Source organism: Streptomyces sp. W1SF4 (genome assembly GCF_003950035.1).
Lineage (GTDB): Bacteria > Actinomycetota > Actinomycetes > Streptomycetales > Streptomycetaceae > Streptomyces > Streptomyces racemochromogenes.
Genome location: NZ_CP034352.1, coordinates 1 through 230,686 on the forward strand (window position 1 = coordinate 1; position 230,686 = coordinate 230,686).

General features: G+C 75.0%; 103 protein-coding genes and 3 pseudogenes (1 of these 106 cut by a window edge). 41 read left to right on the top strand and 65 right to left on the bottom strand.

Annotated elements, in window-relative coordinates; all coding sequences use genetic code 11:
• Window positions 1-184 (bottom strand): annotated as a pseudogene (locus D1J60_RS38500) (ATP-binding protein); the annotation flags it as partial.
• 302 nt (window positions 185-486) lie between these two features.
• A pseudogene (locus D1J60_RS36160) lies at window positions 487-766 on the bottom strand (DUF4190 domain-containing protein).
• A gap of 271 nt (window positions 767-1,037) precedes the next feature.
• On the opposite strand from D1J60_RS36160, the pseudogene D1J60_RS36170 reads away from it, so the two are divergent.
• The 4 genes and pseudogenes from D1J60_RS36170 (at window position 1,038) to D1J60_RS36185 (ending at window position 3,440) form a co-directional block, all read left to right on the top strand.
• Window positions 1,038-1,672: pseudogene (locus D1J60_RS36170) on the top strand (TetR family transcriptional regulator).
• A 399-nt stretch (window positions 1,673-2,071) separates the two neighbouring features.
• Window positions 2,072-2,245 (top strand): CsbD family protein, encoded by a 174-nt coding sequence (locus tag D1J60_RS36180; protein WP_125598547.1) that lies wholly within the window; start codon window positions 2,072-2,074, stop codon window positions 2,243-2,245.
• Between the two features lie 351 nt (window positions 2,246-2,596).
• On the top strand, window positions 2,597-2,719 hold the full coding sequence (locus D1J60_RS38785) for a hypothetical protein (RefSeq protein WP_277607488.1): 123 nt from the start codon (window positions 2,597-2,599) through the stop codon (window positions 2,717-2,719).
• Window positions 2,720-3,047: 328 nt separating this feature from the next.
• Window positions 3,048-3,440 (top strand): hypothetical protein, encoded by a 393-nt coding sequence (locus D1J60_RS36185; RefSeq protein WP_125819595.1) that lies wholly within the window; start codon window positions 3,048-3,050, stop codon window positions 3,438-3,440.
• Window positions 3,441-3,722: 282 nt separating this feature from the next.
• On the opposite strand, the gene D1J60_RS36190 is transcribed toward D1J60_RS36185, so the two are convergent.
• Entirely contained in the window at window positions 3,723-4,163 is a 441-nt protein-coding gene (locus D1J60_RS36190) for a hypothetical protein (RefSeq protein ID WP_241253514.1), read from the bottom strand.
• 14 nt (window positions 4,164-4,177) lie between these two features.
• Window positions 4,178-4,891: a MarR family transcriptional regulator gene (locus D1J60_RS36195; RefSeq protein ID WP_125819597.1), complete on the bottom strand. Its 714-nt coding sequence runs from the start codon at window positions 4,889-4,891 to the stop codon at window positions 4,178-4,180.
• A 220-nt stretch (window positions 4,892-5,111) separates the two neighbouring features.
• Here D1J60_RS36195 and D1J60_RS36200 point away from each other — a divergent pair, with 220 nt between their 5' ends.
• Complete coding sequence (locus D1J60_RS36200) at window positions 5,112-6,095, top strand: hypothetical protein (RefSeq protein ID WP_125819598.1); 984 nt, start codon at window positions 5,112-5,114, stop codon at window positions 6,093-6,095.
• A gap of 47 nt (window positions 6,096-6,142) precedes the next feature.
• Window positions 6,143-7,234, top strand: a complete 1,092-nt coding sequence (locus tag D1J60_RS36205) for a serine hydrolase domain-containing protein (protein WP_125824763.1) — start codon at window positions 6,143-6,145, stop codon at window positions 7,232-7,234.
• 6 nt (window positions 7,235-7,240) lie between these two features.
• On the opposite strand, the gene D1J60_RS36210 is transcribed toward D1J60_RS36205, so the two are convergent.
• Window positions 7,241-7,882, bottom strand: a complete 642-nt coding sequence (locus tag D1J60_RS36210; protein ID WP_125819599.1) for a TetR/AcrR family transcriptional regulator — start codon at window positions 7,880-7,882, stop codon at window positions 7,241-7,243.
• Between the two features lie 70 nt (window positions 7,883-7,952).
• Here D1J60_RS36210 and D1J60_RS36215 point away from each other — a divergent pair, with 70 nt between their 5' ends.
• Entirely contained in the window at window positions 7,953-8,930 is a 978-nt protein-coding gene (locus D1J60_RS36215) for a hypothetical protein (RefSeq protein ID WP_125824764.1), read from the top strand.
• A gap of 6 nt (window positions 8,931-8,936) precedes the next feature.
• Here D1J60_RS36215 and D1J60_RS36220 read toward each other — a convergent pair whose 3' ends face one another.
• From D1J60_RS36220 to D1J60_RS36235, 4 genes are all read right to left on the bottom strand, one after another.
• Entirely contained in the window at window positions 8,937-9,440 is a 504-nt protein-coding gene (locus tag D1J60_RS36220) for an N-acetyltransferase (RefSeq protein WP_125824765.1), read from the bottom strand.
• A 49-nt stretch (window positions 9,441-9,489) separates the two neighbouring features.
• Window positions 9,490-9,903: a VOC family protein gene (locus D1J60_RS36225; protein WP_125824766.1), complete on the bottom strand. Its 414-nt coding sequence runs from the start codon at window positions 9,901-9,903 to the stop codon at window positions 9,490-9,492.
• A gap of 40 nt (window positions 9,904-9,943) precedes the next feature.
• Window positions 9,944-10,579 carry a glyoxalase gene (locus D1J60_RS36230; protein WP_241253714.1) on the bottom strand — a complete coding sequence of 212 codons (636 nt, stop codon included), beginning with the start codon at window positions 10,577-10,579 and terminating at the stop codon, window positions 9,944-9,946.
• A gap of 84 nt (window positions 10,580-10,663) precedes the next feature.
• Entirely contained in the window at window positions 10,664-11,032 is a 369-nt protein-coding gene (locus D1J60_RS36235) for a VOC family protein (RefSeq protein WP_125824768.1), read from the bottom strand.
• Between the two features lie 110 nt (window positions 11,033-11,142).
• Between D1J60_RS36235 and D1J60_RS36240 the strand changes: the two genes are divergently transcribed.
• Complete coding sequence (locus D1J60_RS36240) at window positions 11,143-11,778, top strand: class I SAM-dependent methyltransferase (protein ID WP_125824769.1); 636 nt, start codon at window positions 11,143-11,145, stop codon at window positions 11,776-11,778.
• A 309-nt stretch (window positions 11,779-12,087) separates the two neighbouring features.
• Window positions 12,088-13,314, top strand: coding sequence for a beta-ketoacyl-[acyl-carrier-protein] synthase family protein (locus D1J60_RS36245; RefSeq protein ID WP_125605797.1), 1,227 nt, complete (start codon window positions 12,088-12,090; stop codon window positions 13,312-13,314).
• A 30-nt stretch (window positions 13,315-13,344) separates the two neighbouring features.
• On the opposite strand, the gene D1J60_RS36250 is transcribed toward D1J60_RS36245, so the two are convergent.
• Complete coding sequence (locus D1J60_RS36250; protein ID WP_241253715.1) at window positions 13,345-14,640, bottom strand: LCP family protein; 1,296 nt, start codon at window positions 14,638-14,640, stop codon at window positions 13,345-13,347.
• Between the two features lie 256 nt (window positions 14,641-14,896).
• Between D1J60_RS36250 and D1J60_RS36255 the strand changes: the two genes are divergently transcribed.
• The 3 genes from D1J60_RS36255 to D1J60_RS36265 all read left to right on the top strand — a co-directional run bounded on the left by D1J60_RS36255 (window position 14,897) and on the right by D1J60_RS36265 (window position 16,793).
• On the top strand, window positions 14,897-15,403 hold the full coding sequence (locus tag D1J60_RS36255) for a RidA family protein (protein WP_241253716.1): 507 nt from the start codon (window positions 14,897-14,899) through the stop codon (window positions 15,401-15,403).
• Window positions 15,404-15,540: 137 nt separating this feature from the next.
• Complete coding sequence (locus tag D1J60_RS36260; protein WP_125824770.1) at window positions 15,541-15,972, top strand: tyrosinase family oxidase copper chaperone; 432 nt, start codon at window positions 15,541-15,543, stop codon at window positions 15,970-15,972.
• Window positions 15,969-16,793, top strand: coding sequence for a tyrosinase family protein (locus D1J60_RS36265; RefSeq protein ID WP_125602263.1), 825 nt, complete (start codon window positions 15,969-15,971; stop codon window positions 16,791-16,793). The genes D1J60_RS36260 and D1J60_RS36265 overlap by 4 nt, the downstream gene beginning before the upstream one ends.
• 104 nt (window positions 16,794-16,897) lie before the next feature.
• Here the strand turns inward: D1J60_RS36265 and D1J60_RS36270 are convergent, their stop codons facing one another.
• Window positions 16,898-18,397: an MFS transporter gene (locus tag D1J60_RS36270; RefSeq protein WP_125824771.1), complete on the bottom strand. Its 1,500-nt coding sequence runs from the start codon at window positions 18,395-18,397 to the stop codon at window positions 16,898-16,900.
• A gap of 141 nt (window positions 18,398-18,538) precedes the next feature.
• Between D1J60_RS36270 and D1J60_RS36275 the strand changes: the two genes are divergently transcribed.
• Window positions 18,539-19,321 carry an aminotransferase class IV gene (locus D1J60_RS36275; RefSeq protein ID WP_241253717.1) on the top strand — a complete coding sequence of 261 codons (783 nt, stop codon included), beginning with the start codon at window positions 18,539-18,541 and terminating at the stop codon, window positions 19,319-19,321.
• Here D1J60_RS36275 and D1J60_RS36280 read toward each other — a convergent pair.
• The 12 genes from D1J60_RS36280 to D1J60_RS38790 form a co-directional block, all read right to left on the bottom strand.
• A complete protein-coding gene (locus D1J60_RS36280) occupies window positions 19,270-19,599 on the bottom strand; it encodes a chorismate mutase (RefSeq protein ID WP_241253718.1) in 330 nt (109 codons plus the stop codon). The genes D1J60_RS36275 and D1J60_RS36280 overlap by 52 nt on opposite strands.
• 13 nt (window positions 19,600-19,612) lie before the next feature.
• The gene (locus D1J60_RS36285) at window positions 19,613-21,037 is read right to left on the bottom strand and encodes a DHA2 family efflux MFS transporter permease subunit (RefSeq protein WP_125824772.1); all 1,425 of its coding nucleotides are present in this window, start codon (window positions 21,035-21,037) and stop codon (window positions 19,613-19,615) included.
• Window positions 21,034-32,085, bottom strand: coding sequence for a type I polyketide synthase (locus D1J60_RS36290; RefSeq protein WP_125824773.1), 11,052 nt, complete (start codon window positions 32,083-32,085; stop codon window positions 21,034-21,036). Before D1J60_RS36290 ends, D1J60_RS36285 begins: the two co-directional genes overlap by 4 nt.
• A gap of 1 nt (window position 32,086) precedes the next feature.
• A complete protein-coding gene (locus D1J60_RS36295) occupies window positions 32,087-36,829 on the bottom strand; it encodes a type I polyketide synthase (RefSeq protein ID WP_206436707.1) in 4,743 nt (1,580 codons plus the stop codon).
• Between the two features lie 83 nt (window positions 36,830-36,912).
• Entirely contained in the window at window positions 36,913-41,691 is a 4,779-nt protein-coding gene (locus tag D1J60_RS36300; protein WP_241253719.1) for a type I polyketide synthase, read from the bottom strand.
• 44 nt (window positions 41,692-41,735) lie between these two features.
• Window positions 41,736-54,296, bottom strand: a complete 12,561-nt coding sequence (locus D1J60_RS36305) for a type I polyketide synthase (RefSeq protein WP_125824776.1) — start codon at window positions 54,294-54,296, stop codon at window positions 41,736-41,738.
• A 70-nt stretch (window positions 54,297-54,366) separates the two neighbouring features.
• Window positions 54,367-55,557, bottom strand: a complete 1,191-nt coding sequence (locus tag D1J60_RS36310; RefSeq protein WP_125824777.1) for a 4-hydroxybenzoate 3-monooxygenase — start codon at window positions 55,555-55,557, stop codon at window positions 54,367-54,369.
• Window positions 55,554-57,917: a glycoside hydrolase family 3 C-terminal domain-containing protein gene (locus tag D1J60_RS36315; RefSeq protein WP_125824778.1), complete on the bottom strand. Its 2,364-nt coding sequence runs from the start codon at window positions 57,915-57,917 to the stop codon at window positions 55,554-55,556. Before D1J60_RS36315 ends, D1J60_RS36310 begins: the two co-directional genes overlap by 4 nt.
• Complete coding sequence (gene pabB, locus D1J60_RS36320) at window positions 57,914-60,073, bottom strand: aminodeoxychorismate synthase component I (RefSeq protein ID WP_125824779.1); 2,160 nt, start codon at window positions 60,071-60,073, stop codon at window positions 57,914-57,916. The genes D1J60_RS36315 and pabB overlap by 4 nt, the downstream gene beginning before the upstream one ends.
• A 5-nt stretch (window positions 60,074-60,078) precedes the next feature.
• Window positions 60,079-61,656 carry an FAD-dependent monooxygenase gene (locus tag D1J60_RS36325; protein ID WP_125824780.1) on the bottom strand — a complete coding sequence of 526 codons (1,578 nt, stop codon included), beginning with the start codon at window positions 61,654-61,656 and terminating at the stop codon, window positions 60,079-60,081.
• Window positions 61,653-62,882: a macrolide family glycosyltransferase gene (locus D1J60_RS36330; protein ID WP_125824781.1), complete on the bottom strand. Its 1,230-nt coding sequence runs from the start codon at window positions 62,880-62,882 to the stop codon at window positions 61,653-61,655. The genes D1J60_RS36325 and D1J60_RS36330 overlap by 4 nt, the downstream gene beginning before the upstream one ends.
• Window positions 62,882-74,974 carry a type I polyketide synthase gene (locus D1J60_RS38790; protein ID WP_164721128.1) on the bottom strand — a complete coding sequence of 4,031 codons (12,093 nt, stop codon included), beginning with the start codon at window positions 74,972-74,974 and terminating at the stop codon, window positions 62,882-62,884. The genes D1J60_RS36330 and D1J60_RS38790 overlap by 1 nt, the downstream gene beginning before the upstream one ends.
• Before the next feature lie 271 nt (window positions 74,975-75,245).
• Between D1J60_RS38790 and D1J60_RS36340 the strand changes: the two genes are divergently transcribed.
• Window positions 75,246-76,454, top strand: a complete 1,209-nt coding sequence (locus D1J60_RS36340; RefSeq protein WP_125824783.1) for a cytochrome P450 — start codon at window positions 75,246-75,248, stop codon at window positions 76,452-76,454.
• A 78-nt stretch (window positions 76,455-76,532) separates the two neighbouring features.
• On the opposite strand, the gene D1J60_RS36345 is transcribed toward D1J60_RS36340, so the two are convergent.
• The 6 genes from D1J60_RS36345 to D1J60_RS36370 form a co-directional block, all read right to left on the bottom strand.
• Window positions 76,533-82,184 carry a type I polyketide synthase gene (locus tag D1J60_RS36345; RefSeq protein WP_125824784.1) on the bottom strand — a complete coding sequence of 1,884 codons (5,652 nt, stop codon included), beginning with the start codon at window positions 82,182-82,184 and terminating at the stop codon, window positions 76,533-76,535.
• A 70-nt stretch (window positions 82,185-82,254) separates the two neighbouring features.
• Window positions 82,255-83,307 (bottom strand): cell division protein ZapE, encoded by a 1,053-nt coding sequence (zapE, locus tag D1J60_RS36350; RefSeq protein WP_125824785.1) that lies wholly within the window; start codon window positions 83,305-83,307, stop codon window positions 82,255-82,257.
• A 169-nt stretch (window positions 83,308-83,476) separates the two neighbouring features.
• Window positions 83,477-84,259 carry an alpha/beta fold hydrolase gene (locus tag D1J60_RS36355; RefSeq protein ID WP_125824786.1) on the bottom strand — a complete coding sequence of 261 codons (783 nt, stop codon included), beginning with the start codon at window positions 84,257-84,259 and terminating at the stop codon, window positions 83,477-83,479.
• A gap of 99 nt (window positions 84,260-84,358) precedes the next feature.
• Window positions 84,359-86,416 carry an APC family permease gene (locus D1J60_RS36360; RefSeq protein WP_125824787.1) on the bottom strand — a complete coding sequence of 686 codons (2,058 nt, stop codon included), beginning with the start codon at window positions 86,414-86,416 and terminating at the stop codon, window positions 84,359-84,361.
• A 51-nt stretch (window positions 86,417-86,467) separates the two neighbouring features.
• Window positions 86,468-89,236: a LuxR family transcriptional regulator gene (locus tag D1J60_RS38795; protein ID WP_125824788.1), complete on the bottom strand. Its 2,769-nt coding sequence runs from the start codon at window positions 89,234-89,236 to the stop codon at window positions 86,468-86,470.
• A 175-nt stretch (window positions 89,237-89,411) separates the two neighbouring features.
• Window positions 89,412-90,845 (bottom strand): FAD-dependent monooxygenase, encoded by a 1,434-nt coding sequence (locus D1J60_RS36370; RefSeq protein WP_125602878.1) that lies wholly within the window; start codon window positions 90,843-90,845, stop codon window positions 89,412-89,414.
• A gap of 210 nt (window positions 90,846-91,055) precedes the next feature.
• Between D1J60_RS36370 and D1J60_RS36375 the strand changes: the two genes are divergently transcribed.
• Both D1J60_RS36375 and D1J60_RS36380 read left to right on the top strand, forming a co-directional pair.
• On the top strand, window positions 91,056-91,499 hold the full coding sequence (locus D1J60_RS36375; RefSeq protein WP_164721129.1) for a nuclear transport factor 2 family protein: 444 nt from the start codon (window positions 91,056-91,058) through the stop codon (window positions 91,497-91,499).
• An 11-nt stretch (window positions 91,500-91,510) separates the two neighbouring features.
• Entirely contained in the window at window positions 91,511-91,960 is a 450-nt protein-coding gene (locus D1J60_RS36380) for a nuclear transport factor 2 family protein (RefSeq protein WP_125602880.1), read from the top strand.
• An 88-nt stretch (window positions 91,961-92,048) separates the two neighbouring features.
• Here the strand turns inward: D1J60_RS36380 and D1J60_RS36385 are convergent, their stop codons facing one another.
• The 14 genes from D1J60_RS36385 to D1J60_RS36450 form a co-directional block, all read right to left on the bottom strand.
• Entirely contained in the window at window positions 92,049-93,677 is a 1,629-nt protein-coding gene (locus D1J60_RS36385; RefSeq protein WP_125824789.1) for an anibiotic ABC transporter, read from the bottom strand.
• Complete coding sequence (locus tag D1J60_RS36390; RefSeq protein WP_125602882.1) at window positions 93,674-94,627, bottom strand: ABC transporter ATP-binding protein; 954 nt, start codon at window positions 94,625-94,627, stop codon at window positions 93,674-93,676. Before D1J60_RS36390 ends, D1J60_RS36385 begins: the two co-directional genes overlap by 4 nt.
• A gap of 279 nt (window positions 94,628-94,906) precedes the next feature.
• On the bottom strand, window positions 94,907-95,728 hold the full coding sequence (locus tag D1J60_RS36395; protein ID WP_164721130.1) for a class I SAM-dependent methyltransferase: 822 nt from the start codon (window positions 95,726-95,728) through the stop codon (window positions 94,907-94,909).
• Window positions 95,729-95,787: 59 nt separating this feature from the next.
• Window positions 95,788-96,570 (bottom strand): alpha/beta fold hydrolase, encoded by a 783-nt coding sequence (locus D1J60_RS36400; protein ID WP_125602884.1) that lies wholly within the window; start codon window positions 96,568-96,570, stop codon window positions 95,788-95,790.
• A gap of 65 nt (window positions 96,571-96,635) precedes the next feature.
• Complete coding sequence (locus tag D1J60_RS36405) at window positions 96,636-97,022, bottom strand: nuclear transport factor 2 family protein (protein WP_042804885.1); 387 nt, start codon at window positions 97,020-97,022, stop codon at window positions 96,636-96,638.
• Between the two features lie 176 nt (window positions 97,023-97,198).
• Window positions 97,199-104,074, bottom strand: a complete 6,876-nt coding sequence (locus D1J60_RS38800; protein WP_125824791.1) for a type I polyketide synthase — start codon at window positions 104,072-104,074, stop codon at window positions 97,199-97,201.
• Window positions 104,075-104,105: 31 nt separating this feature from the next.
• Window positions 104,106-115,352: a type I polyketide synthase gene (locus D1J60_RS36415; RefSeq protein WP_125824792.1), complete on the bottom strand. Its 11,247-nt coding sequence runs from the start codon at window positions 115,350-115,352 to the stop codon at window positions 104,106-104,108.
• A 58-nt stretch (window positions 115,353-115,410) separates the two neighbouring features.
• Window positions 115,411-120,363, bottom strand: a complete 4,953-nt coding sequence (locus D1J60_RS36420; protein WP_125824793.1) for a type I polyketide synthase — start codon at window positions 120,361-120,363, stop codon at window positions 115,411-115,413.
• 39 nt (window positions 120,364-120,402) lie between these two features.
• The gene (locus tag D1J60_RS36425; RefSeq protein WP_125824794.1) at window positions 120,403-124,680 is read right to left on the bottom strand and encodes a type I polyketide synthase; all 4,278 of its coding nucleotides are present in this window, start codon (window positions 124,678-124,680) and stop codon (window positions 120,403-120,405) included.
• A 125-nt stretch (window positions 124,681-124,805) separates the two neighbouring features.
• Window positions 124,806-136,043, bottom strand: a complete 11,238-nt coding sequence (locus D1J60_RS36430) for a type I polyketide synthase (RefSeq protein ID WP_125824795.1) — start codon at window positions 136,041-136,043, stop codon at window positions 124,806-124,808.
• A 76-nt stretch (window positions 136,044-136,119) separates the two neighbouring features.
• Window positions 136,120-141,069, bottom strand: coding sequence for a type I polyketide synthase (locus D1J60_RS36435; protein ID WP_277607528.1), 4,950 nt, complete (start codon window positions 141,067-141,069; stop codon window positions 136,120-136,122).
• Between the two features lie 36 nt (window positions 141,070-141,105).
• Complete coding sequence (locus D1J60_RS36440) at window positions 141,106-149,196, bottom strand: type I polyketide synthase (RefSeq protein ID WP_125824797.1); 8,091 nt, start codon at window positions 149,194-149,196, stop codon at window positions 141,106-141,108.
• A gap of 56 nt (window positions 149,197-149,252) precedes the next feature.
• A complete protein-coding gene (locus tag D1J60_RS36445; RefSeq protein ID WP_125824798.1) occupies window positions 149,253-161,087 on the bottom strand; it encodes a type I polyketide synthase in 11,835 nt (3,944 codons plus the stop codon).
• A 38-nt stretch (window positions 161,088-161,125) separates the two neighbouring features.
• Complete coding sequence (locus D1J60_RS36450; protein ID WP_241253720.1) at window positions 161,126-175,921, bottom strand: type I polyketide synthase; 14,796 nt, start codon at window positions 175,919-175,921, stop codon at window positions 161,126-161,128.
• 321 nt (window positions 175,922-176,242) lie between these two features.
• Here D1J60_RS36450 and D1J60_RS36455 point away from each other — a divergent pair, with 321 nt between their 5' ends.
• Window positions 176,243-177,274 carry a beta-ketoacyl-ACP synthase III gene (locus D1J60_RS36455; protein WP_125596681.1) on the top strand — a complete coding sequence of 344 codons (1,032 nt, stop codon included), beginning with the start codon at window positions 176,243-176,245 and terminating at the stop codon, window positions 177,272-177,274.
• Window positions 177,271-179,037 (top strand): 3-hydroxyacyl-CoA dehydrogenase NAD-binding domain-containing protein, encoded by a 1,767-nt coding sequence (locus D1J60_RS36460; RefSeq protein WP_125824799.1) that lies wholly within the window; start codon window positions 177,271-177,273, stop codon window positions 179,035-179,037. Before D1J60_RS36455 ends, D1J60_RS36460 begins: the two co-directional genes overlap by 4 nt.
• 99 nt (window positions 179,038-179,136) lie before the next feature.
• On the opposite strand, the gene D1J60_RS36465 is transcribed toward D1J60_RS36460, so the two are convergent.
• On the bottom strand, window positions 179,137-179,649 hold the full coding sequence (locus D1J60_RS36465; protein WP_125824800.1) for a MarR family transcriptional regulator: 513 nt from the start codon (window positions 179,647-179,649) through the stop codon (window positions 179,137-179,139).
• Window positions 179,650-179,728: 79 nt separating this feature from the next.
• On the opposite strand from D1J60_RS36465, the gene D1J60_RS36470 reads away from it, so the two are divergent.
• The gene (locus D1J60_RS36470; RefSeq protein ID WP_125824801.1) at window positions 179,729-180,649 is read left to right on the top strand and encodes an ABC transporter ATP-binding protein; all 921 of its coding nucleotides are present in this window, start codon (window positions 179,729-179,731) and stop codon (window positions 180,647-180,649) included.
• A gap of 12 nt (window positions 180,650-180,661) precedes the next feature.
• Here D1J60_RS36470 and D1J60_RS36475 read toward each other — a convergent pair whose 3' ends face one another.
• Together D1J60_RS36475 and D1J60_RS37785 are read right to left on the bottom strand one after the other, a co-directional pair.
• Window positions 180,662-181,996 (bottom strand): AMP-binding protein, encoded by a 1,335-nt coding sequence (locus tag D1J60_RS36475; protein ID WP_125824802.1) that lies wholly within the window; start codon window positions 181,994-181,996, stop codon window positions 180,662-180,664.
• Between the two features lie 81 nt (window positions 181,997-182,077).
• On the bottom strand, window positions 182,078-185,095 hold the full coding sequence (locus D1J60_RS37785; RefSeq protein ID WP_206436702.1) for a BTAD domain-containing putative transcriptional regulator: 3,018 nt from the start codon (window positions 185,093-185,095) through the stop codon (window positions 182,078-182,080).
• A 247-nt stretch (window positions 185,096-185,342) separates the two neighbouring features.
• Here D1J60_RS37785 and D1J60_RS36490 point away from each other — a divergent pair, with 247 nt between their 5' ends.
• The 8 genes from D1J60_RS36490 to D1J60_RS36525 all read left to right on the top strand — a co-directional run bounded on the left by D1J60_RS36490 (window position 185,343) and on the right by D1J60_RS36525 (window position 196,459).
• On the top strand, window positions 185,343-187,148 hold the full coding sequence (locus D1J60_RS36490; RefSeq protein WP_241253721.1) for a fatty acyl-AMP ligase: 1,806 nt from the start codon (window positions 185,343-185,345) through the stop codon (window positions 187,146-187,148).
• On the top strand, window positions 187,145-188,932 hold the full coding sequence (locus D1J60_RS36495; RefSeq protein ID WP_241253722.1) for an acyl-CoA dehydrogenase: 1,788 nt from the start codon (window positions 187,145-187,147) through the stop codon (window positions 188,930-188,932). The genes D1J60_RS36490 and D1J60_RS36495 overlap by 4 nt, the downstream gene beginning before the upstream one ends.
• A 114-nt stretch (window positions 188,933-189,046) precedes the next feature.
• Window positions 189,047-189,334, top strand: a complete 288-nt coding sequence (locus D1J60_RS36500) for an acyl carrier protein (RefSeq protein ID WP_125596660.1) — start codon at window positions 189,047-189,049, stop codon at window positions 189,332-189,334.
• Window positions 189,331-192,303: a type I polyketide synthase gene (locus tag D1J60_RS36505; protein ID WP_241253723.1), complete on the top strand. Its 2,973-nt coding sequence runs from the start codon at window positions 189,331-189,333 to the stop codon at window positions 192,301-192,303. The genes D1J60_RS36500 and D1J60_RS36505 overlap by 4 nt, the downstream gene beginning before the upstream one ends.
• Window positions 192,304-192,308: 5 nt before the next feature.
• A complete protein-coding gene (locus D1J60_RS36510) occupies window positions 192,309-193,349 on the top strand; it encodes a 3-oxoacyl-ACP synthase III family protein (protein ID WP_164721131.1) in 1,041 nt (346 codons plus the stop codon).
• Window positions 193,346-195,358 (top strand): HAD-IIIC family phosphatase, encoded by a 2,013-nt coding sequence (locus tag D1J60_RS36515; RefSeq protein ID WP_241253724.1) that lies wholly within the window; start codon window positions 193,346-193,348, stop codon window positions 195,356-195,358. The genes D1J60_RS36510 and D1J60_RS36515 overlap by 4 nt, the downstream gene beginning before the upstream one ends.
• On the top strand, window positions 195,333-195,614 hold the full coding sequence (locus D1J60_RS36520) for a phosphopantetheine-binding protein (protein WP_125600024.1): 282 nt from the start codon (window positions 195,333-195,335) through the stop codon (window positions 195,612-195,614). The genes D1J60_RS36515 and D1J60_RS36520 overlap by 26 nt, the downstream gene beginning before the upstream one ends.
• Entirely contained in the window at window positions 195,611-196,459 is an 849-nt protein-coding gene (locus D1J60_RS36525) for a 4'-phosphopantetheinyl transferase superfamily protein (protein ID WP_125824807.1), read from the top strand. Before D1J60_RS36520 ends, D1J60_RS36525 begins: the two co-directional genes overlap by 4 nt.
• A gap of 29 nt (window positions 196,460-196,488) precedes the next feature.
• Here the strand turns inward: D1J60_RS36525 and D1J60_RS36530 are convergent, their stop codons facing one another.
• Window positions 196,489-197,481 (bottom strand): AfsA-related hotdog domain-containing protein, encoded by a 993-nt coding sequence (locus D1J60_RS36530; RefSeq protein ID WP_125824808.1) that lies wholly within the window; start codon window positions 197,479-197,481, stop codon window positions 196,489-196,491.
• A gap of 105 nt (window positions 197,482-197,586) precedes the next feature.
• Entirely contained in the window at window positions 197,587-198,534 is a 948-nt protein-coding gene (locus D1J60_RS36535; RefSeq protein WP_241253725.1) for a LuxR C-terminal-related transcriptional regulator, read from the bottom strand.
• Between the two features lie 319 nt (window positions 198,535-198,853).
• Here D1J60_RS36535 and D1J60_RS37625 point away from each other — a divergent pair, with 319 nt between their 5' ends.
• Window positions 198,854-198,997: a hypothetical protein gene (locus D1J60_RS37625; protein WP_164721132.1), complete on the top strand. Its 144-nt coding sequence runs from the start codon at window positions 198,854-198,856 to the stop codon at window positions 198,995-198,997.
• Between the two features lie 197 nt (window positions 198,998-199,194).
• Here the strand turns inward: D1J60_RS37625 and D1J60_RS36540 are convergent, their stop codons facing one another.
• A complete protein-coding gene (locus D1J60_RS36540; RefSeq protein WP_125824809.1) occupies window positions 199,195-201,498 on the bottom strand; it encodes an AAA family ATPase in 2,304 nt (767 codons plus the stop codon).
• 251 nt (window positions 201,499-201,749) lie between these two features.
• On the opposite strand from D1J60_RS36540, the gene D1J60_RS36545 reads away from it, so the two are divergent.
• The gene (locus D1J60_RS36545; protein ID WP_125824810.1) at window positions 201,750-203,147 is read left to right on the top strand and encodes an MFS transporter; all 1,398 of its coding nucleotides are present in this window, start codon (window positions 201,750-201,752) and stop codon (window positions 203,145-203,147) included.
• Here D1J60_RS36545 and D1J60_RS36550 read toward each other — a convergent pair.
• Both D1J60_RS36550 and ccrA read right to left on the bottom strand, forming a co-directional pair.
• The gene (locus D1J60_RS36550; RefSeq protein ID WP_125824811.1) at window positions 203,110-204,129 is read right to left on the bottom strand and encodes an AIR synthase-related protein; all 1,020 of its coding nucleotides are present in this window, start codon (window positions 204,127-204,129) and stop codon (window positions 203,110-203,112) included. The two genes, D1J60_RS36545 and D1J60_RS36550, sit on opposite strands and share 38 nt — an antisense overlap.
• The gene (ccrA, locus tag D1J60_RS36555) at window positions 204,126-205,487 is read right to left on the bottom strand and encodes a crotonyl-CoA carboxylase/reductase (RefSeq protein WP_125824877.1); all 1,362 of its coding nucleotides are present in this window, start codon (window positions 205,485-205,487) and stop codon (window positions 204,126-204,128) included. Before ccrA ends, D1J60_RS36550 begins: the two co-directional genes overlap by 4 nt.
• Before the next feature lie 288 nt (window positions 205,488-205,775).
• Here ccrA and D1J60_RS36560 point away from each other — a divergent pair, with 288 nt between their 5' ends.
• The 4 genes from D1J60_RS36560 (at window position 205,776) to D1J60_RS36575 (ending at window position 209,036) form a co-directional block, all read left to right on the top strand.
• A complete protein-coding gene (locus tag D1J60_RS36560; RefSeq protein ID WP_125824812.1) occupies window positions 205,776-207,353 on the top strand; it encodes an acyl-CoA carboxylase subunit beta in 1,578 nt (525 codons plus the stop codon).
• Window positions 207,350-207,556 (top strand): acyl-CoA carboxylase epsilon subunit, encoded by a 207-nt coding sequence (locus D1J60_RS36565; protein ID WP_125600002.1) that lies wholly within the window; start codon window positions 207,350-207,352, stop codon window positions 207,554-207,556. The genes D1J60_RS36560 and D1J60_RS36565 overlap by 4 nt, the downstream gene beginning before the upstream one ends.
• Window positions 207,557-207,673: 117 nt before the next feature.
• Window positions 207,674-207,898 (top strand): DUF5988 family protein, encoded by a 225-nt coding sequence (locus D1J60_RS36570; protein WP_125599999.1) that lies wholly within the window; start codon window positions 207,674-207,676, stop codon window positions 207,896-207,898.
• Between the two features lie 127 nt (window positions 207,899-208,025).
• Window positions 208,026-209,036, top strand: coding sequence for a glutathione S-transferase C-terminal domain-containing protein (locus tag D1J60_RS36575; RefSeq protein WP_125824813.1), 1,011 nt, complete (start codon window positions 208,026-208,028; stop codon window positions 209,034-209,036).
• Between the two features lie 69 nt (window positions 209,037-209,105).
• Here the strand turns inward: D1J60_RS36575 and D1J60_RS36580 are convergent, their stop codons facing one another.
• A complete protein-coding gene (locus D1J60_RS36580; protein WP_125824814.1) occupies window positions 209,106-209,312 on the bottom strand; it encodes a hypothetical protein in 207 nt (68 codons plus the stop codon).
• Between the two features lie 689 nt (window positions 209,313-210,001).
• Between D1J60_RS36580 and D1J60_RS36590 the strand changes: the two genes are divergently transcribed.
• The 3 genes from D1J60_RS36590 to D1J60_RS36600 are packed head-to-tail and all read left to right on the top strand — an operon-like array spanning window position 210,002 to window position 211,816.
• Window positions 210,002-210,937, top strand: coding sequence for a Twin-arginine translocation pathway signal (locus D1J60_RS36590; RefSeq protein WP_125824816.1), 936 nt, complete (start codon window positions 210,002-210,004; stop codon window positions 210,935-210,937).
• A gap of 2 nt (window positions 210,938-210,939) precedes the next feature.
• Window positions 210,940-211,239 carry a 4a-hydroxytetrahydrobiopterin dehydratase gene (locus D1J60_RS36595; RefSeq protein ID WP_125824817.1) on the top strand — a complete coding sequence of 100 codons (300 nt, stop codon included), beginning with the start codon at window positions 210,940-210,942 and terminating at the stop codon, window positions 211,237-211,239.
• A 46-nt stretch (window positions 211,240-211,285) separates the two neighbouring features.
• A complete protein-coding gene (locus D1J60_RS36600) occupies window positions 211,286-211,816 on the top strand; it encodes a GNAT family N-acetyltransferase (protein ID WP_125824818.1) in 531 nt (176 codons plus the stop codon).
• 479 nt (window positions 211,817-212,295) lie between these two features.
• On the opposite strand, the gene D1J60_RS36605 is transcribed toward D1J60_RS36600, so the two are convergent.
• The 4 genes from D1J60_RS36605 to D1J60_RS36620 form a co-directional block, all read right to left on the bottom strand.
• Window positions 212,296-213,375 (bottom strand): saccharopine dehydrogenase, encoded by a 1,080-nt coding sequence (locus D1J60_RS36605; RefSeq protein WP_241253726.1) that lies wholly within the window; start codon window positions 213,373-213,375, stop codon window positions 212,296-212,298.
• A 578-nt stretch (window positions 213,376-213,953) separates the two neighbouring features.
• The gene (gene cutA, locus D1J60_RS36610; protein WP_125824819.1) at window positions 213,954-214,277 is read right to left on the bottom strand and encodes a divalent-cation tolerance protein CutA; all 324 of its coding nucleotides are present in this window, start codon (window positions 214,275-214,277) and stop codon (window positions 213,954-213,956) included.
• A gap of 52 nt (window positions 214,278-214,329) precedes the next feature.
• Complete coding sequence (locus D1J60_RS36615) at window positions 214,330-214,995, bottom strand: DUF4097 family beta strand repeat-containing protein (RefSeq protein WP_125594927.1); 666 nt, start codon at window positions 214,993-214,995, stop codon at window positions 214,330-214,332.
• 195 nt (window positions 214,996-215,190) lie between these two features.
• On the bottom strand, window positions 215,191-216,390 hold the full coding sequence (locus D1J60_RS36620; RefSeq protein ID WP_125824820.1) for an erythromycin esterase family protein: 1,200 nt from the start codon (window positions 216,388-216,390) through the stop codon (window positions 215,191-215,193).
• A 58-nt stretch (window positions 216,391-216,448) separates the two neighbouring features.
• Between D1J60_RS36620 and D1J60_RS36625 the strand changes: the two genes are divergently transcribed.
• Window positions 216,449-217,162, top strand: coding sequence for a MerR family DNA-binding transcriptional regulator (locus tag D1J60_RS36625; protein ID WP_125824821.1), 714 nt, complete (start codon window positions 216,449-216,451; stop codon window positions 217,160-217,162).
• 13 nt (window positions 217,163-217,175) lie between these two features.
• Here D1J60_RS36625 and D1J60_RS36630 read toward each other — a convergent pair whose 3' ends face one another.
• Window positions 217,176-218,003, bottom strand: a complete 828-nt coding sequence (locus tag D1J60_RS36630; protein WP_125824822.1) for an alpha/beta hydrolase — start codon at window positions 218,001-218,003, stop codon at window positions 217,176-217,178.
• A 119-nt stretch (window positions 218,004-218,122) separates the two neighbouring features.
• Between D1J60_RS36630 and D1J60_RS36635 the strand changes: the two genes are divergently transcribed.
• The gene (locus D1J60_RS36635; RefSeq protein ID WP_125594931.1) at window positions 218,123-218,608 is read left to right on the top strand and encodes a MarR family transcriptional regulator; all 486 of its coding nucleotides are present in this window, start codon (window positions 218,123-218,125) and stop codon (window positions 218,606-218,608) included.
• 107 nt (window positions 218,609-218,715) lie between these two features.
• On the opposite strand, the gene D1J60_RS36640 is transcribed toward D1J60_RS36635, so the two are convergent.
• The 3 genes from D1J60_RS36640 to D1J60_RS37630 are packed head-to-tail and all read right to left on the bottom strand — an operon-like array spanning window position 218,716 to window position 221,076.
• A complete protein-coding gene (locus D1J60_RS36640; protein ID WP_125824823.1) occupies window positions 218,716-219,501 on the bottom strand; it encodes an alpha/beta fold hydrolase in 786 nt (261 codons plus the stop codon).
• Entirely contained in the window at window positions 219,498-220,871 is a 1,374-nt protein-coding gene (locus D1J60_RS36645) for an AMP-binding protein (protein WP_125824824.1), read from the bottom strand. Before D1J60_RS36645 ends, D1J60_RS36640 begins: the two co-directional genes overlap by 4 nt.
• 52 nt (window positions 220,872-220,923) lie before the next feature.
• Window positions 220,924-221,076 carry a hypothetical protein gene (locus D1J60_RS37630; protein ID WP_164721135.1) on the bottom strand — a complete coding sequence of 51 codons (153 nt, stop codon included), beginning with the start codon at window positions 221,074-221,076 and terminating at the stop codon, window positions 220,924-220,926.
• 233 nt (window positions 221,077-221,309) lie between these two features.
• Between D1J60_RS37630 and D1J60_RS36650 the strand changes: the two genes are divergently transcribed.
• Window positions 221,310-223,205: a helix-turn-helix transcriptional regulator gene (locus D1J60_RS36650; RefSeq protein ID WP_164721136.1), complete on the top strand. Its 1,896-nt coding sequence runs from the start codon at window positions 221,310-221,312 to the stop codon at window positions 223,203-223,205.
• A 62-nt stretch (window positions 223,206-223,267) separates the two neighbouring features.
• Here D1J60_RS36650 and gdhA read toward each other — a convergent pair whose 3' ends face one another.
• Window positions 223,268-224,617: an NADP-specific glutamate dehydrogenase gene (gdhA, locus tag D1J60_RS36655; protein WP_125824826.1), complete on the bottom strand. Its 1,350-nt coding sequence runs from the start codon at window positions 224,615-224,617 to the stop codon at window positions 223,268-223,270.
• 264 nt (window positions 224,618-224,881) lie between these two features.
• Between gdhA and D1J60_RS36660 the strand changes: the two genes are divergently transcribed.
• Window positions 224,882-225,385, top strand: coding sequence for an anthrone oxygenase family protein (locus D1J60_RS36660; RefSeq protein ID WP_125824827.1), 504 nt, complete (start codon window positions 224,882-224,884; stop codon window positions 225,383-225,385).
• A 60-nt stretch (window positions 225,386-225,445) separates the two neighbouring features.
• Here D1J60_RS36660 and D1J60_RS36665 read toward each other — a convergent pair whose 3' ends face one another.
• Window positions 225,446-226,108, bottom strand: a complete 663-nt coding sequence (locus tag D1J60_RS36665; protein ID WP_125824828.1) for a response regulator transcription factor — start codon at window positions 226,106-226,108, stop codon at window positions 225,446-225,448.
• The gene (locus D1J60_RS36670; protein ID WP_125824829.1) at window positions 226,083-227,255 is read right to left on the bottom strand and encodes a histidine kinase; all 1,173 of its coding nucleotides are present in this window, start codon (window positions 227,253-227,255) and stop codon (window positions 226,083-226,085) included. Before D1J60_RS36670 ends, D1J60_RS36665 begins: the two co-directional genes overlap by 26 nt.
• Before the next feature lie 176 nt (window positions 227,256-227,431).
• On the opposite strand from D1J60_RS36670, the gene D1J60_RS36675 reads away from it, so the two are divergent.
• Window positions 227,432-229,717, top strand: a complete 2,286-nt coding sequence (locus D1J60_RS36675; RefSeq protein WP_241253727.1) for an MMPL family transporter — start codon at window positions 227,432-227,434, stop codon at window positions 229,715-229,717.
• Here the strand turns inward: D1J60_RS36675 and D1J60_RS36680 are convergent.
• Window positions 229,689-229,988: a DUF6342 family protein gene (locus D1J60_RS36680; RefSeq protein ID WP_125824830.1), complete on the bottom strand. Its 300-nt coding sequence runs from the start codon at window positions 229,986-229,988 to the stop codon at window positions 229,689-229,691. The two genes, D1J60_RS36675 and D1J60_RS36680, sit on opposite strands and share 29 nt — an antisense overlap.
• 200 nt (window positions 229,989-230,188) lie before the next feature.
• Window positions 230,189-230,686 carry the 3' portion of a DUF1772 domain-containing protein gene (locus tag D1J60_RS36685; protein ID WP_206436705.1) on the bottom strand. The gene runs 84 nt beyond the window's last position, so only the last 498 of its 582 coding nucleotides appear in the window; its start codon lies beyond the right edge, outside the window; it ends in the stop codon at window positions 230,189-230,191.

The window sequence follows — 230,686 nt, forward strand, 5'->3', positions numbered from 1 at the left end:
CCGGGAGGACAGCATCGGCTCGCGCGCAGCACTGTATGGGCGCCGCGCCGCCGACGAAGACGATCGTGATCTGAGTAGCCGGCTCGTCCCACAGGTAGCGGAAGTACTCGAACGCCTCCCCGTTGAGCCACTGCGCCTCATCCACGAGAAACGTGCGAGGCCGCTCGGACAGGGCGGTCTTCAACAGGCGGTCGAACTCACTGGGGTGGCGCGGAGGCTCACCGGGCAGCAGAGCGTCTCGAACAACTCGTAACGGACCGCACGGGCGGTCGGACGGACACGGAAGGTGACCCTGCAGACCTCCTCGCCACTGGTCCGCTCCAGCTCACGCAGGCCCAGGGTCTTCCCGAAGCCGGCGTTGCCGTGGATACACATCATCCACCCGCGCGCCAAACCGTGTCGGCGGTGTTCAGTACGGTGATCAAGGAGCGGCCAGACGGCAGCCAGCCCGTTACCAAGCCGCGTGGACCACACACGTGGGGAACGTCAGGTCAGGCTCCACGACCACTCCCGTCAGCGGTGACGAGACAGGCGAGGACCACCAGGTCCGCCACGCCCAGCGCGACGCCCAGCAGGCCCGGCCCGGCCGGGCCGTGTGCCGCCGAAGGGCCAGTACCCCGAGGACGACGGCGGCCGGACCGAGGAGCAGGTTCATCACCAGCAGGCCCACGAGGCCCAGGACGAAGGCCGCGACGGCCATCGCGTCGCTGTCCCGGGCGCGGACCCGGGTCGCGGTGCGGGCCGGGGAGCCGGTTCGAGGGGTCATCGCCGGCCCCCTCGTGCGGAGTGCGGCCGTCCTGGCAGGCGGCGGTCCCAGAAGCGCTCGCGCGCGAGAAAAACGGCGAGCCAGAGGGCGATGGCCAGGCCGCCACCACACTGACGGGAACGGGAACGTGAGCCACGGTGCCAAGGACGACCCCGAACACCAGCAACGCACCTACGAGGAAGAGCATGAGACGTCCTCCTATTGAGGTAACAGTTGTACACTGACTACCCAGTTCAGTTTGCCTCATGCTGGCGCCGCCCGTGGGGCGCGGTTGACTTCGCGTCATGAGTGCGCACACCGGTGTACGCGAGACCAGCGCCGCCGCACCCGGCGCGCCCTCCTCGACGCGGCCTTGTCGGAGCTGGAGGAACGCAGCCTCGGCAGCCTCGGCCTCAGGGAGATCGCGCGGGCAGCCGGGGTCACTCCCACCGCCTTCTACCGCCACTTCCGGGCGTGGACGATCTGGGAGCCGCGCTGGTCGAGGAGGCGCTGGCGAGTCTGCACGAGACGGTGCGCGGCATCCTCGCCGCGACCGGGGACGCCGAGCAGCGCGGTGACGCCGCGGTGGGGCTCGTCGCCGAACTGGTGCGCAGCCGGCCCGCGCACGTCCGTTTCCTGCTGGGCGAGCGCCACGGCGGGGTACCGGCGGTACGCGAGGCCATCGCCGGGCAACTCGACGCCTTCGCCGCGGAGATCGGGGCCGCGCTCGGGGCCGATCCCCTGAGCGCGGACTGGGACGCCGACGACGTGACGATGCTCGCGCGGCTCCTGGTGGACCACATGTTCATGACGGCGTCGGCGTTCCTCGCCGCCTCGTTGCGGGGCGAGGACTGGGCGGCCGCCGTCGGCACGGCCCGCCGCCAGCTCCGCCTGATCCATCTGGGGCGGGTGCACTGGGCCGGCTGACGTGGCGTAAGGGGCCTGGAGACGCCCCTTACGCGGCCGGGTTCCGCGCCGTGTCCGGGCCGGGAGCGGGGCCACGACCAGGAAGGCGTCCCGCTCCAGGTCCATCACCACGGTCGCCCGCTCGCCCCGCTCGCGGCACCGGGCCGCGTACTCCTCGGCGAACCAGCAGCCGTGCGGATGACCGGCGGGAAAGGAGTCCAGCACCTTCGCAGCGCGCACCGCCACCACCTCCAGAGCTCCAGAGCGACGAACCGTCCTGACGGGCCTGTGCCCCGAGCCCCGGCGCCCATGCACGTCGCCCGCCGCGCCGGCCGCGTTCCACAACGGGGGGTTTACCGTCGCCGGCCGCGAGCAGGAGAGCGTTCACGACCGAGCCGGTACAACGACGAGGAGGTCCCCATGTCGGGTGAACAGAAGGCCAAGGCACACGCCGAGCAGGCCAAGGGCAAGGCCGAGGAAGCCGTCGGCCGGGCCGTCGGCAACGACCGTATGGTCTCCGAGGGCCGCGCCGACCAGGCCAAGGGCGACGCACGCCACGCCAAGGAGAAGACCAAGGACGTCTTCCGCCACTGATCCGGCGCGGTCCTTTCCACGACCGCCCCCGCCCCCTCCCCCGGGACGGGGGCCTCGCCGCGCCCAAGGCCCCCGCGCGGCTGGTGCTGAGGGTGGCACGAAAACGTGACTCGCGAAGAGCTCACCGGCACGCTTCGCCGAACCAAGCCCGGAATGCGGACCTGCCCGCGAAGCCTTGGTTGCCGGGGGTACCTTCGCTGTCTTCGACAGTCTGGTCCCTGCCAACCGGCACGCGGGTGTCTTCGGGCTTCGAGTCCGCATGGCCACGCGGCGCGGGCACACCATCGAGGGCCTCGCCGCATCTGTCGACATCCTCCGTAAGTGCGGGGGAAAACCCTCCGCACCGGGTGCATGGACTCAGCGGACATGTCGTCCGCGTTCACGACCTCCCTGAACTCCTCCGCGACCGAAGTCCTGGCCGGCGCGCGCCCCCGGCCCACCCCCCTGCCGACTCCGGCCCACGCCTTCGAGTGACAACCTGCCTGCCGCGCCGACAAGCCATACAGACTTCACAAGCCAAGCACTGGCAGCCATGGGTGCCCCGACGGCCACGGCGAGAACGAGACTCGCGCCTGCGGGACCCGGCCGGCCAGGAACACGCAGCCGCCCGGGGAAACGGCGGTGGGGCCGGGCCCGGGCACAGGCCGCAGCAACGGCCCCACCTGCTCCCACACGCCGTCCGGAACAAAATCAGCGCGCGGACACCCCGCCCCTCGTGAGCGAGTAGCGGTGGCGCTCTCGAACCGAGTCGGCTGACGATCCCGGCCGGCACGCCGCCGCGCAGGCTGCTACCTTGCCCCGCATGAGAGCGCTGGTGTATGACAACGCCTTCCGCGAGCGCGCCCGGCGCAAGCAGGCCTGGGGTTTCTTTCTGTTGGTCGCCTCCGCCGGCATCTGGCTCTGGATCGCCGTCCAGCTGCTGCTCCCCTACCCCGTGACGGGACGCGACGACGAGTGCCAGTCCCGGGTGTTCTACACGAAGCAGACCGACCGGGGCCGCCCGTACGAGGGCTACGCCGAAGCCGAAGGCACCCGTTGCGCCGCCGAACGTGACTGGGCAGAGCTCCTCGCCCTGCTGCTGCTCTCACTCCCCACGGCCGTGGTGGGCACGGTCCTCTACACCTCGGGCAGTACCGGGCACCAACTCAGCGAACACACGGCAGAAGTCAACCGGCTGAAGGAGTTCTCTGGATAAGGCCGCAGGCATCACCAGCGCTGGCTCCAACAGCAGAAACAGCCGGGACACGACTGCTGCCCGAACAGCAGGCACGGCCGACCGCACTGGCCGTGAAACCCGAACAAGCACCCACTCCCGCCCCCGCCGACAGTCGCGGATCATCGAAACCGGCACCGACTCCTACCGCCTCGCCGGCACCAGAACCCGGGCCGAACAGCAGAGCCTCAGTTGACGAGGTCGTCGGCGCCGCCTTCGTCGGTGCGGTGGACGGTCGGTGGGGCAGCGCCAAGGGGCCTGGGGTCAGGCGGGACGGCAGACCTCGCACGCATGGTTGTCGATCGCGGCCATCAAGTCCTGAGCCGCTGCCTGCACGTCGGGATCTCCGTCACCGGCCAGCCTGTCTGCCAGGCCTCTGCCGTCGCACACGGCCTGGTGGGCCGCGTATTGAACGTCGAGCCGAGGAGGATTGGCCTGTTCGAGGATCGTCATGAGCAGCTGGATCACACCGGAGCGGCTGGCGACCGAGTCAGTCACCGCGAGATCCCACAGGAACGGAACCGCCTCGGCAGTTGCGTCGAAGACGGACAGCTCACCGAGCCAGAGCCCAAGATCACTCAACGCTGAAGCGCTGGTGAGCGCATCGCCCCACGCCACCCGTGACAGCCGGCCCGGGACCTCTTCCGCTGATCCATACGCGTGCGTCAGCTCATGCCACCGAACCCGGCTCATGCCCTTGAGCATCGTGCCGTTGCAATCTACGGGGCGCTGTCGCGCCGCCATTCCTCCGCCGCCTGGACCATGGCACGGCCGACGTGTTCGAAGAAGTCGCCGATGTCCTGCATGCGGGCGCCGGAGGGGGTGGACGTTCCGAGGGTGCGGGCGCTGTGGCGGGCGAAGTCGGCCAGCATGGTGTTCTGTCGGGCGCTGGCCATCCAGCCGCGGAACCAGGCGTCGGCGTCGATGACGTAGCGGTCGCGGCGTCGGCCCGGGTCGCGTTCGCGCCGGATGAGCTCCTGCTGTTCGAGTTCGCCGACGGCCTTGGAGACGGACGCCGGGCTGACCTGGAGGTGCCGGACGAGTTCGGTGGCGGTCAGGCTCCCGCCGTCGGTGAGGTAGAGGCAGGTGAGGACCCGGGCCGTCATCCGCGGCAGCCCGGTGCCGACCATCATCGCGGTGAACTGCTCTTCCACTTGGCGCACGGCCTCGGGGTCGCGCCCGTGCGCGTCCTGCGCGCCCTGGGCCGCCGGGGTCTGGTCGGGGGCCTGCGCGCGGCGCCTGGCGCGCCCGGTGGTCGCCCGGTGCGCCGCGTCGGCCCGGTAGGCGGCCGCGCCGCCGTTGCGGGCCACCTCCCGGGTGACGGTGGAGACGGGCCGGTCCAGCCGGGAGGCGATCTCGGAGTAGGTGCGGCCCGCCGCCAACCCCTGGGCGATCTCCTGCCGTTCCTCGTGCGTCAGCCGGCCGCCGGGCACGGGCCACCTCCGTCGTCGTGTCGGGTCGTGTCGGGTTCCAGTATTGCTTTCGGAGACAGCCCATTGCAAATCATCGGCCTTGTGTTTGCATTAGGTCTCAGGGTCATTGCAAAATTGTAGCTGCTTTGAGCTGTGAGAATGGGAGTTGGGTTGGATTTTTGATTGACGGATTAGTGAAAGCTAATTAGCTTTTAGTCATCCGCGAAACAAGGAGCCCGTGATGACGTCCTTCCTCACCCCATTGCGCACATGGCACCGCCCCCTGGTGGTCTGCGCCGCGCTCATGCTCGCTCTGGTCCTCGTCTCCGGCGTGGGGCTCGCGGTCGACGGGCGGACGCTGCTGGACGAGCCGGTGTGGGTCAAGCCGCTCAAGTTCGGCTTCGCCTTCGCCCTCTACGCCGGCACGCTGGCGTGGCTGTTGACGAAGCTCCACAGGGGCCGGCGGGTCGGGAAGTGGTTCGGCACCGTCTTCGCGGTGGCCGCGGCGGCGGAGGTCGGCGCCATCACCGTTCAGGCGGCGCGCGGCACCTTCAGCCACTTCAACGCCGACCAGAGCGACCCGGTCACCCGCGCCCTGGTCCCCGTGCTCACCTTCGGCGTGATGGTGATCGTCATCGCGCAACTGGTGCTGGGGGTCGTCGTACTCCTCCAGCGCGGCGGCGGTGCCGCGCTGAACCGGGCCGTGCGTGCCGGGCTGGCGCTGGCCACCTTCGGGATGCTCGTGCCGGTCTTCTGGATGACCACCGAGATCCACGCCCGTACGGTGACGGACGCGGGCGGGCGCTCCGTACCGATGTACCAGGGCCACGGCATCGGCGACCCCGACGGCCACGGGATGCCGCTGACCGGCTGGAGCACGACCGGCGGCGACTTCCGGGTCCCGCACTTCTTCGCCCTGCACGGCATCCAGGTGCTCCTGGTGGTCGCCGCCGTGCTGGCCGCGCTGACCGCGAAGCACGTCTGGCTCCGGGACGAGAAGGTGCGCGCCCGCCTGGTCGGCGCTGCCGCCCTCGGCTACGGCGGGCTGGTCGCGGTGGTGACCTGGCAGGCCTGGCGCGGCCAGTCCCCGGCCCACCCGGACGCGGCCACCCTCCTCGCCCTCGCCGCGGTACTGCTGCTCTCGGCCGCGGCCGGCACGGCGGTGGCCGTCAACGCCAGGCGCCGTACGCAGCCCGCCGTCCCGGCCGCCGCCCTCGCCGCCTGACGCTCCGTTCGCAGTCCCTCGCCCGTCTCCCCGGAAGGAAACCCGACATGACCTCCGTGCCCTCCCCCGCGACGACCACCCCGCAGGACGCCCTCGACCAGGCCGTGGCCCGCTTCGGTGCGCCCGGTATCGCCGCCGAGGTCCGTGACGGCCGCGGTACCTGGTTCGGCTCGGCCGGCTTCTCCGACACCGCGGCCGGACTGCGGCGGCAGCCGTCCGAACGGTTCCGGATCGGCAGCACCACCAAGGCGTTCACCGCAGCCGTGGTCCTCCTGCTGGCGGCCGAGGGGCGGCTGGGCCTCGACGACACGGTCGAGCGGTGGCTCCCCGGCCTGGTGGCGGGCAACGGCCACGACGGCCGTACGGTCACCCTCCGACAGCTGCTCAACCACACCAGCGGCATCTTCAACTACGGCAACGACCCCGCGTTCTTCGCGAAGGGCGTCGGCGAGGCCTGGTTCCGGCACCGCCTCGATTCCCACGCCCCCGAAGAACTGGTCCGGATCGGGCTGGCCACCCCGCCGCTCTTCGCCCCGGGCGAGGCCTTCCTCTACTCCAACACCAACTACGTCCTGGCCGCGCTGATCGCCGAGAGGGCCACGGGCAGGACGTTCGCCCAGGAACTCGACCGGCTCGTCGTCCGCCCCCTGGGGCTGGCCGGCACCTGCCTGCCCGGTGCGCGGACGCACATCGAGGGGCCGCATCCGCTGCACTACTCCACCCTCTTCTCCGGCGACCCCGCGGCCGCGGTGCACGACGCGACCGTGATGGACCAGTCGTTCGCCTGGGCGGCCGGCGGGATCGTCTCCACCCTCGGCGACCTCCAGTGCTTCTTCCGGACCCTGCTCGGGGCGGACCTGCTGCCCGCCGCCGAACAGCGCGAAATGTTCACCACCGTCGAAACCGCCGGCCCCGTCCCGTGGATCCCGGCCACCCGCTACGGCCTGGGGGTGCTCTCGCAGGACCTGCCCTGCGGGACCACGGTCTGGGGCAACGCGGGTGCGACGTACGGCTCCTGGACGTACGCCGTGGGTTCGCGCGACGGCGCCCGGCTGCTCACCGCGCAGGTCAACGGCGACTGGAGCGGGCTGGGCGTCTTCGACGGGATACTCGACGCGGTGTTCCGCCGGGCCGACTGACCCGGCCTAGTCGGCCGCTGTCGGGCCGGCAGCGGGGTGGAGTCCGTGGCAGAGCCGGCCGAAGCCCTGGACCACGGCCTGCACCACGGCGTCGCGGGCCGCCTCAGGGCGTTCGCCGGCCAAGATGCGCCGCCGGAGGTCGCGCAGGGCCGCGCGGTGGGTGCCCGCGACGGCACCGGCGAGGAGCGCGGCGTGGCCGGGGGTGTCCGCGGGGTGCGGCGGAGGTCCCGTGAGGGCGGCCGCCAGGGCGGCCTCGGCGCGTTCGCCGATCTCGCGCTCGCGGGCGAGCAGGGCCGGGCTGTCCAGGACCACCTGCCAGAACGCCGTCGCTCCGGGCTGCAGCCCGAGCATCGGATGGTTCTCGCGGAGGCCGGACAGCAGGTCGTCGCGGACGGCCTCGACCGGGCAGGTGCCGGGCGCCCGGTCGCGCACCACGGCGGCCAGGTGTTCCTCGGCCTGCGCCCCCCGGTCGAAGAACAGGTCCTCCTTGGCCGGGAAGTAGTTGAAGACGGTGTTCGTGGACACGCCCGCGTGCCGTGCCACCTCGGCGACCGTCACCCGGTCGAAGCCGTACTCCAGGAACAGGGGCAGAGCGGCGTCGGCGATGGCCGTACGGGTCTGCTGCTTCTTGATCTCTCTGAGTCCCACCCCACCAATGATAGAGTCACCACAAATTTGGAGTGACTATAAGTATTGGTCCGCCGACCTGGAGGCGCACATGGCCATGACCTTCGGCATCTATCCCGGCGGTCTGTTGGGGGACGAGCAGGGCATCGTCCATCCCGTCTCCCCCGACGACCCGGAGCGCATCAACGCAGCCCTCGACGCACTGCAGGGTGACGCGGACACGCTCTCGGTGCGCGCCTACCGCTCGTTCGCCACGACCGTGACCGCGGACGGGCCCGCGCCCGCCGATCCGCAGGCCTGCCTGCGGCGCGGCCGCACCCTGGACCTCGTGCTGCAGTTCCGCGAACCCTCCGGCCGGCTGGACGGCTGGACGGAGTTCGTCCGCGGGGCCGTGCGGGACGGGGGGCCCGGGCTGGCCCGCGTCCAGATCTGCGAGGAGCCCAACCTCGACCTCCCGCCCGTCGACGGAAGCATCCCCAACGTCCTGAACGCGCTGGTGCAGGGCGTGGTCGCCGCCAAGGAGGAGGCCCGTTCCCTCGGCCGCCGCGTGGCCGTCGGCTTCAACGCGGTGCCGTCCTTCGACCCCGCCGACACCTTCTGGTCCGACCTGGGAGCCCTGGCCGGCCCGGGCTTCCGGCAGAGCCTGGACTACGTCGGACTGGACTTCTTCCCCGACGTGTTCCGCCCCGTCGCCCCCGGCCGGCTCGCGGACGCGGTCACCGCCGTCCTCACCTCGTACCGACGTACCTGCCTGCCGAAGGCCGGCATCCCCGGCACCGTCCCGGTCCGCGTCTGCGAGAACGGCTGGCCCACCGGCCCCGGACGCACCGAACAGCGCCAGGCCGCCGCCCTGGACACCGTCATCCGGACCACGGCCGCCCTCGCCGCCGAGCTGAACATCGACGGCTACTCGCTCTTCGCCCTGCGGGACGCCGACAGCCGCGCCGAGGGGATCTTCTCCCACTTCGGCCTGCTGTACGACGACTACACCCCGAAGCCCGCCTTCGAAACCTACCGGCGGCTCATCGCGGAACTGGGCGGCGAGGTCCAGGGCGCACGCGCCCTGTGACTCCCGTTACGCGTCGGGGTGTTCGGGCAGGGCGAGCCAGTCCGTCCAGGAGATCCCCCGGCCGAGGAAGCGTGGTTGTTCGAACGGCCAGTCGGCCGCGATCCACTGCGGCACCAGCTCGTCGAGGGCCTGCTCGACCTTGCTGTCCACCAGGTCGTCCACCACCCACCAGGAGATCTCGCCGTCCGCGCCGGCCCTTTCCGGGGGGTCGATGTAGACGCAGCCGAGCAGAGCGGTCTCCGCCGCGTCGAACAGCGCGTAGTTGAACGACTGGTGTGCGGCGATCTCCTTCTCGTGCCGCAACAGGTCGGCCTGGTCGGCCTCGTAGGTCATGGTGGCCGCGGGCCAGCCCCAGGCCGGGCCGTAGATGGTCCACAGCCGCTCGCGCGAACCCATCACGGCCGGATAGTCCAGCGGGGTGTCCGCCTCCCGGATCGGCCGCAGGTGATGGCCACCGCCCGGCAGCGGTACCAGGACGGGATGGACGAAGTCATCGGGAAGCCAGCTCATGGCGCCCGACCGTAGCAGCGGGCGTACCGTTCGCCGGTCCCCGGGTCGGCTACTCCGCGTAGGGCTGGTCGGTTCCCCGGTCGCTGTAGCCGAGGCTCCAGATGTAGCCCTCGGGGTCGGCGAAGGTGCCGCCGTAGCCGCCCCAGGGGAGGGCGCCGGCGGGCTTGAGGACCTTGGCGCCGGCCTTCGCCGCCTCCGCCATGATCTCGTCGACCCGGGTCTCGCTGCGGACGACGTAGGTCAGGACCAGGCCGCTGAAGCCGCTGCCTTCCTGGTCCGTGCCCACCTGGGCGGCCAGGCCCTCGCGGCTGTAGAAGCCGACGGGCGAGGCGCCGTCGGATGCGAAGAACACCGAGATGCCGAAGTCGTTCTGGACCTTCCAGCCGAGGCCCTCGGTGTAGAAGCGCCTGGCCCGGTCCATGTCGCGGACGCCGAGGAGGATCGAGCTGACGTGTGCCTTCATGGTTGTTTGCTCCTTGGGTGTGTGTGGGGGGGGTGGGGGGTCAGGCCGCTTCCCAGGTGAAGCCGTCCGGGTCGGTGAAGGGTGTGGTGGTGGTGCCGAGGACGATGCGGTGCGAGCCCGTGCCGTCGACGGGGACGCCGAGGTCCTTGGCCAGGGCGCGGCGCTTGTAGAGGGCGAGCTTGACGGGGCCGGCGGTGCCGGCGGCGAACTCGGTGTACTTGCCGCCGAAGCTCTTGGCGACGGTCAGGCCGTGCTCGACGTAGAACTGCCGGGTGGCCTTCACGGCCTCGACGCCGAGCAGCAGGACGATCTCGTCGATCTCGCGGGTGTCGGGGCCGGTGTCCTTCTTCGCCCCGGTCGCGATCTTCCAGATCGTGCCGTCCGGGGCCTGGACCACTGCGCTGTAGCCCCACAGCGACTTGGCGGTGGGCTTGAGGACGGTGGCGCCGGCGGCGACCGCCGCGGCGAAGAAGCCGTCGACGGTGGCGGGGCCGGAGACCGTGATGCCGAGGGTGAAGCCGCGGAAGCCGGTGGTGGGGGTGTCGGACGCCCGCAGGGTGACGTACGCGTCCACGCCGAAGGCGGTGTAGAAGCGGCTCGCGGCCTCGGTGTCGGCCACCTCGAGGGTGACGGAGGCGAGGGCGGTGGGGGCGGTGGTGGGAGTGGTGGTTGCCATGACCATCACGCTAGGGGGTGGGGGGCGGCCGGGGCTTCTCGATTCCTGACCGGTCCTGGACGGCGGGGGGTGGTGGGGTGGGTGTCAGGCTCTGACCAGGCAGAAGGGGTGGCCGGCCGGGTCGGTGAGGACCCTCCATGCGGTGGGGTTCGGCTGGTGGTCGGGCTTGGTCGCGCCCAGTGTGAGGAGGTGGGCCTCGGCTTCGTCCAGGTCGTCGACCGCGAAGTCGAGATGGGACTGCTGGGGGACGGTCTGGCCGGGCCAGCTGGGTGCCCGGTGGTCGTCGACCCGCTGGAAGCCGAGGAAGAGCCCGTGCTCGCCGTTGAGGCCGGCGAAGTCGGCGTCGGATGCGGGGTGGGGTTCGAGGCCGGTCGCCTGCTGGTAGAACGCGGCCAGGGCCTGCGGATCGGGGCAGTCGAGGGTTATCGCGCACAGTCTCATCTGTGGGGGCATGGCACTTCCGGGTGGTGGTGGTGGGCAGGGGGACGTGGTCCGGCCGTTGAGGCCCCACTGATTGCCCCCACTGACGTGCGGGGGTATGGGGGCACAGTAGGTTGGTGGGGGTGGGCGGGTATCGGGATGTGGCCAGGGCGGGTTACGACGGGGTCGTCGAGGTGTACGCCTCGATGTTCGCCGATCGGCTGGAGACGCGGCCGTTCGCGCGGGCCATGGTGGGGGTTTTCGCCGGGCTGGTGCGTGGAGCGGGGAACCCGCGGGTGGCCGATGTCGGGTGTGGGCCCGGGCATCTGACCGGGTTGCTGGGCGAGTTGGGGCTGGAGGCCTTCGGGGTCGACCTTTCGCCGGGGATGGTGGAGCACGCGCGGCGGGCGCATCCGGGGCTGCGGTTCGTCGAGGGGCGGATGGAGGCCCTCCCGGTGGAGGACGGGGTGCTCGGCGGGGTGCTGGCCCACTACTCGATGATCCACACCCCGCCGGGGGAGCTGCCCGGGCTGCTCGCCGAGCAGGTGCGGGTGCTGGCGCCGGGGGGTTTGCTGCTGGTCTCGTTCTGTGTGGTCGAGGGGGTGGCGGAGCCGGTCCGGTTCGAGCACAAGGTGGCTCCCGCCTACAGCTGGCCGGTGGAGCGGTTCGTGGAGGTGCTGGCCGGGGCCGGGTTCGAGGTGGTGGCTCGGCTGGTCCACGGGCCCGTTTCCGAGCGGGGTTTCCTTGAGGGCCACCTGCTGGCCCGGCTCGTCCGGTGATGTTCCGGCGGGTTGGCTCGCCGCCTTCCTGGGCGGCGTAGGGGCGCCGTCGGCCGTTTCGGTGGCCGGCAGGCGGGTTCGCGTGGGGTCTCGTCGGCATTCCGATGGACGGGGTCGCCGCGGGTCGGGCGGAGGGGGTTTTCGGCGGGTGGGTTTTGGTAGGGACTCGACAGAATCAGGGGCGTGGAATCCGTCGGTCGCGGCACCTGATGGGTGGTGAATTCCCTGGCAGATTGGCCTGTGTCTTGATCAGCTCGGGTAACGGTTCCCCGGGTTGAGGTGTGCTGATCGAACAAAGGGGGATGTGTGATGACCACGGGTGCGACGGACGTGGTGGTGACGGGGCTGGGTGCCACGACGCCCCTCGGCGGGGACGTTCCCTCGACCTGGGCCGCGATGCTGGCCGGGGAGTCCGGGATCAGTGCGATCGAGGAGGAGTGGGCGGCCGCGCTGCCGGTGCGGATCGCGGGGCGGCTGCGGGTGGAGCCGGCCGGGGTGATGGACCGGGTGCGGGCGCGGCGGCTGGACCGGTGCGAGCAGGTGGCGCTGATCGCGGCCGGGGAGGCGTGGGCCGACGCGGGGCGGCCGGAGGTGGAGCCGGAGCGGCTGGCCGTGGTGATCGGTACGGGCACGGGCGGTGCGCTGAGCATGCTCGGGCAGGACGACGTCCTGGAGGCGTCCGGGGTCCGCAAGGTGTCGCCGCACACCGTGCCGATGCTGATGGCGAACGGGCCGGCGGCCTGGGTCAGCATCGAACTCGGCGCCCGGGGCGGCGCCCACACCCCGGTCAGCGCCTGTGCGTCCGGGGCGGAGGCGATCGCGACGGGCCTGGACCTGATCCGGCTGGGGCGTGCGGACGTGGTCGTCGCGGGCGGGGCCGAGGCGTGCATCCACCCGCTGCCGCTGGCCGGGTTCGCCCAGGCCAAGGCGCACTCCACGCGCAACGACGCCCCGCGCGAGGCGTCCAGGCCGTTCGACACCGGCCGGGACGGCTTCGTCATCGGTGAGGGGTGCGCGCTGGTGGTCCTGGAGCGGGCCGGCTTCGCCGCCGCGCGCGGCGCCCGCGTGCACGCGGTGCTGGCCGGGGCGGGGGTCACCTCGGACGCGCACCACATCACCGCCCCCCACCGGGACGGGCAGGTGCGCGCGATGCGCCTCGCCCTGGCCTCGGCCGGTCTGGGTCCGCTCGACGTGCGGAACGTGCACGCCCACGCGACCTCGACCCCGGCGGGCGACCTGACCGAGGCCGAGTCGATAGCCGAGGCCGTCGGCCGCCACCCGGCCGTCACCGCGACCAAGTCGATGACGGGGCACCTGTTCGGCGCGGCGGGTGCCCTGGGCGCCGTCGCCGCGGTCCTGTCCCTGCGCGACCGGGTCGTGCCGGCCACCGTGAACCTCGACGAGCTCGATCCGCGGGTGGACCTGGACGTCGTCGCCGGAGGACCGCGGCGGGGTCCGCTCGGCGCGGCGCTGGTCAACTCCTTCGGCTTCGGCGGGCACAACGCCTCGCTGGTGTTCACCGACGGGTGCGGCTGACGGTCCGCAGGGTGCGGGGCGGGGTTCCCGTCAGCCGGCCGGGCAGCGGAGGGCGTTGGCGGTGACGGGGGCGCCGTCGGCCTTGTTGCGGTCCCAGGTCACCGTCTTGACCTCGACGGGGGTGGTGCCGACGGTGACGTCGAAGGTGGGGGCGTGGCCGGGGACCGGGTTCAGGCGGGCGCCGGGGAGGGCCGCTGCGAGGGTGGCCGCGTCCGCGCGCAGGGCGGGGGCGTACGTGATGACGGGCGGGCCCGCGGGGCGTACGGCGGGTGCGGGCCGGGCGGTCGCCCGGAAGCCGCCGCGGGTGAGGGCCCCGGCGACGGCGGGGTCGTCCACGCGGAGGGTGATGCCGGCCGGGTTGGTGTCGACGGGGGTGTCGGGGACGGGCTGGATGCGGGGGTCGCCGGTGATGGGGCGGTCGTCGGCGAGGGCGTCCCAGAGGGCGGCGGAGCGGGACTCGTGCCAGACCAGGGTGGAGCCGACGCCGGGGACGCGGTGGTCGAAGAGCCGGATGGGGACGGTGGCGAACTCGGTGCGGTCGGCGCGGAGCCGGCCGAGGGCCCAGCCGATGCGGACGAGGTCGGGCAGGTCCGTCGCGGCGTCGGTGCGTACGGTCTTCAGGAGGGTTCGGGCGGTGCGGAAGGTGCTGACGGGGCCAGAGAGGGCTCCTTCGGCGGTGAGGCGGGCGAGCAGGTTGGTGACGGTGCGCTGCTGGCGGCGGACCCGGCCGAGGTCGCCGGGGCGGGTGTTGACGTGCCGGGCGCGGACGTAGCGCAGGGTGCGGTTGCCGTCGGTGTGGTGGACGCCGGCGGTGATGTCGAGGCCGGAGTTCTCGTCGTGGAGGGGTTCGTCGGTGCAGACGGTGGCGCCGCCGAGGTTGTCGATCGTCTGCTCGAAGCCGGTGAACCCGGTTTCCAGGTAGTGGTCGACGTGGAGGCCGGTGACCTGTTCGACGGTGCGGACGGTCAGGGGGCCGCCGCCGATCGCGTACGCCCCGTTGATCTTCCCGAAGCGGGGCGGCCCGGGGAGGGGGTACTGGACGTAGGAGTCGCGGGGGATGGAGACGACGCTGGCGCGGCGCGCGTCCGCGGAGAGGTGCAGGAGCATCATCACGTCGGTGCAGTTGCAGCCCTGGCCGCCGACGTGCAGGCGGCGCTTCTCGGCGGCGGAGAGGCCGGCGCGGCTGTCGACGCCGACGACGAGGACGTTCGTGCCGCGGCTGCCGCTCCCGGCGGTGTCGCGCTCGGCCGGCAGGGCCCGCGCGCCCGCGGGGGCGCCCGCGGCGAGGGTGGCGAGCAGCGTGAGGGCAACGGTGAGTCGACGCAACGCGCATCCCCTGACGTGGTGAGGCGAGGTGGTGGCGGAAGCCGCGCAAGGACCGTACTGCCGTCGCGGGGGGCGGGTGGTGTTACGCGCCGGGGTGGACGCCCGGATTGCCCAGCGGTCCGGCGCCGTGCCGTTCCGGGGCCGTGCCAGGGCCGTGCCCGTGCCAGTGCCGTTCCAGTGCCGTTCGAGGCGTTCTCCTTCGCGCCCTGGGAACTTCGTGACGCGAGGCTCCACTGGGGACGAAAGGACGACAGGAATGACCAAGTCAAGGCGCAAGTTCGGCATCGCCACCGTGGTGGCCGCGACCGCGGCCGCGATGATCACCTTCGTGGGACCGCAGGCGAGTGCGCAGGACACGGCGCGCCGCGGCTGGGAGCACTTCGGGTTCGGGGTGTCGTGGGAGGAGTCCTACGGCTACTCGCAGGCCATCAAGGCCGGGGACGAGATCTACATCTCGGGGCAGCTGTCGCACGACGCGGCCGGGAACCTGGTGGGCGTCGGTGACTTCGAGAAGCAGGTCCGCACGTCGTTCGAGAACATGGACAAGGTCCTCAAGCACTACAAGGTGTCCCGCAGCCAGATCATCAGCATGAAGATCTACACCAAGGACCTGCGCAAGAACTTCGACACGGCCGCCCGGCTCCACAAGGAGTACGTGGGCAACCACCGTACGACCGACACCATCGTCGGCGTCTCCGACCTGGCGTTCGCCGACCAGCTGGTCGAGATCGAGGCCATCGTGAAGGTCAAGCCGCGCTCCTGACCGGACGTGCCGCGCGGTGAGTGCCGCGCTCCTCTTGCAGCCCGCGCCCGGGGCCAGTGGTACTGGCCCCGGGCGCGGGCTGTTGTTGCAGGGGGCACTGATCGGCGGGTTCCGGCCTTCTGGTACTTCTTCAGGCCATGAAGAAGATCACTCGCCGACAGGCTCTGGGGATCGGTACCGGGGTGTCCGTCGCCCTGGGGCTGAGCGCCTGCTCGTCCTCGTCGGCCCCGGCGGCCGGTGCCTCCGGTGCCTCTGGTGCCTCCGGGAGCCCGGGGGCTTCCGGGGCACCCCTGTCCATACCCGCCGGCGGCATCGACGAGGTGTACGAGGGGCGCCGCATCCAGATCACGCTGGGGGCCGCGGGGCACCACGGCATGCCGATGCCCAGCATCAAGATCGACGGCAAAGAGCTGCACCTGATGGGCAACGCGGACGGCAGCTGGGTCACCGTCGTCAACCACTACGAGAGCTTCCCGGACCCGGTCGCGGCCGCCCGCGCCGCCATCCGCGACCTCCAGGGCGCCGAACTCGCGCCGTTCACGCTCCCGAAGGAGGCTCCGCAGCTGTGACCGTGCGCAAGAGCGTGGCCGCGCTGACTCCCGACGAGAAGCGGGCCTTCGTCAACGCGGTGCTGGAGCTGAAGCGGACCGGCATCTACGACCGGTACGTCAACGCCCACAACTACTACCTGATGAGCGACTCGGACTTCGGGCCCCGGATCGGGCACCGCACGCCGTCGTTCCTGCCCTGGCACCGGCGGTTCCTGCTGGACTTCGAGGCGTCGCTCCAGCGGGTGGACCGCAACGTGGCGCTGCCGTACTGGGACTGGACCGTCGACCGGGCGGCCAACTCCCCGCTGTGGGCGTCCGACTTCATGGGCGGCAGCCGGCGGGGCCGGGACGGCCAGGTGCTCGACGGCCCGTTCGCCGCCGCGGGCGGCCGGTGGCCCGTGACGGTGGGCGTGGACCGCCGCGACTACCTGCGGCGCGTCCTGGGGTCGGGGGTGCCGCAGCTGCCGACGAGGGCCGAGGTGGACTCGGTGCTCGCGATGCCGGTGTACGACACCGCGCCCTGGAACAGCTCGTCGAGCGGGTTCCGCAACCACCTGGAGGGCTGGCGCGGCACCAACCTGCACAACCGGGTGCACGTGTGGGTGGGCGGGCACATGGCCACCGCGGCCTCGCCGAACGACCCGGTGTTCTGGCTGCACCACGCCTTCATCGACAAGCTGTGGGCGGACTGGCAGGCCCGCAACCCCAAGGCCGGTTACCTGCCGGCGGCCCGGACGCAGAACGTGATCGACCTGCGGGGCGTGCTGCCGCCGTGGAACAACGTGACTCCGGCCGACATGCTGGACCACCGCCGGTTCTACACCTTCGACAAGCCGTGACGGGCCGTCCCGTGACCTCCTGAAGGCGCCGCGTGCGCGAAGAGGCCCGCCCCCCTCCGGGGTGCGGGCCTCTTCGGGTGTGACGGGCCTCGGGGGCGGGCCCGTCAGGCGGTGGCGGGTTCCGACGCGGTCGGTTCGGCGGGTTCGGTCTTCTTCTGGTCCCGCATGACCAGGACGGCGAGGACCGCGGCGGCGAGGATGGCGGCGGCGCTGATGGTGAAGGTCGTCGACATCGAGGTGGTGAAGGCCTCGCGGGCCGTGCGGACCATGCCCTGGTCCCCGCCGGCGACGGCCAGGGCTCCGGCGATGGAGTGCTTGGCCTCCTCGGGCGATCCGGCGGGCATCTCGGCGGCGAAGCCGGAGGCGAGCAGCGAGCCGAGGATCGCGATGCCCAGCGCGCTGCCGGCCTGCCCGATGGTGTCGTTGAGGGCCGAGCCGACGCCCGCCTTCTCCTCGGGGATGGTGGCCATCAGGGCGCCGACGGCGGCCGGCATGGCGGCACCCGCGCCGAGGCCGAGCAGGCCCAGGGCGACAGCCGGGACGGTGAAGCCGCTGTCGGGGGTGGCGGTGGTGAGCAGGGCGAAGGAGGCGGCCATGACGATCATGCCGCTGACGATCAGGGGGCGGTTGCCGATCTTCGAGGCGAGGCCGGCGCCCACTCCGTTGCCGACGAGGGCGGCGACGGCGAGGGGGACGAAGGCCAGGCCGGCCTTGAGGGGCGAGTAGCCGAGGACGAACTGCAGGTACTGGGTCAGGACCAGCAGCAGGCCGCCGTTGCCGATCTGCACGAGGGTCAGGGAGAGCGAACCGCCGCTGAAGTTGCGGTTCTTGAAGAGGACCAGCGGGACCATCGGGGAGGGGGTGACGTTCTCCCAGATCACGAAGCCGGCGAGGCAGGCCAGGGCGACGACCAGGGTGAGCGAGGAGCGGCCCTCGAAGGCGCCGTGCTTGGGGATCTCGATGATCCACCAGACCAGGGCGGTCATGCCGACGGCGGAGAGGACGGCGCCCAGCGGGTCGGGCTTCTGCCAGGGGCCCTTGGACTCGGGCATCAGGGTGAGGGCGGCGATCACGGCGAGGACGACGACCGGGACGTTGATGAAGAAGATCGACTGCCAGGAGAAGTGGTCGATCAGGACGCCGCCGAGGACCGGGCTGCCGACCAGGCCGAGCATGGAGACCGAGCCCCAGGCCGCCATCGCCTTGGGCCGCTCGTCCTCGTCGAAGACGGTGATGAGGATGGAGAGGGTGGACGGCATGATGAGCGCGCCGCCGATGCCCATCGCGACGCGTACGGCGATCACCTCGCCGGGGCTGGAGCAGTAGGTCGCGGCCAGGGAGGCCGCGCCGAAGAGGACCAGGCCGACCAGCATGACCAGGCGCCGGCCGAAGCGGTCGCCGAGGCTGCCGGAGGTGAGCAGGAGGCCGGCGAAGACCAGGATGTAGGAGTCCAGGATCCACTGGGTGTCCTGCGCGCTCGCGCCGAGGTCCGTGGTCAGCGACGGCACCGCGACCGTCAGGGCCATGGAGTCGACGACCAGGACCAGTGAGCTCAGGCACAGCACGATCAGGATCCACCAGCGGCGGGGGTTCCTGCTTTCCATGGGTCTTTCCCTTTCGTTCTTCGTCGGTGCGTCCCGTTGACGAGGCCCACTCGGCGCGTACACCGTTCAGTGCTGCGCACACTGTACGCACAATGGGTACGGTGTACGCAAGAGGGCGTGCGGCGCTCTATGCTCCAGGGCATGACAACGAGGTCGGCGGGTGCCGGTGAAGGCGGGGAACGGGTCCTCCTGTACGGGCCGCGAGGGCTCGTCGAGGGCGCGGCGGCCGGGGAGTTGGAAGCCGCCGACTCCTGGCTCGTCGAGGACGGCCGGGTACGCGAACTGCCCGCGCACTGGCGGCGGTTCGCCGCGGCCGTGGCCGAGGCGGGCGGGCCCGCGCCAACGGGTTTCCCGGAGGCCGTCGCCCGGGCGCTGCCCCGGCGGGGATGCTGGTTCCCCCGGGTGGAGCTGGTGGGCGGCCGGCTCCAGCTGCGGGTACGGCCGGCGCCCCCGCGGACGGAGGCGGTACGGCTGTGGGCCGGGGGCGGGGATCCGCGGCGCACCCCCCGGCGCAAGGGGCCGGACCTGGCGGCGCTGGGGGCGCTGCGGGCCCGGGCCGTCGCGGCGGGCGCGGACGACGCGCTGCTCGTCGGCGACGACGGCCTCGTCCTGGAGACCGCCACGGCGAACCTGCTGTGGTGGGAGGGGGACGTGCTGTGCGTGGTCGATCCCGGGCTGCCGATCCTGGCGGGGGTGACCGCGGCGTGGGTGGTGCGGCGCGCCGCCGCCCTGGGCATCACGGTGCGGCCGGGCCTGGTGCGGCCGGCGGAGCTGGGCGGGCGCGAGGTGTGGGTCACCAACGCGCTGCACGGGCTGCGGCCGGTCACCGGGTGGGTGGGGGCCGGCGTGGCCGCCGGCCCCTCACCGCGGGTTCAGGAGTGGCGGGCCGCCTGGGCCGCCGCCGCCGAGCCCCTGCCGCGGTAGCGGCACAGGTTCAGCAGGAGCAGGGCCAGCTCGACGCCGGGGCGGCCGAGGCTGTTGCCGTACCGGGCGATGACCTGCGTCTCCCGGGACAGGCGGGTGCCGGGGCCGCCGGCGGCGGTCCGGTCGCGCTGGATCTCGTTGACGAGGGCGACGCGGTCGGCGACCAGGGCGATGATCCGGTCGTCGAGGGCGTCGACCTGGTGGAGCAGGACCTCTTCGTTGAGCTGCGTGAGGAGGGCCTGGGTCTCCATGGGGACGGGTTCTGTTCGGACGGGCATGCGGTTCTTCCCCTCAGCGGGTGGGTTCGGGGGCGGCCGGGCGGCGCTGTGCCCGGGCCAGCAGGACGGCGGACAGCGCGGCCACGGCGGCGAGGGCCAGGGACCATCCGAAGGTGACGGCGAAGGCGGACGCCTGGTCGTGCGGGCGGCCGTCGGCTCCGTCGAGTCCCCTCTGCAGGACGGTGACGAGCACCGCCGTCGCGAGCGAGCCGCCCAGCCGTTGCAGGATGCTCAGCTGCGGTGAGGCGTCGCTGATCTTCTGCGGGTCGAGGCTGCGGAACGCGCTGGTCATGGCGGGCATGACGGACAGTCCGGCGCCGAACCCCGAGACGGTCATGGCCGCCCCGATCAGCGCGTAGGACGTGTCGGTGCCGACGAACACGAACGGCACCGCCGCGACCAGGCTGAGGCCGGCGCCGGCGAGGGCGGTGCGGCCGGTGCCGAAGCGTTCGGCGGTCCGGCCCGAGAGCCAGGTGGCCGCCGCCGCGCCGATGCTCGACGGCACCAGCAGCATGCCGGTGGCCACCGGGTCCTCGTGCCGGACGTCCTGGAAGTACAGCGGCATCAGCACCATGCCCGCGTACATGCCCATGGACAGGAAGAACGTGGTGAGGGACGCGGCGCGGAAGACCCGGTCGCGGTAGAGGCGGACGTCGAAGAGCGGGTGGGCGGTGGTGAGGGTGCGGATCGTGAAGAGGACGAGAAGGGCGGTGCCGACGGCGACGCAGAGCAGCGGCACCGTGAGGGACCCGGTGTCGGTGCTGCCCAGGCCGTACGTGAGGACGGCCATGCCGGTGGAGATCGCGGCCAGGCCCGGGACGTCCAGCGGTGGGGCCGCCTCCGGGCGGTCGGCCGGCAGCAGGCACAGGGCGCACAGGACGGCGGCGGCCCCCACGGGCAGGTTGACCAGGAAGATCCACCTCCAGTCGGTGTAGTGCAGCAGGAGCCCGCCGATGAACGGGCCGAAGACCGGGGCCAGCACGATGGGCACGCCCACCGTCGCCATGACCCGGGACATGTTCCCCGGCCCGGCCGTGCGGGCCAGGATCATCTGCCCGACGGGCATGATCAGCCCGCCGCCGAGGCCCTGGACCGCGCGGAAGGCGATGAGCTGTCCCGCGTCCTGGGCGGCCGCGCAGAGCGCGGAGCCCAGGGTGAACAGGACGACGGCGGCCACGTAGGTGCGGCGGGCGCCGAAGCGGCGGGCGGCCCAGCCGGAGACCGGGATGACCGCGGCGACGGCGAGGAGGTAGGCGGTGACCACCCACTGGACGGTGTTCAGCGGGGCCTGGAAGTCCGTACCGAGCGCGCTGAGCGCGACGTTGACGATCGTCGAGTCCAGGAACGACATCGTCGCTCCCACGATCACGACGGTGGCGGCCTTCCAGACGTCCCGGCCGAGGCCGGTGCGGGGTGCCGGAGCGGTGCCGGTCGTCATGCCGCGGCCTCCGTCAGCCAGTGGTCGACGGCGGCGGCCGCGGCCCGCGCGTCGTCCTCCATCATCGTGAAGTGGTCGCCCGGTACGTCCACCGCCGTGTGGGGCAGCGGCCAGGACGCCTGGTGGCCGCCGCCGTCGACCAGGGAGCGGCCCGCTCTGACGAGCAGCGTCGGGACGGCGGTGGCGGTGGGCCGCCAGGCCGGGAAGAGCCGGAAGTAGCCGCCCATGGCCGTGAGCCTGAGGTCGGTCATCCAGCCGAAGGAGTCCTCCCGTTCGAACATGGCGTCGGTCATCCGGGACCGGAACGCGGGCTGCGCCGCGTCGCCCGGCAGGAACGTGTCGAGCAGCACCAGGGCGGCGGGGGCGGTGCCCCCGCGTTCGAGGTGGGCGGTGACCTCCTGGGCGAGCCAGCCGCCCGAGGAGTACCCGGCCAGGGCGAACGGGGCGCCGTCCGCGAGGCGCAGCACCTCGGCGGCCAGGTGTGCGACGAGGGCGTCGGCGGTGGCGGGCAGCGGCTCGCCCTCGCCGTAGCCGGGGAGCGGCAGGACGTGGACGTCCCGGTGCTCGCGGAAGGGTGCGGCGAAGCGGGCGAACTGGTGGGGGCTGGACAGGGCGGTGACCGAGGGCAGGCAGATCAGGGCCGGACCGCCCGCGCCGCCGGTGCCGCCGGGTCCGCTGGAGAGGGTGACGGGTGCCGGGGCGCCGTCCGTGCCGTCCGTGGTGAAGGAGGGGCGCAGCAGGGAGGCCGCGACGAGCAGGTCGGTGGCCTCCTTGACCTTGCCGTCCGCGCAGGCCTGCCGGTAGAGCGCGGCCAGGGGCTGCGCCGCCGCGGGCGGGCTCGCGGCTTCCGGCACCCGCGGGGTCCGGGCCGCCGCGAGTTCGCCGCGCATGTGGTCGGCGAGGTCGGCGGGGGTCGGGTGGTCGAAGACGGCCGTGGCGGACAGTCTCAGGCCGGTCGCGGTGTTGAGGCTGCCGCGCAGGCGCACGGAGGTCAGTGAGTCGAAGCCCATCTCCAGGAACTTCCGGTCCGGTTCGATCCGGTCGGCGGAGCTGTGGCCGAGGACGGTGGCGGTGTGGGCCCGTACGAGGGTGAGGAGGTCCTCCGGGTCGATGACGGGAACGGCGGCCGGGGCGCCCGCCGTCCGCCGGAGCGGGGCCGGCACCAGGCCGTGCAGCAGGGGCGGGAGCGGCTCGTGGCGGGCGCGGGTGCGCAGGGCGGGCAGGTCCAGGCGAATCGGCACCGCGAGGGCCAGGTCGAGGGCGGGGGCGGTGTCGAGGAGCGCGAGGGCCTCTTCGGTGGCGAGGGCGGCCACGCCGCCGCGGTGGATGCGGTCGACGTCGTCGGCGTCGAGGGCGCCGGTCATGCCGCTGCGTTCGGCCCACAGGCCCCAGGCGAGGGAGATCCCCGGCAGGCCGAGGGAGCGGCGGTGCTGGGCGAGGGCGTCCAGGTAGGCGTTGGCGGCGGCGTAGTTGCCCTGGCCCGGGGCACCGAGCAGGCCCGAGGCGGACGAGAACAGGACGAACGCCGACAGGTCCAGGCCGGCGGTGAGTTCGTGGAGGTTGCGGGCGGCGTCCACCTTGGGGCGCAGCACGGCGTCGAAGCGGCCGGGGGTGAGGGACTCGATCACACCGTCGTCCAGGACGCCCGCGGTGTGGATGACGGCGGTGAGGGGGTGCTCGGCGGGGATCGCGGCCAGGAGGGAGGCCAGGGCCTCGCGGTCGGCCGCGTCGCAGGCGGCGACGGTCGCGGTCGCGCCCAGGGCGGACAGTTCCGCGACCAGGTCCTCAGCGCCGCCGGAGCGGCTCGCCAGGAGCAGGTGGCGGACCCCGTGTTCCGTGGCCAGGTGACGGGCGACCGCGCGGCCCAGGACGCCGGTACCGCCCGTGATCAGGACCGTGCCGCCCTCGGTGAAGGACAGGCCCGTGGACTCCGGCGCGGCCGATGCCCGCGTCAGGCGCGGGACGCGTACCGCTCCGCCGCGCACCGCCGCCTGCGGCTCCGCACTGGTCAGGTAGGGGGCCGGGTCGGCGGCCTCCTCCAGGTCCAGGAGGTGGAAACGGCCCGGGTGTTCCGACTGTGCGGAGCGCACCAGGCCCCACACCGCCGCACCTGCCAGGTCGCGCACCTCATCGCCCACGGCGCCGCGCGTCACGAACACCACGCGCTCCTCCGCCGGGCTCGCCAGGGAGTTCTGGAGCACCTCCAGGGCCTGGTTCAGGGCCTCGCGCACGCCGACGGAGGTGTCCACCTCGCACGCCACGCCCGCGGGCAGGGCGTCGGAAGCCGGCGCCGGCACCCAGTCCAGCGCGAACAGGGTGTCCCGGTGCGCGAGGTGTTCGGTGGCGACGGGGCGCAGGGCCAGGGAGTCGACGGTGGCGACCGGCAGGCCGGCCGGGTCGGTGACGGCGAGGGAGACCGCGTCCCCGCCGGCGGGGCTCAACCGGACCCGCAGGTCGCGTGCGCCGGCCGTGTGCAGGTGGACGCCGTTCCAGGAGAACGGGAGGCGGACGCCGGGGCCGTCGAGGAAGGAGCCGAGGCCCACGGCGTGCAGGGCGGCGTCGAGGAGGGCGGGGTGGAGGCCGAAGCGGCCCGCGGCCTCCTGCTGGTCGCGGTCGAGGCCGACCTCGGCGTACACCTCGTCGCCGAGCCGCCAGGCCGCGCGCAGCCCCTGGAACGCCGGCCCGTAGCCGAGTCCGGAGTCGGCGAGCCGGTCGTAGAAGCCGGTCAGGTCCAGGGGTTCGGCGCCGGCCGGCGGCCATGCGCCCCCGGCGGGGGCCGGGGGGCCGGCCGGGGCGGCGGTCAGGACGCCGGTGGCGTGCCGGGTCCAGGGGCCGTCCTCGTGGCGGGCGTACGTGGTGACCGTGCGCCGGCCGTCCGGCCCGGCGGGGCCCACGGCGAGCTGGACCTGGACCGCGCCGCGTTCGGGCAGCACCAGCGGAGCTTCCAGGGTCAGCTCCTCCAGGTGGGTGTGGCCGGTCTGGAGGCCCGCGTGCAGGGCGAGTTCCACGAAGGCGGTGCCGGGCAGCAGGACCGTGCCGGCGACGGCGTGGTCGGCCAGCCAGGGCTGCGCCGTCAGCGACAGGCGGCCGGTGAACAGGTGGTCGTCGGAGGCGGCGACGGTCACCATCGCGCCGAGGAGGGGGTGCCCGGCGGCGTCCAGGCCCGCGGAGGCCATGTCGCCGGCGGGGTCGGTGCCGTCCAGCCAGTACCGCTCGCGCTGGAAGGCGTACGTGGGCAGGTCGACGCGGCGGGCGCCGGGGAAGACGGTGTCCCAGTTGACTGGCACTCCGTGGACGTGGGCCTCGGCGAGGGCGGCGGTGAAGCGGGCGGGGCCGCCGTCGCCGCGGCGCAGGGTGCCCAGCGCGGTGTCGGGCAGGCCGTGGACGAGGACGGGGTGCGGGCTGACCTCGATGAACACGCCGTGGCCCTCGTGGACGAGGGTTTCGGTGGCGTCGGCGAGCAGGACGCTCTGGCGGAGGTTGCGGTACCAGTACCCCTCGTCCAGTTCGGTGCCGTCGAGCCAGGCGGCGTCGACCGTGGACAGGAACGGGATGTCGGCCGTGCGGGGGGTGATCCCGGCGAGGGCGTCCAGGACGTCGGTGCGGATCTCCTCCACGTGGGCGGAGTGGGAGGCGTAGTCCACGGGGATCCGGCGGGCGCCCTCGACGGCGGCGAGCACCGCTTCACAGGCCTCGGGGTCGCCGGAGACCACCACGGAGCGGGGGCCGTTGACGGCGGCGAGGGACAGCCGGTCCCCCAGGTGGGCGGCGGCCTCCTCGCGGGACAGCGGCAGGGAGACCATGCCGCCGCGGCCGGAGAGGGCCAGGAGGGCCTTGCTGCGCAGGGCGACGACGCGCGCCGCGTCGTCGAGGCCGAGCGCTCCGGCGACGCAGGCGGCGGCGATCTCGCCCTGCGAGTGGCCGACCACGGCGGCCGGTTCGACGCCGTGGGAGCGCCACAGCGCGGCGAGGGAGACCATCACCGCCCACAGGGCGGGCTGGACCACGTCGACCCGGGTCAGGGCGGCCTCGTCGGTGAGGACTTCGCGCAGCGACCAGTCGACGTGGGGGGCGAGGGCCTTTTCGCAGGCGGCCAGCCGGTCGGCGAACGCCTTTGAGGAGTGCAGCAGTTCACGGGCCATGCCGGCCCACTGGGAGCCCTGGCCGGGGAAGACGAACACGGCCTTGGCGGCGGTGCGCGACGTTCCCCGCAGCAGGTGCGGGGAGGGCGAGCCCGCGGCCAGGGCGGTCAGTCCTTCGGCGAAGGCGGCGGGGTCGTCGGCGACGACGGCGGCCCGGTGTTCCAGGGCGGCGCGGGAGGACGCGAGGGAGCCGCCGATGTCGGCGAGGGCGTGGCGGGGGTCTTCTCCGGCGGTATCCGGGGCGGTGAGGCCGTCCAGGGCGGCGAGGAGGTTGCGGGCCTGGTCGCGCAGGGCGGCGTCGGACTTGGCGGACAGCACCCAGGGCAGTGCCGTGCCGGGTGCGGGGGCCGGCCGGGGGGCGGGACCGTCGGCGGTTTCGGCGGCCGTCTCGGTGAGGGTCTCCGCGGGGGCCTGTTCCACGATGACGTGGGCGTTGGTGCCGCTGACGCCGAACGAGGAGACGCCGGAGCGGCGGGCGCGTCCGGTCTCGGGCCACGGTACGGGTTCGGTCAGCAGGCGTACGGAGCCGGCCGTCCAGTCGACGTGCGGGGTGGGCTCGTCGACGTGGAGGGTGCGGGGCAGGAGGCCGTGGCGCATCGCCTCGACCATCTTGATGACGCCGCCGACGCCGGAGGCGGCCTGGGTGTGGCCGATGTTGGACTTGAGGGAGCCCAGCCACAGCGGCTGGTCCCCGGGCCGGTCCTGCCCGTACGTGGCGAGGACCGCCTGCGCCTCGATCGGGTCGCCGAGCCGGGTGCCGGTGCCGTGGGCCTCGACGGCGTCGACGTCCTGGACGCCCAGGCCGGCGTTGGCGAGGGCCTGGCGGATGACGCGCTGCTGGGAGGGGCCGTTGGGGGCGGTGAGGCCGTTGGAGGCGCCGTCCTGGTTGACGGCGGAGCCGCGGATGACGGCCAGGACCTGGTGGCCGTTGCGGCGGGCGTCGGAGAGCCGCTCCAGCAGCAGCATGCCGGCGCCCTCGCCCCAGCCGGTGCCGTCGGCGGCGGCGGCGAAGGACTTGCAGCGGCCGTCGGAGGACAGGCCGCGCTGCCGGGAGAACTCCACGAACGTGTTGGGGGTGGCCATCACGGTCGCGCCGCCGGCGAGGGCCATCGTGCACTCGCCGGACCGCAGGGCCTGGGCGGCCAGGTGCAGGGCGACGAGGGAGGACGAGCAGGCGGTGTCGACGGTGACGGCGGGCCCCTCCAGCCCCAGGACGTAGGAGACGCGGCCGGACAGGACGCTGCCGGCGTTGCCGGTGCTGAGGTAGCCGTCGATGCCCTCGGGGACCTCGCCCAGGCGGGAGGCGTAGTCGTGGTACATGACGCCGGCGAACACGCCGGTGGCGGTGCCGCGCACGGACGTCGGGTCGATGCCGGCGCGTTCGAAGGCCTCCCAGGCGGTTTCCAGGAGGAGCCGCTGCTGGGGGTCCATGGCGAGGGCCTCGCGGGGCGAGATCCCGAAGAAGCCGGCGTCGAACTCGGCGGCGTCGTAGAGGAATCCGCCTTCGCTGACGTACGAGCGGCCGGCCGCGTCGGGGTCGTCGTCGAAGAGGCCGTCGAGGTCCCAGCCGCGGTCGGTGGGGAACGCCGCGATGCCGTCGCCGCCCGCGGCCACCAGCCGCCACAGGTCCTGCGGTGAGCGCACTCCGCCGGGGTAGCGGCAGCTCATGCCGACGATCGCGACGGGGTCGTCGTCGGTGCGGGCGCCGGGGGTGGCGGCGGCCGGGGCGGTGGGGGCGGTGGCCGGGTCCTCGGTCAGGCCGGCCCGCAGGTGTTCCACGAGGGCGGCCGGGGTGGGGTAGTCGAAGATGAGGGTGGCCGAGAGCCGCAGGCCCGTCTCGGTGGTGAGCCGGTTGCGGAGTTCGACGGCGGTGAGGGAGTCGAAGCCCAGCTCGGTGAACGTCCGGCCGAGGTCGACGGCCTGCGCGTCGGCGTGGCCCAGTACGGCGCCGACGTGGCCGCGGACCAGGTCGGCGAGCTGCCGTTCGGTCCACTGGGTGCGCGGGGTGGCCGGGCCGGACGCGGCCGTCCCGCGGGCCGGTCCGCGGACGAGGCCGCGCAGCAGGGCCGGGGGCGTGGTGTTCCGTGCGGCGCCCGCAGGCGGGTTGAGGTCCAGGCGGGCGGGGACGAGCAGGGGCTCGTCGAGGCCGCCCGCGAGGTCGAAGAGTTCCAGGCCGTCGGCGGCGGACAGCGCGGCGACGCCGGAGCCGGTGATGCGCCGGGTGTCGTTGCCGGCGAGGCGGCCGCCCATGCCGCCGCCCTCCGCCCACAGGCCCCAGGCCAGGGACACGGCGCTGAGGCCCTGGGAGGTGCGGTGCTGGGCGAGCGCGTCGAGGAAGGCGTTCGCGGCGGCGTATCCGGCCTGGCCGGGGGCGCCGAAGACGCCGGCGGCCGAGGAAAACAGCACGAACGCCGCGAGGCCGGCCTCCCGGGTCAGCTCGTGCAGGTGCCAGGCCGCGTCGAGCTTGGGGCGCAGTACGGTGTCCAGCCGGTCGGGTGCCAGCGAGCCGATCACGCCGTCGTCGAGGACGCCGGCGGCGTGCACGACGGCCGTCAGCGGCCGCTCGGCGGTGATCCGGTCGAGCAGCCGCGCCAGGTCGGCGCGGTCGCCGACGTCGCAGGCCTCGATCCGTACGTGGGCGCCGGCGCCGGTGAGCGCGGCGGCGAGTTCTGCGGCGCCCTCGGCGGCCGGGCCGCGCCGGCCGGCCAGCACGAGGTGGCGTACGCCGTGCTCGGCCACCAGGTGGCGGGCCAGCAGGGCGCCGAGGCCGCCGGTGCCGCCGGTGATCAGGACGGTGCCGTCGGGGTTCCACTCCCGGGGTTCGGCGGGGGCGGGGACGCGGGCGAGCCGGGGGGCGTACGGGATGCCGTCGCGCAGGGCGAGCTGCGGCTCGTCGAGGGCGAGGAGGGCGTGCAGTGCGGCGGTGGCGTCCGGGGTGCCGTCGTCCGGGGTGCCGTGCGGGGTGTCGTCGTCCGGGCCGGTGACGTCGATCAGGCGGAAGCTGCCCGGGTTCTCGGCCTGCGCCGACCGGACGAGGCCCCACAGGGGCGCCTGGCCGAGGTCGCGGACCGGCTCGCCCTGCCGGACGGCCAGGGCGCCGCGGGTCACCAGGACCAGCTGCGAGGAGCCGCACCGGGGGTCGGCGAGCCACGCCTGGAGGAGTTCCAGGACGCGGTGCGCGCCGGTGTGGGCGGCGGGGACGAGGTCGTCGCCGGTGCGGGGGCAGCGGACGAACACGGCGTCGGGGACGGTGTCCAGCGCGGCCAGGTCGGCGGCGGAGGCGATCCAGCACGGCGGCGCGCCGGCCGGCTGCGCGGGGGCGGCGGGGGCGGGCTGGGGCAGGGCGGCCCAGTCGACGCGGAAGAGGGAGTCGCGGTGGCGGTGCGTGCGCTGGGCGGCGGCCGGGCGCAGGGCGAGCGCCTCGACGGTGACGACGGGGGCGCCCGTCGGGTCGGCCGCGTCCAGGGACACGGTGTCGGGGCCGGCCGGCGACAGCCGTACGCGCAGTGCCGGGGCGCCGGCCGCGTGGAGGGTCACGCCGCGCCAGGAGAACGGGAGGCTCGCGGCGCCGTCGGCGACGAAGTCACCGAAGCCGACGGCGTGCAGGGCGGCGTCCAGCAGGGCGGGGTGCAGGCCGAAGCGGGCGGCTTCGGTCTCCTGCGGCAGCCGTACCTCGGCGAACACGTCGTCGCCGCGGCGCCATGCGGCCCGCAGTCCCTGGAAGGCGGGTCCGTAGCCGAAGCCGACGTCGACGAGGTGGTCGTAGAGCCCCTCGACGGGCACCGGCTCGGCGCCCGCGGGGGGCCATGCGCTCAGGTCGGCGTCGGCGGGCGGGGCGGCTGCCGGGGAGGGGGCGGCCGTCAGGGTGCCGGTGGCGTGCCGGGTCCACGGCTCGTCGGTGTGGCGGGAGTGGAAGGTCAGGGAGCGGCGGCCCTCCGCGTCGGCGGGCCCGACGCCCACCTGGAGCTGGACCGCGCCCCGTTCGGGCAGGACCAGGGGCGCCTCGATGGTGAGTTCGTCGAGGTGGGCGCAGCCGACCTGGTCGCCGGCGCGGACGGCCAGCTCCACGAAGGCGGTGCCGGGGACGAACACGGTGCCCAGGACGGCGTGGTCGGCGAGCCAGGGGTGGGTCCGCAGGGAGAGGCTGCCGGTGAACAGGACCTGGTCCGCCTCGGCCAGGGTCACCATGGCGCCGAGCAGGGGGTGGTCGGCCGCGCCCAGGCCGGCGGCGGCCACGTCGCCGAGGCCGGTCGTCTCGGGCCAGTAGCGCTGCCGCTGGAAGGGGTACGTGGGCAGGTCGACGCGGCGTCCGGCGGGGAGCAGGGGCTGCCAGTCGACGGGGAGGCCGCGGGTCCAGGCCTCGGCGAGGGCGCCGAGGAAGGCCTCCGGCTCGGGGCGGTCCCCGCGCAGGACGGGGGTGAGGAGTCCGGAGAAGTCCTCGGGGAGGGACTCCCCCGCCATGGCGGCGAGGACGCCCTGCGGGCCCAGCTCCAGGAAGTGGGCGACGCCCTGGGCGGCGAGGTGGGCGACGCCGTCGGCGAAGCGGACGGCGTCGCGGACGTGCCGGACCCAGTAGTCGGCGGTGAACGCGGTGATCTGCCCGCCGGTGACGTTGGAGACGACGGGGATGGCGGGCGCGGAGTGGGTGAGGGATTCCGCGACCTCGCGGAACGCCTCGAGCATGGGCTCCATCAGGGGGGAGTGGAAGGCGTGCGAGACCGTGAGGCGCTTGGTCTTGCGGCCGTGTTCGGCCAGCTTCGCGGCCACGGCGAGGACGGCCTGCTCGGCGCCCGAGATCACCACGGACTGGGGGCCGTTGACCGCCGCGATGTCGACATCGCCCGACAGCAGGGGGCGTATCTCCTCCTCGGTGGCGCGGACCGACACCATCGCCCCGCCCTCCGGCAGGGCGCCCATCAGCGCGCCCCGGGCGCGGACCAGTGCCGCGGCGTCCGCGAGGGACAGGACCCCTGCGACGTGAGCGGCGGCGATCTCGCCGATCGAGTGGCCCGTGACGAAGTCCGGGCGCAGACCGAAGGACTCCGCCAGCCGGTACAGGGCCACCTCGACGGCGAACAGTGCCGGCTGGGTGTTCTCGGTGCGGTGGATCTCGTCCCCGCCGCCGAAGACGATGTCCTTCAGCGGGAGGTCGAAGTGGGCGCACACCTCGTCGAAGGCGGCCGCGAACACCGGCTGGGCCTCGTACAGTTCCCGGCCCATGCCCGGGCGCTGCGCACCCTGCCCGGAGAAGAGGAACGCGGACTTCCCGCCGGTGGCGGTGCCCTCGACGAGGGCGCCGCGGTCGGCGCCGGGCACCACGCCCCGGTGGGTGAGGGGCGTCGGCAGGGAGAGGGAGTGGGCCAGGTCGGCGGGGTCGAGCTCCGGGTGGTCCTGGGCGTACGCGCGGAGCTGGTCGGCCCGTGCGCGCAGGGCCTCGGGGGTGTGGGCCGACAGCAGCCACGGCGGCGCGGTGGCGGTGCGCGGCTGCGGCGTCCGCTCCTGGGGCCGGGCGTCCTCGGGGGCGGCCTGTTCGACGATCAGGTGGGCGTTGGTGCCGCTGACGCCGAAGGCCGACACGCCGGCGCGGCGCGGTTCGCCCGTCTCGGGCCAGGGGGTGGGCTCGGTCAGCAGGCGTACGCCGCCCGCCGACCAGTCCGCGTGCGGTGTGGGTTCGTCCACGTGCAGGGTGCGGGGCAGGGTGCCGTGCTGGATGGCGAGGACCATCTTCATCACGCCGGCGACGCCCGCCGCTGCCTGGGTGTGGCCGAGGTTCGACTTGACGGAGCCGAGCCACAGGGGCCGGTCGGCGGTGCGCTTGCGGCCGTACGTGGCGAGCAGGGCGTGGGCCTCGATGGGGTCGCCGAGCCGGGTGCCGGTGCCGTGGGCCTCGACCGCGTCGACCATGTCCGGGGACAGCCGGGCGTTGGCCAGGGCCTGGCGGATGACGCGCTGCTGGGCGGTGCCGTTGGGGGCGGTAAGCCCGTTGGAGGCGCCGTCCTGGTTGACGGCGGAGCCGCGCAGGACCGCGAGGACGGGGCGGCCGTTGCGGCGGGCGTCGGAGAGCCGTTCGAGGACGAGCAGGCCCGCGCCCTCGCCCCAGCCGGTGCCGTCGGCGGCGGCGGCGAAGGGCTTGCAGCGGCCGTCGGCGGCGAGCCCGCGCTGCCGGCTGAACTCGACGAAGACGCGGGGGGTGGCCATGACGGTGGCGCCGCCGGCGAGGGCCAGGGCGCATTCGCCGCGGCGCAGTGCCTCGGCGGCCAGGTGCAGGGAGACCAGGGAGGAGGAGCAGGCGGTGTCGACGGTGACCGCGGGGCCTTCGAGGCCGAGGACGTAGGACAGGCGTCCGGAGAGGACGCTCGCGGCGTTGCCGGTGCCGATGTAGCCTTCGAGGCCCTCTTCGGGGGTCGAGCCGAACAGGGTGCCGTAGTCCTGGCCGTTGGTGCCGACGAAGACGCCGGCGCGGCTGCCGCGCAGGGCGGCGGGGTCGAGGCCGGAGCGTTCCAGGGCCTCCCAGGCGACCTCCAGGAGCAGGCGCTGCTGGGGGTCCATGGCGCGGGCCTCGCGCGGGCTGATGCCGAAGAAGGCGGGGTCGAAGTCGGCGGCTCCGTCGAGGAATCCGCCCTCGCGGACGTACGAGGTTCCGGCCCGGTCGGGGTCGGGGTCGTAGAGCGCGGCGAGGTCCCAGCCGCGGTCGTCGGGGAAGGGGGCGAGGGCGTCGGTGCCGTCGGCGAGGAGGGTCCACAGCTGTTCGGCGGAGTGGACGCCGCCGGGGAAGCGGCAGCCCATGCCGACGATCGCGATCGGCTCGTGGCTGAGGTCCTCGGCGTCCTTCAGGCGCCGGTTCGCCTCGTCCAGGTCGGCCGTGACCCGCTTGAGGTATTCCAGGAGCTTGGTCTCGTTCACCATGTCAGCGGGTCCCGTATTTCTGGTCGATGTAGGCGAAGAGGTCGTCCGCCGTGTCCAAGGGGGGTCGGGTGCCGGCACCCGTTTCGTCGTCCGGGCCGGAGCCGGTGCCGGGCCCTGGTGCGGTGCCGGCGCGGGCCAGCAGGTTCTGGAGCCGCGTCACGGCCTCCGCCCGTACGTCGGGGGCGTCGAGGACGGCGAGGGCGTCCTCGACGCGGTCGAGGTCGGCGAGGAGGCGGGCGGCGGCGGTGCCGCCGAGTTCGGCGTCGAGGTGTTCGGCGAGGGCCTGGGGGCTGGGGTGGTCGAAGACGACGGTCGTGGCCAGGTTCAGCCCGGTGCGGGCGCCGAGGACGTTGCGCAGGTCGACGGCGGTGAGGGAGTCGAAGCCGAGTTCCCGGAAGGGCTGGTTCGGGGTGACCGCCTCGGGGCCGCCGTGTCCGAGGACGGCCGCGGCCTGGGTGCGTACGAGGTCCAGGAGGGCGGCGGCCCGTTCGGCGTCGGGGAGCAGGGTGATGTGCTCGCGCCAGTCGGGTTCGGCGGTGGTGCGGGGACGGGCTTCCTCGATGCCGGTGAGCAGGGGGCTGGGCCGGACGGTGGTGAAGCCGGGTGCGAACAGGGCCCAGTCGATGTCGGCCACCGCCAGGCAGGCGTCGCCGTGGTCCAGGGCCTGCTGGAGTCCGGCGAGGGCGTGCGGGGGCCGCATCGGGCGGATGCCGTGGCGGCGCAGGCGTTCGCCGACGGCGGCCTCGTCCTCGGCCATGCCGCCTTCGGCCCAGGCGCCCCAGGCGATGGCGGTGGCGGGCAGTCCGTCGGCGCGGCGCTGGTCGGCGAGGGAGTCCAGGAAGGCGTTGGCGGCGGCGTAGTTGGCCTGTCCGGCGCCGCCGACCGCGCCGGCGAAGGAGGAGAAGAGGACGAACGCGGAGAGGTCGAGGCCGGCGGTGAGTTCGTGGAGGTTGCGGGCGGCGTCGGCCTTGGGGCGCAGGACCGCCGCGAAGCGTTCGGGGGTGAGGGACTCGATGACGCCGTCGTCGAGGATTCCCGCGGTGTGGACGACGGCGGTCAGGGGGTGTTCGGCGGGGATCGCGTCGAGGACCGCCGCGAGGGCGTCGCGGTCGGCGGCGTCGCAGGCCTCGATGGTCACGCGGGTGCCCGTCGCGGTGAGTTCGGCGGCGAGTTCGCGTGCGCCGGGTGCCTGGTCGCCGCGGCGGCTGGTGAGGACGAGGTGTTCGGCGCCGGACGCGGCGAGCCAGCGGGCGACGTGGCCGCCGAGGGCGCCGGTGCCGCCGGTGACCAGGACGGTGCCGGAGGGGCGCCAGGGTTCGACGGCGGCGGCGGTCCTGCGTACGCGGACCAGCCGGCGGGCGAGGATGCCGGTGGGGCGGACCGCCAGCTGGTCCTCGGCGGCGCCGGCGGGGGCTGCCAGCAGGAGGGCGCCGAGCCGGTCGAGGGCGGGGGCGTCGAGTTCCGCGGGGAGGTCGACGAGCCCTCCCCAGCGGGCGGGGGTTTCCAGGGCGGCGGCCCGGCCGAGGCCCCAGACCTGTGCCTGTCCGGGGTCGGCGGGCCGGTCGCCGGGGCCGGTGGAGACGGCGCCGCGGGTGGCGCACCACAGCGGTGCGGTGATTCCGGCGTCGCCGAGGGCCTGGTGCAGGTGGAGGGCCGCGTCCACTCCGGGGTCGTCGGCGTCGGCGGGCAGGAGCAGGACGCCCGCGCAGCCGTCGGCGGCGGGCAGGGCGGTGAGCAGGCGGAGGGTCAGGGCGTCGCGGTCGTGGCCGGTGCCGGGGGTCAGGTCGAGGCGGGCGGTGGTGGCGCCGCGGGCGGTGAGCGCGCCGGTGACCAGGTCGAGTTCCCGCGGGCAGGGTCCGGCGACCAGCCAGGTCCCGGCGGGGACGGTGGTGGCGGGAGCGGCGAGCGGCTGCCATGCGACGCGGTACTGGAGGTCGGCGGTGGGGTCCTGGGCGGCGGCCGCGGGCCGGCCGGTGGGGTCGCCGGGGCGGGGCCAGTAGCGGGTGCGGCGGAACGGGGTGGTCGGCAGGGCCACCCGGTGTACGGGCTGCCCGGCGAAGACGCCGGTCCAGTCGGGGGTGGTGCCGTGCACGAACAGCTCGCCGAGGGCTGCGGCGGCGGTCTCCGGCTCGGGCCGGTCGCGGCGCAGGGCGGGGACGAGGACGGGGTCGGGGCCGCTGACGCAGGCCCGGCCGGCGGCGGTCAGCACGCCGGAGGGGCCCAGCTCGACGAAGCGGCGTACGCCTTGGGCCTCCAGGTGGCACATGCCGTCGTGGAAGCGGACGGCGGCGCGCACGTGCCGGACCCAGTATGCGGGCGTGGCGAGTTCGGCCGGGTCGGCGGTGCGTCCGGTGACGTTCGAGACGACCGGGAGGGACGGCCGGCGGTAGGTGAGCGTGCGCGCGACGCGGCCGAACTCGGCGAGCATCGGCTCCATCAGCGACGAGTGGAAGGCGTGGCTGACGTTGAGCCGCTTGGTGCGGTGGCCGGCGGCCTCCAGGAGGCCCGTGGTCCGTGTGACGGCGTCCTCCGGGCCGGAGACGACCACCGCGCGGGGGCCGTTCACGGCGGCGATGTCGGCGCCGGCCGTCAGCAGGGCGCGTACCTCGTCCTCGGCCGCTTCGACGGAGACCATCGCCCCGCCTTCGGGCAGGGCGTCCATGAGCCGGCCGCGGGCGGCGACCAGGGTGGCGGCGTCGGGGAGGGTGAGCACGCCGGCGACGTGGGCGGCGGCCAGCTCGCCGACCGAGTGGCCGAGGAGGAAGTCGGGGCGTACGCCCCAGGACTCGAAGAGCCGGTACAGGGCCACTTCGAGGGCGAACAGGCCGGCCTGGGTGTAGCGGGTCCGGTCGAGGAGTTCCGCCTCGCCGCTCACCACCTGCCGCAGCGGGCGGTCCAGGTGGGCGTCCAGCGCGGCGCAGGCCGCGTCGAAGGCCCGCGCGTACACCGGGAACGCCGCGTACAGCCCGTCGCCCATGCCGGGGCGCTGGGCGCCCTGGCCGGTGAACAGGAACGCCAGCCCGCCGGGGGTGGCGCCGGCCTGCCGGACGGCGGGGTCCGGGGTGCCGTCGGCGAGTGCCGCCAGGCCCTTCAGGAGGCTGTCGCGGCCGTCGGCGACGACGGCGGCGCGGCGGTCGAGGGTGGCACGGGTGGTGGCGAGGGAGTGGGCGACGTCCCGGGGGGACAGGTGGGGGCGGTCCTCCAGGTGGGCGTGGAGGCGGGCGGCCTGGGCGCGCAGCGTCTCGTCCTCGCGGGCGGAGAGCACGGCGAGGACGGCCGGCCGGGCGGCGTCGGGGGTTTCGGGGGTTTCGGGGGTTTCGGGGCCGTGGTCGTCGTCCGCGGCGGGTTCGGCGTCGGGGGTGTGCTCCTCCAGGAGGACGTGGGCGTTGGTGCCGCTGATGCCGAACGAGGACACGCCGGCGCGGCGCGGCTGCCCGTCGGGGGTGTGCCAGTCGAGGTTCTCCGTGAGCAGCCGCACGGAGCCGGCCGTCCAGTCGACCTGGGGGGTGGGCGCGTCCACGTGCAGGGTGCGCGGCAGGACGCCGTTGCGGATCGCCTCGACCATCTTGATCACCCCGGCCACCCCGGCGGCGGCCTGGGTGTGCCCGATGTTCGACTTCACCGAGCCGAGGTGGAGCGGCCGGTCGGCCGGGCGGTTCTGTCCGTAGGCCGCGATCAGGGCCTGCGCCTCGATGGGGTCGCCGAGGGTGGTGCCGGTGCCGTGGGCCTCGACGGCGTCGACCTGTTCGGGCGTCAGGCGGGCGTTGGCGAGGGCCTGTTCGATGACGCGCTGCTGGGCGGGGCCGTTGGGGGCGGTCAGGCCGTTGGAGGCGCCGTCCTGGTTGACGGCGGAGCCGCGGATCACGGCGAGGACGGGGTGGTTGTTGCGGCGGGCGTCGGACAGCCGCTCCAGTACGAGCATGCCCGCGCCCTCGCCCCAGCCGGTGCCGTCGGCGGCGGCCGCGAAGGCCTTGCAGCGGCCGTCGCGGGCCAGGCCGCCCTGACGGCTGAACTCCGCGAACAGGGTGGGTGTCGACATGACGGTGGCCCCGCCGGTGAGGGCGAGTTCGCACTCGCCGCGCCGCAGCGCCTGGACCGCCAGGTGCAGGGAGACGAGGGAGGCGGAGCAGGCGGTGTCGACGGTGACGGCGGGCCCCTGGAGCCCGTAGACGTAGGAGAGGCGGCCGGAGAGCACGCTGGCGGCGTTGCCGGTCATGATGTGCCCGGCGAGGTCGTCGGCGGAGTGGACGGCCACGGGGGTGTAGTCCTGCCCGTTGGTGCCGATGAAGACGCCGGTCCGGCTGCCGCGCAGGGTGTCCGGGGCGATCCCGGCGCGTTCGAAGGCCTCCCAGGAGGTCTCCAGCAGCAGCCGCTGCTGGGGGTCCATGGCGAGGGCCTCGCGCGGGGAGATCCCGAAGAACGCGGCGTCGAAGTCGCTCGCGCCGTCGAGGAAGCCGGCCTGGCGGGCGTGGGAGGCACCGGCCTGCTCAGGGTCGTCGCAGAGCAGGCCCGCCAGGTCCCAGCCGCGGTCGGTGGGGAAGCCGGACAGGGCGTCGCCGCCCGAGACGAGCAGCCGCCACAGGTCCTCGGGGCTCTGGACCCCGCCGGGGAAGCGGCAGCTCATGGCCACGACGGCGATCGGCTCACCGTCCCGGCTCTCGCTCTCGCGCAGGCGTTCCCGGGTCTGCTCCAGCTCGGCCGAGACGCGCTTGAGGAAGTGGCGGAGTCTTTCTTCATTGGACACGTGGGGGTTCTCCCTGGCGGAGGGGCGGACGGCGGCGGGGCGGCCGGCGTCGGGGCGGGCGGCGTCGGGGCGGGCGGCGTCGCTCATGAGATGCCGAACTTCTCGCCGAGCAGGCCGAACAGTTCGTCGTCGGTCGCCGCCTCGTACTGGTCGGCGGCGGCGGTGCGATCCGGGTGGCCCGCGGCTTCCCGGCCTTGCGCGAGCAGCGCCTCCAGCCTCTGCATGATCTTGGTGTGGTCGCCGGTGCCGGGCTCGACCCGGGTGAGTGCGCGTTCGAAGCGGGCGAACTCCTCCAGCGCGGACGGGCCGTCCGCGCCGGCGTTCCCGCACAGCTCGGAGCGCAGGTGGCCGGCGAGCGCGGCCGGGTTGGGGTGGTCGAAGACCACGGTGGCGGGCAGGGCCAGGCCGGTGGCCGTGCTCAGCCGGTTGCGCAGTTCGACCGCCGTGAGGGAGTCGAACCCCGCCTCGCGGAAGGCCCGTCCGGGGGCGACCTCGTGCGGGGTGCCGTGCCCGAGGACGGCGGCCACGTGGGTCCGGACCAGGTCGAGCAGGGCCCGTTCCTGCGCCTCGGCGGGCAGGCCGGGGAGGGTGTCCCGCAGGGAGGTGCCGGCGGTCCGGCCGTCCTCCAGGGCCGCGAGTACGGTCCGTACCTCGGGCACGCCCGTCAGGAGCGGGCTGGGGCGGCCGGTGACGAAGGCCGCCGTGAAGCGCTCCCAGTCGACGGCGGCGACCACGAGGGTGGTCTCGTCGCGGTCCAGTGCCTGCTGGAGCGCGGTGATGGCCAGGTCGGGGGCCATCGGGAGGAGGCCGCCGCGGCGCATGCGGGCGGTGACGGCGTCGGAGCCGGTGGCGAGGCCGCTGTCCCCCCAGGCTCCCCAGGCGAGGGAGGTGGCGGGCAGTCCGTCGGCCCGCCGCTGCTCGGCCAGAGCGTCCAGATACGCGTTCGCCGCCGCGTAGTTGCCCTGACCCGCACCACCGACCGACCCCGCGAACGAGGAGAACAACACGAACGCCGACAGGTCCAAGCCCATCTCGCGCGTCAGCTCGTGCAGATGGCGTGCCGCGTCCGCCTTGGGGCCGAGAACCGCCGCAAGACGGTCCGGGGTCAGGCCCTCCAGCACACCGTCGTCCAGCACACCGGCCGCATGGAACACGGCCGACACCGGGTGCTCGACCAGCAGCTTCGCCACCGCGTCACGGTCACCCACATCACACGCGGCGACGGACGCCGTGACACCCGACTCGGCCAGCTCCGCGACCAGCTCGGCGGCACCCGGAGCCTCCAAGCCCCGACGGCTGGTCAGGACGAGCTCCTTCGCACCCAGCGACACCAGCCAACGCGCCACCCGGCCACCCAGTGCACCGGTACCACCGGTCACCAGCACCGGACCATCCGGCCGCCAGCCGTCCCCCACCACCGGGGCGAAGGGCGCACGCACCAGACGACGCGCGAACACGCCCTCCGCGCGGACCGCGACCTGGTCCTCACCCGTAACGCCTGACAGCACGGTCGTCAGCCGGGCCGCCGTCTGTTCGTCCAGCGCCTCCGGGACGTCCACCAGACCGCCCCAGCGCTCTCCGAACTCCAACGCCGCCACCCGGCCCAGACCCCACACCTGCGCCGCAACCGGATCCACAAGACGGTCTCCGGCACCCGTCGACACCGCACCACGGGTCACACACCACAACCGGGCCCCGACACCCGCATCACCCAGCGCCTGCACCAGCGACAGCGAACCCGCCACATCCAGCAGCGACACCACACCATCCACCGCACCGACACCGGACAGCGCCTCGGCCAGCTCACCACGGGAACGACCCCCCGCGACCAGCTCCACCACCTCCACACCCGGCAGGGACAACGCCCCCGCCTCCGCCGACACCACCAACCATCGGCCCGAGAGGTGACCGGGGACGTCCGCGGACATGGGTTCCCAGACCGCCCGGTAGCGCCAGGAGTCGACGGTGGACCGCTGCCGGCGTCCCGCCCGCCAGGCGGTCAGGACGGGCAGGGCGGTCTCCAGGGCGTCCAGCGCGGGCCCCTCGGCACCGAGTTCGCCGGACAGGGCCGGCAGGTCGGCGCGTTCGACGGCCTCCCAGAACGCCGACTCCGCCGGGTCCGCGCCGGCCGTGCGGCCGGTGCCGGGGCGCGGCCAGTACCGGCGGCGCTGGAAGGCGTAGGTCGGCAGGTCGACGTGGGCCGGTCCGGCGTCCGTGAAGGCGGGCGACCAGTCGACGGTGACGCCGCGTACGTGGGCCTCGGCCAGCGAGAGCAGGAACCGTGCCGGGCCGCCGTCCTGGCGGCGCAGCGATCCGACGGCGCACTCCCCGAGGCCCTGGATCAGCACCGGGTGCGGGCTGCTCTCGACGAACACCCCGAAGCCCTGCTCGCGCAGGGCGCGCGTGGACTCCTCGAAGCGCACGGTCCGGCGGGCGTTGCGGTACCAGTACTCGGCGTCGAGCTCGGCGGTGTCCTGCCAGTCGCCGGTGACCGTGGAGAAGAAGGGCACCTGCGACGGGCGCGGGGAGAGCCCGGCGAGGACGGTGAGGAGTTCGTCGCGGATCTCCTCCACGTGGGCGGAGTGGGAGGCGTAGTCGACGGCGATCCGGCGGGCGCCCTCGGTCGCGGCGAGCAGCGCGTCGAGTGCCTCGGGGTCGCCGGAGACGACGACCGAGCGGGGGCCGTTCTCGGCGGCGATGGACAGCCGCTCGTCGAGGCCGTCCGCGACCTCCTCGCGGGGCAGGGGCACGGACACCATGCCGCCGCGGCCGGAGAGGGCGAGGAGGGCCTTGCTGCGCAGGGCCACCACGCGTGCGCCGTCTTCGAGGGAGAGGCCGCCGGCGACGCAGGCCGCGGCGATCTCGCCCTGGGAGTGTCCGAGGACGGCGGCCGGTTCCACTCCGTACGAGCGCCAGAGGGCGGCGAGGGACACCATCACGGCCCACAGGGCGGGCTGCACCACGTCGACGCGGGCGAGGGCGGTCTCGTCGGTGAGCACCTCGCGCAGCGACCAGTCGACGAAGGTGGACAGGGCTTGCTCGCACTGGTCCATGCGTTCGGCGAAGACGGGGCTGGTGGCGAGCAGTTCGGTGGCCATGCCGGTCCACTGGGAGCCCTGGCCGGGGAAGACGAAGACGACCTTGGTGCGGCCGTCGGGTGCCCGGCCCTCGACCAGGCCCGCGGCGGCCGTGCCGTCGGCCAGCGCAGCCAGTGCGGCGTCGAAGGCGTCGGGGTGGTCGGCGACGAGCACGGCGCGGTGGTCGAAGGAGGCCCGGGAGAGGGCGAGGGAGCGGCCGATGTCCGACGGGGCGTGACCGGGGCGGGACGACAGGAACGTACGCAGTTCCCGGGCCTGTGCGCGCAGCGCGTCGGCCGACTTGCCGGACAGGGTCCAGGGCAGGGCGGAAGGGGCCGCGGAGGGGCCGGCCGGGGCGGGTTCCGTGGCCGGGGCGGGTTCCTCCAGGATGACGTGGGCGTTGGTGCCGCTCATGCCGAACGAGGACACGCCGGCGCGGCGCGGCTGCCCGTCGGGGGTGTGCCAGTCGAGGTTCTCCGTCAGCAGCCGCACGGAGCCGGCGGTCCAGTCGACCTGGGGGGTGGGCTCGTCCACGTGGAGGGTCTTGGGGAGGACGCCGTTGCGGATCGCCATCGTCATCTTGATGACCCCGGCCACGCCGGCGGCGGCCTGCGTGTGCCCGATGTTCGACTTCACCGAACCGAGGTGGAGCGGCCGGTCCGCCGGGCGGTTCTGGCCGTACGTGGCCAGCAGCGCCTGCGCCTCGATGGGGTCGCCGAGGGTGGTGCCGGTGCCGTGGGCCTCGACGGCGTCGACCTCGTCGGCGGTCAGGCGGGCGTCTGCGAGGGCTTGGCGGAGCACGCGCCGCTGGGACGGGCCGTTGGGGGCGGTGAGGCCGTTGGAGGCGCCGTCCTGGTTGACGGCGGAGCCGCGGATCACCGCGAGGACCTGGTGGCCGTTGCGGCGGGCGTCGGACAGCCGCTCCAGTACGAGCACTCCGGCGCCCTCGCCCCAGCCGGTGCCGTCCGCGGCGGCCGCGAACGGCTTGCAGCGGCCGTCCGGGGCCAGGCCCCGCTGGCGGCTGAACTCGGTGAAGGTGGTCGGGCTGGCCATGACGGTCACGCCGGCCGCGAGCGCGAGCGTGCACTCCTGCCGGCGCAGCGCCTGTGCGGCGAGGTGCAGGGCGACGAGGGAGGACGAGCAGGCGGTGTCGACGGTGACGGCGGGTCCCTCGAAGCCGAACTCGTACGAGATCCGGCCGGACAGCACGCTGGTGGCGTTCCCGGTCGCGAGGTAGCCGTCGACCTCCTCGGGGCCGCCGACGAGGACCGTGCCGTAGTCGCCGCCGTTGGTGCCGACGAACACGCCGGTCCGGCTGCCGCGCAGGGTGTCCGGGGTGATGGCGGCGCGTTCGAGGGCCTCCCAGGACGTCTCCAGCAGGAGCCGCTGCTGGGGGTCCATGGCGAGGGCCTCGCGCGGGGAGATCCCGAAGAAGCCGGCGTCGAAGTCGGCGGCGTCGTGGACGAACGCGCCTTCGCGGACGTACGAGGAGCCGGGCCGGTCCGGGTCCTCGTCGAACAGTTCCTCCAGGTCCCAGCCCCGGTCGGCGGGGAACGGCGACACGGCGTCACGGCCGGTGGCGACCAGGTCCCACAGCCCCTCGGGCGAACGGACGCCACCGGGGAACCGGCAGCCCATCGCGACGATCGCGATGGGCTCCCGGGCCGCGTCGGTGAGCCGCCGGTTCTGTTCGCGCAGCCGCTCGGCCTCCTTGAGGGAGGTCCGGAGCGCGGCCACGAGCTTCGCTTCGGGCGTCTGAGGCGTCGTCGCCGTGCCGGATGTCACTGCTTCGGGGGTAACCATGTGTCAGCTCCACACTTCCCGGACCGTCAGGAGTCCGTGTTGTCCATGGCGAGACGGATCAGGGCGTCGACGTCCATCGCGTCGATGTCCTCCGGGGCCGTGTCGTCCGGGTCGGCCGCCGCTTCCTGCGTGCCGGCACGCGCTTCGAGTCCGGCCAGGTCCAGCAGCACTTCCAGCAGTCCGGCCTCTCTGATCCGGGAGAGCGGCATCGAGGCGAGCGCCCGGCGGATGCGGTCCTCCTCCGGGTCGGTGTCGCCGAGGTCCCCGCACAGCTCGGTGAGGAGGTACGCGGCGAGCGCGGCCGGGTTGGGGTGGTCGAAGACGGCGGTGGCGGGCAGGGCCAGGCCGGTGGCCCTGCCGAGCCGGTTGCGGAGCTCGACCGCCGTCAGGGAGTCGAACCCGATGCCCTTGAAGGGCTGGTCGGCGCCCACGCGCTGGGGTGACCCGTGGCCGAGTACGCCGGCCACGTGGGTGCGGACCAGGTCGAGCAGTACGTCGGTCCGCTCGGCGGCGGTCGGCAGCGCCGCCAGACGTGCGGCGAGGCCGATGTCGGCCGTGTCCGGTTCGGCGGGCCGGGCGGCTTCCGGGATGCCGGAGAGGAGCGGACTCGGCCGGGCGGAGGTGAAGCCCGGCGCGAAGCGCTGCCAGTCGAGGTCGATGACCGTCAGGGTGTCGTCGCCGTGGGCGAGGGCCCGGGCGAGTGCGGCGAAGGCCGTCGCGGTGGGCAGTCCGGTCATGCCGGCCAGGCGCATCCGTTCGGCGACGCTCTCGTCCGCCGCCATGCCGTTGTCGGCCCACGGGCCCCAGGCGAGGGAGGTGGCGGGCAGTCCGTCGGCCCGCCGCTGCTCGGCGAGCGCGTCCAGATACGCGTTGGCCGCCGCGTAGTTGCCCTGACCCGCACCACCGACCGTGCCCGCGAACGAGGAGAACAACACGAACGCCGACAGGTCCAAGCCCATCTCGCGCGTCAGCTCGTGCAGGTAGCGTGCCGCGTCCGCCTTGGGGCCGAGGACCGTCGCCAGACGGCCGGGCGTCAAACCGTCCAGCACACCGTCGTCCAGCACACCCGCCGCATGGAACACCGCCGTGACGGGATGGTCGACCAGCAGCTTCGCCACCGCGTCCCGATCGGCCACGTCACACGCGGGGACGGACACCGTGACACCCGACTCCGCCAGCTCCGCCACCAGCTCGGCAGCACCCGGAGCCTCCAAGCCCCTGCGGCTCGTCAGGACGAGCTCCTTCGCACCCGCCGAAGCCAGCCAACGCGCCACCCGCACACCCAGCGCACCGGTACCACCGGTCACCAGCACCGGGCCGTCGGGCCGCCAGCCGTCACCCGCCACCGGGGCGAACGGAGCCCGGACCAGACGACGCGCGAGCACACCCTCGGCACGCACCGCGAGCTGGTCCTCGCCGGTACCGCCCGACAGGACGGCCCACAGCAGGGCGGAGGCCTGTTCGTCCAGGACCGGCGGGACGTCCACCAGACCACCCCAGCGCTCACCGAACTCCAGCGCCGCGACCCGGCCCAGACCCCACACCTGCGCCTGAACCGGATCCGCCACACGGTCGGCGGCACTGGTCGACACCGCGCCACGGGTCACGCACCACAACCGGGCCGCGATACCCGCATCACCGAGCGCCTGCACCAACGACAGCGATCCCGCCACGTCCAGCAGCGACACCACACCATCGACCGCACCGACGCCGGACAGCGCTTCGGCCAGCTCGCCACGGGAACGACCACCCGCGACCAGCTCGACCACACCCGGCGCCGACAGCGCACCCGCCTCCGCCGACACCACCAACCACCGGCCGGGCACGGCGGGCTGCGCCACGTCCACCGGCTGCCAGGTGACCTGGTAGAGGAGGTCGTCGAGGGCGTCCGCACCACGTCGCGGTACGAGCCAGCTGGGGGCCGCGGGCTGTTCCGCGATGCGCGGCCAGTACCGGTCGTGCTGGAAGGCGTACGTCGGAAGGTCGGCGGGGGCCGCCGGTGCGCCCGCGAAGAGGGCGGGCAGGTCGAGGGCGACTCCGCGCGCGTGGGCGCGGCCGAGGGCTGAGAGGAGGGTGCGCGTCTCGGAGCGGTCGCGGCGCAGGAGGGGCAGGAGGGCGGCCGGCTCGTCGAGGCAGGCCTGGCCCATGGCGGCCAGGACGGCGTCCGGGCCGAGTTCGAGGTAGGTGCCCACCCCGGCCGCTTCCAGCCGGCGCATGGCGTCGTGGAAGCGGACGGCCTCACGGACGTGGCGCACCCAGTAGGCGGGAGAGGTCAGTTCCCCGGCGAGGCCGGATACCACCGGGATCGACGGAGCGGAGTAGGTCAGGGACTCCGCCAACTCGCGGAACGCGTCGAGCATCGGCTCCATCAGGGGCGAGTGGAAGGCGTGCGAGACGGTCAGGCGCCTGGTCTTGCGGCCCCGGTCCGCGAGCGTGGCGGCCACGGCCAGGACGGCGTCCTCGAGGCCCGAGATCACCACGGACTCCGGGCCGTTGACGGCCGCGATGTCGACATCGGCCGACAGCAGCGGGCGGACCTCGTCCTCGGTGGCCTGGACGGACACCATCGCGCCGCCCTCGGGCAGCGCACCCATCAGGGCGCCGCGGGCACGGACCAGTGCCGAAGCGTCGGCGAGGGAGAAGACTCCGGCGACGTGCGCGGCGGCGATCTCACCGATCGAGTGGCCCGCCACGAAGTCCGGGCGGACGCCGTAGGACTCCAGGAGCCGGTACAACGCCACCTCGACGGCGAACAGTGCCGGCTGGGTGCACTCGGTGCGGTGGACCTCCTCCCCACCGCCGAAGACGATCTCCTTCAGCGGGAAGTCGAAGTGGGCGCACACCTCGTCGAACGCCGCCGCGAACACCGGCTGGGCGTCGTACAGTTCACGGCCCATCCCGGGGCGCTGCGCACCCTGCCCGGAGAACAGGAACGCGGACGTGGCCGGTGCCTGGACGTGGTCGGTGTCCGCGTCGCCGCGTGCCACGGCGTCGAGCGCGGTGAGGTACTCGGTGCGGTCGGCTCCGGTCACCACGGCCCGGTGCGGGAACAGGGCGCGGGTCGTGGCCAGGGCGTGTCCGACCGCGGCCGGGTCGAAGGCCGGCCGGTCGGCGACGTGGTCGCGCAGGCGGCGGGCCTGCCCGCGCAGTGCCTCGGCCGAGGCTGCGGACAGCAGCCACGGCGCCGGGATGGCGGGATTCCGCGGGGCCTCGTCCGGGGTGTCGAGCGGGCCCTGTTCCAGCACCAGGTGGGCGTTGGTGCCGCTCATGCCGAAGGAGGACACGGCCGCCCGGCGCGGACGGCCGGTCTCCGGCCAGGCCGTGCTCTCGGTGAGGAGGGCGACCGCACCTGCCTCCCAGTCCACGTGCGGGGTGGGCTCGTCCACGTGCAGGGTGCGGGGCAGGAGGCCGTGGCGCATCGCCATGACCATCTTGATGACGCCGCCGACGCCGGCCGCGGCCTGGGTGTGGCCGATGTTGGACTTCAGGGAGCCCAGGTGCAGCGGGCGGTCCGCCGGCCGGTCCTGGCCGTAGGTGGCGAGGAGGGCCTGGGCTTCGATGGGGTCGCCGAGCGGGGTGCCCGTGCCGTGCGCCTCGACCGCGTCGACCTGGTCGGCGGTCAGGCCCGCGTTGGCGAGGGCCTGGCGGATGACGCGCTGCTGGGCGGGGCCGTTGGGGGCGGTCAGGCCGTTGGAGGCGCCGTCCTGGTTGACGGCGGAGCCGCGGATCACCGCGAGGACCTGGTGGCCGTTGCGGCGCGCGTCCGAGAGCCGCTCCACGAGGAGCATGCCGACGCCCTCGGACCAGCCCGTGCCGTCCGCGGCGGCCGCGAACGGCTTGCAGCGGCCGTCGGGCGAGAGGCCGCGCTGGCGGCTGAAGTCGATGAACGACTGCGGGGTGGACATGATGGTGACGCCGCCCGCCAGGGCCAGTTCGCATTCGCCGCGCCGGAGGGCTTCCGTAGCCAGGTGCAGGGCCACCAGCGACGAGGAGCACGCGGTGTCGACGGTCAGCGCGGGACCTTCGAGGCCCAGGGCGTAGGCGATGCGGCCGGAGGCGACGCTGCCGGCGCCGCCCGTGCCGAGGTAGCCCTCCAGGCTCTCGGCGGACTGCGACACCAGGGCCGTGTAGTCCTGGCCGTTGGTGCCGACGAACACGCCGGTGCCGCTGCCGCGCGCCGCGGCCGGGGTGACTCCGGCACGCTCGAACGCCTCCCACGCCACCTCCAGCAGCAACCGCTGCTGGGGGTCCATGGCGAGGGCCTCGCGCGGGGAGATCCCGAAGAAGCCGGCGTCGAAGTCGGCGGCGTCGCGGAGGAACCCGCCGTGCTGGGTGTACGTGGTGCCCTGGTGCTCGGGGTCCGGGTCGTAGAGCGCCCCGATGTTCCAGCCCCGGTCGCGCGGGAAGGGCGTGATCGCGTCGGCCCCGGACTGCACGAGGCGCCACAGGTCTTCGGGGGAGCCGACGTCGCCGGGGAAGCGGCAGCTCATGCCGACGATGGCGATCGGCTCGTCGCTGCCGACCGCGCGGCGCACCCGGGCCGCTCCGGTGCCGGTGCCGCCGAGAAGCTCGGTGTGGAGGTGGGCCACGAGCGCGGCCGGGGTCGGGTAGTCGTAGACGAGGGTCGCGGGCAGCGGCAGCCCGGTGGCGGTGCCGAGCCGGGTACGGAACTCCACGGCGGTCATCGAGTCGAAGCCGAAGTCGCGGAAGGCCCGCTCGGGGTCGGCGGTCTCCTGCGCGGCGTGTCCCAGGACGGTGGCGATGGTGTCGCGGACCAGGTCGAGCAGGACGCGCGCCGGGTCGTCCGCCGACTCCAGGCGCTTCGCCAGCGGCGACGTCGGCTCCGCCTGTGCGGCGGGGGCGTAGCCGGTGCCGGGCCAGTAGCGCTGCCGCTGGAAGGCGTACGTGGGCAGGTCGACGCGGCGTCCGGCAAGGAACGGCAGCCACTCGACGGGGAGGCCGCGGGTCCAGGCCTCGGCGAGGGCGCCGAGGAAGGCCTCCGGCTCGGGGCGGTCCTTGCGCAGCACGGGGGCGAGGAGCCCGGAGAAGTCCTCGGGGAGGGACTCCCCCGCCATGGCGGCGAGGACGCCCTGCGGGCCGAGCTCCAGGAAGTGGGCGACGCCCTGGGCGGCGAGGTGGGCTACCCCGTCGGCGAAACGGACGGCACCGCGGACGTGCTCGACCCAGTAGTCGGCGGTGAACCCGGTGATCTGCCCGCCGGTGACGTTGGAGACCACCGGGATGGCGGGCTCCGAGTAGGCCAGGGACTCGGCGACCTCGCGGAACGCCTCCAGCATCGGCTCCATCAGGGGCGAGTGGAAGGCGTGCGAGACCGTCAGGCGCTTGGTCTTGCGGCCCTGTTCGGCCAGCTTCGCGGCCACGGCGAGGACGGCCTGCTCGGCGCCCGAAATCACCACGGACTGGGGGCCGTTGACCGCCGCGATGTCGACGTCCGCCGACAACAGCGGACGGACCTCGTCCTCGGTGGCGCGGATCGAGACCATCGCGCCGCCCTCGGGCAGGGCGCCCATCAGGGCGCCGCGGGCGCGGACCAGTGCCGAAGCGTCCGCGAGGGAGAACACACCGGCGACGTGCGCGGCGGCGATCTCACCGATCGAGTGCCCGGCCACGAAGTCGGGACGCAGACCGAAGGACTCCGCCAGCCGGTACAGGGCCACCTCGACCGCGAACAGCGCCGGCTGGGTCACCTCCGTGCGGTGGACCTCCTCCCCACCGCCGAAGACGATGCCCTTCAGCGGCAGGTCGAAGTGGGCGCACACCTCGTCGAACGCCGCCGCGAACACCGGCTGCGCGTCGTACAGCTCACGCCCCATCCCCGGACGCTGCGCACCCTGGCCGGAGAAGAGGAAAGCGGACTTGCCGCCCGACACAGCGCCCTCGACTACGCCCGGCGCCGAGCGGCCCTCGGCCACGGCCTCCAGCCCGGCCAGCAGACCCGCACGGTCGGCGGCCACCACGGCCGCCCGACTGCCCAGCGCGGCCCGCGAAGCCACCAGCGAGAAAGCCACGTCGGCCGGGGACGGCTCCGGATCGGCCGTCACCCGCTCCAGCAGCCGGCCCGCCTGGGCGCGGACGGCGTCCGCGTCACGGCCCGACAGCACCCACACCGGGAGTCCCGGGGCGGGGGTGGTGTCGGCGTCAGCGGCCGCCGGGTCCTGCGGGGCCTCCTGGAGGATGGTGTGGGCGTTGGTGCCGCTGATGCCGAACGAGGACACGGCGGCCCGGCGCGGGCGGCCCGTCTCGGGCCACGGCACCGTCTCCGTCAGCAGGCGCACCGCGCCGGCCGACCAGTCGACGTGCGGGGTCGGGGCGTCCACGTGCAGGGTCATCGGCACTACTCCGTGGCGGATCGCCATGACCATCTTGATGACGCCGGCCATGCCCGCCGCGGCCTGGGTGTGGCCCAGGTTCGACTTGACCGAGCCCAGCAGCAGTGGCCGGTCCTCCTCGCGGTCCTGGCCGTAGGTGGCGAGGAGGGCCTGCGCCTCGATGGGGTCGCCGAGGGTGGTGCCGGTGCCGTGGGCTTCGACCACGTCGACCTGGTGTGTCGTCAGCCGGGCCTTGGCGAGGGCCTGTTCGATGACGCGCTGCTGGGAGGGGCCGTTGGGGGCGGTCATGCCGTTGGACGCGCCGTCCTGGTTCACCGCCGAACCCTGCACGACGGCGAGCACCCGGTGCCCGTTGCGCCGTGCGTCGGAGAGGCGTTCGAGCAGGACCATGCCGACGCCCTCGGACCAGGAGGTGCCGTCGGCGCCCGCGGCGAACGGCTTGCAGCGGCCGTCGGCGGCCAGGCCGCGCTGGCGGCTGAACTCGACGAAGGTGTTCGGGCTGGACATGACGGTGACGCCGCCGGCCAGGGCCATGGTGCATTCGCCCTGCCGCAGCGCCTGGCCGGCGAGGTGGAGCGACACCAGGGAGGAGGAGCAGGCCGTGTCGACGGTGACCGCGGGGCCTTCGAGGCCCAGTGTGTAGGCGATGCGGCCGGAGGCGATGCTGCCGGCGCTGCCGTTGCCCGCATAGCCCTCCAGGCCGTCCTCGTCGTGGAGGAGGTTGACGTAGTCGTGGTACATGACGCCGGTGAAGACGCCGGTGCGGCTGCCGCGCACGGCGGTGGGGGCGATCCCGGCGTTCTCGAAGGTCTCCCAGGCGGTCTCCAGAAGGAGGCGCTGCTGGGGGTCCATGGCGAGGGCCTCGCGGGGGGAGATCCCGAAGAACACGGGGTCGAAGTCGGCGGCCCCGTCGAGGAAGCCGCCCTCACGGACGTACGAGGTTCCGGCGTGTGCGGGGTCGGGGTGGTAGAGGGAGTCGATGTCCCAGCCGCGGTCGGCGGGGAAGTCCGCGATGGCGTCGCCGCCGGAGAGCACCAGGCGCCACAGGTCCTCGGGGGAGCGGACGCCTCCGGGGAAGCGGCAGCTCATGCCGACGATGGCGATCGGCTCGTCGGCGGGCGGCGGGGTCGCCGCCGTGGCGGGCGCCTTGGCGTCGCCGGTGTCGACGAGGCGGCTCTTCAGGTAGGCGACGAGGGAGGCCGGGGTCGGCTGGTCGAAGATGAGGGTGGCGGGCAGGCGCAGGCCGGTGACGGCGCTGAGCCGGTTGCGCAGTTCCACGGCGGACAGGGAGTCGAAGCCGAGGTCCTTGAACACCTGTGTCGGTTCCGGGGCGCCGGGGGCGCGGTGGCCGAGTACGGCGGTCACCTCGGTGACCACCAGGTCGTGGAGGGTGCGCGTCTGCTGGGCTTCGGGCAGGCCGGCCAGCCGCTGTCCGAGGGAGGAGCCTCCGGTGCGGGGTGCCGCGCCGGCGGTCGGCCGCGGCGGGGTCGCCGTCGCGAGGCCGCGCAGGACGGGTGACAGGGAGGGGCCGGTGGGGAGCGCCTTGAGGTCGAGGCGCATGGGGAACAGCACGGCCCGGTCGAGGGCGGGGGCGGTGTCGAGGAGCGCGAGGGCTTCTTCGGTGGCGAGGGCGGACATGCCGCCGCGGTGGATGCGGTCGACGTCGCCCGCGTCGAGGGCGCCGGTCATGCCGCTGCGTTCGGCCCACAGGCCCCAGGCGAGGGAGACGGCGGGCAGGCCGAGGGAGCGGCGGTGCTGGGCGAGGGCGTCCAGGTAGGCGTTGGCGGCGGCGTAGTTGCCCTGACCGGGGGCGCCGAGCAGGCCGGCGGCGGAGGAGAAGAGCACGAACGCCGACAGGCCGAGGTCCGCGGTGAGTTCGTGGAGGTTGCGGGCGGCGTCGGCCTTGGGGCGCAGGACCGTGTCGATGCGCTCCGGGGTCAGGGACTCGATCGTTCCGTCGTCCACCACACCGGCCGTGTGGATGACGGCGGTGAGGGGGTGCTCGGCGGGGATCGCGGCCAGGAGGGAGGCCAGGGCGTCCCGGTCGGCGACGTCGCAGGCGGAGACCGTCGCGGTCGCGCCCAGGGCGGACAGTTCCGCGACCAGGTCTTCGGCGCCGCCGGAGCGGCTCGCCAGGAGCAGGTGGCGGACCCCGTGTCCGGTGACCAGGTGGCGGGCCACCGCCCGGCCCAGGACGCCGGTACCGCCCGTGATCAGGACCGTGCCGCCTTCGGTGAAGGCCAGGCCGCCGGAGGTGGCACTGGACGTCCTGGTCAGGCGCGGGACGCGGACCGCTCCCCCACGCACCGCGGCCTGCGGTTCGGCGGACGTCAGGTAGGGGGCCGGGTCGGCGGCCTCCTCCAGGTCCAGGAGGTGGAAACGGCCCGGGTGCTCCGACTGCGCCGAGCGCACCAGGCCCCACACCGCCGCACCCGCCAGGTCACCGGCGTCCTCGCCCACGGCGCCGCGCGTCACGAACACCACGCGCTCCTCCGCCGGGCTCGCCAGGGAGTCCTGGAGTACCGCGAGCACCCGGCCCAGGGCCTCGCGCACCCCGGCGGAGGTGTCCACCTCGCACACCACACCCGCGGGCAGCGCTTCGGCCGACGCCGCCGGAGTCGGCACCCAGTCCAGCGCGAACAGGGTGTCGGCGGTCCGGGGCAGTGCGCCCGGGGTCATGGGCCGCAGGGTGAGGGCGGCGATGGTGACCACCGGGAGGCCGGCTTCGTCGGTGGCGGTCAGGGCCACCGCGTCCTCGCCGGCCGGGGTCAGCCGGACGCGCAGGGTGCGGGCGCCGGTGGCGTGGAGGGCGACGTCGCGCCAGGCGAACGGCAGCCGGGCCTCGCCGCTGTCGGGGAGGAGGGTACCCACGCCGGCGGCCTGGAGGGCGGCGTCGAGGAGGGCGGGGTGGAGGCCGAAGCGGCCCGCGGCCTCGTGCTGGTCGCGGTCGAGGCCGACCTCCGCGTACACCTCGTCGCCGAGCCGCCAGGCCGCGCGCAGCCCCTGGAACGCCGGCCCGTAGGCGAATCCGGAGGCGGCGAGCCGGGTGTAGAAGGGGTCCAGGTCGACGGCTTCGGCTCCGGCGGGGGGCCAGGTCCCGCCGGTGAGGGTGTCGGCGGGGGTGGCGGCGGCGGGGGCCAGGACGCCCTCGGCGTGGCGGGTCCAGGGGCCGTCCTCGTGGCGGGCGTACGTGGTGACGGTGCGGCGGCCGTCCGGCCCGGCGGGGCCCACGGCGAGCTGGATCTGGACGGCGCCGCGTTCGGGCAGGATCAGCGGGGCTTCCAGGGTGAGTTCTTCCAGGAGTCCGCAGCCGACCTGGTCTCCGGCCCGGACGGCGAGTTCCACGAGGGCGGTGCCGGGCAGCAGGACCGTGCCGGCGACGGCGTGGTCGGCCAGCCAGGGCTGCGCCGCCAGTGACAGGCGGCCGGTGAAGAGGAGGTCGTCGGAGGCGGCGACGGTCACCATCGCGCCGAGGAGGGGGTGTCCGGCGGTGTCCAGGCCGGCCGAGGTGACGTCGCCGGCGGCGCCGCCGCCGCGCAGCCAGTACCGCTCGCGCTGGAAGGCGTACGTGGGCAGGTCGACGCGGTGGGCGCCGGGGAAGACGGTGTCCCAGTCGACGGGCACCCCGTGGACGTGGGCCTCGGCGAGGGCCCGGGTGAAGGCGGCCGGCTCGGGCTGGTCGCGGCGCAGGGCGGTGCTCCAGCGGACGCCGGGGTCCTCGTCGAGGCAGTTCTGCCCCATGGCGGTGAGGACTCCGTCGGGGCCGAGTTCCACGAAGGTGGTGACGCCGTGGTCCGCGAGGGTGCGGATGCCGTCGTGGAAGCGGACGGCCTGGCGGACGTGGCGCACCCAGTACTCGGGGGTGGCGAGTTCTTCGGCGGTGGCGACGCGGCCGGTGACGTTGGAGACGACGGGGATGGCGGGCGGGCGGAAGTCGAGGCGGGCGACGACGGCGCGGAACCGGTCGAGCATCGGTTCCATCAGCGGGGAGTGGAACGCGTGGCTGACCTTGAGGCGCTTGGTGCGGTGGCCCGCGGCGGAGAGGCGGGCGGTGGCGTCGAGTACGGCGCTCTCGCTGCCGGAGAGGACGACGGACCGGGGTCCGTTGACGGCGGCGATGTCGACGCCGGGAGTGAGGACGGCGCGGGCTTCGTCCTCGGTGGCTTCGACGGCGGCCATGGCGCCGCCGTCGGGCAGGGACTGCATGAGCCGGCCGCGGGCGGCGACGAGGGCGGCGGCGTCGGCGAGCGGGAGCATGCCGGACACGTGTGCGGCGACCAGTTCGCCGACCGAGTGGCCGAGGAGGAAGTCGGCGCGCAGGCCGTGGCTCTCGGCCAGGCGGTAGAGGGCCGTTTCGAGGGCGAAGAGGGCGGCCTGGGTGTACTCGGTGCGGTCCAGGAGCGGGGAGCCGTCGAAGACGACGTCGCGTACGGGGCTGTCGAAGTAGCGGTCGAGGTGGGCGCAGGCCTGGTCGAAGGCGTCGGCGAAGACGGGGTACGCGGCGTGCAGTTCGCGTCCCATGCCGGGGCGTTGGGCGCCCTGGCCGGTGAACAGGAAGGCGGTGCGGGGGTCGGGGCGGGCGGTGCCGTGGACGAGGTTGTCGGCGGGGGTGTCGTCGGCGAGGGCGCGCAGGCCGGCGTGGAGTTCGCCGGTGGTGGTGCCGAGGACGACGGCGCGGTGGGTGAGGGCGGCGCGGGCGGTGGCGAGGGTGTGGCCGGTGTCGGCGAGGGGGGCGCCGGGGGCGGTGTGGTCCAGCAGGGTGCGGGCCTGGGCGCGGAGGGCTTCGGGGCTCCGGGCGGACAGCGGCCAGGCCACGGCCGGCGGAGTGGGGGTGGCCGGCGGTTCCTCGTCGGGGCTCTCGGGCTGTTCGAGGATCAGGTGGGCGTTGGTGCCGCTGATGCCGAAGGAGGAGACGGCGGCGCGGCGGGGTGCGCCGGTCCGGGGCCAGTCGGTGTTCTCGGTGAGGAGGGTGACCGATCCGGCGGTCCAGTCGACGTGCGGGGTGGGTTCGTCGACGTGGAGGGTCTTGGGGAGGATGCCGTGGCGCATGGCTTCGACCATCTTGATGACGCCGGCGACGCCCGCGGCGGCCTGGGTGTGGCCGAGGTTGGACTTGACGGAGCCGAGCAGCAGGGGCTGGTCGTCGGGGGTGCGGTCCTGGCCGTAGGTGGCGAGGAGGGCCTGGGCTTCGATGGGGTCGCCGAGGGTGGTGCCGGTGCCGTGGGCTTCGACGGCGTCGACGTCGCGCGGGGTGAGGCGGGCCTGTTCGAGGGCCTGGCGGATGACGCGCTGCTGGGAGGGGCCGTTGGGGACGGTGAGGCCGCTGCTGGCGCCGTCCTGGTTGACGGCGGAGCCGCGGATGACGGCGAGGACGGGGTGGTTGTTGCGGCGGGCGTCGGAGAGCCGTTCGAGCAGGAGGAGGCCGGCGCCTTCGCCCCAGCCGGTGCCGTCGGCGGCGGCGGCGAAGGGCTTGCAGCGGCCGTCGGGGGCGAGGCCGCGCTGCTGGCTGAAGTCGACGAACAGGCCGGGGTCGGCCATGACGGTGACGCCGCCGGCAAGGGCCATGGTGCATTCGCCCTGGCGCAGGGCCTGGGCGGCGAGGTGGAGGGCGACGAGGGAGGAGGAGCAGGCCGTGTCGATGGTGACGGCGGGGCCTTCCAGGCCGAGGACGTAGGAGACGCGGCCGGAGGCGACGCTGCCGGCGTTGCCGCTGCCGAGGTACACCTCGACGCCTTCGGGCAGGTCGTGGGGGGCGGTGGCGTAGTCGTGGTGCATGACGCCGGCGAAGACGCCGGTGCGGCTGCCGCGCAGGGAGGTGGGGTCGAGGCCGGCGCGTTCGAAGGCCTCCCATGCGGTTTCCAGCAGGAGCCGCTGCTGGGGGTCCATGGCGAGGGCTTCGCGGGGGGAGATCCCGAAGAAGGCGGCGTCGAATTCGGCGGCGCCGGCGAGGAAGCCGCCGTCGCGGACGTAGCTGGTGCCCTGGTGGTCGGGGTCGGGGTGGTAGACGGCGTCGAGGTCCCAGCCGCGGTCGGCGGGGAAGCCGGCCACGGCGTCGCGGCCTTCGGCGACGAGCTGCCACAGTTCTTCGGGGGTGCTGACGCCGCCGGGGTAGCGGCAGCTCATCGACACGATGGCGACCGGTTCGGGCTCCTCGGCGGACCGCAGCCGCTCCCGGGTCTGGTGGAGTTCGGCCGTCATCCACCGGAGGTGGTCGAGCATCTTTTCTTCGTTTGTCATGACGTACCGAAACTCCCGTTGATCAGGTCGAAGAGGCTGCCCCCGGCGGCGGACCGGGCGGGGGTGGCCGTCAGCGGCGCGACTGGCCCACGTACTGCTCGGCGAAGGCGGTCGCCGCGGCAGTGGAGCCGGTCAGGTGGTCGAAGCGCGCCCGGCGCAGGCCCCGGTCGAAGGGGGTGCCGTCCGGGGAGGTGTGCAGCAGCTCGGTCATCCAGCGGGAGAACTCCTGGCCGAGCCAGGCGCGGCGCAGGGCGGTGGCCGAGTAGGCGTCGAGGGCGTCGCGCCGTCCGGTGCCGTACCAGACGGCGAGGGCTCCGGCGAGGAGTTCGGCGTCGGCGACGGCCAGGTTGAGGCCCTTGGCGGCGCTGGGCGGGACGATGTGTGCGGCGTCGCCGAGGAGGAAGAGCCGTCCGTGCTGCATGGGTGCGCAGAGGAAGCCGCGCAGGGGGACGAGGGTGCGTTCGAGTACGGGGCCGGTGGGGAGGGCTCCGCTGCCGCCGGCGAGGCGCAGGTCGAGTTCGGCCCAGATCTCCTCGTCGGTGCGGGTGTGGGCGGTTTCGCCGGGCGGGACCTGGAGGTAGAGGCGGCTGACGGTGGTGGACCGCATGCTCTGGAGGGCGAAGCCGCGCTCGCCGGTGGCGTAGACGAGTTCGGGGGTCATGGGAGGGGCGGCGGCGAGGACGCCCAGCCAGGCGTAGGGGTAGGTGTGGCTGCTGGTGGTGAGGGAGGCGGCGGGGACGGCGGTGCGGCTGACGCCGTGGAAGCCGTCGCAGCCGGCGACGAAGTCGCAGGTGATCTCGGTGGGGCGGCCGTCGAGGGTGCAGGTGACGGTGGCGCCGTCGCCGGCGAGCCGGTCGACGCGGACGTCGTCGACGTCGAAGTGGAGTGCTCCGCCGGTCGCGGCGCGGGCGGCGATGAGGTCCTTGACGACTTCCTGTTGTCCGTACATCCACACGGACTGGCCGGTGAGCTTGGTGAAGGGCAGGCGGTGGACGTCGCCGTCGAGGCGCAGTTCGAAGCCTTCGTGGACGAGTCCTTCCCGGTCGAGGCGTTCGGCGGTGCCGGCCCGGCGGAGGGCTTCGACGGTGCCCTGTTCGAGGAGGCCGGCGCGGACGCGGCGTTCGACGTGGTCGCGGCTGCGGCGTTCGAGGACGACGCAGTCGATTCCGTTCAGTTCGAGGAGCCGGGCCAGCAGCAGGCCGGCGGGGCCTGCGCCGATGACGCAGACCGGCGTGTGGATCCGCTGGGGGGCCGGGGTCACGGGCTCACCGTTCCGGCCGGGTCGACGTGGACGGTGGCGGTGAGGGGGAGGTCGGCGGACGAGCGGCCGACGGAGACGGTGCGGGGGCCGGCGGCCACGGTCCAGGTGCCGGTGTCGGTGTTCCAGTACTCGAAGCGGCGGGCGTCGAGGACGATGTCGACGGTGGTGGTGGCGCCGGGTTCCAGGTGGGCGGTGGCGTAGCCGGCGAGGGCCCGGGGGGCCTGGGGGGCGGTGATGTCGGGGCTGCTGCCGAGGTAGACCTGGACGGTTTCGCGGCCGGCGCGAGCGCCGGTGTTGCGCAGGGTGCAGGTGACCTTGAGTTCGCGGCCCCGGGCGGTGAGGCGGAGGTCCTCGTAGCCGAAGGTGGTGTAGCTGAGGCCGTGGCCGAAGGGGAACAGGGGGGCGACGGCGTGCTGGTCGTGCCAGCGGTAGCCGACGAAGAGGCCTTCCTGGTATTCGACGCGGCCGTCGACGCCGGGGTAGCGCAGGGGGTCTCCGGCGACGGATGTGTGGTCGGCGTCGACGGGGAAGCTCTGGGTGAGCTTGCCGCTGGGGTTGGCGTCGCCGAACAGGAGGGCGTCGGTGGCCTCGGCTCCGGCCTCGCCGGGGTACCAGACGTCGAGGACGGCGGCGACGTCGTCCAGCCAGGGCATCGTCGGGGAGGAGCCGGTGTTGAGGACGACGACGGTGTTGGGGTTGGCCTTGGCGACGGCGGAGATCAGGGTGTCCTGGAGGCCGGGCAGGGCGAGGGCGGGGCGGTCGATGAGTTCGGCGAGCTCGTCGTAGGCGAAGACGACGGCGGCGCGGGCGCCGCGGGCGGCTTCGGCGGCTTCGTCGATGTCGGCCTGGGCCTGCTGGGGGGTGACCCAGCCGAGGGTGAGGCGGACGGGGTTGGTGGGCATGGGGAGGGCGGAGAGGACGAGCTTGTAGGTGCCGGGGAGGAGGTCGACGGTGAGGCCGGCGGTGTCGCCGAAGGAGCTGCCGGCGAAGACGCGGGGGTGGCCTTCGAGGTCGATGGCCGCGTAGCCGCCGAGTGCGGTGACGGCGATGCGGTAGCGGCCCTCCGTCTCGATGGTGAGTTCGCCCTCGTAGAAGTAGTCGGGCTCGGTGGAGGGTCCGGCGGGGACCTCGCCCTCGCGGAAGGCGGGGACGAGCGCGGATGCGGGGATGGGGCGGCCGGCCGGGTCCTCGCCGATGCGGAAGGTGACGGCGTCGTCGCCGAGGCGGCCGCGCAGGACGTCGAGGGGGGTGGCGGCGTGTTCGGGGACGACGAGGGCGCTGCCGACGCCGGCGGTCTTGGGGACGGTGGCGGGCCGGCCGATGACGGCGAGGCCGTGCGCGGCGGGGCCGGGCTCGGTGAGTTTGTCGGCGGACAGCGGCAGGACGCCCCGGGGGTTGTGCAGGAGGACGGAGCCGGCGGTGGCGACCTCGAGGGCGAGGGCGCGGCCGCGGGCGGCGTCGCGGGTGGTGACGGGGCGGGGGGTGTCGTCGCCGATGAGGCCGAAGCGGGCCATCTGGCCGACGATGCGGGCGACGGCGCGGTCCAGGACGGCTTCGTCGACGCGGCCTTCGGCGATGGCCTGGCGCAGCGGTTCGCCGAGGTGGGCGCCGTCGGGCATCTCCTGGTCGAGGCCGGCTTCGATGGCGGCGGTGTCGTGGACGGCGTCCCAGTCGGACATGACCCAGCCCTCGAAGCCCCACTCGTCGCGCAGGACGGTGGTGAGGAGGGTCTCGTTCTGGCAGCTGGGGTGGCCGTTGACGCCGTTGGTGGCGCCCATGAACGCGCCGGCGCCGGCCCGGACGGCGGCCTCGAAGGCGGGGAACTCGATCTCGCGGAGGGTCCGTTCGTCGACGACGGTGTCGACGGCCATCCGGTTCTCTTCCTGGTTGTTGGCCGCGAAGTGCTTGGGCATCGCGATGACGCCCTGGGACTGGATGCCGTTGACCACGGCGGTGCCGATGGCGGTGACCAGCAGGGGGTCCTCGCCGTACAGCTCGAAGTTGCGGCCGCCGAAGGGCTGGCGCAGCACGTTGATCATCGGGCCGATGAGGACGTCCTGGCGCTTGGCGCGTGCCTCGTGGCCGAGGTACTGGCCGTAGCGGGCGGCGAGTTCGTCGTCGAAGGTGCAGGACAGGGCGATGGGGGCGGGCAGCGCGGTGGTGGTCCCGCGCTTCATGCGGACGCCGGCCGGACCGTCGGTCATGCGCAGTTCCGGGATGCCGAGGCGGGGGACGCCGGGGATGTAGCCGGACTGGCCGAGGGCCTCGGGGTCGTCGGAGCCGTGGACGAAGGAGAGCTTCTCGTCGAGGGTCATGGCCTGGACGAGGGCGGTCACGTCGACGGGGGTCTGCGGGGTCATCGCTGGTCACTTCCGGTTCGTTCGGGGACGGGCTGGGTGGTGGCCGGGCGGGCCGGGAGCAGCGCGCGGGCGGGGGCGTCGGCCTTGAGGAGCATTTCGTCGTACTCGTCGTGGGGGTCGGAGCCGAGCACGACGGCGCCGCCGGCGCCGATCCGCCAGTGCCCGTCGGCGAGGACCATGGTCCGGATGACGATGTTGAGGTCGGTGGTCCCGTTGCAGGAGAGGTAGCCGATGGCGCCGGAGTAGATGCCCCGGGCGCGGCCTTCCAGGGACTCGATGATCTCCAGGGTGCGCTGTTTGGGGGCGCCGGTCATGGAGCCGCCGGGGAAGCAGGCGCGGACGCAGTCGATGGCGTCGTTGCCGTCCTTGAGGGTGCCGCGGATGGTGGAGACGAGCTGGTGGACGGTGGCGTAGCTTTCGGCGGCCATCAGGACGGGGACGTGGACGGAGCCGACTTCGCAGACGCGTCCGAGGTCGTTGCGCATCAGGTCGACGATCATCAGGTTCTCGGCGCGGGTCTTGGTGCTGGCGACGAGTTCGCGGCGGGCGCGCTCGTCCTCGGCGGGGGTGGCGCCGCGCGGTGCGGTTCCCTTGATCGGTTTGGCTTCGGCGACCCGGTCGGCGGTGATCCTGAGGAAGCGCTCCGGGGAGGAGCAGGCCACTTCGGTGCCGTCGAGCCGCAGGTAGGCGGCGTAGGGGGCGGGGTTGGCGCGGCGCAGCCGGCGGTAGGCGGTGAAGCCGTCGTCGGTGGCGGGGACCTCGGCGACGTTGGTCAGGCAGATCTCGTAGCTCTCGCCGGCGGTCAGGAACTCCTGGCTGCGCAGGACGTCCTGGACGTAGGCGTCGCGGTCGCGGGCGAGCCGGGCTTCCACGGACGTCACGGGCCCGTCGGCGGGGGCGGGGGCGGGGGCCGGTGCGGGTTCCTGCCGGGCGAGGGCGTCGGCGGTGTCGGCGAGCCAGCGGCTGGCGCCGTCGGCGGTGGCGGGGCCGGTGCTGAGGGCGAGGAGGTAGGTGCGGCCCTCCTGGTGGTCGACGGCGAGGAACCGGTCCGCGAAGATCCAGACGGCGTCGGGGGTGGGGGCCGTGTACCGGTTGGGGGATCCGCAGTCGCCCTTCAGTTCGTAGCCGAAGTAGCCGACGTAGCCTCCGGTGAAGTCGAAGGGCAGCGGCGGGGCGTCGATGACCCGGCGGGCGAGTTCCCGCTGGAGGTAGTCGAAGACGGACTCGCGGTGGCTGCCGGGGGTGGCGGAGTCGACCTCGACGACGCCGTCCTCGACGCGGTAGCGGACGGTCTCGGCGAGCGGGCCGCGGGCGTCGCCCAGGAAGGAGAACCGGGACAGGCCGGGCTCGACGCGGGCGCTGTCGAGCCAGAAGGCGTGCGGGGAGCCGGCGAAGAGCGAGGCGAAAGCGGTCTCGGTGTCGACGGCGGTGTCCAGTTCGGCCACGTGCAGCGCGTAGTGCGTACGCTCCCCCGTGCCGGCGGCGGGCCGGACGGGTGCCGGCGCGTCCCCGGTGCGGGTGGCGGCGGCCCGGGCGGGTGCGGGGGCGGCGGTGCGGCCGCCGGTGCGCTCGGTGCGGTCGGCGAGGGTCAGGTCCCGGAAGTTGGCCAGCATCCGGCGGCCGTACTCGGTCTCGATGGACTCCGGGTGGAACTGAACGCCCCAGCGGGGCATCAGCCGGTGGCGCAGCGCCATGACGACGCCGTCCTCGGACCAGGCGGTGGCCTGGAGGTCGGGGGGCAGCGGCTGGGCCACGCACAGGGAGTGGTAGCGGACGGCGCCGAACTCCTCGGGGATGCCCGCGAAGAGCTCGTCCCCGTCGTGCCGGATCCGGGCGACCTCACCGTGCACGGGTACGGGGGCGGGTACGACCTCGCCGCCCGCCCACACGGCGAGCCCCTGGTGGCCGAGGCACACGCCGAGGACGGGGACGCCCGCCTTGACCAGGACGTCCCGGGAGACGCCGAAGTCGCGGGAGCGGGCGGGGTGGCCGGGCCCGGGCGAGATGACGATGTTGTCGAAGGCGTCGAGGTCCAGGTCGGCGGCGGCGGCCGCGTCGTTGGCGATGACGACGGGTTCCTCGCCGTTCACTTCGGCCAGCAGCTGGAACAGGTTGTACGTGTAGGAGTCGTGGTTGTCGATGAGGAGGGTCCGCATGGGGCTCACCTGCTTCGCGAGGGGGTCAGCGGCCGGGACACCAGCCGGTCCAGGTGGCCCAGGGACTCGGCCGGCCGGTGGGCGGCGGCGAGGTGGGCCAGGTGGCCGTCGGGACGGACCAGGGCGATCAGCGGCCGCTTGCCGAACAGCGGGCCGAGGGCGGTGCGTCCGGACGGCGTCAGCCGTGCGAGGTCGTGGACGGGGAGGCGGTCCCCGAGGACGCGGCGGGCGCCGTCCGCGACGGTCTGCCAGCCGGCGGCGGGGCGGCGGCCGGGCCAGAGCAGTGCGATGTGGTCGCGCTGGTCCAGGAGGGGCGCCCCGGCGTGCTGCCGGGTCCGGTGGAAGAACGGCAGCCGGTCCCCGGGGCGGGCCCTTCGGTGCAGGGCCGAGCGCCACAGCGGCTCGTCGGTGGCGGCGTAGCCGAGGCCGATCTGGCTCATCAGGGGGGCGGCGACGTGCCGCAGGAGGCCGGTGCGGTGGGCCGCGGCCACCTTCAGGTCCCGCAGGCGGCGGTCCCGTGCGGTGGGGGCGCCGGAGAGTTCCATTTCGGTGCGGATGACGGTGCGGACCTGCTCGACGGCCTTGCGGCGTTCGGCGTCGTACGTGTCGACGATCCGCTCGTCCCAGACGCCGTGGACGACGCCGGCGAGCTTCCAGCCGAGGTTGAACGCGTCCTGGAGGCCGAGGTTGAGGCCCTGTCCGCCGAGGGGGACCACCGAGTGGGCGGCGTCGCCGACCAGGACGACCCTGCCTTCGCGGAACCGTTCGGCGACGCCGGGGCGCGGGTGGTAGGTGCGGGTCCACAGGGGTTCGCCGAGCCGGTACGGGAGGCTGGTGCGCTCGTCGACCATCCGCTGCCAGTCCGGCAGCGGGCGGTCCGACCAGTCGGTCTCCCCCGGTGCCACGATGGTGGCGAGGCGGCAGACGCCGTCGGGGAGGTGGACCAGCGGGAGCAGGCCGCTGTCGGCGTAGTGGTACTCGACGGTGGAGGCGCGCGGCCCGGTGACGGGGAAGTCGCCGAGCGCGATGCCGAGCGGGAAGGGCACGCCGGGGTAGGGGATACCGAGGAGCCGGCGGGTGACGCTGCCGGCGCCGTCGGCGCCGATCAGCCAGTCGGCCGCGGCCTGTTCGGTGCGGCCGTCGGCGTGCCGCAGGGTGGCGGTGGGGTGCGGGCCGGTGGTGTCGATCGCGGTCAGTTCGGTCCCGTACTCGATGGTGCCGCCGAGTTCGGCGAGACGGCGGTGCAGCAGCACTTCCAGCTCGCTCTGCACGATGCCCAGGCCGTGGGGGCGGGCGGCGCCCAGCTTCGTCATCGGTACGGTGCCCAGCCGGCGTCCGCGGGAGAAGAAGCTGACGTCGTCGGCCCGCAGGCCGCGGGAGACGAGCTCGTCGGCGATGCCGACCTTCTCCAGGAGTTCCAGGACGCGGGGCCAGATCATCACGGCCCGGGAGTGCGGGTCGTACTCCTCCTGCGGTGGCTTGGCGTCGACGATCCGTACCGGCACGGACTGCTGGAGGAGGTCACAGGCGAGGAGGGTGCCGACGGCGCCCGCTCCGACGATGAGGACGTTCTGCCCGGTCATATCGCGGCCGCCTTCGTGTGTGCGGCGGTGCCCGTGCCCGCCAGGTGTGCTTCGATCGCCGCGGCCGCGGCGGCGGCGCCGCCCGCGTCGTGGCCCAGCCGCCGGAAGCGGGCCGCGGCGGCGGCCACGGCGGTGTCGGCGGTGACGGTCTCGACGGCGGCCCGCAGGCGTTCGGCGGTGACGTCGGCCGGGTCGAGGCGCAGGCCCAGGCCGAGTTCGGCGACGCGGTCGGCGATGATCTCCTGTTCGACCATCTGCGGGACGACGACCATCGGCGTGCCGAAGGACAGGGCTTCCATCGTGCTGCCCATGCCGCCGTGCGTGACGAACGCGGCGGCCTGGCCGAGGACGGACAGCTGGGGGACGCTGCGGTGCACCTCGCAGTGCGGCGGGAGGGTGCCGAGGTCCGCCGGGTCGGCCTGCTGTCCGATGGACAGCACCAGGTGGAGGCCGCTGCCGGCGAACGCCTCCACGCAGGTGCGGTAGAAGGAGGTGGCCCGGTTGAAGACCGTGCCGAGGGAGGCGAACACCGTCGGGCGGTCCGGGTCCGCGGGGTGCCAGGTGCCTTCGGCCCCGCGGCCGCCCAGGCTGGGCCCGACGAAGCGGTAGTGCTCGCCGAAGGTGTGCGCGGCGGGCTGGAACTCCCTGGGCAGGAAGGCCAGGTTGAGTTCCTCCTCGAAGTCCATGAACTCCTCGGCCCGGACCCCGTCCAGGCCGGCCCCGTGCAGGAACTCGGCGAGGCGTGCGTCGAACTCGGCGCCGTTGGCCTCGTGGGAGGCGGAGCGGCCGGTGCGGGCCAGCATGGCGTCCATCAGCGCCCAGGAGCGGCTGGAGGCGAGGGAAGGGAAGAACTGCACGGCGCGCGCCCCCCACCTGCGGGCCAGGGCGCGTCCGGCGAACGGCACCGTGTTGTCGTACACGACGAGGTCGGGGCGGTCGGCGCCGACGAAGGACTCCGCGAGGGCGATCCGGTCGGCGCTGCCGTGCAGGAAGAACAGGGGCAGGGCGCTGAGGTCGTTCTCGGCGAACGCGCGCGGCGACTGTCCGGGCGAGGTGGCGACGTCGTAGCGACACACCCGCGCGCCGAGCCGGGTGAGCCGCTCCTCGAAGGCCCCGGTGGTGAAGTAGGTGACCCGGTGGCCGTGCGAGACCAGCTCGGCGACGATGCCCAGGGTGGGCGACACGTGCCCGTGGGCGGCCACGCTGAAGAATGCGATGTGTGCCATCAGATGCCGATCTCTCCGTTCAGGATGTCGAACAGTTCCTCGTCGGTGACGTCGTCCACGTCGGTCGCGGCCGGCGGCCGCACCGGCCCGCCGACCTCGGCGAGCAGGGCGCGCAGCCGGTCCTCCAGGTAGCGGGCGGTGGCCGGGTCGGGTGCGGTGGTGCGCAGGCCGGCCGTGAGGTCGTCGAGGCGGCGGACCACGGCCGGGTCGGGCCGGTCCGGGGCGGGGGCGGGGGCCAGTTCCCGGTCGAGGAACCCGGCCAGGGCCAGCGGGCTGGGGTGGTCGAAGACGAGCGTCGGGGAGAGCCGCAGGCCGGTCTCCGCGCCGAGCCGGTTGCGCAGTTCGATGGCGGCCAGCGAATCGAGTCCCAGTTCGCGGAAGGAGCGTTCCGCCGGTACGTGGGCGGACGTGCCGTGGCCGAGGACGGAGCCGGTCTGGGTGCGGACCAGGTCGGTGAGGAGCCTGCGGCGGGTGTCCGCGTCGGCTCCGGCGAGCCTGCGGGTGAAGGCGCCGCGCTCGGGGGCGGCCGGCCTGGCCGCGGCCCTGGCCGTCCCGGTCCGGGCCGGGGCGGCCGCGGGGCGGGCGGCGACCAGGTTGGGTAGGCCGGGCAGCGCCAGCGCGGCGTCGAGCAGGGCGAGGGCCTCCTCGTTGGCCAGGGGTGCGGTGCCGTTGCGCGCCATCCGGGCGACGGCCTCGGGGCCGAGCCGGCCGGCCATGCCGCGTTCCTCGGCCCAGGGGCCCCACTGGAGGGACTGGGCGGGCAGTCCGAGGGAGCGGCGGTGGTGGGCGAAGGCGTCCAGGAAGCCGTTGGCGGCGGCGTAGTTGGCCTGGCCGGGGCTGCCCATGACGGCGGCCGCGGACGAGAACAGGACGAACGCGTCGAGGCCGGAGTCCTTGGTCAGTTCGTGCAGCGCGACGGCGCCGGCCGCCTTGACCCGGATGACCCGTTCGAACTGGTCCTGCGTCAGGGTGGCGAGCAGCCCGTCGTCGACGATGCCCGCGGCGTGGACGACCGCCTTCAGGGGGCGGTCGGCGGGGACGCCGGACAGGACGGCCGCCAGGGCCTCGCGGTCGGCCACGTCGCACGCGGCGAGGGTCACGCGGGCGCCGAGTGCGCGCAGGGCGGAGGCGAGTTCCCCGCCCCGCGGGTCGGCGGCGGCGCCGCGGCTGAGCAGCAGCAGGTCGGTGGTGCCGTGGCGGCGTACGAGGTGCTCGGCGACGACCGCGCCGAGGCCGCCGGTGCCGCCGGTGATCAGGACGGTCCCGGCGAATCCGGGCGCCGGCCGGGCGGGGGCCGGTGCGCCGGGCGCGGTCTCGGGCCGGCGGACCTGGCGGGGGGCGAGCAGGAGCCCGTCGCGGACGGCGGCCTCCCGCTCGTCGGCGCCGAGGACGCCGGGCAGCGCGTCCCACGACCGTGGCTGCCCGTCCATCTCGACGACCAGGAACTTCCCGGGGTGTTCGGCCTGTGCGGTGCGCAGCAGCGCGCGGACCGCTCCCCGGGTGGTGCCGGCCGGGTCGCCCGCCGGGACGAGCAGGACGAGCCGGGCCGTCTGGGCGAGCGGGGACGCGGTCCACCGGCGCAGCAGGCCGGTGGTGCGCCAGGACGCCTCGCGGGCGTGGCGGGCCGGGTCGTCCGGGTCGGCGGGCTCGGACGCGTCCAGCAGGTGCAGGACCGTCGTGGGGGGCTCGGCGGCCCGCTCCAGTGCCTCCAGGTCCGGGTAGGCGGTGAGGGGTACGCCGTCCAGGGAGGCCGGCACGCCGAGGCCGGCGGTCCGGCCGTCCCCGAGGAGCACGCAGGGGCCTGCGGGGACCGGGCCGGGGTCCAGCGGCTGCCACCGGGTCTCCAGCAGGGCGGCGGTGTCGCCCGCGAGGTCCTCGGGGCGCATCCGGCGCAGGGTCAGCGAGGCGACCGAGGCGACCGGTTCGCCGAGCCCGTCGGTGATGTCCAGGGACAGGGTGTCGGCGTCGGTCCGGGTCAGGTGCACCCGTACGGTGGCGGCGCCGGCCCGGTGGAGGGTCAGCCCCTGCCAGGTGAACGGCAGCCGGCCGGCGTCGTCGGACCCGCCGGGCGACTCGATGAAGCCGGTGTGCAGGGCGGCGTCGAAGAGCGCGGGGTGGAAGGCGAACCGTGCGGCGTCGTCGGCGTCCGCCGGGGGCAGGGCGACCTCGGCGAAGATCTCGTCGCCCCGGCGCCAGGCGGCCTTCAGGCCCTGGAACGCCGGGCCGTAGTCGAAGCCCATGGCGGCGGCGCGGACGTACGTGTCCCCCGCCTCGACCGGCTGGGCGTCGGCCGGCGGCCACACGAGCGGCCCGGCGGACGGGCCCGAGGACGTCGTGGCGCCGCTGAGGAGCCCGCTCGCGTGCCGGGTCCAGCCCGTGTCGGGGGCGTCGGCCGGCCGTGCGTGGACGGTCACGGTCCAGGTCCCGGGCTCCCCGTCGGGGCCGGCGGGGGCCAGGAGCGTCTGCACCTCGACGACGGAGGCCTCGGGCAGGCGCAGCGGTGCGAGGACGGTCAGCTCGTCGAGGGTGTCGCAGCCGGCTTCCCGGCCGGCGCGCAGGGCCATCTCGACGAAGGCGGTCCCGGGCACGATGACCGTGCCGTTGACGACGTGGTCGGCCAGCCAGGGGTGCGTACGGGCCGACAGGCGGCCGGAGAGGAGCACCTCGTCGGAGCCGGCGCGGTCGAGGACGGCGGTGAGCAGCGGGTGCGCGTCGGCGCCGTGCGCGCCGGCGGGGCGCGGGCGCGGCCAGTGGCGGGTCCGCCGGAAGGCGTGGCCGGGTACGCCGGGTGCCCGCGTGCCGGGGCCGAAGTACGCCGGCCAGTGCGGGTCGGTGCCCCGGGCGAACAGGGCGGCCAGGGCGGCGGCGAGGGTGTGCCGGGCGTCCTTGCCGCGCCGCATCAGGGGGACGAAGCCGGACGCGTCGGCGGCGGCCTCGGTGACGCACTGCTGGGCCATGGCGGTCAGGACGGCGTCGGGACCGAGTTCGAGGTAGGTGCGCACCCCGGCGGCTTCCAGGTGGCGGACGGCGTCGTGGAAGCGGACGGCCTCGCGGACGTGGCGCACCCAGTAGGCGGGCGAGGTCAGCTCCCCGGCGCCGGCGAGGGTGCCGGTGAGGGTGGAGACCACCGGGATCCCGGGCTCGCGGTAGGCCAGGGACTCGGCGAGCTCGCGGAACGCGTCCAGCATCGGTTCCATGAGGGGCGAGTGGAAGGCGTGCGAGACGGTGAGGCGCCTGGTCTTGCGGCCCCGGTCGGCGAGGGTGGCGGCGACCGCGAGGACGGCCTGCTCGGCGCCCGAGATGACCACGGCCTGGGGGCCGTTGACCGCCGCGATGTCGACGTCCGCCGACAGCAGCGGACGGACCTCGTCCTCGGCGGCCTGGACGGAGACCATCGCCCCGCCCTCCGGCAGGGCGCCCATGAGGGCGCCGCGGGCGCGGACCAGGGCCGAGGCGTCCGCGAGGGAGAAGACACCCGCCACGTGCGCGGCGGCGATCTCGCCGATCGAGTGCCCGGCGACGAAGTCCGCGCGCAGACCGAGCGACTCCGCCAGCCGGTAGAGGGCCACCTCGACGGCGAACAGCGCGGGCTGGGTGAACTCCGTTCGGTGGACCTCCTCGCCCTCGCCGAAGACGATGTCCTTCAGCGGGAAGTCGAAGTGTCCGCACACCTCGTCGAAGGCCGCCGCGAACACCGGCTGGGTCTCGTACAGCTCACGTCCCATGCCCGGACGCTGCGCGCCCTGGCCGGTGAAGAGGAACGCGGACCGGCCCGGGGCGGCCGCGTCCGTGGCCCCGTCGGCCAGGGCCGCCAGGGCCGCCAGGGCCTCGTCCCGGTCCTGGGCGACCACGGCGGCACGGTGCTCGAAGGCCTTGCGGCCCACCGCCAGCGACCGGCCCACCGCCGTGAGGTCGGCCTCGGCGTCGGCCGACACCCGGGCTCGCAGCCGCCCGGCCTGGGCGCGGACGGCGTCCGCGTCACGGCCCGACAGCACCCATACGGGCGTGGGCGCGGGGGCGGTGCGCGCCGGCTCCCGCGCGGTGACGGGCGGCGCTTCCTCCAGGATGACGTGGGCGTTGGTGCCGCTGATGCCGAACGAGGACACGGCCGCGCGGCGCGGTTCGTCCGCCGGGGTCCAGGCCAGCGGTTCGGTCAGCAGCCGGACCTCGCCCGCCGTCCAGTCGACGTGCGGGGTCGGGGCGTCCACGTGCAGCGTCTTCGGTACGACGCCGTGCCGCATCGCGAGCACCATCTTGATCACGCCGGCCACGCCGGCCGCGGCCTGGGTGTGGCCGAGGTTGGACTTCAGGGAGCCCAGCCACAGCGGGCGGTCCGCCGGGCGGTCCTGGCCGTACGTGGCCAGCAGTGCCTGCGCCTCGATCGGGTCGCCGAGCGGGGTGCCCGTGCCGTGCGCCTCCACCACGTCGACCTGGTCGGCGGTCAGGCCCGCGTTGGCGAGGGCCTGGCGGATGACGCGCTGCTGGGCGGGGCCGTTGGGGGCGGACAGGCCGTTGGAGGCGCCGTCCTGGTTGACGGCGGAGCCCTTGAGGACGGCGAGGACCTCGTGGCCGTGGCGCCGGGCGTCCGACAGCCGCTCCACCAGGAGCATGCCGACGCCCTCGGACCAGCCCGTGCCGTCCGCGGCGGCCGCGAAGGCCCGGCAGCGGCCGTCCGGTGAGAGGCCGCGCTGGCGGCTGAAGTCGACGAACGCGTCCGGGGTCGACATGACGGTCACGCCGCCGGCCAGGGCCAGCTCGCATTCGCCGCGCCGCAGCGCCTCCGCCGCGAGGTGCAGGGCGACGAGGGAGGACGAGCAGGCCGTGTCCACCGTCACCGCGGGCCCCTCGAGGCCGAAGCTGTACGCGATCCGGCCCGAGACGACGCTGGCGGCGCCGCCCGTGCCGAGGTAGCCCTCCAGGTCCTCGGCGGACCGCGCCACGAGGGCGGTGTAGTCCTGGCCGTTGGAGCCGATGTAGACGCCGGTGCGGCTGCCGCGCAGCGAGTCCGGGTCGACGCCCGCCTGTTCGAACAGCTCCCAGGAGGTCTCCAGCAGCAGCCGCTGCTGGGGGTCCATGGCGAGGGCCTCGCGGGGGGAGATCCCGAAGAAGCCGGCGTCGAAGTCGCCCACGGCCTCCAGGAAGCCGCCGGCCGTCGCGTACGTGGTCCCGGGTGTGTCGGGGTCGGCGTCGAACAGGTTCGCCAGGTCCCAGCCGCGGTCCTGCGGGAAGGGGCCCACCGCGTCGGCGCCGTCCGCGAGGAGGGACCACAGCCCGTCGGCCGAGGACACGCCGCCGGGGAAGCGGCAGGCCACGCCGACGACCACCACCGGGTCGGAGGCGTCCGCCACCGGGCCCGCCACGACGGCCTGCCGCGCGGTGCCGGCCAGCTCGCCGCGCAGGAACTCCGCCAGCGCCACCGGGCTGGGGTAGTCGAACGCGAGGGAGGCGGGCAGGCGCAGTCCGGTGGCCGCGCCGAGCCGGCCGGCCAGCTCCACCGAGGCCAGCGAGTCGAAGCCCAGCTGCCGGAAGGACCGCTCGGGGGCGATGGCGTCCGGCGTCGGGTGCATCAGCAGTTCGGCGGCGTGTCCGCGGATCAGCCCGACGAGGGCCGCGCGCTGCTCGTCCGGGCCGCGGCCGGCCAGGGTGGCGGCGAGGCCGGTGGCGGGTACGGGCACCGCCGCGCCGGTGAGCGCCCGCAGGAGGGGGCGCCGGGCCGCCGGGCCGTGGGCCCGCGCGTAGCGGTCCCAGTCGATGTCGGCGGCCAGGACCGCCGTCTCGCCGTGGCGGATCGCGCCGTCCAGCAGGCGCAGGGCCCGCCGCGGGCCCATGGGGCGGAAGCCGGTGCGGCGCATGCGCTCGCGGACGACCGCGTCGGCGGCGGCCATGCCGTCGCCTTCCCAGGCTCCCCACGCGACGGCGGTGGCCGGCAGGCCTTCGCGGCGGCGCTGCTGGGCGAGGGCGTCCAGGGCGGCGTTCGCCGCCGCGTAGTTCGCCTGTCCGGCCGCTCCGATGACGCCGGCGAGCGAGGAGAAGAGGACGAACGCGTCGAGGCCGAGGCCGCGCGTCAGCCGGTCCAGGGTGAGGGCGGCGTCCGTCTTGCCCTCCAGTACGCGGGTGAGCTGCGCGGGGGTGAGGGCGCTGAGCACGCCGTCGTCGAGGACTCCGGCGGTGTGCACGACGGCCGTCAGCGGGTGTTCGGCCGGTACGGCGGCGAGGAGCGCGGCGAGGGCGTCCTCGTCGGACACGTCGCAGGCCGCGAGGGTGACCTCGGCTCCCCGCGCGGACAGTCCGTCCACGAGCTCCGCCGCGCCCGGGGCGTCCGCGCCGCGCCGGCTGACCAGCAGCAGGTGCTCGGCGCCCGCCTCGGCGAGCCAGCGGGCGACGTGGCCGCCGAGGGCTCCGGTGCCGCCGGTGACGAGGACGGTGCCACGTGGCGACCAGTCCCGGGCGGGCGCCGACCAGCCGGTCCGCACCAGCCTGCGGGCGTGGGTGCCGGAGGGGCGCAGGGCGGTCTCGTCCTCGTCGGCGGCTCCGGCGAGGAGGGCGCACAGCCGTCGCAGGGCGTCGGCGTCCAGCTGTTCGGGCAGGTCGACCAGGCCGCCCCAGCCGTCGGGGGCCTCCAGTGCGGCCACCCGGCCCAGGCCCCACAGCTGGGCCTGGCGGGGGCGCACGGGGCCGTCCTCCCGCTCGTCCACGCGGACCGCGCCGCGGGTGGCGACCCACAGCGGGGCCGGCCGGCCGGTGTCGCCGAGGGCCTGGATCAGGGCGAGGGTGGCGGCCGTGGCGTCGGCGCCGTCGGGGTCGAGCAGGGACAGCACTCCGGTGAGGCCGTCCGCCGGGATCTCCCCGGCCAGCCGCCGGGCGAGTACGGTCCGGTCGTGCTCGGCGGCGGTCAGGGGCAGCGGCACCACGTCGGCGCCCCGGTCGGCCAGCGCGGCGATGACCGTGCCGGCGTACCCGGCGGGGTGGCCGGCGTCGGTGACGACCAGCCAGGACCCGAGGGGGGCGGTGGTCGCGGAGGGGTCAGCGGGGTCTTCGAGCCGCTCCCAGGTCACCCGGTAGAGCAGGTCGTCCGCGGGGTCTCCGTGGCCGGCCGCGGCCGCCATGGGTGCGGCGGGCCAGTAGCGCTGCCGCTGGAAGGCGTACGTGGGCAGGTCGACGCGGCGGCCGGACAGGACGCGGGTCCACTCGGGCTCGACGCCGCGGACGAACGCTCCCGCGAGGGCGGACATCAGCGTGAACGGCTCGGAGCGGTCGCGGCGCAGCAGGGGCAGGAGGGTGGCGGGCTCGGTCAGGCAGGCCTGGCCCATGGCGGCCAGGACGGCGTCCGGGCCGAGTTCGAGGTAGGTGTCCACCCCCGCGGCTTCCAGCCGGCGCATGGCGTCGTGGAAACGGACGGCCTCGCGGACGTGGCGCACCCAGTAGTCCGCAGAGGCCACGTCTCCGGAGAGGGCGCATACCACCGGGATCTCGGGCGCGGAGTAGGTCAGGGACTCGGCGACCTCGCGGAACGCCTCCAGCATCGGCTCCATCAGGGGCGAGTGGAAGGCGTGCGAGACCGTCAGGCGCTTCGTCTTGCGGCCCCGGCCGGCGAGGGTGGCGGCGACCGCGAGGACGGCCTGCTCGGCGCCCGAAATCACCACGGACTGGGGGCCGTTGACCGCCGCGATGTCGACGTCCGCCGACAGCAGCGGGCGGACCTCGTCCTCGGCGGCCTGGACGGATACCATCGCCCCGCCCTCCGGCAGGGCACCCATCAGCGCACCCCGGGCACGGACCAGCGCCGCGGCGTCCGCGAGGGAGAGGACGCCGGCGACGTGCGCGGCGGCGATCTCACCGATCGAATGCCCGGCCAGGAAGTCCGGACGGACGCCGTAGGACTCCAGCAGCCGGTACAACGCCACCTCGACGGCGAACAGTGCCGGCTGGGTGCACTCGGTGCGGTGGACCTCCTCCCCACCGCCGAAGACGATGTCCTTCAGCGGGAAGTCGAAGTGGGCGCACACCTCGTCGAACGCCGCCGCGAACACCGGCTGCGCCTCGTACAGCTCACGGCCCATCCCCGGACGCTGCGCGCCCTGGCCGGAGAAGAGGAACGCGGACTTGCCGCCCGACACCGCGCCCTCGACCACGCCCGGCGCCGAGCGGCCCTCGGCCAGGGCCTCCAGCCCGGCCAGCAGACCCGCACGGTCGGCAGCCACCACGGCCGCCCGACTGCCCAGCGCGGCCCGCGAAGCCACCAGCGAGAAAGCCACGTCGGCCGGGGACGGCGGCTCCGGATCGGCCGTCACCCGCTCCAGCAGCCGGGCCGCCTGCGCCCGTACCGCCCCCGCGTCCCGGCCCGACAGCACCCAGACCGGAATTCCCGGAGCGGGGGCCGTCGGCGCCGGTTCCTGCGCGGCGACGGGCGGCGCTTCTTCCAGGATGACGTGGGCGTTGGTGCCGCTGATGCCGAACGAGGAGACGGCCGCACGGCGCGGGCGGCCGGTCTCCGGCCAGGTGACGTCCTCGGCGAGCAGTTCGACGCGGCCCGCCGTCCAGTCCACGTGCGGGGTGGGGGCGTCGACGTGCAGGGTGCGGGGCAGCAGGCCGTGGCGCATCGCCATGACCATCTTGATGACGCCGGCCATGCCCGCCGCGGCCTGGGTGTGGCCCAGGTTCGACTTGACGGAGCCGAGCCACAGCGGGCGGTCCTCCGGCCGGTCCTGGCCGTAGGTGGCGAGGAGGGCCTGGGCCTCGATGGGGTCGCCGAGGGTGGTGCCGGTGCCGTGCGCCTCGACGGCGTCGACCTGGTCGGCCGTGAGGCCGGCGTGGGCGAGGGCCTGGCGGATGACGCGCTGCTGGGCGGGGCCGTTGGGGGCGGACAGGCCGTTGGAGGCGCCGTCCTGGTTGACGGCGGAGCCCTTGAGGACGGCGAGGACCCGGTGGCCGTTGCGGCGTGCGTCCGACAGTCGCTCCACGAGGAGCATGCCGACGCCCTCGGACCAGGCCGTGCCGTCGGCGGCGGCCGCGAAGGGCTTGCAGCGGCCGTCGGGGGACAGGCCGCGCTGGCGGCTGAAGTCGACGAAGGAGGCCGGGGTGGCCATCAGGGCGACGCCGCCGGCCAGGGCCAGTTCGCATTCGCCGCGGCGCAGTGACTCCGCCGCGAGGTGCAGGGCGACGAGGGAGGAGGAGCACGCCGTGTCCACGGTCAGGGCGGGGCCCTGGAAGCCGTAGAAGTAGGACAGCCGCCCGGACAGGACGCTGCCCGCGCCGCCGGTGCTCAGGTAGCCGTCCAGGCCGGTCTCCCCGGCCAGGCGCGGTGCGTAGTCGTGGTACATCTGGCCGGCGAAGACGCCGGTGCGGCTGCCGCGCAGGGAGTCGGGGTCGATGCCGGCCTGTTCGAACAGCTCCCAGGAGGTCTCCAGCAGCAGGCGCTGCTGGGGGTCCATGGCGAGGGCCTCGCGCGGGGAGATCCCGAAGAAGCCGGCGTCGAAGTCGGCGGCTCCGTCGAGGAAGCCGCCTTCGCGGGTGTACGTGGTGCCGGGCGTGTCGGGGTCGGCGTCGAAGAGGCCGTCGAGGTCCCAGCCGCGGTCCTGCGGGAAGGGGCCCACCGCGTCGGTGCCCGAGGCGACCAGGCGCCACAGGTCCTCGGGCGAGCCCACGCCGCCGGGGAACCGGCAGGCCGCGCCGACGACGACCACCGGGTCGGCGGTGTCCGCCACCGGGTCCTGCGCGGCGGCCGCGGCGGCCGGGCCGAGCAGCCGGCCGCGCAGGTACCGGGCGAGCAGGACGGGGGTCGGGTGGTCGAAGGCCAGGGAGGCGGGCAGCCGCAGTCCGGTGGCCGCGCCCAGCCGGGCCGACAGGCGTACGGAGGCCATGGAGTCGAAGCCGAGCGGCCGGGACCGCTCGCGCGGGCCGGGGGTGCCGCGGGTGGTGTCGCCCCGTACTTCGGCGATGGCGTCGGTGACGAGGCGCAGCAGGCGCCGCTCGCGGCCGTCCTCGCTCAGCGGGAGGAGTTCCCCGGTCAGGCGCCGGGTCAGGTCGGGGTCCCCGGTGGCTGTGGGGTCGTGGGGCGCCGCCGGTTCCCGGCCGAAGGGGTGGACGCGGACGGCCGGTTCGCCCTCGATCAGTGCGGCGTCGAGGCCTTCGCGGAGTTCGTGGCCGGTGACCTCGGGTGCGGCGGTCAGGGAGAGCGCGGTGCGGCCCTGGGCGCTCAGGCGCTGTGCGGCGGCGTCGAAGACCGCTCCGGGGGTGTCGGCGGCGAGCAGGACCACGGCGGGGGCGTCGAAGTCGGCGAGGGTCCGGTCGAGCGCTTCGGCGTCGGTGGGGTCGCAGGTCGCGCGGGTGACGTCGGTGCAGTGGTGGGCACCGGTCAGGTGGCGGGCCAGGGTGTCGGCGCGGTCGCCCTCGTCGGGCGCCGTGAGCAGCAGGACGGCGGTGGCGGCGAGGGTGCTGGTGTCGTCGGCGGGGAGGGAGGCGGGGACGGGGGCCGGTCCGGGCAGGGTGCGGCTGATCCGGTCGTGGTGGGTGGTGCCGGAGGCGAGGAGCCGGGTGGGTTCGGGGCCGGTGCCGACGAGTCGGCGGACCGTCTTGCCGGAGGTGGTCCGGGGGATGTGTGCGGTGCGGTGGAGGGCGACGGGCACCTTGTAGTAGGCGAGGTGTTCCCGGCAGCGCGTCAGGATGTCCTCGGGCGACAGGTTCCGGCCTTCGCGGGGGACCACGTAGGCGACGGGGACCTCGCCGAGGCCGCTGTGGGGGCGGGCGACGACGGCGACGTCGGCGATGTCCTCGCCGGCGCGGATCACGTCCTCGATCTCGGCGGGGTGGATGTTCTCGCCGCCGCGGATGATCAGTTCCTTCAGCCGTCCGGTGATGGTGAGGAAGCCGTCGGTGTCGAGGCGGCCGAGGTCTCCGGTGCGGTACCAGCCTTCGTGGAAGGCCGCTTCGGTCGCCTCGGGGGCGCGGTGGTAGCCGAGCATCAGGCTGGGGCTGTCGACGCGGATCTCGCCCTCGTCGCCGCAGGGGACGTCGAGCCCGGTGGCCGGGTCGACGACGCGCAGGCCGAGGCCGGGGACGGGGCGCCCGCAGGAGCCGGGGACGCGGGGTCCGGTCAGCGGGTTGCAGGTGATGACGCCGGTGGTCTCGGTGCTGCCGTAGCTGTCGATCAGGGGGACGCCGAAGGCGTCGGCGAAGCGTGCGCCGAGTTCCGGGCCGGTGACCGCGCCGGCCACGAGGAACGCCCGCAGTCCGGTCAGGGCCGGTGCGGCCTCGCCGGCGGTGTCCAGGAGGTGGTGGCAGAGCGTCGGGACGGCGGCCATCAGGGTGTAGGGGGCGGCGCGCAGTTCGTCGAGCACCTCGCCCGGGGTGGGGTCGGCCATGATGCGTGCCGAGGCTCCGGTGGCGGTGACGCCGAGGACGCACAGGTTGAACGCGAAGCTGTGGTGGAGCGGCAGCGGCCACAGCAGGCGGTCGTCGTCGGTCATGCCGAGGACGGACGGGTATCCGGCGGCGACGGACCAGAGGCCGGCGCGCTGGGTGGACAGGACGCCCTTGGGGGTGCCGGTGGTGCCGGAGGTGTAGAGCATCCAGGCGACTTCGTCGAGGGCGAGGTCGTCGGGGGCGGGCGCGGGCGGTTCGGTGGCGGACAGCCGGGCGTAGTCGTGGACGCCGGCGGCGTCGGTACCGGCGGTGGGGGTCTCGCCCGGTGCGGTGACGACGACGAAATGGACGCCGTGTCCCACCGCCTCCAGGCGGCGGTACTGGGCGAGGCGGTGCGCGTCGGTGATGACGACGGCGGCCTGGGAGTCGTCGAGGACGTGCTTCAGTTCGGCGTCGCCCGCGCGGGGGCTGACGGGTACGGCGACGAGGGCGGCGCGGGTGGCGGCGAGGCAGCTCTCGACGGTCTCGACCCGGTTTCCCAGGTGGACGAGGACGCGCCGGCCGCGGCCGGCGGCGAGGGCGGCGAGGTGGCCGGCCAGCCTGCCGGTCGTGGCCGCCAGCTCCCCGTAGGTGACCTCGCGCGTCCCGTCGGAATGGGCGATCCGGTCGGCGCGGTCGCGCGCGTGCCCCCGGAGGAGTTCCGAGAGGGGCCTGAGAAGGCCGTCCCGCACCGCGTGCTCCCCCATTGCATGTCCCCCGCATCCGATCGCCCGCATTGATCCAGACCAACGCTCTTGCCGCACGGGAGAAAGGTTTATGAATTTCTTTTCATCCCCCGCGGCGGCCGATACTATGCGAGCCGACAAGTGAGATCAACTTCAATAGTGGTGTTACCCGGGGCGACCCCTATCGGCCCCTGCAAACCCCTGAAGCAACCCCTTAAGCGGCCTACTGGTCAACCCCTATTCGGTAATCCGAGGAGTATTCGTGTCCCTTCCCGTAATGGACGAAGAGTTTCTGAGCAACCCCTATCCGGCCTTCGCCGGCCTCAGGGCGCGGGGGCCGGTGCACCGGATGCTGCTGCCCAGCGGCCTGCGGGTCTGGGCGGTCGTCAGCCACGAGGAGGCCCGGATCGCGATGACGCACCCGGCCCTGTCCAAGGACATCGACACCTCGGTCGAGCTGGGCTACTTCGACCGCGAGATGAGCGAGGGCGGCACGCCCCGGCTGGAGCACAGCTCGGTGGGCCGCCACATGCTCAACATGGACCCGCCGGGCCACACCCGGCTGCGCAAGCTGGTCAACAAGGCCCTGACGGCGCGCAGCGTGGAGCGGCTGCGGCCCACGATCGAGCGGATCAGCGCGGAGCTGCTGGACGCGGCGGAGAAGGCGGCCGCCGATTCCGGCGACGGCGTGGTCGACCTGGTGGAGCACTACACGGCGGTCTTCCCGGTCAAGGTGCTCGCCGAGCTGCTGGGCATCACGGCCGAGCACCTGCCGGTGCTGGTGGGGCTGACGGGCGCCATCATGTCGAACGACAACGAGAACGCCGGCGCGAACATGGCGAGGTTCGGCCAGCACATCGGGCAGATGGTCCAGCAGAAGCGCGCCGAGCCGGGCGAGGACCTCATCAGCGCGCTGGTGACCGCCCGCGACGACCAGGACCAGCTCTCCGACGTCGAGCTGGTCTCGACGGTGTTCCTGCTGGTGGTGGCCGGATACGAGACCACCGTGAACATGATCGGACACGGTCTGCGGGCCCTGCTGGGCCACCCGGAGCAGCTCGCGGCGGTCCGCGCGGACCCGGGCCTCATCCCGGCCGCCAACGAGGAGTTCCTGCGCTACGAGGGCCCGGGCAACCGGGCGACGCTGCGCTACGCCACGGAGCCGCTGGAACTGGGCGGGGTGACCGTGGGGGCGGGCGAGTACGTGTCGGTGCTGCTCGGGTCGGCCAACCGGGACGAGGCGAAGTTCGCCTGCCCGCACATGCTCGACGTCAGCCGGTCCACCAACGGCCACCTCGGATTCGGGCACGGAATCCACTACTGCGTCGGCGCGCCGCTCGCCCGGGCGGAAATGGAAATAGCCCTGCGCGACATCCTGGCCCGTTTCCCCGATCTTTCCCTCGCCGTTCCGGATTCCGAATTGCGCTGGCGCAAGAGTTTTATGATGCAGGGGCTGGAGACGCTTCCGGTGCGCCTTCGCCCGTAGGGGCGCCGCGAACGGAAAGGGAGGGCCTGTACCAGCCGGAGCGATCCGGCCGGTACAGGCCCTCCCGCGTTCTCCCTCCTAGCGGCCGAATTCGGCCTGGATGAAGTCGAATATCTCGTCTGCCGAGGCGGTGCCCAGGGCCGCGGCGGTGGTCGTCGCGGCGGCGGGCGCCGGCGTCCCGAAGAGCGCCAGCAGGTCCGCGAGGCGCGCCGACACCTCGGCCCGGACCTCTTCGGAGTCCTGGGAGGCGGCCGCCCGGAGGGTGCCCTCCAGCCGGTCCAGTTCGCCGAACACCGCCGGCCTCGGCTCCTCGACCACCAGCAGGCCGCGCAGGAACGCGGCGAGCGCGGCAGGCGTCGGGTAGTCGAAGACGAGCGTGGTCGGCAGGCGCAGTCCGGTGGCGGCGCCGAGGCGGTTGCGGAGCTGGACCGCCGTCAGCGAGTCGAGCCCCAGCTCCAGGAAGCCGCGGTCGGCCTCGACCTCCTGCGGGCCCGCGTGGCCGAGGACGGTGGCGGCGTGGCCGCGTACCAGGTCGGACAGGACACGGGTGCGTTCGTGCTCCGGGAGTCCGGCCAGCTGGTGCGCCAGCGAGGTCACGGGCGCCGCCTCGGCGGCGGCCCGGCGCACGGGGGCCGGGACCAGGGAGCGCAGCAGCCGGGGCACGCTCTCGCCCGCCGCGGCCTGGGCGCGTACGGCCGCGAGGTCCATCCGCATCGGGACGAGGAGCGCCTCGGGGGAGGCGAGCGCGGCGTCGAACAGGCCGAGCCCCTCGGCGGTCGTCAGGGCCTGGGCTCCGGCGCGTTCGATGCGGGCGAGCCCGGCCCCGTCGAGGTGCCCGGTCATACCGCTGCGTTCGGCCCACAGGCCCCAGGCGAGGGACTGCGCGGGCAGGCCGAGGGAGCGCCGGTACTGGGCGAGGGCGTCGACGTAGGCGTTGGCGGCGGCGTAGTTGCCCTGGCCGGGGGCGCCGAACAGGCCGGCGGCGGAGGAGTAGAGGACGAACGCCGTAAGGCCGAGGTCCGCGGTGAGTTCGTGGAGGTTGCGGGCGGCGTCGGCCTTCGGGCGCAGCACGGCGTCGAAGCGCTCGGCGGTGAGGGACTCGACGACGCCGTCGTCCAGGACGCCCGCGGTGTGGATGACGGCGGTCAGGGGGTGCCCGGCCGGGATCGCGGCCAGGAGGGAGGCCAGGGCCTCGCGGTCGGCGACGTCGCAGGCGGCGACGGTCACCGAGGCGCCCAGGGCGGACAGTTCCGCCGCCAGGTCCTCGGCGCCGCCGGAGCGGCTGACCAGGAGGAGGTGGCGTACGCCGTGTGCGGTGACCAGGTGGCGGGCCACCGCCCGGCCCAGGGTTCCGGTACCGCCGGTGATGAGGACGGTGCCGTCGGGGGCGAAGCCGGTCCCGTCCGCGGCAGCGGTGCCCGCTGCCGCCCGGGCCAGGCGCGGGGCGTGCACGGTGGCGCCGCGGACGGCGGTCTGGGGCTCGCCGGACGCCACGGCGCGGGCCAGGGCGTCGTGGCCGGCGGCCCCGTCGGTGCCGGCGGCCGGCTGCTCGAGGTCGATCAGCAGGAACCGTTCCGGGTGCTCCGACTGCGCCGAGCGGACCAGGCCCCACACGGCCGCCTGGACCGGGTCCGGGGCTCCGTCGCCCTCCCCCGTCGCCACGGCCCCCCGGGTGACCACGGCCAGCCGGGATTCCCCGAGCCGGGGGTCGGCCAGCCACGACCGGAGCAGGGCGAGGGTGGCGGCGGTGGCGGAGCGCACCTCGGCGGCGCCCGCGGCGGGCGAGGCCAGCACGAGCGCCGGGAGCGCGGTGAGTTCCGCGAGGTCGCCGATCCGCCGCGCGCCGGAGGCCGGGGCGGGGGCGTCCGGGCCCAGCACCGCCCAGGAGGCGTCGGGGGGTGTCGGGAGCGCGGGGAGGGGGGTCCAGTCGAGGCGGAACAGGGAGTCGCCGTGCCCGGGGCGGGCCCCGGCGAGCTGCTCCCGGTTCAGGGGCCGCAGCACCAGCGAGCCGACGCCGGCCACCGGGAGGCCCGTCTGGTCGGTGAGTTCCAGGGAGACGGCCTCGTTCCCGGCGGGTGCGAGGGCGACCCGCAGCGACCGGGCGCCGGTGGCGTGCAGGGTGACGTCGTGCCAGGCGAACGGCATCCGGCCCCGGCCGATCCCGGCGGTCACGCCGTCGCCGTGTCGCTCGTCCCCGTCGGCCAGGGCGCCGAGCGGGATCGCGTGCAGGGCGGCGTCCGACAGGGCCGGGTGCAGTCCGAAGCCGGCCGCGCCCGCCTGCTGCTCCTCGGGCAGGCGGACCTCGGCGAAGACCTCCTCGCCCCGGCGCCAGGCGGCGCGCAGGCCCCGGAAGGCGGGCCCGTACCCGAAGCCGGCCGCCGCGAACGCGTCGTAGAGGCCGCTCACGTCGACCGGGGTCGCGCCCTCGGGCGGCCACATCCCGAAGGCGGGGGCGGCGGGCGCGGTGTCGGGGGTGAGGTGCCCGCCGGCGTGGCGGGTCCACGGCTGCCCGGTCCCGGCCGGGTCGGCGCCCGCGCCGTCGGGGCGGGCGTACACGGCCACCGGCCGGCGGCCCGCCCCGTCGGCCGCGCCGACGGTGAGCTGGACCTGGACGCCGCCGTGCTCGGGCAGCGGCAGCGGTGCCTCCAGGACGAGTTCCTCCACGCGGGCGCAGCCGAGCTGCCGCCCCGCGTGCAGGGCGAGTTCGAGGAAGGCGGTGCCGGGCAGCAGGGCGTGGCCGAGCAGCGCGTGGTCGGCGAGCCAGGGGTGGGAGGCCGGTGAGAGGCGGGTGGTGAAGAGGAACCCGTCGGTGTCGGGCAGCGGGACGGCGGCGCCGAGCAGCGGGTGTCCGGCGGAGCCGAGGCCCAGCGCGGTCGCGTCGCCGGCGGGGGTGGAGGCCTGCGGCCAGTAGCGGCCGCGCTGGAAGGCGTACGTGGGCAGGCCGGGGGCGGGGTGCGGCAGCCGCCCGGCGTGCGCCGCGTCCCAGTCGACCTGTACCCCGTTGACGTGGGCGGCGGCCAGGGAGGTGAGGAAGCGTCCGGTGCCGCCGGCGTCCCGGCGCAGCGTCTCGCCGAGGAAGGCGTCGGTGCCGGCCTGTTCGAGGGTCTCGGCGAGGCCCACGCCCAGCACGGGGTGGGGGCTGATCTCCAGGAAGTGGGCGTGGCCGTCGGCGGCGAGGGCGCGGACGGCCTGCTCCAGCTGCACCGTCTGGCGCATGTTGCGGTACCAGTAGCCGGCGTCGAGTCCCGCGGTGTCCAGGAGGGTGCCGGTGACGGTGGAGTAGTAGGGGACGGCGGACTCGGCGGGGGCGACGGGGGCGAGGGCGTCGAGCATCCGCTCGCGCACCTCCTCGATGCGCGCCGAGTGGCCGGGTGTGTCGACGCCCGGGACGCGGCGGGCCCAGACGCCGTCGGCGGTGAGCTTCTCCAGCATCTCGTCCAGGGCCGTGCGGTCGCCGGCGACGACCACGGAGGTCGGGCCGTTGACGGCGGCGAGGGAGAGCCGGCCGTCCCAGGCGGTCAGGAGGGCGGCGGTCTTGTCGGCGGGCAGGGCGACGGAGGCCATCGCGCTGGTGCCGGACAGTTCCAGCAGGGCCTGGCTGCGCAGGGCGACGATCCGGGCGCCGTCGGCCAGGGAGAGCGCGCCGGCGACGACGGCGGCGGCGACCTCGCCCTGGCTGTGGCCGACCACGGCGGCCGGTTCGACGCCGCAGGCCCGCCAGAGTTCGGCGAGGGAGACCATCACCGCGAACAGGGCGGGCTGCAGGACGTCCACCCGGTCCGGGGAGGGCGCGCCGTCCGCCGCCCGCAGGACGCCGGTCAGCGACCAGTCCACGTACGGGGCGAACGCGGCCTCGCAGGCCGCGATGCGTTCGGCGAAGACCGGGGAGGAGTCGAGGAGTTCGAGGGCCATGCCGGTCCACTGCGAGCCCTGGCCCGGGAAGACGAAGACGGGCCGGACGTCGCCGGCCCGGGCCACGCCGGTGATCAGCCCGTCGGGGCGTCCTCCGTCGTCCTCGCCGTGGTCCGGGCCGGCGGCCAGCGCGTCGAGGCGGTCCAGGAGGCCGGGCAGGTCCGCGGCGAGGAGGACCGCGCGGTGCTCGAAGGCGGAGCGGGTGTGCAGGAGGGCGGCGGCGACGGCCCGCGGGTCGGCGGCGGGGTCGGCGGCGATCCGGTCCCGGAGCCGTGCGGCCTGGGCGCGCAGGGCCGGGCCGGTGCGGCCGGAGACCGGCCAGGCGACGGCCGGGGCGGTGGAGAAGGCCGCTGGGCGGGGGGCGGGCTGGGCGGTGTCCGCCTCGGGGGCCGCGGCGGCCGGGTCCGGGGCGGCCTGCGCCGGGAGGGGGTCGGGGGCCTGTTCCAGGATGGCGTGGGCGTTGGTGCCGCTGATGCCGAACGAGGACACTGCGGCGCGCCGGGGCCGTCCGGTCTCGGGCCACGGCCGGGCCTCGGCGAGCAGTTCCACCGCGCCGGAGGCCCAGTCGACGTGTGGGGTCGGTTCCTCTGCGTGCAGGGACTTGGGGAGTACGCCGTGCCGCATGGCCATGACCATCTTGATGACGCCGCCGGCGCCGGCGGCGGCCTGGGTGTGGCCGATGTTGGACTTGAGGGAGCCCAGCCACAGGGGGCGGTCCGCCGGCCGCTCCTGGCCGTAGGTGGCCAGCAGGGACTGCGCCTCGATGGGGTCGCCGAGGGAGGTGCCCGTGCCGTGGGCCTCGACCGCGTCGATCTGGTCGGCGGTCAGCCGGGCGTTGGCCAGGGCCTGGCCGATGACCCGCTGCTGGGAGGGGCCGTTGGGGGCGGTGAGGCCGTTGCTGGCGCCGTCCTGGTTGACGGCCGAGCCGCGGATCACGGCGAGCACCTCGTGGCCGTTGCGCCGGGCGTCGGAGAGCCGCTCCAGGAGGAGCATGCCGACGCCCTCGGACCAGCCCGTGCCGTCCGCGTGCGCGGAGAAGGGCTTGCAGCGGCCGTCGGGGGCGAGGGAGCGCTGCCGGCTGAACTCGACGAAGGAGGCGGGGGTGGACATCACCGTCGCGCCGCCGGTCATCGCGAGGGAGCACTCGCCGCGGCGCAGCGATTCGGCGGCCAGGTGCAGGGTCACCAGCGAGGACGAGCAGGCCGTGTCCACGGTGAGGGCGGGGCCCTCGAAGCCGAAGCCGTAGGCGATGCGGCCGGAGGCGATGCTCCCGGCGCTGCCGTTGATGACGTAGCCGGCGAGCTCCTCGCGGCCCTCCAGGAGGTTGGCGTAGTCGTGGTACATCACCGAGAGGAAGACTCCGGTGCGGCTGCCGCGCAGGGAGGCGGCGTCGATCCCGGCGCGTTCGACGACCTCCCAGGCGGTCTCCATGAGGAGCCGCTGCTGGGGGTCCATGGCGAGGGCCTCACGCTGGTTGATGCCGAAGAACCCGGCGTCGAACTCGGCGACGCGGTCGATGAAGCCGCCTTCGCGGGTGTACGTCGTACCGGGCCGGTCGGGGTCCGGGTCGTACAGGGCGTCGAGGTCCCAGCCGCGGTCGGCGGGGAAGGGGGAGATCGCGTCGACTCCCCCTTCGAGCAGCCGCCACAGGTCCTCCGGCGAGGTCACTCCGCCGGGGAAGCGGCAGCCCATGCCGACGATGGCGACGGGCTCGTGGCCCGCTTCCTCGGCATCGTGGAGCTGCTGCCTGACGGAGCGCAGTTCGACGGTCGCGCGCTTCAGGTAGTCGCGGAGTTCTTGTTCGGTCGCCATCGGCATTGCCCTTTGTTGTCTGATGTCGGAAACAGCTGCGGAGCGAGCCGCGCGTTCCGCACCGACCGGGCCCCGCTCAGTGCGCGTCGGAGTCGGCCGTGGCGGACAGCAGCGACAGGCGGCTCGCGGTCCGGTTGACGTCGAGCGGCAGGTTCTCGCCCCGCAGTACGTCGTCGAGCGGTGCCTCTGCGACGAGGACGAGGCGTACGTCGCGGTCGCAGAGCACGTCGATGAGGTTGGCGAACCGCTGGGCCGCATCCCGGTTCTCCCCGGCCAGGCGGGGCAGGCCGGAGAGCACCCAGAGGGGGAAGCGGTCCACCACCGCCAGGTAGTCGCCGGTCGAGTACGGCCGGTCGCACAGGTCGTGGAAGTCGAACCAGACCCGGTCGCCGCGGACGGCCAGCGCGGGCACGGTGCGTCCGCCGCCGACCTCCACGGGCTGCCGTTCGGCGGGCTCGGGCGGGGTGAGGCCCTGTTCGGCGAGCTGCTCGCCGGTGCCGGGCCACAGGTAGGCGCCGCGCTCGAACTCGGAGCGGGCGGCGCCGGATCCGTACTCGGCCCGGTAGTCGCGTCCGCCGCCGAGTTCGACGACGTCCATGGTCTCTTCGAGCAGCTTGATCGTGGGCTCGAACATCTCGTGGAAGACCGGGTTGGGGAGCAGTCCGGCCGGAGGGTAGTTCGAGGTGGTGAGCAGGGTGATCTTCTGGTCGAGGATCGACCTGAGGACCCGGCCGATCAGCATCGCGTCACCGGCGTCGTGGACGTGGAACTCGTCGAAGACGAGGAAGCGGCAGTCGCCGAGGAGTTCGGTGACGGCGCGGTCGGTGACCCGGCTGTCGCCGCGGTTGCGGTGGTAGGCGGCGTGGAACTCGCGGAAGAAGTCGTGGAAGTGCAGGCGCCGCTTGTTCCGCAGCGGTACGGCCTCGTAGAAGGTGGTGGTCAGCCAGCTCTTGCCGCGGCCGACCGAGCCCCACAGGTAGACCCCGCGCGGGGGTGCGGCGGGGCGGCTGAACAGTCCCCGGCGGCGCGTCATGTCGGCGCCGAGCCGGGCGAGCCTGAGGGCGGCCTGCCGCTGGGCGTCGTCGAGGACGAAGCCGGCCTGCTGGGCGGCGCGTTCGAACTCCCGCATCAACTGACGATCACCAGTTTCCCGTTGGTATCGGATCCCGATCGCACGAGCGATCAAGAGATGATCATCTTTCCCGACGCGTACGGTCCCCTCCAAGACTGGATCACGGCGGCGCCCTCCCTCACCCCTGATCGGGGCGCGGGCACCCCTGTGTCCGGCCCGGTCACCCCTACGCGGCCGGCCCGGCCGGGGTGGGGGCGAGGCCGCGTACGGCGGTGCGCAGGGCGGCGGCGACGAAGGCGTGGACCCGGTCCAGGTGCTCCTGGAAGGCGAAGTGGCCGCCGGTGAGGACCAGGCGGTCGAACGGCCCGGTGGTGATCTCGGCCCACTCGGCGAGCGCGTCGACCGGGACGTAGGGGTCGTCGTCGCCGCCGATCGCGGTGACGGGGCAGGCGAAGGGCGGTGCGGGCCGGTGGCGGTAGGCGTCGCAGAGTTCGAAGTCGGCGCGCAGCAGCGGCGAGACGAGGTCCAGGAGTTCGGGGTTGCGGAACACCTCGGCGGGGGTGCCGCCGGTCTTGCGCAGCCACTCGCGGAACTCGTTCTCGGGCAGTTCGTGCAGCGGGCTGCCCCCGGTGCGGGGGCGCCGGCCCGGCATGCCGCTGCCGGACATGAACATGCGGATGGGTTCGGGCAGGCCGACGGCGACCAGGCGGCGGGTGAGTTCGAGGCCGAGCATGGATCCCATGCTGTGGCCGAAGACCGCGTAGGGCCGGTCGACGAGCGGGGCGATCCGCGCCGTCAGCACGTCGAGCAGCGGTTCCACGCGGCGCAGTGGTGGCTCTCCGAACTCGGCGCCGCGGCCGGGGAGTTCCACGGCGTGCACGTCGACGTCGGGTGCCAGGGCCTGCGGCCAGCCGCGGCGGTAGGTGACGGCGCTGCCGCCGGCCCACGGCAGGCAGAACAGCCGTACGGGTGCGTCCGGGCACTCCACGTCCCAAGGCCGACGGACCACGGTTCCCCCAAGATCGCTCGCTCACACGTGTCGTCGCGGCCGACGTTACGGCGGCGCACGCGCGGCCCCCACCCCTGCCGGGGCCCCTGCCCACCCCTGTCAGTCCCGGGTCCCGGCGGGACCGTCGCCGGTGCCGTCGCCCGGTCCGGGGGCGGGGTGGCGGGGCGAGGACTTGCGGACGGCGCCCGGCGCGGCGCGCTCCGGGCGCCCTCCGGCCCGTTCGGAGGAGGCCAGCTGCCAGGGGACGCTGGTGACCATGACGCCGGGCTGGAACAGCAGCCGGGCCTTGAGCCGCAGGGCGCTCTGGTTGTGCAGCACGTTCTCCCACCAGCGGCCCACCACGTACTCGGGGATGAACACCGCGACGACGTCGCGCGGGTGGTCGGTGCGGAAGCGGTGGACGTACTCCAGGACCGGGCGGGTGATCTCCCGGTACGGGGATTCGAGCAGGTGCAGCGGTACGGGCATGCCCGAGCGCTCCCACTCCCCGCGCAGCCGGCCGGCCGCGTCGGGGTCGACCGAGACGGAGACGGCCTGGAGGGTGTCGGGGCGCAGGGCGTGGGCGTACTCCACGGCGCGGAGGGTGGGCTTGTGCAGCTGGGAGACGAGGACGAGGACGTGCGTCCGGCCGGGCAGGGAGGCCACCGGCTTGTCGTGGTCGGGTTCCAGCTCCTGCGCGACCCGGTCGTAGTGGCGCCGGATGACCCGCATCAGCGCGTACAGGCCGGCCATGGCCAGGCACACCAGCCAGGCGCCGCTGACGAACTTGGTCGCGAGGACGACGGCCAGCACCAGGGCGGTGATGCCGGCGCCGACGGCGTTGATGGCGCGGGCCCGGCGCATCGCGGAGCGGCCCCGGACGTCGACGGCACCGGGCAGCAGCCGGTTCCAGTGCCGGACCATGCCGATCTGGCTGATGGTGAAGGAGACGAACACGCCGACCGTGTAGAGCGGGATGAGCTGGGTGACGGCCGCGTCGTAGGCGTAGATGAGGAGCGCGGCCGCGGCGGCGAGGATGACGATGCCGTTGCTGAAGGCGAGCCGGTCGCCGCGGGTGTGCAGCTGGCGGGGCATGAAGCGGCTGCGGGCGAGGATCGAGCCGAGCACCGGGAAGCCGTTGAACGCGGTGTTCGCGGCGAGGACGAGGATGATGCCGGTCATCACCGTGACGAAGTAGAACGCCGGGGAGAAGCCCTCGAAGACGGTCTTGGCGACCTGGGCGATCACCGGGTGGGGGACGCCGGCGTCCTGGCCGGTGACCGGGTCGACGAGGTGGCTGCCGTGTGCCGGATCGGCGAACTTGGCGCCCGTGCGGTAGGCGAGGGCGGTCACGCCGACGAACATGGTGACGCCGAGGACGCCGAGCAGGACCAGGGTGGTCGCGGCGTTCTCGCCCTTGGGCCGGCGGAAGGCCGGGACGCCGTTGCTGATGGCCTCGACGCCGGTGAGCGCGGTGCAGCCGGAGGAGAAGGCGCGCAGGACGAGGAAGGCGAGGGCGAACCCGGCGATGCCGGCGCTCTCGCCCTGGATGGTGAGGCCGGCGGTCTCGGCCCGCAGCTCTTCGCCGCCGATCAGCCGTACCGCGCCCCAGACGATCATGCCGAGGACGGCGATCATGAACGCGTACGTGGGTATCGCGAACGCGGCGCCCGACTCGCGGACGCCGCGCAGGTTCATGAGGGAGATCAGCACGACGACCGCGACCGCGGCCTCGACGCGGTGGTCCGCCAGCAGGGGGATGCTCGCGCCGAGGTTCTCCACGGCCGCCGACACCGACACGGCGACGGTCAGCACGTAGTCGCACAGCAGTGCGGCGGCCACGACCAGGCCGGAGCGTTCGCCGAGGTTGGTGTTGGCGACCTCGAAGTCGCCGCCGCCGCTGGTGTAGGCGCGTACGTTCTGCCGGTAGGAGGCGACGACGGTCAGCAGCACCACCACGACGACGCCGGCGATCCACGGGGTGTACTGGTACGCCGCGATGCCCGCCACGCCCAGGGTGAGCATGATCTCCTGCGGTGCGTAGGCCACGGAGGAGAGGGCGTCGCTGGCGAAGATCGGCAGGGCGATTCTCTTGGGCAGCAGTTGGCCGTGCTGTTGCTCGCTGCGCAGCGCGCGTCCCAGCAGGACCCGCTTGGTCAGGTCAGTAAGGGTGGACACGCGGACCGATGCTAGGCAGGGGCCGTGCCCGGCCCCCTCCCCTTGCGGCCCCTAGGCGACCCCTACCCCCGGGAAGGCGCTGTCGAGGCTGTCGAACTGCAGGCTCATGGGCAGGTCCTGACGGCGGGAGATGCCGAGCTTGCGGTAGGCGCGCGTGAGGTGCTGCTCGACGGTGCTCACGGTGACGTAGAGCTTCGCGGAGATCTCCCGGTTGGTGTAGCCGTAGGCGGCGAGCGCGGCCACCCGCCGCTCGGACTCGCTGAGCTGCTCGGTCTCCGGGGTCTCCGCGGCGGGCTGTTCGGGCGCGGGGCGCTGCTCGGTGCCGGTCTGGCCGGGCATGATCTGCGCGCACAGCGGCGCGGCCCCGCAGTCGGCGGCCAGGTGCCAGGCCCGGCGGGTGACCATGCCGGCCCGGGTGCCCTCGCCGAGCAGCAGCAGGGCGCGGCCGAGGTCGGCGAGGGCCTTGGCCAGTTCCAGCCGGTCGCCGGAGCGGCTGAGCTCGTCGACGGCCCGGGTGAGCAGCTTGGGGCGCTGGCGCAGTTCGGAGGTGGCCGCGCGCAGCCGCAGGGAGACGCCGAGGACGCGGGGGCTGCGGACGCCGGAGGTGGCGAGCTGCTCCACGACGAAGCGCTCGGCCTGGCGGTGTTCGCCGAGCCGCAGCAGGGCCTCGGCGGCGTCGGTGCGCCAGGGCAGCTGGCGCGGCCGGTCCAGGCCCCAGCGCTGGGCGAGCCGGCCGGCGTCGAGGAACTCGCCGAGCGCGGCGCGGTGGCGGTGGGTGGCCAGGTAGTAGTGGCCCCGCGCCCTCAGGTAATTGAGGGCGTAGACGCTGGAGAAGAGCTCCTCGGGGACGGGCGTCTGGAGGCGGCGGGCCACGGCCTCGTAGCGGCCCATCGCGGTGAGGGCGGTGACGAGGGTGGCGAGGGGCCCGAAGAGGAAGAGTCCGCCCCGGTCGGCGACGGCGTCCACGGCGGCGGAGGCCTCGCGTTCGGCGCCGGCGAGGTCGCCCAGGCGCAGCAGCGCCTCGGAGTGGACGAGCCCGAACACGGACTGCCAGCCGGGGGAGGCGGCGGGCTGGGTCTCGGCCTGGAGGCGACGGCACCAGACGGCGGCCCGGTCGGGGCGGTCGGCGTGCACCAGGGTGCGGACGGCCTGGACGATGGGGTCGAAGGTGGCGTGGGCCAGGGGGGTGCCCTTGAGGAGGCGTTCGGCGGCCTGTTCGTCACCGGCGCTGTCGGGGTGGGTCCACAGGGCGGCGGAGGAACGCAGCTCGGCGGTGCCGGTGCGGGCGGGGGCGCCGGGGTGCTCGGCGGGCGTACCGGGTGCGGCGGCCGGGGCGGCGGGGCCGGTGGGGGCCGCGGCGGGGGGCAGTGCGAACAGTTCGCGCAGCGGGTCCTCGCGGGTGGTACGGGCGGCCGCGCGCGGGTCCGCCATGCGTTCGAGGGCCTCGGCGGCGTCCTCGATGCGGCCCTGGGCGACGAGCAGCCGGGCGAGCCGGCCGGCCTGGGCGGGGCCGAGGTCGCCGCGGCGCAGTGCGGCGAGCGGGTCGTCGAGGTGGCGTTCGGCGGCGGCGGGGTGCTTGCGCCAGGTGACCGCGGCCAGCTGGAGGCCGATCTCCCGGCCGGTCTGCTCGTCGGCGCACAGGGTGCGGGCGAGTTCCAGGCAGGCGGCGGCGTGGTCGCACTGCTCGTCGTCGACGAGGGCCTGGAGGGCGGCCTCGCGCAGGACCTGGACGGGCCAGTCGCCGCGCGGTGCCTCCTCGGGTCCGGCTCCGGCCTCGGAGGCGGCGAGCAGGTGCGGGGCGACGGTCCCGGCGCGGGCGCCCGCCTCGTGGAGCACGCGGGCGGCGCGGGTGCGCAGCAGGGCGAGTTCGTGCCGGGGTACTCCGTCGAGGACGGCGGCGGCCACGGCGGGGTGGCGCAGGCGGCCGTCCTCGGTGAGCCCGGAGTCCTCCAGGGCGGCGGCGGCGCGGGCGGCGGCGGTGGGGCCGGCGCCGGCGAGCCGGGCCGTCAGTTCGGGGGTGGCGTCGTCGCCGAGGACGGCGAGGGCCACCGCGAGGGTGCGGGAGTCCGCGCCGTCGCGGTGCAGGCAGGTCAGTGCGGCCTGGGTGAAGGGGCCGCCGGGGGCCGGTTCCGGCCACCGGTCGGCGGGGCCCCGTACGGCGCGGGGCCGTTCGCTGAGCAGGGCCCGCAGCAGCAGCGGGTTGCCGCCGGTGGCGCCGTGCAGCCAGGCGGTGTCGGCGTCGGCCGCGGGCCGGCCGGTGTGGTCCTCCAGCAGGGCCGCCGTGCCCGGCTCGTCGAGCCGCCCGAGCAGGATCCGGGTGAAGCCGGGGTGGCGCAGGAACTCGGTCCGTGCGAGCGGGCTCTCGGCGTGCTCGTGGGGCGCGTCGGCCAGCACCAGCAGCAGCCGCTCGCCGCGCACGGCACGGGCGACGTCCAGCAGCCGGTCCAGCGAGGCGGGGTCGGTGTGGTGGAGGTCGTCCACGCACACGACGACCGGGGTGCGGGCCGCGGCGGCGCGCAGCGCGCCGGTGAACTCGCGTCCGCCGAGCGGGCCTTGGCCGGCGACGCCGTCCGGGAGGGTGCCGGCGGGCAGTGCGGCGGTCAGCTGGCGCAGGACCCCGTGGGGGACGTCGCACTCCTGGGCGGAGCCGGCGGCGCGGAGCACCAGGGCTCCGCGCCGCTCGGCCCTTTCGGCCACGTGCAGGAGCATTTCCGTCTTGCCGCAGCCCACCGCCCCTTCCAGGAGCACGACGCCCGCCGCCCCGGACGCGCACGCCGTCAGCGCTCCCTCGAGCTGCGCGCACACGTCTTCCCTGCACATGAGCCTCATGGTCCGCCCCCTCCGCGTCGCCTTGCCTCGAACCGCAGCAAACGATGCCTTGTGAACCGCTGGAGCCGACCGGCTTCGCGGGGGTCACTAGTTGCCCGGCAGGAAATGCGGCAGGGATGATCACGCCCTTTTCCCCGGCCGGGGGCGCGCGGCCGGGTTCCGTGTGTTAGGCGCTGGTCAGGGCGGGTGCTCCGGTGTCCTCGGCGGCCGCGAGGACGGCCCGCTCGGCCGGGGTGAAGGGCGGTCCGTCCAGCTCCGTGAACCCGGCGGCGGCCGCCTTGCGCAGTGCGGCGACCAGGTGCGGGGACTCCAGGCCGGCGACGGGCGCGGCGAGCGCGGTGACCTGCATGGCGGCCGCGTTGACGAGCGGGTCGTACAGGGCGGCGGTGCCGAGCAGGTCGGCGAACTGCTGGGCGTCCTGCGGGCGCGGGGCGATCCGCGGGTCCTTGGCGTGGTTGCGGGTGCCGGGGTAGCAGATGTCCTGGGTGGTGGCGAGCAGCCACGGGTCGTCGACGACCTTGGCGACCGCGTGCCGGGCGGCGTCGGCCGTACCGGGGCCCAGGCCGCCGCGGGTCAGGGCGGTGTCCAGGGCGCGGGCGCTGAGGGCCGCGCAGCTCATGCCGTGTCCGTAGACGGGGTTGAAGGCGGCGAGGGCGTCGCCGAGCACCAGCAGGCCGTCCGGCCAGGCGGCGAGGCGCTCGTAGTAGCGGCGGCGGTTGACGGTGGAGCGGGATCCCTGGACGGGGCCGAGCGGTTCGGCGCGCTCCAGCAGGTCGGCGATGACCGGGTGGCGCAGGCTGCGCGCGAAGGGGATGAACTCGTCGTCGCCGGTGGGGGGTTCGGCGCCGCGGGTGCCGGCGAGGGTGACCAGCCAGCGGCCGCCCTCGATGGGGACGAGGGCGCCGTTGCGGCCGGGCTCGCCGGTACCGGGGGCGGCGGCGACGTTCACCATGGGGAAGGTCTCCGCGCCGGCGGGAGCCCGGTAGACGCGGGTGGCGTAGGCGATGCCGGTGTCGACGACGTCCTCCTCGACCTCCGGCAGGCCCAGCTCGGTCAGCCACTTGAGCATCTGGGAGGGGCGGCCGCCGGTGTCGACGACGAAGTCGGCGGGGAGCCCGCTCTCGTGGCCCTCGGCGTCGCGCAGGCGGACGCCGGTGACGCGGTCCGCGTCGCCGGTGAGGCCGGTGACGCCGGTCTGCGCGCGCACCTCGATCCGGGGGTTCTTCAGCGCCTGCTCGCGGACCACCCAGTCGAGCAGGGCACGGCTGGCGGTGATCATGAACTGGCTGCCGGGGAAGCGGGTCTGCCAGCCGTACGGGGTGAACCAGACGATGTCGCGCGGCAGGTAGAGGCGGTGGGCGCCCTCGTCGGCCAGGGCCTTGAGGGTGCCGGGCAGCAGGGACTCGATGGCGCGGGCGCCGCCGGACCACAGCAGGTGGGCGTGGCGTGCCTGGGGGACCCCCTTGCGCGGTTCCGGCCCCTCGGGGTACACGTCCCGTTCCACCACGGTGACGCGGTCCACGTGCCGCGCGAGCACCGTGGACGCCAGCATTCCGGCCAGGCCGCCACCGATTACCACGGCGCGTGTTTCTGCGGTCATGAGTGCGTGACCCTTCCATCCGTCAGACGCCTTGCGCACCGTCGAATTCGAATTCCCGGGAGCCGGTGCAGGCAATTCCCGATCCCCGCGACGCTAGCACTCGCCCACAATGCCCTGAACCCCTACGAACCCCTATCAAACAAGGCGCCTATGGCGGGATCGGCGCGGCCGCCGCGACGATGGTCCGGCCTGCCGAAAGGAGAAGAATCCATGCTGGACGAGGCGGCGCTGAAAGACCTGATCCTGGAACACACGCGCCGGGTCAACGCGGGGGACGTCGAGGGGCTGCTGAAGCTGTACTCGCCGGACGTCCGCTTCGAGGACCCGGTGGGCGCCGGGGTGCAGCAGGGCCACGCGGCACTGCGCGCGCACGCGACCGGGGCGGTGAACAGCAACGCGGTGGAGGTGCCCGGAACGCCGGTGGCGGCCCAGGACGGGCGCCACGCCGCCGTTCCGGTGGTGGCCACGATGGACTACCTGCCGCTCGGGCCGATCCTGACGCGGCACGGCGTCCTCCCGGCTCCGGCCGAACCCTCGGGGCAGCGGATGGAGTTCCGCTTCCTGATGGTGGTGCGGGCCGGGGACGACGGGCTGATCGAGGACATGAAGGCCTACTGGGGGGCGAGCGACGTCCGTCTCGCCGACGCGGCTTAGGGGAGGAAGAGATGCTGGACGAGGCGGCTCGCAAGGAGCTGGCGCTGGAGCACTGCCGTCGCATGAGCAGCGGCGACGTGGACCACATGCTGGAGCTGTACACGAAGGACGTGCGGTTCGAGGATCCGGTCGGTTCGGTTCCGATGATCGGGCACGACGCATTGCGCGTGCATTTCCAGCGGGCCGCGGAAGCGAAAACGGTGGACGTCGCCGGAGTTCCGGTGGCGGCACAGGACGGCCTGCACGTGGCCATTCCCGTATCCGTATACATGAATTATCTGCCGCTGGGTCCCACCCTGACGAAGCACGGATATCTGGACAAGCCCGCGGACCCGTTCCGCAAGCGCATCAAATTCGCGCTCACGAGCATCTTCCGGACCGGCTCGCACGGTCTGATCGAAGCGGTGTGGGTGTACTGGGGTAAGTCGGACCTGTCGCTCCTCGACCCCGGCCAGGAGTGAGGGGAACGTCCGCACGCACGCGGAGGCCGTCCGCACCGCGATCCCGGTGCGGACGGCCTCCGCGTGCGTGCCGCGTCGCGGCGCGGCGTCAGGCGGCCAGGTCGCGCCGCCCGAACAGGGCGGTGCCCGCCCACAGCAGCAGCACCGCCACGGCGGTCAGCAGCACCAGCGGCAGCGCCTCGGCGTCCACCGCGGGCAGGGCCGGCAGGTGGCTGAACGGCGAGAGGTCCCGTACCGCCTGGGGCAGCTTCAGCAGGGCGCCGAGCTGGCCGACGACCAGGCAGAGGGCGAGCGCCCCCCACGCGGCGGCGGAGGAGGCCGCCGGCGCGAGGCCGAACACCAGGACGACGACTCCGGCGAGGACCAGGACCGCGGGGGCCTGGACCAGTGCGGCACCGGTCAGGTCGGCCACGCCCGCGCCGACGTCGCCCGCGGCGGCGCCGTAGGTGAGGCCCGCGGCGAGTCCGGCGACGAGCAGCAGGATCAGGGAACCCGCGACGGCCACGGCCACGTGGCCGGCCACCCAGCGGCCCCGCCCGATGGCGGTGGCCAGCAGCGCCTCCAGCCGTCCGGAGGTCTCCTCGGCCCGCAGCCGCAGCAGCGCCTGCACCACGAAGCCCGCCGTGATCGCGCCGACCATGACCATCATCGAGGCGAAGAAGGTGTCCACGGGGGCGCCGCCCCCGCCGCCGATCTTCCCGAGGGTCTCGGTGAGGTCGGCGTTGTCCTTCAGGGCGTCCCCGGCCGACTTGCCCATGCCGCCGATCACCGCGCCGAGCACGGCGATCCCCACGGTCCAGCCGATCAGCGAGCCGCGGTGCAGGCGCCTGGCCAGCCCGTACGGGCGGAGCAGGCCGGGTGCTGCGGAGGCGGGACCCGGACGGTCCTCGAACACGCCCGCGCCGAGGTCGCGGCGGGCGGACAGGCGCAGCGCGACGGTCGCCGTGGCGGCCGCGAACAGCAGCGGGACCGCGAGGACCCACCAGCTGTCCTCGCCGAACGGGCTGGTCCGCTGGGCCCAGCCGATGGGCGACAGCCAGGACAGCCAGGTGCTCTCCACGACGGTGCCGGACGCCGTGACCTCTCCGCCGGCGTCGGCGACGCCGCGGATCAGGAAGGCGACGGCGATGAACCCCCCGGCCAGCGAGTTGGCGCCCCGTGAGGTGCCGGACAGCTGGGCGGTGACGGCGGCCACGCCGGCGAAGGCGAGTCCGGTCGCGGCGACGGCCGCGGCGGCCACGAGCGAGCTGCCGATGGACAGCCCGGCCAGGGGCAGCACGATGCCGAGGAAGATGAACAGGCCCACGTTGGCCTGGAGGGCCAGCAGCAGGGCCGCGGCGAGACCCGCCTGCCGGCCGACGGGGGCCGCCCCGACGAGTTCGGCGCGGCCGCTCTCCTCGTTCTGCCGGGTGTGCCGTACGACGGCGAAGGTGCTCATCAGGCCGGCCAGGACGCACAGGAACGTCAGGACCTGCACCATGGCGAGGGCGCCCTCGCTGGTGCCGACGGGCGCGCCGCGCGTGAGCAGCAGGGCCGGGTTGTCGGTGAGGAGCTTGACCGCGCCGGCCCGGGCGGCCTCGTCGGCGTAGGTCTTGCCGACGCTGGAGGCCGCGCTGTAGGCGAGCGCAGCGGTGCCGTAGAGCCACACGGACAGCTGGATGCGGTCCCTGCGCAGCGCCAGCTTGAGCAGGGGCTGGGTGTTGGCGTACTCGCTCATCGCGCGCCCGCTCCCGCCTTGGCGCGCCGCCCGGTCTTCTGCTCGCCGATCTCCTCCACGTGGTCGCCGTAGTGGCGCAGGAAGAGCTCCTCGAGGGTGGGCGGCGTGCTGGTGAGCGCGCGCACGCCGAAGGAGGCCACGTGCGTCAGGGCGGTGTCGAGGTTGCCGTTGTCCACGTCGAAGCTGAGGTGGTTGCCTTCGGCCCGCACGTTGTGGACGCCCGCGAGCGACTCGACGCCGGTGACGGCGCGCTCCGACTCGACGGAGAGGGAGGTGCGGGTGAGGTGGCGCAGCTCGGTGAGGGTGCCCGTCTCGACGGTGCGGCCCTTGCGGATGATGCTGACGCGGTCGCACAGGGCCTCGACTTCGCCGAGGATGTGGCTGGAGAGCAGGACGGTGCGGCCCTGCCGCTTGACCTCCTTGACGCTGTCCTGGAAGACGGCCTCCATCAGCGGGTCGAGACCGCTGGTGGGCTCGTCGAGGATGAGGAGTTCGGCGTCGGAGGCGAAGGCGGCCACGAGCGCGACCTTCTGCCGGTTGCCCTTGGAGTAGGTGCGGCACTTCTTGGTCGGGTCGAGCTGGAAGCGTTCGATCAGCTCGGTCCGGCGGCCCTGGTCGATGCCGCCGCGCAGGGCGCCGAGGGTGTCGATGGCCTCCCCGCCGGAGAGGTTGCGCCACAGGCTCACGTCGCCGGGGACGTAGGCGAGCTTGCGGTGGATCTCCACCGCGTCGGCCCAGGGGTCCTTCCCGAGGAGGGTGGCCTGTCCGGCGTCCAGCCTCAGCAGGCCCAGCAGGGCCCGGATGGTGGTGGACTTGCCGGCCCCGTTGGGGCCGAGGAAGCCGTGCACCTCGCCTTCGCGGACGGTCAGGTCGAGTCCGTCGAGTGCCCGGAACTTGCCGAAGTTCTTGGTCAGTCCTGTCGCGGCGATTGCGTTCTCGCTCGGTGCCACCGCACACCACCTTTCACGATGTCGTTTTCCATCGGAGTCGTCGTCCGTACGATCCGTACGACCCCCCAAGACGACGGCACCGCAGCCGGGTCGCGGCCCGGATCAGCATTCCGCCGATCGCCTTTCCGGAGCAACGAGGGGGCGTATCCATGGCCTGATTCAGGGGTGAGTACGGGTTCCGGATAGGGGTTGCCCCGCCGCCCCGGGCGGCGGGCGGGAACGCCGCAGGGGCCCGGGAGCCGTTCGGCTCCCGGGCCCCTGCCAAGGTCCCACGGGTCGTCAGAAGCTGTAGCGCAGCACCCGGTTGTACTTGCGCAGCACCGGTATCACGTTCATGACCTTGCACATCATCCGCGAGGTCCACGGCATGTGCGACACGTACGGCGAGTCGGTGAAGGTCCACTCCATCCGGTGCTCGATCCGCGGGTCCCACTCCTGGAGCGTCTTCGGGTCCTCCAGGCCCCAGATGAACCGCTGGCCGGTCGCCTTGACCGTCCAGTGCTTGTTCATCGCCTTCACCGAGAACGGCGTGTAGGCGTCGAACAGCAGCTCGCCGCGGGGGAACCGGCCGGTGATCCGGGTGACGAGGTCGCGGACCTCTTCCTCGGTGAAGTACACGAGGACGCCCTCGGCGACGACGAGCACCGGCCGGTCGGCCGGGACGTCCTCCAGCCAGTGCGGATCGAGGGCCGAGGCGCCGATGACGTGGTGGTGGTCCCGCTCCGGGAACAGGTCGCGGTAGAGCTGCGCGACCTCCGGGAGGTCCAGGTCGTACCACTCGACGTCGTCGGAGGGGTCGATGCGGAAGACGCGGCCGTCGAGGCCGGCGCCGAGGTGGAGCACGACGGAGCGCGGGTTGCGGCTGAGGAAGTCCCGCACCCAGCGGTCCACCTCCTTGCCGCGGATGGCGAGGGAGATCGCGTCGTCGTCGCGCATCTTGAGCTGGACCTTCAGCTGGTCGTAGTCCTCGATGGACTCGACCGCGCGGACCGCGAGGCGGTCGTTCAGGATCGGACGCCCCGACTTGGCGTCATGGGCCCGTGAGTAGAGGGCGACGAGGAGGTTCCTCGTGGCCGCGCTGAACTGCACCTTGGTCTGCATGGGGACACCCATCTCGGTTCGTTCGGTCGGTCGGGTACGCGCCGGCCGGCACGCGGGCGTCAGCGCCCGGCCGGCACCGCGGTGAAGGCCGCGAGGTCCTCGATGACCGCCCGGGTCACGCCGGCCTGCTGCGGGGTCAGGTAGAAGTGGCCGCCGGGGAAGGTGCGCAGGCTGAACTCCCCGCTGGTGAGCTCGCGCCACTCCATCGCCTCGGGGACGCTCACGCGCGGGTCCGACTCGCCCGTCAGGACGCTGACGGGGCACTTCAGGGCCGGTCCGGGGCCGTCGGGGAGGTAGCGGTAGGTCTCGACGGCCTTGTAGTCGCTGCGGATCGCCGGCAGGACCATGCGCAGCAGTTCCTCGTCGGCCAGCAGGCCGGCGTCGGTGCCGCTGAGGGCCCGGATCTCGGCGATCAGCGCGTCGTCGCCGCGGGTGTGGACGTTCTCCTCGCGCCGGACGGTCGGGGAGCGCCGGCCGGACGCGATCAGGCCGGCCAGGGGGGCGCCCTCGCGCTCGAACCTGCGCGCGAGCTCGAAGGAGAGGACCGCGCCCATGCTGTGCCCGAACAGCACCAGCGGCTTGTCGGTCCAGGGCAGCAGCGCCCGGTGGATCTCCTCCACCAGGGCGGCCACGTCGTCCAGGGGCGGTTCGGCCCGGCGGTCCTGGCGGCCGGGGTACTGGACGGCCAGGACCTCGGCGTGCCCGGCCAGCTCCTTGGAGAAGTTGAAGAAGAAGGACGCGCTGCCGCCGGCGTGCGGCAGCAGCACCAGCCGGTGGTGTGCCTCCGGGGCGGGGTGGAAGCGCCGGATCCACAGGTCGCCGTGCTCGTCGGGGGTGCTCATCTGCGTACCTCTCCTTGGTGATCGCCGGTCGGGTGCGCCGGGGCTCGGCGGCGCGGTGGGGTGGCTCAGACGCCGATGTCGCTCATGCCCCAGAAGACGCGCATGTCCTCGATCAGGCCGTCGGCGTTGATGGTGAAGACGTCGACCGCGTTGATGTTGGTGCGGGTGCGGTTCGGGTCGAGGATGTTGGTCATCGTCGCGGCGACCGGGACGGCGACCTGCTTGCCGTCCTGGCCGACGGAGGCGTGGCCGGGGGCGACGGTGACCTCGGCGGCGATGTTGCTGTGGAAGTACTCGCGCTGGGCGGCGCGGCCGACACGGGGCTCACGGCCGACCGGGTCCTCGATCCGGGCGTCCTCGGTGAAGTGGGTGAGGATGGCGTCGATGTCGCCCTCGTTCACCTTGCGGAAGTACTCCGCGACGATCTCCTTGCGCTTCTGCTCGTCCAGCATGGGTGGTCCTCCACGGTCGTGACGGGTGTGCGTCGTGATCGGTGTACGTACGCGGGCGTGACCGTAGGCGGATGGCTTAAAGCCGCGCTTAAGACACCGGGCGGGCGGGCCCCCGAACGCGTCCACCCCCGGCGTCAGGACCGGGGGTGGACGGGTACCGGGGGTGTGCGGACGGCTCAGCCGAAGATCCAGAACCGTTCGCGCTGGAAGGGGTAGGTCGGCAGGTCCACGCGGCGGGCGCCGCTGCCCTCGAAGACCGCGGCCCAGTCGACGGGCTCGCCGGCGCTGTGGAAGGCCGCGGCGAGGGCCAGCGGCCCACCGGCCGCCGGGTCCGGGGACGGTACGGGGGCGGGGGCCGGGGCGGCGGTGAGGGCCTCGGCGAGGCCCTCGGCCCAGTCCTCGCCGAGCGGTTCGCCGGAGTCGGCGTCCAGGAGGGCGATTTCCGGCCGTGCGGCGCCCGTCACCCGGGGCTCTCCCCCGTCGGCGAGGGCGGCCAGCACCTCGACGGCCTGTTCCAGGGTGAGCGCGCCCGCCACGTGCGCGGCGGCGAGCCGGCCGGGGCCGGACACGAGCAGCGCCTGCGGGGCCAGGCCCCAGCTCTCGTACAGCCGGAACAGGGCCACCTCCTCGGCGAAGGCCTCGGCCGCGGCCGGGAAGGGCGCCGCCAGCCGGACGTCGAGGTGTGCGCGTACGGCGTCCCAGGCGTCGGCGAAGACGGGCCGGGCCGCGTACAGGGCGTCCGCGAGGCCGCGTACGGTCCCGGTGAACGCGATCCGCGCGGTGCCTTCCGTGACGGCCCCGGGGTGTTCCCCGCCCCGCTCGACGGCGGCCAGCGCCGCGAGGAGCTCCTCGCGCCCGGCGGCGAGCAGCACGGCCCGGTGTTCGAAGGCGGCCCGGCCGGTGGCCAGGGTGAAGCCGACGTCGGCGGGGTCGAGGGCGGGGTCCTCGGCGAGTGCGGCGCCGATGCGCGCCGCCTGCGCCCGCAGCGCCCGCGGGGTGCGGCCGGAGAGCGGGACCGCGATCGTGTCCGGGGTGGTGCGGGCCGGGGCGGCGGGGGCCGGCTCCGGGGCGGGCGGTGCTTCGAGGATCAGGTGGGCCTGGGTGCCGCTGGCGCCGAGCGAGGAGACGCCGGCCCGGCGCGGGCGGCCGGTCTCCGGCCACGGGGTGGGTTCGGTGACCAGGCGGACGGCCCCCGCGGACCAGTCCACGCGGCTCGTGGGCTCCTTGACGTTCAGCATCGGCGGGAGCAGGCCGTGGCCCAGGGACAGCACCGTCTTGATGACGCCGGTGACGCCGGAGGCGGACTGGGGGTGGCCGATGTTGGACTTGACGGTCGACAGCAGCAGCGGCCGGTCGGCCGGGCGGTCCTGGCCGTACGTCGCCAGCAGGGCCTCCGCCTCGATGGCGTCGCCGAGCGGGGTTCCGGTGCCGTGGCCCTCGACCGCGTCGACGTCCGGGGCGCTCAGGCCGGCGTCGGCCAGGGCCTGCCGGATGAGGCGCTGCTGGGAGCTGCCGCTGGGGGCGGTCAGGCCGTTGCCGGCGCCGTGGTGGTTGACGGCCGAGCCCCGTACGACGGCCAGGACCGGGTGGCCCAGGCGGCGCGCCCGGGAGAGGCGTTCGACGAGCACCATGCCGGCGCCCTCGCCCCAGCCGGTGCCGTCGGCGTCCTCGGAGAACGGCTTGCAGCGGCCGTCTTCGGCGGCGCCGCCCATGTGGTGCCAGGCGACGGGGGCGGACAGGACGGTGACGCCGCCCGCGAGGGACATCGCGCACTCGCCGCGCCGGACCGACTGGACGGCCAGGTGCAGGGCGACGCCGGACGAGGAGCAGCCGGTGTCGACGGTGAGGGTCGGGCCGTGGATGTCGAGGGCGTAGGCGACGCGTCCGGAGGCGATGGCCGGGGCGATGCCGCTGCCGAAGTGGGGTTCGCTCTCCTCGGGGATCCGCTCGGTGGGCAGGAAGCCCTGGTAGCCGACGCCGATGTAGAGGCCGATCTGCTCGTCGGTGAGGCCGCGGGGGTCGACGCCGGCGCGCTCGAACGCCTCCCACGCGGTTTCGAGGAGGATCCGCTGCTGGGGGTCCATCACGAGGGCCTCGGCCTCGGAGATGCCGAAGAAGGCGGCGTCGAACTCGCCGATGCCGCGCAGCAGTCCGGCCTGGTCGAGGGTCTTGACGGCCTGGAAGCCCTCCTCGCCCGCGTCATCGGCTCCCGCGGGGAGGTCGGCGATGCGCCAGCCGCGGTCGCGCGGCAGGTCCCCGACGAGGTCCTCGCCCTCGGAGACGGCCCGCCACAGCTGTTCGGGGGTCTCGATGCCGCCGGGCAGGCGGCAGCTCATGCCGACGATGACGACCGGGTCGTCGTCCTCGGCGGCGTCGTGGCCGGCGGCGGGTGCGGTCGTGTCCTGCTCGCCGGTGCCCAGGAGTTCGGCGCCGAGGAACCGGGCGAGGGCGGCCGGGTTCGGGTGGTCGTAGACCAGGGTCGCGGGCAGGGTCAGTCCGGTCGCGGCGGTGAGCCGGTTGCGCAGTTCGACGACGGTGAGGGAGTCGAAGCCGAGTTCCTTGAAGGCCCGGCCGGCCTCGACGGCTTCGCCGGAGGCGTGCCCGAGGACGGCGGCCGCCTGGGCCCGTACGAGGTCGGTCAGCAGGGTGGTGCGCTCGCCGGGGGTGGCCGCGCGCAGGTCGCGGACGAGGTCGGAGGAGGACTCGTCGACGGGCTGGGGGGCGGGGGGCGCGGTCTGCGGCACGAGGTCGGTGAGCAGGGGGCTGGGGCGTTCGGAGGTGAAGCCGGGCGCGAAGCGGGTCCAGTCGACGTCGGCGACGGCGACGAACGCCTCGTCGTGCTCGACGGCCTGGACCATGGCGTCCAGGGCGGCCCGCGGGTCCATCTCGAGGACGCCGCGGCGGCGCATGTACTCCTGTGCTCCCTCCAGTTCCATCATGCCGCCGCCGCCCCAGGCACCCCAGGCGACGGAGGTGGCGGTCAGGCCGCGGGCCCTGCGCCGTTCGGCGAGCGCGTCGAGGTAGGCGTTGGCGGAGGCGTAGGCGGTGTGCCGGGCGGCTCCCCAGACGCCGGAGTTGGAGGAGAAGAGGACGAAGGCGTCGAGGCCGGTGCCGTCGAGGAGGGCGTCGAGGTGGTCGGCCCCGGCCACCTTGGCGGCCGACAGCTGTTCGAACTCGGCGGCGGTGGTCTCGGTGCCGAGGGTGTACTGGGGTACGCCGACGGCGTGGACGACGGCGGTCAGCGGCTGCTCGGCGGGGATGGCGTCGAGGACCGCCTTGAGCTGGTCGCGGTCGGATACGTCGCAGGCGGGGATGGTGACGTCGGCGCCCAGGGCGCGGATCTCGGCGGCGAGTTCGGCCGCTCCGGGGGCGTCGGCGCCGCGCCGGCTGGTGAGGACGAGGTGGGCGGCGCCGGTGGCCGCGAGGCGGCGCGCGACCTGTGCGCCGACGCCTCCGGTGCCGCCGGTGACCAGGACCGTCCCGGACGGCTCCCAGCGGCGGACCGGCTCGCGGTCGCCCAGGGGGGCGCGCACCAGGCGGCGGCCGAGGACGCCGCTGGTGCGGACGGCGACCTGGTCCTCGTCGCCGTAGCCGCCGGCCAGGACCTTCGCGAGCCGGTCGAGCGCGCGCTGGTCCAGGGTGGCCGGCAGGTCGACGAGGCCGCCCCAGGTGGCGGGCTGTTCGAGGGCGACGACCCGGCCGAGGCCCCAGACGCGGGCCTGTGCCGGTACGGCGGGGGCGTCGGCCCGGCCGGCGGCGACGGCTCCCCGGGTGGCGGCCCAGTGCCGGGCGGTGATCCCGGCGTCGGTCAGGGCCTGGACGAGGACGTGGGTGCCGGTGGCGCCGGCCGCCTCGTCGAGGCCGAGGAGGGAGAGGACGCCGCCGAGGCCGGGCAGGGCGGCGGTGGCCTCGCCGAGCCGATCCGCGAGCGCTCGGCGGTCGGCGGTGGCGGGGTCGGTCTCCAGGACGACGGTCTCGACGCCGTGGGCCGCGAGGCCCGCGGCGACGGTGCCGGCCACGCCGTGGGCGGCGGGCGGGGTGACGATCAGCCAGGTGCCGGCCGGGGCGGTGGGGGCGGGGGCCGCGGTCAGCGGGGTCCAGGCGGCCTTGTAGCGCCAGGAGTCGAGGGTGGCGCGGGCCTGCTGTCCGCGCCGCCAGGTGGCGAGGGCGGGCAGCAGCTCGCCGAGGGCGCGGCGCTCTTCGAGGGCGAGGGTGCCGGCCAGGGCTTCCAGGTCCTCGGCCTCGACGGCCGCCCAGAACCGGGCCTCGGTCTCGTCGGCGGTGCCGGGGCCGGTGGCGGGGCCGGTGCCGGGCGCCTCGGGGCGGACGGGAGCGGGCTTGAGCCAGTAGCTCTGGCGCTGGAAGGCGTACGTGGGCAGGGCGACGGTGGTGGCGTCCCGGCCGGTGAGGACGGAGGTCCAGTCGACGTCGACGCCGCGGGTCCAGGCGGTGGCGAGGGAGGTGCAGAAGCGGGTCAGGCCGCCCTCGCCGCGGCGCAGGGTGCCCGTGGCCAGGACGTCGGCGCCCGCGTCCTCGGCGGTCTCCACCAGCCCGTACGTGAGGACCGGGTGCGCGCTCGACTCCACGAAGGCCCGGAACCCGTCCGCGAGGAGGGAGCGGACGACGGGCTCGAACGACACCGGCCGGCGGCAGTTCTCGTACCAGTACGCGGCCGTCAGCTCGGGCCCTTCCAGCACCTCACCGGTCACGGTGGAGTACAGCGGGACCGAACCCGTTCGGGGCTCCACGAAGCCCAGCAGGTCCAGGATCCGCTCCTTGAGGGGCTCCACCTGGGCGCAGTGGGAGGCCACCGTGGACGGCACGATCTTGGCCCGGACCCCGTCGGCCTCCATGGCGGCGACCAGCTCCTCCAGCGGGGCCACCTCACCGGCCACGGTGACCGTACGCGGGCCGTTGACACCGGCGATGGACAGCGCGTCCCCGTACGGGGCGATGCGCGTTCCGGCCTCGGCTCGGGAGAGGGAGACGGAGGCGACGGCGCCGTTGCCGACGAGCTCGTCGGCGAAGAGCTGCGAGCGGAGCACGGCCACCTTCGCACCGTCCTCCAGCGACAGCGCGCCCGAGACGACGGCCGCCGCGATCTCACCCTGCGAATGACCGACCACCGCGTCGGGCACCACGCCCGCCGCACGCCACAGCTCCGCGAGGGAGACCATCACGGTGAACAGGACCGGCTGGAGCACCTCGATCCGGGTCAGAGCCTCCCCGTCACCACGCAGCACCTCCTCCACCGACCAGTCGACGTGCGCCTCCACGGCCGCCGCGACCTCCGCGAAACGAGCCGCGAACACCGGGGAGGAATCCAGCAGTTCGACACCCATCCCGGCCCACTGGGAGCCCTGCCCGGGGAAGACGAACACCGTCTTGCCGCCCGCGTCCGCGACGCCCGCCGCGGCGGGCGCGTCGAGGGCGGAAAGGAGTTCCTCGCGGGTGGAGCCGAACGCCACGGACCGGTGGTCGAACGCCGACCGGGTCGCGGCCAGGGAGAGCGCCACGTCCTGGGGCCGCAGTGTCGCGTCGGAGCGGACGAACTGCCGCAGGCGGGCGGTCTGCGCGGTCAGCGCGGCGGCCCCCTTGCCGGACAGCGGCCACGGGAGCGGTCCGCCGGTGCCCAGCACCGGGGCGGCGGCGGGGTCTTCCTGCCGCTCGGCGGCCGCGGGGGCCCCGGCAGGCTCGGGGGCGGCTTCGAGGATGGCGTGCGCGTTGGTGCCGCTGAGGCCGAAGGAGGACACGGCGGCCCGGCGCGGGTGGCCGGTCTCGGGCCAGGGCCGGGACTCCAGCAGCAGTTCGACGTCGCCGGCGGCCCAGTCGATGTGCGGGGAGGGCGCGTCCACGTGCAGGGTCTTGGGGAGCACGCCGTGGCGCAGCGACATGACGGTCTTGATGACGCCGCCGACGCCGGCCGCGGCCTGGGTGTGCCCGATGTTGGACTTGATGGAGCCGAGCCACAGCGGCTGTCCGTCGGGGCGGCCGCGCCCGTAGGTGGCGAGCAGGGCGTTGGCCTCGATGGGGTCGCCGAGGGTGGTGCCGGTGCCGTGGGCCTCGACCGCGTCGACCTGGTCGGGGGTGAGGCGGGCGTTGGCGAGGGCGGCCCGGATGACGCGCTGCTGGGCCTTGCCGCTGGGGGCGGTGAGGCCGTTGCTGGCGCCGTCCTGGTTGATGGCGGAGCCCCGGATGACGGCGAGGACCTCGTGGCCGTTGCGGCGTGCGTCGGAGAGCTTCTCCAGCAGGACCAGGCCGACGCCCTCGGAGAAGGAGGTCCCGTCGGCGCCGGCCGCGAACGCCTTGCAGCGGCCGCTGAAGGCCATGACGCCCTGGGCGCTGAAGCCCACGAACAGGCCGGGGGACGCCATCACGGTGACCCCGCCGGCCAGGGCGAGCGAGCACTCGCCCTGGCGCAGCGCCTGGGCCGCGAGGTGCACGGCGACCAGGGAGGAGGAGCACGCGGTGTCGATGGTGACGGCGGGGCCCTCGAAGCCGTACGTGTAGGAGAGCCGGCCGGAGATCACACTGGCCACGGAGCCGGTGACGAGGTGTCCCTCGGCGCCCTCGGCCTCGTCTCCGAGGCTCTGGGCGTACGAGGGCTGGGAGGCGCCGATGTAGACGCCGGTCTGGGTGCCCTTGAGCCGGACCGGGTCGATGCCGGCCCGCTCCAGCGCCTCCCACGAGGCCTCCAGCAGCAGCCGCTGCTGCGGGTCCATGGCGAGGGCCTCGCGCGGGGAGATCCCGAAGAACGCGGCGTCGAACTCGTCGACGTCGGGGACGAACGCGGCTTCCCGGACCGTTCCCGTGTCGCCGAGGTCCCAGCCGCGGTTGTCGGGAAAGCCGGAGACGGCGTCCCCCTCCTCGGCGACGAACTCCCAGAGGTCTTCGGGGGATTCGATGCCGCCGGGGAAGCGGCAGCTCATGGCGACGACGGCGATGGGCTCGTGCGCGGCGTCCACCAGGTGCTGGTTCTGCCGGCGCAGCCGTTCCGTCTCCGTCAGCGACGCCCGCAGCGCTTCGACGACCTTTTCCGAGGGGGTGCTCATGGGTGTGATCTCCGGATCTCGTCTTCGCGTATCAGTGGTGGTCGCCGTCCAGGGCCAGGGACACGAGATCGTCGAGGTCCATCGTGGCGATCGAGTCCTCCCGTGCCCCGGTGTGGTCGGACGTGGGCGGTTCGGCCGCCGGGCTGCCCGCCAGCCGCAGCAGCGTGTCGAGGACGCCCGCTTCGCTCAGCCGGGCCAGCGGGAGGGTGGCGAGGGCCCGCCTCAGGTGTGCCTCGTCGACCGGTGCGTCCGCGCCCGCCTGGCCGGCCGCGGTGTCCGTCGCCGCGGTCTGCGGGGCGAGTTCGTCCCGGAGGTGGTCCGCCAGTTCGACCGGGGTGGGGTGGTCGAAGACGATGGTCGCGGGCAGCCGCAGTCCGGTGGCCGCGCCGAGCCGGTTGCGCAGTTCGACGGCGGTCAGCGAGTCGAAGCCGAGCTCCTTGAAGGCCCGGTCGGCCTCGACGGATCCGGTGCCGGAGTGGCCGAGGACGGCCGCCACGTTGGTCCGTACGAGGTCGAGCAGCACGCCCCGGCGGCGCTCGGCGGAGAGCCCGGCGAGCTTGCGCAGGAGCGCGGAGCCGTCCGGTTCCGTCGCGGCGGCACCTCCCGCGGCCCGGCGCACCGGGGTGCGGACGAGGGAGCGGTACAGGGCGGGGAGTTCGGCCCCGCCGGCGGAGTCGCGCAGTGCGGCCGGGTCGAGCCGGACGGGGACGCTCAGCGCCTCGTCCCGGTCCACGGCGGCGTCGAACAGGGCGAGGCCCTGCTCCGCGGTGAGCGGGGTGACGCCGCCGCGGCCGAACCGGGCCAGGTCGGTGTCGTCGAGGCCGGAGGTGAGCTCGCTGGTCTGGTGCCACATGCCCCAGGCGAGGGAGGTGGCGGGCAGGCCCTGGGCCCGGCGGTGGTGGGCGAGGGCGTCCAGGTAGGTGTTGGCGGCGGCGTAGTTGGCCTGGCCGGAGTTGCCGGTGACGCCCGCGGCCGAGGAGTAGAGCACGAACCGGCTCAGGTCCAGGTCGCGGGTGAGCTCGTGGAGGTTCCACGCGGCGTCCGTCTTGGGCCGCATGGCGCGCTCCATGCGTGCGGGGGTGAGCGAGGCGAAGACGCCGTCGTTGACGACCCCGGCCGCGTGGACCACACCGGTCAGTGGCCGGTCGGCGGGGATGGCGGCGAGGAGTGCCGCCAGGGCGTCGCGGTCGGCGGCGTCGCAGGCGACGGCCTCGGCCGTGGCGCCCGACTCGGCGATCCGGGCGACGAGTTCGGCCGCGCCGGGGGCGTCGGGGCCGCGCCGGCCGGCGAGCAGCAGGTGCCGTACGCCGTGGTGGGTGACGAGGTGCTCGGCGAGCAGCGCGCCGAGGGTGCCGGTGCCGCCGGTGATGAGGACGGTGCCGGCCGGGTCCCAGCCCTGCGGGACGGTGAGGACGATCTTGCCGGTGTGCTTGGCCTGGCTCATGAAGCGGAACGCCTCGGGCGCCCGCCGGATGTCCCAGGTGCGGGTGGGCAGCGGCCGCAGTCCGTCCGTCTCGAACAGGTCCGCCAGTTCGGTGAGCATGGCGGCGGTGCGCCGCGGACCGGCCTCGGCCAGGTCGAAGCGCCGGTAGTGGACGCCCGGGTGGTCCTGGGCGACCTGTCCGGCGTCGCGGACGTCGGTGGCGCCGAGCTCGACGAAGCGGCCGCCGCGCGGCAGCAGCCGCAGCGAGGCGTCGACGAGGTCCCCGGCCAGGCAGTCCAGGACGACGTCCATGCCCTCGCCGCCGGTGGCGGCGGCGAAGTGCTCCTCGAAGGAGGCGTCGCGGGAGGAGGCGATGCGGGCGTCGTCGAGTCCGGCCGCGCGCAGCGCGTCCCACTTGCCCTCGCTCGCCGTGCCGTACACCTCGGCGCCCAGGTGGCGGGCGATCTGCACGGCCGCCGAACCGACACCGCCGGCGGCGGCGTGCACGAGCACCCGCTCCCCCGCCTTCAGGCCGGCCAGGTCCACGAGCGCGTAGTACGCGGTGAGGAACGCGGCGGGCACGGAGGCGGCCTTCTCGAAGGACCAGCCCTCGGGTACGCGGGTCACCATCTGGGCGTCGGCCACCGCGAGCGGGCCGAAGGCGTACGGCACCATGCCCATCACGCGGTCGCCCGGGGTGAGGCCGGTGACGCCCGGGCCGGTCTCGACGACCACGCCGGCCGCCTCGCAGCCCATGAACCCGCCGCCCGGGTACATCCCGAGGGAGACCAGGACGTCGCGGAAGTTGAGGCCGGCGGCGTGCACGGCGATGCGCACCGCCCCCTCGGGCAGCGGTCCGGCCGCCTCGGGCCGGGGCAGCAGGGCCAGGTGGTCGAGGGTTCCGGCGGCGGTGGTGTCCAGGGCCCAGGCGGCGGCGTCCGGGACCGGCAGGGCGGTGCCCGAGCCGGCCCGGACCAGGCGCGGGGCGAGGGCGGTGCCGGCGCGCAGCGCGGTCTGCGGCTCGTCGTGGACGAGGGCCGCGGCGACCGCGCCCCGCAGGGCGGCGGCCGACTCGCCGGTGGTGTCGAGGTCGGCGATCAGGAGCCGGCCGGGGTTCTCGGCCTGCGCGGAGCGGATCAGCCCCCAGGCGGGTGAGTGCGCGAGGCCGGTGGCGTCCTCGCCGGTACGGGTGGCCACGGCGCCGTGGGTGAGGACGACCAGCCGGGATCCGGCGAAGCGTTCCCCGGCGACCCACTCCTGCACGGTGGCGAGCAGGGCGGCCGCGTCGGCGTGGACCCGCTCGAGGGCGCCGTCGGGGGCCGGGGCCGCGGCCGGGTCCCCGTACGGCAGGACCACGGTCTGCGGCAGGGCCGTGCCGCCGGCGGCGGCGAGGGCCGCGAGGTCCTCGTACCGGTCGACGGCGGCGCCCGCGCCCTGCAGGGCGGCCGCGATGCCGGCCGTGTCGGAGCCGAGGACGGCCCAGTTCCCGGCGGCGGAGGCGTCGGCCCCGGCGGGCAGTTCCGTCCAGTCGAGGCGGAACAGGCCGTCGGTGGCGCCGTCGCCGCCCTGGCGCAGGGTGGCCGTGTCGACGGGGCGCAGGACGAGCGCGTCGACGGTGGCGACCGGTGCGCCGGCGGCGTCGCTGACGTCCACCGCGATGGTGTCGGTGCCCGCCGCGCTGACACGGACGCGCAGGGTGCCGGCGCCGGCCGCGTGGAGGCTGACGCCGCTCCAGGCGAAGGGCAGCCGGGCCTGGCCGGTCAGCTCGATGAACCGGCCGAGCCGCATGGCGTGCAGCGCGGCGTCGAGCAGGGCGGGGTGCAGGAGGTAGCGGGCCGCTTCGGGCTGGTGGCTGTCGGGCAGCGCGACCTCGGCGAACACGTCCCCGGTGGATTCCTGGCGCCAGGCGGCGCGCAGGCCCTGGAAGGCCGGGCCGAACTGGTAGCCGGTCTCGGCAGCGGCGGCGTAGAAGCCGTCGAGGTCGACGGGTTCGGCGCCGGCGGGCGGCCAGGAGGTCAGGTCGTGGCCGGGGGTACGGACGTCCCGTGCCAGGACACCGCTGGCGTGGCGGGTCCAGGGCAGGTCGGCGGGTGCGTCCTCGGCGCGGGAGTGGATGGTGACGGGGCGGGTGCCGGCGGGGCCGTCGGGGCCGACGAGCACCTGGAGGTGGACGCCGCCGCGGGCCGGGAGGACCAGTGGTGCTTCGAGGGTGAGCTCGTCCAGCAGGGTGAAGCCGGCTTCGTCGCCGGCGCGGACGGCCAGTTCGACGAAGGCGGTGCCGGGGAGGATCGGCGTGCCGGACACCGCGTGGTCGGCGAGCCAGGACTGGGTGTCGGGGGCGATCCGGCCGGTGAACAGCAGGCCTTCGCCGCCCGCGAGGGCGACGGCCGCGCCGAGCATCGGGTGCCCGGCGTCGGAGAGCCCGAAGCCGGTGGCGTCTCCGGAGTAGGGCGGGAGCGGCTCGGGCCAGAAGGGCTCGTTCTGGAAGGCGTACGTGGGCAGGTCGACGCGCGCGGCGTCCTGGCCGGCGTAGACGGCGTCCCAGTCGACGGGGGCGCCGTGGGTCCAGGCTTCGGCGAGGGAGGCCAGGAAGCGCTGGGCGCCGCCTTCGTCGCGGCGCAGGGTGCCGAGGGTGACGGCTGAGGTGCCGGCGGCGTCGATGGTCTCCTGGACGCCGATGGTGAGCACCGGGTGGGCGCTGGCCTCGACGAAGACCTTGTGGCCGCGCTCCAGGAGCCCGGCGACGGCGTCCTGGAAGCGGACGGTCTGGCGGAGGTTGGTGTACCAGTACTCGGCGTCCAGCTCCGACCCGTCGGCCCATTCGCCGGTGACGGTCGAGAAGAACGGGACCTCGGCGGTGCGCGGCTCGATGCCCGCCAGGAGGGAGAGGACCTCGTCGCGGATCGACTCCACCTGCGGGCCGTGCGAGGCGTAGTCCACGTTGATCCGGCGGGCCCGGACACCGTCGGCCTCGCAGGCGGCGAGGAGTTCGTCCAGCGCGTCCGGATCACCCGAAACCACCGTCGACTGCGGGCCGTTGACGGAGGCCAGCGCGAGGCGCTCGCCCCAGGCGGAGATGCGTTCCGCCACCGCGTCGGCGGTGGCGGCGACGGACATCATGCCGCCCTTGCCCGCCAGCGCGAGCAGTGCCTTGGCGCGCAGCGCGGACACCTTCGCCGCGTCCTCCAGGGACAGGGCACCCGAGACGGCGGCCGCGGCGATCTCACCCTGGGAGTGGCCGACGACCGCCGCCGGGACGACGCCGACGGCGCGCCACAGCTCGGCCAGGGAGACCATTACGGCCCACAGGGCGGGCTGGACCACGTCGACGCGGTCGAAGCCGGGGGCGCCGTCCTTCTGGCGCAGGACGTCCAGCAGGGACCAGTCGGTGTGCGGGGTCAGGGCGCGCTCGCAGTCGTCGAGGCGCGCGGCGAAGGCCGGCGAGGAGTCGTACAGCTCCACCGCCATCCCAGCCCACTGGGAGCCCTGCCCGGGGAAGACGAACACCGGGCGGCCGGTGCCCTTGACGACGGCGCCCTCGGTGACGCCGACGGCGGGCGTGCCCTCGGCCAGGGCGGTGAGCCCGGCGAGGAGTCCGGTGCGGTCGTCGGCCTGGACCGCGGCACGGCGTTCCAGGGCGGCCCGGGTGGTGGCCAGCGACCAGGCGACGTCCACGGGGCGCGGCGCGCCGGCGGCGTCGGCAGCGGCGAACTCCCGCAGCCGGCCGGCCTGGGCGTGCAGGGCGGCCGTGCCGCGTCCGGAGACGATCCAGGGCAGTGCGGCGGCCGGGAAGGCCGGGACGGCGGGGACGCGGGCAAGCTCCTCGGCGGGCGGCGCCTGCTCCAGTACGACGTGGACGTTGGTGCCGCTGCCGCCGAAGGAGGAGACGCCGGCGCGGCGGGGGCGGCCCGTCTCGGGCCACGGCCGGGCCTCGGTCAGCAGTTCCACGGCGCCCGAGGACCAGTCGATCTCGCGGGACGGCTCGGCCACGTGGAGGGTCTTGGGCAGCACGCCGTGACGCAGCGCCATGACGGTCTTGATGACGCCGGCGACGCCGGAGGCGGCCTGGGAGTGGCCCAGGTTGGACTTGAGGGAGCCGAGCCACAGGGGCTGGTCGGCGGTGTGGGCCCGCCCGTAGGTGGCGAGCAGGGCTCCGGCCTCGATGGGGTCGCCGAGGGTGGTGCCGGTGCCGTGCGCCTCGACCGCGTCGACGTCGGCCGGGTCGAGTCCGGCGTCGGCGAGGGCCGCGCGGATGACGCGCTGCTGGGCGGGGCCGCTGGGGGCGGAGAGGCCGTTGCTGGCGCCGTCCTGGTTGGCGGCCGTACCGCGGATGACGGCCAGGACCTGGTGGCCGTTGGCCTGTGCGTCGGAGAGGCGCTCCAGCATGATCACGCCGACGCCTTCGGACCAGCCGGTGCCGTCGGCGTCCTCGGAGAAGGACTTGCAGCGGCCGGAGGGGGAGAGTCCGCCCTGCTGGCTGAAGCCGATGAAGACGCCGGGCGAGCACATGACCATCGCGCCGCCGGCGAGCGCCATGCGGCAGTCCCCGGTGCGCAGGGCCTGCACGGCGAGGTGCAGGGCGGTCAGGGAGGAGGAGCACATGGTGTCGACGGTGACGGCCGGGCCCTCCAGGCCGAAGGTGTAGGCGAGGCGGCCGGAGGCGACGGCGGCGGAGGCGCCGAACAGCATCTGGCCGTCGGAGCCTTCGGGCATCTTCACGCCGTGGCCGTAGCCGGGGTATCCGGCTCCGATGAACACGCCGGTGCTGCTGCCCTTGAGGGTGTCGGGGTCGAGGCCGGCCCGTTCGAAGACCTCCCAGGCGGTCTCCAGGAGGAGGCGCTGCTGCGGGTCCATGGTGAGGGCCTCGCGGGGGGAGATGCCGAAGAAGCCGGGGTCGAAGTGGGTGGCGGTGTCGACGAAGCCGCCCTCGCGGACGTAGCTCGTACCGGCCTTGGCTCGGTCGGGGTCGTAGAAGCCGTCGAGGTCCCAGCCGCGGTCGGCGGGGAAGCCGCCGATGGCGTCGCGGCCTTCGGAGACGAGCTGCCACATGTCCTCGGGCGAGGTGATTCCGCCGGGGTAGCGGCAGCTCATGGAGACGATGGCGATGGGTTCGTCGGAGGCGACGGCCCGGGTGGCGGCGGCGCCGGCCGCGCCGGCGGTGTCCTCGGCGCCGAGGAGTCCGGTGCGCAGCAGGTCGGCGACGGCCTGCGGGGTGGGGTGGTCGAAGACCATCGTGGCGGGCAGGGTGAGGCCGGTGGCGGCGGTGAGCCTGTTGCGCAGGTCGACGGAGGTCAGCGAGTCGAAGCCGGTGGCCTTGAAGGCGCGTCCGGGTTCGATCGCGTCGAGGGAGGGGTGGCCGAGGACGGCGGCCGCCTCGCGGCGGACCAGGTCGAGCAGGAGGGTGTCCCGCTCGGCTTCGGGGGCCTGCCGCAGGCGGCGGGCGAACTCTGCGGAGGGGCCTTCGTGTCCGTCGGTGTCCTCGTCGGCGCGGGCGGCCCGGGTGGCCTCGCGGGCCTCGGGGATGCCGGTGAGCAGCGGGCTGGGGCGGGTGGCGGTGAAGCCGGGGGCGAAGCGGGTCCAGTCGACGTCGGCGACGGCGACGAACGTCTCGTCGTGCTCGACGGCCTGGAGCAGCGCGGACAGGGCGGTCACCGGGTCCATCTCCAGGACGCCGCGGCGGCTCATGTACTCCTGGGCGCCGGCGGTCTCCATGATGCCGCCGCCGCCCCAGGCGCCCCAGGCGACGGAGGTGGCGGTGAGGCCGCGGGCCCGGCGGCGTTCGGCGAGCGCGTCGAGGTGGGCGTTGGCCGCGGCGTAGGCGGTGTGCCCGGCGGCGCCCCACACGCCGGAGTTGGAGGAGAACAGGACGAAGGCGTCCAGGGCGGTGTCGCCGAGGAGTTCGTCGAGGTGGGTGGCGCCGGCGGCCTTGCCGGCGAGGATCCGCTCGAACTCCTCGGGGGTGACGTCCTCCAGGACGGTGGACTGGGGGACGCCGGCGGCGTGCACGACGGCGGTGAGGGGGGTGGCGGCGGGTACGGCGGCCAGCAGGGCGGCGACCGCGTCGCGGTCGGCGACGTCGCAGGCCACGGCTTCGGCTTCGGCGCCGAGAGCGCGGAGCTCGGTGAGGAGTTCGGCGGCGCCGGGGGCGTCGGGGCCACGGCGGCCGGCCAGGACGAGGCGTTCGGCGCCGGCGGCGGCGAGCCAGCGGGCGACGTGCGCGCCGACTCCGCCGGTGCCGCCGGTGACGAGGACGGTGCCGTGCGGGCGCCAGTCGCGGGCGGGTTCGCGGTCTTCGAGGGCGGCGCGGACGAGGCGGCGGCCGAAGGTGCCGGAGCCGCGTACGGCGATCTGGTCCTCGTCGCCGGCGCCTCCGGCGAGGATCTGGACGAGCCTGGTGAGGGCGCGTTCGTCGGCGTCCTGCGGCAGGTCGACGAGTCCGCCCCAGGCGCGGGGCTGTTCCAGTGCGACGACCCGGCCGAGGCCCCAGACCTGTGCCTGGGCGGGGTCGGGGGCGTCGTCGGAGCGGCCGGTGGAGACGGCGCCGCGGGTCACGGTCCAGAGCCGGGCGCCGGTCACGCCGGCGTCGGTGAGGGCCTGGGCCAGGACGAGGGCGTGCAGGGCGCCGTCGGTGCCGAAACCGGCGAGGGAGAGGACGCCCGTGATCCCGGAGGCGGAGGCGGCGGTGCGGATCAGTTCGGCGAGCGCGGTCCGGTCGGTGCCGGTGGCGCGTACGGTCACCGTCGGGGCGCCGTGCCGGCCGAGCGCGGCGGCGCAGTCGGCGGCGAGGGACTCGTGGGCGGGGCCGGCGGGCAGCACGACCAGCCAGGTGCCGGTCAGCGGCGCGGGGGCGGGCTCGGGGAGGCGCTCCCAGGAGACGCGGTAGCGCCAGGAGTCGACGGTGGAGCGTTCGCGGCGGCGGCGCCGCCAGGAGGACAGGGCGGGCAGGAGTTCGCCGAGGGCGCGGCGCTCCTCCAGGGCGAGGGTGCCGGCGAGGGCTTCGAGGTCCTCGCGTTCGACGGCGTCCCAGAAGCGTGCCTCGGTCTCGTCGGCGGGCGGGGTGCCGCCCGCCCGCTCGGTGGGCGCGGCCGCCTCCAGCCAGTAGCGCTGTTGCTGGAAGGCGTAGGTGGGCAGTTCCACGGGGCGGGGGCCGTGCGGGGCGACGAGTGCCGCCCAGTCGACGGGGGCGCCGTGGACCCAGGCTTCGGCGAGGGAGGTGAGGAAGCGGCGCGGGCCGCCCTCGTCCCGGCGCAGGGAGCCGAGGGTGACGGCGGCGGCGGCCGTGGTGTCGATGGTCTCCTGGACGCCGATGGTCAGCACCGGGTGGGCACTGGCCTCGACGAAGACGCCGTGGCCTTCGGCGAGGAGGGCGCGGACGGCTTCCTCGAAGCGGACGGTGGTGCGCAGGTTGGTGTACCAGTACTCGGCGTCGAGTTCCGTGCCGTCGACGAAGCCGGCGGTGACGGTGGAGAAGAACGGGACCTCGGCGGTGCGCGGGGTGATGCCGGCGAGGAGGCCGAGGACCTCGTCGCGGATGGACTCGACCTGCGCGGAGTGGGAGGCGTAGTCGACGTTGATGCGGCGGGCGCGGACCCCGTCGGCCTCGCAGGCCGCCATCAGCTCGTCCAGCGCGTCCGGGTCTCCGGAGACGACGGTGGAGCGGGGGCCGTTGACGGAGGCCAGCGCGAGGCGCTCGCCCCAGGCGGAGATGCGTTCCGCCACGGCGTCGGCGGTGTCGGCGACGGACACCATGCCGCCCTTGCCCGCCAGGGCCACGATGGCCTTCGCCCGCAGCGCGGACACCTTCGCCGCGTCCTCCAGGGACAGGGCGCCGGACACGGCCGCGGCGGCGATCTCACCCTGCGAGTGCCCGACCACGGCCGCCGGGACGACACCGGCGGCGCGCCACAGCTCGGCGAGGGACACCATCACGGCCCACAGGGCGGGCTGGACGACGTCGACGCGGTCGAAGCCGGGCGCGCCGTCCTCCTGGCGCAGGGCGTCCAGCAGCGACCAGTCCGTGTGCGGGGCCAACGCCTCGGCGCAGGCGTCGAGGCGGGCCGCGAACACCGGCGAGGCCTCGTACAGTTCCACGGCCATGCCCACCCACTGGGATCCCTGGCCGGGGAAGACGAGGACGGTCCCGGAGCCGGGCAGGGTGGCGCCCTGGACGACGGTGGCGGCGCCGGGCGCGGCGTCGGCGAGGGCGGACAGGCCCTCCTGGAAGCCGTGGTCGCCGACGGCGACGACCACGGCGCGCTGCTCCAGGGCGGCGCGGGTGGTGGCCAGGGAGTGGGCGACGTCGGCGGGGCCGGGCGCGTCCTCGCGGGCGGCGAAGGCGCGCAGCCGGCCGGCCTGGGCGCGCAGGGCGCCCGGGGTGTGGCCGGAGAGGACCCACGGGATCAGCGGGGTGGCCAGGACCGCCGGGGCGGCGGAGGGGGCGACGGGGGCGGATTGGGGGCCGTCGGGGGCGGCGTCCTGTTCGAGGATGACGTGGGCGTTGGTGCCGCCGACGCCGAAGGCGGAGACGCCCGCGCGGCGCGGGCCGCCGTCGCGGGGGGTCCACTCGACGGGTTCGCGCAGCAGCCGTACGGAGCCGGACGACCAGTCGACCTGGCTGGTGGGCGCGTCGACGTGGAGGGTGCGGGGCAGCAGGCCGTGGCGCATGGCCATGACCATCTTCATCACGCCGGCCATGCCGGCGGCGGCCTGGGTGTGGCCGATGTTGGACTTGACGGAGCCGAGCCACAGCGGCCGGTCCTCGGGGCGGTTCCTGCCGTAGGTGGCGAGCAGGGCCTGGGCCTCGATGGGGTCGCCGAGGGTGGTGCCGGTGCCGTGCGCCTCGACGGCGTCGACGTCGGCGGCGGTGACGCGGGCGTTGGCGAGGGCCTGCTTGATGACGCGGACCTGGGAGGGGCCGTTGGGGGCGGTCAGGCCGTTGCTGGCGCCGTCCTGGTTGACGGCCGAGCCGCGGATGACGGCGAGGACCTCGTGGCCGTTGCGCCGGGCGTCGGAGAGCCGCTCCAGCAGCAGGACGCCGATGCCCTCGGCGAAGCCGGTGCCGTCGGCGGAGTCGGCGAAGGCCTTGCAGCGGCCGTCGGCGGCGAGGCCGCGCTGGCGGCTGAACTCGACGAACAGGCCGGGGGTGGACATGACGGTGACGCCGGCGGCCAGGGCGAGGGAGCACTCGTCCTGGCGCAGGGCCTGCACGGCCAGGTGCAGGGCGACGAGCGAGGAGGAGCAGGCGGTGTCGACGGTGACGGCCGGGCCCTCCAGCCCGAAGGTGTAGGCGAGGCGGCCGGAGACGACGGCGGCCGCGCTGCCCGTGCCGAGGTAGCCCTCGACGTCGTCGGGGACGGAGTCGAGGTCGGTGGCGTAGCTGGAGGAGGAGGCGCCGACGAACACGCCGGTGCGGCTGCCCTTGAGCGAGGTCGGGTCGTATCCGGCGCGCTCCAGGACCTCCCAGCCGGCCTCCAGCAGCAGCCGCTGCTGCGGGTCCATGGCGAGGGCCTCGCGCGGGGAGATGCCGAACAGCTGCGCGTCGAAGCCGGGGACGTCCTGGAGGAAGCCGCCCTGCTTGGTGTACGAGGTGCCGATCCGGTCGGGGTCGGGGTCGTAGAGGGCGTCGAGGTCCCAGCCGCGGTCCTCGGGGAAGCCGCCGATGCCGTCGCGGCCGTCGGCGACGAGGTCCCACAGCTGTTCGGGGGTGGTGACCTGCCCGGGGAAGCGGCAGGCCATGCGGACGACGGCCACGGGCTCGGGCTCTTCGAGCTCCTTGACGCGCCGGCGCGCGTTGCGCAGGTCGGCGGTGGCCCGCTTCAGATATTCGCGGAGCTTGTCTTCATTGTTCGTGCTCAACGTCACTCACCTACCGGGAACGGGAAGCCAACACGGCGCGGTCGTTGCGGGCGCGGGGTCACTGCGTCTCCAACTCGTCGTCGAGCAGGTCGAAGAGCTCGCTGTCCGAGGCCGCGTCGAGGTCGGCGTCGGAGTCGGGCGCCGCGTCCGCTCCGGTGGCGTTCCAGGCGGCGAGCAGGGCGTGGAGCCTGCCGCTGATCCGGCCGCGGTCCTCGGGGCCGGCCTGCGCGGCCGCGGCCAGGGCGCCGCCGAGCCGGTCGATCTCGTCGAGGAGCGGGTCCACCGCGTCGGTGTCGCCGAGGAGTTCGGTGCGCAGCAGGGCGGCGAGCTCGACGGGCGTCGGGTGGTCGAAGACCAGGGTGGAGGGCAGGCTCAGGCCGGTGGCGGCGCCGAGCCGGTTGCGCAGTTCGACCGCGCTGAGGGAGTCGAAGCCCAGTTCGCGGAAGGCCCGCTGGGGGCCGACGGCGGCCAGGGCCTCCGGGCCGGCGGTGCCGTGGCCGAGGACGGAGGCGGCCTGCTTGCGGACCAGGTCGAGCAGGACGCGGTCCTGCTCGGCCGGCGGGAGGCCGGTGAGCCGGTGCAGGAGGGCGTCGGCGGCGCCGTCGGCGGCCTCGGCCTCGGTGGCGGCGGTGGCCTCGGCCTGGGCGAGGAGCCGCGCCGCCTCGGGGACCATCTCGAACAGGGGGCTGTGGCGTTCGGTGTTGGTGCCCAGCGAGAAGCTGTCCCAGCGGATGTCGATGATGACGGGGCCGGTCTCCTCGTGGTCGAGGGACTGCTGGAGCGCGGCGGTGGCGAGCTCCGGGGGGAGTTCCCACACGCCCTGGAGGCGGGCGCGTTCGCCGACGCCGTTGTCGGCCATGCCGCTGCCCTCCCAGGTGCCCCACACGACGGCGGTGGCGGGCAGGCCGAGGGCGCGGCGCTGCTCGGCGAGGGCGTCGAGGAAGGTGTTGCCGGGGGTGTAGTTGCCCAGGCCGGCGGAGCCGTAGGCGGCGCCGAAGGAGGAGAACAGCACGAAGGCCGTGAGGTCCTTGTCGCGGGTGAGTTCCTGGAGGTTGAGGGCGCCGCGCACCTTGACGGCGAGGGCGCGTTCCATGCGGTCGGGGGTGAGCGAGTCGACCATGCCGTCGTCGAGGACGGCCGCGGTGTGGAAGACCGAGGTGAGGGGGGCGTCGGCCGGGATCGCGTCGATGACGGCGGCGAGCGCGGCGGCGTCGCCGACGTCGGCGGCGGCGATGGTGACCCGGGCGCCGAGCGCGGTGAGTTCGGCGTGCAGGGCGTCGGCGCCGGGGGCGCCGGGTCCGCTGCGGCTGATCAGCAGCAGGTGTTCGGCGCCGGCGCGGGCGAGCCAGCGGGCGGTCTGCGCGCCGAGGCCGCCGGTGCCGCCGGTGATGAGGGCGGTGCCGGCCGGCTGCCAGGTACGGGCCGGTTCGGTGTCGCCGAGGGGGGCCCGGACCAGCCTGCGGACCAGGACGTTCCAGGAGCGTACGGCGAGCTGGTCCTCGTCGCCGGGCTCCGTGAGGATGCCGGCGAGCCGCTTCCAGGCCTCCTCGTCGGGCTGCGGCGGCAGGTCGACGATGCCGCCCCACAGCCGCGGGTGCTCCTGGACGAGGACGCGGGCCAGGCCCCAGACGGTGGCCTGGACGGGGCTGGTGAGCGGGTCGAAGTCGCCGACGGAGACGGCGCCCTGGGTGAGGGACCACACGGGGGCGTCGAAATCGGCGAGTTCGCGGACCTGGAGGACGGCCTGCACGAGGGTGACGGTGCCGGCCAGGCCGAGCGGGAGTTCCGGGTGGTCGGGGTGGGGCCGCTCGTCGAGGGACAGCAGGGACAGGATGCCGGTGACGCGGTCCTCGCCCTCGGCGGTGAGTTCCTGGTGGAGCTGCTGGGCGAGGGTGTAGCGGTCGGCGGCCCAGACGTCGACGGGGATGCGGACGGTGCGGGCGCCCTGGGCGGCGAGGCGGTCGGCGGCGGCCGCGGCGAGCGCGTCGTCGCCGCCTTCGGACTCCACGATCAGCCAGGTGCCGGTGAGCTGCGGGGCGGCGGTCTCGGCGACGGTCCACACGGTGCGGTAGCGCCAGGAGTCGATCGCGGACTTCTCGCGGCGGGTGCGGCGCCAGGCGGCCAGGGCGGGCAGGGCCTCGCCGAGGGGCTGGTCGGCGCCGACGCCGAGGGGGGCCAGGTCGCCGCTGTCCACGGCCGCCCAGAAGGCGGCGTCGACCTCGTCGCCGCCGTGTGCGGCGGGGGCGGGGGCCGCCGGGTCCGCGGGTGCGGCGTCGAGCCAGTAGGGGCGGTGCTGGAAGGCGTACGTGGGCAGGTCGACGCGGTGCGCGCCGTCGGGGAAGACGGTGGCCCAGGCGACGGGTGCGCCGCGGGTCCAGGCTTCGGCGAGGGAGGTGAGGAAGCGCTGCGGGCCGCCCTCGTCGCGGCGCAGGGTGGCGAGGGTGACGGCGGAGGCGGCGGCGGGGGCCTCGGCGGCGTCGATGGTCTCCTGGACGCCGATGGTCAGCACCGGGTGGGCGCTGGCCTCGACGAACAGGCCGTGGCCGCGCTCCAGGAGGGCGCGGACGCCGTCCTCGAAGCGGACGGTGGTGCGCAGGTTGGTGTACCAGTACTCGGCGTCCAGCTCCGGGCCGTCGGCCCACTCCCCCGTCACGGTGGAGAAGAACGGGACCTCGGCGGTGCGCGGCTCGATGTCCGCCAGGAGGCCGAGGACCTCGTCGCGGATCGACTCGACCTGCGCGGAGTGGGAGGCGTAGTCGACGTTGATGCGGCGGGCGCGGACCCCGTCGGCCTCGCAGGCCGCCATCAGCTCGTCCAGCGCGTCCGGGTCTCCGGAGACGACGGTGGAGCGGGGGCCGTTGACGGAGGCCAGCGCGAGGCGCTCGCCCCATGCGGAGATACGTTCCGCCACCGCGTCGGCGACGTCCGCGACCGACACCATGCCGCCCTTGCCCGCCAGGGCCACGATGGCCTTCGCCCGCAGCGCGGACACCTTCGCCGCGTCCTGGAGAGACAGGGCACCTGCGACGGCCGCGGCGGCGATCTCACCCTGGGAGTGGCCGAGTACGGCGGCCGGGCGCACGCCGTGGAAGCGCCACAGTTCGGCGAGGGACACCATCACGGCCCACAGGGCGGGCTGGACGACGTCGACGCGGTCGAAGCCGGGCGCGCCGTCCTTCTGGCGGAGCACGTCGAGCAGCGACCAGTCGGTGTGCGGGGCCAGGGCCTGGGCGCACTCCTCGAGGCGGGCGGCGAACACCGGTGAGGATGCGTACAGTTCCACGGCCATGCCGGCCCACTGGGAGCCCTGGCCGGGGAAGACGAAGACGGGCCGGTCGGCGCCGGCGGCGGCGGTGACGCCGGTGGTGTCGCCCTCGGCGAGCTCGGCGAGGGCGGCGAGGAACTCCTCGTGCTTGGCGGCGACGACCGCGCCGCGCACCGGGTGGGCGGTGCGGGTGGTGGCCAGCGAGAAGCCGGTGGAGGCGGGCGCGGCGCCGTCCCGCACGTGCTCCAGGAGGCGGGCGGCCTGGGCGCGCAGGGCCGCCTGCGTGCGGCCGGAGAGGATCCACGGCACGGGCGCGCCGCCGTCCTCGGGGGCGGGCGCGGCCGGCAGGTCGGCCGGGGCGGCCTCCTCGAGGATGACGTGGGCGTTGGTACCGCTGACGCCGAAGGAGGACACGCCGGCGCGGCGGGGCTCCTCGCCGCGACGCGTCCAGTCGCGGGACTCGTTCAGCAGCCGGACGCCGCCGGAGGACCAGTCGATGTGCGGGGACGGCTCGTCGGCGTGCAGGGTCTTGGGGAGGACGCCGTGGCGCAGGGCCTGCACCATCTTGATGACGCCGGCGATGCCGGCGACGGGGCCGCCGTGTCCGATGTTGGACTTCGACGAGCCGAGCCACAGCGGCTGGTCGGCGGAGTGCTCCTGCCCGTAGGTGGCGAGCAGGGCCTGCGCCTCGATCGGGTCGCCGAGGGAGGTGCCGGTGCCGTGCGCCTCGACGGCGTCCACGTCCTGGGGGGTGAGCCGGGCGTTGGCGAGGGCGCGGCGGATGACCTCCTGCTGCGCGGGCTCGCTGGGGGCGGTGAGGCCGTTGCTGGCGCCGTCCTGGTTGAGGGCGGAGCCGCGGATGACGGCGAGGACCTGGTGGCCGTTGCGGCGGGCGTCGCTGAGGCGCTCCACGAGCAGCACTCCGGCGCCCTCGGCCCAGGTGGTGCCGTCGGCGTCGGCGCCGAAGGCCTTGCAGCGGCCGTCGGCGGCCAGCGCGCGCTGCCGGCTGAACTCGACGAACGCGGCGGGGCTGGCCATGACGGCCACGCCCGCGGCCAGGGCGAGCGAGCACTCGCCCTGGCGCAGGGCCTGCACGGCCAGGTGCAGGGCGACCAGGCCGGAGGAGCAGGCGGTGTCGACGGTGACGGCGGGGCCGGCCAGCCCGAAGGTGTAGGCGACCCGGCCGGACAGGACGCTCGACATGGTGCCGGTGCCGATGTAGCCCTCCACGCCGTCCGGCAGGGCGTCCAGCCGGGAGGCGTAGTCGGAGGCGACGGCGCCGACGAAGACGCCCGTCCCGGTGCCCTTCAGCGACAGCGGGTCGTGGCCGGCGCGCTCCAGGGCCTCCCAGGCGGTCTCCAGGAACAGCCGCTGCTGCGGGTCCATGGCGGCCGCCTCGCGCGGCGAGATACCGAAGAGCTCCGGGTCGAAGAGGGTGGCTCCCTGGAGGAAGCCGCCCTCGCGGACGTACGTCTTGCCGGGGGCGTCGGGGTCGGGGTCGTACAGGTCGGTGTCCCAGCCGCGGTCGGCCGGGAAGGGGCCGATCGCGTCGGTACCGGACGCCACGAGGTTCCAGAAGCCCTCGGGGTCGGTGACCCCGCCCGGGAAGCGGCAGGCCATCGAGACGATGGCGATCGGCTCGGACCCGGCGTCCTCGGCGTCGCGCAGCTGCTGCTTGGTACGGCTCAGATCGGCTGTGACGCGCTTGAGGTATTCGCGGAGCTTCTCTTCGTTGCTCGTCGACATGCTCGGTACTCCTAAGTGGATATGGGACAGAGGAGCAGGTCAGGAAGCTCCCAGTTCCTTGTCGATCAGTGCGAAGATCTCGTCGTCCGTCACCGCGGCGAGGGCTTCGTCGTCGAGGACGTCCGCCTCCGTCTCGGTGCCGCGCCACTTCCACAGCAGCGCCTCCAGGCGCTTGGCGACGGTGTCGCGGGCGTCGCCGTCCGGGTCGGCGTCCGCCAGTACGGCTTCCAGGGCGGCGAGTTCACGCAGCCCGGGCGCTTGCGCGCCGCGGGCGGTGCCCAGCTGGTCGAGGAGGTGCCGGGCGAGGGCAAGCGGGGTCGGGTGGCTGAAGACGAGGGTGGCGGGCAGGGACAGGCCGGTCGCGGCGGTGAGCCGGTTGCGCAGTTCGACGGCGGTCAGCGAGTCGAAGCCGAGCTCCCGGAAGGCCCGTTCCGCCTCGACCGATTCCGTCTCCGGGTGGCCGAGGACCGCGGCCACCCGGGTGCGTACGAGGTCGGTGACCGTGCGCTCCTGTTCCTGTGGGGAGAGCGCCGCCAGCCGCTGTGCGAAGGACTCGGCCTCCGCCGCGTCCTGCGAGGCGGCCGTCCGGCGCACGGGCGTACGCGTCACGGTGCCGGCCCCGCCGGTGGCTCCGGCGGCGGCCGCGGCGGCGGACAGTTCCCCGGCGGACACCAGCCGCGACGCGAACGACGCGACGGTGGCCACGGGACGGCCGGTGGCGTCGGCGACCGTGAGGGCCACCTCGTCCGGGCCGGCCGGGGTCAGGTGCACGCGCACGCGCGAGGCTCCGGCGGCGTGCAGGCGCACTCCGCTCCACGCGAACGGCAGCCAGGCCGTTCCGTCCTCCGTTTCCGGCCCGCTCACCGCCAGCGCGTGGAGCGCGGCGTCGAGCAGGGCCGGGTGGAGGCCGAACCGGCCGGCGTCCTCCTGCTGATCCTCGGGCAGCACCACCTCGGCGTACACCCCGACACCGTCGCCCGGGAGCCAGACCTCGGCCAACCCCTGAAAGGCCGGGCCGTACCCGTACCCCGACCCCGACAGCCCCTCATAGAAGCCGTCGAGGTCCACGCGCTCGGCGCCGGCCGGGGGCCAGGCGGTGAGCTCACGGCCGGGCTGCGGGGTCTCGGCGCGGCTGAGGACGCCCTGGGCGTGGCGGGTCCAGGGGCCGTCGGCGGCGTCCTGGCGGCCGTACACGGCGACGGTGCGCCGGGATGCCGCGTCAGGGGGGCCCACGACGACCTGGAGCAGTACGGGGCCCTCGTCGGGCAGGACGAGCGGGGCTTCGAGGGTGAGTTCGTCGAGGGTGTCGCAGCCGGCCTCGTCGCCGGCGCGGACGGCCAGCTCGACGAACGCGGCGCCGGGGAGCACCCGGGCTCCGGCCACGGCGTGGTCGGCGAGCCAGGGGTGGGTGCGCAGCGACAGGCGCCCGGTGAGGACGGTCTGGCCGCCTTCGGCGAGGCGGACGGCCGCGCCGAGCAGGGGGTGGTCGGCGGCGCCGAGGCCGGCGGCGGCCACGTCGGCGGCGCCGGTGCCGGCCGGGGCCGTCAGCCAGTAGCGCTCGCGCTGGAAGGCGTACGTGGGCAGGTCGACGCCGGAGACGTCCTGGCCGGCGTGGACGGCCTGCCAGTCGACGGGGGCGCCGTGGGTCCAGGCTTCGGCGAGGGAGGCCAGGAAGCGCTGGGCGCCGCCTTCGTCGCGGCGCAGGGTGCCGAGGGTGACGGCTGAGGTGCCGGCGGTGTCGATGGTCTCCTGGACGCCGATGGTGAGCACCGGGTGGGCGCTGGCCTCGACGAAGACCTTGTGGCCGCGCTCCAGGAGCCCGGCGACGGCGTCCTGGAAGCGGACGGTCTGGCGGAGGTTGGTGTACCAGTACTCGGCGTCCAGCTCGGAACCGTCGGCCCACTCCCCCGTCACCGTCGAGAAGAACGGCACCTCGGCGGTGCGCGGCTCGATGCCTGCCAGCAGGGAGAGGACCTCGTCGCGGATCGACTCCACCTGCGGGCCGTGCGAGGCGTAGTCCACGTTGATGCGGCGGGCCCGGACACCGTCGGCCTCGCAGACCGCCATCAGCTCGTCCAGAGCCTCCGGATCACCCGAAACCACCGTCGACTGCGGGCCGTTGACCGACGCCAGGGCGAGCCGCTCGCCCCAGGAGGAGATACGTTCCGCCACCGCGTCGGCCGCAGCCGCGACGGACACCATGCCGCCCTTGCCGGCCAGGGCCACGATGGCCCGCGCACGCAGCGCGGAGACCTTCGCCGCGTCCTCCAGGGACAGGGCACCCGAGACGGCCGCGGCCGCGATCTCGCCCTGCGAGTGCCCGACCACCGCCGCCGGGACCACCCCGGCGGCACGCCACAGCTCGGCCAGCGAGACCATCACGGCCCACAGGGCGGGCTGGACCACGTCGACGCGGTCGAAGCCGGGGGCGCCGTCCTCCTGCCGCAGCACCTCCAACAGCGACCAGTCCGTGTGCGGGGCCAGCGCCCCGGCGCACGCGTCCAGACGCGCCGCGAACACCGGCGAGGAGTCGTACAGCTCCAGGGCCATGCCGGCCCACTGGGAGCCCTGCCCGGGGAAGACGAACACCGTCTTGCCGCTGCCCGCCTGCCCCTGGTGGACGCCTGTCGCGGTGTCGCCCCCGGCGAGGGCGGCCAGGGCGCGTGCGGTGTCCTGCGCGGAGGTGAGGGAGGTGATCGCCGCGCGGTGGTCGAAGGCGGCCCGGGTGGTGGCCAGGGCGACGCCGGTGGCGGTGTGCGCGCCGGGGTGTGCGGCGGCGTGCGCGGCGAGCCGTTCGGCCTGGCCGCGCAGGGCGGCGGCGGTGCGGCCGGACAGGAGCCAGGGGGTGCCGTCGACGGGGCCGGACAGGACGGCGGGGCGGCCGGGGCCGGTCTCGGCCGGCTCGGTCGCGGTGTCCGTTCCGGTGTCCTCGGGGGTCTGCTCCAGGATGACGTGGGCGTTGGTGCCGCTGATGCCGAACGCGGAGACGCCGGCCCGGCGCGGGCGGTCGGTCTCCGGCCAGGTGCGGGCCTCGGTCAGCAGTTCCACGGCGCCCGAGGCCCAGTCGATCTTCGGCGAGGGCGCGTCGACGTGCAGGGTCCGCGGGAGCAGGCCGTTGCGCATCGCCATGACCATCTTCATCACGCCGGCCGCGCCCGAGGCGGCCGAGGTGTGGCCGATGTTGGACTTCACGGAGCCGAGCCACAGCGGCCGGTCGGCGGGCCGGTTCTGCCCGTAGGTGGCGAGCAGGGCCTGGGCCTCGATGGGGTCGCCGAGGGTGGTGCCGGTGCCGTGCGCCTCGACGGCGTCGACGTCGGCGGCGGTGACGCGGGCGCTGGCGAGGGCCTGCTTGATGACCCGCATCTGGGCGGGCCCGTTGGGGGCGGTGAGGCCGTTGGAGGCGCCGTCCTGGTTGACGGCGGTGCCCCGGATGACGGCGAGGACGCGGCGGCCGGCGCGGCGGGCGTCGGAGAGCCGTTCCACGAGGAGCATGCCGACGCCCTCGGCGGGCCCGAAGCCGTCGGCGGCGGCGGCGAAGGCCTTGCAGCGGCCGTCGGCGGCGAGCGCCCGCTGGCGGCTGAACTCGACGAACCCGGCGGGGTTCGACATGACGGTGACGCCGCCGGCGAGGGCCATGGAGCATTCGCCGTTGCGCAGGGCCTGGACGGCCATGTGCAGGGCGACGAGCGAGGAGGAGCAGGCGGTGTCGATGGTGACGGCCGGGCCCTCCAGGCCGAGGGAGTAGGCGAGCCGGCCGGACATGACGCTGGCCAGGTTACCGGTGCCGAGGTAGCCCTCCAGCTCGTCCGGGGCCTGGAGGATGCCGGTGGTGTAGTCGATGGCGCTGAAGCCGACGAAGGTGCCGGTGAGGCTGCCGGTGAGGGTGGCGGGGTCGATCCCGGCGCGTTCGACGGCCTCCCAGCCGGTCTCCAGGAGCAGTCGCTGCTGCGGGTCCATGGCGAGGGCCTCGCGCGGGGAGATCCCGAAGAAGCCGGCGTCGAACTGGTCGAGGTCGTGCAGGAAGCCGCCTTCCCTGACGTAGTTGGTGCCCGGCTTGTCGGGGTCGGGGTCGTAGAGGGATTCGATGTCCCAGCCGCGGTTGACGGGGAAGGCGCCGACGGCGTCGCCGCCGGCCGCGACCAGCTCCCACAGGTCTTCGGGGGAGCTCACCCCGCCCGGGTAGCGGCAGGCCATGCCGGTGATCGCGATCGGTTCGTGGCCGGCCGACTCGGCCGCCTGCAGCCGCTTGCGGGTCTGCTGCAGGTCGGCCGTCGCCCGCTTGAGGTATTCGAGGAGCTTCTCTTCGTTGTTCGCCATGGTCGGTATCTCCGTGGGCCCCGTGGGGCGGATCGCTGGCCGGCGGGTGGGATGGGGGAAGGGGTGCCCCCGCCGTACGGACCGGGCTCGTGGCCCGGCCGGCGGAGACACCCCTCCCGGATGTGTCAGGAGGTGCCCAGCTCTTTGTCGAGCAGGGCGAACATGTCGTCGGCGGTGGCGCTCTGCAGGCCTTCGCCGGTGTTCTCGTCCGGGGTGGCGTCGGTGCCGCCCACGGTCCACAGCAGGGCTTCGAGGCGCTGCTTGAGCTTGGTGCGGGTGTCGCTGTCGGGCGCGGCGGCGGCGAGCGCGCCTTCGAGGCGGTCGAGTTCGTCGAGGACCGAGCCGACGGGGGCCGTCGACTCCGGCAGCAGGGCGCCGCGCAGGTGGCCGGCGAGGGCCGCCGGGTTGGGGTAGTCGAAGACGATGGTGGCGGGGAGCTTGAGGCCGGTGGCGGCGCCGAGCCGGTCGCGCAGTTCGACGGCGGTCAGCGAGTCGAAGCCGAGGCCCTTGAAGGCGCGGCCGGGTTCGATGGCGTCGGCCGAGTCGTGGCCGAGGACGCCGGCCACCTTCTCGCGGACCAGGTCGAGGAGGATCGTCTCGCGTTCGGCGGGGTTGGCCGCGGTGAGCGCCTCGACGAGCCGGGCCGCGGCCCCACCGGCTGCCGCGTCCGCCGGGGCGGGTTCGTCGGAGGCCCTGAGGGCAGCGCGGGCCTCGGGGACGCCCTGGATGAGCGGGCTGGGGCGGCCGGAGGTGAAGCCGCGGGCGAAGCGTTCCCATTCGACGTCGGCGACGGCGCGGAACACCTCGTCGTGTTCCACGGCCTGGACCATGGCGTTCAGGGCGAGTTCGGGGTCCATCTCGATGACGCCGCGGCGGCGCATGTACTCCTCGACGCCCTCGCCTTCCATCATGCCGCCGCCGCCCCAGGCGCCCCAGGCGAGGGAGGTGGCGGTCAGGCCGCGGGCGCGGCGCTGCTGGGCGAACGCGTCGAGCCAGGCGTTGCCGGGGGCGTAGCCGCCGTGCCGGCCGCTGCCCCAGACGCCGGAGTTGGAGGAGAACAGGACGAACGCGTCGAGTGCGGTGTCGCCGAGGAGCTCGTCGAGGTGGCGGGCGCCGTCGATCTTGCCCTCGTTGATCTTCCGGTACTCGTCGGGGGTCATCTCGTCGACGAGGGTCGACTGGACGATGCCGACGGCGTGGACGACGGCGGTCAGCGGCTGCTCGGCGGGGATGGCGTCGAGGACCGCCTTGAGCTGGTCGCGGTCGGATACGTCGCAGGCGGGGATGGTGACGTCGGCGCCCAGGGCGCGGATCTCGGCGGCGAGTTCGGCCGCTCCGGGGGCGTCGGCGCCGCGCCGGCTGGTGAGGACGAGGTGGGCGGCGCCGGTGGCCGCGAGGCGGCGCGCGACCTGTGCGCCGACGCCTCCGGTGCCGCCGGTGACCAGGACCGTCCCGGACGGCTCCCAGCGGCGGACCGGCTCGCGGTCGCCGAGCGGGGCGCGCACCAGGCGGCGGCCGAATGCCCCGCCGGAGCGCACCGCGACCTGGTCTTCGTCGCCGAGGCCGGAGAGCACCCGGGCGAGCCGGGCCGCGGCCCGCTCGTCCAGCTCGGCCGGCAGGTCGACGAGGCCGCCCCAGCTGCGGGGCTGTTCGAGGGCGACGACCCGGCCGAGGCCCCACAGCTGGGCCTGGACGGGGTCGGCGGGCGCGTCCGCCGGGCCGGTGGCGACGGCGCCGCGGGTGACCGCCCACAGGGGTGCGGTCACTCCGGCGTCGTTGAGGGCCTGGACGAGGACGAGGGTGCCGGTGGCGACGGCGTCCCGGTCGGCGGCGTCGCCGAGCAGGGAGACCACGCCGGTGAACGGGGTCGCGGGCAGCTGTGCGGCCCAGGCCGTGCGGTCGGCCGCGGCCGGGTCGAGGGCGATCCGGTCGGTGTCGGCGCCGTGCGCGGCGAGCGCGGCGACGGTGGCGGCGGTGTGCTCCGGGTCGGCCGGCCGCAGGGGCTCGACGACGAGCCAGCGTCCGGTGAGCCGGTCGCCGCCGTCCTCGGGCAGCAGGGTCCAGTCGACGTCGTAGCGCCAGGAGTCGACGGTGGAGCGCTCGCGGCGGCCGCGCCGCCAGGTGGCGAGTTCGGGCAGCAGCTCGCGCAGCGGGCGGTCGCCGTCGAGGCCGACGGTCCGGGTGAGGGAGTCGAGGTCGCCGGCTTCGACGGCCGACCAGAACGCACCCTCGGTCTCCTCGGCCGGGCCTTGCGGGAGGGCGGCCTCGGCGGGGCCGGAGGCCAGCCAGTAGCGCTGCTGCTGGAAGGCGTACGTGGGGAGTTCGACGGTGCGGGCGCCGCGTCCGGCGAGGACGGAGGTCCAGTCGACGTCGACGCCTCGGGTCCATGCGGTGGCGAGGGAGGTGTAGAAGCGGGCCAGGCCGCCCTCCTCGCGGCGCAGGGTGCCCAGGGCGAGCGCCTCGGACCCGGCGTCGTCCGCGGTCTCCATGACCCCGTAGACGAGGACGGGGTGGGCGCTGGACTCGACGAACACGCGGTGTCCGTCCGCGAGGAGGGTGCGGACGACGGGCTCGAACGACACCGGCCGGCGGCAGTTCTCGTACCAGTAGGCGGCGGTGAGTTCGGAGCCGTCGAGGACCTCGCCGGTGACGGTGGAGTAGAGCGGGACGGAGCCGGCGCGCGGCCGGACGAACGAGAGGAGTTCGATCACCCGGTCCTTGAGGCGGTCGACCTGGGCGCAGTGGGAGGCCACGGTCGAGGGGATGATCTTCGCGCGGACGCCTTCGGTCTCCAGGACGGCGACCAGCTCCTCGAGCGGGGCCACCTCGCCGGCCACGGTGACCGTGCCCGGACCGTTGATCCCCGCGATGGACAGCGCGTCCCCGTACGGGGCCAGCCGCTGCCGGACCGCGTCGGCGCCGAGCGACACCGAGGCCACCGCGCCCCGGCCCACCAGCTCGTCGGCGAACAGCTGCGAACGGAGCACGACGACCCTGGCCGCGTCCTCCAGCGACAGCGCACCGGAGACGGCGGCCGCCGCGATCTCGCCCTGCGAGTGGCCGACGACCGCGTCGGGCACGACGCCCGCCGCGCGCCACAGCTCCGCCAGGGACACCATCACCGCGAACAGGACCGGCTGGAGCACCTCGATCCGGGTCAGGCCCTCCCCGTCACCGCGCAGCACCTCCTCCACCGACCAGTCGACGTGCGCCTCGACGGCGGCCGCGACCTCGGCGAAACGGGCCGCGAACACCGGTGACGAGTCGAGCAGTTCCACACCCATCCCGGCCCACTGCGAGCCCTGCCCGGGGAAGACGAACACCGTCTTGCCCTCGGTGTCGGCGGTGCCGGTGACGGTGCGTCCGGCGGGCGCGCCGTCCGCGAGGGCGGCGAGTCCGGCGAGGGCCTCCTCACGGCTGCCGAGGACGACGGCCGCCCGGTGGTCCAGGCGTGCCCGGGTGGTGGCCAGGGAGAGGGCGACGTCGGAGAGGGACAGGTCGACGTCGGCGGCGAGGTGGTCGTGCAGCCGCCGCGCCTGTGCCTGGAGGGCGCCGGGGTTCTTGCCGGTCAGGGTCCAGGGGACGGTGGCGGCGAGGACCCCGGCGACCGCCGGGCGTGCGGTGTCCTCGGGGGCCCGGTCGTGGTCCGGGGAGGCGGCCCGCGGGGCCTGTTCGAGGATGACGTGGGCGTTGGTGCCGCTGAGGCCGAAGGAGGAGACGCCGACCCGGCGCGGGTGGCCGGTCTCGGGCCAGGCGCGCCGCTCGGTGAGCAGCTCGACGGCGCCGGTGGACCATTCGACGTGCGGGGAGGGCTCGTCGACGTGCAGGGTCCTGGCGAGGACGCCGTGACGCAGGGCCATCACGGACTTGATGACGCCGGCGATGCCGGAGACGGCCTGGGTGTGGCCGATGTTGGACTTCAGGGAGCCGAGCCACAGCGGCCGGTCCTCCTCGCGGCCCTGGCCGTAGGTGGCGAGCAGGGCGTGCGCCTCGATGGGGTCGCCCAGCTTGGTGCCGGTGCCGTGGGCCTCGACGGCGTCGACGTCCTGGGCGGAGAGCTTGGCGGAGGCGAGGGCCTGGCGGATGACGCGCTGCTGGGCGGGGCCGCTGGGGGCGGTGAGCCCGTTGGAGGCGCCGTCCTGGTTGGTGGCGGAGCCGCGGACGACGGCGAGGACCCGGTGTCCGTTGCGGCGGGCGTCGGAGAGCTTCTCCAGGAGGAGCACGCCGAGGCCCTCGGAGAAGGCGGTGCCGTCGGCCGCGGCCGCGAAGGCCTTGGCGCGGCCGTCGGCGGCGAGCGCCCGCTGGCGTCCGAACTCGACGAACTCGGCGGGGGTCGACATGACGGCGACGCCCCCGGCCAGCGCCATCGAGCACTCGCCCTGCCGCAGGGACTGGGCGGCCAGGTGCAGGGCGACCAGCGAGGAGGAGCAGGCGGTGTCGACGGTGACGGCCGGGCCCTCGAGGCCGAAGGTGTAGGCGACGCGGCCGGAGATGACGCTGTTGGAGAGGCCGGTGCCGAAGTAGCCCTCGACCCCTTCGGGGATCTCGCGCAGTTCGGTGGCGTACCCGGAGGGGACGGCGCCGACGAAGACGCCGGTGCGGGTGCCCTTGAGGGTGGCGGGGTCGACGCCGGCCCGTTCGAAGACCTGCCAGGCGCCTTCCAGGACGAGCCGCTGCTGCGGGTCCATGGCGAGGGCCTCGCGCGGGGAGATGCCGAAGAGTTCGGCGTCGAAGCGGGCCGCGTCGTGCAGGAAGCCGCCCTCCTTGACGTACGTGCGGCCGGGCGTGCCGGGCTCGGGGTCGTAGAGGGCGTCCAGGTCCCAGCCCCGGTCGGCGGGGAAGGCGCCGATGGCGTCGCCCTCGGCGTCGACGAGCCGCCACAGTGCCTCGGGCGAGTCCACGCCGTCGGGGAAGCGGCAGGCCATGCCCACGATCACGACCGGGTCGCCGTCGGCTGCCGGGGCGGTGAGGGGGGCGTCCTGCGCGCCCCGCGGCTCCGTGCCGGTGTCGCCGACGAGCGCGGTGCGCAGCTGACGGGCGAGGGAGGAGGGGGTGGGGTGGTCGAAGACGATGGTCGCGGGCAGCCGCAGTCCGGTGGCCGCGCCGAGCCGGTTGCGCAGTTCGACGGCGGTCAGCGAGTCGAAGCCGAGCTCCTTGAAGGCCTTCTCGGCGCCGACGGCTTCGGCGCCGGAGTGCCCGAGGACGGCGGCCGCGTGAGTGCGGACCAGGTCGAGGAGGGTGCGCAGCTGGTCGTCGGGGCCGAGGGCGGTCAGGCGGCGGGCGAGGGCCGAGCCGCCGGCGCCGTCGCCGCTCTCCACGGTGCGGCGGGCGGACACGCGGACCAGGCCGCGGGCCAGCGCGGGCAGGGTCTGGCCGGCGGCCATGGTGCGCAGCGCGGCCTGGTCCAGTCGTACGGGGACCAGGAGGGGTGTGCCGTCGGCGGTGCCGGCGTCGAGGAGGGCGAGGCCCTCGGCCGGGGAGAAGGAGACCATGCCGGAGCGGGCCATGCGGGCCACGTCCTCCTCGGAGAGGTGGCCGGTCATGCCGCTGGCCTCGTCCCACAGGCCCCAGGCGAGGGAGGTGGCGGGCAGGCCCTGGGCGCAGCGGTGCTGGGCGAGGGCGTCGAGGAAGGCGTTGGCGGCGGCGTAGTTGCCCTGGGCGGGGCCGCCGATGACGCCGGCGGCGGAGGAGAACAGGACGAAGGCGGTGAGGTCCAGGTCTCGGGTGAGCTCGTGGAGGAGCGCGGCCGCGTCGGCCTTGGGGCGCAGGACGGCGCCGAGCCGGCCGGCGTCGAGTGAGGCGATGACGCCGTCGTCGAGGACTCCGGCGGTGTGGACGACGCCGCGCAGCGGCCGGCCGGCCGGGATGGCCGTGAGGAGCGCGGTGAGCGCGTCGCGGTCGGCGGCGTCGCAGGCGACGACCTCGGCCGAGCCGCCCAACTCGGCTATCTCGGAGACGAGTTCGGCCGCACCGGGGGCGTCCGGGCCTCGTCGGCCCGCGAGCAGCAGGTGCCGTACCCCGTGCGAGGCGACCAGGTGCTTGGCCACCAGCGCGCCCAGGGTGCCGGTGCCGCCCGTGATCAGGACGGTACCGTCCGGGTCCCAGCCCTGCGGGACCGTCAGGACGATCTTGCCCACCTGCCTGGCCTGGCTCATGAAGCGGAACGCCTCGGGCGCCCGCCGGATGTCCCAGGCGCGGACCGGCAGCGGCCGCAGCACGCCCGCCTCGAACAGCCGGCCCAGCTCGGTGAGCATCTCCGCGATCCGGTCGGGTCCGGCCTCGGCGAGGTCGAAGGCCCGGTAGGCGGTCCCGGGGTGGTCCCGTCCGACGTCCTGCGGGTCGCGGACGTCGGTCTTGCCCATCTCGACGAAGCGGCCGCCGCGCGGCAGCAGCCGCAGCGAGGCGTCGGTGAGTTCGCCGGCGAGGGAGTTCAGGACGACGTCGACGCCCTCGCCGCCGGTGGCGGCGGCGAAGCGTTCCCCGAAGGAGGCGTCGCGGGAGGAGGCGATGTGGGCGTCGTCGAGTCCGGCCGCGCGCAGCGCGTCCCACTTGCCCTCGCTCGCCGTGGCGAACACCTCGGCGCCCAGGTGGCGGGCGATCCGGACGGCGGCCGAACCGACGCCGCCCGCGGCGGCGTGGACCAGGATCCGTTCGCCGGCCTTCAGGCCGGCCAGGTCGACGAGCGCGTAGTAGGCGGTGAGGAAGGCGGTCGGCGCGGACGCGGCCTCCTCGAAGGTCCAGCCGTCGGGGATTCGGGTGACGACGCGCCGGTCGGCGACCGTGTGCGGGCCGAAGGCACCGGGGAACGGGCCCATCACCCGGTCGCCGGCCGTGAGTCCGGTGACGCCGGGGCCCACCTCGGTGACGGTGCCGGCGCCCTCGTTGCCCATGGTCGCGTCGCCCGGGTACATGCCGAGCGCGATCATCACGTCGCGGAAGTTCAGGCCGGCGGCGCGGACCGCGACGCGGATCTCGCCCTCGGCGAGCGGCCGGGTCCCGGCGGGTACGAGGGCCAGGTGGTCGAGGGTGCCGCCGGAGGAGGCGAGCTGCCAGCCGTCGGCGTTGCGCGGGGGTGTCAGGGGGCCGCCGGGGGCGGTCCCGCGGACCAGCCGCGGCGCGAGCACCGCCGTGCCGCGTACGGCGGCCTGCGGTTCGCCGGCCCGGTGCGCGGCGGCGACGGCCGCCGGGAGCGCGGCCGCGGCGTCCTCCGCCGCGTCGAGGTCGACGAGCAGCAGCCGGCCGGGGTTCTCGGCCTGCGCGGAGCGGACCAGGCCCCACAGCGGTGCGTGCACCAGGTCGGTGACGTCCTCGCCGGACCGTACGGAGACGGCGCCGCGGGTGACGACGGCGAGGCGGACGCCCTCCAGCCGCTCGTCGGCGAGCCAGTCCTGGAGGACCGCGAGGATCCGGGCGGTCTCCTCGCGGACCGCGTCGGCGAGCGCACCTGCCGGGGTGCCGCCGACGGGCAGCGCGACGACCTCCGGGGCGGGCAGTCCGGCCGCGACCGCGTCGCCGAGGGTGGCCACGTCGTCGAAGAGCTGCGGGAACGCGCCGAGCCGATGGAAGGCGGCCTCGACGCCGAGGCGGTCCTCGCCGAGCAGGCACCAGTCGTGCGGGGCGGCGTCCTGCGGGAGGCCGTCGGTGTCCACGGCCGTCCAGTCCAGCCGGAACAGGGAGTCGTCGGCCGCCGGCCCGGCATCCAGGGACGTGGCGGTGACGGCCCGGGACACCAGGGCGCCGACGGTGGCGACGGGGCGGCCCGTGGCGTCGGCGAGCTCCAGGCCGACGCCGTCCTCCCCGGCCGGGGAGATCCGCACGCGCAGCGCGGTCGCGCCGACCGCGTGCAGGGTGACCCCGTTCCAGGAGAACGGCAGTCGTACGCCTTCGGCCTCGCCGCGGGCGGCCGGCACCAGGCCGGCGTGCAGGGCGGCGTCGAGGAGGGCGGGGTGGAGGCCGAACCGGGCTGCGTCGTCGTGCTGCTCGTGGGCGAGGGCGACCTCGGCGTAGATCTCCTCGCCGCCGCTCTGCTTCCAGACGGCGGTCAGGCCCCGGAAGGCGGGCCCGTACTGGTAGCCGGAGCCGGAGAGGGCCTCGTAGAAGCCGTCGAGGTCGACGGGCTCGGCGCCGGGCGGCGGCCAGGCGGCGAGGTCGAAGCCCGGCTCGCGGCGGGCGGAGAGCAGCAGGCCGGTGGCGTGGCGGGTCCACGGGGTGCCCTCGGGGGCGTCCTCGGGGAGGGAGTGCAGGGACACGGGCCTGCGGCCGTCGGCTTCGGGCCCGCCGACGACGAGCTGGAGGCGGGCCGCACCCTCGGGGGGCAGGACGAGCGGGGCTTCCAGTGTCAGTTCGTCGAGGGTGTCGCAGCCGACCTCGTCACCGGCGCGGACGACGAGCTCGACGAACGCGGTGCCGGGGAGGATGACGGTGCCGTTCACGGCGTGGTCGGCGAGCCAGGGGTGGGTGCGCAGGGAGAGGCGCCCGGTGAGGACGGCCTGGTCCCCGTCGGCGAGGCGGACGGTCGCACCGAGCAGGGGGTGGTCGGCGGCTCCGAGGCCGGCGGCGGACACGTCCCCGGATCCGGTGTCGGCGACCTCCAGCCAGTAGTGCTCGCGCTGGAAGGCGTACGTGGGCAGGTCCACGCGTCCGGCGTCCCGGCCGCCGTGGACGGCTTGCCAGTCGACGGGGGCGCCGTGGGTCCAGGCCTGGGCGAGGGAGGCCAGGAAGCGCTGCGGCCCGCCTTCGTCACGGCGCAGGGTGCCCTGGGTGACGGCCGGGGACCCGGCGGCCTCGATGGTCTCCTGGACACCGATCGTGAGCACCGGGTGGGCACTGGACTCCACGAACAGGCCGTGGCCGCGCTCCAGCAGGGCACTGACGGCGTCCTGGAAGCGGACGGTCTGGCGGAGGTTGGTGTACCAGTACTCGCCGTCCAGCTCCGACCCGTCGGCCCACTCGCCCGTCACCGTCGAGAAGAACGGCACCTCGGCGGTACGCGGCTCGATACCCGCCAGGAGGGAGAGGACCTCGTCGCGGATCGACTCCACCTGCGGGCCGTGCGAGGCGTAGTCCACGTTGATGCGGCGGGCCCGGACACCGTCGGCCTCGCAAGCCGCCATCAGCTCGTCCAGCGCGTCCGGATCACCCGAAACCACCGTCGACTGCGGGCCGTTGACGGAGGCCAGCGCGAGACGCTCCCCCCAGGCGGAGATACGTTCCGCCACGGCTTCGGCGACGTCCGCGACCGACACCATGCCCCCCTTGCCGGCCAGGGCCACGATGGCCTTCGCCCGCAGCGCGGACACCTTCGCCGCGTCCTGGAGAGACAGGGCACCTGCGACGGCCGCGGCGGCGATCTCACCCTGCGAGTGCCCGACCACCGCCGCCGGGACCACCCCGGCGGCACGCCACAGCTCGGCCAGCGAGACCATCACGGCCCACAGGGCGGGCTGGACCACGTCGACGCGGTCGAAGCCGGGGGCGCCGTCCTCCTGCCGCAGCACCTCCAGCAGCGACCAGTCCGTGTGCGGGGCCAACGCCTCGGCACACGCGTCGAGGCGGGCCGCGAACACCGGTGAGGCCCCGTACAGCTCCACCGCCATCCCCGCCCACTGCGAACCCTGCCCGGGGAACACGAACACCGGCCGGTCGGCGCCCTTGACGACGGCGCCGTCCACGACGCCGTTCGCCGGAAGCCCGGCGGCCAGGGCGTCCAGGCCGGTCAGGAAGCCGTCTCGGTCTCCGGCCAGGACGACGCCGCGCCGCTCCAGCGCGGCCCGCGTCGTGGTCAGGGCCGCGGCCACCGCGGCCGGCTCGACGGTGGTGGCGGACTCCGCGTGGGCGCGCAGCCGGGCCGCCTGCCCGTGCAGGGCCTCGGTGGTCTTGCCGGACAGCGTCCACGGGATCGGGCCGCCGGAGACGACGGTCCCGGCGGGCGCCTCGGGGGCGGTGTCCTCGGCGGCGTCCTCGGCCGCGTCCTGGGCGAGGTGCTGCTCCAGGATGACGTGGGCGTTGGTGCCGCTGATGCCGAACGAGGAGACGGCGGCGCGGCGCGGGCGGCCGTCGACGGTCCAGTCCGCGGGCTCGGTGAGCAGTTCCACCGCGCCGGAGGACCAGTCGATGTGCGGGGACGGCTCGCTGACGTGGAGGGTCTTGGGGAGGACGCCGTTGCGCATCGCCATGACCATCTTGATGACGCCGGCGATGCCCGAAGCGGCCTGCGTGTGGCCGATGTTGGACTTCACGGAGCCCAGCCGCAGCGGTGCGGCGTCCGCGGGCCGCCGGCCGTAGGTCGCCAGCAGCGCCCCGGCCTCGATCGGGTCGCCGAGGGCCGTTCCGGTGCCGTGCGCCTCGACGACGTCGACGTCGCCGGCGGTCAGCCTGGCGTTGGCGAGGGCCTGCTTGATGACGCGCTGCTGGGAGGGGCCGTTCGGGGCGGTCATGCCGTTGGAGGCGCCGTCCTGGTTGGTCGCCGAACCCCGTACGACGGCCAGGACCTCGTGGCCGTTGCGCACGGCGTCGGAGAGCCGTTCGACGAGCAGGATGCCGGCGCCCTCGGCGAGCGCCATGCCGTCGGCACCCGCGGAGAAGGCCTTGCAGCGGCCGTCGGCGGCCATGCCGCGCTGCTCGCTGTAGCCGATGAACTCCAGCGGGGTGGACATGACGGTGACGCCGCCGACGAGGGCCATGGAGCACTCGTCGGCGCGCAGCGCCTGCGCGGCCATGTGGAGGGCGACGAGTCCCGAGGAGCAGGCGGTGTCGACGGAGACGGCCGGGCCCTCCAGCCCGAAGGTGTAGGCGACGCGGCCGGAGACGACGCTCGCCGCGCTGCCGGTGGTCAGGTGGCCCTCGTAGCCCTCGGGGATGGAGGGCAGGGACCAGCAGTAGTCGAGGTTGTAGCAGCCGACGAAGGTGCCGGTGCGGCTTCCCTTCACGGAGTGCGGGTCGATCCCGGCCCGTTCGAAGGCCTCCCAGGCGGCTTCCATGACGAGGCGCTGCTGCGGGTCCATCGCGAGGGCCTCGCGCGGCGATATGCCGAACACGCCCGGGTCGAAGGCGCCGGCCTCGTAGAGGAATCCGCCTTCCTTCACGTAGGTGCGGCCGGAGCGTTCGGGGTCCGGGTCGTAGATCGCGTCGAGGTCCCAGCCGCGGTCCTCGGGGAAGGGGCCGATGGCGTCGCCGCCGTCCGTCACCAGGCGCCACAGGTCCTCCGGCGACGCGACGCCGCCGGGGAAGCGGCAGGCCATGCCGACGATCGCGATCGGCTCGTGCCCGGCGTCCTCGACCTCGCGCAGCCGCTGCTTGGTCTCGTGCAGATCGGCGGTGACCCACTTGAGGTAATCGCGGAGCGTCTCTTCGTTCGTCGCCATGGGGACCTCTTCGAACCTCTCGGATAGAGCTGGAATTCGTGGGGGAATCCGGTGACCGACCGGCCGGAGGACGCCCTTACTCCGGGCGGCCGAATTCCTTGCGGATGAATGCGAATATCTCTTCGTCGGACGCGGCGTCGAGCTTTCCGCTGACGGATCCGGCGTCCGCCGCGGCCTGCGCGTCCTTCCAGCGGGAGAGCAGTGCCTCCAGGCGGCGGGTGAGGTCCTTGCTCTCCTCCCGGCCGGGTGCCAGCGACAGCAGGTCGGACTCGATGCGGTCGAGGTCGCCGTGCACGGATGCCGCGGTGGCCTCTGCGCGCCGGGCGGCGCCGCCGTCCAGGAGCAGGCCGCGCAGGTAGCCGGCGAGCGCGCCGGGGGTGGGGTAGTCGAAGACCATCGTGGCGGGCAGGGTGAGGCCGGTGGCGGCGTTCAGCCCGTTGCGCAGGCCGACGGCCGTCAGCGAGTCGAAGCCGAGGTCCTTGAAGGCGCGGGCGGCGTCGACCGCGCCGGACGAGGCGTGGCCGAGGACGGCGGCGGCGTGGCCGCACACCAGGTCGGTGAGGACGCGGTCCTGTTCCTCGCCGGACAGTTCGGCGAGCTTGTGGCGCAGTGCGTCGGCCGCTCCGGTGTCCCCCGCTTCCCCGGCGCCGCCGTGGTCGCCCTGGCCGGCCCGGGCGAGGATCCGGCGGGCCTCGGGGACGTCCTCGGTGAGGCGTCCGGTGCGGGCGGAGGTGAACAGGGGCAGGAAGCGGTCCCAGTCGACGTCGGCGACGGCGACGGCCGTGTCGTCGTGCCCGAGGATCCGCCGCAGGGCGTTCAGGGCCGCCTCGGGGTCCAGGAGCGGCAGGCCGCGCTGTGCGGAGCGCTCGTGGAGCTCGCGCGCCTCGTCGGGGTGGGCTTCGGCGTCGAACAGGTCCCATACGCCCCAGCCGACGGCGGTGGCCGGCAGGTTGCGTGCCCGCCGCTGCTGGGCGAGGGCGTCCAGGTGGGCGTTGGCCGCGGCGAAGGCGGCGTGCTCGCCGCCTCCCCAGTAGGAGGTGACGGAGGAGAACAGGACGAACGCGTCCAGGGCGGGGCCGTCGGTGTCGAACACCTCGTCGAGGGCGCGGGCGGAGGTGACCTTCGCGGCGAGGGCGTCGTCGAGGTGGCGGGCCGTGGTGGCGGCGAGGGGGGTGAGTTCGACGTGCGCGGCGGCGTGGACGACGGTGCGGACCGGCCGTCCCGCCCGCTCGGCGCGGGCGGTCAGCGCGGCAAGCGCCGCCGGGTCGGCGCCGTCCCATTCCTCCAGGGTGACCTCGGTGCCGTGGGCGGTGAGTTCGCCGGCGAGGGCTTCGAGGGCGGGGGTGAGTTCCGCGGGGGTGGCCGTGAGCAGGAGGTGGCCGGCGCCCGCGGCGGCGAGGCGGCGGGCCGCCTCGGCTCCCAGGGGGCCCGCGGCGCCGGTGAGCAGGGTCGTGCCGGACGGCTGCCAGTCGCGGGCGGGTGCGCTGGCGGGCAGGGCGGCCCGGACGAGCCGGCGTACGTAGGTGCCGGCGGTGCGGATCGCGATCTGGTCCTCGCCGTCCCGGCCCGCGAGTGCGCCGGCGAGGCGGGCCGCGGCGGCCTCGTCGAGGTCGGCGGGGAGGTCGACGAGGCCGCCCCAGCCGCGCGGGCGTTCCAGTGCGGCCACCAGGCCGAGGCCCCAGACCTGTGCCTGTACGGCGCTGCGCGGGGCGTTCTCGGGGCCGGCGGCGACGGCCCCGCGGGTGAGGGCCCACAGGGGGGCCTCGATGCCGGCGTCGTCGAGTGCCTGGGTGGCGACGAGGGTGCCGAGCAGGCCGGCGTCCTCGTGGGTGGAGAGCAGGGAGAGGACCCCGGCGAACGGCTCGTGGTCTTCCTGGAGGGTGCGCAGTGCCCCGGCCCACGCGTCGCGGTCGGCCCGGGCGGGGTCGAGGGTGAGGAGGTGGGCGCGGGCGCCGTGGGCGGTGAGCAGCTCCTCGAAGGGCCCGGCGGGGGTGCTTTCGGGGGCCAGCAGCAGCCAGTCGCCGTGGAGCCGGGCCGGTGCGGCGTCGGGCAGGTGCTTCCAGGTGATGCGGTAGCGGCGGGCGTCGAGCGCACTCGCCTCGCGGCGGTCGCGGCGCCAGGCGGACAGGGCGGGCAGCAGTTCCTCGAGCGGGCCGGTGTCCTGGAGTGCGAGGGTGTCGGCGAGGGCGGTGACGTCGGCGCCCTCCACGGAGTTCCAGAAGCCGGCTTCGGCTTCGTCCACGACGGACGTGCGGTCGGCCGCGGGGGCGCCTTCGAGCCAGTAGGTGCGGCGCTGGAAGGCGTACGTGGGCAGGTCGACGCCGGAGACGTCCGGGGTGTCGCAGACGGCCTGCCAGTCGACGGGGGCGCCGTGGGTCCAGGCCTGGGCGAGGGAGGCCAGGAAGCGCTGCGGCCCGCCTTCGTCACGGCGCAGGGTGCCCTGGGTGACGGCCGGGGACCCGGCGGCCTCGATGGTCTCCTGGACACCGATCGTGAGCACCGGGTGGGCACTGGACTCCACGAACAGGCCGTGGCCGCGCTCCAGCAGGGCACTGACGGCGTCCTGGAAGCGGACGGTCTGGCGGAGGTTGGTGTACCAGTACTCGCCGTCCAGCTCCGACCCGTCGGCCCACTCGCCCGTCACCGTCGAGAAGAACGGCACCTCGGCGGTACGCGGCTCGATACCCGCCAGGAGGGAGAGGACCTCGTCGCGGATCGACTCCACCTGCGGGCCGTGCGAGGCGTAGTCCACGTTGATCCGGCGGGCCCGGACACCGTCGGCCTCGCAAGCCGCCATCAGCTCGTCCAGCGCGTCCGGATCACCCGAAACCACCGTCGACTGCGGGCCGTTGACGGAGGCCAGCGCGAGACGCTCCCCCCAGGCGGAGATACGTTCCGCCACGGCTTCGGCGACGTCCGCGACCGACACCATGCCCCCCTTGCCCGCCAGGGCCACGATGGCCTTCGCCCGCAGCGCGGACACCTTCGCCGCGTCCTGGAGAGACAGGGCACCTGCGACGGCCGCGGCGGCGATCTCACCCTGCGAGTGCCCGACCACCGCCGCCGGCACGACACCGGCGGCACGCCACAGCTCGGCCAGCGAGACCATCACGGCCCACAGGGCGGGCTGGACCACGTCGACGCGGTCGAAGCCGGGCGCACCGTCCTCCTGCCGCAGCACCTCCAGCAGCGACCAGTCCGTGTGCGGGGCCAACGCCTCGGCACACGCGTCGAGGCGGGCCGCGAACACCGGCGAGGCCCCGTACAGCTCCACCGCCATCCCCGCCCACTGCGAACCCTGCCCGGGAAAGACGAACACCGGCCGGTCGGCGCCCGCCACCACGGCGCCGTCCACGACGTCCGCCGCCGGGAGTCCGGCGGCCAGCGCGTCCAGGCCGGTCCGTGAGCCCGCCGGGACGACGCCGCGCCGCTCCAGCCCGGCCCGGGTCGTGGCCAGGGCGAGGCCGACGGCGGCCTCGGAGACGCCGCTGCCGGCGTCGTCGGCGAAGGCGCGCAGCCGGGCCGCCTGGCCCCGCAGGCCCTCGGCGGTACGGCCGGAGAGCACCCAGGGCAGGGTGGCCGCGGGGAGGACCGGCCGGCCGGGCTCGGGGGCGCGGGGGGCGGGTTCGGCGTCCGCGTCCTGGCCGGCGTGCTGGATGATGACGTGGGCGTTGGTGCCGCTGGCGCCGAAGGAGGAGACGGCCGCGGTGCGGGGGCCGTCCGCAGCGGGCCAGGGCCGCTCCTCGGTGAGGAGCTCGACGGCTCCGGAGGACCAGTCGACCTCGGGCGTGGGCGCGTCGATGTGCAGGCTGCGGGGCAGCACCCCGTCGCGTACGGACATCACGGCCTTGATGACGCCCGCGACGCCGGCGGCGGCCGCCGAGTGGCCGATGTTGGACTTGATGGAGCCCAGGTGCAGGGGGCGGCCCTCGGGGCGGCTGCGACCGTAGGTGGCGAGGAGCGCCTGGGCCTCGATGGGATCGCCGAGGGTGGTGCCGGTGCCGTGGGCCTCGACGAGGTCGACCTCGTGGGGCGAGAGCCGGGCGTTGGCGAGGGCCTCCTCGATGACCCGCTGCTGGGAGGGGCCGTTGGGGGCGGTCAGGCCGTTGGAGGCGCCGTCCTGGTTGACGGCGGAGCCGCGGACGACGGCGAGGACGCGGTGTCCGTTGCGGCGGGCGTCCGACAGCTTCTCCAGCAGCAGGACGCCGACTCCCTCCGACCAGCCGGTGCCGTCGGCGGAGGCCGCGAACGGCTTGCAGCGGCCGTCGGGGGCCAGTCCGCGCTGGCGGCTGAACTCGACGTACACCTCGGGCGTCGACATGATCTGCGCGCCGCCCGCGAGGGCGAGCGCGCACTCGCCCTGGCGCAGGGACTGCACGGCCAGGTGGATGGCGACGAGGGAGGAGGAGCACATGGTGTCGACGGAGACGGCCGGGCCCTCCAGGCCGAAGGCGTACGACAGGCGCCCTGAGGACACGGCGGTGGCGATGCCGGTCATCAGGTGGCCCTCGACGTTCTCGGCGGCCCCTTCCCGGTCGCTGCCGTAGCCCGTGTAGGTGGTGCCGACGTAGACGCCGGTCCGGGTGCCGGCGACCGCCGTCGGGTCGACGCAGGCCCGCTCGAAGGCCTCCCAGGCGGTCTCCAGCAGCAGCCGCTGCTGGGGGTCCATGGCGAGGGCCTCGCGCGGGGAGATGCCGAAGAACTCGGCGTCGAAGTCGCCCGCGTCGTGGACGAATCCGCCCTCGCGGACGTACGTGGTGCCGAGGTGGTCGGGGTCCGGGTCGTAGAGGGAGTCGAGGTCCCAGCCGCGGTTGACGGGGAAGCCGGAGACGGCGTCGCGGCCGTCGCGGACGAGCCGCCACAGGTCCTCGGGCGAGCGGACGCCGCCCGGGTAGCGGCAGGCCATGCCGACGACGGCGATGGGCTCGGGCTCGTCCGCCTCGACCTCGCGCAGCCGCTGCCGGGTCTGCTTCAGCTCGGCGGTCACCCACCTGAGGTGATCGAGCAGCTTCTGTTCGTTGTCCATCTGGCGGGAGCTCCTTGGATGACGTTCCGGCACGGGCTACGACTTGCCGAGCTCTTCGTGGATGAACGCGAAGATCTCTTCGGCCGAGGCGGACGCCAGTTCGTCGTGGGCGTCGGCTTCCTCGGCCTTCTCCGGGTGGGTGCCGCCCCATTTGGTGAGCAGCACCTGGAGCCGGCCGGCGATGCGGTGGCGCGCCCCGTCGTCGGGGGTGAGCCGGGTGAGGGCCGCGTCGATGCGGTCGAGGTCGGCGAGGACGGACCGGTCCGTCTCGGCGTCGCCGTCCCGCAGGTGTTCGCGCAGGTGCTGGGCGAGCGCGGCGGGCGTGGGGTGGTCGAAGAGGAGGGTGGCGGACAGCTTCAGGCCGGTGTCGGCCGCGAGGCGGTTGCGCAGTTCGACGGCGCTGAGCGAGTCGAAGCCCAGGTCCTTGAAGGGCCGGGCCTCCTGGACCCCGTCGGCGGTGCGGTGGCCGAGGACCGCGGCGGCGTGCCCGCGGACCAGTTCGACGAGGAGGTGCTGCTGCTCGGCGGGCGCGGCGGCGGCGAGCCGCTGCCGCAGGGCGGCGGCGGAGGCGGCGGCCCCCTGTCCGGCACCCGGCTCGTCGTCGGCCAACGCGGCTTGTACGTCGGCGAGTTCGCTGATCAGCGCGCTGTGGCGCATGGCGGTGTAGGTGGGGGCGAACAGCGCCCAGTCGACGTCGGCGACGCCGACGCAGGTCTCGTCGAGGTCGAGGGCCTGCTGGAGGGCGGCGATGGCGGTGCCCGGGGCGATGCCGATCACGCCGCGGCGGCGCAGGTGTTCGTCGATGTCCTCGGAGGCCGCCATGCCGGCTTCGGCCCAGGGGCCCCAGGCGACGGCGGTGGCGGTCAGGCCGTGGGCGCGGCGGCGTTCGGCGAGGGCGTCGAGGTGGGCGTTGGCGGCCGCGTAGGCGGCCTGGCCGCCGCTGCCCCACATGCCGGCGCTGGACGCGAAGACGACGAACGCGGACAGGTCGAGGCCGCGGGTGAGTTCGTCGAGCAGGTCGGCGGCGACGGCCTTGGGGCGCAGGACGTGGGCCAGGTGTTCGGCGGTGACCTCGTCCATGAAGCCGTTGTCGGAGACGCCCGCGGCGTGGACGACGGCGGTGAGCGGCCGGTCGGCCGGTACGGAGGCCAGCAGGGCGGTGAGCTGCTCGCGGTCGGCGACGTCGCAGGCGGCGAGGGTGACCTCGGTGCCGGACGCGCGCAGGGCGGCGGCGAGTTCGGTGGCGCCGGGGGCGTCGGCGCCGCGCCGGCTGGTCAGCAGGAGGTGTTCGGCGCCGCCTTCGGCGAGCCAGCCGGCGAGCCGGCTGCCGAGGGCGCCGGTGCCGCCGGTGACGAGGACGGTCCCGGTGGGCCGCCAGGGCGCGGCGGCCGGGCGGGCGGCGGGGGCGGGGGCGCGGCGCAGTCGGCGTACCTGGACGCCGGCGCCGCGGACGGCGAGCTGGTCCTCGCCGCCGGGGGCGGCCAGGACGGCGGCGAGGCGGGCGGCGGCCCGCTCGTCGAGGTCGTGGGGCACGTCGACCAGGCCGCCCCAGCGGTCGGGGTATTCGAGGGCGGCGACCCGGCCGAGGGCCCATACCTGGGCCTGGGCGCCGGTGGGGTCGTCCGTCGGGTCGGAGGGGCCGGTGGAGACGGCGCCGCTGGTCAGGTTCCACAGCGGGGCGCCGCTGCCGGCGTCGCCGAGGGCCTGCGCCAGGGCGGCGGTCGCGGCGAGCGCGGCGCTGACCCCGGGCTGGGCGGTGTGCGGGCGGGTGTCGAGCGGAAGGAGGGAGAGCACGCCGACGGGCTCGGGTCCGGTGCCGGCGGCGGCGCGCAGCCGGGCGGCCCAGTCGGCGCGGTCGGCGGCGGTCGCGTCGAGGCGCAGGACGGTGGTGGTGGCTCCGGCGGCGGTGAGCGCGGCGCCGGTCCGGTCGGCGAGCGGCCCGGCCCGGTCCGCGCCCTCGGGGACGACGAGCAGCCAGTGGCCGTCGGCGCGGGCGGCGGCGGCCGGGTCGGGGGCGGGCTTCCAGGTGATGCGGTAGCGCCAGGAGTCGATGGTGTGCTGCTCGCGGCGGCCGCGCCGCCAGGTGGACAGGGCCGGCAGGACGCCGCGCAGCTGCTCCTCGTCGGTGAGGCTGAGGCCCACGGTTGCGGTGAGGGCCTGGAGGTCCTCGCGTTCGACGGCCGCCCAGAACTCGGTGTCGGCCTCGTCCTGCGGGGTGGACGCGCCTGCTCCGGCGGGGGCGGCGTCGAGCCAGTAGCGGTCGCGTTGGAAGGCGTACGTGGGGAGGTCGACCCGGCAGGCGGGCCGGTCGGCGAGCGGCGGTGTCCAGTCGACGGGCAGGCCGCGGGTCCAGGCCTCGGCGAGGGCGCCGAGGAAGGCCTCCGGCTCGGGGCGGTCCTTGCGCAGGACGGGGGTGAGGAGCCCCGAGAAGGTGTCGGGGAGGGACTCCCCCGCCATGGCGGTGAGGACGCCCTGCGGGCCGAGTTCGAGGAAGTGGGTGACGCCCTGGGCGGCGAGGTGGGCGATGCCGTCGGCGAAACGGACGGCGGCGCGGACGTGCTCGACCCAGTAGTCGGCGGTGAACTCGGTGATCTGCTCACCGGTGACGTTGGAGACGACGGGGATGGCGGGCGCGGAGTGGGTGAGGGTCTCGGCGACCTCGCGGAACGCGTCGAGCATCGGTTCCATGAGCGGCGAGTGGAAGGCGTGCGAGACGGTCAGCCGCTTGGTCTTGCGGCCCTGTTCGGCCAGCTTGGCCGCGACGTCGAGGACGGCGTCCTCGGTGCCCGAGATCACCACGGATTCGGGGCCGTTGACGGCCGCGACGTCCGCGTCGGCGGGCAGCAGCGGGCGGACCTCGTCCTCGCCGGCCCGTACGGAGACCATCGCGCCGCCTTCCGGCAGGGCGCCCATGAGGGCGCCGCGGGCCGTCACCAGACGGGCGGCGTCCGCGAGGGACAGGACCCCCGCGACGTGTGCGGCGGCGATCTCGCCGATCGAGTGGCCCGCGACGAAGTCCGGGCGGATGCCGTAGGACTCCATGACGCGGAAGAGCGCGACCTCGACGGCGAACAGCGCGGGCTGGGTGTTCTCGGTGCGGTGGACCTCGTCCCCGCCGCCGAAGACGATCTCCCTCAGCGGGAGGTCGAAGTGGGCGCAGACCTCGTCGAAGGCGTCGGCGAACACCGGCTGGGCGTCGTACAGTTCCCGCCCCATGCCCGGGCGCTGCGCGCCCTGTCCGGAGAACAGGAACGCGGTGCGGGCGCCCGCGACGGCCTCGCCGCGGAAGGTGCCGGGTGCCGAGGAGCCGGCCGCGAGGGCGTCGAGGCCCTCCAGGTAGCCCTCGCGGCTGTCGGCGAGGACGACGGCACGGCTCTCCAGCTGGGCGCGCCAGGCCAGCAGGGCGGAGGCGGTGCTCGCGGTGTCCAGCTCGGGGCTGCCCGCGGTCAGGTCGCGCAGGCGGCGCGCCTGTTCGGCCAGGGCGTCGGGGGTGCGGGCGGACACCAGCCAGGGCAGCAGCTCCGCGGGGGCGGGTTCCGCGGCGGGCGCGGGCTCCCGCTCCTGCTCCTCCTGCGGGCCCTCCTCGATGATGACGTGGGCGTTGGTGCCGCTGACGCCGAACGAGGAGACGCCGGCCCGGCGCGGGCGGCCGGTCTCGGGCCAGTCCACGGCCCGGGTGAGCAGGTGCACCGCACCGGCCGACCAGTCCACGTGCGGGGTGGCCTCGTCGGCGTGCAGGGTCCTGGGGAGTACGCCGTGGCGCATGGCCATGACCATCTTCATGACGCCGGCGACACCGGCGGCGGCCGAGGTGTGGCCGATGTTCGACTTGATCGAGCCGAGCAGCAGCGGCCGGTCCCCGGGCCGGTCCTGCCCGTACGTGGCGAGCAGGGCCTGGGCCTCGATGGGGTCGCCGAGGGCGGTGCCGGTGCCGTGGGCCTCGACGGCGTCCACGTCCTGCGGGGCGAGCCGGGCGTTGGCGAGGGCCTGGCGGATGACGCGCTGCTGGGAGGGGCCGTTGGGGGCCATGAGGCCGTTGCTGGCGCCGTCCTGGTTGGTGGCCGTGCCGCGGACGACGGCGAGGACGCGGTGTCCGTTGCGGCGGGCGTCGGAGAGCTTCTCCAGGAGGAGCACGCCGGCGCCCTCGGACCAGGCGGTGCCGTCGGCGTCGGCGGAGAACGCCTTGCAGCGGCCGTCGGCGGCCAGGCCGCGCTGGCGGCTGAACTCCACGAACAGGTCGGGCGTCGGCATGACGGTGACGCCCGCGGCCAGCGCCATGGTGCACTCGCCGGCCCGCAGGGACTGGGCGGCCAGGTGCAGGGCGACGAGGGAGGAGGAGCAGGCGGTGTCGACGGTGACGGCCGGGCCCTCCAGCCCGAAGGTGTAGGCGATGCGACCGGAGATGACGCTGGTCAGGTTGCCGGTGAGGGAGTAGCCCTCGACGCCTTCGCCGCCCATCTGCTGGAGCCCGCCGAAGTACCCGGGCTGGGTGGCGCCGGCGAAGACGCCGATGGGGGCGGACTTCACGCTCGTGGGATCGATGCCGGCCCGCTCGAACACCTCCCAGGAGGCTTCGAGGAGGAGCCGCTGCTGCGGGTCCATGGCGACGGCCTCGCGCGGGGAGATCCCGAAGAAGGCCGGGTCGAAGTCGGCGGCGTCGTGCAGGAACCCGCCCTCGCGGACGTAGCTGGTGCCGGGGTGGTCGGGGTCCGGGTGGTAGAGGGCCTCGAGGTCCCAGCCGCGGTCGGCGGGGAAGGGGCTGATGACGTCGGCGCCGGTGTCGACGAGCTGCCACAGGTCCTCGGGCGAGCGGACCCCGCCGGGGTAGCGGCAGGCCATGGCGACGATGGCGACCGGCTCGTCGTGCGCGGCCGCGTCCGCGAGGTGGCCGGTGACGGCGGCGGTGTCCTCGCCGAGCACCTCGGCCCGGACGTGGGCGGCGACGGCGGCGGGGGTGGGGTGGTCGTAGGCGAAGGCGGTGGGCAGCCGCAGCCCGGTGGCGTTGTTGAGCCGGTTGCGCAGGTTGACCGCGGCCAGCGAGTCGAAGCCCAGCTCCTTGAAGGCCCGCTGCGGGTCGATGGCGGCCGGCCCGTCGTGGCCGAGCACGGCGGCGGCGTGGGCGCGTACGAGGTCCAGGACGGTGCGGAGCTGCTCCGCCTCCGGGAGGTCGCGGAGCTTCTCGCGCAGCGCCGTTCCCGCGGCCCCGTCGGCCTCCGCGTCGGGCGCGGAGTGCAGGGCGGCGAGGGCGGTGCGGGTCTCGGGGTCGCGGCGGCGGCGCAGCCAGGAGGCCATGTCGGGGAGGGCTTCGCGCAGCGGCTTGTCGCCGTCGATGTCGAGGGTGGCGATGAGGGTGTCGACGTCCTCCTCGTCGACGGCCTGCCAGAAGCGCTCCTCGGCCGCGTCGCGGGGGGTGCCGGTCTGCGGGGTCAGCCAGTAGGGCCGGTGCTGGAAGGCGTACGTGGGCAGCTCGACGGAGTGCGCCGGGGGGCGGGGGGCGAGGAGGGGCGTCCAGTCGACGGGGACGCCGCGGGTCCAGGCCTCGGCGAGGGCGCCGAGGAAGGTCTCGGGCTCGGGGCGGCGCTTGTCGAGGGCGGTGGTGAGCAGGCCGTCGAAGTCGTCGGGGAGGTTCTCCCGGGCCATCGCGGTGAGCACCCCGGCGGGGCCGAGTTCCAGGAAGTGCCCGACGCCGCGTCCGGCGAGGTGGCGGACGCCGTCGCCGAAGCGGACGGCGGCGCGGACGTGGTCGACCCAGTAGTCGGCGGTGAACTCGGTGATCTGCTCACCGGTGACGTTGGAGACGACGGGGATGGCGGGCGCGGAGTGGGTGAGGGTCTCGGCGACCTCGCGGAACGCGTCGAGCATCGGCTCCATGAGCGGCGAGTGGAAGGCGTGCGAGACGGTCAGGCGCCTGGTCTTGCGGCCGCGGTCCGCGAGGGTGGCGGCGACGGCCAGGACGGCCTGCTCGGCGCCCGAGATCACCACGGACTCGGGGCCGTTGACCGCCGCGATGTCGACGTCGGCCGTCAGCAGCGCACGGACCTCGTCCTCGCCGGCCCGTACGGAGACCATCGCGCCGCCGTCGGGCAGGGCGCCCATCAGCGCGCCGCGGGCCGCCACCAGACGGGCCGCGTCGGCGAGGGGCAGGACGCCCGCCACGTGCGCGGCGGCGATCTCGCCGATCGAGTGGCCGGCGACGAAGTCCGGACGCAGACCGAACGACTCGGCCAGCCGGTACAGCGCCACTTCGACCGCGAACAGCGCGGGCTGGGTGTTCTCGGTGCGGTGGACCTCGTCCCCGCCGCCGAACACCAGCTCCTTCAGCGGGAGGTCGAAGTGGGCGCACACCTCGTCGAACGCGGCCGCGAACACCGGCTGGGCCTCGTACAGCCCGCGGCCCATGCCCGGGCGCTGGGCGCCCTGACCGGAGAAGAGGAGGGCCAGCTTGGCCGGGCGTGCCGTGCCCTCGGACAGGGAGCCGTCCGGGGTGCCGTCGGCGAGGGCGCGCAGGCCGGAGCGGAAGCCGTCGGTGTCCTCGGCGAGGACCACCGCGCGGTGCTCCAGCGCGGAGCGGGTCGTCACGAGCGCTGCCGCGACGTCCGCCGCCGGGACGGAGGGGTCGATGCCGAGGAGGCGTTCGGCCTGGCCGCGCAGCGCCTGGGCGCTGTGCGCCGAGACCACCCACGGCAGCGGGCCGGTGGGGGCGGGGGCGGGCCGCCGTTCCTCCGCTGCGCCGGCGGGTGCCTGTTCGACGATCACGTGGGCGTTGGTGCCGCTGATGCCGAACGAGGAGACGCCGGCCCGGCGCGGGCGGTCGGTCTCGGGCCAGTCCACGGACTGGGTCAGGAGTTCCACGGCGCCGGCCGACCAGTCGACCTCGGGGGTCGGTTCGTCGGCGTGGAGGGTGCGCGGCAGCACGCCCTCCCGCATCGCCATGACCATCTTGATGATGCCCGCGACACCGGCCGCGGCGGCCGTGTGGCCGATGTTGGACTTGACGGAGCCGAGCCACAGCGGCCGGTCCCCGGGCCGGTCCTGCCCGTACGTGGCGAGCAATGCCTGGGCCTCGATCGGGTCGCCGAGGGCGGTGCCGGTGCCGTGGGCCTCGACGGCGTCCACGTCCTGCGGGGAGAGCCGGGCGTTGGCCAGGGCCTGGCGGATGACGCGCTGCTGGGAGGGGCCGTTGGGGGCGGTCAGGCCGCTGCTGGCGCCGTCCTGGTTGACGGCGGAGCCGCGGACGACGGCGAGGACGCGGTGTCCGTTGCGGCGGGCGTCGGAGAGCTTCTCTAGGAGGAGCACGCCGACGCCCTCGCCCCAGACGGTGCCGTCGGCGTCGGCGGAGAACGCCTTGCAGCGGCCGTCGGCGGCCAGGCCGCGCTGGCGGCTGAACTCCTGGAACAGCCACGGGTTGGGCATGACGGTGACGCCGCCGGCGATCGCCATGGAGCACTCGTCGGCGCGCAGGGCCTGGGTGGCCTGGTGGACGGCGACGAGGGAGGAGGAGCAGGCGGTGTCGACGGTGATGGCCGGGCCTTCCAGCCCGAAGGTGTAGGCGACGCGGCCGGAGATGACGCTGTTGACGTTGCCGGTGAGGGTGTAGCCCTCGACCTCGCGGTGCGGGGTTCCGGTGCCGCCGCCGAGGTAGCCGGGGTTCCCGGCGCCGACGAAGACTCCGGTGCGGCTGCCCTTCAGGGTGGCGGGGTCGATCCCGGCGCGTTCGAAGACCTCCCAGGACGATTCCAGGAAGAGCCGCTGCTGGGGGTCCATGGCGAGGGCCTCGCGCGGCGGGATCCCGAAGAAGCCCGCGTCGAACCCGGCCGCGTCGTGGACGAACCCGCCCTCGCGGACGTAGCTGGCGCCGTGGGCGTCCGGGTCCGGGTCGTAGAGGGCCTCGAGGTCCCAGCCGCGGTCGGTGGGGAAGGCGACGATGCCGTCGCCGCCTTCCGCCACCAGCCGCCACAGGTCCTCCGGCGAACCGACGTCCCCCGGGTAGCGGCAGGCCATGGCGACGATGGCGATCGGCTCCTGCTCCTTCGCCTCGGCGGCCTGCAGACGCTTGCGGGTCTGCTGGAGGTCGGCGGTGACGAGTTTCAGGTAGTCGCGGAGCTTTTCTTCGTTGGTGCTGGCCATCGTGGCGGTGCCTCCGGTGGGACGGTCAGGACGGGGCCCGTACAGGGGGGCGCGGATCAGCTGAGACCGAGTTCCTTCTCGATGAGGGCGAACATCTCGTCGTCGCTCGCCGAGGTGATCTCCGCGGTCCCGTCGGAGGTACGTGCTTCCTCGTCGGTGTCGTTCTCGGTGCCGGACTGTTCGAGCTTCCAGAGGATCGAGCGCAGCCGGTTCACGGCCCGTTCCCTGCCGTCGCTGCCCTCCGGGAGGGCCGTGACGGCCGCCTCCCAGCCGGCCATGGCGTCGAGCACCGCGGCCTCCCGGGTGCCCTCGCCCGGGTCCAGTTCCGCGTGCAGGAATCCGGCGAGGGCGGCGGGTGACGGATGGTCGAAGATGAGCGTGGTCGGGAGCCGGAGCCCGGTGGCCGCGCCGAGTCCGTTGCGCAGTTCCACGGCCGTCAGCGAGTCGAAGCCGAGGTCGAGGAAGCCGCGTTCGGTGTCGATGGCCGCCGGGTTGGGGTGGGCGAGGACGTGGGCCACCTGGGTGCGGACCAGGTCGAGGAGGGCTTCGGCGCGTTCGGCGCCGGTGAGCCGGGACAGCCGCTCGGCGAGGGCCGAGGCCCCGGGTGCGGTGGCCGCCTCGCCCGCGGCCCGGCGTACGGAGGCCCGTACGAGCCCCTTGAGCACACCGGGCAGCCGGCCCGCGTCGGCCTGGCCGCGCAGCGCCGTGGTGTCCAGGCGTACGGCGGCCAGGAGGGCCTCGTCGTGGCGTGCCGCCTGGTCGAACAGGGCCAGGCCCTGTTCGGTGGCGAGCGGCAGGACGCCGCTGCGGCTCATCCGCGCGAGGTCGGCGGTGTCGAGGCCGGCGGTCATGCCGCTGGACTCGGCCCACTGGCCCCAGGCGAGGGAGACGCCCGGCAGGCCGTGGGCGCGCCGGTGCTGGGCGAGGGCGTCCAGGAAGGAGTTGGCGGCCGCGTAGTTGCCCTGGCCGGGGCCGCCCATGACGCCGGCCACGGAGGAGTAGAGGACGAAGGCGGTGAGGTCCAGGTCGCGGGTGAGCTCGTGCAGGTTGACGGCGGCGTCGGCCTTGGGCCGCAGGACGCGGTCCAGCCGGCCGGCGTCGAGGGAGGCGAGGACGCCGTCGTCGACGACCCCGGCGGTGTGGACGACACCGCGCAGCGGCCGGCCCGCCGGGATCGCCGCGAGCAGCGCGGCGAGCGCGTCACGGTCGGCCGCGTCGCAGGCCACCACCTCGGCCGAACCGCCCAACTCGGCTATCTCCGACACCAGTTCGGCCGCACCGGGGGTGTCCGGGCCGCGCCGGCCCGCGAGCAGCAGGTGCCGTACGCCGTGCGAGGCGACCAGGTGCTTGGCGACCAGCGCGCCCAGGGTGCCGGTGCCGCCCGTGATCAGGACGGTGCCGTCCGGGTCCCAGCCCTGCGGGACGGTGAGCACGATCTTGCCGGTGTGCTTGGCCTGGCTCATGAAGCGGAACGCCTCGGGGGCGTGCCGGATGTCCCAGCTGCGGACGGGCAGCGGCTGGAGCACGCCCGCCTCGAACAGCCGTCCCAGTTCGGCGAGCATCTCGCCGATCCGCTCCGGACCGGCGCCCTCGACCATGTCGAAGGCCTGGTACGTCACTCCGGGGTGGAGCCGGGCGACCTCTTCGGGGTCGCGCACGTCCGTCTTGCCCATCTCCAGGAAGCGGCCGCCGCGCGGCAGCAGCCGCAGCGAGGCGTCGACCAGCTCGCCGGCCAGGCAGTCCAGGACCACGTCGACGCCCTCGCCGCCGGTGGCGGCGGCGAAGCGCTCCTCGAAGGAGGCGTCGCGGGAGGAGGCGATGTGCGCCTCGTCCAGGCCGAGTTCGCGCAGGACGTCCCACTTGCCCTCGCTGGCCGTGCCGAACACCTCGGCGCCCAGGTGGCGGATGAGCTGCACGGCGGCCATGCCGACGCCGCCGGCGGTGGCGTGGACGAGGACCCGCTCGCCGGCCTTCAGGCCCGCCAGGTCGACGAGCCCGTAGTAGGCGGTGAGGAACACGGTGGGGATCGCGGCGGCCTGCTCGAAGGTCCAGCCGTCGGGGATGCGGACCACCAGGCGGTGGTCGACGACGGCGACGGGGCCGAACGCTCCCCGGATGAGGCCGGTGACCTTGTCCCCGACCTCGATGCCGGTGACGCCGGGGCCCACCTCGGTGACGACGCCGGCGCCCTCGTTGCCCATGCGGGCCAGGCCCGGGTACATGCCGAGCGCGATCATCACGTCGCGGAAGTTCAGGCCCGCGGCGCGGACCGCGACGCGGATCTCGCCCTCGGCGAGCTCCATGCCGGCGGCCGGGGACGGTACGAAGCCCAGGCCGTCGAGCGTCCCCGCCTCGGTGTTGTTCAGGATCCAGGAGAAGCCGGCGGGCAGCACCAGGGCGCCGCCCGGGGCGGAGGACGGGACCAGGCGCGGTACGAGCAGCGCGCCGTCGCGGAGCGCGGCCTGCGGCTCGTTCCCGGTGAACACCGCGTCGGGGACGCGGAGTCCGGCGTCGGCGTCCGCGACCACGTCCGCGTCCGTGTCGAGCAGGACGAAGCGGCCGGGGTTCTCGGCCTGCGCGGCCCGTACCAGACCCCACAGGGGCGCCTGCGCCAGGCCGGTGACGTCCTCACCCGGCAGTACGGCGACCGCGCCACGCGTGGCGACGACCAGCCGGGTGGCCTCGAGGCGCTCGTCGGCCAGCCAGGTCTGGAGGGTGCCGAGCAGCGCGGCGGTGGTCCCGAGCGCGGCTCGGGCCGCTCCCGCGACCGGGGTGCCGGCCGGGGATCCGGCGTGCAGCAGGACCGCGGCGGGGACCGGCGCGCCCTCGTCGAGGGCGGCCCGCAGGGACGCGAGGTCCGCGTGGTCCGCACCCGCGCCGCCGACCGTCACCCGCGGCGCGCCGGGGGTTGCGGCGGCCGGCGGAGCGGCGGTCCAGTCGAGGCGGTACAGGGCGTCGGAGTGTCCCGCCCCCGCCACGGCGGCGGTCAGCTGCTCGGCGGCGACCGTACGGGTCGCCAGCGAGGCGACGGAGACGACCGGGTGACCGGCCGGGTCCGCGATGTCGAGCGAGAGGGAATCCGGGCCGGCCGGCGTCAGCCGCACCCTCAGCCTGGACGCGCCCACGGCGTGCAGACGCACACCGCTCCAGGCGAAGGGCAGGCGGACCTGCCCCGCGTCCGTGGCCGGCCCGGCGACAGCGAGCCCGTGCAGCGCAGCGTCGAGCAGGGCCGGATGCAGTGCAAACCAGCCCGCCTCATCCTGCTGCGCATCGGGCAGCCCCACCTCGGCGAACACCACGTCACCGTCGCTCCGACGCCAGGCCCGGGCCAACCCCTGGAAGGCCTGCCCGTACCCGTAACCGGCCGCCGCGAGCCCCTCATAGAAGCCGTCGAGGTCGACCGGCTCGGCGTCCACCGGAGGCCATACGGCCAGGTCGGACAGGGGTTCGGGGGCCGTGTCGGGGGCAGGGGAGAGCCGTCCGGCGGCGTGCCGGGTCCAGACGGCGTCGGCGTCCTCGGGACGCGAGTGGACGCTCACCGGCCGCCCGCCGTCCTCGTCCACGGCCCCGACGAGCACCTGGAGCAGGACCCCACCCCGGTCGGGGACGACGAGGGGCGTCTCGATGGTGAGCTCGTCCAGCGCGCCGCAGCCGGCCTCGTCGCCGGCCCGGAGCGCGAGTTCCACGAAGGCGGTACCGGGCAGCAGGACGGTTCCCGCCACCGCGTGGTCGGCGAGCCAGGGGTGGGTGTGCAGGGAGATCCGGCCGGTGAGCAGCAGCTGCCCTCCGTCGGCGGGGGTGACGGTGGCGCCGAGCAGCGGGTGGCCGGCGGCGCCGAGTCCGGCCGCGAGCACGTCCGCGGAGGCGGAGGCGGCGGGGCGCGGCCAGTAGCGGCTGCGCTGGAAGGCGTACGTGGGGAGGTCCACGGTGGCCGGGGCCGCCGCCGTACCGCCGGCCAGGGCCGCCCGGTCGACGGGGAGGCCGCGGGTCCAGGCCTCGGCGAGGGCGCCGAGGAAGGCCTCCGGCTCGGGGCGGTCCTTGCGCAGCACGGGGGCGAGGAGCCCGGAGAAGTCCTCGGGCAGGCTCTCCCCCGCCATGGCGGCGAGGACGCCCTGCGGGCCCAGCTCCAGGAAGTGCCCCACGCCCTGGGCAGCGAGGTGGGCGACCCCGTCGGCGAAACGGACCGCGCCCCGGACGTGCTCGACCCAGTACTCGGCGGTGAACCCGGTGATCTGCTCACCGGTGACGTTGGAGACCACCGGGATGGCGGGCTCCGAGTAGGCCAGGGATTCCGCGACCTCGCGGAACGCCTCCAGCATCGGCTCCATCAGGGGCGAGTGGAAGGCGTGCGAGACCGTCAGGCGCTTGGTCTTGCGACCCTGCTCGGCCAGCCGCACGGCCACCGCCAGGACGGCGTCCTCCGCCCCCGAAACCACCAGTGAGGAAGGCCCGTTGACCGCGGCGATGTCGACGTCCGCCGACAGCAGCGGGCGTACCTCGCCCTCGGTGGCCCGTACGGAGACCATCGCCCCGCCCTCCGGCAGGGCGCCCATGAGGGCGCCGCGGGCCGCCACCAGACGGGCCGCGTCGGCCAGCGCGAGCACCCCGGCGACGTGCGCGGCCGCGATCTCACCGATCGAGTGCCCGGCCACGAAGTCGGGACGCAGACCGAAGGACTCCGCCAGCCGGTACAGGGCCACCTCGACCGCGAACAGCGCCGGCTGGGTCACCTCCGTGCGGTGGACCCCATCCCCACCGCCGAAGACGATGTCCTTCAGCGGCAGGTCGAAGTGGGCGCACACCTCGTCGAACGCCGCCGCGAACACCGGCTGCGCGTCATACAGCTCACGGCCCATCCCCGGGCGCTGCGCGCCCTGGCCCGAGAACAGGAAGGCCAACTTCCCGGGCTGGACCGGGGCCTTGGTGGCCTCGGTCAGGGCGTCGAGTCCGGCCAGCAGGCCGTCCAGGCCGGTGGCGGTCACCGCGCCCCGGTGTTCGAGCGCGGAGCGGGTGGTGGCGAGGGAGTGCGCGACGGCGCGCGGGTCCAGGCCGGTGTGCGTACGGGCGTACTCGGCGAGCCGCGCCGCCTGTGCGCGCAGTGCTTCGGGGCCGCGGCCGGAGACGGTCCACGTGACCGGGCGGCCGTCCGTGCCGGCGGTGGCCGCGGGGGCCGGTGCCGTCGCGGGTGCCTGTTCCAGTACGACGTGGGCGTTGGTGCCGCTGGCTCCGAAGGAGGAGACGCCCGCGCGGCGCGGACGGCCGGTCTCGGGCCAGTCCACGGCCTCGGTGAGGAGTTCCACCGCGCCCGCCGACCAGTCGACGTGGGCCGACGGCTCGTCGACGTGCAGGGTCCTGGGCAGGATCCCTTCGCGCAGGGCCATGACCATCTTGATGACGCCCGCGACGCCGGCGGCGGCCTGGGCGTGTCCGATGTTGGACTTGACGGAGCCGAGCCACAGCGGCCGGTCCTCGGGCCGGCCCTGGCCGTAGGCGGCCAGCAGCGCCTGGGCCTCGATGGGGTCTCCGAGGGTGGTGCCGGTGCCGTGGGCCTCGACCGCGTCCACGTCCTGCGCGGTCAGCCGGGCGTTGGCGAGGGCCTGTTCGATGACCCGCTGCTGGGAGGGGCCGTTGGGGGCGGTGAGCCCGTTGGAGGCGCCGTCCTGGTTGACGGCCGAGCCGCGGAGCACGGCCAGGACCCGGTGGCCGTTGGCCTGGGCGTCGGAGAGCTTCTCCAGGAGGAGCACGCCGGCACCCTCGGACCAGCCGGCGCCGTCCGCGGCGGCGGAGAAGGATTTGCAGCGGCCGTCAAAGGACAGTCCGCGCTGCTTGCTGAACTCGACGAACACGCTGGGGGTGGCCATGACCGTGACGCCGCCGGCCAGCGCCATGGTGCACTCGCCGGCCCGCAGGGACTGGGCGGCCAGGTGCAGGGCGACCAGCGAGGAGGAGCAGGCGGTGTCGACGGTGACGGCCGGGCCCTCCAGCCCGAAGGCGTAGGAGAGGCGGCCCGAGACGACGCTGCCGGAGGTGCCGGTGAGCAGGTAGCCCTCGGCGCTGTCGGCGGCGCGCTCCACGTGGCTGGCGTAGTCGTGGTACATGACGCCGGCGAAGACGCCGGTGCGCGTTCCCTTGCGTTCCGCCGGGTCGAGTCCGGCGCGTTCGAAGGCCTCCCAGGAGGCTTCGAGGAGGAGCCGCTGCTGCGGGTCCATGGTGACGGCCTCGCGCGGGGAGATCCCGAAGAGTTCGGGGTCGAAGTCCGCGGCGTCGTAGAGGAAGCCGCCGTTGCGGGTGTACGAGGTGCCGGGGCGGCGTCCTTCGGGATCGTAGAGGGCGTCGAGGTCCCAGCCGCGGTCGGTGGGGAAGCCGGCGACGGCGTCGCGGCCTTCGGTGACGAGCTGCCAGAGGTCCTCCGGCGAGCGGACCCCGCCGGGGTAGCGGCAGGCCATGCCGACGATGGCGATGGGCTCGTCGGGGGCGTGCGCGGGCGCGGGGGCGGCCGGGGCGGGGGTGGTGGCGGGGGTGAGGATCCCGGAGAGGAGGTGGCGGGCCAGGGCGGCCGGGGTGGGGTGGTCGAAGACGAGGGTGGCGGCCAGTTTGAGGCCGGTGGCGGCGTTCAGCCGGTTGCGCAGTTCGACGGCGGTGAGGGAGTCGAAGCCGAGTTCCTTGAAGGCCGCGTCGGCGCGGATCGCGGAGGGGTCGGCGTGGCCGAGCACGGCGGCCACCTGGCCGCTGACGAGGCCGAGGAGTTCGCGTTCGCGTTCGTTCTCGCCGAGCGGGGCGAGCCGTCGGGCGAGGGAGGAGGCCTCGGTGTCGGAGCCGGTTTCGACGGCGCGGCGGGCGGGGGTGCGGACCAGGGAGCGCAGCAGTGCGGGCAGCAGGCCGGCGGCGGCGCGGGTGCGCAGGGTCGCCGCGTCCAGGCGTACGGGGACCAGGACGGGTTCGGCGTCGGTGCCGGCGGTGGCCGTGTCGAGGGCGGCGAGGCCCTGGGCCGCGCTGAGCGGGAGGATGCCGGCGCGGGAGGCCCAGCCGAGGTCGCCGTCCGTGAGGTGGCCGGTGAGGCCGCTGGTCTCCCACAGGCCCCAGGCCAGGGAGCGGGCCGGCAGGCCGTGGTGGCGGCGGTGGGCGGCGAGGGCGTCCATGAAGGCGTTGGCGGCCGCGTAGTTGGCCTGGCCCGGGTTGCCGAGGACACCCGCGGCGGAGGAGAAGAGGACGAGGGCGGTGAGGTCGAGGTCGCGGGTCAGCTCGTGCAGGTTCCAGGCGGCGTCCACCTTCGGGCGCATCACCGCGTCCAGACGCTCGTCCGTCAGCGAGCCGACCAGTCCGTCGTCCAGCACGCCGGCGGCGTGGACCACACCCCGCAGCGGCCGGTCGGCGGGGATGCCCGCCAGCACCGAAGCCAGCGCCTCCCGGTCGGCGGCGTCACAGGCCACCACCTCCACCACGGCACCCAACTCCCGCAGCGAGGCCGCCAGTTCCACCGCACCCGGCGCGTCCGCACCACGACGGCCCGTCAGCAGCAGGGAGCGAACCCCGTGCTCCGCCACCAGGTGCCGGGCCACCAGCCCGCCCAGCGCACCCGTACCACCGGTGATGAGCACCGTCCCCGCCGGATCCCAGACGGCATCGCCGCCGGACGTGACGGCGGCCCGGACCAGGCGGGGAGAGAGGGCGGTGCCCGTGCGCAGGGCGATCTGGGGTTCCCCGGTGGCGACGGCCCGTTCCAGGGCGGCGCGGGAGGCGTCGGTGCCGTCGAGGTCGACGAGCTGGATGCGGTCGGGGTGTTCGGACTGGGCGGAGCGGACCAGGCCCCACAGCGGGGCGAGGGCCAGGTCGGGCGCCGGGTCGCCGGGTCCGGTGCTGACGGCGCCGGTGGTGGCGACGACGAGGCGCGGGGCGGCGGGGCGTTCGTCGGCGAGCCAGTCGCGGAGGGTGGCCAGGAGCGCGGCCGTGGTGGCGCGGGCGGCGCGGGCCGGGTCGCCACCGGTGGGGGCGTCGGAGCCGGTGGCGGCGTCGGGGCGCGGGTGGGTGAGGAGGACGTGGGTGGGGGCGGCGGTTCCGGCGTCGAGGGCGGCGGTGAGCGCGCCCAGGTCGGGGAAGGCGGCGCCGCCCAGCTCGGCCCAGCCGTCGGCGGGCGCCTCGGCGGGCAGGGGGACGTCGTTCCAGGTGACGCGGTGCAGGGTGTCCGTGCGGGGGCCCCGGAGGCGGTCCGGGGCGACGGGCAGCAGGCTGAGGGCGTCCACGGTGGCGACGGGCCGGCCCTCGGGGTCGGCGAGGTCCACGGCGAGTTCGCCGCTGTCGGCCGGGGTGATGCGGACCCGCAGGGCGGCCGCTCCGGTGGCGTGCAGGGTGACCCCGCTCCAGGCGAAGGGCAGCCGGACGCCGTCGGGGGCGGTGCCGGTCCCGAGGAGCGCGGCGTGCAGGGCGGCGTCGAGGAGGGCGGGGTGCAGACCGTAGGCGGCTGCCTCCTCGCGCTGCGCGGAGTCCAGCGCCACCTCGGCGTACACCGTCCCGTCCACGGCCCAGGCGGCCTTCAGCCCCTGGAACGCGGGCCCGTACGCGTAGCCGGCCTCGGCCGTCCGCTCGTAGAACCCGGCCACGTCGACGGGCCGCGCCCCGGCCGGCGGCCACACCGCCAGCTCCGCACCCGCCGCGGAGGCTGCGGGGGCGACGACGCCGGTGGCGTGCCGGGTCCAGGCGGTGTCGGCGCCGGAGTCGTCGGGCCGTGCGTGGACGGACACCGGGCGGCTGCCGTCGGCGGCAGGTTCCGCGACGACGAGCTGGAGCTGGACGGCGCCGGTGGCGGGCAGGGCGAGGGGGGTTTCCAGGGTGAGTTCGCGCAGCTGTCCGCAGCCCGCCTCGTCGCCCGCGCGGACGGCGAGTTCGACGAAGGCGGTGCCGGGCAGCAGGACGGTGTCGCCGACGGCGTGGTCGGCGAGCCAGGGGTGGCCGGCGAGGGAGATCCGGCCGGTCAGCAGGTAGCGGTCGCCGTCGGCGGAGCGTACGGAGGCGCCCAGCAGGGGGTGTCCGGCGTCGGCCAGGCCCGCGGCGGACATGTCGGCGCCGCCGGGCGCCGCCTCGGCCCAGTAGCGGCGGCGCTGGAAGGCGTACGTGGGCAGGTCGACGGTGCGGGGGGCGTGTCCGGCGAGGACGGCGGTCCAGTCGGGGGAGGCGCCGCGGGTCCAGGCCTCGGCGAGGGAGGTGAGGAAGCGCCGCGGGCCGCCTTCGTCGCGGCGCAGGGAGCCGAGGGCGACGGCGGGCAAGCCGGCGGCGTCGATGGTCTCCTGGATGCCGACGGTGAGCACGGGGTGGGCGCTGGCCTCGATGAAGAAGCCGTGGCCTCGTTCGAGGAGGGCGCGGACGCCGTCCTCGAAGCGCACGGTGTGGCGCAGGTTGGCGTACCAGTACTCGGCGTCGAGTTCGGTGCCGTCGACGGGCCGTCCGGTGACCGTGGACAGGAACGGCACGCGGGTCTTGCGGGGGGTGATGCCGGCGAGGGCGCCGATGACGGCGTCGCGGATCTCCTCGACCTGGGGGCCGTGGGAGGCGTAGTCGACGTTGACGCGGCGGGCGCGGACGCCGTCGGCCTCGCAGGCGGCGAGCAGTTCGTCGAGGGCCTCGGGGGTACCGGAGACGACGGTGGAGCGGGGGCCGTTGACGGCGGCGACGGCGAGCCGGTCGCCCCAGGCGCGGATGCGTTCGGCGACGGCGTCGGCGGGGTCGGCGACGGACATCATGCCGCCCTTGCCGGCCAGGGCGAGGAGGGCCTTGGCGCGCAGCGCGGAGACCTTCGCGGCGTCCTGGAGGGACAGGGCGCCGCAGACGGCGGCGGCGGCGATCTCTCCCTGGGAGTGGCCGACGACGGCGTCGGGCTCGATGCCGGAGGCCCGCCACAGCTCGGCGAGGGAGACCATGACGGCCCACAGGACGGGCTGGACGACGTCGACGCGGTCGAAGCCGGGTGCGCCGTCCTCCTGGCGCAGGACGCCGAGGAGGGACCAGTCGGTGTGGGGGGCGAGGGCCTCGGCGCACTCGTCGAGGCGGGCGGCGAAGGCCGGGGAGGTCCCGTACAGTTCCACGGCCATGCCGGCCCACTGGGAGCCCTGGCCGGGGAAGACGAAGGCGGTCTTGCCCTCGATGTCGGCGGTGCCCTCGACGAGGCGGGCGGCGCTCTCGCCGGCGGCGAGCCGGGCGAGCGCGTCCGCGGCGCCGGTGCCGGTGTCGGTGTCGGCGCCGGTGTCCGGGCCGGCGATGACGACCGCGCGGTGGGCGAGCGCGGAGCGGGTGACGGCGAGGGAGAGGGCGGTGTCGGCGGGGCGCGGGGCGGCGGCGGCCGCGCCGGTGCCCCCGTCGCCGGCGTCGTCCGTACCGGCGGTGAAGGCGTGCAGCCGGGTGGCCTGGCCGCGCAGGGCGGCCTCGCTGTGGCCGGAGAGCGGCCAGGGCGTGGGGGCCGCGGCCGTGAAGGGGGCGGGGCCGGCCGGGGCCGGGGCGGGGGCGCCCGCCTCGGCGGGTGCGGCCTGCTCCAGGATGAGGTGGGCGTTGGTGCCGCTGATGCCGAACGCGGAGACGGCGGCCCGGCGGGGGCGTTCGTGGTCGGGCCACTCCCGGGCGTCGGTGAGGAGTTCGACGGCGCCGGCCGACCAGTCCACGTGCGGGGTGGGCTCGTCGACGTGGAGGGTCTTGGGGAGGACGCCGTTGCGGATCGCCATCGTCATCTTGATGACTCCGGCGATGCCGGCGGCCGCGGCGGTGTGTCCGATGTTGGTCTTGAGCGAGCCCAGCCAGAGCGGGGCGTCCTCGGGCCGGTCCTGGCCGTAGGTGGCGATGACGGCCTGCGCCTCGATCGGGTCGCCGAGGGTGGTGCCGGTGCCGTGGGCCTCGACGGCGTCGACGTCCCGTCCGCGCAGCCGGGCGTTGGCGAGGGCCTGGCGGATGACGCGCTGCTGGGAGGGGCCGTTGGGGGCGGCGAGGCCGTTGGAGGCGCCGTCCTGGTTGGTGGCCGAGCCGCGGATGACGGCGAGGACGCGGTGTCCGTTGCGGCGGGCGTCGGAGAGCCGTTCGAGGACGATGACGCCGACTCCCTCGCCCCAGCCGGTGCCGTCGGCGGCGGCGGCGAAGGCCTTGCAGCGGCCGTCCTCGGACAGGCCGCGCTGGCGGCTGAACTCGACGAAGAGGCCGGGGACGGACATGACGCTGACGCCGCCGGCGAGCGCCATCGAGCATTCGCCGTTGCGGAGCGCCTGGGCGGCGAGGTGCAGGGCGACGAGGGAGGAGGAGCAGGCGGTGTCGACGGTGACGGCCGGGCCCTCGAAGCCGTAGTGGTAGGCGAGCCGTCCGGAGACGACGCTGCCGGAGGTGCCGGTGAGGGAGTAGCCCTCGGCGCCGCCCTGGGTGTTGTGTCCTCCGACGATGTAGGCGGGCGTCGCGGCGCCCACGTACACGCCGGTCTGGGTGCCCTTGAGGGTGGCGGGGTCGAGGCCGGCCCGTTCCAGCGCCTCCCAGGAGGTCTCCAGCAGGACCCGCTGCTGCGGGTCCATGGCCAGTGCCTCGCGGGGGGAGATGCCGAACAGGCCGGGGTCGAACTCCGGCGCGTCGTGCAGGAACCCGCCGGAGCGGGTGTACGTGGTCCCGGGGTGGTCGGGGTCCGGGTGGTAGAGGGTGTCCAGGTCCCAGCCGCGGTCGGCCGGGAAGCCGGATATCGCGTCGCGTCCCTCCGCGACCAGCCGCCACAGGTCCTCGGGGGAGCGGACCCCGCCCGGGTAGCGGCAGGCCATGCCCACCAGGGCGATGGGCTCGCTGCCCCGGCTCTCGGCCTCACTCAGCCGCTGCCGGGTCTCGTGGAGCTCGGCGGCCACTCGCTTGAGGGACTCGACCAGCTTGTCCTCGTTCGCCATCGCGGCGTGTCCTTCCCTGTTCTCGCGGTCGCCGGGGATCAGGAGACCCCGAGCTCGTTCTGGATGAAGTCGAGTACCTCGTCGGCCGAGGCCGACTGGAGCCGGTCCGCGACGTCCTCGCCGGCGGCGGGCGCCGTCGGCGCGGAGGCGGACGCCACCGCCTTCCAGCGCTGGAGGAGGTCCTCGATGCGGCCGGTCACCTCGTCGTGTCCGGGTGCCTCCGGGTCGGCGGCGAGCACGGCCGCTTCGAGGCGGCCGAGTTCGGCGAGCAGGCCGGCGCCCGGGGCGGCGGTCTCCTCGGGCACCAGCTCGTTCAGCAGGTGCTTGGCGAGGGTGCCGGCCGTCGGGTAGTCGAAGATCAGCGTGGGGGGCAGCCGCAGTCCGGTGGCGGCCCCCAGCCGGTTGCGGAACTCGACGGCGGTCAGCGAGTCGAAGCCGAGTTCCTTGAAGGTGCGGTCCGCTCCGACGGCGGCGGGCGCCCCGTGTCCGAGGACGGTGGCGACGTTGGTGCGCACCAGGTCCAGCAGCAGGTGTTCCCGCTCCGATTCCGGCTGGGCGGCGAGCCGGCGGCCCAGCGGTTCGGCGCCCTCGGCGGCGGCCGGTCCGGCGACGCGGCGGGCCGGGGCCCGTACGAGGCCCTTGAGCACGTCGGGCAGGGAGCCGTCGCGGGCCTGGCCGCGCAGTCCGGCCAGGTCCAGCCGGACGGGGGCGAGCAGGGGCTCGTCCTGGCGCAGGGAGTCGTCGAGGAGGGCCAGGCCCTGCTCGTTGGTCATCGGCAGGAAGCCGGACCGGCCGAGGCGGGCGAGGTCGGTGGTGTCGAGTCCGGCGGTCATGCCGCTGGACTCGGCCCAGTGGCCCCAGGCGAGGGAGACGGCCGGCAGGCCGTGGGCGCGCCGGTGCTGGGCGAGGGCGTCCAGGAAGGAGTTGCCCGCCGCGTAGTTGGCCTGGCCCGCGTTGCCGAGGACGCCGGCCGCGGACGAGTAGAGGACGAAGGCGGTGAGGTCCAGGTCGCGGGTGAGCTCGTGCAGGTTGACGGCGGCGTCGGCCTTGGGCCGCAGGACGCGCTCCAGCCGGCCGGCGTCGAGGGAGGCGAGGACGCCGTCGTCGACGACCCCGGCGGTGTGGACGACACCGCGCAGCGGCCGGTCACCCGGGATCGCCGCGAGCAGCGCGGCGAGCGCGTCACGGTCGGCCGCGTCGCAGGCCACCACCTCGGCCGAACCGCCCAACTCGGCTATCTCCGACACCAGTTCGGCCGCACCGGGGGCGTCCGGGCCGCGCCGGCCCGCGAGCAGCAGGTGCCGTACCCCGTGCGAGGCGACCAGGTGCTTGGCCACCAGCGCGCCCAGGGTGCCGGTGCCGCCCGTGATCAGGACGGTGCCGTCCGGGTCCCAGCCCTGCGGGACCGTCAGGACGATCTTGCCCACGTGCCTGGCCTGGCTCATGAAGCGGAACGCCTCGGGCGCACGCCGGATGTCCCAGGCGCGGACCGGCAGCGGCCGCAGCACGCCCGCCTCGAACAGCCGTCCCAGCTCGGCGAGCATCTCGCCGATCCGCTCCGGACCGGCCTCCATCAGGTCGAAGGCCCGGTAGCGCACGCCCGGGTAGGCGTCGGCCACGTCCCGCGGGTCGCGGATGTCGGTCTTGCCCATCTCGATGAAGCGGCCGCCGCGCGGCAGCAGCCGCAGCGAGGCGTCGACCAGTTCCCCGGCCAGGCAGTCCAGGACCACGTCCATGCCGCGGCCGCCGGTCGCGTGCGTGAACCGCTGTTCGAAGGAGGTCGAGCGGGAGGACCCGTAGTGGGCGCCCTCCAGCCTGACCTGTCGGCGCAGCGCGTCCCACTTGCCCTCGCTGGCCGTGCCGAACACCTCGGCCCCCAGGTGGCGGGCCAGCTGCACGGCGGCCATGCCGACGCCGCCGGCCGCCGAGTGCACGAGGACGCGTTCCCCGGCCGTCAGCCCGGCCAGGTCGACGAGCGCGTAGTAGGCGGTCAGGAACACCGCGGGCACCGAGGCGGCCTGTTCGAAGGACCAGCCCGCGGGCATCCGCGCCAGCATCCGCGCGTCGGCGACGGCCACCTCGCCGAAGGCGTGCGGGACCATGCCCATCACCCGGTCGCCGGGGGCGAGGTGGGTGACGCCGGGGCCCGTCTCGGTGACGACGCCGGAGGCCTCACTGCCCAGGACGATCTTGTCCGGGTACATGCCGAGGGCCATCAGGACGTCGCGGAAGTTCAGACCGGCGGCGCGGACCGCGATCCGCACCTGGCCGGGGGCCAGCGGTTCGGCGGCCTCCGGGAACGGGATGAGTGCCAGGCTCTCCAGGGTGCCGCCGCCGGTGGTGTCGAGCCGCCAGTGCGGGGCGTCCCGCGGCGGGGCGAGCAGGGCCCCCGCGTCGGTGCGGGCCAGCCGGGGGACGAGGAACTCCCCGTCGCGGACGGCGATCTGGCTCTCGCCGGTGGCGACGGCCGGGATCACCGGGGCGTCCTCGACGGCGGTGTCCGTGTCGACCAGGACGAGCCTGCCCGGGTTCTCGGCCTGCGCGGAGCGCACCAGGCCCCAGAGCCCGGCGTGGGTGAGGTCGGTGACGTCCTCGCCCGGGCGGGCCGCGACCGCGCCGCGCGTCGCCACGACCAGGCGGGAGGAGGCGAACGCGGGCTCGGCGAGCCAGTGCCGGAGGGTGTCCAGCAGGGCCGCGGTGGCCTCCCGTACGGCGTCCGCCCGTACGGCGGTACGCGTCCGGGGAACCGGCAGCAGCACCGCGTCGGGGGCGGGTGCGCCGGCCGCGACGGCGGCGGCCAGCGCCTGGAGGTCGGGGTGGGCGGGCAGGCCCTCCTCGTCCGGGTCGGCCGGGGAGCCGAGCACCACCCAGTTCAGCTGCGGTTCGTCGGCGGCGGTGGCCGTCGTCCAGTCGACCCGGTACAGGGCGTCCTGGTCGGCCGACCGCGCCCGGTGCAGCTGGTCGTGGGAGACGGGCAGCAGGGTGAGGGAGTCGATGGTGGCGACGGGCAGTCCGGCCGGGTCCACGACGGTGACGGCCACCGCGTCGGCGCCCGCGGGCACCAGGCGGACCCGCACGGCCGAGGCTCCCTCGGCGTGCACGGTCACCCCGCTCCAGGCGAAGGGCAGCCGCAGGCCGCCCCCGGCGCCGGACGCGACGTCGAGCAGCATGCCGTGCAGGGAGGCGTCGAGCAGCGCCGGGTGCACGCCGAACGCGGCGGCCTCCTCCTGCCGGGCCGGGTCGAGGACGACCTCGGCGTAGACCTCCTCGCCGGACCGCCAGGCGGCCTTGAGGCCCTGGAAGGCGGGCCCGTAGGCGTAACCGGCGTCGGCGAGGCCCTCGTAGAACCCGCGCAGGTCGACCGGCCGGGCTCCGGCCGGCGGCCACACGGCGAACTCCGCACCGCTCGGCGCTGGGCCGGCGGCGGTGAGGGTGCCGGTGGCGTGCCGGGTCCACGGCAGGGCGGTCTCGGCGCCCTCGGGCCGCGAGTGGATCACGACGCTGCGGGAGCCGGACTCCTCGTCCGGGGCGCCCACGGCGATCTGGAGGCGGGCCGCGCCGCGCTCGGGGAGCGCGAGCGGGGCTTCCAGGGTCAGTTCCTCCAGGCGGCCGCAGCCCGCCTCGTCGCCGGCGCGGAGCGCGAGTTCCACGAAGGCGGTACCGGGCAGCAGAACCGTTCCTGCCACGGCGTGGTCGACGGCCCACGGAAGGGCCTCGGCGGACAGCCGGCCGGTGAGGACCAGCCCGTCCCCGCCGGCCAGGTCGACCGAGGCGCCGAGCAGCGGGTGGGCGGCGGAGGTCAGGCCCAGTCCGGCCGCCGCACCGTGGGAGGCGGGGGCGGGTGCGAGCCAGAACCGCTCGTGCTCGAAGGCGTACGTCGGCAGGTCCACCCGGCGGGCCGGGCGGCCCGCGACGAGCGGGGCCCAGTCGACGGGCAGGCCGCGGGTCCAGGCCTCGGCGAGGGCGCCGAGGAAGGCCTCCGGGTCGGGGCGGTCCTTGCGCAGCACGGGGGCGAGGAGCCCGGAGAAGTCCTCGGGGAGGGACTCCCCCGCCATGGCGGCGAGGACGCCCTGGGGGCCCAGCTCCAGGAAGTGCCCCACGCCCTGGGCGGCGAGGTGGGCGACCCCGTCGGCGAAGCGGACCGCGCCCCGGACGTGCTCGACCCAGTACTCGGCGGTGAACCCGGTGATCTGCTCACCGGTGACGTTGGAGACCACCGGGATCTCGGGCGCGGAGTAGGCCAGGGATTCCGCGACCTCGCGGAACGCGTCGAGCATCGGTTCCATGAGCGGCGAGTGGAAGGCGTGCGAGACGGTGAGCCGCTTGGTCTTGCGGCCCTGTTCGGCCAGCCGCGCGGCCACCGCCAGGACGGCGTCCTCCGCCCCCGAAACCACCACGGACTGCGGTCCGTTGACCGCCGCGATGTCGACATCGCCCGACAGCAGCGGGCGCACCTCCTCCTCGGTGGCACGGACGGACACCATCGCCCCGCCCTCCGGCAGGGCGCCCATCAGCGCACCCCGGGCACTGACCAGTGCCGCCGCGTCCGCGAGGGAGAGAACACCCGCCACGTGCGCGGCCGCGATCTCACCGATCGAATGCCCGGCCACGAAGTCCGGACGCAGACCGAAGGACTCCGCCAGCCGGTACAGGGCCACCTCGACCGCGAACAGCGCCGGCTGGGTCACCTCCGTGCGGTGGACCCCATCCCCACCGCCGAAGACGATGTCCTTCAGCGGGAAGTCGAAGTGGGCGCACACCTCGTCGAACGCGGCGGCGAACACCGGCTGCGCCTCGTACAGCTCACGGCCCATGCCCGGACGCTGCGCACCCTGCCCGGAGAAGAGGAACGCGAGCCGCTCGCCGGTGCCCGTGAGGCCCTGCGTGACGCCGGGCGCGCCGTTGCCCTCGGCGAGGGCGCGGAGTCCGGCCGCGAAGCCGTCGCGGTCCTCGGCGAGCACCACCGCACGGTGCTCCAGGGGCGACCGGGTGGTCAGCAGTGCGGTGGCGACGTCCGCGGCGGAGACGGAGCCGTCCAGGTCCAGCAGCCTTGCGGCCTGGCCGCGCAGGGCTCCGGCGCTGCGCGCCGAGAGCACCCAGGGCAGCAGCCCGGCGGGCTCCGGGGCGGGGGCGGGCGCGGGCTCCTGTGGGCCCTCCTCGATGACCACGTGGGCGTTGGTGCCGCTGATGCCGAACGAGGAGACGCCGGCCCGGCGCGGGCGGCCGGTCCGCGGCCACTCCACGGCCTCGGTGAGCAGCTCGACGGCGCCGGCCGACCAGTCGACCTCGGGGGTGGGCTCGTCGGCGTGGAGGGTGCGCGGCAGCACGCCCTCCCGCATCGCCATGACCATCTTGATGACGCCCGCGACACCGGCCGCGGCCTGGGCGTGTCCGATGTTGGACTTCAGCGAGCCGAGCAGCAGCGGCCTGTCCTCGGGCCGGTCCTGCCCGTACGTGGCCAGCAGTGCCTGCGCTTCGATGGGGTCGCCGAGGGTGGTGCCGGTGCCGTGGGCCTCGACGGCGTCCACGTCCCGCGGGGAGAGCCGGGCGTTGGCCAGGGCCTGGCGGATGACGCGCTGCTGGGCGGGGCCGTTGGGGGCGGTGAGCCCGTTGGAGGCGCCGTCCTGGTTGGTGGCCGTACCGCGGACCACGGCGAGGACGCGGTGTCCGTTGCGGCGGGCGTCGGAGAGCTTCTCCAGGAGGAGCACGCCGACGCCCTCGGCCCAGCCGGTGCCGTCGGCGTCGGCGGAGAAGGACTTGCAGCGGCCGTCGGCGGCCATGCCGCGCTGGCGGCTGAACTCGACGAACACGCTGGGGGTGGCCATGACGGCGACGCCGCCGGCCAGCGCCATCGTGCACTCGCCCTGGCGCAGGGACTGGGCGGCCAGGTGCAGGGCGACCAGCGAGGAGGAGCAGGCGGTGTCGACGGTGACGGCCGGGCCCTCGAGGCCGAAGGTGTAGGCGACGCGGCCGGAGACCACGCTGCCCTGGGTGCCGGTCAGGCCGTATCCCTCGACGCGCTGCGGGTTCTCCTCGACGCGGAAGGCGTAGTCGTGGTGCATGGCTCCGGCGAAGACGCCGGTCCGGCTGCCGCGCACGGTGTCGAGGTCGAGCCCGGCCCGCTCGAAGACCTCCCAGGAGGCTTCGAGGAGGAGCCGCTGCTGCGGATCCATGGCGAGGGCCTCGCGGGGGGAGATCCCGAAGAGGACGGGGTCGAAGTCGCCCGCGCCGTAGAGGAATCCGCCTTCGCGGGCGTAGCTGGTGCCCAGCCGTTCGGGGTCGGGGTCGAAGAGGGTGGCGAGGTCCCAGCCGCGGTCGGTGGGGAAGCCGGCGACGGCGTCACGGCCTTCGGCGACGAGCTGCCAGAGGTCCTCCGGCGAGCCGACGCCGCCGGGGTAGCGGCAGGCCATGCCGACGATGGCGATCGGCTCGTCGGAGGCCGTGGCGGTCTGGGCCGTCGCGGCCGGCTCCCCGGTGCCGGCGGCCGTCGCCGCGTCCTGTGCGCCGAGCAGTTCGGCGAGCAGGAAGCGGGCGGCGGCGTTGACGGTGGGGTGGTCGAAAACGATGGTGGCGGGCAGCCGCAGGCCGGTGGCGGCGCCGAGCTGGTTGCGCAGTTCGACGGCGGTGAGGGAGTCGAAGCCGAGTTCCTTGAACGCCTTGTCGGGGCGGATCGCGGAGGGTTCGGCGTGGCCGAGGACGGCCGCGACCCGGCCCCGCACGAGGTCGAGGAGTTCGCGTTCGCGCCCGGCGCCGTCGAGGGCGGTGAGGCGGCGGACGAGTGAGGAGACCTCGGCCTCCGGGGCGCCCGCCTCGACGGCGCGGCGGGCGGGGCTGCGGACCAGGGAGCGCAGCAGTGCGGGGAGCAGGCCGGCGGCGGCGCGGGTGCGCAGGGTCGCCGCGTCCAGGCGTACGGGGACCAGCAGGGGGTCGCCGGGGGCGCGGAGCGCGGTGTCGAGCAGCGTGAGGGCGTGGTCGGTGGCCAGCGGCAGGATGCCGGCGCGGGTCATCCAGCCGAGGTCACCGTCCTCGAGGTGGGCGAGCATGCCGCTGGACTGCTCCCACAGGCCCCAGGCGAGGGCGGTGGCGGGGAGGCCCTGGGCGTGCCGGCGGTGGGCGAGGGCGTCCATGAAGGCGTTGGCGGCGGCGTAGTTGGCCTGGCCCGGGTTGCCGAAGACGCCCGCGATGGAGGAGAAGAGGACGAGGGCGGTGAGGTCGAGGTCGCGGGTCAGTTCGTGCAGGTTCCAGGCGGCGTCCACCTTCGGGCGCATCACCGCGTCCAGGCGCTCGTCCGTCAGGGATCCGACGAGTCCGTCGTCCAGCACGCCGGCGGCGTGGACCACACCCCGCAGCGGCCGGTCGGCGGGGATGCCCGCCAGCACCGAAGCCAGCGCCTCCCGGTCGGCGGCGTCACAGGCCACCACCTCCACCACGGCACCCGACTCCCGCAGTGACTCGGCCAGTTCCACCGCACCCGGCGCGTCCGCACCACGACGGCCCGTCAGCAGCAGGGAGCGAACCCCGTGCTCCGCCACCAGGTGCCGGGCCACCAGCCCGCCCAGCGCACCCGTACCACCGGTGATGAGCACCGTCCCCGCCGGATCCCAGACGGCATCGCCGCCGGAGGTGGCGGCGGCCCGGACCAGGCGCGGGACGAGGAGGGAGCCGTCGCGGACGGCGATCTGGGGTTCCCCGGTGGCGAGTGCGGCGGCCAGGTCGGCGCCGCCGCCGTCCCACGGGTCGAGGTCGACCAGGACGAAGCGGTCCTGGTTCTCCGTCTGCGCGGAGCGCAGCAGGCCCCACAGCGGGGCGTGCACGAGGTCGATGACGTCCTCGCCGGCGCGTACGGAGACGGCGCCGCGCGTGACGACCACCAGCCGGGCGGCGGCCAGCCGGTCCTCGGCGAGCCAGTCCCGGACGAGGCCGAGGGCGGCGGCCGTCGCCGCGCGGGCGGCCTCGGCGGTCGAGGCCCCGTCGGCGTCCGTGCCCGGGGCGGGCGGGCAGGTGAGGACGACGGTCGAGGGGACGGCGAGCCCCTGGTCGAGGGCGGCGGTGAGGTCGGCGAGGCGCGGGTACGCGGCGCCGCCGAGCTCGGTCCAGTCGGGGAGCGCGCCGGCGTCCCCGGCGGCGGGGACCGCCGACCACTCGACGCGGTGGAGTCCGTCGCGGTGTGCGCCGCGCAGGGCTCCGGGGGCGACGGGCCGCAGCACGAGCGACTCGACGCGGGCGACGGGGCGGCCCTCGGCGTCGGCGACGTCCAGCGCGACCGTGTCGGTGCCGAGGGGGGTCATGCGCAGGCGGAGGGAGGCGGCACCGGTGGCGAGGAGGGACACGCCGCTCCACACGAACGGCAGCCGGACGCCGGAGTCCTCGCCGCGGGCGGCGCGGACGAGCTGCTCGGCGTGCAGGGCGGAGTCGAGGAGGGCGGGGTGCAGGCCGAAGGCGGACGCCGCCTCCCGCTGCGCCGGATCCAGCGCCACCTCCGCGTACACCGTCCCGCCCACGGCCCAGGCGGCCTTCAGCCCCTGGAAGGCCGGCCCGTACGCGTAACCGGCCTCGGCCGCCCGCTCGTAGAACCCCTCCACGTCGACGGGCAGCGCCCCGGCCGGCGGCCACACCGCCAGGTCGACGCCCGTCGCGGGGGCGGCTGCGGGGGCCAGGAAGCCGTTGGCGTGCCGGGTCCAGGCGGTGTCGGCGTCGTCGGGTCGTGCGTAGACGGCGACGGAGCGGCGGCCGGAGCCGTCGGGGGCTCCGACGACGGCCTGGACCTGGACGGCTCCGCGGGGCGGGAGCACGAGGGGGGCTTCGAGCGTGAGCTCTTCGAGGTGGGCGCAGCCGGCCTCGTCACCGGCGCGGACGGCCAGTTCGACGAAGGCGGTGCCGGGCAGCAGGACGGTGTCCAGCGCGCCGTGGTCGGCGAGCCAGGGGTGGCCACCCAGGGAGATCCGGCCGGTCAGCAGGAACCGGTCGCCGTCGGCGACCCGTACGGACGCGCCCAGCAGCGGGTGCCGGGCCTCGGACAGGCCGGCCGCGGACACGTCGGCGCTGCCGGTGTCGGGGGCGTCGAGCCAGTGGCGTGCGCGCTGGAAGGGGTAGGTGGGCAGCTCGGTCGCCGCGTGGGCGCCGGAGCCGGTGAGGACGGTGGTCCAGTCGACGTCGACGCCGCGGGTCCAGGCGGTGGCGAGGGAGGTGGTGAACCGGGCGAGGCCGCCCTCGCCGCGGCGCAGCGTGCCCGTGGCCAGGACGTCGGCGCCCGCGTCCTCGGCGGTCTCCACCAGCCCGTACGTGAGGACCGGGTGCGCGCTGGACTCCACGAAGGCCCGGAACCCGTCGGCGAGGAGGGTGCGGACGACGGGCTCGAACGACACCGGCTGTCGGCAGTTCTCGTACCAGTACGCGGCCGTCAGCTCGGGCCCTTCCAGCACCTCACCGGTCACGGTGGAGTACAGCGGAACCGAACCGGTCCGGGGCTGAACGAAGCCCAGCAGGTCCAGGATCCGCTCCTTGAGGCGGTCGACCTGGGCGCAGTGGGAGGCCACCGTCGAGGGGATGATCTTCGCGCGGACGCCTTCGGCCTCCAGGGCGGCGACGAGCTCCTCCAGCGGAGCGACCTCACCGGCCACGGTGACCGTGCCCGGACCGTTGATCCCCGCGATGGACAGCGCGTCCCCGTACGGGGCGAGCCGCGCGCGGACCGCGTCGGCGCCCAGCGACACCGAGGCCACCGCGCCCCGGCCCACCAGCTCGTCGGCGAACAGCTGCGAACGGAGCACGACCACCCTGGCCGCGTCCTCCAGCGACAGCGCACCCGACACCGCCGCAGCCGCGATCTCACCCTGCGAGTGACCCACGACCGCGTCGGGCACCACGCCCGCCGCACGCCACAGCTCCGCCAGGGACACCATCACCGCGAACAGGACCGGCTGGAGCACCTCGATCCGCGTCAGGCCCTCGCCGTCACCGCGCAGCACCTCCTCCACCGACCAGTCGACGTGCGCCTCCACCGCCGCCGCGACCTCCGCGAACCGCGCCGCGAACACCGGCGAGGAATCCAGCAGTTCCACACCCATCCCGGCCCACTGCGAACCCTGCCCGGGGAAGACGAACACCGTCTTGCCGCCCGCGTCCGCGACGCCGGACACCAGCGGGGCCTCCAGGCCCGTGAGCAGTTCCTCGCGGGAGGAGCCCAGGACCGCCGCCCGGTGGCCGAAGACGGAGCGGTGCCCGGCGAGGGCGGCGGCGAGGTCGGAGACGGGGGTGTCGGGGTGCTCGGCGGCGTGGCTGCGCAGCCGGGCGGCCTGCTCGCGCAGGGCGTCCTCGGTCTTGGCGGACAGCAGCCACGCCACGGGGCCGGCGGCGGGTGCCGCCTCCGGCTCGTGCGACGCGGGGGCCGGGGCCGGGGCCGGGGCCGGGAGAGGGGCCTCTTCGAGGATGAGGTGGGCGTTCGTACCGCTGATCCCGAAGGAGGAGACGCCCGCGCGGCGCGGGTGGCCGGTCTCCTCGGCGGCGGGCCAGGGGCGGGCCTCGGTGAGGAGTTCGACGGAGCCAGCGGCCCAGTCGATGTGGGGGGAGCGCTCCTCGGCGTGCAGGGTCTTGGGGAGGACGCCGTGGCGCAGGGCCAGGATCATCTTGATGACGCCCGCGACGCCGGCGGCCTGCTGGGTGTGGCCGGTGTTGGATTTGAGGGAGCCGAGCCACAGCGGCCGGTCCGCGTCGCGGCCCTGGCCGTAGGTGGCGAGCAGGGCGTGCGCCTCGATGGGGTCACCCAGCTTGGTGCCGGTGCCGTGGGCCTCGACGGCGTCGACGGTGTCGGCGGTGACGCCCGCGTTGGCGAGGGCCTGGCGGATGACGCGCTGCTGGGAGGGGCCGTTGGGGGCGGTGAGGCCGTTGCTGGCGCCGTCCTGGTTGGTGGCGGAGCCGCGGATGACGGCGAGGACCTGGTGGCCGTTGGCCCGCGCGTCGGAGAGCTTCTCCAGCAGGAGGACGCCCGCGCCCTCGGCCCAGCCGGTGCCGTCGGCGTCGGCCGAGAAGGACTTGCAGCGGCCGTCGGCGGACAGGGCGCGCTGGCGGGTCAGTTCGACGAAGAGGCCGGGGGTGGGCATGACGGTGACGCCGCCGGCGACGGCGAGGGTGCACTCGCCCTGGCGCAGGGACTGGGCGGCCAGGTGCAGGGCGACCAGCGAGGAGGAGCAGGCGGTGTCGACGGTGACGGCGGGGCCTTCGAGGCCGAGGGTGTAGGCGATGCGGCCGGAGGCGACGCTGGGGGTGCTGCCGGTCATCAGGTAGCCCTCGGTGGACTCCGTGCCCTCGTGCAGGCGGGGGCCGTAGTCCTGGAAGGTCGCGCCGATGAACACGCCGGTGTCGGTGCCCTTGAGGGCGAGGGGGTCGAGGCCCGCGCGTTCCAGGGCCTCCCAGGAGGTCTCCAGCAGGAGCCGCTGCTGCGGGTCCATGGCGGCGGCCTCGCGGGGCGAGATGCCGAAGAAGGCGGGGTCGAAGAGGGTGGCGCCGTCGAGGAAGCCGCCCGCCCGCACGTAGTGGGTGCCGGGCCGGCCCTCGGGGTCGTAGAGGCCCTCCAGGTCCCAGCCGCGGTCGGTGGGGAAGGGGCCGGTGACGTCCCGGCCGGCGGCGAGGACCTCCCACAGCGCCTCGGGGGAGTCGGTGCCGCCGGGGAAGCGGCAGGCCATGGCGACGACGGCGATCGGTTCGTCGGCGTCCGCGGCGGCGGTGTGCCGGGTGGCGGCGGCCGGGCCGGCCGTCCGGCCGAGGGCGCGTTCGGTGAGGTGGCGGGCGAGGGCGACGGGCGTGGGGTGGTCGAACAGGAGGCTGCTGGGCAGGGCCAGTCCGGTGCTGCGGGTGAGGCCGTCGCGGAGTTCGACGGCGGTCCAGGAGTCGAAGCCGAGTTCGTGGAAGGTCTCGCGCAGGTCGATGTCACGGGCGTCGTCGTGGCGCAGCACCGCGGCGATGTCCGTGCGGAGCAGGTCGAGGACGGCCTGCTCGCGGTCGGCGGCGGGGAGTGCGGTGAGGCGGGCGCCCAGGGCCCCGGCGTCGGCGTGCGTGTCCTCGTCCGGGGCGTCGGCGGCCGGGGCCGCCGCCGGGGCGGTCGCCGCCGTGGTGGCGGGGGCCGCGTCGATCCAGTGGCGGCGGCGCTGGAAGGCGTACGTGGGCAGGTCCAGCCGGGGGGCCGGGCCGGTGGTGCCGAGGAGGGTGTCCCAGCGCAGGCCGGGGGCGGCGCCGAGGGTGTGCAGGCGGGCGAGGGCCGTGGTGAGCGACTCCGGCTCGGGCTGCTTGCCGGTCCGGGCGACGGGTACGAACGCGGCGCCGTCGCCGGCGGATTCGCGTCCGGCGGAGGACAGGGCGCCGTCGGGGCCGAGTTCCACGTAGGTGGTGACGCCGGCGGCGTCGAGGGCGCGGATGCCGTCGGCGAAGCGGACGGCCTCGCGGACGTGGCGCACCCAGTAGTCGGCGGTGCCGATCTCCTCGTCGGTGACGGTCCGCCCGGTCAGGTTGGAGACGAGGGGGATGCGGGCCGGGGCGTAGGAGACGGAGGCGGCGACGGTGCGGAACGCGTCGAGCATGCCGTCCATGTGGGGGGAGTGGAAGGCGTGGCTGACGGGCAGCCGCTTGGTCTTGCGGCCCAGCGCGGCGAAGTGCCGGGCGAGGGCGTCGACGGCTTCCTCGTCGCCGGAGACGACGACGGAGCGGGGGCCGTTGACGGCGGCCACGCACACCCGGTCGGTGCGGCCGGCGAGGAGCGGCGCGAGCTCGGTCTCGTCGGCCTGGAGGGCGGCCATGGCGCCGCCCTCGGGGAGGGCGTCCATGAGGCGGCCGCGGGCGGCGACGAGCGCGGCGGCGTCGGGCAGGGTGAGGATCCCGGCGACGTGCGCGGCGGCGAGTTCGCCGACGGAGTGGCCGACGAGGTGGTCGGGGTGGACGCCGAGGTGGCCGAGCAGCCGGTGGAGGGCGACCTCGAAGGCGAACAGGGCGGGCTGGGTCCAGGCGGTGCGGTCGAGGAGGGCGGCCTCGTCGGTGCCCGGGGCGGCGAAGGCGATCTCGCGGAGCGGGCGGGGCAGGTGTGCGTCGAAGGCGGCGCACACCTCGTCGAAGGCGGCGGCGAACGCGGGGTGCGCGGCGTGCAGTTCGCGGCCCATGCCGGGGCGCTGGCTGCCCTGGCCGGAGAAGAGGAACGCGGTGGTGCCGGTGCCGGCGCGGCCGCGGACCAGGTGGGGGGAGGCGGTCGCGGCGGCGAGGGCCTCGAGTCCGGCGGTGAGGCCGGTGAGGTCCTTGGCGAGGACGACGGCCCGGTCCTCGTGCGCGGTGCGGGTGGCGGCCAGGGCGTGCGCGAGGTCCGCGGCCGTGCCGGTGTGGGTGGCGGCGTACGCGGAGAGCCGGGCGGCCTGGGCGCGCAGGGCCTGCTCGCCGCGGCCGGAGAGCGGGAAGAGCAGCGTCCGGCCGGGGGCGGCGGCCTCGGCGGGCGCGGGCGCGGGGGCGGCGGCTGCGGTGGGGGCTTCGGCGAGGACGACGTGGCAGTTGGCGCCGCCGAGGCCGAAGGAGCTGACGCCGGCGACGAGGGGCCGGGCGGGGTGCGGCCAGGGGCCGGCCTCGGTCTGCACCCGCAGCCGCAGCGCGTCGAGGTCGATGGCGGGGTTCGGGGTGCGGTGGTGGAGGCTGGCGGGCAGTTCGCGGTGGCCGACGGCGAGGGCGGCCTTGATGAGGCCGGCGATGCCGGCGGCGGCCTCGAGGTGGCCGATGTTGGTCTTGGCGGAGCCGACGGGCAGCGGGTCGGCGGCGTCGCGGGCCGCGCCGAGGGCGGTGCCGAGCGCGGCGGCCTCGACGGGGTCGCCGACGGGGGTGCCGGTGCCGTGCAGTTCGACGTACTGCACCTCGGCGGGGTCGGTGCCGGCGGCCTCCAGGGCGCGGCGGATGACGTCGGCCTGGGCGGTGGGGCTGGGCACGGTCAGGCCGTCGGTGGGCCCGTCGTGGTTGACGGCGCTGCCGAGCAGGACGCAGTGGACGCGGTCGCCGTCGGCGAGGGCCCGGTCGAGGGGCTTGAGCAGGACGAGTCCGCCGCCCTCGCCGCGTACGAAGCCGTTGGCGCGCTCGTCGAAGGTGTGGCAGCGGCCGTCGGGCGACAGGGCGCCGAACGCGGCGGTGATCTCGGAACTGGCGGGTGTGGCACGCAGGTTGACGCCGCCGGCGAGGGCCAGGTCGGCCTCGCCGCTGAGCAGGGCCTGGCAGGCCAGGTGCACGGCGACGAGGGAGGAGGACTGGGCGGTGTCGACGGTCAGGCTGGGGCCGTGCAGGCCGAGCGTGTAGGAGACGCGGTTGGCGATGACGCCCCGGTTGAGGCCGGTGAAGGCGTGCTGTCCGGTGCCGGCGCCGGCGGAGCGGCGTACGAGGTCGGCGTAGTCGTCCCAGATGGCGCCGACGAACACGCCGGTGCCGCTGTTCTTGAGGGTGCCCGGCAGGACGCCCGCGTCCTCCAGGGCCTCCCAGGCGAGTTCGAGGACGAGGCGCTGCTGCGGGTCCATGGCGGCGGCCTCGCGCGGCGAGATGCCGAAGAACCGGGCGTCGAAGGTGTCGACGCGGTCGAGGTAGCCGCCGCGGGCGGCGGCCGGGCCCGAGTCCGCGGGGACGACGTCGCGGCGCGCTTCGGGCGCGTCGGTGACGGCGTCCGTGCCGTCGCGCAGCAGCCGCCAGTACGCGGCGGGACCGTCGGCCTGCGGGAACCGGCAGGAGATGCCGATGACCGCGATCGGCCCGGTGCCACGGGCTGGTGTACCGGACTCCTCCGGAGCCGCCGCCGTCGTCTGCCGTGCCGGAATCATCGGGTCAGCCACGATCTCCCCCTTCGCCTGTTTGCCTGATGCGTCTTCAGGGATCCGCCGGGCGCGCGGGCGGACCGAGGACCGGGGGAATTCCATGCAGACCGTCGAGACGCTGACGTCCGGCTCTAAAGCTCGGCTAAAAACAGCTCCCGGTCATCGGCCTGCCGTACCGCTAGGGGCGGTTAGGGGGCGGAGCAAGGGTTACCGGCCGCCTCGGGCTGCGAGAACCATTGCTGAATGTCCCATTCGAGCACCCCGCGGTGAATGCCTTTCCCGCTGTTCCCGCGCTTTCCCGCGCTTTCTGCCCACCGACACGGTGAGGAGCCGTCCGTCATGACAGCAATCGGAATTCTGGGCACCGGGTCTTATCTGCCTGCCGACACGGTCTCCAATCGGGTCGTCGGGGAGCGGGCGGGGGTCACGGAGGACTGGATCCTTCAGAAGACCGGTATCCGGGAGCGCCGCTACGCGGCCGAGTACGAGGCCACCTCCGACCTGGCGGTCGAGGCGGCGCGGGCCGCGCTGGACGCGGCGGGCGTCTCGGCGGAGCAGCTGTCGTGGATCGTGGTGGCGACGTCCACGCCGGATTCCCCGCAGCCGGCGACGGCCTGTCTGGTGCAGCACCGGATCGGTGCGGTGAACGCGGCCGCGTTCGACGTGAACTCGGTGTGCAGCGGCTTCGTGTTCGGCCTGGTGGCGGCGGCCCGGATGCTGCCGGGGCAGGACGGCGGGGTCCGCGGCCACGCGCTGGTCATCGGCGCCGACGTGTACTCGCGCATCATCGACCGGGAGGACCGGCGCACCGCCGTCCTGTTCGGTGACGGTGCGGGTGCCGTGGTGCTGGGGCCGGTGCGGTCCGGGTACGGGGTACTCGGCTCGTACCTGGCCAGCCGCGGCGACCAGGCGGAACTGATCCGGGTCGAGGCCGGCGGCAGCCGGCTGCCCGCGTCGGAGAAGACGGTCGCGGAGGGGCTGCACCACTTCAGGATGAACGGGCGCGGCGTGCGCGATTTCGTCGCCGCCGAGCTGCCGCGCGCGGTCGGCGAGGTGCTGGACCGGCACGGTCTGGAGCGCTCCGAGGTCGACCACTTCGTCCCGCACCAGGCCAACGGCGTGATGCTGGGCGAGACCGTGCCGCGTCTGGGGCTGCCCCGCGCCCGTACGCACCTCACCGTCGCCGAGCACGGAAACACCAGTGCCGCCTCCATTCCCCTCGCCCTCGACGAGGCGTACCGGTCCGGGGCGTTCCGGGACCGGGACGTCGTGCTGCTCGCCGGTTTCGGCGGCGGCATGTCCCTGGGCACGGTGCTCGTCCGCTGGGACGAGGAGGCGGCTCCCGCTCCCCGAAAGGACTCAGCAGCATGACGGCAGCATCCGCGGCACCCCTTTCCGGTGCCCTGCCCTTCACCGCGGTCGCGGTGGTCGGTCTCGGTACGGTCGGATCCGCGCTGGCCCGCTCGCTCGCCTCGGCGGGCGCCCGGGTGGTGGCTGTGGAGGCCGACGGTGACGCCCTGGCCGGCGGGCGCGAGCGCGTCGAGCGCGGGCTGGAGGATCCGGCGGCCCGGGCCCGGATCACGTACACGGCCGATCTCGCCGGTATCACGGGCAGTGAGCTGGTCGTGGAGGCGGTGCCGGAGGACTTCGCGCTGAAGACGGAGGTGCTGCGGCGGGCCGACGGGCTGTGCGGTCCCGAGGCGGTGTTCGCGACGACGACCTCGCTGTCGGTGACCCGGGTGGCGGCGGCGTGCGGTCGGCTGCCGCGCACGGTGGGCCTGCACCCGGTCGGGCACGCCCCGGACGGCGGGGTGGTGGAGGTGGTGACGACGCCCCTGACGGAGCCGTCGGTGGGGCGGGCGGCCGAGGAGCTGGTGGGTGCGCTGGGCCGCAGGGCCGTGGCCTCCAGCGACCAGCCGGGCTTCACGGGCGGCGGGCTGCTGATGGGCTACCTGAACGGTGCCGTGGCGATGTACGAGCGGCGGTACGCCTCGCGCGACGACATCGACGCGGCGATGATGCTGGGCTGCGGGCTGCCGCTGGGGCCGCTGGCCCACCTCGACCTGATCGGTCTGGACACGGCGCGCGACACCCTGCGCGGCCTGTACGAGCAGACGGGGCAGGCGCGGTTCCTGCCGCCGCCGCTGCTGGACCACATGGTGACGGCGGGGCTGCTGGGCGCGAAGGCGGGCCGGGGGTTCCACACCTGGCCCGAGGGCCCGGCGGGTCCCCGGGCCGCGGCCGGCCCGCGGGGCGGCGGAGCGGCGGGTCCCGCGCGGCCGTCGCGGCCGGTGCGCGAGGTCGGGGTGATCGGGTCCGGCACGATGGCGTCGGGCATCGCCGAGGTGTTCGCCCGGTCCGGGTACGGGACGCGGCTGGTGGCCCGTACGGACGTGCGCGCGAAGGAGGCGCTGGACAAGGTCGCGGGTTCGGTGGAGCGCGGGGTCAGGCGCGGCCGGATCAGCGCCGAGGAGGGCCGGGCCGCGCTGGAGCGGCTGGTGCCGGCGGACTGCCTGGAGGCGGTGGCGGACTGCGACCTGGTGGTCGAGGCGGTCGCGGAGGAACTCCCCGTCAAGCGTGAGGTGTTCCGGGGGCTGGACGCGGTGTGCCGTCCGGGTGCGGTGCTGACGACGACGACGTCGAGCCTGCCGGTGGTGGAGTGCGCGGCGGTCACCTCGCGGCCCGAGGACGTGCTCGGCATGCACTTCTTCAACCCGGCTCCGGTGATGCGGCTGGTGGAGGTGGTCGGCACGGTGCTGACGGCGCCGGACGCGCTGGGGACGGTCCACGAGGTGTGCGCGCGGCTGGGCAAGCACCCGGTCGGGATCGACGACCGGGCCGGGTTCATCGTCAACGCCCTGCTGTTCCCGTACCTCAACAGCGCGGTGCGGCTGCTGGAGGAGCGCCGGGCGGTGGCCGGGGAGATCGACGCGGTGATGACGCAGGGCTGCGGCTACCCGATGGGTCCGCTGACCCTGCTGGACACGATCGGTCTGGACGTGTCGCTGCAGATCCAGAACAGTCTGCACGCCTCGTTCCGGGAGCCGTCGCTGGTGCCGGCCAAGCACCTGGAGCACCTGGTGGACGCGGGCTACCTGGGCCGCAAGAGCGGCCGGGGCTTCCACACGTACTAGGGGTCCCGGCGGCCGGGCGGCACCGGGGGTCCCCGGTGCCGCGCGGTGCCCCGTGCCGGCCGCCCGGCCGGTGCGGACGGGCCCGGTGCCGACGGGCGGTCAGCGGCGGCCGCGATGGGCGCGCCAGCGGTCCATCAGCGAGTCCAGTTCCAGTTTCACGAAGTTGAAGAAGTCGGCCGTCTCCTCGGCCCGGACGCCCGCCGGGGTGCCGGGGCCCAGCACCTCCACCCCCTGCTTGAGGGTGGCGGCCCACCGGTTGAGCATCTGGTCCCGGCTGGTGACCGTCTCGTACCAGAGGTCCGCGTGGATCCGGTAGATCTCGCGCCGCTCGCCGGGTACCCGTTCCCGGCCGACCATGTGCATCTCGGCGAGGTAGCGGACGGCGCCCGAGACCGCCGCCGGGCTGATCTTCAGCCGCTCGGAGAGCTCCGCGGCGCTCAGCGCGCCCGCGTCCTCGGCGAGCAGGCAGGCGAAGATCCGGGAGGGCATCCGGGGCATCCCGGCCGCCACCATGTCGGCGGCGAACCGTTCGACGAAGGCGGAGACCTCCCCACCGTAGTCCCGCTGTCCGCTGTCGCCTTCGCATTCGCTTCCGCCGGCACCTGTGCCCATACCGTCTCCCCCGTGATCGATCGTCAGATACCTTCCGATAGCTTCACGATATTGTGAAACTAAGGTATCTTCCGACAATGTGACGATGGCAATCGACATTGCCGGACTGTACAAGTCGTTCGGCCACACGCAAGCGCTGAAGGGCCTGGACCTGAGCGTCGAGAAGGGCGAGGTGCACGGCTTCCTCGGCCCCAACGGAGCCGGCAAGTCCACCACCCTGCGCATCCTCCTCGGCCTGATCCGCGCGGACAGCGGCCGCGTACGACTGCTGGGCGGCGACCCCTGGCGCGACGCGGTCGCCCTGCACCAGCGCATCGCGTACGTGCCCGGCGACGTGAACCTGTGGCGCAACCTCTCCGGCGGCGACGCCCTCGGCTTCCTCTCCGGGCTGCGGGAGACCACCGATTCCCGGTTGACCAGGGAGCTGATGGACCGCTTCGAGCTCGACCCGGGCAAAAAAGGCCGCGCGTACTCCAAGGGCAACCGGCAGAAGCTCGCCCTGGTCGCCGCCTTCGCCGCCGACGCCGAGCTGCTCGTCTTCGACGAACCCACCTCCGGCCTCGACCCGTTGGCGGAGGAAGTCTTCCAGAGCTGCGTCGGCGAGGCCACCGACGAGGGCCGTACGGTGCTGCTCTCCAGCCACCTCCTCACCGAGGTCGAGGCCCTGTGCGACCGGGTGAGCATCGTCCGCGACGGGCGCACGGTCGAGACGGGCACGCTCGCCCGCATGCGGCACCTGGCCCGCACCCACGTCACGGCCGAACTCACCGCCCCCGTCGAGGGCCTGGAGGAGCTGCCGGGGGTGCACGGGCTGGAGCTGGACGGCGCGGAGGTCAACGCCCAGGTCGACCAGGAGCACCTCGGCACGTTCCTGCGGGTGCTGTCACAGACCGGCGTACGCAGCCTCGTCAGCCGGCCGCCGACCCTGGAGGAGCTGTTCCTGCGGCACTACCGGCCCGAGGCCGAGCAGGCGTCCGCCGGGGCCCCGGGACCGGGCTGAGGACGCGCCGCCTCACCCCTCCCGCGACAGCAGCAGCCGCTTCTGCGTCTTGCCCATCGCGTTGCGCGGCAGCGCGGCGACGAACCGCACCTCGCGCGGCCGCTTGTGCGCCGAGAGGCGTGCGGCGACGAAGTCGGTGAGCTCGGCCCCGGTCACCCCCGAGGCCACGACGTACGCCACGACGCGCTGGCCCAGATCGGAGTCGGGCACCCCGACGACGGCGGCCTCCGCGACACCGGGGTGGTCCAGCAGGGCGTTCTCGATCTCCCCCGCCCCCATCCGGTACCCGCCCGACTTGATCATGTCGACGGAGGCCCGGCCCACGATACGGTGGGTGCCGTCCGCGTCGACCGCCGCGATGTCGCCCGTCCGGAACCAGCCGTCCTCGGTGTACGCGGCCGCCGTGGCCTCGGGCCGCCCCAGGTAGCCGGAGAACAACGTGGGCGCGGTCAGCTGGAGTTCGCCGATCTCCTCCCCGGGCCCGGCCGCGATCCGGGTCCGGACGCCGGGCAGCGGCGTCCCCACCGCGCCCGGCCGCAGCGGGCCGCCCGCGCGGCCGCTCACCGTGATCAGGGTCTCCGTCATCCCGTACCGCTCGACCGGCCGGCTCCCCGTCAGCTCCTCCAGGCCGCGGAAGACCCGCTCCGGCAGCGGGGCGCTGCCCGAGACCAGCAGCCGCGCCGAGCGCAGCGCCCTGGCATGTTCCGGCTCCGCCACGACGCGGGACCACACCGTGGGCACCCCGAAGTACAGGCTGCCGCCGGCGCCTGCGTAGGCGGCGGCGGTGGGCCGGCCGGTGTGCACGAGGCGGCTGCCGGTGCGCAGCGCGCCCAGCACGCCGAGGATCAGGCCGTGGACGTGGAACAGCGGCAGGCCGTGGACGAGGGTGTCCTCGGCGGTCCACCGCCAGGCCTCGGCGAGGGCGTCCAGTCCGGCGGCGATGGCGGCGCCGCCGAGGACGACGCCCTTGGGCGCGCCGGTGGTCCCGGAGGTGTAGAGGATCATCGCGGGGGCGTCGGCCGCGGGTGCGGGGCCGCTCCAGGCGGCCCGGCGGGCGAAGTCCACGGTGACGGGGCAGGCGCCCGAGTCGCGCAGGACGTGCTCGCGTTCGGCGGTGCCCGCGTCGGGCGGTACGGGCACCACGGGCACCCCGGCCAGCAGGCAGCCGGCCACCGCGGCGACGGTCTCCAGGGAGGCCGTGGCCTCGACGGCGACGGCGGGCGCGCCGGCCACGTCGGCGGCCACCGCTCCGGCCGCGCCCAGCAGTTCCTCGTACGAGGCGGTCCGGCCGGCGACGGTGACCGCGTCCGCGCGGTCCCCGTACACCCCTTGCAGCGCCGTGAGCACGGATGTCTCTCCTTACGTCTTGCGTCGGTACGGGGTGACGCGCGCGCGTCGCCCGGTCGGTCGGTGGTCCGCCGGTACGGCTCAGGCGGCGGCGCGCAGCCGCCACACCCCGGGCCGGGTCTCCGTCCAGTCCGGCAGCGGGAGGCCGCCGCGGACGTGGCGCAGCCAGCGGGCCGCGTACGCCTCGCGCCGCCGGTCGCCGAGCCGGGCCGCCAGGGCGAGGCAGCGCTCGAAGTGCGGCTCCGCGGCGGCCGGGCCCTCGGTCTCCAGCGCGAGCAGGGCCCGGACCCGGCGGGCCTCGTAGTGGTCGCGGGGGTCGGCGGGTTCCGCGTCGAGGACCTGGCCGATCAGCCGGGCCGCCTCCGTGACGGCCGAGGCGTCCAGGCTCAGTTCGGCCAGGCCCGTCAGGGCGCGGTCGCGTTCGGGCCGAGCGTCGGCGCCGTCGGCGGCCCTCAGGGCCCGCCGGTAGAGCCCGCGGGCCGCGTCGGTGCGGCGGCGCTGCCAGGCCAGGTCGCCGAGCGAGCACAGCAGCCGGGACTGGGCGCCGAGGTCGCCGGAGCGTTCGGCCGCGTCGAGGGCCAGGGTGTGCGCGCGTTCCCAGTCGTCCCAGGCCGCGTGGGCCTCCAGGGGGGCGGTGAGGACGTCGGCGAGGCGCACGGTGCGGGCCCACAGTCCGGCCGCGTGGGCCCGGCCCAGGGCCGAGACCAGGGCGGTGCGACGGTCCGCGAACCACTCGGCGGCGTGCGGCGGTCCGTCGGCCCGCCGCGCCTCGGCGGCCAGGGCGTCGGCGAGCCGGCCCACGGCACGGGCCGCCTCGCCGGGGGGTTCCTCCGCGGTGAGGAGTTCGCCGGCCAGCAGCCGCCACAGGACGTGCAGGCGGTAGCCGCCGAGGGGTTCGGCCCGTAGCAGCCTGGCTTCCACGAGGCTCTCCAGCACGGCTTCGGCGGCCGGTTCGGGCGTGCCGAACAGGGCGGCCGCGTCGGCGGTGGTGAACGGGCCGGCGGGCAGCAGCCCGAGCAGCCGGAAGGCGCGCTTCAGCGGTGCCCCGGACTCGTCGTACCCGGCGCGCAGCGCGGCGTCCAGGCCGGGCTGCGCGGAGCGGAGTTCGGCGAGGCGGGCGTGTTCGCCGGACAGCCGGGCGGCCAGGGAGGCCACGCTCCAGTGCGGGCGGACGGCCAGCCGGCCCGCGAGGGCCCGTACGGCCGACGGCAGCCGGCCGCAGGCCTCCACGACGGCGGCGCAGGCCCCGTCGGGCCCGTCGTCCTCGCCGTCGCGGCCCGAGGCGGCCAGCAGCAGCCGGCGGGCCTGGGCCGGGGCGGGGACGTCCAGCAGGTGCGCCCGGGTGACCGGGAGCGCCGGGGTCCGGCGGCAGGTCAGCAGCGCGGTGCTGCCGGGGGTCGTGGGCAGCAGGTGGCGGGCCTGCTCCGCGTCGGCCGCGTCGTCGAGCACGAACAGCATCCGGCGGCCCGGGGTGAGCCGGTCCAGGGTGCGGCGCAGCCCGTCGAGGTCCTCGGGCAGCGGCCCGGGGACCCCGCAGCGGTGGAGCAGCAGGGTGAGGGCGGCGGCGGGGTCGAGCGGTGCGCCGGTGTCGTCGCGCAGGGTGAGGAACACCCGGCCGTCGGGGAAGAGGTCGTCTGCCTGGTGCGCGACGGCCAGGGCGAGGGCGGTCTTGCCCACGCCGGCGGGGCCGGCGAGCGCGACGCAGCCGCCCGCGGGGACGTCCCGCAGGAGCGTCCGCAGCGCGCCGAGCTCCTCGTCGCGTCCGGTGAACAGCGGGTCGGGCGGCGGGAGTTCACCGACGGGCCCGGCGCCCGTCGGCAGCCCGGGGCCGGACCCGCCGAACGGCGCCGCGAACGGCCATCCGTACGGCCCGGCACCCTGCCCGTCGCCCGCCCCTGCGGCCTGCCCCGCGTACGGCCCGGCGGCCCGCCCCGCCTGCGGCCCGGCGGCCTGCCCCGCCTGCGGACCGGAGCCCTGCCCCGCCTGCGGACCGGAGCCCTGCCCGTCGTACGGCCCGGCGGCCCGCCCGTCGTACGGTTCGGCGCCCTGCCCCGCGAACGGACCGTCGTACGGCCCGCCGGCCTGCCCCGCGAACGGACCGGCGGCCCGCCCGTCGTACGGCCCCGCGAACGGGCCGGCGTCCGCTCCCGCGACCGGCGCCGCGAGCGGACCGGCGTACGGCCCGCCGGCCTGTCCGCCGGCGGCCGGCCGGCCAGGCGCGGCGGCGGGGGCGGTCGACGGTGGGGCCGTACCGCGTCCGCCCGCGGGCGGCGCGGACCGCGCCCGGTCCGGCCCCGTCCGGTGCGGTGCCGCACCGGCACCCGAGGGGCCCAGCAGGGCGGTGTCCCCGTCGAGGATGCGGCCGTGGAGCTGTTGCAGGGGCGGCCCCGGCTCGATCGCCAGTTCGTCGACGAGGGTGCGCCGCAGCCGGGCGAAGGCCTCCAGCGCGTCGGCCTGCCGGCCGGTGCGGTAGAGCGCCACCATCAGGTGGGCGTGGAACTCCTCGCGCATCGGCAGCTCGGCGGCCAGCGCCCGCAGCTCACCGACGAGTTCGTGGTGGCGGCCCAGGAGCAGGTCGGCCCGGATGCGCTGCTCCAGCGCGGCCGTGCGCAGTTCGCCGAGGCGGATCGCGGTGCTGTCGAGCAGCGCCCCGTGGGGGGTGTCGGACAGCAGCGGGCCGCGCCACAGCGCGAGCGCGCGGCGCTGGAGGTCGGCGGCGGCCCCGGCGTCCTGGCGGGCCATGGCCGCGCGGCCCCGGGCGTGCAGGTCCTCGAAGGCGGTCAGGTCCAGCCGGTCCGGGTCCAGCCGCATGAGGTAGCCGGGCGGGCGGGTGACCAGGCAGTCGCGGCCCGTCTCGGGGTCGGCGGCGTGCAGGAGCTTGCGCAGCTGCGAGATGTAGACCTGGAGCGTGGTCGTCGCGGTGCGCGGCGGGTCCTCGCCCCACAGTTCGTCGATGAGGCTGCCCACGGACACGATCTCGTTGGGCCGTACGAGCAGCGTCGCGAGCACCACGCGGATCTTCGCCGCGCGCGGCGTGACGCGCTGCGCGCCCGGGCCGGCCGCGTCCACTTCCAGTGGCCCCAACACCCGAAATCGCATGCAGCCCCCGCTCCTCGGCACTCCGGTGGCACGGGTGGCGGCAGACTCCCCCAGCTGCCCGGCCCCGTCACCCTAGGGCCGGGCGCACCCCCGGCTTCGGACAGCCGGACCCCTGATCCGGTGCCGGGCACCCTGGCCGGGACCCGCAAGCCATGCTTTAGGCGCGCCGTGGAGCATGCCGAGGCGTTGGCGGCAGGGGCGCCGGGCGTTCGGCAGTTGCCCCGGGTGCGCCAGAAGGGGGCTGACGTTGACTGGATTCGCTACGTTCACCGATGTGCTCCGCGGCCGGGCCGCGGCACTCGGCGAGCGCGACGCTCACGTGTTCCTCGGTGACGCCCCGGGCGCCGCCGCCGAGCACCTCACGTACGGGGAGCTGGACCGCGCGGCCCGGGCCATCGCGGTGCGGCTGCGCGAGCACGGCGCCCTGCGGCAGCCGGTGCTGCTGCTGTACCCGCCGGGCCCCGGCTTCCTGAAGGCGTTCGCCGGCTGCCTGTACGCGGGCGCCGTCGCCGTTCCCGCCCCGCTCCCCGGTGACCGCGGCGAGCGGCTGCAGCGCGTGTCGGGGATCATCCGCGACACCGGCGCGCAGCTGGTGCTGACGGACTCCGCCCACGCCCCCGACGTGTCGCTGTGGCTGGCCATGGCGGGCCGGGGCGAGACGGTGTGCCTGGCGACCGACGTGGAGGAGGGGGTGGACGCCGACGCCTGGCAGCCGCCCCGCACCGGTCCGCAGGACCTGGCGTTCCTCCAGTACACCTCGGGTTCGACCTCCCGGCCGCGCGGTGTGATGGTCAGTCACCGCAACCTCCTCGCCAACATGGAGGCCATGCGCGAGGTCCTGGGGTCCACCGACCGGGACGTGTTCGGCAGCTGGCTGCCGCACTACCACGACATGGGGCTCATCTGCCATCTGCTGCACCCGCTGTGGCTGGGCACCTCGTCGGTGCAGATGTCCCCCACCGCGTTCGTCAAGCGGCCGGTGCGCTGGCTGCGTTCCATCGGCGAGTACGGGGTGACGATCGGCGGCGGCCCCAACTTCTGCTACGACCTGTGCCTGCGGCGGATCACCGACGAGCAGCTCGCCGGCCTGGACCTGAGCGGCTGGCGGCTGGCGGTCAACGGCGCCGAGCCGGTGCGCCACCAGACCCTGGAGGCCTTCGCCGAGCGCTTCGCCGCGGCCGGATTCCGGCGCGAGAGCCTCTTCCCGGCGTACGGGCTCGCCGAGGCGACGCTCGTCGTCTCCGGCGGCACGCCCGGCCGCGGCCCGCGCACCCTGACGGTCGACGCGGCCGGCCTGGAGTACGACGAGCTGCGCCCGCCGCGGCCCGGACAGCCGGTGCGGACCCTCGTCGGGAGCGGCACCGTACGCGGTTTCGACGTGCGGATCGTGGAGCCGGTGGTCGGCGGCGAGGTGCCGGCGGGCCGGGTCGGGGAGATCTGGGTGCGCGGCGAGAGCGTCGCGCAGGGCTACTGGCGCCGTCCCACCGACACCGCCCGCACCTTCCAGGCGATGGTGGACGACGGGGACAGCGGCTTCCTGCGCACCGGCGACCTCGGGGCGGTCGACGGGGACGAGCTGTACGTCACCGGCCGCCTCAAGGAGATGATCATCCTCAACGGGCGCAACATCTATCCGCAGGACGTGGAGTGGGCGGTGCGCGAGACGGAGCCGTCCCTCGGGGCGGGCCAGGGCGCCGTGTTCACCGTGGACGCGGACCGCGAGCAGCTCGTCGTCGTGCACGAGGTGCGCCCCGAGAACGCGGACTGGGAGACGCTGCGCGCCCTGGCCCGGCGCATCCAGATCCTCATCGGCCAGGACTTCGACGTGCCCGCCGCCAACGTGCTCCTGGTGCGGCCCGGCACGCTGCGCCGCACCACCAGCGGCAAGATCCAGCGGACGCTGATCCGCAAGCTGTTCCTGGCGGGCGAGGTCAGCGGCGCGTACGAGGTCCTCGACCCGGCCGTGCAGGCCCTGGTCCGTCCGCGCGACACGCTGCTCGGCAACGACCTGCTGCGGCCCTCGGCCCGGGCCGCCGCGGAGACGGCGTGGTGAGCGCCGTCGCCGTCGCCGCCGGACCGGCCCCCCGGGCGCCGGTGCGGCGGCCCGCGCCGTCCCGGGAGTCGACGAGCGGCCGGGTCCGGGCCGCCGCGCTGGAGGCCCTGCTCGGCGACCCGGCCGAGCCCGGCAACCCGGCGGGCCACCGCGCGCTGCTCGCCTCCGACCAGGCGGCCGCGCTGTCGCCGGAGGCGGAGGGGCTGCTGGACGACTTCGGGATGCACCGCGAGTTCGTCCCGCGCGAGCTCGGCGGCCGCTTCGACTCCGCCGAGGGCCTGCTGCGGGTCATGCGTCCGGTGTTCCGCCGGGACGTGTCCCTCGGCATGGGCTACGGCATGACCACCTTCATGGCCGCCTCCGACGTGTGGATGCGCGGCAGCCAGGAGCAGCGGTCGTGGCTAGGTGGCCTGCTGCTGGACGGTTCGAAGGCGGCCATCGCCCAGCACGAGACCGCGCACACCAACGACTTCGTCCGCAACCAGATCTCCGCGGACCTGCGCCCCGGCGGCGGCCTGTCGCTCACCGGGGCGAAGCCGGTGGTCAACAACCTGCACCGGGCCGACGCCCTGGTGCTGTTCTGCCGTACCGGCGACCACTTCCCCGGCGGGACGCAGAGCGCCCTGCTGCTGGACCCGCGCACCCTGCCCGCCGCCCGCTACCGTACGGAGCGGCGGCCGGCCGCGGTGGGGCTGCGGTCCTGCTTCTTCTCGGGCGTGCGCTTCGACGACTGCCCGGTGCCCGCCGACGCCCTGCTGGGCGCGCCCGGCAGCGGGGTGGCGACCTCGCTCCAGTCGTTCCAGATGAGCCGGACGCTGATGGCCTCCCTGTCGGTGGCGGCCGTGGACACGAGCCTGCGCACGGCCGTGCTGGTGGACCGTCAGCGGGGTCCCGGCGCGGCCGGCACCGCGCCGGTGGACCCGCAGCACACCGCGAACACGCTGACCGGCGCGTTCGTGAACCTGCTGCTGTACGACTGCCTGGCGGTCGTCGCCACCCGGGCGCTGCACCTGCTGCCCGCCGAGACCAGCGTGTACTCGGCGGCGGTGAAGCTGCTGCTGCCGCGGGTGCTGATCGAGACGATGTACGACCTGTCGACCGTGCTGGGCTCGCAGCTGTACACCCGGGAGGGCACCGTCGGGGTGCTGCAGAAGCACATCCGGGACGTGCCGGTGATCAGTCTCGGCCACGCGGGGACCGTCGCCTGCCAGGCGACGGTCATCCCGCAGCTGAGGCAGCTGGCGAGCCGCTCGTGGTTCGCCGAGGAGGAGGCCCCCGCCGCGCTGTTCCAGCCCGACGCGCCCCTGCCGGCGTTCCGTTACGACGCGCTGGCGCTGGCCAGCGGGCGGGACAGCCTCAGCGCCTCGCTGCTGGCCGCCGCCGCGGAGCCGCCGGGGCGCGATCCGGTGGAGCGGGCCCTGCGCACGATGGCGGAGCACCTCGTGGAGGAGCTGCGGGACCTGCGCCGGCGGGTGCTCGCGCTGCCGCCGCTGGACGGGGGAACGCCGGTGGGACCGGCCTGGTTCGCGCTGACGGACCGCTACGTGCTGGTCCTGGCGGCCGCGGCCGTGCTCGGCGTACGCCGCCACAACCGGCACGGCCTGGACCCGTTCCTGGCCGATCCGGCCTGGGCGGCGGCCGCCCTGCACCGCATCACGTCCAGGCTGGGCGCCGCGCCCGTGGAGCTGCCCCCCGAGTGCCTGGCGCGCGTCCACCAGGAGGTGCTGGCCCGCTTCGGGGACCGGCGCAGCTACGACCTGCACAACACCCCGCTTCCCGGCTGACGGGCGACGGCCCCGACCACCGCTTCCCCTGGGGGGTGCCGCGAGAGTCCCGCACGGCGCCCACGGCACAGGACGTTCGCAACACCCCCCAGCCCGCACACAAGGAGTCCAGGGATGTCCCTGTCCGTGTCGCCGCACAGCGCGGCCCCGCTGCACCACTGGCTGACCGACCGCCTCGCCGTCTACCTCGACCGGCTGCCGGACAGCATCGACCCCACCGTGCCGCTCGCCGAGTACGGCATGGACTCGGTGGGGGCGCTGAGCCTGTGCGGGGACATCGAGGACACGTTCCACATCGCCGTGGACCCGTCGCTGGCCTGGGACCACCCGACCGTCGTCGCGCTGGTCGCGTACCTCGGCGGGCGGGGCGTGACGGTTCCGGCCGCGGGGGTCTCCCGGTGAGCTCGCCCTCCGTCGCCCTGGTCGGGCTGGACTGCGTCTTCCCGGGGGCGCCGGGCCCCGACGCCTACTGGGACCTGCTGATGCGCGGCGGCGACGCGACCGGCGAGCAGCCCGGCCCGCGCAGGTTCGGGCCGGGGTACGAGACGCCGGTGCGCGGCGGTTTCATCGACGACGCCGACGTGTTCGACAACGACTTCTTCACCGTGTCGCCGCGCGAGGCCGCGGCGATGGACCCGCAGCAGCGGCTGCTGCTCCAGTGCGCGTGGCGGGCCCTGGAGGACTCGGGGCGCTCCCCGCGGTCCCTGGCGGGCGGCGACACCGGGGTGTTCGTCGGCATGATGGGCAGCGAGTGGGGCCAGCTGCACCTGGGCGACTACGGGCGCGTGACCCCGCAGCTGGGTGCCGGGTCCAGCGCGGGCATGGCCGCGAACCGCATCTCGTACCACCTCGACCTGAAGGGGCCGAGCCTGTCCGTGGACACGGCCTGCTCGTCCTCGCTGGTCGCCGTGCACCTGGCGGTGAACTCGCTGCTGTCCGGGGAGTGCGGGACGGCGCTGGCGGGCGGGGTCAACCTGGTGCTGACGCCGGCGCTGGGGCTGGTGTACGCGCAGATGGGGCTGGCCTCGCCGGACGGCCGGTGCCGGCCGTTCAGCGCCGACGCGAACGGCATCGCGCGCAGTGACGGCGTGGGCGTGGTGGTGCTGCGGCGGCTGGAGGACGCGCTCGCCGACGGGCAGCGGGTCTACGCCGTGATCCGGGGCACCGCCGTCAACCAGGACGGGCGCAGCAACGGCGTCACCGCGCCGAACCGGCACTCGCAGCGGGAGGTCGTCGCGGCCGCGTACCGGCGGGCCGGGGTCACCGCCGACCAGGTGCGGTTCGTCGAGGCGCACGGCACGGGTACGGCGCTCGGGGACGTCATCGAGTGCGGGGCCCTGGGCGAGGTGCACGGCGTGCCGCGCGAGGCGCCGTGCGCGATCGGTTCCGTCAAGGGCAACCTGGGGCACACGGAGGGGGCTTCGGGCATCGCCGGGCTGATCAAGGTGGCGCTGGCGCTGCACCACCGGATCGTGCCCGCGAGCCGGTACGCGGACCGGGAGAACCCGCAGCTCCGGCTCGCCGAACGGGGGCTGGCCCTGCTGAAGGCGCCGGTGCGGCTGCCGGCGGGCGAGGTGGTGGCGGGCGTGAGCAGTTTCGGCATGGGCGGGACGAACGCGCACGCGGTGCTCGCGGCCGCGCCCCGTACGGCCCGCACCGGACGCCGCCGGGCGGCGGCCGCGCCGGCCGGGGTGTTCACGCTGTCGGCCGACACCCCCGAGGCGCTGCGCCGCAACCTGGCCGCGCAGGCGGAGGCGGTGGCCGCCCGCCCGCGGGGGGACGCCGCGGCGCTGTGCTGGACCAGCAACCGGGTCAAGACCGGGCTGCCCTACCGGGCGGCGTTCACCGCGACCGACACGGTCGAGCTGGCGGCGGCGCTGCGCGCGGCGGCCGAGGACGGGCGGCTGGCCGCCGGGATCGCCGACCGGGCCTGGCGTCCGCCGGTCATCGGGTTCCTCTTCACCGGCCAGGGCGTCCAGGAGCCGGGGATGACGGCCGCCCTGTACCGGCAGTCGGCGCTGTACCGGCGCCGGCTGGACGAGGCCGACGCGGCGCTCGCCCCGCACCTGGGCGGTTCGGTGCGCGACCTGATCCTCGGTGGCGATCCGGCCCTGCACCGGACCCGCTGGGCGCAGCCGGCCCTGTTCGCGGTCGGTCACGCGCTGGCGGCCACGCTGAGCGGCCTCGGCGCGGGGCCGCACGTCGTGCTGGGGCACAGCGTCGGGGAGTTCGCGGCGGCCGTGAGCGCCGGGGTGCTCACGCTGGAGGAGGCGGCCCGGCTGGTCGCGGAGCGGGCCCGGCTGATGGACGCGCTGCCGGAGGGCGGCGGCATGCTGTCGGTGCGGGCGGGGCGGGAGGCGGTCGAGGAGTTCCTCGACGCCGGGCGGGGCGTCTCCCTCGCCGCGGTCAACGGCCCGCGCAGCACCGTCCTGTCGGGCGGGGTGGCGGAGCTGGAGCGGGTCGCCGGGGTGCTGCGCGGGCGGGGTACGCACTGCCGTGCGGTCGGCGTCTCGCACGCCTTCCACTCACCGCTGATGGCCCCCGTGCTGGAGCCGCTGGCCGCGGCAGCCGCGGGGATCACGCCCGCCGCGCCGCGCATCCCCGTCGCCTCCACGCGGTACGGGCGGCTGCTGGCCGACGAGCCGATGGACGGCGCCTACTGGGCGGAGCAGGCGGCCGGGCCGGTGCTGTTCGCGGACGCGCTGGCCGACCTGGTGGCGCGGACCGCACCGACCGCGCTCGTGGAGATCGGCCCGGCGCCGCAGCTGGTCCAGCTGGCGGGACGGTCCGGGCTGGCCGACGGGATCCGGCTGCTGCATCCGTCGCCGGGCCGGGAGGCGACGGCCCGCGACCTGGCCGAGACCGTCGCCGCGCTGTACCGCTCCGGGCTGGAGCCGCGGTGGGACGAGCTGTACGAGCCCGCCTGGCGCACCACCGAGCGGCTGCCCCCGTACGCCTTCTCCACCGAGCACCGCTTCTGGCACGCGGCGGCGGGCCGCGCGCAGGCCCCCTCGGGCCCGGTTCCCATCCCTGCCCCGGTCGCGGTCCCGGCCGGGGCGGCCGGCGGGCCGGTGCCGGCCGCGGCGGAAAGGGGCGCAGGCGAAGGGTCCGCGGACCCGGTGCTGGCCGCCGTCGTGGGGGCCGTGGTGGAGGTGGGCGACTACGCGCCCGAAAGGGTCGACCGGAACTCCAGGTTCTACGAGGACCTCGGCTTCGACTCTGTAATGATCATGCAGCTCAAGGACCGGATCGAGACCACGCTGCCGCAGGCCGGCGGCATCGCGGTGCAGCAACTCCTGCCCGCGCTGCGCTCGGTGGGCACCCTGGCCGACTTCGTCGGCGAGTGGATCAGTGTGGGGGTACGACCGTGACACCAGTGACCGAGACCGCCCTGTACGTCGTGGGCACGGGCACCGCCCTGCCCGGCGACCCGGTGGACAACGCCACCCTGGGCAAGGTGTTCGGGATCAGCGAGGAGTGGATCGACCTCTTCGTGGGGACCCGCAGCCGCCACTTCTGCTGGGACCTGGGCACCGGCACCCTCACCCACAGCCTCGCCGACCTGTGCGCCGAGGCCGCCGGGCGCGCCCTGGCGGGCTCCGGGCTCGCCCCCGCCGACCTCGACTTCCTGATCCTGGCCACCGCCACGCCCGACACCCTGCTGCCCACCACCGCGACGGTGGTGGCCGACCGGCTGGGCCTGAGCCACCTGCCCGCCTTCCAGCTGCAGGCGGGCTGCTCGGGTGCCGTACAGGCGCTGGACCTGGCCCGCGCGCTGCTCGCGGGGGGCCATCGCGCGGGCCTCGTCGTCGGCGGGGACGTCACCGACCGGTTCCTGGACCCGGCGCGCGAGGCGGTCAGCCTGCCCACGGAGGAGCTCGTCAACTACGTGCTGTTCGGCGACGGGGCGGGAGCGGCCGTGGTGGCCTCGGAGCCCGTCGGCGAGGCCATCGCCGTACGCGGTCTGCTGCACCGTTTCACCGGGCGGGGCCGCGCACCCGGCCAGATCGTCGACTGGCAGGGCGTGGCCCGCCACACCGCGGGCCGGCAGATGCTGTTCGAGGACTACAAGGCCATCGAGGAGAGCGTCCCCGCCATGGCCTCGGAGATCTTCTGGGAGCTGCTGACCGCCTCCGGCTGGTGCCGCGAGGACGTCGCCTACGTCCTGCCCCCGCAGCTCTCGGGCCGGATGACGGCCCGCATCACCGAGCACCTGGACGTTCCGGAACTGCGTGAGGTGTCCTGCGTGGCCGACACCGGGAACACCGGCAACGCCCTGCCGCTGATCCAGCTCGACCGGCTCGCCGGGGAACTCGGCGACGGCGAGCGGGCCCTGGCGGTGGTGGTCGAGTCCAGCAAGTGGATCAAGGGGGGCCTGGCGCTGGAGCGGGTCCCGGAGACGGACGGCGCCCGATGACCGACCCCGCCGCCCCCGCCTCCTCCCCCGCAACGCCCGCCGCGCCCGCCGCGCCCGCCGCGCCTCCGCGTCCCGCGGCGCCCCCCGACCCGGTGCGGGAGCTGCGCGCCCTGCGCCGGGCGGGCCGGCTCGCCGCGCAGTGGCCCCGCGTCGCCCCGCTGCTGGCCGAGCTGACCGACCACGGGGACCGGGAGCCCGAGGCCGTCCGCACCGACCTGGTGCGGGCCGGCCGGGTCCTGGCGGCGCTCCCGCCCGCCGAGGTCCTCGCCCACCACCCGGACACCCCCCGCGTCACGGTGGCCGTCACCGGGCACTCCACCCTGGTCCAGCTCACCGACCCGCTGGTCGCCGAGCTGGCCCGGCACGGGCTGCTCCCCGAGGTGCTGTCCGGGGACCACGGCGCCTACCTGCGCGACCTGAGCGACGACGGTGAACTGCGCCGCCGACGGCCCGACCTGACGCTGTGCGTGCTCGACGCGGGTGCCGTCTTCGACGAGCTCCCGGAGCCGTGGACCTGGCAGGACGTGGAGGCCGCCGGCGCGCGGCTGCTGGAGCGGCTGCGCGCGCTCGCCGGCGGGCACGCCGCGGACCCCGCGGGTCCGCTCGTCCTGAACACCCTTCCCCTGCCCAGGATCCGGCTCCAGCAGCTCGTCGGCCAGCGGGAGCGGGCCCTGCTCGCGGCGGTGTGGCGGGAGTTCAACGCCCGGCTGCTGCGGCTGGCCGCCGAACACCCGACGGTGGCCGTGGTCGACCTGGAGCCGCTGATCGCCGACGGCGGCCCGGCCGCCGACCCGCGCCTGGCCCTGTACACGCACGCCCCGTACACCGAGCAGCTGCTCGCCGCCTACGCCCGGGAGGCCGTGCACGTGCTGCGCGCCCACCGGGGCATGACCCGCAAGTGCCTGGTCCTGGACCTGGACGACACCCTGTGGGCGGGGATCCTCGGCGACGACGGGCCCGAGGGGATCACGGCCGCCGCCGGCACCCTGGCCGGGGAACCGCACGCGGCCCTGCAGCGGACCGCGCGGCAGCTCGCCGCGCAGGGGGTGCTGCTCGCGATCAGCAGCAAGAACGATTCCGCTCCGGTCCTCGGCGTGCTCCGCGACCACCCGGACATGCTGCTGCGCGAAGGGGACTTCGTACGCGTCCACGCCAACTGGGAGCCCAAGGACGGCAACCTGCGGGACATCGCCGCCGCGCTCGGCATCGGCGCCGACGCGCTGCTCCTCGCCGACGACTCCCCCGCCGAGCGCGCCCTGGTGCGGACCCGGCTGCCCGCCGCCGCCGTGGTGCCGCTGGGCACGGAACCGGCCCTGCACGTCACCCGTCTGCTGGCCGACGGCTGGTTCGACACCCCCCGGCTGACCGGCGACGACCTCGCGCGGACCGCCCGCTACCACGAGGCGGCCGCCCGCGCGGAGCTGGAGCACGGCAGCGGATCGTACGAGGAGTACCTGCGCGGTCTGGGCGTCCGTGTCCGGATCGCGCCGCCGCGGCCGCACGAGCGGGACCGGATCGTCCAGCTGTCGCTGCGCACCAACCAGTTCAACCTCACCGGCGAGCGGCTCGGCGCGGACCGGGTCGCCGCCCTCGCCGCCGACCGGGCGGGCCTGCTGCTCGGGGTGCACGTCGGCGACCGGTTCGGCGACAGCGGCCTGGCGGGCGCGGTCCTCGGCCGGTACGCGGACGACGGGCTGCACCTGGACGGCTTCTGGCTCAGCTGCCGGGTGTTCGCGCGCGGGGTCGAGCAGGCCGTCCTCGCGACCCTGCTGGCGCACGCGGCGGCCCGCGGCCTGCCGGCCGTGCACGCCCTCCACCGGCCGACCGCCAAGAACGCCAGGGCGGCCGGCTTCTACCCCTCACTGGGCTTCACCGAAACCGCCGGGGACCCCGACGGCACGCTGCACTACCGCCACGACCTGGCGCACCTGCCCCCCGTACCCGACCACCTGACCACCGATCCACGCCTCGGAGGGGACGACGATGAGCCTGCCGGAACCACCCGCTGACCTCCCGGGCTTCCTCGCCCTGATCGGCGACGAACTGGGACTGGAGCTGACCGAGGAGCAGGCCCGCGCCGACCTGGACGCCCTGCCGTCCTGGGACTCCGTGCACCTGCTCCGGCTGGTCATGCTGATCGAGCAGGAGACGGGGAGCCGCGTGCCCGTCTCCGCCGTGCTGCGGGCCCGCAGCATCGCGCAGATCCACACCGAGGTCCTGGCCGCCGCCGGCGCCCGGCCCGCGCCCCGGGGCGGTGCGCTGTGAACGCCGGGGCGTCCCTGCCGCCGGGCGAGCCGATCGCGGTGCGCGCCGAGGGCACCGACTGGGAGGCGGTCCGCACGGACCTGCGCACCCACGGGACGGCCCTGGTGCACGGCACCCTCGCGGACTGGCGCCCCCGGGACCCCGACGGGCCCGCGCTGCGGGCCGTGCTGGGCCGCGACTGGGCCCGCTACAGCGGCATGGGGCACGAGGACATCCGGGAGCGGTACGCGGCCTCGCGCCGGCTCCTCAAGCACGCGGCCGCGGCGGCCCTGCACGCGGACGCGGCGGACCTCGAGCTCACCTACGGGCCGACCGGGCGGCCGTACCTGCGCGGCTGCGACCAGATCGACATCAGCCTCAGCCACACCGGGGACCTGCTGCTGGTGGGCCTGACGACGCGCGGGCTCGTCGGTGTCGACGCGGAGCTCGCGGACCGCCAGATCTACAGCAAGGGCCTGGACCGGCACATCTGCACCCCGGCCGAGCGCCTGCACCTGACCGGGCTGGACCCGGCGGAGCGCAATCCGCGGCTGGTGCGGCTGTGGACCCTGAAGGAGGCCTACAGCAAGGCCATCGGCCAGGGCATGCAGTTCCGGTTCACCGAGTTCGGCTTCGGGCCGGACGACCGTCCGGCCCGCGTGCACCGGCCGGACGGCACTCCCGGTTCGGGTACGGAGTGGGCGTTCCGTACGTACGGCCTCGACGTCGGCGGCGTCGCGTTCTGCGTCAGCGCGGCGGTGTACGACGCGGGGCTGGGCCGGACCCTGGACACCGAGATCACCACGATGCTCGACGCCGAGGCCGCCGAGGCGCTGGGGCGGGCACTGCGGGCCGCCGCCCGCTGACGCCCCCGGCGGGCGTGGAGCCGCTCCCGTCAGTGGTCCTCGACGACCACGGTGGTCGCCTCCAGGACGGTGCGGCCGGCCTGGGTGAGGGTCAGGGTGAGGGGCGCCGTGCGTCGGCCCGCGGCGTCCCGTCCCGGTCTGCCGGTCACCGCGGCGCAGCGCAGCGGCAGATCGGCCTCGGCGTACCCGCGGACGTGGACCTGGAGCGAGGCGAGGGCGCTGCGCCCGGGTTCGAGGCAGTGGCCGCGTCCCACGGCCAGCAGGGACGTCTGGCGCAGGGATTCGAGCAGCGCCGGCGCGGGCACGTGCCCGTCCCGCGCGGCGCGCTCGCCGAGCCAGTGCGGGGGCACGGACACCCCGACGGACAGCCGGCCGTCGCGGGGGCCGCGGGGGCCGTGCAGCAGGACGTTGGCCGGATCGCGGCGTCCCACCTCCTCGGGGTCGACGGGGGCGACGGCGGCGGCCGGACGGTCCTGTCCGGCGACCGAGGAGAGCGCGGCCAGGCGGCTGTGCTCGCGGTGGTTGCGGTGCACCATCGGGGCGAGGAAGACCAGGTTCGCGGTGCCCGTGCCGCAGGGCACGTCGTCGATCTCCAGTGCGGTGCGGAACTCCAGTGCGCGCGGCACCCCGTCGATGACCTTGTCGGGGCGGACGCTCATCGTGGTGGCCAGCCGCGCGGGCGCGGACCCGGGCCGGGTGCGCCACGGTCCGATGTCACGGGACTCGATGCCCACGCGGTAGAAGATGCCGGTGCGGTTCCCGGGCACCCGGAAGTGGGTGCGGCCGATGAACTCGCCGACCTCGCGGAGCATGTCGGCCGCCGCCACCACGTCGTGGAAGTGGGCCGGGCCGTCGTCGAAGAGCGGGTGAGCGGACGTCAGGTCGCCCAGCAGGACGAACTCCTGCGCCACGGGAGGCGCGGCGGCACCGCCGTGCCGGTCCCAGGGCTGCGGACGGTGCACCAGGTGCCGCGCGGCGGCCCTGGTGGCAGACGGTCCCGCGGCGATGACGGCGGTGTCCATGGCTGGCCCTCCCTCCGGCCCCGCCGGGTGCCGGGGCCGCAGGCACCAGGCTGCCGGGGGGCCGGCGGAGGGAACCAGCCGTGGGGCCTGGCAGGTTGCTGCCCGTCAGCTAGTACCGAGCCCGGCGGTCTCTCCCGCGGCCGCGGGAGAGGGGGAGAAGTCGGCGCCGAGGAGCCCGTAGAGCGCGACGTTGACCCCGGTCTGGAACCTGCTGGTGGACTCCATCTCCTCCATGATCCGGGCGATGTGGCGGCGGCAGGTGCGCACCGACATGCCGAGCCGGCGGGCCACCATCTCGTCCTTGTGGCCCTGTGCCATGAGCCGGATGATCGACCGCTTGAGGTCGTCGGCGATGTCGGCGGCGTCCTCGTCCCCCGGGGTGAACGGCGCGGCCCCGGCCCACATGTGGTCGTAGACCTTGCACAGGAAGGCGACGAGCGTGGGCTCGCGGACCACGATCGCGCCCGGGGAGCGGCCCTCCACGTGCTGCTCGGGCAGGAAGGCGACCTCGCGGTCGTAGATGAGCATCCGGTCGACCAGTTCGTCCGTGGTGCGCACGTCGGCGCCCTTGGCCGTGACCGCGCGCACGTAGTCGGTCGTCGCCAGGTCGCTGCGGACGGTGTGCTGGTACAGGTGCCGGACGTGCACGCCGCGGTGCAGCCGGTCGAGGGTCAGCGGCAGGGCCGTCTCCATGGCCCCCGGCCGGCGGGAGCCCCCCGGCTGGGAGGTCAGCAGTTCGAGGCGGCAGCGCGTGCCCCATTCGTCCAGCATCGACTGGAGCACTCCCACGTCACTGATGACGTCGAAGGCCTCCGCCTGATTGCGTCTGCGGCGGGTCTCGAAGTAGGCGGGCAGCAGTCCCAGCATCTGCGTCTTGACGCTGCTCACCGCCTGCTGCATCTCGCGGATCTCGGCCTCGGCGGGGCCCACCAGGTCCGCCGCCGCCGCGTCCGGGCTCACCGGGACCAGTTCGTCCGGCCGGCCGGGCATCGGCCGGAGCAGGCGGAGCGTGGTGAGCGTCTCCTCCACCCGGCCGGCCTCTTGCTCCGTCACCCGCAGAGCGGACGCGATCTCCGCACGGACGAAACGTCCCAGCAGGACGGCGTGCTGATAGGCGGACGCACTCGCGTCGTCCAACTCGCCGAACTCGGCCCCGTGTAGGGAACTCCCCGACATCCCGTTTGACACCCCCATGTGCTGACAGGACTTGCTGCCAGGCAACTTTACGCCTGCCCTTTTGGCTTGGAGGCGCCGTGTCCGCTGGTCAGGATGTTCCTGCAAACAAAAGTTGTCGACACGGGGGTTAGACATGAGCAGCGCTTCCATCCGAAATGCCACAACCGCCATCGTTCTCGCGTTCGGCGTATGGGGAATGGCCTGGACCAATGCGGCCCAGGCGTCCGAGGCCGTTACCAAGATCACGGTGACCGCCCCGAAGAACCTCGCAGACCTGCGCGTGAGCGAGACGGTGGTCAACTGCCCGATGGACGACCGCTGGGAGCTCACCTGCCCCTGAACCCCACCCTTTAGCAGGCCACAAGCGCGCGGGGACATGATCCGGGGCACGGGCTCCCGGATCCCCCGCCGGTAGAGCCGGACCGTTCGCCCCGCTGGTTTTCGGAAAAGTTTTTCCGAAACCGGCGGGGCTTCGGCATGAATAGGCCGAAGAGATATACAAAACATACCGTCCATGGCACTTGCATCCGGCGGCGTTCAGCGGATATTGGCACTCATCCCGACGACGTGGGCGACCTGGGTCCGGGAATTCATCCCGAGCTTCTTGAAGATTCGGCTCATATACGTCTCCACGGTCTTCACGCTGATGTCCAGCCGGGCGGCTATCTGCTGGTTCGTACGCCCTTCTCCCACCAGCCCGGTGACCACGCGCTCCCGCTCGCTCAGCAGGGACAGCCGGCTCGCGTCGGGCGACCCTCCCGTCGGCGCCCCGGTGCGGTGCTCCGCCTCCCGGGCGGCCGCCGCGAGAGCGGGCACGGCGGTCTGTTCCGCGAGCGCGGCCGCCAGCCGGATGCGCGCCCGCGCCCCCTCGGTGTCCCCGGCGGACAGCGCGGCCTCCGCCAGGCCCAGGGCCAACAGCCCCGCCAGATGCGCCTGCCCGTATTCCAGTGCCGCCGCCAGGCCCCGCTCGGCGTACCGGGCCGCCCGCTCCGGCTCGCCCATCCCGGTCTCGGCGGCCCCCAGCCAGCGCAGCGCCTCCAGGTGCGCGGCCCGCCCCGGCTCCCCCGTCCGCGCCAGCAGCGCGTGCGCCGCGTCCGCCGCCGCCCGGGCCGGCTCGACGTCACCGGCCGCCGCACGGGCGGCGGCGAGCAGCGCGTACGCGTGCGCCCGCGCCCCGGGATCGTCCGCCGGGGCCGTCCGCAGGGCCTGCTCGGCCGCCGGGCGGGCCTCTCCCGGACCGGCCCCGGCCCCCGGCTCCAGGGCCAGCGCCGCCCGTTCCGCGTCGGCGGCGGGGCCCGCCGGGGGCAGGCCGCCGTCCCCGTCCAGCACCGACCGGGCCTGCGCGTGGCGGCCGCTCCAGCGCAGGACACGGGCCTGCCACACCGCCGTGTCGGTCCGGCCGCCGGGCAGCCGGTCCTCGTGCGAGCGGGGTCCGGTCTCCTCGTAGCCGCGCACCGCCTCCTCCAGCCGGCCCGACAGCGCCAGCGCCTTGTTGCGCAGCAGGCGGACCTCCACCGGTACCGGCCCGGTGGCCATCACCCGGCGCAGGGCGGCGGCGGAGCGCGCGGGCCGGGTGTACAGGCCCTCGCGGGCACTCAGCGCCAGGGCCCGGACGTCCTCCAGGCCGATCCCGGGGGCGTGTTCGAGGTGTGCGGCCAGCGTCCGGCGGGCCGCTGCGACGCCGGCGTCCTCGTCCTGCGCACCGCCCCCTGCACCGTCCGGCCGGCCGGCCGGCGTAGCGGCCCCGGCCCGCAGCGCCTCCAGGGCGCGCCCCAGCGCCGCGCTGCGCCAGCCGGCCCCCGAGGCGTGGTGGACCAGCGCCCGTACCGCCGGGCGGACGAAGCGGAACCGCGTGCCGGCCGCGCCGTCGGGCCGCACCAGCCCCTCGTCGTGGAGTTCGTCCAGCCCGGCCAGTGCCTGCTCCAGCGGCACGCCCGCGGTGGGGGCGAGCGCGGCGGCGGTGAACGGGTCGCCGAGCAGGGCGGCGGCGCACGCGCAGCGCCAGCCGAGCGACGACAGCGTGTGCAGGTCGACGGTGGCGGGTGCGAGCACCGGCGGTACGCCCGTGGCCAGTTCGGCCGTCGCGTGGAAGGACGCGCCGGGCGCGGCGCCCCGGGCCAGGGCGTGCAGCAGCCCCGGTACCCCCGCCGCGTCGCGCAGCACCAGCTCGGCCGCGAGCGGCGGCGTCCCGGGCGGCAGCAGGGCGCGGGCGTCGGCCGGGGGCAGCGGGCCCAGGGCGAGGTGGCGCACGCCCGGCGCGTCGTACGGGACGGCCGCCAGGTGACGGGCCCCCGGCACGGAGCGGTGCGCGAAGACGGTCAGCACGGGGCCGGCCGGCGGGTTCCGGACGAGGTGGCCGATCAGGTCGAGGACCTCCGGGCCGGCCCGGTGCACGTCGTCCAGGACGAACAGCGTCCCGCGCTCCCCCAGCAGTCCCACCAGGGCGCGCAGGGCGCGGACCGCCGCGCCGGGGTCGGGCTCCTCCCCCGCTCCCGGCAGGGTGGCGAGGGCGGGGAAGACGGGCGCGAGCGCGCGGGTGCGCACCTCGCCGAGCCGCTCGAACAACGTGCCGTCGGCGCGGGCCAGGTGGTCGTCCAGGGCGTCGGCCACCACCTCGAAGGGCCGGGTCCGGCCCACCCTGGGCATCCGCCCGGACGCCACCGTCCACCCCTCCTCGTGCGCGGTGGCGGCCAGTTGCCGCAGCAGGCGGCTCTTGCCGCTCCACGGCTCGCCGGTCAGCCGGACGAACCGGGGCCCCTCGGCGGCGAGCCGCAGCTCGCGCCGGAGGACCGCCAGGTCCCTCGTCCGGGCCGCCGTCAACGGATGCTGCTGGTCAGGCAACGTGATTCCCCTCGTGTGCGCGTTCCCCCCTCCGGCAGCCTCGCCGACCCGCGTCCGCGCGGACAGGACCGCCGGACCGTCACTACCTGCATGTCAGTTACTGCGGAGGGCCACCCGCGCGGCGGGCACCGGGTGTCGGGGGGTTCCCTGACGGGCCGTCCGGGGCGGCCGCCCGGGGACCGCCGCGACCTGCGGAAAAGGGGAGAAGCACCGACTGGCGGGGGCCGGCCCGGCGCGGCGACGATCGGGACATGTCCGCCCGTACACGTCTCGGTTACGCCTCCGGCTCCCTGGTCACCGGAGCCTTCAACACGCTGCCCGGCCTGCTCCTGCTGCCCTACCTCACCGACACCCTCGGCGTCGGCGCCGCCGTGGCGGGGGCCGTCGTCCTGGTGCCCAAGGTCTGGGACGTGCTGCTCACCCCGTACGCGGGGCGGCTCGGCGACCGGTCCCACGGCCGGTGGGGTCCGCGGCGGGGCCACGTCCTGGGCGGGGGCCTCGGCGTGGCCGCCGCCTTCGCCCTGATGTTCGCGGGGACCGCGCGCGGGACGGCGGGGGCGCTGTGGGCCGCCGCGGGCTTCCTGCTGACGGCGACCGCGTTCGCGTTCTTCCAGGTGGCGTACGCCGCCCTGCCCGCCGAGATCGCCACGAGCGCGCGGGACCGGGTGCGGCTGGTGGGGGGCCGGGTGGCCGGCATCGCCGTCGCGGCGCTGGTCGCCGGATCGGCCGCGCCCGCCGTGGTGGAGGCGGGCGGCGGGGGCCTGGCCGGGCACCGCTGGGCCGGGCTGTTCGGCGCCCTCGTCGTCGTCTCCGGGACGCTCGGGGTGTTCTTCGGGACCTCCCGGGTGACCGCGCCCGGCGCGTCGGCCGCCGCGCGCGGCCGCACAGCGCGAACACCCCCCGGCGCCTGGTCCGCCGTGCTCCGCGCCGACGCGCACTTCGCCGCGCTGCTGCGCGGGGCGACGGTCCTCGTCGTCGGCACCGGGGTGCTCCTCGCGGGCTGCCCCTACTACGCCGAACACGTCCTGGAGCGGCCCGCGATGACCGGGGTGCTGGTCGCCGCGTTCGTCCTGCCGAACCTGTTCACCACGGCCCCGTGGTCCCGCGTGGCCGCCCGGTACGGCCACCGGCGGGTGCTCGTCCTGTCCTGCGCCCTGTTCGCCGGGGGTGCCCTGCTGCTGCCGGCCGCGCCCGTCATGCCGGCGTTCTGGGCGCCGGCGGCGCTCCTCGTCGTCGGCACCGGGCACGCGGGGCAGCTGCTGTTCCTGTACGCGATGCTCGCCGAGTGCGCGGCCGGGGACGCCGTCCGCACCGGGCACAGCCGGGCCGGCGCGATGTCGGGCCTGTTCAGCGCCGGGGAGGCGCTGGGCATGGCCGTCGGGCCGTTCCTGATGGGTCTGGTGCTGCAGGCGTCCGGCTACGTCTCCTCCGACACCGGGCACGCCACCGGCCAGGGCTCGGGCGCCGCCTGGGGGGTCCTGGCGGGGATGGGGCTGCTCCCGGCGCTGGCCGCGGCGGCCGGACTCGTCCTGCTGCGCGGCTTCCGGCCCGCCGCCCACCCGGCCCCTGACGGCCCGCTGAAGGCGGTCGAGGCGGCGGTGGAGGCGGGGTTCACGCCAGCCGGGGGAAGGCCGCCGGTTCGGGTGTGACGGGCACCGGCCCGCCCCGGTCGCGCACCAGCTCGACCGGGGCGGCGCCGTCCCCGACGACCGTGCCGATCTCCGCGGCGAACCGCCCGTACGGGTGGGCGCGCAGGGCCGCCAGGACACCGGCGGCGGCCTCCGGCGCGACGAGCAGGCACAGGCAGCTCTCGCTGGAGGCGTGCAGCGGGTCGACGGCCATGGCCTCCAGGGCCATCCGGGCCTCGTACTGCACGGGCAGCGCGCTCTCCTCGACCCGCAGGGTGTGGCCCAGTTCGCGGGCGTAGGCGTGCAGCGCGGCGGCGAGGCCGCCGCGCGCCACGGTGCGCACGGCCCGGATCCCGTCGCCGGACGCGGCGGCGCGGGCCCGTTCCAGCAGTCCGGCCAGCGGCGCGCAGCCGCTGGGGACGAGGCTCTCGAAGCCGAGGCCGCGGCGCACCGACAGGATGTGGGCGCCGTGTCCGCCGAGCGGTGCGCTGAGCAGGACGCGGTCCCCGGGGCGGGCGTCGCGGGTGGGCGGCGGGGCGCCGTCGAAGGCGCCGATCCCGGTGGTGTGCAGGTAGACCTGGTCCGCCTCGCCGGCCCGCACGACCCGGACGTCCACGCCGGCGACCACGACGTCGGCCTCGCGGGCGGCGTCGCGCACGGAGCGGGCCAGGCGGTGCAGCCGTTCCAGCGGCAGGCCCGCCTCGACGACCGCCGACAGGGTCAGGGCGAGGGGGCGTGCGCCGGCGGCGGCGAGTTCGTTGACGGTGGCGCACACGGCGACCCGCCCGATGTCGCCGCTGCCGTAGAACGGCGGGTCGACGACGTGGGCGCCGCTGACGACGGCGGGCGGGTGCGGGCCGAGGGGCGGGCAGGTGCCGCGCACCTCCGCGAGGACGTCTTCCAGCAGGGCGCGCAGCTCACCGCCCGGGGGGAGTTCGTCGTCGTGGGCGAGGGCCACCTGGCCGCCGGGGAGGGCGGCCCCGGCGGCCCTCGTCCCCGTCATCCGGTTTCCGGCAGCGTACGGCCGTCGCGGAAGCGGTTGATGGCGTCGAGGTGCCGGGCGCGCATCTCGTGGTCGCGGACGCCCAGGCCCTCCTCGGGGGCGAGCGCGAGGACGCCGACCTTGCCCTGGTGGAGGTTGCGGTGGACGTCGTAGGAGGCCTGGCCGGTCTCCTCCAGCGGGTACGCCTTGGAGAGGGTGGGGTGGATCCTGCCCTTGGTGATGAGGCGGTTGGCCTCCCACGCCTCGCGGTAGTTCGCGAAGTGCGAGCCGACGATCCGCTTGAGCGACATCCACAGGTAGCGGTTGTCGTACTCGTGCATGTAGCCGGAGGTGGAGGCGCAGGTGACGATGGTGCCGCCCTTGCGGGTGACGTAGACGGACGCGCCGAAGGTCTCGCGGCCCGGGTGCTCGAAGACGATGTCCACGTCCTCGCCGCCGGTCAGCTCGCGGATGCGCTTGCCGAAGCGCTTCCACTCGCGCGGGTCCTGCGTGCGCTCGTCCTTCCAGAACCGGTAGTCCTCGGCGTTGCGGTCGATGACCGCCTCGGCGCCCATCTTCCGGCAGATCTCGGCCTTCTCCGGGGAGGAGACGACGCAGATCGGGTTGGCGCCGCCGGCCAGGGCCAGCTGGGTGGCGTAGGAGCCGAGGCCGCCGCTGGCGCCCCAGATCAGGACGTTGTCGCCCTGCTTCATGCCGGCGCCGTTGCGGGAGACCAGCTGGCGGTAGGCGGTGGAGTTGACCAGGCCGGGGGAGGCGGCCTCCTCCCAGGTGAGGTGGCGCGCCTTGGGCATCAGCTGGTTGGACTTGACGAGGGCGATCTCCGCCAGGCCGCCGAAGTTGGTCTCGAAGCCCCAGATCCGCTGCTCGGGGTCGAGCATCGTGTCGTTGTGCCCGTCGGCCGATTCCAGCTCCACCGACAGACAGTGCGCGACGACCTCGTCGCCGGGGTGCCAGCGGTTGACGCCGGGGCCGGTGCGCAGCACGACGCCCGCGAGGTCGGAGCCGAGGATGTGGTACGGCAGGTCGTGGCGCGCCGCGAGCGGGGACATCCTGCCGTAGCGCTCCAGGAAGCCGAAGGTCGGCAGCGGCTCGAAGATCGAGCTCCAGACGGTGTTGTAGTTGACCGAGGAGGCCATGACGGCCACCAGGGCCTCGCCGGGACCCAGTTCGGGCAGCGGGACCTGCTCGACGTGCAGGGACTTGCGGGAGTCGCGGTCGCGGGTGGCGATGCCCGCGAACATGTCCGTCTCCGACTTGTGCACGGTCACCGCACGGTACGACTCGGGCAGCGGCAGGGCCGCGAAGTCGGCGGCGGTGACAGCGGGAGATCCGCTGCCAGATGCGGTCGACGCGGCGATCGCGTCGAGGATTTCCTTCACAGAGGCCTCCGGCGGTTCGGACGTGACGTTCCACTGATACGCATCCCGGCCACCGAAGTCCCGGGCGCGGCGCATGCAGTGGGGTCCGCTCGGGCGAGGTAGGGGTGCCCCCGACCGCGACCCCGACCGCGTCCCCCCGCGTCCCGACCGCGTAAGGAGCGTGCGGCGCGGGCGGGCGGCGGCGTGCAAGCCCGGCTTTAGCCCGACGCCGGACGCTCGTCGCCGCGCACCGGCCGGACCGGCGCGTCCGCGACGAAAGGGGCCCTCATGAGCACCCAGGAGGAGATCCGGTACTCGTCCCTGAGGGAACGCACGGCGGAGCTCGCCGTCCTGCGGGAGCAGGTGGTACGGGGTCCGAGCGAGAAGGCGACCGAGGCGCAGCACTCCAAGGGGAAGCTGACCGCCCGCGAACGCCTCGAACTCCTCTTCGACGAGGGGACGTTCACCGAGATCGAAGGGCTGCGCCGGCACCGTGCCACCGGCTTCGGCCTGGAGTACAGGAAGCCGCACACCGACGGCGTGATCACGGGGTGGGGGCTGGTCCACGGCCGGACCGCCTTCGCGTACGCCCATGACTTCCGGATCTTCGGCGGCGCACTGGGCGAGGCACACGCCCAGAAGATCCACAAGCTGATGGACCTCGCCGAGACCACCGGGGCGCCCCTGGTGGGCCTGTGCGACGGCGCCGGCGCCCGCATCCAGGAGGGCGTCACCGCGCTCGCCGGCTACGGCGGCATCTTCACCCGCAACGTGCGCAGCTCCGGGGTGATCCCGCAGGTCTCCGTGGTCATGGGCCCGTGCGCGGGCGGGGCGGCGTACTCCCCGGCGCTGACGGACTTCGTCTTCATGGTCCGCGGGACCTCGCAGATGTTCATCACGGGACCCGACGTGGTCCAGGCGGTCACCGGCGAGGCCGTCACCAGCGAGACCCTGGGCGGGGCCGACAGCCACGCGGGGACCTCCGGCGTCGCGCACTTCGCGTACGACGACGAGGAGAGCGCGCTGGAGGACGTGCGCTACCTGCTGTCGCTGCTGCCCGCCAACAACCGCGAGCTGCCGCCCGCCGGGGACACGGACGACCCGCCCGGCCGGCGCTGTGAGCGCCTGGCCGACCTGGTGCCGGCGCGCCCCCACCAGTCGTACGACATCCGCGAGGTGATCGAGGAGGTCGTCGACCACGGGGAGCACTTCGAGGTCCACGCCGGGTGGGCGCGCAACGTCGTCTGCACCCTGGCCCGGCTCGGCGGGCAGACCGTCGGCATCGTCGCCAACCAGCCCTCCTGCATGGCGGGCGTCCTCGACATCCAGGCGAGCGAGAAGGCCGCGCGGTTCGTGCAGTTCTGCGACGCCTTCAGCATCCCGCTGGTGACCCTGGTCGACGTACCGGGCTTCCTGCCGGGCGTGGGCCAGGAGCACGGCGGGGTGATCCGGCACGGGGCCAAGCTGCTGTACGCGTACTGCAACGCCACCGTGCCGCGGATCTCGCTGATCCTGCGCAAGGCCTACGGCGGCGCGTACATCGTCATGGACTCCCGCTCCATCGGCGCGGACATCGCGCTGGCCTGGCCGTCCAACGAGATCGCCGTGATGGGCGCCGAGGGCGCCGCGAACGTCATCTTCCGCCGCGAGATCGCGGCCTCCGACGATCCCGACGCGGTGCGCCAGATGAAGATCAAGGAATACCAAGCCGAGCTCATGCACCCCTACTACGCCGCGGAACGAGGCCTTGTGGACGACGTCATCGACCCCGCCGAGACCAGGTCCCGGCTCATCGACGCGCTGGGGATGCTGCGCGGCAAGCACGCGCCGCGCCCCAGCCGCAAGCACGGGAACCTCCCCCTGTGAGCCCCGCCGAGGCCCAGCTCCAGCAGGCGGCCTTCCACGTGGTCGGCGGGTCCCCGACGCTGGAGGAGGTCGCCGCCATCGCCATGCTGCTCACCGCCCGGATGATGGGCGCCGAGATCGCCCCGCCCGAGCCGCGACCGTTCCGCGCGCAGTGGCCCGCGGCCGACGGGGACTTCCGCTCCCCGGGCTCATGGGCGTCATAAGACGTACGGTTCCTCCGCTTTCGGACCGGTTTTAGACCGGCTTTAGCGGTACACCCGATCCTGTGCGACAGGCAGTGAGGCTGCTGCCTCCGCACCCGGCCGAAGGAGACGACGACCATGACAGTGCAGAGCCCGAACGTCATACTCAGCGGCGGACCCTCTTCCAGCGCCGAAGAGCTGGCCCGCATCCGCTACGTGGAGGACACCACCGCGAAGGTGAAGGTCCTCAACGGCAACCGGTACGAACACTTCGAGCCCACCGGGGGCACCGTGGTGGATCCGGAGCTCGAACTCGAACTCCTCGTCTACACCTACAGCGGCCACACCTACATCGCCGAGTAGGCGCGGGGTTCCCCCCGCCCTGGTCCGGGACCGGGGCGGGGGCCGGAGCCGGGCGGTCCGGACGAGGGGCGGTCGAGCGCGGGTGGAGCGGCTGCTGGGGGCCGTGGTTCCTGGGTAGGCCCGGGGGATGAGCAACGTACGCCCCGACAAGGGATACACGCGGGACAGCCGCTACATCACCACCCGGATCACCGCCGACGGACGCGACGGCTTCCCGGTGGAGCCGGGCCGCTACCGCCTCGTGGTGAGCCGCGCCTGCCCCTGGGCGCACCGCGCGACGATCGTCCGCCGGCTCCTCGGGCTGGAGAAGGCCCTGCCGCTGGCCGTCGCCGGGCCGACGCACGACAAGCGCAGCTGGACCTTCGACCTGGACCCGGACGGCCGCGACCCGGTGCTCGGGATAGAGCGCCTCCAGGAGGCCTACTTCGCCCGTTTCCCCGACTACGACCGGGGCATCACCGTGCCCGCGATCGTGGAGGTGCCGAGCGGCGAGGTGGTCACCAACGACTACGCGCAGATGACCCTGGACCTGTCGCTGGAGTGGACGGCGTACCACCGCGACGGGGCCCCGGAGCTGTACCCGGCGGCGCTGCGGGCGGAGATCGACGCGGTCAACGAGGAGATCTACACGGACGTGAACAACGGCGTCTACCGCGCCGGGTTCGCCAAGTCCCAGGAGGCGTACGAGGAGGCGTACGAGGCGCTCTTCGACCGTCTCGACCGGTTCTCGGAGCGCCTGGCGGGCTCCCGCTACCTGGTCGGGGACACGATCACCGAGGCGGACATCCGGCTGTTCACCTCGCTGGTGCGCTTCGACGCCGTCTACCACGGCCACTTCAAGTGCAACCGGCAGCGGCTCTCCGACATGCCGGTGCTGTGGGCGTACGCCCGGGACCTGTTCCAGACGCCCGGCTTCGGGGACACGGTCGACTTCGACCACATCAAGCAGCACTTCTACGTCGTGCACAGCCACATCAACCCGTCCGGGATCGTGCCGGCCGGCCCCGACCCGTCGGGCTGGCTCGAACCGCACGGCCGCGAGGCGCTGGGCGGGCGCCCCTTCGGGGACGGCACCCCGCCCGGGCCGCCCCCCGCCGAGGAGGCCGTCCCGCCCCTGGCGGCGCCGTCACACGCCTGAGGCGGCGCCCCCGGCCGGACCCCGCACGGAGGCGCCGCCCCCTCCACGGGTCCGGCCCGGCGCCGGCCCTCACACCGGCTCCACGTTCCCGACGGCGGTGGTGAACTCCCGTCCGGAGGCGCCCCGGATGTACGCGAGCTCCGCCCAGCGCTCGACGCCGCTGTCGGACACGTTCTCGTTGATGACGGCCATCAGCTCGCCCTCCACCCCGGAAGCAATGTCACGCACGCGCTTGCGCAGCAGCCGGTGCGGCACGTACTCGTACTGCTCACTCATCCGGCGCCTCCCCGAAGGTGCTCAGGAAACGCTCCCATCCAGCTAGCGCACGGTCCAAGAGCTCGGGGCTGGGCCGCGACACCGGCGCGAGCCCGAGGCCCGTCTCATCGCTGGTGTCGAGACACAGCACCCCGCGAGGGTCGTGCCGGTCAACCCGTCCCGGGGGCTCCGGGCTCAGGATCCGGGCGATACGGTTCACAAGTCGACCTGCTTCCTTCAGGTTGGCCGTGCCCCGGGGCCGTTCGCGCGGTCGCCGGGGTCTTGTGGGCGGCTGCCCTACGTCAAGGAAAGCGTTCTGATCGGCCTCCTGGAGGGGCCTGCCTACGGGCCACTCGGGGGGCCAGAATGGGGGCCAGAACGGGAGGCGCCATGGCGGCGGAGAGCATCGGTCAGCTACTCAAGCGGCTTCGTGACGAGCATGGTTGGACACAGCAACAGGTGGCCGACGAGTATTGCCGGGTATCCGGAACCGTCACGAAGGACGCACGCGAGGTCGGACGCTGGGAGCGTGACAAGCGCCTCCCGACTCCAGAGACGCGCCGTCATCTCGCGACGGTGTTCGGTGTGCCGCCGACGACGCTGGACCGGGCCGCGGCAGCGGCCCGACGGGCCCGGCGTCAGGAGCCTTCCCCGGGAGTCCCGCCGGTCCTGGCGGAGGTTGCCGGAATGGACCGACCTTCGTCGGCACCTTGACAGCTGCTGCGCTCACCACCACAACGCCCGCCCCGCGGCATGTCGACCCGGCGCTGATCCCGTACTTCGAGCAACAACTCGACGGGCATTATCGTGCGGACATGCTGCTCGGCCCCCGCGCCCTCATCGGTACGATTAGCGCCCAGTGCGACCTCATCGGCCAACTGGTCAACGCGGCTGAAGGGCCCACGCGGCAACGAATGGCTCGGGTCGGCGTCCACTACGCGGCCTTCGCCGCGTGGCTCTACCTGGACGCGGGCGACCCGATCACAGCCTTGCGCTGTCACGATGTCGCACAGGAGCTGGCCCACCGGTCACGGGATCGGGAAGCAGTCGCGTGCGCCCTGGTGGATCGCGCCATGGCGCGCACCGATCAGGGCATGGGAACGGCCGTGGTGGACCTTTGTGAGGGGGCGCTCCTGGACGCTTCGCGCCTCTCGCCGGAAGTGCAGGTCTTCGCGCTGCAACAGCAGGCACACGGCGCATCGCTCCTCGGCGACCGCCGCCAGGTGGACGAGCTGCTCGACCAAGCCGGACGACTGCTCGATGCAGTCGACGTCGAGGCCTGGGGTACGGCCTGCCTACGGACGCCCCACTACGTCGAGGTACAGCGTGCCACCTGCTACGGACGGCTCGGCCTGGCGCAGGAGGCCGACTGGCTGTGGCAGCAGATCATCCCCGCGGCTCCGCCCACGTCACGTAGGGATGTCGGCGTGTGGATGGGCCGGCAAGCGGTTGCCACCGCCACACTGCGGGAGCCTGAGCGGGCTGTGGAGTTGGCGCGGCACACGGCCGCGATCGTGGTGGAAACCGGTTCGGAACGTGCCCGGCAGGAACTGGCCGCCGTAGGAGCGGCCATGACGCCGTGGCAAGCTGGGCCAATCGGCCAGGGCTTGGCAGAGGTGCTGGCACCCATCGGCAAGGGGGTTTGACCGTGGCTGAGGCTCTGTCGGCGGAGCAGATCGAGGAGCGCATCAAGGACCTGAACGGCTGGTCCACCGACGGTCGGAGAATCACGCGCTCGTACGCGGTCCCGCACATCCGGGGCGCGGCGTTCATCGTCCACATCGCGGCCATCCAGAACGACCTCGGACACCACTCGGACGCGACGCTCGGCTACAAGACCGTCCAGGTCTCGATCAGTTCGAGCGACATCGGCGGATACGTCGCCGAGCACGACATCGAACTGGCACGGCGCATCGAGGCAGCGGCACCAGCGCACGGCGCCGAATGAGCAGGCGGCGAGTGGGACCGGGCCGCGACACCTACAGGGGGATCGCATGACGGCCCGACTGCGCCGCTTCACCGAACTGGAGGAGGCCCGCGACCCGCTCCTCACGGCGTACGCCGACGTCCGCGCGCCCCTCCTGCACCTCCCGAACTACGCCGTCCCGACCGTCGCCGAACGCCTGGACCGCTACGGCCGGACCTCCGGCTTCACGGCCGTCCTCGCCTTCGACGCCGAGGACCGACCGGTCGGCTACGCGTACGGCAACACCGTCGAGGCCGGCGACCTCTGGTGGACACGGATCGGCGACCTGACCGGGGCGTACACCCGCTCCCCCACCCTGGCGGTCCGGGAGATCGGCGTCACGACCCCCCACCGGGGAACGGGCCTGGCCCGCCGCATCCATGACGCCCTGCTGGCCGACCGCGCGGAACGGTACGCATCGCTCATGGTCAACCCGGCCGCCGGCGAGGGAAAGGTCCTCCGGCTCTACGAGTCCTGGGGCTACGAGCCGATCGCCCCCGTCCGCCCCTCCCCCGACTCCCCCGTGCTCACGGCGATGGTCCGGCCCGTGAACGAGTGAGGCGCGCCACCGCGATGCACCTGAAGCAGACCGACCCAAGACGGCCGCCGGTCGCCGAGACCAGAGAAGCGCGTAGCGATCCGATGCGCCTGTCCGCTCCCTGAGCTGCTCTGTCCGTCCCCTGGTGCGGGCATCAGCCCCCGACGGTCGCCGGACGCCAAGCCGGGAAGGAAGCGCGTAGCGATCCGTCGCGCTTGGGTGGCTCCCAGAAGGCCCTGACCAACCTCTCGTGCGGGTGGCCGACCCCCGGCCCCTCGCCTCATCCCTGAGAGACCCGCCCCTCCGGCTTCTGCCCCGTGACCGTTCCTTCGGGGGTTTCCCGGCCCCTCCCTGAGACCGCCCCAGGGGATCTCGCTCCCACCACCCGGCCCGCACCCGGGGAGGCGGGTGGGCAGGCGCCGACCGGGGGCCGGGGTCGAGGGGGAGATAGCGGGCCCGCACCGCAAGCCCCGTACCCCACCCCCACATCAGCCCCCCGATCACCGGTCGAGCGGGGCCTCCTGCGCCCGTACGGCCGCCTCGAAGGTGTGCAGGGCGCGGGCCCACACGCCGTCCCACTCGGCCAGCCGCAGCAGGTGCGGGGTGAGTTCGGCGGAGAAGGCGGTGGCGGCCTCCACGGGGAGGAGGGAGGGGAGGTTGTCGATGGCGATGAGGTCGAGGGGGCGTTCGCCCTCGCGGAGGGGGCGGACGGGCTCGGTCCAGGTGGTGGTCTCGTCGTAGACCGGCAGGACGTTGCAGTCGGAGGTGACGTCGCAGGTGACGTCGCTGACCAGGGAGAGCCGGCGCTCGGGGTCGTCGAGGTCGGCCTTGGTCAGGAACGGCGGCACGGGGGTGGTGGTCAGGACGGTGTTGACGAGCAGGTCGTGGGCGAGGAGGGCCGGGCGGTCGATGTCGCGGGTCTCGGCGAGGTCCCAGCGGGTGGGCTCCAGCCCGGCCTGGACGAGGGCGTCGCAGGCGCCGCGGCCGCAGCGGCCGAGGGCGCCGATGACGAGGGCGGTGGTGGTGCCGGCTCCGGGGGCGCCGGGGGCTCCCGCTGCGAGGAGGGCGTCCAGGGCGGGGCGGTCGGTGGGAAGCAGGGGGGCGGTGAGGGCGCCGCGGTGGTGCAGGACGGCGAGGGCGGCGCCGACGTAGCCGGCCCAGTAGCCGAACGCGGCGACGCGCCGGCCGGCTTCGTCGGTGAGGTACTCCATGTCGAGCAGGGCTCCGCCGCCGGCGGTGAAGCGGCCGAGCAGCTCGCGGGCGCCGGCCTGGCCCTTGTAGGCGTGGCCGAAGTAGATGTGCCGGTGGCGCAGGGCGGGGGCGTCGGGGCCGGCGGGGAGTTCCTTCAGGCCGAGGACGTACGCGTCGTCGGGGGCCTGCTCGTGCCAGGAGGCGGTCGGGGCGGTGGCGCAGCCGGCGGCGGTGTAGGCGGCGAGCGGGAAGGCGCGGCGGTCCGACTCCTCGACGGTGACGCGGACGCCCGCCGCGACGAGGCGGCCGGCGTCCTCGGGGGTGAGGGGGGCGCGGCGCTCGGTGGGGCGGGCCTCGTGACGCATCCAGAGGTGAAGGCTGTCCGACATGATCAGGTTCGTCCTGTCCGCCTGGGTGAAGGCATAGGGTGACCGACCCCCGGCCTGATCGCGGCTGCGGGGGCCGCGTCCGCTTCCGTCGGGACGGCCCGCGCGCTGGAGGAGCGGGATCCATGCGTTCGCCGGCGGCGGTGGACTGGGGTCGCGGTGGTACCCCAGCCTGCCGCGCGCGGTTCGGCGACGACGGCGCCCGGCGAGGGCCGTGGCGAGCTCCGCACCCGCGCAGCGGTGGGCCGCCGCGCCAAACATGAAGACGGCCGAATTCACCCGTTCGAGGGACAGTGCATGCGGGTCCGGGTTGACGGCGGGGTCGCGGCTGACGGCGGCGAGGAGGACGAGCCCCTGCTGCCCGGGCTCCACGGGGGAGCCGGCGTACGTGAAGGGACGGCGGCGCACACCGCACCACCGCGGGCGGCCCGGGAATCCGTACGGCGGCAGATCTCGGCGGGATCGCGACGCGCGGACGCGGTTTCCGCGCAGGATCTCGGGGACCGAAACGGGCTCAGGCTCGGGCGCGGGTACCCGCTCGGCCGCGACGAGGCCGGCGACCTGCGTCCTTTGAGGGCCCGTCAGCCCAGGCTCTCGCGTTCGACCCAGTCGAGGTAGGCGGCCGAGCCGTCGATGACGGGGAGGGCGATCCACTCCGGGACCTCGTAGGGGTGGGACCGCGCGACCCATGCGGCGAGGGCCGGCAGCCGGTCCCGGCCGGTCTTGTACGAGACCCGCCACTCGGTGGCCGTCTCGACGGCCCCCTTCCACCGGTAGACGGCGGTGAGGGGGGCGTCGACGTGCGCACAGGCCGCCAGCCCCTCCTCCACCGCCCCGCGCGCCAGGCGCTGGGCGCGCTCCGCGTCGTCGACGGTGGTCTGGGCGATCACGATGCCGGTCGTCACGGCTCTCCTCCTCCTGCTCCGGTCCGGCCGACCCTACTGGCCGGGCCCGCGTTCAGGCGGTGAGGGCGGTGATGTTGCCGTAGGAGGTGGTGGCGTGGATGTTCAGCACGGCACCCTCGCCGCCGTTGCGCAGGGCGTTGCTGATGCGGCCGTAGGAGGTACCGGCGTCGAGCGAGGCCGAGGTCCCGCGGGCGGCGCCGACGCTGATGTCGCCGTGCTCGGTCCGCAGGGTCACCGTGCCGCCGGTGGCCTCACCGATCGTCAGGTCGCCCTTCTGCGTGCGGATGTCGGCCGAGCCGTCCAGCCGCCCGACCGCGACGTCACCGGCGGCCAGGACCAGGCGCAGACCGGCGGCCTCGTCCAGCTTGACCGTGCCGTGGGCGCTCTCCAGCGACACCTCCCCCAGCCGGCCCACACCCCGGAACTCGGCCGAAGCGGCCGTCGCCTCGACACTGGAGCCGGCCGGCAGCTGCACCGTCACCTCGACCGCGCCCGAAGCCCCGAACACCTGGTTCTTCTTCGGCGCGCTGATCCGCAGGACACCGCCCTGGAACTCGACGGCCGTCTCCTGCGCGGCCTTCACGTCACGGCTCTTGGACGCGTTGGCCGGCAGGACCTCGACCGTGGTGTCCGCGCGGTCGGCGGCGATGAAGCGGATGGTGCCGGCCGGAACGTCCAGGACGGTGGCGATGGCGGCGGCGGTGGCGAACTTCTGCATGGTTTCTCTTCCTTCGGGTGTGTGTCACTCGGTGTTTCCGGCGACCTGAACGCTACGTCGCGTTCACACCGGGAGCAACAGACTCGTTGCGAAGGATCACTATAAATGCAGGTCACAGCCCTGTAATCGTTGCAACATCCCTGAATTCAACGCAACGAACACCATCCCGTCGTTGCAACAGTCGAAGGCTGAACGCTACGCGGGAGCCATGTCCCTCACGAACACGAGCCCGTCGCCGTCCGCCAGCCGCTCCGGGTCGAGCGGGGCGTAGCCGAACCAGGGCGATACGCGGGGCGCTGGCCTGGCGCCGTCGAGCACCTGAGCCAGCCGCCGGGTGTCGACGAGACACCGGCCCGCCGGGAGGGCGTACAGGAGCCCCTCCACGGTGTCCGGCGCCGGCACCTCCACTCCCTGGTGCCGGATCGTGCCGAGGGCCGTGGCCACGAAGGCGTACTCCGCACCGAGCCGGGCGTCCACCAGCGCGCCGGCACCCCACCACTCCAGCCGCTGCCCGCCCATCCGCATCGAACTCTCCTCCCGCTGGAGGTGCGTGTTGTGGGCGTGGACGAACACCGGCCCCCGTTCGGCGAGGGCGAGCAGGTTGCGGGCCATCATCTGGTCCCGTACCCCGACCAGCCGGGCGAGCCGGGCGGGCGAACGGTCGGCCATCCAGTGGTGGTAGCGCAGCAGGCCCGTCGCCGTCCGCGCGTGGAGGCGGGCCCGCTCCCACTCCTGCGGCGGGCCCGCCGCGATGAGCCGGGGCGCCTGCTCCTCGACCAGGGCCGCCAAGTCGTCGGCGATCAGCCTCAGCCGGCCCGCCTCGGCCGACTGCCCCACGGACCGGGCCGGGTTCCTCATGGCGGCGGGTTCGGTCCACTGCGCGTCGGTGCCGAGCAGCCGGTCGAGGGTCTCCCGCGTGCAGGGCAGCAGGCCGGTGTCCACCCGCGCGGCGAGGTGTCCGTGCAGCGCGGTGAGGGCCTGTCGGGGGCTCGCGGCGCCGGTGATCTCCAGCGGTCCGTCGAAGCCCGCGAAGCGGACCTGTTCGGCGGCCGGCCTGCCCTCGTTGTGGGCGCGCATCCAGCGCACCAGCTCGCGGTTGGCGGCGCAGGCGCCCCAGCCGTGGCTGATGCCCCGCTCCACGATCTCGTCGAGGACGCCCTCGCCGGAGGTCACGTACTCGTCGACGAGCAGGCCCGTCAGGCAGTCGCTCTCGATCGCGATGGTCCGGTAGCCCTCCTCCACGAGCTGCCTGAACAGCTCGTTGCGCAGGTGCAGCAGGGTCTCCTCCCGGTGGGTCGGCTCGCCCAGGGCGAGCATCCGCGGCCTGCGGGAGAGCAGCCGCAGGAGTGCGGCGGAGTCGACGGAACGGACGGTTTCCTCGATGCGGTTCGCCATGCCTTCAACGCTATCGCTGAACCCTCGGTTGAAACTTTCGCCGCTATCCTCGGCCCCCATGGGCCAGAACCTTAAAACCGCCGGACAGCTGAGGCCGATCGACCTGGCCCGCGCGCACGGTCTGTCCACCCAGGCGGTCAGGAACTACCAGGAGGCCGGCATCCTCCCGGCCGCCGCCCGCACGGCCAGCGGCTACCGCGCCTACACCCCGCTGCACGCGGGCGCGCTGCGCGCGTTCCTGGCCCTGCTCCCGGGCCACGGCCACCGGACGGCGGCGGCGGTGATGCGGGCGGTGAACGCGGGTGCGGGCGACGAGGCCTTCCGGCTCATCGACGAGAGCCACGCGCAGCTCCTCGACGACCGCCGCACCCTCCAGGCGGTGGAGAACGCCCTGCGCGACCTCGACCCCGCCCCGCCCCCGGAGCCCGGCGGCACGTTCATCGGCCCGCTGGCGGCGAAGCTCGGGGTCCGGCCCGCGACCCTGCGCAAGTGGGAGAAGGCGGGACTGGTGCACCCGCACCGGGATCGCCGCACCGGATACCGCGTCTACGACGAGGCCGCCGTACGCGACGCCCGCCTCACCCACCAACTCCGCCGGGGCGGCTACCTGCTGGAGCAGATCGCCCCGCTGATCGCCCAGGTCCGCGCGGCCGGCGGCCTGGAGCCCCTGGAGGCCGCCCTCCACGACTGGCACACCCGCCTGGCCACCCGCGCCCGCGCCCTCCTGGCGGGCGCCGCCGAACTGGACGCCTACCTCCGCGAACGGGCCTGAGCGGACGGGCCGGCTACCTGACCGCCTCCGTCAGAACGGCGCGCAGACGCTCCGCGTAGGCCCGGGGGTGGCTGGTGTTGCCGTTGTGCCCGCCTGGGAAGACCCGTATCCCGCAACCCACCAGATCCGCCAGCGCGTGGGCGCAGGCGACGTCGAAGACGGTGGACGGTGTGGTGGCGCCGACGGCCGGGAGGATGCGGGTCGTGCTCGCGGCCACGGCGGCCGGGTCGAGCGTGTCCTGGAGGATCGCCCCGAAGTCGTGCTCGATGAAGTAGGCGAAGTTGTCGCGGCGCCGCTCGCTCATCGGCTGCGGGGTGAGGCCGGGCTCGGAGTCCTTGCCGCTGGTGTCTATGCCGAGCACCCGGGCGGCCTCGCGGACGGCCGCCGGCAGCCCCTCCTCCCGGAAGGTGTGCTGAAGTTCGACGAGCTCCGCCTCGTGCCGCTTCCGGTCGTCGGGGGCCGGCAGCAGGCGGGGGGCGACCGGCTCGTGGGCGACGAGGGCGCTGAGCTGCCCCGGGTACTCGGCGGCCACGTGCAGCCCGATGACGGCGCCGAGGCTGCACCCGAGCATCAGGGCCGGCTCGTCGGTGACGGCGGCCAGCAGCCGGTGGACGTCATCGGCGTGCTCGGCGAGCGAGGTGGTCCGGCCCGGCTGCTCCAGGCGGCTGCGGGACAGGCCCCGGCGGTCGTAGGTCAGGACGGTGAAGCTGTCGGTGAGGTGCGGGACGAGGTCCACGGTGCGGTCCGCGTCGCCCTCCCCGCTCTGCGAGATGAGCAACAGCGGCCCGGATCCCCGGAGTTGGTAGTGGAGGGTGGCACCGGGGACGGCGAGGCTGGGCATGACGGCTCTCCTTCGGCTGGCTGGACGGCCGGCGCCGGATCCTTCGCCCGCCGCCCTACGACCAAGGTATTCCATCGATCCGGATACATCAATAGAGATGGATCGATTTCGATGAATCGATGCTGATGTATTTTGGACCGGTGGATGGAATCGAACTGTTCCTGCTGGGCCGCGCCCTGATGAAGCTCGGCGAGGAGGCCCTGCCCGAACCCCCCGGCGGGTCCGGGCAGTACGCGGGCGGCACCCGCTCCGTGGTGATCGTCGCCGGGGACATCGCGGCGCACCCGGACACCACCGTCGGCGAGACGGCGCAGCGCACGGGGCTGCCGCAGAGCCAGGTCTCCGGAGCCGTGGCCCGGCTGCGCGAGGCCGGCTCGGTCGAGACGGCCCCCGACCCCGCGGACCGCCGCCGGACCCTGGTGCGCCAGTCCCCCACGGCCTCCGCGCGCGTGGCCGCCGTACGGGCCGCCGGCAGCTCCAAGGTCGAGGAGGCGCTCGCCCGGGCACTGGGCGAGTCCGGCGCCGAGCGGCTGCCCGAGGTGACCCGGGCCCTGGAGGTGCTGGCCCGGCACCTGGCGGTGCGCGGCGACGGGACACCGGCCTGACCGGCCGAACGGCCCGACGGCCTGAGGGCCCGACGAAGCGGAACGGACCGGGCCCGACGGCCGCAGCCCCACCGCCGACGAGCCCCGCGCCCCCCGCCGGGACGGCGTCAGGCCGCCGTGAACCCCGCCAGGTCCTCCGCCACCGCCCGCACCACGGCCGCGTGCTGCTCGGTCAGGTAGAAGTGCCCGCCCGGGAAGCCGCGGAAGCCGAACCCGGCCCCGGCCACGTCCCGCCAGCCCCTCGCCTCCGCCAGGCTCGCCCGCGGATCGGCGTCCCCGCACAGCACGCTGACGGGGGTCCGCAACGGCGGCCCCGGCTCGTGCCGCCAGGTCTCGACCGCCCGGTAGTCGCTGCGCAGCGCCGGCAGGATCAGCTCCCGGAACGCCGGGTCGGCCAGCAGCGCGGGATCGGTCCCGGAGAGGGAGTGCACGTGGGCGAGCAGGGCGTCGTCGTCCCGCGCGTGCAGGTGCCCCTCCTCCCGCTCCTCCTCCCGCCCGGCCAGCGGCGACCGCCGCCCGGAGACGATCAGGCCGCGCGGCGTCTCGCCGGCCGCCTCCATCCGCCGCGCCAGCTCGTACGCCAGCACCGCGCCCATGCTGTGCCCGAACAGGACGAGGGGCCGCCCGCCCCAGGGCTCCAGCGCCCGCTCCACCCCGTCGGCCAGCCCGGCGATGGTGTCCGGGCTCGGCTCCCCCAGCCGCTCCTGGCGGCCGGGGTACTGGACGGTGAGCACCTCGGCGTGCGCGGCGAGGTCGCGGGAGAACGGGAAGTAGAAGGAGGCGCTGCCGCCCGCGTGCGGGAGGACGACCAGGACCGGCACGGGCCTCCCCGGCGGCACCGCCGGCGGGTGGAAGCGGCGGATCCAGGGGCTCTCCGCGCCTGCGCCGCTCACCGCCCCTCCCCGGACCCGCCCTGCTCGCCGCCGCCACCACCGCCACCCAGCAGAAGCTTCTTCTGCGGCTTCCCCATGGCGTTGCGCGGGATCGCGGGAACGAAGCGGACCTCGCGGGGCCGCTTGTGCACCGAGAGGTGCGCGGCGACGAAGTCGGTCAGTTCGGGGCCGGTGACCCCGTCGGCGACGACGAAGGCGACGATCCGCTGCCCGAGGTCCGCGTCCGGCACCCCGACGACGGCTGCCTCGGCCACCCCGGGATGGTCCAGCAGGGCGTTCTCGATCTCGCCCGCGCCGATGCGGTAGCCGCCGGACTTGATCATGTCGATGGAGGCCCGGCCGACGATGCGGTGCACCCCGTCCTGCGGGTCGACGGCGGCGATGTCGCCCGTACGGAACCACCCGTCCTCGGTGTACGCGGCCGCGGTCGCCTCGGGGCGTCCCAGGTAACCGGAGAACAGCGTGGGGCCGGTGAGCTGGAGTTCGCCGATATCGGCGCCCGGCTCGGCGGCGATCCGGGTCCGGATGCCGGGGAGCGGGGTACCGACGGTGCCGGGGCGGACCTCGCCGCCCGCGCGGCCGCTGACGGTGATCAGGGTCTCGGTCATCCCGTAGCGCTCGACGGGGCGGTGGCCGGTGAGGCGCTCCAGGTCCCGGAAGACGGGCGCGGGCAGGGCGGCGCTACCGGAGACGAGCAGGCGGGCCCCGGACAGCGCGGCCGCGTGCTGCGGTTCGGCGGCGATGCGGGACCACACGGTCGGCACCCCGAAGTACAGGCTGCCCCCGGCGGCGGCGTACGCCTGCGGGGTCGGGCGGCCGGTGTGCACGAGGCGGCTCCCGGTGCGCAGCGCGCCGAGCACGCCGAGGACCAGGCCGTGCACGTGGAACAGCGGGAGCCCGTGCACCAGGGTGTCCTCGGCGCTCCACTGCCAGGCTCCGGCGAGGGCGTCGAGGTCGGCGGCGATGGCGCCGGCGGTCAGGACCACGCCCTTGGGCGGGCCGGTGGTGCCGGAGGTGTACAGCACCAGGGCGGGGTCCCCGGGGCCGGCCGCCCGGGCGGGCGCCGCGGCCCGGCGGGCGAAGTCGACCGGCACCTCGACGGCACCGGAGTCGCGCAGGACGTGCTCGCGCTCGGCGGGCCCGGCGTCGGGGGGCAGCGGCACGAAGGGGACCCCGGCGAGGAGTCCGCCGACGGCCGCCGCGACGGTCTCCAGGGAGGCGGTCGCCGTCACGGCGAAGGCGGGGGCTCCGGCGACGTCGGCCGCCACCGCCCCGGCCGCGCCGAGCAGTTCCTCGTACGAGGCGGTACGGCCGGCGACGCGCACGGCGTCCGCGCGGTCGCCGTACGTCCCGTCAAGCGCGGTCAGCACGCGGCAACTCCCTGTCGGTGGCGGACCTACAGGCTACGCCGCCGCCGCGGGCTCACCCCGCGGGGTTCTCCCGGTCCTCGACCGCCGCGCGGGCCGCGCCGGCCTCGCGGCGGGCCCGGCGGACCTCCAGGGCGAGGGAGAACGCCGATCCGATCAGGGTGAGGACGTCCGCGGCGGCGGAGAGGACGGACAGCAGGTCGGTCATGGTGGTCGGGCCCTTCGGTGTCGGGCCGCGGGGCGCGGCCGGTGAGCGCACCTTCGGGGGGAGTCGGGTTGTCCGGACCCTCTGGGCGGAACATCGCAGATAGGTTGCGGACGAAGGGCCACTTGTCCCGGACGGACCGGACAAAGGCACGGCATGGCAGGGCATGGCACGGCACAGCACGGGACGGCCCGGCATGGCACGGCACGGCACGGCGCGCAGCAGGGGGTACTTCGTTGGCGGGAACGGACAAGCCCGGGGGCCGGCCCTGGGCGGACATCCGGCCGGTGAACCCGGGGGCGGGCAGGCTGGCCGCGTTCCTGCGCGCACGCGTGGAGGAGTCGGGCAAGACCCTGGCCGTCCTGGCGAAGCAGATCGACTACTCCAAGTCGCAGGTCAGCACGCTGCTCAGCGGGCGGATCCCGCCCCAGCGGTTCGTCACCTCACTGATCGACGCCACGGTCGCGCCGCCGTTGCGCGAACGCCGGCGCAGCGAGGCGGAGGCCCTGCTGTACGAGGCGACGCACCCGCCCCGCGCGGCGAAGCCGGCGGCGCGGGTGGACGGTGCGGCGGCGGTGCTGGACGTGGCGGCGGTGCAGGCGCGGCAGATCGAGACGTACGACCGGCTCACCCGCGCCCTCGAACAGCAGGCGGAGCTGCGCCAGACGGCCGACAACGCCGCGCGCCTGATCTGGATCCTGCTCGGCATGATCCACGAGCTGAACGACCGGGTCGGCGCCCTCGGCCGGGAGCGCGACCGCGCCGCCGACCGGGAGGCCCTGGAGGCGGCCCGGGACAAGCTGGCGCGGGCCGAGTCCCAGCAGGCCGAGGCCGAGGGCGAACTGGGCCGGGCCGAGGAGAAGAAACGCCAGGCCGAAGCCCTGGCCGGGCGCCTTCAGGAGCGGATCGCCGAACTGACGGAGGAACTGGACCGGCTGCGCGGCCAGGGCGGTGGCCCGGCCGCCCCGGACCGTCTCCCCGACCTCGCCCCGTCCACCCCGCCCGCCACCTCCGCCGATCCCGAGGGCGACGACTTCGACGCCGCCCTCGCCCGGGCGACGGCGATCAACGACACCGATGGCGACACGGTCCACCGCATCACCATCGAACTCGGCGGACAACCCGCACTCGCCGTTGTCCCGGACAACCCCTCCACCAGCCCGGACGTGCCGAACGGGTCGGTGCACGAACTGCGGGCCGAGGCCAAGTCAGCCCAGCAGGACGGCGACTTCGCGAAGGCGGTCCGCCTCTACGAGCGGCTGGTCGCGGCCTCGGCCGCCCATCTGGGCCCGGACCACCCGGAAACCTTCCGCAGCCGGTACGAGCAGGCCCAGTGCACGGGCGACGCGGGCGTCCCCTCCATCGCTCGCGACCTCACGGCAGCGCTCGTCTCCGACGAGACCCGTGTCCTCGGCGCCGACCACCCCAGCACCCTGAGCAGCCGCTACCAGCTCGCCTACTACACCGGCGAGGCGGGCGACTTCGGCACGGCGCGGGACCTCGTGGCCGCTCTCCTGCCGGACGAGGCACACGTGCTGGGCCCCGACCACCGCAGCACGCTGACGAGCCGCTACGCGCACGCCTACTACACCGGCATGGCCGGAGCTCCCACCACGGCCAAGGCCCTGTACGAGGTGCTCCTCCAGGACCAGACCCGCAACCTCGGTGCCGATCATCCCGACACCCTCAACAGCCGTTTCGAGCACGCACACTTCACCGCCGCGGCCGGCGCACCCGCCACCGCGCGCCGCCTGCTGGCCGCACTGATCCCCGACCGCGAACGCGTCCTGGGACCCGGCCATCCCCACACCCTCGTCAGCCGCTTCCAGCACGCCTACTACACGGCGAAAGCCGGAGATCCCGCCACGGCGCGCGACCTCTACGCGGGGCTCGCAGGCGCCCAGGCCCGCGCCCTCGGACCCGACCACCGCCGCACCCTGGCCAGCCGCTACGAGCACGCCCGGAACACCGCGACGGCGGGCGACCCGGCCGGCGCTCTCGACCTGATGACCTCGGTCGTGGCCGATCTCGAACGCGCGCTCGGCCCCGGCCACCCCGACGCCGTCACCGGCCGCGAGCAGCTCGCCGGGCTGAGGCGACGGGCCGCGGAAGCCGGCGGCTCCCCGGCCTGACGGGCGACGGACGGCAGCGGGCCCCCACCCCGGGCGGGGGTGGGGGCCCGGCGGCGGGAGGGTCAGATCACGCCCTGGACCAGCATCGCGTCGGCGACGCGCTCGAAGCCGGCGATGTTGGCGCCCGTGACGTAGTCGCCCGGGGCGTCGTAGCGGGCGGCGGTCTCGTACGCGACCTCGTGGATCGCGCTCATGATGCCCGCCAGTTCCGACTCGACCCGGTCCCGGGTCCAGGCCGTGCGGCCCGCGTTCTGGGCCATCTCCAGCGCGCTGACCGCCACGCCGCCCGCGTTGGCGGCCTTGCCCGGGCCGAAGGCGACGCCCGCCGCCTGGAAGAGGTGGACCGCCTCGGGGGTGCTGGGCATGTTGGCGCCCTCCGAGACCGCCTTGACGCCGTTCCCGATGAGGGCGCGCGCGTCCTCGGCGCCCAGTTCGTTCTGGGTCGCGGACGGGAAGGCGACGTCGGCCGGGACCTCCCAGACGCGTCCGCCCGGCACGAAGCGGGCCGAGGGGCCGCGGCGGGCGGCGTACTCGCTGACGCGGCCCCGCTCGACCTCCTTGATCTGGCGGAGCAGGGCCAGGTCGATGCCCTTGTCGTCGACCACGTAGCCCTGCGAGTCGGAGCAGGTCAGCGGGTTGGCGCCGAGCTGCTGGAGCTTCTCGACGGTGTAGAGGGCGACGTTCCCGGAGCCGGAGACGACGGCCGTCAGGCCGTCCAGGGACTCGCCCCGGACCTTGAGCATCTCGGAGGCGAACAGGACGCTGCCGTAGCCGGTGGCCTCGGGCCGGATCGCGGAGCCGCCCCAGCCCTGGCCCTTGCCGGTGAGGACGCCGGCCTCCCAGCGGTTGGTGATGCGCCGGTACTGGCCGAACAGGTAGCCGATCTCTCGGCCGCCGACGCCGATGTCGCCGGCCGGAACGTCGGTGTGCTCACCGATGTGGCGGTGCAGCTCGGTCATGAAGGACTGGCAGAAGCGCATGACCTCGGCGTCGGAGCGGCCGTGCGGGTCGAAGTCGCTGCCGCCCTTGCCGCCGCCGATGCCCAGGCCGGTCAGCGCGTTCTTGAAGATCTGCTCGAAGCCGAGGAACTTCACCACGCCGATGTCCACGGACGGGTGGAAGCGCAGGCCGCCCTTGTAGGGGCCGAGGGCGCTGTTGAACTCCACCCGGTAGCCGCGGTTGACGTGGACGTGTCCGTGGTCGTCCGTCCACGGCACCCGGAAGATGATCTGCCGCTCGGGTTCCACGAGCCGCTCCACGAGCCCGGCCTCGGCGTACTCGGGGCGCGCCGCGAAGACGGGGGCCAGGGTGTCCAGGACCTCCCGGACGGCCTGGTGGAACTCGGGCTGGGCGGGGTTGCGGCGCTCGATGTCGGTCCGCAGTGCGTCCAGCCTCTGCTTCGGGTCGGTCACGTCGTGGTTCCTCTCCGGCGTCCTGGTGGGGGCGTGCGGGCCCAGCGGGAGGGTACCGCGCGAGGGGGGTGCTCCCGGAACTGGTCATCCGGCCTGTGCGGCAGGGGCGTTGGGCCTGTGCGATGACACGGGGGGTGGCCTGTGTACGACCGTAGTATCGGCTGGGGACTGCTTGGATCAGGCTCGGAACGGGCCGGGATGGGCGAGAATCCGGCCAACGCGGTGCGGCAGTCCTGCGGCACCCACGTAGCCGGGGGGAACCACGTGGAAACGGCAAGGTTCGCGTCACTGATCGCTGCGACGATCACCATGGGGCTGGTGAGCGGCCTCTTCTACGGGTTCTCGGTGGCGGTGATGCCCGGGCTGCGCGCCTCGTCCGACCGGACGGTGATCGAGACGATGCAGCGGATCAACGTGGCGATCCTCAACGGATGGTTCCTGCTCGGCTACCTGGGCTCGCTGCTGTTCACCGCCCTGGCCCTGGGCCTGCACCTGCCGGGCGACGGCCGCCACGCGCTGGTGCCGCTGGCCGGCGCGCTCGTCGCGTACGTCCTGGCGATGATCGTCACGGCCCGGGTGAACATCCCGCTCAACAACGCCCTGGAGAAGGCGGGCCCGGTGGACCGGATCGCCGACCCTGCGGCCGTGCGCCGCGCGTTCGAGGGGACGTGGGTCCGCGCGAACGCGTGGCGCACGGTGCTGTGCACGGTGGCCTTCGGGCTGCTGGCCTGGGCGCTGGTCCTGCACGGACAGCACGCCGCCGCCTAGGCCTTTCCTCCCAGGCGCGCGGAGTCTCAGGTTCCGGGGAGTTCCAGATTCCGCGCAGTTTCAGGTTCCGGGGAGGATGCGGCGCGTTTCGTAGGCCCACATCGCGATCTCGACCCGGTTGCGGGCGCCGAGTTTGGCCATCAGGCTGGCCAGGTGCGTCTTGACCGTGCTGAGGCTGATGTGCAGCGCGTCGGCGATCTCGGTGTTGGTCAGCCCGCGGGCGACCGCGAGGAGCACCTGCTCCTCGCGGGCGGTGACGGGGGAGAGCGGCTGGGCCGCGGGCCGTCCGGCGGGCAGGTCCGCGAACGCCTGGAGCAGTCGGACGGTGACGCTGGGCGCGATGAGCGCCTCACCGTCGGACGCCGAGCGTACGGCCTGCGCCAGAAGGTCCGGTCCGGTGTCCTTGAGGAGGAACCCGCGGGCGCCGGCACGCAGGGAGCCGTAGACGTACTCGTCGAGGTCGAACGTGGTGATGACGACCACGGCCAGCGGGTCGGCGACGCCCGGGCCGGCGACCAGCCGGGTGGCCTCGAGCCCGTCGAGTACGGGCATGCGGATGTCGAACAGGCAGACGTCGGGGCGCAGTTCGCGGGCCAGACGTACCGCTTCCCGCCCGTCGGCGGCCTCGCCGACCACCTCGATGCCGGGCTGGGCGTCCAGCATGATCCGCAACCCGGTGCGGATGATCGTCTGGTCGTCAGCGACGAGGACGCGAACGGACACCGCTCTCGCTCCTCGCTCTCGGCAGTTCGGCTTCGACGTGCCAGCCCCGGTCGGTACCGGGCCCGGCTCGTAGTGTGCCGCCGAGCAGGGTCGCGCGCTCGCGCAGTCCGGTGAGGCCGTATCCGTCGCGGCCCCGGCCGGTGCGCCGGCCGTCGTCGCGCACGCTCACCCGTACCGCGTGCCGTTCCGCGGCGACCCGGACGACGAGCTCGGTCGCGTCGACCGCGTGGCGCAGCGCGTTGGTCACCGACTCCTGCACGATCCGGTAGACGGCGGCGTCCACGGCCGGGGGCAGCGCGTCCAGTTCGCCGTCGAGCCCCAGGTCGACCCTGAGGTGGCCACCCGGGGTGCGCATCAGGCGCTCCAGATCCGCGACTCCGGCGGGGGGCGCCAGCTCGGCGCCGACCTCGCGGTCGCGCAGCGCGGCGACCATGGCGCGCATTTCCTCCAGCGTGCGCGCCCCTTCCTCCTCGACCCCCTCCAGCGCCTCGACGGCGGCGGACGGGTCGGCGCCCGCGAGCACCCGGCCCGCCTGGGCGATGATCACCATGGCCGACACGTGGTGGGCCACCGTGTCGTGCAGTTCCCGGGCGAGCTGCTCGCGCTCGCGGGAGCGCACCTGCTCCAACTGCCGCTCGCGCGCGGTCACCCAGAACCGCACGGCGGCCCCGACGACGCCGGGCAGCAGCAGGAAGACGAAACCCACGGCCTTCTCGACGACCGGGGTGCCGTCCGTGGCGACGCACAGCGCGCCGACCGCGAGGACCACCGCGCCGCCCAGCACGACCTCGCGTCCCGAGCCCCACCGGGGCAGCGCGTACACCATGACGAGCACGACCGCGCCGGTGTACAGGCCGACGGGCTCGCGCGGTGCGGCGAAGAGCGAGGCCACCGGAAGCAGGACCACCGAGCCGAACGCCAGCGTCACCGTCGCCAGCGGGCGGGTCCGGCGCCACAGGGGCAGCAGGCACAGCCATACGGCGCACACCACCGCCACCGGCCGCCACACGACGTTCTCGCGCAGGGTGGCCTCCAGCGCCACGCCGGCAAGGCCCGCGGCGAGCAGCGCCCAGTCCCGCCACACCCGCGCGGGCGCGCCGGGCGGCCGGGGTGCGGTCCACAGGGTTCGCAGGTCGTCTCGTAGCACGGTTCTCAGCCTAGGCACCGCGGCGTCCCGCGCATCGGCCGAAAGGACGGGTCGTCACTCCGCCCCGGGGACGGGGGATCCGCGGCCCGCGGGCCGATGCCGCGGAGCGCCGTGACGACGAGCCTCGTTCCCGGGGGCCGTACGAGGACGGCCGACGAGGTGGTTGGAGGAACCGGATGCTCTCGAAAGCCCTGTTGCGCCTGGGCGGGGGCGCCGCCCGCCATCCGTGGCGGGTGATCGCGGCTTGGCTGGCCGCCGCCGCGCTGGCCGTCCTCGCCGCCGTCGCCTTCGGCGGGCGGACAGCGGACTCGATGACCGCTCCGGGGCTGGACTCCCGACGGGCCGCGGAACTGATCGAGCGGGCGGGCACCGGCCAGGAGGGGATGACCGCTCACGTGGTCGTCACGCCCCTCGCCGACGGTGCGACGTTCTTCGACGACGACGGAGCGCGCAGCGCGCTCACCCGGCTGCGGGCCGAGGTCGGGCGGCTGCCGCACGTGCTCGGCACGAGCGACCCGGCGGGGGCACTCGACGCGGGCGGGGACACCGCCGTGCGCGGCGGCCTCGTCTCGGCCGACGGGCGGATCGCGGTCGTCCGGGTGCAGTACCCCGACCAGAGCCGGCTGTCGGCCGAGGACCTCGACGCCCTCGTGGACCTCGGCGCCCGGCTGCGCGCCGAACTGCCCCTGCGCGTCGAGATGGGCGGGAACCTCTTCTACGCCTTCTCCGACCCGGACGGCGGCGTGAGCGAGCTGATCGGCCTCCTCGCCGCGGCCGCGATCCTGTTCCTGGCGTTCGGCTCGCTCGTCGCCGCCGCGCTGCCGATCGGCATGGCGGTGTTCGGGCTGACCGTGGGGGTCGCCACGATGACGGTATTGGCGGGGGTGACGGACGTCCCCGCCTTCGCACCGGTCCTGGGCAGCATGGTCGGGCTCGGAGTGGGCATCGACTACGCGCTGTTCGTGCTCGCCAGGCACCGGGAGTACCTCGCGCGCGGGCTCGGTCCCCGCGAGGCGGCCGGACGGGCGGTGGCCACGGCGGGGCGGCCGGTGGTGTTCGCCGGCGGCACCGTCGTCGTGTCGATCCTCGGCATGGCGGTCGCGGACGTGCCGTTCATGACGGTGGGCGGGTTCGCCGTCTCGATCGTCGTCCTGATCATGGTGCTCGCGTCGGTGACGCTGCTGCCGGCCTTCCTGGGCGCGGCCGGCCCGCGCCTGGGCCGGGCCGGCCGGATCGCCCGGGCCCTTGGGGCGGGCCGACCGGGCCGGTCCGGCCGGCGGCGGGACACGGAGCCGGCCGCGGGGTGGCGGCGCTGGATCGGGCACGTCAGCCGGCACCCGGTGCCGTACGCGGTCGGCGCCGCGGCGCTGCTGCTGACGGCGACGCTGCCCGTGCTCGGCCTGCGCGTCGGCCTGCCCGACGACGGCTCACTGCCCCCCGGCCGTACCGAGCGCCGCGCCTACGACCTGGTGGCCGAGGGGTTCGGCCCGGGCACCAACGGTCCGCTCGTCATCGCCGCGGACCCCACCGGTGATCCGGGAGTGCTGGACCGGCTCGCCGGGGCGGTCGCGGCGGATCCGGGCATCGCGTCCGTCGCGCCGACGCACGTCGACCGGGCCACCGGCATCGCGACCCTCGTGGTGTTCCCGACCACCGGCCCTCAGGACGAGGCCACGGCCGACACCATCGACCGGCTGCGCACCGAGGTGCTGCCCACGGCGATCGGGCACGGCCCGGCCAGGGCCCACGTCGGCGGCGCCGCCGCGAGCCTGTCCGATGTGGGCCGGCGCACCAGCGGGCGCCTGCCGGTGTTCGTGGCCGCCGTGCTGACGATGTCGTTCCTGCTGCTGATGCTGGTCTTCCGCTCGGTACTCGTACCGCTCAAGGCGGTCCTGCTGAACCTGCTGAGCATCGGCGCGGCTTACGGCGTCATGGTCGCGGTCTTCCAATGGGGCTGGGGAGGCGCACTCATCGGGCTGGAAGCGACGGTTCCGATCGTGTCCTTCATCCCGATGTTCCTCTTCGCCATCCTGTTCGGCCTGTCGATGGACTACGAGGTGTTCATCCTCTCCCGCGTACGCGAGGAGTACCTGCGCACCGGCGACAACGGCACGGCGATCGTCGAGGGCGTCTCGCGCACCGCGCGGACCATCACCTCGGCCGCCCTCATCATGGTGGCGGTCTTCCTGTCCTTCGCCGCCGCCGAGGACCCCTCCGCCAAGATGTTCGGGCTCGGCCTGGCCACCGCGATCCTCATCGACTCCACGGTCGTACGCATGGTGCTGGTACCGGCGACCATGACGCTCCTCGGCCGGACCAACTGGTGGCTGCCGAAGTGGCTGGACCGGATGCTGCCCGGCGGCCCGGCCGGCGCCGACGACACCGGGGCGCGGGCCGTACCCGCCGACCGGCGGGTACGGCCCGGTACGCGCCCTAGTAGCGGAGGTCCTTCTGCTCGGTGATCAGGCGGCCCGCGATGTGCAGGTTGCCGTCGGAGTCGAGCACCGCGATGATCTTCTTCGTGGAGCCGTGGTGGGTCGTGAAGTAGATCTTGTCCGCCTCCTGCGAGGAGGAGAGGTTCGTGTTCACGGAGAGCTCGATGCTCACCGGGGAGCTGATGAGCACGTCCTTCTTGGGCGAGTTCGGGTAGACCTGGTTCGGCCGCAGCTTGACGCGGCCGTGGGTGTCCCCCTCGTCCCAGTCGGACGCCACACCGAGGTCGATGTCAGCCATGCGATTCCCCTCCCGTTGCAGTGGACGAACTCCGAGGCCGGGCGTCACAGGACGTCCCGGACCGAGCCCAGAACCTACGGAGCCCGTGCACATGACGGCAGCACATCGCGGTACTATGACCGATTTTCGTCCCGCTTCGTCGCGAAGTGACATCAAGGTGCCCGAGCCACCGAAAATCCCGAAAAAGAGCCCCGGCCGGCTCAGCGGGCGGTGGCGCGGCCGTGGAGCAGGAGGGCGCGGGCGAGGGCGGTGAGGGCGGCGGTGCAGAGCAGGGTGCGCAGGATGTTCGTGGTGACCCAGGTGCCCTTGAACTTGTCCACCACCGCGAAGTCGGTCGCCTTCGCCGCGTCGCCCACGGCCGCGAGCTCGTTGTTCAGCGGGATGTTCACGGCGAAGGTGATCACCAGTACGACGAGGTAGGCGACGGCCGCCGCGGCCACCCACACGGCGGTCCCGCGTCGGCCCTTGCGGTACTCGACCACGGCCGCGGCGGCGGTGGCGAGCAGGGCCAGGACGAAGGCGCTGCCGAAGAGGCCGTTGCCGTCGATGGCGGCGTTGAAGTTCTGCATGGCGGTGACGTAGGTGCGCTCGTCGCCGGCGGCCAGCCCCGGCATCACCGAGACGTCGAAGGCGAAGAACAGGCCCGCCATGAGTCCGACGAGGACGGCGGAGAGGCCGAGGAGGAGGCCGGCCACCCT

What these genes read in the sequence shown, in the direction of transcription:
- D1J60_RS36530 (WP_125824808.1), bottom strand. Translation starts at nt 197,481, where the DNA reads ATGGACACCGCCGTCATCGCCGCGGGACCGTCTGCCACCAGGGCCGCC.
- D1J60_RS36230 (WP_241253714.1), bottom strand. Translation starts at nt 10,579, where the DNA reads ATGGCAACCACCACTCCCACCACCGCCCCCACCGCCCTCGCCTCCGTC.
- D1J60_RS36395 (WP_164721130.1), bottom strand. Translation starts at nt 95,728, where the DNA reads ATGCAGACCAAGGTGCAGTTCAGCGCGGCCACGAGGAACCTCCTCGTC.
- D1J60_RS36215 (WP_125824764.1), top strand. Translation starts at nt 7,953, where the DNA reads ATGGCCATGACCTTCGGCATCTATCCCGGCGGTCTGTTGGGGGACGAG.
- D1J60_RS36630 (WP_125824822.1), bottom strand. Translation starts at nt 218,003, where the DNA reads ATGCCCAGCCTCGCCGTCCCCGGTGCCACCCTCCACTACCAACTCCGG.
- D1J60_RS36255 (WP_241253716.1), top strand. Translation starts at nt 14,897, where the DNA reads ATGACCAAGTCAAGGCGCAAGTTCGGCATCGCCACCGTGGTGGCCGCG.
- D1J60_RS36280 (WP_241253718.1), bottom strand. Translation starts at nt 19,599, where the DNA reads ATGCCCGTCCGAACAGAACCCGTCCCCATGGAGACCCAGGCCCTCCTC.
- D1J60_RS36515 (WP_241253724.1), top strand. Translation starts at nt 193,346, where the DNA reads ATGACCGACCCCGCCGCCCCCGCCTCCTCCCCCGCAACGCCCGCCGCG.
- D1J60_RS36545 (WP_125824810.1), top strand. Translation starts at nt 201,750, where the DNA reads ATGTCCGCCCGTACACGTCTCGGTTACGCCTCCGGCTCCCTGGTCACC.
- D1J60_RS36235 (WP_125824768.1), bottom strand. Translation starts at nt 11,032, where the DNA reads ATGCCCCCACAGATGAGACTGTGCGCGATAACCCTCGACTGCCCCGAT.
- D1J60_RS36420 (WP_125824793.1), bottom strand. Translation starts at nt 120,363, where the DNA reads ATGTCGACGAGCAACGAAGAGAAGCTCCGCGAATACCTCAAGCGCGTC.
- D1J60_RS36245 (WP_125605797.1), top strand. Translation starts at nt 12,088, where the DNA reads ATGACCACGGGTGCGACGGACGTGGTGGTGACGGGGCTGGGTGCCACG.
- D1J60_RS36675 (WP_241253727.1), top strand. Translation starts at nt 227,432, where the DNA reads ATGCTCTCGAAAGCCCTGTTGCGCCTGGGCGGGGGCGCCGCCCGCCAT.
- D1J60_RS36385 (WP_125824789.1), bottom strand. Translation starts at nt 93,677, where the DNA reads ATGAGCGAGTACGCCAACACCCAGCCCCTGCTCAAGCTGGCGCTGCGC.
- D1J60_RS36285 (WP_125824772.1), bottom strand. Translation starts at nt 21,037, where the DNA reads ATGACGACCGGCACCGCTCCGGCACCCCGCACCGGCCTCGGCCGGGAC.
- D1J60_RS36465 (WP_125824800.1), bottom strand. Translation starts at nt 179,649, where the DNA reads ATGGGCACAGGTGCCGGCGGAAGCGAATGCGAAGGCGACAGCGGACAG.
- D1J60_RS36620 (WP_125824820.1), bottom strand. Translation starts at nt 216,390, where the DNA reads ATGGCGAACCGCATCGAGGAAACCGTCCGTTCCGTCGACTCCGCCGCA.
- D1J60_RS36200 (WP_125819598.1), top strand. Translation starts at nt 5,112, where the DNA reads ATGACGTCCTTCCTCACCCCATTGCGCACATGGCACCGCCCCCTGGTG.
- D1J60_RS37630 (WP_164721135.1), bottom strand. Translation starts at nt 221,076, where the DNA reads ATGACCGACCTGCTGTCCGTCCTCTCCGCCGCCGCGGACGTCCTCACC.
- D1J60_RS38785 (WP_277607488.1), top strand. Translation starts at nt 2,597, where the DNA reads ATGGACTCAGCGGACATGTCGTCCGCGTTCACGACCTCCCTGAACTCC.
- D1J60_RS37785 (WP_206436702.1), bottom strand. Translation starts at nt 185,095, where the DNA reads ATGCGATTTCGGGTGTTGGGGCCACTGGAAGTGGACGCGGCCGGCCCG.
- D1J60_RS36680 (WP_125824830.1), bottom strand. Translation starts at nt 229,988, where the DNA reads ATGGCTGACATCGACCTCGGTGTGGCGTCCGACTGGGACGAGGGGGAC.
- D1J60_RS36225 (WP_125824766.1), bottom strand. Translation starts at nt 9,903, where the DNA reads ATGAAGGCACACGTCAGCTCGATCCTCCTCGGCGTCCGCGACATGGAC.
- D1J60_RS36345 (WP_125824784.1), bottom strand. Translation starts at nt 82,184, where the DNA reads ATGCCGATGGCGACCGAACAAGAACTCCGCGACTACCTGAAGCGCGCG.
- D1J60_RS36600 (WP_125824818.1), top strand. Translation starts at nt 211,286, where the DNA reads ATGACGGCCCGACTGCGCCGCTTCACCGAACTGGAGGAGGCCCGCGAC.
- D1J60_RS36290 (WP_125824773.1), bottom strand. Translation starts at nt 32,085, where the DNA reads ATGGTGAACGAGACCAAGCTCCTGGAATACCTCAAGCGGGTCACGGCC.
- D1J60_RS36405 (WP_042804885.1), bottom strand. Translation starts at nt 97,022, where the DNA reads ATGCTGGACGAGCAGAAGCGCAAGGAGATCGTCGCGGAGTACTTCCGC.
- D1J60_RS36180 (WP_125598547.1), top strand. Translation starts at nt 2,072, where the DNA reads ATGTCGGGTGAACAGAAGGCCAAGGCACACGCCGAGCAGGCCAAGGGC.
- D1J60_RS36260 (WP_125824770.1), top strand. Translation starts at nt 15,541, where the DNA reads ATGAAGAAGATCACTCGCCGACAGGCTCTGGGGATCGGTACCGGGGTG.
- D1J60_RS36305 (WP_125824776.1), bottom strand. Translation starts at nt 54,296, where the DNA reads ATGACAAACGAAGAAAAGATGCTCGACCACCTCCGGTGGATGACGGCC.
- D1J60_RS36455 (WP_125596681.1), top strand. Translation starts at nt 176,243, where the DNA reads ATGACAGCAATCGGAATTCTGGGCACCGGGTCTTATCTGCCTGCCGAC.
- D1J60_RS36550 (WP_125824811.1), bottom strand. Translation starts at nt 204,129, where the DNA reads ATGACGGGGACGAGGGCCGCCGGGGCCGCCCTCCCCGGCGGCCAGGTG.
- D1J60_RS36425 (WP_125824794.1), bottom strand. Translation starts at nt 124,680, where the DNA reads ATGGCGAACAACGAAGAGAAGCTCCTCGAATACCTCAAGCGGGCGACG.
- D1J60_RS36500 (WP_125596660.1), top strand. Translation starts at nt 189,047, where the DNA reads ATGTCCCTGTCCGTGTCGCCGCACAGCGCGGCCCCGCTGCACCACTGG.
- D1J60_RS36625 (WP_125824821.1), top strand. Translation starts at nt 216,449, where the DNA reads ATGGGCCAGAACCTTAAAACCGCCGGACAGCTGAGGCCGATCGACCTG.
- D1J60_RS36635 (WP_125594931.1), top strand. Translation starts at nt 218,123, where the DNA reads ATGCTGATGTATTTTGGACCGGTGGATGGAATCGAACTGTTCCTGCTG.
- D1J60_RS36440 (WP_125824797.1), bottom strand. Translation starts at nt 149,196, where the DNA reads ATGGCCAGCACCAACGAAGAAAAGCTCCGCGACTACCTGAAACTCGTC.
- D1J60_RS36330 (WP_125824781.1), bottom strand. Translation starts at nt 62,882, where the DNA reads ATGGCACACATCGCATTCTTCAGCGTGGCCGCCCACGGGCACGTGTCG.
- zapE (WP_125824785.1), bottom strand. Translation starts at nt 83,307, where the DNA reads ATGCGGGAGTTCGAACGCGCCGCCCAGCAGGCCGGCTTCGTCCTCGAC.
- D1J60_RS36430 (WP_125824795.1), bottom strand. Translation starts at nt 136,043, where the DNA reads ATGGCGACGAACGAAGAGACGCTCCGCGATTACCTCAAGTGGGTCACC.
- D1J60_RS36205 (WP_125824763.1), top strand. Translation starts at nt 6,143, where the DNA reads ATGACCTCCGTGCCCTCCCCCGCGACGACCACCCCGCAGGACGCCCTC.
- D1J60_RS36435 (WP_277607528.1), bottom strand. Translation starts at nt 141,069, where the DNA reads ATGGACAACGAACAGAAGCTGCTCGATCACCTCAGGTGGGTGACCGCC.
- D1J60_RS36185 (WP_125819595.1), top strand. Translation starts at nt 3,048, where the DNA reads ATGAGAGCGCTGGTGTATGACAACGCCTTCCGCGAGCGCGCCCGGCGC.
- D1J60_RS36560 (WP_125824812.1), top strand. Translation starts at nt 205,776, where the DNA reads ATGAGCACCCAGGAGGAGATCCGGTACTCGTCCCTGAGGGAACGCACG.
- D1J60_RS36220 (WP_125824765.1), bottom strand. Translation starts at nt 9,440, where the DNA reads ATGAGCTGGCTTCCCGATGACTTCGTCCATCCCGTCCTGGTACCGCTG.
- D1J60_RS36315 (WP_125824778.1), bottom strand. Translation starts at nt 57,917, where the DNA reads ATGACCCCGCAGACCCCCGTCGACGTGACCGCCCTCGTCCAGGCCATG.
- D1J60_RS36340 (WP_125824783.1), top strand. Translation starts at nt 75,246, where the DNA reads ATGGACGAAGAGTTTCTGAGCAACCCCTATCCGGCCTTCGCCGGCCTC.
- D1J60_RS36325 (WP_125824780.1), bottom strand. Translation starts at nt 61,656, where the DNA reads ATGACCGGGCAGAACGTCCTCATCGTCGGAGCGGGCGCCGTCGGCACC.
- D1J60_RS36275 (WP_241253717.1), top strand. Translation starts at nt 18,539, where the DNA reads ATGACAACGAGGTCGGCGGGTGCCGGTGAAGGCGGGGAACGGGTCCTC.
- D1J60_RS36400 (WP_125602884.1), bottom strand. Translation starts at nt 96,570, where the DNA reads ATGAGCACCCCCGACGAGCACGGCGACCTGTGGATCCGGCGCTTCCAC.
- D1J60_RS36580 (WP_125824814.1), bottom strand. Translation starts at nt 209,312, where the DNA reads ATGAGTGAGCAGTACGAGTACGTGCCGCACCGGCTGCTGCGCAAGCGC.
- D1J60_RS36375 (WP_164721129.1), top strand. Translation starts at nt 91,056, where the DNA reads ATGCTGGACGAGGCGGCGCTGAAAGACCTGATCCTGGAACACACGCGC.
- D1J60_RS36520 (WP_125600024.1), top strand. Translation starts at nt 195,333, where the DNA reads ATGAGCCTGCCGGAACCACCCGCTGACCTCCCGGGCTTCCTCGCCCTG.
- D1J60_RS36570 (WP_125599999.1), top strand. Translation starts at nt 207,674, where the DNA reads ATGACAGTGCAGAGCCCGAACGTCATACTCAGCGGCGGACCCTCTTCC.
- pabB (WP_125824779.1), bottom strand. Translation starts at nt 60,073, where the DNA reads ATGCGGACCCTCCTCATCGACAACCACGACTCCTACACGTACAACCTG.
- D1J60_RS36370 (WP_125602878.1), bottom strand. Translation starts at nt 90,845, where the DNA reads ATGACCGCAGAAACACGCGCCGTGGTAATCGGTGGCGGCCTGGCCGGA.
- D1J60_RS36270 (WP_125824771.1), bottom strand. Translation starts at nt 18,397, where the DNA reads ATGGAAAGCAGGAACCCCCGCCGCTGGTGGATCCTGATCGTGCTGTGC.
- D1J60_RS36445 (WP_125824798.1), bottom strand. Translation starts at nt 161,087, where the DNA reads ATGGCGAACGAGGACAAGCTGGTCGAGTCCCTCAAGCGAGTGGCCGCC.
- D1J60_RS36575 (WP_125824813.1), top strand. Translation starts at nt 208,026, where the DNA reads ATGAGCAACGTACGCCCCGACAAGGGATACACGCGGGACAGCCGCTAC.
- D1J60_RS38795 (WP_125824788.1), bottom strand. Translation starts at nt 89,236, where the DNA reads ATGTGCAGGGAAGACGTGTGCGCGCAGCTCGAGGGAGCGCTGACGGCG.
- D1J60_RS38800 (WP_125824791.1), bottom strand. Translation starts at nt 104,074, where the DNA reads ATGAGCACCCCCTCGGAAAAGGTCGTCGAAGCGCTGCGGGCGTCGCTG.
- D1J60_RS36460 (WP_125824799.1), top strand. Translation starts at nt 177,271, where the DNA reads ATGACGGCAGCATCCGCGGCACCCCTTTCCGGTGCCCTGCCCTTCACC.
- D1J60_RS37625 (WP_164721132.1), top strand. Translation starts at nt 198,854, where the DNA reads ATGGCCTGGACCAATGCGGCCCAGGCGTCCGAGGCCGTTACCAAGATC.
- D1J60_RS36380 (WP_125602880.1), top strand. Translation starts at nt 91,511, where the DNA reads ATGCTGGACGAGGCGGCTCGCAAGGAGCTGGCGCTGGAGCACTGCCGT.
- D1J60_RS36615 (WP_125594927.1), bottom strand. Translation starts at nt 214,995, where the DNA reads ATGCAGAAGTTCGCCACCGCCGCCGCCATCGCCACCGTCCTGGACGTT.
- D1J60_RS36605 (WP_241253726.1), bottom strand. Translation starts at nt 213,375, where the DNA reads ATGTCGGACAGCCTTCACCTCTGGATGCGTCACGAGGCCCGCCCCACC.
- D1J60_RS36190 (WP_241253514.1), bottom strand. Translation starts at nt 4,163, where the DNA reads ATGCTCAAGGGCATGAGCCGGGTTCGGTGGCATGAGCTGACGCACGCG.